Genomic DNA, 225,418 nt, shown 5'->3' with positions numbered 1-225,418 from the left:
CTTGTTCTCTTTGTCAAGAACTTTTTTCTGACCTTTATCGCCGGCTTGCCTTAGCAGCGTTTGTTATCTTACTAAACCTGCTAACTTTTGTCAACTGGTTTTGCTCGATTTTTTTATCGCCTAAACGCTCGAGCTGTTGTGCCCTGTGTCCTGACGACAGTTATTAATACTAGCAACTATTTCTCTTTTTGGCAAGTACTTTTTGCTAATTTTTTTGTAGCATTTTTAAAAACCGCATGTTCGTAATGATTTTTCCTGTAACTCTTGCAAATATTACATTGTTGCTTTAACAATTTAAACTTTTTCTGCTTTGTTAACGAAAATTAACCTTTTTCACATATCTTTGTTAAAGCGAACGTTCTATAATACATCTTAATAACTGTAAGGGAGAATATTATATCTTGAAACGTAAATTTATCGCTTTGGCTGCAGCATTAGTTATCGGTGCTTCTGCGTCAACTGCTCTTTCTGCTACTTCGGTTAGTGCGACACCCACAACTAACAGTCAAACCGAAATGTACAATTTTGTTAGGAATACTTTTAAAAAGCATCATGTTCGTGGCATCGTGACTGTGGTAAAAGATGGTGTGCCACAAACAATTAGTTATGGCTATGCTTGGTACGGCAAGCGCATCGGTAATGGCAGTAAAAATGTTACCTATCCGTCCGCTTCATTACAAAAAGTAGTCACTGCCGCCATGATTGTTCAACTAATTAATGAAACCAAAAATACGGATCAATCTTTTACCCAAAACACAAAGATTTCACGTTGGTATCCTAATTTAAAAAATGCTAGCAATATTACAGTTGGCAATCTAATGTCACATACTTCTGGTATTACGGCTACGCAAACCGAAATTGATCGGGGGGTTGTTTATTCCGAAGCAGACTCAATTGACTGGGTTGTTAAAAATATCAACGCTTCTAAAGCAGATAGTGTAGGTAATTATCATTACAATAATAGTAACTACATTTTACTTGCTGGCATCATTCGCCAAGTTACCGGAAAGTCTTATGAAGATAACTTTGAAAGTCGCATTGTTAAAAAGCTTAACTTGCAAAGAACATACCTTTACCAAGGCATCCCTAAGGGAATAACAGATCCTATTTCTTACTATTCAAATGGCGGCAAGAACTACCAGCAGTCTAGTTACGTTAAAGCCAGCCTTGCCTCCCAAATTCCTGGCGCCGGTAACTTATTTACCACAACAGACGAATATTACAAAATACAGGTTGGCTTAAGTGACGGTAGTATCCTAAGTAAGGATGATTTTTACTACTTAACTCACTTGAAGAGTAAGGCCACAGATTACTGTGGCGGAATGTATTTAAGAAATAAAGAAACTCTCAAATCTGCTTATGGTAGTTTCTATGGACTCCACTTTGGTACTTGGGTTCAACTAACAACCGATAATCAAAACGGCATTGTCATGTTTTTAAATCAGACTAATGATGTTGAAAACGACGAAAAAGATGTAGGCTATGAAATCCTTCAGCACATCAAGCCTAATACATTTGTTTCAAGATAAATTATCTATTTAAAAAAGCTTCTTTAATCATAAAGAAGCTTTTTTCTTATTCTTCAAATAGTAGTTCATACATTTTGGCTTCAAGTGGATGTTTAAGTAGCAAATTCATCCCAACCGCAGCCTTTTTCTTTGGACCTAATTGCTCTTCTTTAACGGTCTCTTTTTGAATTTCCGCTTGGCCAAGATAGAAAAATTGTTTACCAATTGCATCACTTTTCTTAACAAATAGGTGAAGCTTCATTTCGGGTGTATTCAATAATCTTTGGACTTCATCAGAATCTATATGACGTGGCGATCGTGTGTACCATCTTAAGCAACGACCGTCTTCTAGAGTATTGTTGTACACAGCATTCCGCTTTTTTGATGAGTCCTTTTTATAAGTAATAAAAATCGGCGTTTCATCTTTATCAACACGATAACCGTACATTGGTGCAGAAACATCCTTCGGCCAATTAAGCAGCCTACAAGCATCTTTTCGATCATATTGCTCGTAAAGCGTGAATTGCTTTTGGTTATCATACTTTTGGTTAAGCGCCAAACCAGTTTTAACAACATCGGTAAACAATTGCTTAAACTGCTGGTTATGATTAAGTGCTTCCTCTACTTGCGGCGCTAGTTGATAAGTGAACAAATCTGGTCGTTCAATAAGTGCTTGATCGCCATATTGCTCTTTCTTGGTAGTCTTTCCTTGCTTAATATCAAAGAAATTCAACGTCAAAATATCATCAACTGAGTTTAAAACAGCAGAATTAACATACGCGCTATAATCGCGCAGCACCTGCTCGTACTCAGTTTGGCTGACTGACTTGGCTGTCAATAATTGTTTGAGCAGTAGCAGTTCATGCGGTCTTTTTCCATTCAGCAGTTCTTTCGTTAAAAACGATAAAACGGCACTCTCATATTCAGTCAACTTTATCGGCTCACCCATTTTAGCTAAAAACTCACCGTAATGAGCCAAAGCGTGGTTATTAGCAAAAACTTCAGGCGAAGTCGAGCCATAACGATAAAAATCATATAAAAGCGGTGGTCTACCCGTTTTTTCTTTTAGCTCAATATAAGACTGACGCAGTTCCTTTATGCTATCGAGCTTTATTCGGTCGAGCGATGCCAATATCTTGCTGGAAGCAACTTGCGTAAAGTTAATTGTTGAAACATCAATAAATCCAGGCAAAGTACTCTCTTCGCGTACACGGTCAATGTCTCTACTGTCGTCTTGATTCAAAGAAATCGGAATCAGGTAATTATTTTTATAGTTACCAATAAAATCAATGACGGTTACATAGTCTTTTCCAGGATACTTACGCAGACCTCGGCCAAGCTGCTGAATAAACACAATGCTTGATTGCGTATTACGCAACATCACAATCTGATTCAGTGCCGGGATGTCGATTCCTTCGTTAAAGAGATCAACTGTAATAATATATTCAATTTTTCCCTCTTCGAGTTGGCGCACGACTTGCAGTCTTCTTTTTTCACTATCTTCATTAGTCAGCGCAATTGCTGGATGTCCTTTAGCTGAAAAAATTTCTGCTAGCTCGCGCGCTTCTTCTTGTCTACTGCAAAAAACCAATCCCTTAGCTTGATCACCACAGTAGCCATAATAACCAATTTGCTTTAAGATGTAGTCCACTCGTTTTGGTGCTAATAAACGGCGGAGATTGGCCGTTTCATCAATGCTTTCGCCATCGACTTCGTAATCCTCAACCCCAACATAATGAAACGGTGCAAGCATTTTTTCTTCTAATGCCCCACGCAAGCGAATTTCATAGGCTAAATTGTAATCGAACAACTGATATACATCCTGATTATCCATACGCTCAGGGGTTGCAGTCATTCCCAGCCAAAACTTAGGCGTGAATTTATCAAAAACACGTTGGTAACTCGGTGCAGCCGCTCTATGTGCTTCGTCAATTAAAATGTAATCAAATTCAGTTGTCTGCAAATTATCCAGTACTTCAGGTTGGCTCAACGTTTGAACTGTTGCAAAAGTATATTGGCAATTTAAATCATGCTTATGGCCTGTCAATAACCCATAATTTTTTCGATCACCGCCAATAACCTGGTAAAAGCTATCTAGTGCCTTTTTAGCAATTTGCTCACGGTGTACCACATACAAAAATTTATGTGGCTTAAAATTACGCGCAGCAAAAGCACCCAAATAAGTTTTACCTGTTCCAGTCGCTGAAACAATTAACCCTTTATTTTTACCCTCTTCAACTAAACCATCTAATTCCTGTAACGCAGCCTTTTGCATTTGATTTGGTTCAATTGGTTGACTAGCAGCTACTTTTTGGGATTTTCTTGACTGATATTGAGCAGGTTTTACCCAATTATCTTCATAATTTTTCAGCCATTCCAGTGATAGTGGCTGACTCTCTTGACTTAACCTTTTCAGTTCAGTTGCAAGCTGCTCCGCTAATGCAGCATTTTTCTTGGAGCTGACTTTTAACGCCCATTCATAATTACTGAGTAATGCCGCACGAGTAAAGTTTGCACTACCAATGACAACTGTTTGCCAATTTTCATGCTGGAAAAGGTAGCCTTTGGCATGAAAACCCCGTGGAGAAGCGATTTTTATCGTTAAATTTTCAATTTTTAAGAGTTCATGGAAAACTTTTGGATCGTTGAAGGCAAGATAATCACCCGTAATTAAGGTACCCGAGACACCCTTTTTAGCTAAATCAGCCATTACTACTTTGAATGGCACAAGCATATCTTGCGTAATAAATGCAACTGCCCACGTAAAGCCTTGGCAGCTCAAAAGTTCTTGCCTAATAGTTAACCAGATATTAGAATCTTTCGTATTCTGCAAAAGCTGGGGATTGAGTAGTTCATGCCCCGGATACGTTTGATCATATAAGCCATTAAGAATCGCATCTTGCAACGGTTTATTCATCTAATTTCCTCAAAACCTTCTATATGTAATAAATAAAAAGAAAAAGAAATCCAAATTCATGGATTTCTTTTAATCTATGTTTTACAAATCAATATCTAGCAAAATTGGACAATGATCGGCACGTGCGCCAGTATCCATCATCTCTGAACGCTTTACCTTGTCAGCAATTCTGTTACTTGTAATCCAGTAGTCTATTCTCCAGCCAGAATTATTGGCTTTGGCAGTTCTAATTCTTTGAGCCCACCATGAATAAACACCTTCAACATTACCATTAATTTCTCTAAAAGTATCAGTGAAGCCAGCATTAAGCAATTTAGTAAAGCCTGCACGCTCTTCATCGGTAAAGCCAGCAGAATGATGGTTATTATCTGGATGCTTCAAATCAATTTCTTCATGCGCACAATTATAGTCGCCACTTGCCAAAACTGGTTTTTTATCATCTAAAGTTTTTAGGTATTCAGTATATTTTTCGTCCCAAATTTGACGCTCTTGTAATCTTTTCAGACCATTACCAGAGTTTGGTGTATAAACTTGGGTAACAAAATACTCTGGAAACTCTAATGTAATAATGCGACCTTCTTGGTCCATTGGCTCTGGAGCACCAATTTCTGGAAAAGTCACTTCGGGCTTAAGTTCCTTTTTGTATAGATACATTGTTCCGGCATAGCCTTTACGTGCTGGCTCTTCTGAAGAACGCCACACTATTTCATATTCAGGAAATTCCGTTGCTAAAACTTCTAAGTGCTTTTTAGTTGGACCAGTTGCACGCAATTTAGTTTCTTGAATTGCAATAATGTCTGCATCCTGATCATGTATTTTTGCCAAAACTTTGCGTGTTTCCTCAGCTCTTGAAGAGGTCCCCGTTAAAGCGGCATTCAATGAATCAATATTCCATGAAATTAAGATCATTTTTTTCTCCTTTTAAAACCGTCTTCTACATTATATAGTTTTTTATGACTGGCACAAAGATTCATTGAAAAATTTACCTAATATTATTAATAGTTGCACTATTTACATAAAAGAAAAATTGTTACCAATTTCACGACTTTTAGAAAAACTTATTTAAATGAGTATTCTAGCTTAATTAGTTGGTACTCAATAAATGTAAGCGCTTATTGAAAAATCAACTTTTTTCGAAAATTATCTTTTTCACATTTTTATATTTTTAATTCAGTTAGCACAAGTGTATAATAGCACAAGAGAAAGTAATAACGATTTTTGGAGGTTAGATTTTATGACTAAAATTTATGCTTATGCGATTCGTAAAGACGAAGAGCCTTATGTTCGCGAGTGGAGCGACGCTCACAGAGATGTTGATGTTGAATACACTGATCAACTTTTAACACCTGAAACTGCTGAATTAGCTAAGGGTGCTGATGGTGTTGTTACTTACCAACAATTAGACTACAAAGCTGACACAATTGAAGCTTTAGACAGACTTGGTATTCGTAACTGGTCAATCCGTAACGTTGGTATCGACAACATTGACTTAAAGAAGGCTAAGGAACTTGGCTTTAAATTAACTAATGTTCCTGTATACTCACCAGATGCTATTGCTGAACATGCAGCTATTCAAGCAGCTAGAGTTTTACGTCAAGATAAAGCTATGGACGAAAAGCTTGCTAAGCATGATTTACGTTGGGCTCCTACAATTGGTCGTGAAGTTCGTGACCAAACTGTTGGTGTTGTTGGTACTGGACATATTGGTCAAGTATTCATGAAAATTATGGAAGGCTTTGGCGCAAAAGTTATTGCCTACGATATTTTCCAAAACCCTATTCTTAAGAAGAAGGGCTACTATGTAGATACTTTAGATGAACTTTACGCTCAATCTGATGTAATTTCACTTCACGTACCTGATGTTCCTGAAAACATCCACATGATTAACGACGAATCAATCAAGAAGATGAAAGATGACGTTGTTATTGTTAACGTATCACGTGGTCCTCTTGTTGATACTGATGCAGTTATTCGTGGCCTTGATTCAGGTAAGATCTTCGGCTTCGTAATGGATACTTATGAAGGTGAAGTTGGTATTTTTAACGAAGACTTCTCTAATAAAGAATTACCTGACAAGCGTTTAGCTGACTTAATCGCTCGTCCAAACGTTTTGGTAACTCCTCACACAGCATTCTACACAACACACGCTGTTCGTAACATGGTTATCAACTCATTTGACAACAACTTGAAGTTAATCAAGGGTGAAACTCCTGACACTCCAGTTGATTTGGATAAAGAATTTTAATTTCATAAAAACTTATTTCCCTTCTTAAACACATTTAATGATTTGACTTTAATAAAAAGGCACCGATTTTACTTACTCGGTGCCTTTTATTTTGTCTTTCATTATTAAGTAATCTTGCTAAGAGCAGTTAAAAACAGTAAGTACAGTATATAAAATTAAAAAATATTTAATTTTTAATATAAAGAATGGTATTATATTAAAATGATGAATTTATTATCAGTTTTAAAGAAGGTACTTTTAATTATCGGAAAGATTTCTACAATAATTTAGAACAACTTATTCTTCTTCTCCTAATCACTGGATAGGAGCTAGTGAATACCGAAATTTAATTATTAGTTAATGATTTAAAATAAGCAATTACTACTAATACTAGGCAAGGAGAAATTATGATTGTTAGATATTATAATAAATGGAAGCTTGCAGCGCTTGTAGTACTTGGCATAATTGCTAGCACACAAAATATCGTGATGGCTTACGTGTTAGAAACTATGACAAATGCATTAGCGGATAAAAACTTGCATGCGCTTCCTCACATGTTTTTAGTTGCCCTAATTTTATTCTTAATCGTTTTAGTAGCTGAGTTAGGCTACAATTATTTAAAAAATAATGCTGTTCAGGAAGTCAATACCCGTTTGAGAACCAAAATTCTCGCAGGAATGTTAGAAACGTCTAAAGAAGATAATGCTTCAGCTTTAGGTTTTTTAACCAATGATTTTAAATTGTTAGAAACTAACCGATTCAATGCCGAAATTAATATTGCCTTTTATTTTGTGACAGTTGTGATTTCATTAATTTACGCATTATATATTAATACGATTTTGACGATATTTTTCCTAATCGGTTCTGCTCTTCCAATACTAGCTTCAGGTTTATTACAAAAGCCGATACGTAAAGCTTCAAATCAGTGGACCGAAGCTAATAGTAGGTATGTCAGTCAAATAAAAAACATCTTAGCAGGAACCGATTCATTAAAGCTATATCACAAGCAAGCTAATGCTGTTGCTTCAAATTTACCCAAAGTTTCAAAATTAGAAGAAGCTCTGTGTAAGATGAATCTGCTGAGTAATAATATTCAAACAATTGTCGGCTTTGTAGGAATTTATGGTACGTTTGTTATTCCAGCATATTTAGGTGGGTTAATGGTATTACACGGACAAACAACGATGGGTGTCCTATTTGCAATTGTTCAGTTAGCAAATTCGTTTATTAAACCAATTATGCAAATTTTAGAAGAACGCAATCACTTATCAACGACTAAAGATATTGTGAAAAAGGTTAATTATTATTTAGACTTGGCAGATACCAAAGAGTCATCAATCAACTGCACTTTCACTAAACAAGCAAGTTGGCAAAATATTTGTTTAGAAAGGGACAAAAAACAACTTTTCGGTGGACTTAATTTAACTATTAAACCTGGAGAAAAGATAGCAGTTATTGGTCCTTCTGGCAGTGGTAAGTCCACTTTGCTGTATTTTATGATGTCTAATAAATTCGGAACAGCATCAAATATTTTAATTGATAATCAAAAAGTCAAAGCTAATCAAATATCAAATCTATTTGCATATTCCAGTCAATCACCGGTTATTTTTGCTGATACACTTTGGTTCAATTTAACGTTAGGTGAAAAACTACCTGTGGATGAAGTTGAGCAAGTTTGCAAGCAATTAGAGTTAGATACCATGGTAGAAGAGAAAGGCTTTGATTACCAATTAGGGGATAACGCCGACAAGCTATCTGGTGGGCAATTAGCGCGAATTGAATTAGCAAGAGCAATTTTATCAAAACGTCCAATTTTGTTACTTGATGAAATCAACGCTTCGCTTGATCAAGCCACTTCAGCCGCAATTCATCAAATATTATTGGATTCAAATTTAACCTTTGTAGAAGTAATTCATCACTATCAAGTTGCTGATTTAGACAAGTATGACCAGGTAATCAATTTAGCGGATTACCAAGCTAAGTAAACAATAGACAAAATAAAAGGCACCGATTTTACTTACTCGGTGCCTTTTATTTTGTCTTCCTATAATTAAGTAATCTTGCTAATTTTTACTTAGCCGAAGCATTAAGTGCCTGAATTAATGCTCCACGAAAACCTTTTTCTTCTAACTTATTAACGCCTCTGATGGTAGAGCCACCAGGAGTAGTAACCTCATCTTTTAATTCTTCAGGAAGCTTACCACTAGTTAATGCTAATTTAGCAGTCCCTAAGAGCATTTTTTCAATGATTTGGTAGGATTCTGCTCGTTTTACCCCATTTTGAACGGCTGCGTCGCTCAGTGCTTCGATCATTAAATCGACATATGCTGGAGTACAACCTGCGACAGTACCATAAATGCCTAATAAGTCGGCCGGCACAACGTAAACATCACCCATTTGTTCAAACAGATCTTTTACAGTCTTGATTACTTCAGGCTTTTCTCCTGCAGCAAAACTAATTGCTGTAATTCCTTCACCGATTTGAACTGGTGTATTTGGCACAATTTTGACAAAAGAAGAGCCATTAGGTAATTCATGGTTTACCTTTTCTAAATCACCACCACCAGTGGATAAGATAATGCCATGGTATTTTTGACCAAGTTCTGCAAAAATAGTTTCCACTACTGAACCACCCACTGCAACAATGACAGCCTGACATTCTTTAAAGTCTGCATAGTCATTAATTAAATTCAAGTGCAATTCAGCTGCAATTTTTTCGGCTGATGGATGTCCACCACCAAAAACATAAATATCTTGGTTAGCGATATCTCCTTGCAATAAGCCCAAAATAATTGCTTTACCTATTTTACCGGTACCTATGAATCCTATTTTCATTGCTCTTCACCTTAATTGTTAACTTTAGAAGTTTGTTTTATCAGGATCAGTTGCAAGGTCAGCAGCACCATGCAACCCGTCCAAAGTCTTCATATCTTCTTCATCGATTACAAAATCAAAAATATCTACATTTTCTTTTATTCTATCAGTATGAACAGATTTTGGAAGTGGTGCAAACTGATGTTGAAGTGACCAACGTAAGAGTACTTGAGCAGGAGTTTTACCATAATGCTCAGCCACTTCACTAACAGTTTTATTTCCAATTAAGCCGCCTGTTCCTAATGGACTATATGCTTCACTTAAAATGTTAAGTTCATTATTATATGAAGCAACGTCTTCCTGCATATCACTCGGATTTAAGTAGATTTGATTGACAGCTGGACGAATAGAAGCGGTTTTTAGTAATTCATCCATGTGCTCACGTCTAAAGTTTGAAACCCCAATCGCACGAAGCTTTCCTGCCTTGTACTGATCTTCCATTGCGAGCCAACTCTCTGCGTTTAATTCTGCCCAATGATCACGCACTGCTTTTGGATTTGGCCAGTGAATTAAGTACAGATCAAGATAATCTAACCCTAGTTTTTCTAAACTTTCGTCAATTGCTTGAATTGTTTCCTGATAGCCATGCTTATCATTCCACAATTTAGTTGTAACAAATAAATCATAACGGTTAATACCACTTTCCTTAATGCCCTTACCAACACTCTCCTCGTTGCCGTAAGCAGCAGCAGTATCAATCAAACGGTACCCCGCATTAATTGCATCAATAACGGAGTTTTTGGCAACATCGCCATCTGGCGTTTGCCAAGTTCCGAAACCTATAGTAGGCATCTTAGCTCCGTTATTTAAAAAATATCTATCATTTAAAGAACTAATTTTGACAGTCATTATTTTCACCTCTGTTATATTATATCGAATAATATATATGCTGCCACATCAAATTTGACAAATTGCTAATTAATTCTTTCAAAGTCATTTTTTAACAGTTTCACGAATTCGGGATATGTTTTCACTTCACACAAAGGATGTAAATTCATGTTATTTTTTCGCCCGCGATGGTTATACCAGACACTGCTAAAACCATAGTTTTCTGCACCTAAAATGTCTGATTGTAAACCATCTCCAAAAAATACTGTTTCTTCAGGACCATATTCCGCCCGGTCAAAAAAGTAATCAAAAATTCGAGCATCAGGTTTTGAATAACCTGCTTCTTCAGAAGTAATAATCAAATTAAAATAGTTCTTAATTCCAGCTAGCTCTAAGCGATGGCGTTGCATATAGACTTCACCATTACTTAAAATGGTCAACTCGTACCCACTCTTTTTGGCAAAGCGAAGCGTATCTTCTACACCAGGTAGCAACTTATAAGCTTGACCGAAGTATGAACGATATTCATCCATAACGGCAAGTCCATCAACATTTATATGATAGTTTTCTTTGATAAAATTATGAAAAACCATTTCGCTCAATTGATCATATGTTAATGCACCAGTTTCAAGTTGGCGCCATAAGCTTTGATTATATGAGTGATAACGGCGCTGCAAGTCCTCTGTTAGTGGCCAGTGATGCGCGTTAAAAAGGCGATGGAGCGCGAAATTCTCCGTATCCGCGAAATCGATTAGTGTGTCATCTACATCAAAAATAATTTGTCTAAAACGCAAGTATTTTTCATCCTTTCCAATTATTTCCCGGGAAATAAATACTGCTACGGAAAAATATTATACCAGTAAATTACTCATAAAAAACATAATTATCTTTTTGTTAAATTTAGGTAAAACTCATTTTAAGTAAATGCGCTTGAGGTATAATTGCTTACCAAAATAAATCAGGAGGAAATACTAGTATGCTTACTTTATTACTAATTTTTGCATTGATCTGGGCACTGGCTAAACTAGGTGTTGGGATAATTAAAATTTTATTATTTATACTGGCATGCGGTTTAATCTTCATTTTCTTTATTCATTTACTAATTCCTTTTGCTATTTTGGGAGGAATGCTTCTCCTGCTCTTCACAGCAATTGGTCGTTAACTCTTTTTTATTAGTCTTTTTGAAGCACAATAAGCTTTTTTAGTTTATTGTGCTTTTTCTATACGCTGATTGCTATATGATTTTTTTGAAAATCTTTTTCTCCTACTGCCGCCTTAAATCATCTTTTTTTGTTCGGATTTGACTGCTGCATATCCGCTGGTAAATACAAGATATTGTGTTATAGTCTTTTTAGACACCATACATGATGTGTATGTGAAACAAAATGTTATTTTATGAGGAGATATTTTGTATATGAAAAATGCAAGAATAAGCTTGGATCAGGCTTATATTGATCAAGTGAAACAAAATGTTTCGCCTCACTGGGGAGAACTTGGCTGGGTCACGTACAAGCGGACTTATGCACGCTGGCTTCCTGAATATAATCGCGCTGAAGAATGGGACGAAACAGTTAAACGTGTTGTGGAGGGCAACATTAACCTTGATCCACGCTTAACTGATTCGCCTTCTGAAGATGTGGTTGAGGAACTGACAGACGAGGCTAAGCGCTTATTCAAGCTTATTTATGGCCTTGCTTCTACTCCGTCAGGACGGAATTTGTGGGTTTCTGGGACTGATTACCAAAGACGTAATGGTGATTCCTTAAACAATTGCTGGTTTATTGCTATCAAACCACAGAAATATGGTGATAGTCATATCGTGCCTGACTATTTGGACAAAAATCAAGAAGCTCTTTCAATGCCATTTTCTTTCGTCTTTGACCAATTGATGAAAGGTGGCGGCGTTGGCTTTTCCGTCGTTCAAGACAATATCCAAAAAATTCCCTCAGTTGACAATAAAATCGATTTAACGATTGTAATCGATAAGGCTAGTGCTTCTTATGACGACTCCGTTAAGCTTGGAGCAACTGATAAAAGTGAGTGGGTAAAGCAAAATCAAAATTCGGATGACTATATCTATTACGATTTACCTGACACCCGTGAAGGTTGGGTTTTAGCTAATGCTCGTTTAATTGATATGCACTTTAAGGAGACCAATCCTGAAAATAAACAGAAGTTGGTTTTAGACATCAGTGGTATTCGTCCTTACGGTGCAAAAATTCACGGTTTTGGTGGTACTGCTTCTGGCCCAATGCCATTGGTCGAAATGCTGTTTGAGATTAACGACATTATCAATAATCGTGTTGGTACAAAAATCACCTCAGTTGATGGTACAGACATTTGCAACTTAATCGGGAAAACTGTTGTTGCAGGAAATGTTAGACGGTCTGCTGAATTAGCATTAGGCTCTAACGATGATCAAGATTTCATCACAATGAAGCAAGATAAAGATAAGCTATATCATCACCGTTGGGCTTCAAACAATAGCGTTGCGATTGACGCTAAATTCGATGGATACGAACCAATTGCCGCTGGTATTAGAGAAAACGGTGAACCTGGTGTTGTTAACTTAGACTTGTCACGTAATTACGGCCGTATTATTGATGGTTATCAAGAAGGCATTGATGGTGAAGTTGAAGGAACAAACCCATGTGGTGAGATTTCACTAGCCAACGGTGAGCCATGTAACTTATTTGAAGTTTTTCCTTACATTGCTGAAGAACAAGGTTGGGACTTAAAAGAGGTCTTCAAACTGGCTACCCGTTATACCAAGCGTGTAACTTTTAGTGAATACGACTGGGAAGTTTCCCGCAACATCATCTACAAGAACAGACGAATCGGTGTTTCAATGTCAGGTATCCAAGATTGGCTCTTAAATGATTTAGGTCATCGGGTTGTTACCGGCTTTGAAGACAGTATCGACGAAGAGACAGGCGCAAAAATTAAAAAGCCAATTTATGATCCTAAGGGAATCAAAATGGTCGAAGAAGCATATCAAGCAGTAATTGATGCCGATCAAGACTACAGTAAGGCTTTAAATTGCAATCCTTCTATCAAACACACCACTGTTAAACCATCTGGTACTGTTGCTAAACTTGCAGGTGCTTCTGAAGGTATGCACTTCCACTACGCTGGCTACCTAATTCAAAGAATCAGATTCCAAGCCTCAGATCCTTTACTCAAAGCCCTTGATGCTTGTGGTTACTACTCAGAACCAGATATCTATTCACCAAATACTATTTGTGTAGAATTTCCATTAAGAGCAGCTCATGCAGACAGCAAAAACTTTGCTTCTGCAGGTACTGTTTCAATTGAAGAACAGTTTGCAACTCAAGCATTTTTACAAACCTACTGGTCCGATAATGCGGTTAGTTGTACTGTCACTTTCCAAAGCAATGAAGGTGACAAGATCACCTCTTTATTTAAGCAATATCGTAACGTCATCAAGTCAACGTCTCTTCTTCCTTACTATGGTGGATCTTTGGAGCAAGCGCCAAAAGAACCAATTGATAAGAAAACATACGAAGAGCGCAAAGCCAAAATATCTGGCGATGTTGCTACTGTCTTTGCTGAACAACATGATGATCAAAAAGACATCGAGCTAGTTGATCAAACCGATTGTGAATCGGGCGCTTGTCCAGTTAAATAATCTAAATTTATGTATTAAAAATAGGAGTTTTATCATGAAAAAAAACAAATTATCAGTTCTTGCTGGAATCGCTACTATCTTTACTTTCACTGTTGCCGGTTATGGCAGCACCCAAAATGCTCAACAAGTTGACGCTGCTAGCAAAGTTCGCGTTACTTATACCCTTAAAGTAAATAATAAAAACTACAAGACTAAAAGCGTAAAAGTGCCTAAGCACTCAACTGTTATGCAAGGTCTTAAGAAGCTTTGGAAAGTAAAGAGTACTGATGGCTTCATCACTTCAATCGATGGTAAGAGTCAAAATAAAGCTAAAAAGGTTTACTGGACTTACACTATCAACGGCAAATTTGCTTCTAAAGGTGCTGCAGAGCAAAAAGTAGCTAACAAGGATAAGGTTAAATTCACTTTAGCAAAGATCGACTAATCAGCCATCATGCATGATTCAACCAAGAAATTAGCACTGCTTGCTATTTTAACTGCCATGTGCGTAGCCTTACGCATTTTTAAAATTATTCCAGTTCCAAACGTTCAGCCAGTTACTGATATTTTGGTAATCGTAACGTTAAATATGGGCTTTACGTTCGGCTTTGCCCTAGCCATTTTAACCATGGTGATCTCTAACATTTACTTAGGCTTCGGCATTTGGACCATCTCACAAGTCTTAGCCTATGGCGGCTGCGTTTTAACTGTTGCATTACTGGCAAAATTTACGCCATTAAAAAAGCACTTTACTTATCAATTAGTCGTTGCTGTCTTTTTAGGTTGGGAATACGGCTGTTTCGTAGACTTCGGGATGTCGATTTTTGGTGGCTTTAATGCATTTCTAGCCTACTGGGCTGGAAGCTTAGTTTTTGATACTTACCATGCAGTTGGCAACTTAGTCTTCTACCCCATTCTATATAAACCACTTAATGTTGCATTAGATCACTACAAACGGAGGCTTTTATGACCATTAAAATTTATACCAAAGTCGGCGACCAAGGTTACACCAAGCAAGTCACCGGCAAAATGGTACCTAAGTATGACCTACAAATTGAAGCACTTGGTGACATCGACGAACTAGATTCTTATTTAGGTGTTGTAATTGCTAACTTATCCGATCAGTGTCAAGAATTGCTTAACCCACTGCAAGATCGACAACGTGATTTATATGAATTAGAAAGCGATATTGTTGTTAAAAGACACGAAGAAATAACGGCGGCTACAGTCGAATTCCTTGAACAACAAATAGACGAACTTAATCAAAAAATCCCAAAAACTACCCACTTTATTTTGCCGGGCGGTTCGATTACCGCGACCCATTTGCATTATGCTCGTACGGTTGCTAGGAGAGCAGAACGTGCAATGGCTAAATTAAACGATGAACAGCAAAAATTAGCCCCTGCTTGTTTAAAATACATTAATCGTTTATCAGACTACCTTTTCATTTTGGCACGCTATGCTAATGTTTTAGACGGCGTAGAAGAAGTCAAAAGTAAAATCAATTAACTTAAAATTCACTTATACTTACTCATAAAAAAGAGCAGTTCCAAATCTGAAACTGCTCTTTTTGTTTTTGAACTAAATATTAGTTCCACCATAATTTAATCAAGCCTTGTGTGCCCAAGTCACCTAGACCACGCTCATCAACCAAAGTTTCATACAATTTTTCTGCCTCTTTAGTAGCTGGCAACTCAAGTTCCATTTCTTTGGCAGTTTCCAAGGCAATGCGTAAGTCTTTTAAGAAGTGCTTGCTGAAAAAGCCAGGTGTATAATCATCCTTCAAGATACGTGGGCCATAATTGCTCAAGCTCCAATTAGCAGCACTACCTGCTCCAACTGTCTCTAGTACAGATTCAAGATCCAAACCTGCTTTTTTGGCATAGACGAGCATTTCACACATTCCAGTCATTGTTCCAGCAATCATAATTTGGTTGGCCATCTTCGTATTCTGACCTGCTCCTGCAGCACCAAAGTAATGCACAGTTTTGCCAAAATCTTTAAAAATTGGTTCCAAATCTTGGTAAGCTGCTTCATCGCCACCAACCATAATTGTCAAAGTGCCATTTTTGGCACCTAAATCTCCACCGGAAACCGGCGCATCCAAAACTTTTGCTCCTTGCTGTTCTCCTTCACGGAAAATGCGCTGAGCTAGGGCTGGCTTTGAAGTGGTCATATCAACTAGATATTTGTCTTTAACAGTTGCCTGAAAAATACCTTCCTCACCGAAATAAACTTTTTCAACATCAGCTGGAAAGCCAACCATCGTAAAGATTAATTCGGCATTCTCAGCAACTTTTTTAGGGCTCTCACACCAAGTTGCACCCTGAGCAACTAAGTTATCAGTCTTACTCTTGGTTCTGTTATAAACCACTAAATCATGACCAGCCTTTAACAGATTAAGGCAAATTGCGTTACCCATTACACCTGTTCCAATAAAACCTATTTTCATAAAATCATCCCTTCTATGCTCAAGCTTAACTATTTTATTCTTATCTTAGCACTATTATTCATTTCACTGATATTCGTTAAAAAAACGTTCTACTTCTTTGCCATATTCAGGCATTCCTAGTAAGTCGAAATTTTTGATTGCCCATTGGCATTTAGCCACATACTCTTCTTGATGGTCAAAGTGCTCGTTAATCATGTTTTCTAAAAAGACCAGCATGTTCTTATAAAAGAATAGTTTTGGCACTGTTCTGATATGCTCGGCAGCTTGAACAAAATATCCAGTTTCGTCATAGGCTCCTTGCTCAATACACACAATCAAGATATTGATAATAACACCTAAGAGCTCCTCCTGTTTCCGCGTTTCTGTTGTACCTTTTAATTTTTCTGCTATCTTTTTGCCAATCTTCAAGTTGCTTTTTAAATCATAAATTGAGATAAAGTTAATGTACATACGTAGTGTTCTTTCATCAAAATCATCTTGTTCAAAAAGCCAATTCTTTAACTGCGCTTTTTTCGTATCACTCAATTCAGCTACATTATTCAGCGTGTCAGCCAAATTAAAATCGATCAGTAGCAGTAATTTATCCTTATTCTCTATGTCGCTATTCTCCACGTATTGGCGAATCTCTTCAATTTTTTTAGGATTGTTTTGATAATATGCTCGATTTACTTCTTCTTCAATTTCATTAAACGCAACATTCTGCGCTTGTTGATTTTCATCTAATTGATTAAAAAATTCCCACGGCTTAACGTGATTAAGCCGCAAAATTGCAATCAAATCCTCTGCCGTTATACGATGCAGTTTTTTCTCAACCTTTGAATAATAAGAGGGCGTAACCACACCCGCAGCCCATTCTTTTTGCGTTTTCAATTGCTTAACGCGAAACTTTTTCAGTAATTCACCAATTGTCATCTTCAATTCCTTAAATGTGTCACATCATTATTTCTATCACTATAATAATTATAGTTTAAATCGAATAAAATTAACTTTTAATTATAAAAAAGTAATTTTATATTTGACTTAGAGTTAACTTTAAGTATTAAACTTTTATACAGTTACTGAAATAAGCTGGCTGACTAGCACAGCAAGGAGGCACTTATATTATGAATAAACATGAAGACTTTTTGTTAAATAAAATTGCGGGACCAAAAGATGTTAAAAAATTGAGCATCCCCGAAATGGAAAAATTGGCTCAAGAAATCAGAACATTAATTATTGAAAAGGATGCAGCTGAAGGTGGCCACTTAGGGCCAGATCTCGGTATTGTAGAAGCTACCATTGCCTACCACTATGTATTTGATGCTCCAAAAGATAAACTGGTCTGGGACATTTCCCATCAAACATATCCACATAAAATGTTAACTGGACGGGCCAAAGCTTGGCTCGACCCTGACCATTATGAAGATGTAACACCATATTCAAATCCTGACGAAAGTCCATATGATTACTATGCTGTTGGGCACACCTCAACCTCAGTCGCTCTGGCTACTGGAATGGCAAAGGCACGTGACTTAATGGGACAACACGAAAATATTATGGCTTTAATTGGTGACGGCTCACTGACAGGTGGCTTGGCTTTTGAAGGGCTAAACAATGCAGCGATTGAGCCACACAACTTAGTGGTTGTAGTTAATGATAACCAATGGTCAATTGATAAAAACGTTGGTGGCGTGGTAACCTCACTGAAAAAGCTGCGTGATTCTAACGGCCAAACAGCAGAAAACCCGTTTAAGGCAATGGGCTTTGACTATCGCTACGTTGCAGACGGTAATGATCTCTCTGCCATGATTGATGCTTTTAAAGCTGTTAAAGATGTTGATCATCCTATTTTATTGCACATTAATACACTTAAGGGAAAAGGCTACGAGCCTGCAGTCAAAGACGAAGAAGCACATCACTGGGTCTCACCATTTAATTTGGAAGACGATCAGCCTCTTGCCACTGAAAACCAAAAACCTACATCCAAGTCGGTTGCACTTGACGTTATTAAAGAACAAATTGATTCAGGTCAAAAAATCATGACCATTAATGCCGCTATTCCTGGTGTCTTTAATTTAGATGAATTTAAAAATGAATATCCAGCTAATTACACTGACGTTGGTATTGCCGAGCAAGAGTCGGTTGCTTTTGCGACTGGTTTTGCCAAAGAAGGCGGCATTCCGGTTTTGATGGAAAATTCAACCTTCTTACAACGTGCTTTTGATCAATTATCACACGATACTGCTGCCAATGACTTACCGGTGGTAATGCTTGTAGCAGGTGGCACTATTTCTAGTCAATCGAAAACTCACCTTGGTATTTTTGATCAGGTAATGATTTCTAATTTGCCTAACTGGATTTACTTAGCACCAACAACTTTGGCTGAAGAAAAGGCAATGCTTGAATGGGCCATCAAGCAAAAGAAGCATCCCGTTGCAATTAAAGTTCCTGGCGATGTTCCAGAAACTGATCACCAAACTGTTATTACCGACTACTCCACCATTAACTACCAAGTTAAGCCGGGTAAGGAAGTAGCAGTTATTGGACTAGGCGCTTTTTATCAATTGGGTGAAAAAGTAGCAAATAAGCTCGGTGCCACTCTTGTTAACCCACTTTCAGCTAATATTTTAGATGAAAAAGCACTAGACCAACTGGCAGCCAATCACAAGGTAATCGTCACCCTTGAAGACAACATTCTCGACGGTGGGTTCGGCCAAAAAGTAGCTTCTTATCTGGGTAACAAAGACGTTAAAATACTCAACTACGGGCAAAACCGTGTTTACACTGACCAAACTCCTGTAGCAGAAATTTATCAACAAAATCATTTAACTCTTGAACAAATCGTCGCAGATGTTCAAAAAAGTTTATAGGATTCGCTAATCCTTTTTAGGAGTCGCCGATGACCAAAAAACATAAAGCTTTCGGGATAAGTGCAATTATCGCTGCCTTATTATTAATACTGGGCTTTTATGTGATTAACAAGCCTGGCCAGCAACAGCATAAAACAGCTATTGCTACGCCAACCCTCTTTGTTCACGGTTGGGGCAGTAGCTACCGTGCGGAAGAAAGCATGACTAATTACGCTAAACAGCACAATTTTACCAACTCAATTATTCGTGCAGATGTTAGTCCCGCGGGTAAGGTCTCTTTATGGGGCACCATTAAAAATGGTGCGAAAAACCCCATCATTGAAGTTAATTTGCTCAACAACAAAAGCATTTCTACAGGTGAAACTAACCAAGCCGTTGCTTTCAAAAAGAGTAGTAATTACATCAAAAACGTTATCACTGCTTTGCAAGCAAAATATCAATTCAAACAAGTAAATCTTGTGGGCCATTCAATGGGTAACTTACAAATTGCCTATTATCTACTAAACAATGCTGATAATCCGCACATGCCCCGTTTAAATAAACAAGTTTCTATTGCAGGGCATTATAACGGCTTTTTAGGTCAGCAAAATGCACCTAGAAAAATAGTTTTAGAACCTAACGGCAAGCCCACGCAAATGGACACGGGCTACCGCGGACTTTTAGGCCTAAGAAAAAAGTTTCCCACTAATGCTGCTGTATTAAATATTTACGGCGATACAGGTAAGGGGAATGATGGCTCTGTAGCAGTAAATTCAGCTCGTTCCTACCGCTATTTAGTGGAAAAGCGTGCCCGCTCATATCAGGAAAAAGAAATAACGGGACCTCAGGCACAGCACAGCAAGTTACATGAAAATACTAAAGTTGATCGTTTACTAGTCAACTTTTTATGGTGAAACCTACTTTAACTCTCCTTGGTCGTATAGACTGATTTTGTGTTTTAGTCTATTGATGGTGGAATGAACGGCCTGCTCTTGTTCTTCCAAGCGATGCAGTTCTTTGACCAAAATTTGTCTTCTTGCCTTTTTAGTATCAGAACCCTGCTGCAGTAACTCGGTATATTCCAGTAAGTCTTTTACTGGAATGCCCACATTCCGCATACATTTGATAAAACTGATCCAGTTAAGATCATTTTCACTATAATTTCTAACACCGTGCTCCTTTTTTACTTCTGGAATAAGACCCATTTTTTCGTAGTACCTTAGAGTTACTGGGGTTAAATCGACTTTTTCTGCAACTTCTGATATTTTCATTTTATTTTCCTTAATAATTTAAAAGTAAAGGGTGACCTATAATCGTGTTTATTATAGGCGCTTTTTATGATTTTTTACTTGTCTATCAAAATAACATTAGGTGGCCTATTACGTATTGAATTTTTTCTCAATAATACAAATTTTAACTGTAACTTTTTCTTCAGTGAAATACTTATTAATAATCAGTCAACATAAACAAAATGCATTAAACAGGAGGTTATATGGAACTACGCGTTTTAAATTATTTCGTTGCTGTTGCCCAAGAGGGTAACATGACGCGTGCGGCTAAAAAGGTCTTAATTTCGCAACCAGCACTTTCCAGACAAATAGCTGATTTAGAAGCAGAACTCGGCGTCAAATTATTTGACCGGCAAAAGCGCCGTTTAACACTAACTCCTGCAGGCCATTACTTACTAGAACAAGCACAAGAAATACTGGAGTTAACTTCTAGGACAAAAAGAAATCTTGAAACTACCTCTTTTATTAGTGGTGACCTAACAATTGCAGCAGGTGAAAGTATCGGGATGCAACAAATTATGAACGTAATTAGCCAAATCATCAAAGATCATCCCACCGTTAAAATTCATCTCTTAAACGGCGATTATAGTTACGCCGAAAGAAAGCTAAATAATGGAACTGCAGATTTTGGCGTAATTATTGGTGACATTTCGTTACCCAGCTATGCCTCTTTAACCTTATCTGAAAAAGATACCTGGGGTGTATTAATGCCAAGAGATGATATACTAGCAGCTAAAGAAGCAATTACGCCGAAAGACTTGTGCGGTCGCTCCCTCTTGACCTCGCAGCAAGCCCTGCAAACTCACCTTTTTCAAAACTGGTTAGGTAATTATTACGATAACGTGAATTTTATTGGTGACTATAACCTTAACTTCAACGGTACGTTAATGGTCAAAAATCATTCAGCATTAATGCTAACCCTGGATAACTTGGCTGATACTTCAGAAAGTTCAGGGCTTACGTTTAAAAAATTATGCCCTAGTCTGCAACAAACAATTAGAGTAATTTGGAAACGAGAAGTTAGTTTATCGCCAGTTGCTGAGCTGTTCTTAAAATCATTAAAAGAAGAAATTTGTAAAGATTGAAGATAGTATTAACCCGGAGATTTTCATGAATAATCAACTAGAAGAGCAATTTCAAAAATTAAGCCAGAGCTACCTTAACGACGTGGACAGTAACTGTGCTCAACACTTACAGAAAGATCGTTTTATCATTCCATTAATCGCTAGTGTTACGCAAGGAATAATGACAGCTGTTCCAGAGCAGGTGGCTAACATTTTAGATGCTAATATTGCCCCTGAAGTTCTTTTAGAGGTACTTTATCAATTAGCACCTGTAATTGGTACTCTGAAGGTTAAACAAGCTTTAGAGCGGGTAAATAGTGTATTTGAAGAGCGTAAAATCACTTTGACACCTGTAGAAAGTAAAGCAGATGAAAACTATGGAGCACGAGTTCAAGCACAATTATATGGCACTGAAATTAAAAATCTGCTGAAAGATTTGCCAGATAATGCTGGCACTTTCATCCCCCACGCATTAACGGAACACTTTTTCAACGATTTTTATAACCGAAAAGCCCTAGATGTTCGTGACCGTGAGCGCTATGAACTATTAGCACTAATTACCATGAACGTTGAATTTCAAATCAAGGCCCATGCTCGTGGAAGTTTAAAGGCCGGTAACAACGAAAGTGAACTAATTTGGTCAGTAATTCAATTGCTACCATATATCGGCTTTCCATTTGTAATTAATAGTGTGCAAATAATTCATCAAGAAGCACAGACATTAAAAGAATAATTGATAAAAAGCCATACAGCTCTTCAGTTGTATGGCTTTTTTATGCCAATATTTAGCTAAATTTGTTTTGACTGTCTATCGGCTAAATTGTAATCTGTTAACCGAATAGCAAAAGCAATAAAAATAGTTAGCAGCACTTTTGTACCGCTAACCATTTTGGCAATATATTTATAATAGTCTTCTCTAGCTGCCCGTACTCTGATATTTTTTCAGAAATACGCGCCAGAGTTGATAAATCAACACAAAGAACAGCATGCAGACAACTGGAATTATCAATAGCCATATCCATTCGTGCTTAACGGCAATTCTTTCCTGTGGAATTGATGCAACCCAACCAATTGGCAGTATAAAAGTCATAATTATTTTAAATCCCATCGAATAAATAGCCATGGGATATTTGCTCATATCAAAAAAGTCAAAGGTTGTTTCAGCCAAATTAGCTAAACCGTTAGATAAAAGTGAAACAATATTACCTAAGATTGCTAATGCCAAAAAAATTAAGGACGTAAACAGTGAAATAAAGATAAACATAATCGTGATATACCAAGGATTATGTAATTGCACATCAACCACAATTAGCAGAAGCAAGGCAACTAATAAATCGCCCCAAGAGTCTTCATCTACACGTTCATTAACTAGTTGAAATAGCGGATTGACGGGTTTAATCAAAATCGTGTCCAATGAACCATTATGGATGTAATCCGAAATATTTAAGGCATTAATGAAAAAGCAGCGGAATATTGAAAAGGATAACGTTGCTAATGCATACGTTAGTAGCAACTGGCTGAAACTGTAGCCACTAATTCGCGGCACAATGTTAAAAATAAACCTTAATGCAACAATGTTTAGGACATTTTGGACTATCATGCCAATAATCGCAAAATAAAAATCAAGATCGTAAACGGCTAATGATTTTAAATTTACTTTGAAATACGTAAATAATAATTTTAAATATCGCATCATTAACCTCCTTGAATAACTGTAGCGTTAGCTGAATGCTTAAAAAGCAACTTAAACAACAAGTTAAAGGCAACGATGTAAATTAACTGAATTACGACGATTTTAATAAATAAATTCCAGGCGGGATGCTGGGCCAATGTCCCTATTGCGCCATATGAATATTGAAAGGGCAAATATTGAGCAATCTTTTTAAGCAAGCTGGGATAAAAATTAGCTGGAAAGGCATTTCCTGCTAGTACAAGCAAAATAGCTTCTTTAAAAGTAGTAATCCCCCAAATGCTGTAGGTATAAAAAGAAAAAGTTCCGAGTACCAGTTCAAGTTCAAAGTATAAAAAATAACCTAAAATAGCTGTTACGAGGACCATTAATATGGTGCTAAATGCAATTTTAAAATTTAAGAACCAGAAAAAGATTAACATATCAACGACACCAATTATGGCAAATTTGACTAGTGAATAGCCTATTCCTTCCCATAGTAATTGCGTTGAAATAGATAGTGGCTTAAGAAGATCGATTGCAATATCTCCGGAACGTACTTTATCGTTAAGTTCATAGCTAGTCTTAGGAAACAAAACTGTTAAAATTTGCATTAACACTAAATAACTAATTGTTTCTTGAAATTCACGATTTGGTTTACCAACCAGAACTGCTTTCCATAAAAAATACTGGACAGTGGTGGATATTAGTATGGAAAAAAGCCAAAACAAGAGAGCATATTTCGATGCTAACCCTTTTTTGACACCAATTTTTACTAACATTAATCTATACTTCATTAGCGCACCTCCTGTTTGGTTAGATGTGCTAGCAAGTACTCTAACTTGTTATTTTTAACCTCAATGCTATCGACTTCGACACTCGCCGTAATCATAGACAAAGTGGACTTAAGCTCTTCCTGCATTATGCCTGTAAGTTGATACGCTCCGTTTTCTAATCGGTTAATCGTAGGCCATTTTGCAGTAATTGCTTCACTTAAAGAATTTTTGCTAGTAAATGTCACGGTTGAAGGCACGTCAAGTTTGGCCAACTCTTTGCTACTTTTATCTAATACCAGCTGGCCATGACTTAAGATTAGCGTTCTTGAACAAACCTTTTCAACCTCATCAAGATCATGTGAAGTAAAAATAATTGTTTTATTGGTCAATTTTTGTAAAAACTGCGTGATACTATTTTTCGATAAAACATCAAGTCCAATTGTCGGCTCATCTAAAATAATTAAATCTGGATCATGAATAAGGGCCGCAATAAATTCAGCTTTCATCCGTTGTCCCAGACTAAGTGTGCGCACTGGTTGCAATAAAAAATCAGTCGCATCTAACATTTCAGCTAGATTTTTCACTCGTTTATCAAAAATCTCTTCCGGCACTTGATAAATCTCACGATTTAACTTGAATGTGTCCATTGCCGGTAAATCCCAACGGAGTTGGCTTCTTTGGCCGAAAACAACTCCGATTTTTTGTGCATTTTTTTGTCTATTAGTTAGTGGATCCATGTCAAAAGTTCTGACACTTCCACTACTTGGCTGTAAAATGCCTAAAATCAGCTTAATTAGGGTCGATTTACCAGACCCATTTAAACCAACTAAGCCAAGGTGTTCGCCCTGCTTGAGTTGAAAATTAATATTTTGAAGTGCAACAAAATCACGATACTCTTTATGAAATAATTTTGTTGCTTTCACTTTTTTATATCGTTTTACCAAGTTTTTGGTTTCTATTATCATTATGTCTCCGCTCTTAATATCAGCGATAGCATTTCCCCAAATAAACTATCAGTATCTATCTTTGAGCCAGTCATAAAAAGTCATAGTTAATTATATACTTTTTTAATAATTAAAGCATTTTTTAATCTGTTGTATAAAAAATAGGTTCGTTGTCAGCCAATAGGTGCCCCTTTTACTTTGAAAATAATGCCAAAACAAAGATAAGGACTATCACCAAGATATCTGCAAACTTCATCTTCTCTTTTAGGAAAATGTCGCCAAAAATCACACTGTAAAGAGAAGTCATGTTTAAAAAGATCCACGCAATGCTGGAGTTAGGCGAAGAGGTTGCCAAAGTATAGGTTACTTGCGCAAGAAGGGTTAAAACGGCGCGATTACCATAAATAAGGAAAACTCTACCTGTTAAGTTTTCACCATTAATTTTGAGGGAATGATTTTTATAGATAAAAGTAATTAAGGAAATTAAGCACCGAACATAGATTGTCATAATCGTAAAAAAGACCAAATCAATTGGCTTAATTAATCCTTTAGTCAAAAAAGGCGAAAATGCCGCTTGCGCAATCAGCAGTGGGGCAATAACTGCAAATGTCTTCGCCAAGTTTTTCAAATCCAAATTATCTTTGCGTTGCTCAAAGGCAATATAAATGACAACTATGATAGTTGAGATAATCGAAACTAAGTAAGACGATTTACTGAAATAACCCATTGTCAGCAAAATTGCCAACGGAATAAACAAATCAGTAATTTTACTTAGGATAACCGATTGCATGATAGTTACTTTTTTAAAGACATAACTATAACCATATGCCACTATTTGCGCTAAAAAAGCATACAAAAATACCCTAATTAAGTAATTGTTTGTAATGCGTGGACTGGGGTAATTATGCAATATAACCAGCAACATAAAAGTTACTAAAACTGAACTACAAATATTATTTAAAAAGTTAACATCAATTGAGCTTTGTTTGCGATAACCCATTTGGTAACGGTCAATCACGGAAATTATCCCGCGTGAAAAAGATGAAATAGTAGCAAAAATAATCAACCATAGATTGCTAGCAAGCATAAATGCCTCCATGTCACCATGTAAGAAATACAGTTTGAAATTATTATTTATATTATAGTCCACTATTAAAAACAGAAAATATTTATAATTTAAAAAACTAATAAACCATGTTTTGCTTACACTGATTTATTAGTTTTTTAGCTTGAATTATATTACTTATGCTTTACTATATGCCAGGCCCCGCTTTAATCTCTTCCAAAAGCTGGTATCTTCAGTTTGTAATATTACTCCTTGATAGATTTTACTAATATATGCTGTTAAACCAACAATACTTACTATTAAAATTACCAGCGACAAAATAACTTCTATATTACCAACATGACCATTAATTATACGAATTGGCATCATGAATGAGGAAAAGAATGGCACGTAAGATAATACTTGCGGCAGAATTTGCTCTGGGTTAGAAATAAATGCAAACGACAGGAAAAATGCAATCAAAGAAAGCATCGCAGTACTTTGCGCGGCCTTTGAAGAATCTTCAGGTTTAGCTACTAAAGCTCCTGAAAAAGCTGCTAATATCGTATAAATAATTACACCAAGAATCAGGAAAATGAGATTGACATTTACCAAATTCCCCAAAATTTTATTTATTACTACCTGATTGTTATGCATGAAAGAAGCCGTAATTTTTGCATGCAATGCCCAGCGGTAAGTTGCCCAGCCGCCAACAATATAGATTAAGAGTTGAGTAATAATTACGGCGAAAATACCCAAAATTTTGCCTAAAAAGTATTTTGCAGCAGTTGTACTGGAAAAAATGATTTCCATAATCTTCGTGCCCTTTTCAGAAGCTATTTCTTGAGCTGTAATGCTACTGTAGGAAGCCAAAATCATGTAAACGACCATAATCACAATGATTAAAGACAACATTTTTACCGATTTATCTCCCTGATGATTTTTCTGGAGTACTTCGCGATATTTTGGCTGCTGCTGTAAGGCTTTAAATTGACGGGGCGCCAATTGCGCTTGCTGCAAATTAAGCTGACTCTGCAAGACTTGTAAATAGCTTTTTACTTTGGGTTTCAATTCATCATCAATAGGTGACGCTCCGTGATAAACTGCCTTAACCTGATTTTTTTGCATTTCAAATATCAAGTAGCCATCAACCTTTTCTTTTTTGACGGCCTCTTTAGCAGATTCAACGGTTTTAATTTTAGCATCAACGTATTTATCATTATTTTTAATAAAGTTTTGGCGAACTTGCTCATTGGAACTGATAACTGCAATCTGACTGTCTGGATCAGAATTAGCACCGATAGCTCCTCCTAAAGCACCACAGCCAATTATGAAAAATGGGCCCAGAATCAAAAGCAGAAAAGACCAAGACTTAACTTGATGCCAATAAGTTTGCAGCGTTATAGTCCACAATTTATTCATGTTGTTCACCAGCTTCCATTCTGAATATTTCGTCAAGTGTTGGCGGCTGCTGCCGGAACTCTTCAACATATTCACCATTTGTCAATGCGTCAAAGACTTCCGGGCCACTATTTTCATGGTCAATCCGTAAAAGATATTGACCATGCAATTTCTTTTCTACTTTTTTAACGTGAGGGAGCTGCTGCAATTCTGCAAGCGACTTAGTTGTTTTGCAGTAAATTTCCGTTTTACCAAATGAGTCACGAACGGCATCAACTGTACCACTTAAAACAACTTGCCCTTTTTTCAACATAATTAAACTATCGCAAATTTCTTCAACATTTGACATATCGTGACTGGAGAAGATAATTGTTGCATTTTTCTTTTTTGCTTCTAAGATTGCGTTTTTGAGCAAATCTGCATTTACCGGATCCAAACCACTAAAAGGCTCATCTAAAATAATTAATTGGGGCTGATGAATCAAAGTACAAATTAACTGCACCTTCTGCTGATTACCTTTCGAAAGTGTTTTTATTTTGTCGCTTTTCTTACCCTGAACATCAAAGCGTTTCAACCAATCATCGATTTGCGGTTTTATCTCTTTTGCCGGGCGGCTTTTTAGCTCCGCCAAATAAACAATTTGTTGCTCAATAGTCATTTTAGGTAGTAAACTGCGTTCTTCCGGCAAGTAGCCTACCGTATCAAAAGTTTTTTCAGTAATGGGCTGACCTTCCCAGGAAATTTTTCCGTCGTAATGAAGAAAATTTAAAATGCTGTGAAAAGTGGTGGTTTTCCCTGCACCATTTTGACCAATCAAACCCATAATTTCACCAGGCTGAATGGTAAAGTTAACATCTTGAAGCGCTGGAAAAGTATCAAACTTTTTACTTAAATGTTCTACTTTTAACATAGCTCCCTCCTTTGTTTTAATAATAATATAATCAAACTTTACTATATTGATTCGTGTAAAAGCAATAATTTTATAATTTAATCAGACTAAAAGTAACAATGTTGGTCATAATCTGTCATTTAACTAAGTTTTAACTCAAAATAAAAGGCTAATAAATCATGTTAGCTAGACATTAATTTATTAGCCTATTAAAATTTGTAATCAAAATATTTTTATTGGAAGTTTGAAATTGCCTGTGCAATAGGTACTTCGCCATTGGCCAAGTCAAAGTCTTTTCGATGCAGCTTATCTTTCTCGATAATTTCTGCAATTACTTCTGCTACATCTGCTCGGGTAATTGTTATGGCAGAAGCGGGTTCTGTTATATGTTGTGCTATTTTGACTTTTCCAGTTGCTGCAGTGTTGAGTAACCTAGCTGGCCGCAAAACTGTATAATCTAATGAGCTATGGTAAAGCCATTGGTCGGCATAGTATTTAGCAGCATAGTAGTAGCTTTGTGGCTCTACTGCTGGAGCATGATCTGACCAAAAACTGCGGTCATCTGACTTAATCGAACTAACCATAATAAAGCGCTGAATGTTTGTTTTTTCAGCTGCATTAATTGCCTTAACTGCTCCATCAAGGTCAATCATCATAGTTGCATCAGCACCAGTTTTTCCACCTGATCCGGCAGAAAAAACCACAATGTCAACCGTTTGCATCACTTGTTCTAGTTGCTTTTGCGGTTTTGTTAAATCAACAAAAGCAGTTGCAATTCCTTGTTCTTGGTAAGCTTTCTCCTGTTCAACCGACCGCAAGCCTGCAATAACTTCACAGCTTTGGCTCTTTTGTAAAATATGAACTAATTGTTGCCCAATTTGTCCGTGTGCACCTATTACTAGTACTTTCATCCTCAATCACTCCAATTTTGAATAGTTTATTAATATTATCACTTATTAAAACATATTATTTACACATTTATACTTTAGTGCTATTATTAATAAAAGAAAGGTTTAACATATATGAATAAAATTAAAACAATGATGAAATTAATTAAAAAAGCACAATATATATTTCAGTCTCACACATGGAAACACAATATTGCAGCTATATTATTTACAGTGATATTTACTACTGATATTTTCTTCACTCTTAATGTAAACATCTGTGTTAATCTTATAGTAAAGTGACTATGAAGTAACTATCCTTCAGTCTACAATAACCTTGATATCTTTTCAATAAACTCTGATTTTTTCTTGAGGTTTAACATATGTTTTAGATGGTTGTTAAATGATGCAAAAAGCTATCATTTAATATATGGCTTTAGCTGAGCTAAAAAGCACGTTCTTTTTGGAACGTGCTTTTTATATTTTCTAACAAATTACATATCAAAATTCAGCGATTATAAATCTGCCAAAGTCTTCTTTTTTGGAGCATTCTTAGGGCTATTAGCATCGTTTTCCTTATAACCAAAGAAGTAAGTTAAAGCAAAGGCGGCAATAATAGTCACAATTGATGCAATCCAGAAGTTTAACAAGTTATTTGGATTGCCCTGTCCAGCCTTAGGAACAAATGATGGGAAGCCAATTAAACTACCTGTAAAACCGTACATATCAACTTTGAGCAAACCATTAACTAAACCACCAATAGCTGCACCGATACTTGAGGTCATAAATACACGACCGTATTTCAAGTTAACACCATACATTGCAGGTTCAGTGATACCAACTGCTGCAGAGATAGCTGCACTCATCGATAATCCCTTTAGTTCAGGATTATGCTTAGTCTTAAACCAAACTGCAAGTGCACCAGCACCTTGAGCAACCATTGTAATTGAGATGATTCCGTTTAAGACACTGTGTCCTGTTGCGGCAATGTCGTTAGCAATTAACGGAATTACTGCCCAGTGCAGACCGAAAATAACCAGTATTTGGTATAGTCCACCAATAATCAAACCAGATAATGCAGTGTTAACTGTGAGTAACCATTGCAGTACTCCAGCAATTCCTTCTGAAATAAAGGAAATCACTGGACCAACAATAATTAAGACTGTCATTCCGACTAAAAAGATTTCTACTAATGGTGTAAAAATTTGTCTCAATGTAACTGGCATCCATTTTTTAATCCAAGGTTCAATTTTTGCTGCCATCCAAGCTGCAAAAATCATTGGGAAAATAGAATAAGTATATTGTGGAATGTGAATTGGAATACCAAAGAAGTTAGCGTTAATACCAACACCTGCTAGGAAATAGCTAAACTTCCCACTGGCATATATTTTTACCAAGTCAGGATAAATCAAAAAGCCACCGATTAATGAAACAATGACAGGATTTGATCCCAGCTTTTGAGCTGCAGTAAAACCAACAATTATTGGTAAGAAATAAAAGGCTGCATCCCCCATTGAATTAATAATCGTGTAAGTTGGTGACGCCGTTGACATATGGCAAAAGTTAGTCGAGATATTGAGAATACCCTTTAACATTCCGCTCGCTGCCAAGAGTCCAATTACGGGCATCATTGAGCCTGTGATAACACCAATTAATTGGAAAAAGGCATTTTTAATTTTGCCACCAAAACTTAAATCTTGGTTATCATGTTCGCTATTGTTGCTATCAGCTGCTTCTTGGCCTTGTCCTGCATATTGCGGGCCTAAAATCTTAATGACCTCATCATAAACATCATCAACAGTTTGTCCGATTACTACCTGATATTGATTATTGGCACGAGCAACGTCCAGAACTCCGCTAATTTGGTTAACCTGATCATCATTAGGAATGCTGTCATCTTTCAAAGAAAAACGTAATCGCGTAAAGCAGTGAATTACGCTTTTTATATTATCGCTTCCACCAATAGCTTCAACTACCTCTCGCGCAGTTACCTGATACTTATTTTCTTTAGCGTTAGCAGTTGGTTTGGTCTTAGTGTCCTCTTTTAAAGTGACTTCTGCTGCCACTTGACCAGCATCAATTTTGCCTAGTTGGACGTCAATACTACTCAGAATTTCTGCAGTATTAGTTACTGCAACTACTACTACATCATCTTTTCCAGCGGTTTTGATTGCAGCAAGGTCCATTATTCCAATTTTTTGACCTGCTTCAACCTCATCTCCAGCTGCTACCTCAATTGAAAATGGTTTGCCTTCTAACTCAACCGTATCAATTCCCAAGTGAATTAGTACTTCCATACCAGTAGCTGTTTTAAAGCCAATCGCATGCTTTGTCTCAGCAACCATCATAATTTTGCCCGTTACCGGTGAAACAAGCTGTGTTTTCTCTGGCTTAACTGCAAATCCTTCACCCAATGTTTTTTGAGCAAAAACTGGATCATCAACTCCGCTGAGATTAATGACTTCACCACTTGTGGGAGCCAATAAGTTCTCTTTTTTCATAATTTAAACTCCTTCAATAACTTTGTATCCTTTTGAAATCGCTTTCCAAGGAATTATATTACTTGTATAGACAAGTGTCAAATTTTTGTTTATTATTTGTTTAATTATTAGTCTTACTTTGAACTAATAATTTGTCTAGATAGGTTAAAATAGTAAAGAAGGTGCTATGATTAAGTATAAAAAAACGAGGATTACTGATAATGACAGCCAAATATTTGCAAATTGCTGCGGACTTAACTAATAAAATTAAACATGGTCAATACAAGGCTGGCGAACTCTTACCAAGTGAACCAGTTCTCTCAGAATTATATGGAGTTTCACGTGAAACTACTAGAAAGGCACTTGCCGAGTTAATGTCTGCGGGCCTAATTCAAAAGCTTAGAGGTAAGGGATCGGTTGTACTTGACCGTGCAAGATTTGCATTCCCAGTTTCAAACATTGAAACTTTTGACGAGCTCAATAAGCAAGAACAAATGCACGCAACTACAGAAATTTTGCAATTTAGCAACACTAAAATGCCATCATCTATTACCAATCAGCTAGATATAACTGAGCCTGCAGCAACTTTTGTTGAGCGGTTGCGTTCGATCAATCATGAACCAATTGTTATTGATCAAGACTATATTTTAAAAAAATATGTTCCGCACCTTACAATTGAGCAGGCGCAAAAATCTCTCTACTCCTATTTCGAGCGCGACTTAGGACTAGAAATTGATTACGCAACTAAGACAATTACAGTTGAACCAGCTGATAAAAAAGTAATCCAAAGTTTACAGTTAGAAGACACCAATCTGGTAGTAGTCGTACGCAGTCTAACCTATCTAAAAGACACATCATTTTTTCAATACACAATTTCTCTGCATCGTCCCGATAAATTTAAGTTTGTCGACTTTGCACGTAGAAAGGCACAACACGGGAGAATTATTTTATGAGTTTTGAAGATAAAGTTATTTATCAGATTTATCCAAAATCTTTTTATGATAGTAACGGCGACGGTTTAGGGGATTTAAGAGGTATCATCCAAAAGATTCCATACCTGAAAAGACTAAATATTGACATGATATGGTTTAGTCCTTTTTTTGTTTCACCACAAAACGATAATGGCTATGATATTGCCGACTATTATGCAATTGATCCTAGATTTGGAACAATGGACGACTTTGATGAATTGGTTAAAAAGTTAGCAGAAAACCATATCGATGTGATGCTTGATATGGTTCTAAATCACTGCTCAACAGAGCATCCCTGGTTTCAAAAAGCATTAGCTGGCGACGAATACTATCAAAAGTTTTTCTATCTTCGTGATCCAAAACCTGATGGTAGTTTACCTAATAACTGGACTTCCAAGTTCGGTGGTCCAGCTTGGGCACCATTTGGTGACACAGGCAAATACTACCTTCACTTATATGATCAAACACAAGCAGATCTAGACTGGCATAACCCTGAAGTAAGAAAGGAACTATTTAAAATGGTTAACTTCTGGCGTGATAAGGGTGTCAAAGGTTTTCGCTTTGATGTAATTAACGTTATTGGTAAGGACGAAGACCTAAAAGACGCACCAGAAAATGTTGCAAGCAAGTTAATGTATACTGACAAGCCAATTGTTCACCAGTACCTGAAAGAATTAAATCAAAGTACCTTTGGACAAATGCCTGATTCAATTACGGTTGGCGAAATGTCTTCTACTTCCATTCCTAATTCTGTAGCTTACACAAATAAGGATAATCATGAACTATCAATGGTCTTTACCTTCCATCACTTGAAGGTAGATTACAAGAATGGACAAAAGTGGACTAAGGTTCCTTTTGATTTTGCTGCTCTCAAGAAATTACTCAATGACTGGCAATTAGGAATGAGTCAAGGCGGCGGGTGGAATGCCCTCTTTTGGAATAATCATGATCAACCTTGGGCTTTGAGCCGCTTCGGTGATCCAATTCACTACCGCGAAAAATCTGCAGAAATGCTAGCAACCGTGATGCACTTATTACGCGGAACACCATACATTTATCAAGGTGAAGAGATTGGGATGATTGATCCTAATTATGAGCAAATATCCGATTATGTTGATGTTGAAACACATAATGCGTATCACGAGCTGAAAAAGCATGGCGTAAGTGAACAAGATGCGCTGGCAATTATTCAAGCCAAGTCACGCGATAACAGTAGAACACCAATGCATTGGGATAGCGGTCCTAATGCCGGGTTTACTACTGGTACACCTTGGCTGAAGCCTAAAGACCAAGAGCGAATAAATGTCGCAGCAGAACTAGACCACGGAGAAATTTTTTCCTATTATCAAAAATTGATTTACTTGCGTAAGCAGCTTCCAATTATTGCTAAAGGTAGCTACCAACCCGTTGATTTAGATCATCCGCAAGTTTTCGTTTATCGCCGCGATTATAATGGCCAAACATTATTAGTTATTAACAACTTTTACGGTCAACCTGTTACCTATCAATTGCCTGAAGCTTTCCAAGGACAAAAGGCAGAAACACTGATTACTAATTACGAGCAAAATATTACCGAAGTACCTAATGCGCTCAATTTACAACCATATGAAGCAATAGCATTGCTAGTTTAGCTGTAGAACTTAAAAAGTGCCTATAGTCTTGTTATAATAGCGTTGGAGGCAACGGCCTATCTTATAAGGATAGGAGGTGGTTCCAATGGACTTGGCTAAATTATTTGTACAATTTTTCCTTGATTTAACCAGAGAACTATTAGTTTTCTTAGCTAAAAAACGCTGGCTAAACGGAAAGAGGAAAAAGAAGTAGGTTGCCTTCCTTCTTTAATAATTAGCACGCAAAAAAGCTCTATTATTGGGATAGAGCTTTTTGTGTGATTCCAATGGAATCGCTAAATTATTTATACACACTTATTTTAGCATGAATTCGTACAAAAAGTTTCGAAATCGAAACAAAAGTTTCGAAATCAAAACCAAAGTAGTGAAGCAATCACCCAGAAATTGCTCTGCCAAGGTTGCTATCATGGTCTTCATTTCACTTCTCAATTAATCCAAAAGCAGTCATGCCTTGGATTGCTTATATATAATCATTTAGTCACATTTTCATCTTCTAGCGACTTAACACCATTTTTATAAACACGATTTTCATTGATCTTCATTTTAGCAACTATATCTGCCCCCAAGTCACTACCTAGCATCTCAGAAATGCCTAATAAGAAAATTGCCACATCTGCCAGTTCCTCATCAATATTATCTTTATCATGCTTCAAATAAGCTTGAAAAAGTTCATTAACTTCACCATATAAACACAATAATTCAAATTTGATATCAGTCGTATTAAAACCATGATTTTCTTTATTTTCAATAACTTTTTTCTGCAGTTCTTTTGTATCAATAATCATCTTGGCACCTTTTCTTTTAACCTAATTTTTACTGCTTGATGCATCGGTATTTAGCCAATACGTTCTGCCATCATCGGTTCGACTTAAAAGATGATTTTCGACTAAATCTCGTCTCCTAGTGACGTAATCAGAAATATACTTCATCAAAATTAGGTTTACTTCTTGTTCAGAATACTTTTTGGTAGGTTCAAATTTTGTCGCTAAATACTGCAGAATTAGAAAGCGATTTTTAGCTTTGGCAGGCCACGTCTTAACAACTCCATTGTCGTCAAGATAACGTGCTATTATTTCTTTATTTTCCATCATTTGATTTCCCATTATTCAATTTAAACAGCAATTTTTATTAGTTTATTATCTCATACTTCAGATATACATGAAAATAAGATTAAAAAAGACTCTATTTCTAAATAGAGTCTTTTTTTGCTACTTTATTAAGTTCTAAACTATTTTATAGTCTTTATAACTAGGTATAATTGCTTGATTATTATTAATCGGAACTAAATTCAATTTATCCTTATACACTGCAAGTATTTCATCATCTGCCTCCGCAAATGGCTCTTCTTTATAGTGCGGTAAAGTATAGAACTTAGTCTGACTTAGAGCGCTATAGTCAGTCAAGTCTTCTGCCAGAGTTGCATCGTCCATAATACCGCAGTATTCGATGTCCGGTGCCATAATGATTGCACCAGCAGACTCTCCTATATATGGAGTTCCAGAATCAATTTTTTCATTAATCAGTGGCAGCAATTCCTTTTTCTTTAGTTCTTGTAACAGATAAAATGTATTACCACCTGTTACAAAAAACATCTCGGCGTCTTTTACTTTATTAGTGGCTATATCTACTGATTCATTTGTAACATCGAATTTATCAATTATATAGCCTAACTCTTCCAGAAGCTGTTTTTCTTCGTCAACATATTCTGTATATTCTTCTACATCACTAGCAGTTGGAATAAAAAGGATTCTCTTAGTCTTGATTTCATTATGTTGAACAAATGTCTTAAATTGTTCGACCACGTTTGCAAAGTAAGAGGCTAAAAATATTTTTTTCATGCTTTCTCCTAGTCAATATGCTAACTATCCCTATATCTAATCGCTTTTAATTATAAAGTTTATTAAATAGATCCTCAAGATTAATCCGTTCAGTCGAATACTAAATAGCTGTCCACATTTTTCGCTAATACTTAGATTTTTATACAAGTGCGTTTTATTAGTAGTTACTATATTAACCATGCTAGACTCGAGGTGTATAAACAGTACGTTACTTTTACTATATGAGGTTAAGAATAATGAATAAAAATAAGGAGAAATTACTATTAGGTGGTGTTTTGACCACCATTGGCCTATTAAGCGCTAGCCCACAGATTGCAAAAGCCGATCAGCTTGCAGCTTCTCACTTAGTAGCCAGCAATGTAACTAAGTCACAACAAGCTGCTGAACCTGCAGCTAATCAGCAACCAAGTACATCTGATGACAGCAGTTCATCGATGCCGTCAGTTCCACCTGCTAGCAATTCATCAAGTACTGATAACAATGAACCTGCTAGTAATGCAAATCAGTCTGACATGCCTCCTGCAATTACTCATGGTGAAAATGAACAGCAAAAGATAGCTACAAAAGCCAACTTAATATCATCTGACATTAATGGCGCCCATCTTACATACGATCCTGATCAAGGAGTTGCTACTATTTCAGGAAATATCACAGCTGACAGTAATGATGTACCTAGATCAATTAGCCAATTCTTTCTCACTAATAAACCTAAAAAGATTGTTATTGATGGACCTCTAGCTATCAAAGGATCTGCCGCTGGTCTTTTCAGTGATTTAAACAACTTAGAAGAGTTTGAAGGTTTATCTAACTTTGACACAAGCCAAGTTACGAGTATGCTTTCTATGTTCGCTAATGATAAAAATTTAAAAAGTCTAGATTTGAGTGGCTTTAACACAAGTAACGTAACTGATATGTCTAAGCTTTTTAAGTCTTGTTCTGCCTTAACAAATCTTGACGTTAGCTCGTTTAATACAGCAAAGGTTAAAGACATGAGCACCATGTTCAATCTTTGCACAAGTTTAACCAACTTAAATCTGAATAATTTTGATACTAAAAATGTTGAAAACATGAATTCTATGTTTTATGCCTGTCGAAACTTGTCGTCTCTGAGCATTAGTAACTTCAATACAGCAAAGGTAACGGACATGACTGCTATGTTTGGCATGTGCTTTAAATTATCAAATTTAAATGTTGCTAGCTTTGATACCAGCAACGTTAAGCAAGCTGTGGGCATGTTTTTATATTGTATGAGTTTGAACCAATTAGATGTTAGCCACTTCAACACTAGTAATATTACTAGCACGAACGGAATGTTCGCTGAATGCACCAATTTAACAAAAATAGATGTTAGTCACTTTAAGACGGACAAGGTAACTGACATGATGGAAATGTTTTTAGGAGATAGCAGCTTAACCAGTCTTGATATCAGTAATTTCAATATGAACTCTGTTACTAGTAGCGATAATATGCTAAATGGACTGACAGGCTTAAATTACTTAAAACTAGGTGCTAAAAATTCCCTATCAAATACTGGCTTAGATACGCCCGGAATCTGGGTTAACGTCGGTGATGGTACAACAGAGCATCCTCAAGCGCTTAAAGATAAGCGTTGGACATCTCCACAACTTTTAACTAACTATAATCCGGCTAAAGACGCCGATGCCTATGTTAGATACAATGCGGCTGTTATTACACATTATCAAGACCAAGAGGGCAACCAACTAGCACCTAATGATGTACAAACTGGTGGATTAAACACTCCATACACCACAAAGCCGAAAGATATTACTGGCTATACTTTAGCAGAAACTCCTGCTAATGCCAGCGGTAGCTTTGCAGATAACACTATAACTGATGTTGTTTATCTATACAAAAAAGCTCCTACTCCTACCAAGCCACCAGTAAATCCTGTTGTCCCAAGTAAAGCTGCTAATGTAATTGTTCACTATCAAGATGAAAGTGGTAATTCTCTTACTTCCGACATTGTTTTAAGTGGTAACGTTGGTGATGGGTATACTACCGATACTAAAGAATTTACTGGGTATCACCTAAAAAGTCGGCCTACTAATGCCACCGGCTTCTTTAGTACACAGGCTCAAGATGTCACCTATATTTACGCAAAAGATAGTAATACTCCTGCCGAAAATGTGCCTGTCAACGACAACCATCATGGTAAAAACCCTACTAAACCGCAAACAACTAATCATCTACGGCCCCAAGCACATCAAAGCCCTTCAAAACAGCATTTAACTAATAATCATGTTGCCATACCAAAATCACCTACTGATAATCAAGCTAGCAACAAATTACCACAAACGGGTAAAAACCAAACGCAAAGTCTGTTAACTGTTCTTGCTGGCCTTCTGTCTGCAACAGTTGCAGCTGTATCTGGTTGGTTCATTCACAAACATAAAGAAAACTAATTAAACATTCTATGAAAAATCTGGGAAATGTAATTTCTCAGATTTTTTGTGTTCAATACCAGGAAAAGTTACTGTCACCTTCTACGCATGCCTTAGATTATTACCTGGGAAATAATGACAGCCCGTAGAAGATAGAACCAGAGTGAGAACGTAAAATACTACTGTGATGCTTCTCTTTATTATCTTCTACATATTTTGGAAAACTGAATCAGTGCCCCAAACGATATGTCTAGTTATCAAGAACCTGTTTAGCTAATGAAACGTCCTTTTGGCAACATAGAAATAGGAAAATCTTTTCTTTTTCAATATCTTGAGTTGCTGAAATTTCGATGGTGCTGTTTTCATATGGTTCCTGCTACTCCAAAGCACTTTCCAAGCGATTCAGGTAATCTGCATTAAGGAATGACAAATGGCAAACAATTAAATTAAAAGGACTAACTTCCGATTGAATATCGGAAGTTAGTCCATAAAGTGGCATAATTTTAAGGCTCACATCAGTTGAGAGTCTTTTCTTCGCTATTTTATTAAGTTCTAAACTATTTTATAGTCTTTATCATTAACTATAATTACCTGACTATTATTTATCGGTAATAAATTCAATTTATCCTTATATACTGCAAGTACTTCATCATCTAATTCCACAAATGGCTCTTCTTTATAGTGCGGTAAAGTATAAAACTTAGTCTGATTCAAGGCACTATAGTCGGTCAAATCTTTTGCAAGAGTTGCATTGTTGACAATACGGCAATACTCAATGCTCGGTGCCATAATCATTGCGCCCGCAGATTCTCCTATATATGGAGTTCCAGAATCAACTTTCTCATTAATCAGTGATACTAAATTCTTTTTCTTTAGTTCTTGCAATAGATAAAATGTATTACCACCAGTTATAAAAAACATCTCTGCATTTTTTACTTTATTAGCAGCTACATCTACTGGTTCATTTGCAATGTCAAATTTATCAACTACATAGCCTAACTCTTCAAGAGCCTGTTTTCCTTCAGCAACGTATTCTGTATATTCTTCTACATTACTAGCAGTTGGAATAAAAAGAATTCTCTTAGTTTTGATTTCATTATTTTGAGCAAATGCCTTAAATTGTTCAACTACTTTTGCAAAGTAAGAGGCTAAAAATATTTTTTTCATGCTTTCTCCTATGTAAATATTCCAACTGTTTATATAGTTGTCTATTCGCTCTCAATTATAGAGTCTATTAGATAGGTCGTCAAGATTGCTTCATTCAATCCAATGCTGAATAACTGTCCTCATTTTTCCGTTGATGCGTAAACTCTATACAAGTGCGTTTTACTAGCAGTTAATATATTAACCGTGTTAGACTCGGGTTGTATAAACAGTACGTTATTTTTACTATATGAGGTTAAGAATAATGAATAAAAATAAGGAGAAATTACTATTAGGTAGCGTTTTGGCCACTATTGGCCTATTAGGTGCCAGACCACAAATTGCAAAAGCTGATCAACTTGCAGCTTCTCACTTAGCAGCCAGCAATGTTACTAAGTCTAATAAAATATCACCAAAACCTTCTGAACCTGCAGCTAATCAACAATCAAGTACACCTGCTGACACCAGTTCGTCGGTACCGGCAGCTGCACCTGTTAGCAATTCATCAACTACTGATAACAATGAAACTGCTAGTAATGCCAATCAGCCTGACGTGCCTTCTGCAACTACACATGATGAAAATGAACAGCAAAAGATAGCTACAAAAGACAACCTAATATCATCTGACATTAACGATGCCCATCTTACATACGATCCTGATCATGAGGTTGTTACTATTTCAGGTAGCCTAACGACTAATGACGATGTACTTATAGCACTTAGCAGGTTCTTACGAAATAATAATCCTAAAAAGATTGTTATCGCTGGACCTTTAGCTATTAAAGGGTCCGCAGCTGGTCTCTTCAATGATATAAGTAACTTAGAAGAATTTGAAGGCTTATCTAACCTTGATACAAGCCAAGTCACAAGCATGAATTCTATGTTTGCTAATGAACCCAAATTAAAAAGTCTAGATTTGAGTAACTTTAACACAAGTAACGTAACTGACATGCGCTACCTTTTTGAATCTTGCTATTCATTAAAAAATCTAGATCTTAGTTCGTTTGATACAGCCAATGTTAAAGACATGAACACTATGTTTTATCTTTGCTCAAGCTTAACCAACTTAAATCTGAATAATTTTGATACTAAAAATGTTGAAAACATGAGTAACATGTTTTTTAGCTGCTTTAATTTGACTTCTTTAAACATCAATAGTTTCAATACATCTAAAGTAACAGATTTTTCTGGTATGTTTTCAGGCTGCGAAAGCCTAACTCAATTAGATGTTAGCCACTTCAACACTAGTAATGTTACTAATATGAACGGAATGTTTTCCTCATGCAGCAATTTAACAAAGATAGATGTTAGTCACTTTAACACGGACAAGGTAACTAACATGTTTCAAATGTTCTTTGGAGATAATAGCTTAACCAGCCTTGATATAAGTAATTTTAATATGGATTCTGTTACTAACAGCGCTGTTATGCTAATCGGACTGAACAGTTTAAACTACTTAAAATTAGGTGCTAAAAATTCACTAGCAAATACAAGTTTAAACACACCAGGAATCTGGGTTAACGTTGGTAATGGAACAGCAGAGCATCCTCAAGCGCTTAAAGACAAGCGTTGGACATCTCGCCAGCTTCTAACTAACTATAATCCAGCTAAAGATGCCGATGCTTATGTTAGATACAATGCGGCTGTTATTACACATTATCAAGACCAAGACGGTAATCAACTAGCACCTACTGATGTGCAAACCGGTGGACTAAATACTAAATATACCACTACACCAAAAAATATTACTGGTTACACATTAGCAGAAACTCCTGCTAATGCCAGTGGCAGTTTTGTCAATAAAACTATAACTGATGTTATTTATCTCTACAAAAAATCTCCTATTGCTACCAAGCCACCTGTAAATCCTATTATTCCAAGTAAAGCTGCTAATATAGTTGTTCACTATCAAGATGAAAGTGGTAATCCTCTTACTTCCGACATTGTTTTAAGTGGTAATCTTAGTGACGGGTACATTACCGATATAAAAGAATTTAATGGACATCACCTAAAAAGTCGGCCTACTAATGCCACCGGCTTCTTTAGTACACAGGCTCAAGATGTCACTTATATTTACGCAAAAGATAGTAACAGTCCATCCGAAAATGTGCCTATCAACAATAACCATCAGGATAAAAACCTTACTAAGCCGCAAACAACTACTCATCTACGGCCCCAAGCACCTCAAAGCCTTTCAAAACGGTATTTAACTAATAATCATATTGCCAGGCCAAAGATAACTGCTGGCAATCTAGCAAGCAACAAATTACCACAAACGGGCAAAAACCAAACGCAAAGTCTGTTAACTGTTCTTGCTGGTCTTCTGTCTGCAACATTTGCAGCTGTATCTGGTTGGTTCATTCACAAACATAAAGAAAACTAATTAAACACTCTATGAAAAATCTGAGAAACTAAGTTTCTCAGATTTTTTGCGTTCAATATCAGTAAAAGCTGCTACCGCCTTCTATGTATGCCTTAGATTATTACCTGGGGAATAGTAACAGTCCATATCAGATAGAATCAGAATGGGAATGTAAAATAATATTGTGAAGCTTCTCGTTATTATCTCTATATATCTTGATATCTTGAAAAACTGGATCATTACTGTTAAGCATTGCTTGAACATTTTGTGGTTTGAAGTAAATCCGATTTGCATTGTTGTACATAACATCTTCAAGTTCTGATTCAGTAAAAATGTCCGTTTCTTCTAACCAAGTAGCTAGATTGTGGTACGAATTAAATGTTGATGACCATGGTGAATCAGTGCCCCAAAAGATGCGCTTAGCACCAAGAACCTTTTTAGCTAATGCAACGTCCTTTTGGCAACGTGGAAATGGAAAAGTCGTTTCTTTTTCAATATCTTGAATTGCTGAAATTTCGGTGGTGATGTTTTCGTATGGCTCCCACTGCTCCAAAGCATTTTCCAAGCGATTCAAGTGGTCTGCGTTAGGGAATGATAAATGGCAAACAACAAAGTCTAATTTAGGATAACGACGAGCCAAGTTAACAATTGCTTCAGGTTCGTAGCTGAATTGAGTGTAATCACCGTAGTCAACTGTGATGACGAAGCCTGGATAGTCAGCAAAGAAATGGAAAAGCTTACCTAATTCTGGTGAAGTATCTAGACGGAATGGATGATGATATCCGTGTAAACCTCCACCTTGGCTAATTTCTAATTTAATTGCTCTAAAGCCTAAGTCTTCTACGTGACGTCTAACGATTTCCATCGCATCATCAGCAAATGGGTCAACAGAAAAAGCTGCAATAAATTTATCAGGATATTTCTTTGCTGCTTGATAAGAGTAATAGTTCTGGAAGCCATATAAACTGCCTTGAAGCAAAACTGCTTTTTCAACTTCATTATCTTCCATAACCTTTAGAGCTGATTCTGCAGTGAAATCATGGTCGCCCCAGCCTTCAGGTATTAGATTAAGAAACATTCCGTTGTCCCAAATCGCTTTACCATTGCCTAAAGGTGTCATTCGGCCCTTAGCAGATAATCCTGCAAGTGAACGTACTAAATGTAAATGCCCGTCTATTTTTTTCATTCTATTTCCTCCTTGTAATTAGTATTCATATAAAAAGGAATTATACTTCATCTATATTTAGCAATCAAAAATACCTAGCAATGTTCAATTCACGCTAGGTTTTTAATATCCTATTTAAGATGTTCTGGAGTATGAAGCTATTAAAAGCAATTGGTTTATAGAGCTTGTAGCTGCTCTCAAGTGTAATTACCAGACTTGTACCCGCTTATCCGGATCAAGCCACATACCGTCTCCTTCTTTAACATTGAAAGCTTGATAAAACTCATCTTGACATTGGGCCTGCACATTTGCTCGAGCCTGGGAAAGAGCATGAACATCAGAAGCGGCGATTAATTGCCAAAATTCAGGCTTAGCATTTGTTGCCCAAATTCGCGCATAGTTTTCAAACAAGGTTTTAGCGTCTCCACCTTCTTGCTTATTAGCCGCAACGGCCACTGTTAGACCACCCTGATCACCAATATTTTCTGAAACTGTTAATTTACCATTGATTTTGCTTGTACCAACTTCAACGCCATCAAACAGCTTAATTTCAGCTTTGATTCTTTTATTAAATTCAGCCTGGTCTTCGTCAGTCCACCAGTTTTTCATATTACCCAACTCATCAAACTGCGAGCCGTTGTTGTCAAACGCATGCGAAATTTCATGTCCTACAACTGTACCAAAACCACCATAATTAGCTGCACGATCCTGATGTAGGTCATAAAAAGGCTTTTGGAGTAAAAGTGCTGGGAAAGTAATGTCATTACTTGGCGGATTATAGCAAGCATTTGGTTCTACCGCCGACATCATCCAAAGTGATTGGTCAACCGGTCTGTTGATATCCGCAAAGTTATCCTTAAGTTTAATTTGACTATTTGCTTTAACATTACTATATAAACTGCCCCCTTCTGTAGCTGGCGTTACTTTGAACTCGTCATAAAATCTTTGAACATGCTCTGGATAACCGATTTTTAAGACTAAAGTGTCTAGCTTCTTTAGCGCCTTTTTCTTAGTTGTATCTGACAGCCAAGAATTCTTTTTTAAATGATCTTGGTAAACCGCAATCATATTTTTAACGATTTTAGTAGCATCGGCTTTGGCTTCAGCACCTAAGTATTTTTCGCCATAGTATTGGCCAATGACATCACCAAATAATCTGACCGTCTCATCATAAGCAAAGCGCTCATCTTCATCTAAAGAATCTACTCCGTACATTGCTTTTCTTAGTGGTAATCTTGCTTTCCGAAATTCACATGACAAATACCGTGCCGCTTGATTAATAAAATACCCGATTAGCCAGCCTTTTAATTCAGCAAAATGTTCTTCATTAAACAATTCATCAAATTTATCTAAATAGCCTGGTTCAGTAACATTAACTTTCTTAGCGGCTTCAAGTCCGGTTTCTTTCAGCAAAGCAGCTAGATGAATATTTTTACTCTGGCTTTCAAATTCTGTCACACTCATTGGATGATATATGTTTTCAATCTCAGAATTATATTCTGCTGATTGATAGACCTGGGCCAAACGCTGATCCAGCGTAACTGCTCCTGCGGCGTATTGCTCAGCTTTATCCTGCTGAACACCACTCATTACCAGCAAATTAACGGTTTGCTTTTGCCAAACATCAAGCAAGTTAGCGGTTTTTTCATTACCATAATAGCTGGTATCGGATAAAATCAAATTTTGCCGGTAAAAAGTGACAATATTTAGTTGTGCATCCTTAAAATCTGGTTCCACTTCAAATTTAAATGGCAAGTTGTCGGCTAGCAACAAATTCGCCAAGTTCTTATTGATATCTGCTAAATTGTCGAGTCCGGTTAAAAAGGTCAAGTCTTCCTTAATTGGAGCAGCGCCGTCATCAGCTCTTTTTTCTTCATCTTCAGCTACACGGTAAAATTCAACTGCTTTGTTAAAGTTCTTAACTTTAGGAACTGGTTTTTTACCAGCAACAAAAGCAGAAAAATCTTTTAAAAGGTGTTTACGCGTTTGCTGTTCTGCTATGTCAAAACCATCAATCCACGGCTGACTTGCAGGAACAGGATTCTCCTGCAACCATTTTGAATTTACCGCCAAGTAAAGGTTATCTTGCTCACGGATATTTACATCAGGCTTAGTAGAATCACCAAAACCACCACGAATATTAAATTTAATCATTTGCTTTTCTCCTATAATTTAATCTTTTTCTTATACAGATAATACCTTCAAGGAGTGAGACAAGTTAAAAAGTGTCACATTCGACTTTTTTATTTTTTCGTATGGTGTTTTTTAAACTTTATAACGATTTAACCGAAGACACTAAAAAGCGTATTTGAATTCTAAATATCAAATACACCTTTTTTAATTCCTTCCATATTTATCAAAAAAACCTTTCACATCTTTACTATACTCCGGCATGCCCAACGAACTAATGTGATCAATTGCCCTTCGAGCCTTATTTAAATACTCATCCTTTCTTTCATAGTGATAATTCACTATATTTTTAAGTATAAAAATGCAGTTTTTATAAAAAAACAAGTTCGGCTTAGTACTAATTTGATCAGCTGCTTGAATAAAAAATTCTGTTTCTTTATATCTATTTTCCTCAATACACATAAATAAAATGTTAATCACTATTGCTAATATTGTTTCTTGAACATTCGAATTCCCCGAATAGCGAAATTGTGTAATTACTCGCCGACTTATTAACAAATTGTTATCAAGATCATAAAGTGTCATAAAGTTACAATATAGAGCCAATTTACTTTCGTCAAAATCAGAAATATTAAAAATCTTTTCTTTCAACTCAATTTGATCTTTTTCATCAAGATTTTCTACGTTATGATTACCAACTAAGGCTATAACTGCATTTATAAATAACAACTGATCTTCTTTATCAGCTATTTCGCTATTTGCAATAACATTTTTAATATCCTTAAGCTGATCCTTATCATTATGATAAAACGCTTCATTCATTGCCTCGCCAATATCTCTGTTTTCGTCATATCTTACTTTATCTTCTTGACTAAGCTTGCCAAAAAATTCCCACAATTTAATGTTATTAGCACGCAATAATGCAATCAAATCCTCAGCTGTAATTCTATGCTGATCTTTTTCAACTTTTGAATAATATGATGTACTAATCGTATTACCAGCCCATTCTTTTTGTGTTTTCGAGCTCTCAATTCGATATTGCTTTAGCAATTGTCCTATTGTCATTAGTGCCCCTCCTTAATTTCATTCAAATTTGGCGTTTAACATTCAAATGTGACATTTTTGATAATCCTTATTATATCCAAGTTATAACTTAATATATATAAAATTTGATTTAGGAGTTATAAATTATGGACATTTTTATAAAGAATAAGGATTATAGAAAATTTACAATCGCCAGTTTTTTATCTGGTGCAGGCAATATTTTGTTTTACTTAGCACTTATTACTTATGCAAGTAAATTAAGAAATTACGCCTTGGCTATTTCATTGATTTCAATTTCAGAATCAGTACCTCAAATTTTTCAAGTTCTTAGTGGATATTTAGCTGACCGTACAAAAAACAAATTCAAGTTAATGGTTTGGTTAGCAGTTATACGCTTTGGACTCTATCTAATCGTCGGCTTACTTTTCGCTAGTGGTTTTGCTGGCTGGAACCTAGTTTTAGCTGTTATTGGCATTAACTTAGTGTCAGATATTGCCGGTTCATACTCTGGTGGCCTTCAAATGCCTCTAATTGTTAACATTGTTGGAGATGATGAAGTTGCTGAAGCTGAAGGATTTGTTAGTGGGATCAACGGTATTATCAATATGATTGCACAATTCATTGGCTCTGGTTTATTACTTTTTATGTCTTATTCAAGCCTAGCAATCTTCAATGCCTTAACATTTCTAGCAGCAGGTGTCCTTTTTGCCAGCGTCGGTCGCAATTATTACAAGACTCGTCCTCAAGAAGAAACTACTTCAGTTAATGAAGAGGGCTTCTTTAAAACAATTGCTTTATCATTCAAACAAGTAAAAAAAGCAAAGGGATTATTGTCGGTCGTTCTAGTAATTGCCTTACTAAATGGAGTCTTAGGAACAATTGAGCCTTTAATTTCAATCGTAATCGCTGGTAATAAGTCTTCTATGGTCATTGGAACTTACAGTTTCACGATTGCCCTAATAGGAGGTGTAATGACTGCTGGTATGGCGCTTGGTAGTATTGTAGGCACAAAATTATTCAAGAAAATGTCATTATTCACTATCGCAATTATTTCAACAGTTCTAAGTATCGCAGTTATTGGTACAATGCTTATTAAAAATATTTTTATTTGCCTACCCATCATGGCAAGCCTTGCAGTATTTATTGGTACAGCTAGCCCTAAATTAACACAGTGGCTTGTTGAAGCTGTTGATCAAAATATTTTGTCATCAACTATGGGAATGCTTAACACTATTTTAGTTGTGACTGTACCAGTTGTGACAACTATTTTTACTACAATTACTGCTTCGCTCGGTATTACTATCGCATTAACACTATTATGTGTAACTTGTTTAATTGTTTTGGTAACAATAGTAAAGGTAGTTTATTCTACTAATAAAAAAGAAGCTGCTAATGCGGCATAACTAGAAATAACTTCATTTTACAATTTACCCATTATTATTTATTCTTAAAAAACAAAAATAGCCACAAAATTGAGAATATAAACTAAATAAATTTGTGGATCACCTAAAACTTCCCGATTTTGCAAACTGAAAATACAGCCTTCCTGGGAGTTTAAATTGTCATAAGTTTCTTTCTTGTTTGCGTAATATACTGCTGTCAAAATAACTAATATTAATCTCAAGAAAATCATAGTATGATCGCCACTAGCGGTAGTTATCCCCCAAATTTTGAGCTTCAACAACTAGCACAAAGGGAATCATGAATAGAACCAAGTGCCCATTAACAAAATGCTTTTCTTTGCTTTGCGTGTAATAGTAAAATTTGCTTTAAAACAAGCTCGACACAATGCATCAACGCTAACTGGGATTAAAAAAATAGATAAATTTTGCCTTTAATTTTTATCGTAAATAAAAAACCGATAAATTATCGTTTTGAGAAATGTAATTTATTGGTTTTTGTCTTTTTATAACTATTTATTTAAGTGTCAGCAAATAATTATATCCCTTAGCAAAAGCTATATTGTTTGCCAAGCGGTTTCCTGTATTACTATAGCCAGTAAACTTGAAAGCTAAATATTTTGCTTTTTTGACCAGCGCTTTGTCTACTTGCCATTCAATTGGCAAAACTTGAAGCGATTGCAAATGTGCAACATCTGTTATTTCTTTAGTAGCCACTGCCTTTTTAGATGCATTCAGTAATACCAATTCTGCTTTATTAATTAAAACAGGAGCAGCCAGGCCATAATTAGTTAAATTAACTTGATAGTCAATACTCTTCTCATCTGCTTGATAGCTAATATCTTTAACTGCTAATCTGTAACCCAGATAATCCCTAATATATTCATACCAAGAACGGCTTATTTCATTATCATTAGTGTCTTTAAACCATGATTTTTGATACGGTAATTTATATTGCTCTAAAAGAGTTGGTGTTACTAATTGCCGTTTCCAAGAACTCAAAGAATAGTCCTTGCCATCTTCTTTGTAATTATGAGCTATACTCAATGAAGTAAAATGATCAACTGCAAGGCGGTGAGCAATCAGTGGTGCAGAAATTAACTGACCGTTATTGTCTGATGCATTGGCAGAACCCCAAATCATTTCACCGTCAACCGGTACAGTCTGAGATTGTTCTGCCATCGCCTTCCATTCAGCAGAATTAGGATCTGCACCTGCGGTATTCCACTCGTGAGGGCGACCAATCAAGTAATCATCATGAAATCCAACTCTTTGCCAGTCAGAACTCTGCGGATCAATATTCCGCGACTTGATGTTGTAATATCTGACTTGGATAAATAAGTCTTTAGGGGTATTAGCTAATAATGCCTGCAGAATTGCTTTTTCATTCATGCGACTGCGTGCTCCGCTGTCCCATTCCCCCCAAGCTCCAATAAATCCAGCTTGTAAATTAGCTATTTGATCGCGATGCTGAGCAATCCAAGGAGCTAGCTGCTTAATATGTGCAACCACTTGCTCAGTTGTAGGTTCCTGAGATTTGGGATGAGCATCATCCCAAATATATGCAAAACGTAATACAGCCTGTAAATGGTTTTGCTTTAACTTTTTGAAATATTGATTCATATTATTAAAGGCAGTTTTATCTAGTGGCTTATTTTTATAATCAGTCAGATAAAAATATACTTGTGCAAGTCGCGGATTATCATCAGCAAATGTAGCTGTCGCATTTTTCATTTGCGCTATTCCTGTTTTATCCGCATTGCCCCATAGTCCCATGCCGGTTTTAACATTTAAATTTAACTCTAACCGAAAGCCGCGATCGGTATTGTTTGCCATTTCTTGATTTTGCTGCTCGGTTAAGGGCTTTTCATCATATCCAGTAACGGCTACAGCCTTTACTGAAGATAAACTTTGCTGGCTTTGTAAAAGAAATAGTCCTAAAAATACAGCTATTAAAGTGGATTTTTTAAATACTTTTTTCATGATGATCCTCTCAGTCATAATTTAAACCAGTTGATGCCATCTGCCCACTGACACTCATTAGACAGACGTGCCGTACTACCATTAGTGGCAAGTAGTTTAACGCCGACTTTGTCAGGCTGTTCAGATTTAGTCAATGGAATAACTGTAGTTACTTCTCGGTTAGTTTGTAAAGCACTTTTTTCCACGAAAGCTTTACCAATAATATTCTGTTGTTGATCTGCAGCAAATAACTCTATTTGCTGCAAAGCCAAAGGAGCGGCAAAACCGGTATTCTTCAGTGTGAGATAAACGGCAGCATTTAAAGTGGAGTTATAACTTATTTGTTTAACTTCTAAACGGTAGCCTAAATAATCACGTAAATATTCAAAATAATTACGTTCAATTGTCTGATTCTTTTGGTTCAAAAACCATGATTTTTGATAAGGCCAGTTCTTTTTATCTAGTAAATCCGGCGTAACAGGGACATGTTTCCAATATTCAAATGAGCCCATTTGAGGAAATTTTAGACCCTCGGGTTTGCCAGTTCTTTTTAATTCATTTTCTAAAGTCACATTATAATATGAATTAGTTTTTATCTCATGGTAATTATGCGCAATACTTAAGGTAGTAAAATGATTTTCAACCATTCTTTGTGTGGTCAATTCAGGATCTACGTATTTTGCTTTTAAATACATAGGATTGGCAAATAGCCAGATACTTTCGCCATCAACAATTGTTTTTTTTGAATCTCTTATTAATTGTTGATACTCATTTGAATCATAATTTTTACCCGCTGTGTTCCACTCATGTCCAATGCCAATTAAAAAGTCATCATGAAAACCAATTCGTTGTTCATTCTCTTTTTCAGCAGCACCTATATTGCGATTTTTTATATTTAAGTAACGTACCTGTACAGCTAGATCCTGAGGAGAATTTAACAGCAAACTATGCAGAATTGCTGATTCATCAGTTGTTTCTCGAGCATGGGCAGACCATTCTCCCCAAGGTCCAATAATGCCTGCCTGCAAAGCATGAATTTGCTGGCGATGTTCCTGGAGCCAGCCAGATAATTGCTCCAAATGTTGCTGTATTCTCTGCAAACTAGGAGCCTGTCTATAAGGTCTTTTATCTTCAGAAATATAAGCAAAACGAAGTAATGCTTTTAAATTTAATTTAGCCAGCTCCTCAAAAAATGCACTCATATGGTCAAAAGCTTGTGCATCTAAAGGGGCATGCTGGTAACCTGTTAAGTAAAAATAGACTTGTACTATTTGTGGCTGATCATCTGTATACAGTGATGCTTCTCTTTTTAACGCGGAAATAGCATCTTCCTCCGCATATTCATATATGCTTTTACCCGTTTTTACATCCAAATAAACTTCAAAGCGAAAACCACGATCAGGATTTGTGAGTAAAATCTTCGTTTGATCTCCACTTAACTGCTCAGGATAATAATTTTCCATTTTTTCCTCCCAAACTAATTACCAGTACTTTCTCGCAAAATTAGTTCAACTTCCAGTAGCGTAGTAGCAGCACGCGACTTATTCTCTAATATATCTTCTCTAATTAAATGGACAGCAGTTGTACCTAGGTCCTTTTCCGGAACTGAAACTGATGATAATCTTGGAATATAATATTTGGACATTTGAATATTATCGAATCCAATAATATGGTAATCTTCAGGAGCACGAAAGCCTTTTGTGTACAATTCTCTCATTATTCCGATTGCTATTTGGTCATTTCCAGCCAAAATTCCCTTAGGAAAAATAGGTAATTGGACAATTTGTTTGCCAGCTTGAACCCCATCTTCAATACTCCAACCAGAAGTACTGATTGAGCATTCATCCTGATCATGCAGCTTCATCCACTCTCGGTAACAATTTAAACGAACTTCACCTTTTGCCTGAGTTTTTTCTCCTTGCAAGTTAGTCATATAACGCGGACCGCCAACATATACGATATTAGTTTGAGCAAACTTTTCAAGCTGTGCTAAAGCTTCTTTTACCCCAGCAGTTAAATTAGCATTAACTAGTTTTACTGAATTACTTTTATATCTTGCCTCAATAATTACAATATTAGAGTTCAATTTTTTTAATTCAGTAATGGCTGATTCGGATAAACTACCAATAACAATTACGCCGTCCCAATAATATAATCTGTCCCAAAATGAACTGTCTAAAGATTTATTCAAATAGTAGATCGAACTTAACGTCATTTTCTCTTTTTTAAGTTCTTCAATAATCCCCTGCTTTATTTGCTGATAATATGTATATTCTGCTACTTGGTCTAAATTCATAGTTGTCAGCACGCCAATGACGGGACTCTTTTTACTTTTATTTTTTGTATGATAATTCAACTTTTTAGTGGCTGCCAAAACTTTTATACGCGTTTGATCAGTTACACTTAGGGAAGTGTCATTATTTAAGATTCGTGAAACTGTACCAGCCGAAACACCTGCCAATTGAGCTACCTGTCTGATATTAGCCATTTTATTTTATCTTCTCATCTTTCATATTTGGTTATTATACAGGTGCTATTAAAATTTGTTTTAAAATATAAACTTTAGAACCTGATAATCTAAACATAATCTGCTATTACAGCATTTTTTGCAATTATGCTATCAAATATTCTTTTGTAAATCAAAGAAAATACGGTTGTATCATTATTGTCAATCCATCCGCGTTTTCTCAATTTACCTGCTTATTTTTGCAACAGGCTTTTTTCAGCAGATAATCTGACTATATTTAAATTTCTATGTTTTATGCAACAATTTTTAAATTGAATAAAATAATAGCCAATACTAAAACAAACCAAGTTGCTCTAGTAGAGTTCATATGTTTACGATCTAGCAGCCAATAAATAAAGGCAACTAGTAAAACTGGCAACAATGATGGCATTATCTGATTAAAAATATCCTGCAACTTCATTGAAACTTTTCCAGCTCTAAAGATTAACGGGATTTTTAAAGTAATAACAGTTGGAATCAAAGCTCCTACAACCGTCACTCCTAGCAGGGTTGCTGAGTCAGTCAATGCGTTAAGCTTAGAACTCATTGAAGTAACTAGGTTGACCCCTTGTTTATAGGCAAATGGCATCCAAGTATAAGACCAAATGTAGATAATACCTAATGCAACCATCCATAAAATAGCGCCAAACGGGTTACCTTTAAGAGCCATATATGATGCAATCGCACCAAAAATAGTGGATTGAACGGTACCTAATAAGGTGTCACCTACAGCAGCAAATGGTCCCATAAGGCCAGTTTTAACACCTCTTATACCATCAACTGAATCAATACCCTCTTTTTCTTCTAGGGCAATGTCGACACCTTGAATAATGGAGCCCATATGCGGACTGGTATTAAAGTACTCAGACTGCACACGCATCATTTTCTTCATATCTTCAGGCTTATCACCATATAATTTACGTAAAATTGGCATTTGTGAACCAACATAGCCTGGAGCCATCATAGTTTCGTAGTTCCAGCTTAGTGCAGAGGTAAAAATCCAGCGTAAATTAGCGCTACGAATATCTTTTTTAGTTAACTTATGACTCTGCGTTGTCGGAGTTTTTTCTGTAGTATTATTCTTCATCACCTGTAATTACTCCTTTATCATCAACACTCATTTCAGCAGCTTTTTCTGTATTTAACCCATTACCGCTACCAGACTGGTTTTTATCATGAATAATAGAATTATAATGATTAATGGCAAAGCCGACTCCGACAAGTGCAACACCAAGCATCGGTATGTTTAAATAAGCAGCGGCTACAAAGCCAAAAATCATATATGCACCAAATTTTTTAATAGGCAAATAATGCATTAAGATAGCAATACCAACTGCTGGTAACATGCTTCCGGCAGATTTTAATCCACCCATTAACCACTGTGGCATATAGTTCAGTACATTTTTGACAAATGCTTCACCAAAAATCAACACTAACAGTACAGGAACTGATCTTGAAAGCCCCCACGGAATAGCCCCATAAAGACTATTTCGTACAACAGCTTTATCATCGTTACGATCGATTGCCTTATCTATTCTGTGTGCAAAGTAGGTATTAGTAAAACGAGCCAAAATATCAAGTTGCACCATCAATAGACCAACTGGAATAGCAACACCAATACCATAGTTAATGCCTTTTCCTGAAATATGCGCAATTGCAGTACCTATGATTGCTCCAGTGGCATAATCAGGAATCGAAGCACCACCAAAAGTACCGACACCTAATATCATTAACTGCAATGTTGCTCCTACGGCCAAACCTAATTTCACATCACCAACAATTAGTCCTGCAATTAATCCAGCATTAACTGGGTTACCAAAACCGATACCAACTGTGATAATTTCATTGATTTGGAAGAAAGCAAACAAAGACAGCAAAATTATTTGAACTACACTCAATGAATTCATTATTATTTCTCCATCCGTTTATTTAATTCAGACATAAAGTCTTCTCTAGGGTCGTTCGGTACCATCTGGTGATAAAGCTTTACTCCCCGAGCATCAAGTTCCTTAAAAGCCTTTATTTCTTCGTCATTAACTCCCACACTCTTGAATAGTTGCAGTCTGCCCTCACCACTTGGCAAATTACCAACATTAACTTCTTTAATCGGTACTCCTGCTTCGACCATTTCAACCAGAGCCTCTGGTTCACGAGTAATAATAAATATTTTTTGGTCCGCATAGCGTCCTTGAACAATATTGTTACTTGCACGATCTGGTGGCAAAATACTTAAAGCTGCTTGAGTGGGACGAGCTAATTTTAAAGCTGTTTTTTCCAAGTCATCTTTAGATACTTTGTCGCCAACGACCATTAAGCGCTCTGCACCTAATTGCCCAGTCCATACACGAGCCACCTGACCATGAATCAAACGGCTATCAACTCTCACATTAACCAATTGCACGATTTTTCACCCCTTTTTGTTAACGCTTACATTAATTTACAACAAAATTATAGTTTATATATTTTGTTTTGTAAACATATTTTTTTTTACTAAACAAGATTGACATTGAATTGCTTTATTAATAAGCTAATCTTAAATATCTATTATTAAAGAAAGTGTAACGGTATGATTACAGTTCAACGATCAAAAAGTAATATTTCAATGGGCAAGCCTACAACTGTAATAGTTAATGGTTTAAAAGTAGGAAGTATTGCAGCTGGCTATGCTTTAAAATTAAATTTAAAAAAAGGGGACACGCTACAACTGGCTCAAGACGGACTAAATCGCTCAGCAAAAATGATTATTAATAATACTGACGCTCATTATAAAGTTATTCCGAACCCAAAGTCTGCACTCTTAATAGCTTTCATGATTGCTGCTTTATTATTAATTCCGCCTATGATTAAAAGCTATGTACCTTTTTCACAAAATGCTTCAGCAGCTATTATCTTTTTAGTATTTTTACTTATTGAATTAATTTTTAATTTCCGGAGTGGTCTGGTTATTGAAGAAATTAAATAAAGATGCTACCCCAAAATTCAGTTAATGATTTTATAGACAGACAAAAACAGCCAAGTAATAACTTGGCTGTTTTTCATAATCTTGTTTATTCATTAACTTGATTCAAAGCTTTGTGGTCACACAAATAAGAAATAAGGTTTCTAGACGCTTCTTTAGCTGTCTCCGTTCTAGCCTCTAAAGTTCCAGTACCTGCATGAGGAGCTAAAACCACGTTGTCTAATTCACATAAAGCTTGCGGAACTTGTGGTTCAGTTTCATAAACATCTAGTCCGGCTCCAGCTATCTCTCCATTTTTTAGCGCTGATATCAAATCATCTTGGTTAATTAATTGTCCACGCGCAGCATTAATAATATAAGCAGTCTTTTTCATTTGCTTAAACACTTTCGAATTAAAGACGCCAGTTGTTGAAGGTAAAGCTGGCGCATGGAGTGTAATAACATCTGATGTTTTAACTAGCGTATCAAAGTCGACGTAGCTAACATGCTCCGCTTTTTCAACCTCAGACGCTAATTGATGTCTGTTATGATAAATAACTTTCATCCCAAATACCTGAGCATATTTAGCAACTTCAGAACCAATTCGCCCCATACCATAAATACCAAGTGCTTTTCCTTGAAGTCCTGTTCCCATATTTTCTGGTTTAGAAACATTGACCCATTTTCCTTGACGAATATTTTTATCATAAAAATGCAATCGCCTTACAGTTGCTAATAATAGGGCAAACGTCATTTCAGCAGTAGGAACCAGAACGCTCTTAGGGCAATTCGCAACAACAATTCCCTTTTGCTTAGCATAATCAATATCAATGTGGTCATATCCTACACCACTAGCTGTAATGATTTTTAGGTTAGTTCCCGCATCTATTAGCTCTCGGTCACCTTTCATCCCAATGAGTATTAAGCCTTCGTATTCAGATAAATGTGCTAAAACCCATTTTCTAGTCTCATGTTCAGGCGCATGAATCACTTCAAAATTTTCTTTTAATTCTGTTAATCCCGCTTCTGGAATAATTCCAGTTACCAAAATTTTTGCTTTATTCATCTTTATTATTCCTTTTTAATAGCTAAAAATTATTAATAACTATTATTATAGCAATTGCAATGTTTAGTGAAGCAATAGATCTTGCTATAGCAGATTTTAGCTAAAAAAATTTTATTTTTGTTTATCCCCCATTTTTCATATTTGAAAATCATATTGAATGACCATCTATAGGTTTCATATACTTTAATATATAAATATTTGTTTTCCACTAAACTCTTTATTCGTAATAAATTAATTATAGCAGCTTTGCACACCATATTAACTATATATAATCGTATAGATAATCAACTTAAGTGAGGTTTTAAATTGAGAAATACATTGATAATAGATGCCAAAAAAATAAAATATAGATTAGATATTAGCGCTTGGAGAATAGCTTTTTTTGTTTTTAGTAAGTTGCTTGAATTTTTTGACGGATATTTTACATTAATTTTTTTTAGCAACTTTTCTAAAAACACTATATCCTTATTTATTCTAATATGCTTATTTTTATTATCGTTTATAGAAATCTACAGTTTTAAAGCTTGCTTTTTTATTTTTCTTTGTTCTTATTTGTATATTATACTATTATCTATTTCTTATACATACTTTAAAAGTCATGTTATTGCACTGGCTTTGCTAGTAGTTATTATAGCGCTTTTAATAAATTTTATTTTTGGTAGAATTACCAATGGATTTTATGACTATAAAAGTTTTTTCGAAGACGACTTTGGTAGTGATAATAAAAATAGTTACCATGTGATTTTTATTATACTGGCTATTGGCTTTATTTTAATGGTCTATTATCTTGCATCTTTAAAGAACATAAAGAATATTTCAGTAATTTGTTCTGGACTAATAAGTTCTGGCGTGATAGGTTCTCTGATTCCTACATTTTTAAAAAACTTAATTCATAGTTACCGTTCAATATCCATTATGGATGATAACGGAGTAGTGATTAAAAACTTTCTAAATATAAATTCCAGCACTTTTTGCTTTTGGTTCAATAATGACAAAAATAATTCTATACACTTGAGATTCATAGGATGGAGCTTGGGCTCAAATATTAAAAAAACAAATCATCAACACTGGGAAATTTCAAAAATAAATTATTACTATGGTCCCCTAGTTGAAAATATAAATAATGTTCCAGAATATACTCCTTTTGAATTTGAAAATGTTAAACCTTTTGAAATGTCTACTATATTATTTTTTAAACTGGATAGCGAATTAAAAGAATATATATCTAAAGCTAAAGATAACATTTGCCTTATTTATATGGATTCAGCTGGAAATTTTTATGCTAAAAAGTTACTTTTTGATTTAACTCAAGAATAAAAAATCCGTACTGAAAAAAAGCATATTAATAATAAACCTGAACAATATTAACTTCATAAAAAACTAATGCTAAGTATGAAAAGAAATTTTTAAAACAAATCATGGAGCAGCTATAACTCTATCTGTACTGCTCCGTTATTCCTTAATAAATTCTATATCTAGTAATAAGCTTGCTTACCCAAAAAATCTTCAAAAAAGAATAGCTATGATTGGTTTGCTGACAACCATCAACATTGATACTTATTTAGCAGCAGAATGGAAAACTCTGATTTTCTAAAAGCTATCTATAACCCTAAATTTAGAAAACAAAAATCATAATAGATAACTCTATAGAATCTATCTAAATCTTAGAGTAAATATTACATAATAAAACAAATTCTAATTAGACTTTTTTCATGCAACTAAAATACTAACAACTTCTTTTGCAAAAGCATGCAAACTTTCCAAAAAAGTTGCTCCATTTTCATTGGCAATATTGACAAAAATTGCATATATAGAAGACGGGTTAAATATAACATATTACAAATTTAGACTTTCAGACTTTTTTGTATTAAATGATGGATATAGTAAAACTATTTTTTTATGCGTTAGCTCCATTTCTCTCAATTGTTTTTTATGTCTTCAAATATATCTAATAAACTTGAAATTTCTGACCTATATCTAAAATCAACGGAAATCTTTCTTAATGCAACAGCAATCAGTATATTAATACTATTATCCGTACTTAAACTAAATTGCTCTGTAACAACAGGGGTTGCGTCTCTTTTAAGTATATGTACTAAACTTTTATTCCAATTGACCTTCCCCTTAATCTTATTATCCATTTTAGATATAACTTATAGCTTCGGATGATAACATTAGCCCCTTCTGGGATATATTCTACTAGCTTCTGACTTTGAGGAGACAAATCTCACACTCATCTTGATTTAGAATATTTTTATTTATATTTAAACCTTTACTAAAGGCTATAATAACTACACTAAAACGGTTTTCAAGGACTTCATAGTCACTTGCTTTTAAAAGTTTATATTTAACTTCATATCCTGGTTCCACATTTTCTAAGATAGAAACTATTGTATCTATTAGTTTGGAGCCATCTTTATTTTTCATTGACAAAAGACCTCTAATGTTTTCCATAATGACAACTTTAGGTCTTTTAGCTTTTATGAATCGTATAGCATTCAGATATAAATTTCCTCTATCATTATCTGTTATCAGCAGTTGAAAAAGGTTGACATGGAAAAACGCCTACTACATCAGCATCTGGTAATCCAGTTTCATTAACTTTTCTAATATCTTTATTTTCTATATTAACTAAATATTTTTCAACTGCTGGTGCATAATTATCGTTAGCATATACAATATTAAAACCTGCCTTTTTTAATCCTAAATCTAAACCACCTGCTCCGCTAAACAAAGAAATTGTATTTAATCCAGTTTTATATCATACTTTGGACTGTAAAATAAAGACTTACTATTATCGATATGCATAACTATATTCTCAATATTACAATTTATTACAAATTTTATCTAATGTTTCCACAGTAGTATTTTTATTATTTACTAACTGCGAAATTGTATTACTTGAAAGTTTGCAAATCTTTTTAAATTGATTTTTTGAAATTTTCTTCCCATATAAAGTTGACTACAAAGGATCATATGAAAAAGTCACGGCTTTCACCATTATGGTATTATTCTCTCATGTTAGAGTAATACATACACGCTTTTTTCAATAATTAAGAGAAGGGTAAATTATATATTTATGCCTCTCACATTATTCCACTCTCAAAGTCACGTGCATTAATTGCGCTACATGCACATCATCTACGCTTTAAATAGAAAAAAACCTTAACTTATCTGCTTAAAATGCTGATAAATCAAGGTTAATTACTTTAAATGATTCTTCTAAATGCTGACTAGAGGATTCGAACCTCCGACCTCATCATTACTAGTGACGTGCTCTGCCAACTGAGCTAAGTCAGCATTGTCAACTCGACAACGATATTTATTAAAACATATTAGCTTTGTTTGCGCAAGTACTTTTTACGATTTTCTATACCTTACCACATTCTTTTTGCTCAGTAGCAACAGAATGTAAGATATCATGCAAAATTTTGGCAAGAAAAAAGCGCAGAAATCAAAAATCGCTTGTTGCAATAGTTGCTTCTGCACTAATTAATCTTATTGATGAATTTAGTGTTCAATAATTCGCCTAATACATTTTCATGACTAGTGCTATGCCAATCCCTATAAAAGCTAAAGCTAAAACCACTCCGCTCCATAGAGCCAATGGTAGAAAGGTAGAAGTATTTTTATTTCCTCGCTGCTTAGTATCCTTAAAAGCCTTATAAACAGCATATATTTCCCAAATCCCAAGCAGGATTCCTACAATACCTGTAAGTTGTTCCATCATCTTATTTTCTCCGTTATAATTATTAGTAACCGACAATCTCAATCCAACTATAGGATAAAATTCTTTATACTTTCAGTATTACTAAATGTTGCTAATAGTTATAGCACATAAAGAGTAAAAGTAAATATTTTTCAATAAATATCTCAAACTTAATTTTCTATACTTTACCAAAAACACCTCTCTTTTAACACTTTTTAAGTGTATAATATTAACTATTGTTTTTTCAAAGGAGTGAGATAATGGTAGATATATCACCGATTAGTGCTCAACTACCTTGGATATTACGCCTAGTAATAGCTTCCTTATGTGGTGCTTTAATCGGCTACGAAAGAGCAATTCAGAGAAAAAGTGCGGGGGTTAGAACCCACATTGTAGTAGCTTTTTCTTCTGCGTTATTTATGATTCTTTCTAAATATGGGTTTGCTGACTTGATAAAAATTTCCGGAATGGAATATGATGCTTCTCGTATAGCTGCACAAATAGTTTCCGGTATTTCATTTATTGGTGCAGGAACTATTTTAGTTAAGAAAAGTCAGATTTCCGGTTTGACAACCGCTGCCGGTGTTTGGGCAACAGCTGCAATCGGCATGGCAATTGGTTCCGGGTTATACTTTTTAGGCATTATTGCTACTGCGATTCTCTTCATAGTTCAAATGATTTTTCATGATGATACTATAATTAATAAAATCATCATGCATATTCGCTTCAACATTCAAATCGAAGCGGTCAACAAACATGGCATTTTGAAGACAATCGAAAAAGAATTATCGGCCAATCATGTTGAAAATGTGTCAGTTAAAATTTTATATGTTAGCGACGAAAAAATAATTTTCTTCGTTGATGGCATTATCAATAATAATATTGATGAAAATAACATTATTATGGCATTACGCAAATATCCTGACATTAAACGCATTAGCTACACTAGCTTAGGCAAGTAATGTCTTAAAAAATAAGTAGTAGCGCTTGCTGGCTGCTTATTTTTTTGTACTAAAAAAATAAATCAACTACAATAATACTTAATTACAAATTTCAAGTTCTAGAAAGGGGTATTTTCATGTCTGGATCTCTTGATTACTTACGCTGGCGTGGTGACCTCAGTTATAAAGAACGCCACTTTAACAGTATCGACGCTGCACTGCTGGCATCCATAGTTTACCTTCCCGCAGACGCTTCTGCTGTCGGGCATACATTATCTGATGTGGCAACAAAACTGCGTGCGCTGCCCTCTTTTCAACATCAGATGCACTCCGAAACTGCAGCTGAAATTATTCTCCTGCCTGATAGTCCACGAATTGGTGGAATGAAAATTCTGGATTGGACAGATAGATTAGAAAAAGCACCTTATCCGTTACAATTTAATGCTGCCACATTTCTCATTGATGATACTTCAGTTGCTATTGCCTTTCGTGGAACCGACGGTTCAATGATTGGCTGGAACGAAGATATGCGTATGAACTACTTATCCGAGATTTATGGTCAAGGAGTCGCAGCCAAATATCTTGAAGAAATTGCCGAAAAGTTCCCGGATAAACAAATTTATCTTATTGGGCACTCAAAGGGAGGCAATTTTGCGCAGTATGCATTAAGTGCCGTTGCTCCAGAAATTCAAGATCGTGTAATTGCGGCATTTAGCTTTGATGGTCCTGGCTTTTTCCGCAAGGTTTATACTACTCCAGGTTTTGTACGTGCAATGCCTAAGATGAAAACTTATATCCCCCAAGGATCGATTTTTGGGGCAATGCTCGATCATCCAGAGCGGACTCTCGTTGTAAAAAGTACTGCAGCAATGCGTAATCAACATGATCCAAGACGTTGGTCAGTCGGCCGTGATAGTTTTACTCTCGCTGACGGCTTAACAGCTAGCAGTCGCGTTATCCGCCATGCCTTAATCAACTTCAACAATTCAATTCCAGACGAAAAGCGGAATGAAACCTTTTCCGATCTGTTTGAAGCATTTGAGAACTCAGACATTGAAGAATTACACCAATTGACCAATAACAAATTGGTTGGAACTTATCGCCTTAGCCGCGTTTTCATGACTTTGGAACCAGAAGAGCGTAAACTAATTACCCAAATTTTTACTAATATTTGGAACTCATTTAAAGATAGTGTTAATCTGCCACTTTTAACTAGTAATTATGAACTTTATCCTAAAAGTAATGATTCAAGTAAAGCACCTGTATTCTACGAATTTTATGACTCAGATGAGCCTAATTTAGAATTACCAGATGAAATAAAAAAGAAACTGCGTTAGCAAATTGTTTCATGTGTAACGCAAAAAGATGGCTGGAAGTGAATAACTTCCAGTCATCTTTTTTTATCCAGTTATTTTTTCATATTTTCTTTAACGTCATCAACTTTATCCTTGACGTTATCAGTTGTTTCTTGTGCCTTATCCTTAACGTCACCTGCTGCTTGTTGCATCTTGCCCTTAAGTTCTTTAGCTTTACCAGCAACTTTATCTTTTAAACCTTTGTCAGCCATAATTATCGATCCTTTCACAAAAAATTATTGCTAATTAACTATTTACACCTTCATAGTACAAGCTTCGCTGTTTAAAGTCACACAATAAGCTTTATTTTTTGCTAACAAAAAAGCCATGAACTATTAATGAATAGTTCATGGCTTATATTATTTAGTACTATCCCGGTTGATCATGACTATAATCCAAGTTGGAAAAGCGATTATAAGGCTTAGAGAACATCAATTTAATCGTGCCACGACTACCTGAACGGTTTTTCTCAATGATTACTTCAACTTCACCATTGTCATCCTCGGCACCGACTTCTTCATGATCTTCACTGCTGCCCTCCTCATTTTCTTCGCGGTAATAATCATCCCGGTATAAAAATGAAACAATATCGGCATCCTGCTCAATAGATCCAGATTCACGAATATCTGATAAAACAGGCCTTTTATCCTGACGCTGTTCAACAGAACGTGATAATTGTGATAGTGCAATTACAGGAACGTGCAATTCTTTAGCCAATTTTTTCAATTGACGCGAAATTGCAGAAACTTCTTGTTGACGGGATTCACTACGCGGTCCTTCAATTAACTGTAAGTAGTCAATTACAATTAAGCCAAGATTTCCTTTTTCTTTGGCAAGGCGGCGTGCTTGTGCCCTAATTTCACTCATCTTAATTCCAGGTGTATCGTCAATGTAGATGCTGGCGTTAGCCAGTGAACCGGAAGCAACAATTAACTTGCGCCATTCTTCTTCATCAAGCTGCCCTGTCCGCAGGTGTTGCGAATTAATCAATCCTTCTGAGGCAAGCATTCTCTGTACCAGCTGCTCGCCACTCATTTCTAGTGAAAAGACGGCAACCGTTTTATCAGTATGAAGACCAACGTATTGGGCCACATTCATTGCAAAGGCAGTTTTACCAACACCCGGCCGAGCTGCAAGAATAATTAGCTCATCAGCGTGAAAACCAGTTGTCATTTTATCTAGCTCAATAAAGCCTGTGGGCAAGCCAGTGACCATTGAGCCATCTTCAGGAATATTATTAATTTCCTCAATTGCAGCATTGACAATGTCCTTGATTTCCCGAAAACCATTTGCGTTGTTTTCGGAGGAGACATTCATAATCTCACTTTCGGCGTCATCTAAAATATCAGTGACATCATCCGAATCTTGCATCGCGTTAGAAATAATCTTTTGACTGGCAGAAATCAAGCGCCGTAAGAGGGCCTTTCGATGCACAATTTTGGCATAGTAGCTAACGTGTGCTGCTGTTGGGGTTGCAATTGCTAGTTCTGAAACATAAGCAATTCCACCAATGTCATCTAGTTGATTTTTCTTTGTTAATTCATCCTGCAAGGTTAACGGATCAATTGCATCACCGCGATCCGAAAGATCCAGCATTGCCTGAAAGATTAGCTGATTTGCTTTTTTATAAAAATCATTCGGCTGAACTTCAGAGCTTGCATCCGCAATTGCATCAGGATCAATAAAAATTGCACCTAAAACCGCTTTTTCAGCTTCATCATCATGCGGTATTTGTTGTGAGACAATATTATCCATTAATCATGACCACTTCTTTAATTAATTTAACGAGTGCTTTAGTCTTGTTCTGTGATGTGAACGCGAATTTTGCCTTCTACGCCTTTAAAAAGTTTAACGGGTACATTTGTGTAGCCTAAAGTTTTAATCGGCTCAGGAAGGACTAATTTGCGTTTGTCAACCTTAACACCAAATTGTTGTTCTAAGCCTTCAACAATTTTCTTGCTAGAAATTGAACCGAATAAACGTGAATCGGCACCAGCTTTTGACTTGAAATTAACGACAGTTTCGTCTTTATCAAGAACAGCCTTAACCTTTTCTGCTTCAGCCTTTTCACTTTCGTAAGCAGCTTTTTCATTGGCTTCAACGCGTTCTAAAGTATGCATATTGGCTTTATTAGCTGCCTTAGCTAAGCCGCGCTTTAATAAAAAGTTTTGAGCATAGCCATCTGGAACATCTTTAACTTCTCCGCGTTTTCCACGGCCTTTGACGTCTTTAGTAAAAATAACTTTCATTTTTCTGCTCTCCTTTATTCATTTTCTTTCTCATAAGTATCAACTGCATCGAGTAACTTTTCAAGTGCTTCTTGTACAGTGACATTTTTAATTTGTGTTGCCGCATTGGACAAATGTCCGCCGCCGCCTAATTTTTCCATGATTACTTGTACATTAATGTCGCCCATTGAACGTGCAGAAATACCAATCATGTCTTTGGCACGGCGAGTTATCGCAAAACTAGCTTCAACATTTTCTAAGTCTAATGCAGTATCAGCTGCTTGTGCCGTAATGACAGGATCAACAATTTTGTTATCATCCCCGCACAAAACTGCCATTTTTGGTCCAATCATTTTTAGACTGCTGACCAGCCGTGTCCGCTGCAAGAAACTATCAATGTCTTCTTTCAATAATTCACTTACACCAACTGAACTAGCTCCAATTGAACGTAAATAACTCGCAGCATCGAAGGTTCTTGTACCTGTACGTAGCGAAAATTCACGTGAATCAACCGTAATTCCCGCAAGCATTGCAGTTGCTTCAATATCAGTCAATACTCGCTGGCCGGAATTAGGCTGTTGGTATTCTACCATTTCAGTAACCAGTTCACAGGCAGATGAAGCATACGGCTCAACATAAGTTAACATTGGATTTTCAGGGAATTCTTCGCCGCGACGGTGGTGATCAATAACAATAATCCGGTTCCTTAAGCGATCATATAGCTCTTTTGAATATGTAATTGAGTATTTTGAATGATCAACCATAACTAGCATAGATTTGTCGGTCAGACTTTCTAAGGCCATTTCTGGTGAAATAAACATTTCCTGATCATCTTGGGTTTGTTGCATTTTGGCAACTAGCCGACCCACATCATAATTAGTTTTATTAACATCTAGAACAAAATTAGCTTTGACATCATGTAGACGCGCAATTTTAACAACGCCGATTCCACTACCAACAGAGTCCATATCTGGGTTAGCATGTCCTACAACGAAAACCCGATCAGCCTCCTTGAAAAGCTCACTAATTGCCTGGGAAACCATCCGTGCTCTGACCCTAGTCCGCTTCTCCATTGGATTTGACTTGCCACCATAGAATTTAGCGGCACTACCTGGCTGACTCAAAACTACCTGGTCACCACCACGGCCAAGGGCTAAATCAAGGTTTGACTGTGCCTGATCAGCTAGCTCAGTTATTAGGCTACTACCATAAGCAATCCCGATTGATAAGGTCAACGGGGTATTGTTACGACTAGTTTCTAAGCGCAATTTGTCAAGAACTGAAAACTTGTCTTGTTCCATTTGCGTCAAATCTTGCGTATGTAGTAAAAGCAAGAAATGGTCTTCATCAATTCGCTTGAGGTAGGCATGATATTTTTTAGCATAATTACTTAGTGTATTTTGCACATAAGAGCTTGTGGTTGTCAGCTCTTGATCATGCATCGTTTCACTTAATTCATCGTAGTTATCAATAAAAATCTGTCCAACTGCTAGCAATTCGTTATTATATTTTTGCTCAATTTTGGCGTAGCGTGTTATGTCTAATAAATAAATAACCCCAAGATTGTCTTGAACAACCATTTCAAATTGGTGATTGTCCCAATTAACAACTTGGTTTTCTGCAGTTTTGGCTTTTAAAGAATCATCGATTAATTTGTCTAAATCTGGATCAACGGACTTAATCGTATGTCCAATTAAGTCATCATCTTTTAAATAAAGCTGTAAATAGGGATTTACCCACTGAATCTGCCTGTCTTTGTCATAAAGCAAAATTCCAAGCGGCATTTTAATCATTGCCTCTTGTTCACTGCGTTTAATTCGATAGGACAAACTGACAGCAAAGTTATTGGCATTACCAGCGAGGATATAAGCGCCATAAACGATGCAGACAACAGTTAGGATAAAAATCACTACCATCGCCAGTCCAAATAACGGATTCATAATCATTGCCACGATACTGCCTAAAAAAGACAAGGCGAGGATAATCACAACCGCAGCTGTTAAGCGCGAATCTTTAATAAAAGCAGGAAATTCAAGCTTACGTAAAAAATCTTTCATGTAAGATCCTTCCTAAATTAATGTATAGTACATCAGTATTATTATACCTTGGTTTTACTTGATAAGAAACCTTTGCCTCATTCTTCTAGATGATTGCATATAGCAAAATACGGAAAGTTAAACTTTCCGTATTTGTTGTTTGACCTTACTATGTCCAATTACTTAAGCTCTAGTACCCGATGGCACTTTTCGGCAACATGACTATCGTGAGTAACAACGATAACTGTTTTACCAGCATCATTAAGTTCGAGGAGGAGCTTGATAATTTCATCACGATTTTTACTATCCAAAGAGCCAGTCGGCTCGTCTGCTAATACCAGTTCACTTGGTTTAATGATTGCTCTTGCAACAGCTACTCTTTGTTGCTGACCACCTGATAGTTCATAAATTTTACTGTTCAAGTATTCTGATAGTCCTACTTTTTGGAGTGCAGCGGTAATGATTTCCGTTTTTTCTTTTTTACTTTGCTTGACGTACTTTAATGCTAAGAGCAAATTTTGTAAGACCGTATCTTCTTCAATTAAGGCAAAATTTTGGAAAAGGTAACTAATTTTTTCCCTGATAATCTTTTGGGCTAGTCTACTATTAGGCTTAATGTTGGTATACTGCTCAAATTGATAATCACCATCATCAACTTTATCAATTAGTCCTAAAATATTGAGCAATGTGCTTTTGCCAGAACCACTTGGACCTATAATTGCGACCATCTCATTCTGGTCAATCTGCAAATTAAAGTTAGCAAACACCGTTTTGTTTTCAAATTTTTTAGTGATATTTTTCAATTCGATCATGATAACCCCCCTTTAAGTAAGAACGACAAGTCACGCGCTTCCACATGCTGGACCACTAAGCTAAATACTAATAAGTCCGCTAGCATCATTAAAACTGCTAAAAGTATTGGAATTAGTGATGCTTTAAAGCAAATTAATGTAATTACTTCACCTAGTCCTAGACCAAGCAGTATCAATGTTTCTGCTCGATAACGGTCAAATTTGCGATAGCCCAACAGGCGCAGAACTGATAGCTTCTTTTGCTGATTAGAAATTACATAAAGAAGTAAAAAGATAGTCGCAAATAAGTTAATAACAAAAATAATAAGTAAGACAACGATAACTACTTGCAAGCCCTTGTAAGCAGAATCCGAACTAGTTGCCAAAATCTGATTTAGAGACACAAACTTCATCTGCAATCGTTTGACCTGCGGTTCTTTGCTTGTCTTTTTTAATAACTCACTAGTTTGAGGGTTGTCTTCAATCTTAATTGGACTTGTCTTATCTGTATTACTTAGGGCTATTGATTGCCAGAAAGTCAAATTATGGTCCTCAACAACCTCAATAATTGGATTAGTAAAACTCTTTTTTAGCCGAACATTATAAGTGATTGGCTGTACATCTTCATGGTAATACTTAATCTTTATCTTAAGTTGTTGAGGGTTTATTTTGCCCTGTTGAGCACTGCTTAGATTGTTATAGCTGTAATTTTGAAGAAAATATTTTATTTCTTGCGGATGTTTTTGATACTTAGAAGGAACAAGAAAAGCATGCTGAGTTGCATCTAAATATCTTTTTAATTCTGGCAATTTTGCTCTAATAAAGTTGCGGTTGACTGACATTAAATCGTATTTTTGTTCTGGTTTCTTATTTGCTTCATTTTTTGGTAAAACATTTTTGGTTGAGTAAGAACCACTTTCTACATAATAAACGCCCTTGTTCTGAGCCATTTTACTAAACCAAGCAGCCATCGTTTTAGTTGTCTCTTTTTCATCAGTAATAAATACCGGGCCAACACTATTAACAGTTTTTAGTTTGCCTTCTTTAGCCCATTCCTGTTGTAGCTGGTAGCTTGCCACAGCGTCGCTAATCTCCGTTGACATATTAATCAACAAGAATGCTGAAACAACGGTCATCAAGATTTTTATTATCAAGGCAAGACTGATACCGTAACCAAAATGAAACTTTCCTTTTAATAAATCCCCGATAGATATACGTTTAATTATTAAATAAGTAACAGAATTAGCTAATAAATACAGGAATAAAATTAGTGCTTGCACTAGAATACATGTCAAAATAAAGCCATTTGGTCGGTATGAAAAAATCAGAAGAGTTGTAAGATTAATAATGATTGATGTTACAACAATCATTATTATCCCCTGCTTGATCATTGCTAGAAAAATGTCCTTGTTTTTCCAGCCATTCAATTTTTTAATCCCAATTGAACTTGATTGTGAAATCGGGTAATAAACGTTAACTAGAATAAAGACTAGACTTGCTAGAACAAAAATGAAACTTAAAACCCAGATTTCCCTTGTAAAATATACTTGTTTTCGTCCTATTGTTTGTTTTAAGAGTTGATCACGTGAAACTCCGTAAAATTGAGAGAATTGCTTAAGAAGTTCTTTTTGATTAGATTTTCCCGGAATAATCGTGTAGACTCCATCGACTGTTTTTTTGTTCTTAAAGTATCGTGTCATACTTTGTAAGACAATCTTGTTACCCTTAACAAAAACAGGAATTTTCCCTTTTTGCTTAGCACTGTTAGTTTTGAAACTTGCGTAGAAGTCTTGATCATTTTGTAAATCAACTTTATCTAATCGAAAAGAAGCAGCTGGAAAGGAAATAGGACTAGCAATCACTGATTTTTCAACTACATTATTTTGTTCCCTGGTAGTCAAAATAACAGATATATCGTACTTCCGAGAAAGTTCTTTAAAAAAGCTAATCTGACTGTCAGGATTAACTGAACTATCTTGCAAGTATATTTGAAAAGAATCACTTGTTTCTCCCATTTTAGCTATCTGGTCATAATCACGTGATTGATAGAAATTAATAACCATCATGTAGGTTAAAATGTTAACAATAGCTAGACAGGCAAGAACTATTTTTTTCATAAGAATCTCCATAAAAAATAAGCATAGCTGACGGGTAATCAACTACGCTTACAATTACTTAGATAGAACGTTAATATACATCCTAGTAATAAGATTAACCCTGTGGCTGATACCTTGATGTACTATGTACGTGCTGCATTATCACATGATGATAGCTTATACGACAGTACTTAAGGTTCATTTTATCGTATGCTTTCTTTTTTACTAATATATTTTTTATTATTAATTAATTTTTAAAATATAAAAAGTCTCAAAAACACTAAGCTTCTGAGACTTTTCAATTTTTTAAGCATTAAAAACCCTCTAGCCAAAACTTAATCCGGCTAAAGGGTCAAAACTATTTATTTTAGTCTTCAGTAACGAATGGCAACAAGCCCATAATGCGAGCTCTTTCGATTGCCTTAGCTACCTTACGTTGGTTCTTAGCGCTGGTGCCAGTGACACGACGTGGTAAGATTTTACCTCTTTCAGAGATAAAACGTTTCAACAGATCAACGTCCTTGTAGTCAACGTAATCAATGTGGTTGGCTGCGATAAAGTCAACCTTACGACGACGGTGGCCGCCACCTCTTCTTTGTTGAGCCATATCCTCGGTCCTTTCTTAGAAATTAGAATGGAAGATCATCATCAGAGATATCAATTGTATCACCCGAGCCAGCAAACGGATCCTGCATAGAATCTGGTTGATTACCTACTGGGTTGTTCTGATTAGATGTTCCCATATTTTGCGGATTATTGGTATTTGGATTACCAAAGTTTCCGTTGTCAGTTGGTGCAAATCCACCATTTTGACCACGGGCTTCACGATCTTTGCGTGATTCAAGCAATGCAAAGTTGTCTACGACAACTTCTGTTACATATACTCTTTGCCCATCTTTATTATCGTAACTTCTGGTTTGAATTCGGCCATCAATACCAACAAGTGAACCTTTAGATGTAAAATTACAGAAGTTTTCTGCTGATTTTCTCCAAATGACACAGCTGATAAAATCCGCACCTCTCTCACCTTGAGCGTTAGTATATTGACGATCAACGGCAAGAGTAAACGTAGCAACCGAGATTCCACTCCCAGTAGTACGTAATTCAGGATCACGTGTTAAACGGCCAACAAGTACAACTCGATTAATCATACTTCAGGTCCTTCCTTTCCTAAATCACGAAAACGATAAAGTTTTTGTTTTATTATCCAACTTTAACAGTCATTGAACGTAAAACAGCAGAGTCAATCTTAGACAAACGGTCAAACTCATTGACTGCGTCAGCGTTTTCTGCAGTGAAAGTCATAATGTGATAGATTCCCTCACGATATTTATTGATTTCATATGCGAAATGACGCTTTTCCCAGTCTTTTGACTCAACCATCGTACCACCGTTATCGGCAATAACCTTATCATAGTTTTCAACTAAAGCTTTCTTTGATTCTTCATCAATATCAGGCTTGATAATGTAAGTTATTTCATACTTAGTAGTTGTCATTACTAGTGCACCTCCTTTTGGACTAAATGGTTCTTGCTAAAAATCAAGAACAAGGAGTAATTCTTTTTTATTACTCGCAATCTCTAATTCTAGCACAGAAACAAAAAATTACCAAACTATCTTCACGTGATCCTCCGAGAATTTTTATTCTCATAACAGTAAATACGTAAAACAGCCTGATAATTTTTATTTGTTTTTATTAATTATTTTCTTCAGATGGTGTTTCAGTTTCTTCTGCATCGCCAACTTCTTGATCTGCTTCTGCTGGAACAACAGCAAGACTAGCTACTTTACTGTCATTGCCAACCTTAATTAAGCGAACACCAATTGTGCTACGGCCAGTTTGAGAAACATTATCAACCTTGAAACGAATCATGATTCCATCATCCGTAATGACCATGATATCTTGTGTTTCATCGATTACAGTTACACCAGAGAGTGGTCCATTCTTTTCCGTAACGTTAGCGGTCTTAATTCCTTTACCACCACGCCCTTTAGTTGGATATTCACTAGCTGAGGTGCGTTTACCATAACCTTTTTCAGAAATAACAAGAACTTCATCGCTATCCTTAACAACACCAGAACCAACAACATAATCATTTTCACGTAAGTTAATTCCGCGTACACCAGCAGCAGTTCGACCCATTGAACGAACCGCTGACTCGTTGAAGCGAACAGCATAGCCTAGATGGGTTCCAATCAAGACATCTTGTTTGCCATCAGTTGTCAAAACATTGCTCAATTCATCCCCATCACGCAAGGTTAACGCAATTAAACCGCTATTTCTAATATTAGCAAATTCACTAACACTAGTGCGCTTTACTGTTCCCATCTTGGTAATGAAGAAGAGGTATTGATCATTGGCATCTTCTTCAACATTGATAATGGTCTGAATCTTCTCGCCTTTTTCAAGTTGAAGTAAGTTAACGATTGGTAAGCCCTTCGCTGTTCGACCAAATTCAGGAATTTCGTAGGCTTTCTTCGAGTAGACCTTTCCCTTATTTGTAAAGAATAAAAGCATATCGTGAGTACTTGAGTAGATCAACTTTTCAATAAAGTCGCCGTCCTTAACACCCATTCCTTTAATGCCTTTACCACCACGGTTTTGTGTCTTAAATTCGTTAATTAACATCCGTTTGATGTAGCCACTGTGTGTCAAAGTTAATAAAACGTCTTGTTTTTCAATTAGATCTTCATCTTCAATTGAAATAACTTCACCTTCACCGATCTTGGTCCGGCGCTCATCACCAAACCGCTTTTCAATATCAAGCAGTTCTTCATAGATGATTTCGTTAATTCGCTCTGGCTTAGCTAAGATATCCTTGTAATCGTCAATCTTAACCTTTAATTCGTTGTATTCAGCTTCAACTTTGTCACGTTCTAATCCAGTCAAACGAACCAGACGCATGTCCAAAATAGCTTGTGATTGCTTATCATCTAAGCCGAAACGACTAATTAAGGCAGCCTTAGCAATATCACTCGATTCACTTTGCCGAATAATATGAACAATTTCATCAATATGGTCAAGGGCAATCTTCAAACCTTCTAGAATGTGTGCTCTTGCCTCAGCTTTAGCTAAGTCAAACTTAGTTCTGCGTGTAACAACGTCTTCTTGATGCTTCAAGTAGTATTGCAGCATCTCTTTAAGACTAAGGAAATGTGGCGCACCATCAACGATTGCAACCATGTTCATTCCAAAGTTAGCCTGCATTTGAGTTAGCTTAAATAAATTGTTCAAGATAACACTTGCACTAGCATCACGACGAACGTCGATTGTGATTCTCATCCCAGACTGGTCGGATTCATCACGAACACCGGTAATCCCATCTATTGTCTTAGAACGAGCTAGATCAGCAATTTTCTTAACCAATTCAGCCTTATTTACCAAGTAAGGAATTTCGGTTACAACAATTCGTTCACGACCACTTTTTTCAGTTTCAATTGTTGTATTTGCTCTAACAACAATGTTACCTCGTCCTGATTCATAGGCACGGTAAATTCCACCACGGCCCATAATGGTACCACCAGTTGGGAAATCTGGACCTGGAATTGCCTTCATCAGTTCTTTAGTTGAAACATCTGGATTATCCATCAGCATATGAATGCCTTGAATAACTTCGGCAAGATTATGTGGTGGAATGTTGGTTGTCATTCCGACAGCAATTCCACTGGTTCCGTTGACTAAGAGATTAGGAATTCTGGCTGGTAAAACAACCGGCTCGTTTTCTGAATCATCATAGTTACGTTGCCAATCAACCGTATTTTTGTTGATATCGCGCAACATTTCAACGGCAATTTTACTCATCCGCGCCTCGGTATAACGCATTGCGGCTGGTTCATCACCGTCGACAGAACCAAAGTTACCGTGGCCATCAACCAACATGTACCGGTAACTGAAGTCCTGAGCCATATGTGCCATAGCCAAGTAAATTGAGGAGTCTCCGTGTGGGTGGAACTTACCCATAACTTCTCCAACAATTCTGGCAGATTTCTTAAATGGTTTATCTGGTGTAACGCCCAGTTCGCTCATTCCATAGAGAATACGACGTTGAACCGGCTTCAAGCCATCGCGCACATCAGGCAAGGCCCGAGCCACAATAACTGACATCGCATAGTCCAAAAACGAACTGTTCATCACATTGGTCAAATCGACATTTCTAATTCTGTGATCTTGACTTTGATTGTCGTTATCCATTTAAACCTCCTAAGCATCCAAATTCTCAACATATTTAGCATTATTTTCAATAAAGCTTCGTCTTGGTGCAACTTCATTACCCATCAAAAGTTCAAAAACTTCATCAACGTTTTTGGCATATTCTGGGCTAACACGATCAAGGCGTCTATTTTCAGGATTCATTGTTGTATCCCACAGCTGTTCAGCATCCATTTCACCCAATCCCTTGTACCGTTGAACGATTGGTTTTGGACTAGGTTGCAAACTACCCAAGTAGTCGTGCAACTCTTCATCAGTATCAAGATACTTAATCACCTTACCCTGACGAACTTGATATAGAGGCGGACGTGCAATATAAACATAGCCCTTATCAATCATTGGACGCATGTAGTTGTAAAACAGTGTTAACAATAGGGTTCTAATGTGTGCACCATCGACATCGGCATCCGTCATGATGATTAACTTGTGATAACGAGCCTTTGAAACGTCAAAATCGGCACCAAAACCTGTTCCTAAAGCGGTAAACAGTGACCGAATTTCTTCGTTAGCCAAAATTCGGTCCATTGAAGCTTTTTCAACGTTTAATATTTTTCCTCGAATTGGCAAAATAGCTTGTGTTAAACGAGAACGACCTTGCTTTGCAGAACCACCGGCTGAGTTACCCTCAACAATAAATAATTCTGAAATACTTGGATCGTTACTAGTGTTATCTGCTAACTTACCAGGTAAATTGGCAATTTCCAGTCCAGATTTCTTTCTCGTAACTTCACGTGCCCTTTTGGCAGCAGTTCTGGCTCTTTCAGCTAATTGCGCTTTTTCAACAATCTTGCGTCCTACCTGCGGATTTTCCATCAAAAACGAGGTGAATGTTTCTGAAAAAGCACGGTCTACAGCTGTTCTAGCATCAGAGTTACCAAGTTTAGTCTTGGTTTGCCCCTCAAATTGCGGATTAGGGTGCTTAACTGAAACAATTGCTGTCATTCCTTCACGAATGTCCTCACCTGACAAGTTATCATCATTATCTTTTAACAACTTAGTCTTGTGCGCGTAGTCATTAACTACACGGGTTAAAGCAGTCTTAAAGCCCGCTTCATGCATCCCACCTTCATAGGTGTGAATGTTGTTAGCAAAGGTCATTAAGGTTGTTTTATAGCCTTGTGTATATTGCAACGAAACTTCGACGTTAATGTCATTAAAGTCGCCTTCAACATATATCGGTTTATCAAACAAAACCTCTGTGTCGCGATTCAAAAATGAAACATATTCTTGAATACCACCTTCATAGTGATAAACATCTGTTTCTGCACTGTCCTTACGCTTATCCGTAAAGGTTAATTTTAGACCCTTGTTTAAAAAGGCAAGTTCACGAATTCTATTCTTTAAGATTTGATCATCAAAAGACGTGGTTTCAGTGAAAATATCAGGATCTGGATAAAAATGAACAATTGTACCATGCTCTGAAAGTGGGACCGAACCAGTCATTTTCATTTCATGGTCTACGCGTCCATGATCAAAGTCGATATAGTACTTTTTGCCATCACGCATTGTTGTAACATCCAGCTTTGTAGATAAAGCGTTAACTACTGAAGCACCAACACCGTGCAAACCACCAGAAACCTTATATCCGCCACCGCCGAATTTACCACCGGCATGAAGAACTGTAAAAACAGTTTCAAGCGCAGGACGACCAGTCTTCTTTTCAATATCGACTGGAATACCACGTCCGTCATCTTGAACGGTAACACTACCATCTTCGTTGATGGTAACTTCGATTTTAGTCGCAAAACCTGCTAAGCTTTCATCGATTCCGTTATCAATTATTTCCCAAACTAAGTGATGAAGGCCTTGAGAGCTAGTTGAGCCAATATACATACCGGGCCGCTTACGAACAGCTTCAAGTCCACCTAAGACCTGAATCTGACTGGCATTATACTTATCGGCTTCTTTTTCATATTTTTTTATTTGATTGAGGTCTTCGTTATTCTTGTCTGCCATTCATTTTCCCCTCTTCTAAATAAATCTTTCCAGATTTAATTCGGTATACCTTCGGCTTCTTGATTATTTCCCAGGAAATACCCTCAAGATCTGTTGTTGTAATAAAAGTTTGTGTCTTACCATGAATATAGTTAAGTAAGGCACTTTGGCGGCTATGATCGAGTTCGCTCATTACATCGTCAAGTAAAAGTAATGGATATTCACTAGTCAGATGGTGAACTAGCTGGATTTCAGCGAGTTTAACACTCAAAGCAATTGTACGCTGCTGTCCTTGAGACCCATATAAATGTGCATCCTTACCATCCAATTCAAATTCGATGTCATCCCGATGCGGGCCACTTAAGGTTGTCTTCTTAAGCAGCTCCATTTGCTTGTTTTTCTGAAAACTAGCAAGCAATTTTTGATAAACAATTTCTACATCATCGTCTTCTGTTATATCCCTAACTGAAGGTCGATAATTAATCTTAAGTTTTTCATTGCTAGAACTAATGCTCGTGTAGGCGTTTTGCGCGTAGTGATCTAAGAACTTCAAAAATTTGAATCTGCGCACAATCACTTCTGCTGCAACTCCTGCAAGTTGATCTGACAAAACATCCAAAAACAAGGTGTCATGCGCAGCCCCACTTGCTAACTGCTTCAAATAATTGTTTTTTTGCTGTAAGACTTGCTTATATTTACCAGCAAAATACAAATATTCCGCATTAATCTGACCGAATTCTTGATCCATAAACCGGCGCCTTAACGAAGGCGCACCTTTGATTAAATCAAGATCTTCTGGTGAAAACAAAATGGCGTTTAGTTGTCCGACATATTTGGATAACTTAGCCTGTTCCACTCGATTAATCCAGACTTTTTTACCTTTTTTGCTTAGTAAAACACGCAACGAGACATCAACCTGGCTCTTGTATACATGACCAGAAATATTTGCAAAATCTTTGCCAAAAGCAATCAACTCTTTATCACTACTCGTCCTATGGGATCGTGTTAATGCTAAAAAATAGATTGCTTCAAGTAGATTAGTTTTTCCTTGTGCATTTTGCCCAATAAAAATATTGACATTAGGATCAAAATCAACATCGAGCTGTTCTAAATTGCGATAATTTTGCGCAATAAAATGCTTGAGATACATTAAAATTACCGAAACTGATATGTTTCGTGGTCAACCTCAATCTGATCGCCGGGTCTAATTTTTTTACCACGTCGATTTTCTTTTTCCCCGTTAAATAACACAGGATTATCTTGCAGATACCATTTGGCCTGACCACCAGAGGAAATAATGCTTTCCTCCTTCAAAAATTGACTAAGAGTGACATACTCACCCTTTACCTTAAATTCCTTGATAATATCCACCTTCATCACTTTAATTACTATAGTTAGTATAGGCTTTTGGGGCCCAAAACACAACTTTAAACGCAATATAACGCCCTAGAAACGTTTTTTTCTCAAATAAACACATCACGGCAGTTGACACCAAAAATAAAAGAACAGCCTTTTTGGCTTGTTTTTGAAAAAATGAGCAAAGAAAAAGCCATCGACCGATGACTTTTTCTTTTTATTTAGTCTAAATAACTTCTTAGAAAGTTCTAACTGGTGTAATCAGTTGGACAAAATCAATTTCGTCCTTATCTGGGTTAACAGTAAACGGACGTAATGGTTGGGTGAAGTCCATTACTACTGCATCAGTAACAGATGCACGCAAAGCGTCACGTAAATAGTCTGGGTTGAAGGAGATCTTTAAGTTATTACCTTCAAGCTTTTTGAAGCTAACATCTTCTTCAACGTTACCAATTTCAGCGGATTCACCTGACAATTTGGCAGTTTGGTTTTCGGTATCTAGGGTCAAATCAACCACGTTATTCCGACCAGCATGTGTCAGCAAACTTGCTCGATCAAGCGCACTGGATAATTCAGCCAAATCAAATTCAACTGTTGTTGTACTCTCGGTTGGAATTAAGCGTTCAGTGTCAGGATAGCTGCCCTCAAGTAAGCGTGAATAGAATAAAATGTTGCCAATTTCAAACAGTACTTGATTTTCACCAGGACAAACTTTAATTTCTGGATCTGTTTCGCCAATAATACGAGCTAGTTCTAGCAAACTTTTTCCTGGAATAATCAAATCTGTCTTAACTTGCGGACCGTTTTCCAAAGTTAAGGCACGACTCGAGAGACGGTGCGAATCAGTTGCAACAGCATGAATTTTATCAGAACTAAAGTTGAAATGAACTCCAGTTAAGACGAGACGACTTTCTTGAGTAGCAACAGCAAACTGAGTTTCATTAATAATTTCGCGGAATGTTTTTCCAGAAATGACAAAAGAGGACTCGTCAGCAATTTCCGGTAATCTTGGATAGTTGTTTGCATCAAGACCGTTAATTATGAATTCACTATTTTCAGAAATAATTTGAGTTTGGAAACTTTCTTTTACTTCTAAAGAAAATTCCTTACCAGGTAAGCGTCTAATAATTTCGCTGAAGAAACGGGCAGGTAAAACCACTGATCCAGTAGTTTCAACTGTTAAATCTTCACTAACAGGAATATGAATTTCAATTGAAATATCAGTATCGCTACCAGTTAGGATTAATTCATCTTCAGTTAGGTTAAGTTTAATTCCGCTTAATATTGGAATTGTTGCACGTGAAGAAATAGCATGCATTACATTGTTTAGATTGTCGACAAAGAGATTGCGGTTTACGGTAAATTTCATTTGTTACCTCCTGAGTTCGTGTCTGTTTTATTTATATTAATTATATATTTAATTAAGTAGTATTAGTAGGTCCTGTGTTTTCTGTTGAAAAACATTAACAGCCCTAAAATAACGTAATCGTGACGGTTAAGAAAATGTGTACAAAAGCAAAAGTTTTCCACATTTCACTATTGAATTAGTGGTCAAGCATTTGCTTCAAATCGAACACTGCAGTCTTAATATCAGAATCAGTTTTAATTTCGCGACTAATCTTTTCGCAGGCATGCATCACAGTCGTATGATCTTTGCCACCAAATTCTTGACCTATTTTAGGTAGACTTGAATCGGTTAGCTCTCGCGAAAGGTACATTGCGATTTGGCGCGGTACCACTATTTGGCGGACCCGCTTTTTGCCTTTCAACTCATAAGTTGAGGTTTGGAAATAATTGGCAACAACTTCCTGAATTTTAGAAATTTGCAATCCCTGATTCTTTTGAACTAACTTCAAATCGGCTAAAGCTTCTCGTGCTAAGTTTACATTGATGTCTTCATGTTCAATCGTTGCGTGTGCCTGGACTTTAACTAGAGCTCCTTCGAGTTCTCTAATGTTGGTGTCAACCTGAGAGGCAATATAGTCAAGTGTACTGTCATCGATTGTCAGATTTTCGGCTTCAGCTTTTTTGCGTAAAATTGCAATTCGCGTCTCCAGATCAGGTGGCGTAATTTCAACTTGTAAGCCCCAAGTAAACCGTGAAACCAGCCTTTCTGATAAATCAGGAATTTCGGTTGGTAACCGGTCACTAGTCATGACAATTTGCTTTTGATCATTATATAAGGTTTCAAATGTATGGAAGAATTCTTCCTGAATACCTTCTTTTTTAGCAAAAAACTGAATATCATCAACTAGCAATAAGTCGCAGGTTCGATATTTCTCACGAAATTGATCTTGCGTCTTATTTTTGATTGAATTAATGAAATCGTTGACGAAGGTTTCACTTTGAATATAAACGACTTTCGCATTTGGTCGCTCAGCTAACATTTGATGACCAATCGCTTGCATCAAGTGCGTTTTACCAAGACCAACGCCACCAAAGATAAATAGAGGATTGTAAAAACTACCTGGACTATCGGCAACTGCTAAGGCAGCACCGGCAGCCAACTTGTTTCCTTCACCTTGAACAAAATTATCAAAAGTATATTTGTCGTTTAGCTTAAGGTTACGGACAAATGTATTATCGCTTGAGGGTTGAATTCTATCTTGCGTAATTTGTGCTTGAGGCTTAGGGTTTACTATCCGTTCGCTACTAGTGTCGCCTTCAATTTGAAAAACGGGAATTACCTCAATATTAGCGTACCCGTACGCAGATTGAATTAACTCTGATGCTAGATTTTTTTCCCAATAACCCTTGGTTACCGGATTTTGGACGGCAATTTTTAATTCATGAGTATTTTTGTCATAAGAAATAGGCTTAGTATTTTTAAACCAAGCATTGTATGCGACCTCGTTAAAGCGTGCACGCATTTCTTTATTAAAATGTTGCCAAAATTTATTGATGTCAAACAAAATAAGTCCCCCTGATAACGTTAAGCAAAACCTATTTTACCATCTAATAAAAATGTTTTCCACAAGTGAATAATAATAATCCAAAAGTCACAAGCTGTGGATTATTTTTTAATTAAAATACACAAATTTTAGATGATGGATGCCAAAATTTTAGTAATATACAACAAATTATGTGGATATTTTTTATTGTAGTAGCAGATAATCAAGCGATTTTAGTGGCGAAATATCCACATGCTGTGAATAAGTTTTTAAACAGGTTGGGGACTGTGCATAAAGCTGTGCAAAGTTCTGTGATTGTCTTTCTGTGGATAAAAAATACAACAAAATTTTAAACAGGTAAAGTTCGTGTTATGAGAAAACTTTACCTCTGAGCAGTGAAACATTTTTGCTTTTGTAATGACATATTATTTGCAGAAAAAAGTGCGTATAAAAAGAGCATCCCAAATGAGAGTGAAATTGACTTAGGATGCTGCAAAAATATAATTTTGGAATTTGGCTGATTGCTGATTAATCATTATTAGGTTTCTTTGACTTAAATGCAATTATTGAGCGAATGGTTTTAAGCGCGGAGCATTAAATATTTCTAGTCATTTTATCTTTGTCTTGGTATGCTGTTTCTTAAGTAAGTCGACCTATATAAAAGGAGGATTTTTTTATGAACGATAAAGATTATTTAAAAATGGCATTACAAGATGATGGTAACTTGAAGATTATTCTAAAAGGATATGTAGAAACAGCTGATACTGAAAAAGTGGGAGTGGTCGGCGTGGTTTATATTACTGATGATCCTAAAAAAGCTAAGCAAAAGTATTATGAACTTAATGCCACTAATGATGATGAAGCCTATTACATGGTATATAGTTGCCCATTGGATACTTTTCTACCGTCTCTTGGACACTACCCATCACTTGAAATTTCAAAAGAAGATTTAGTGTAAATTTTCCTAAGGTAAGTTAGGTTTAGAACAACTAATAAAGGATAGAAGCAAATAATTTAAGTTTTTAGATATTTTTACTTTAATCATGGTATTCTAGTATTTGAATTTTGTAATTAACACATATTGGAGTCTAGTTTATAGAAGAGATACCAGATAAGGTTTAGGAAATGATTTAATCACGAAGCATCCATATTGTTCTTTCTATCCTTTTTATCTTGTTTGCGGCAATAATTTGGTTTCGAAAGACTGATGGATCAGGACTTGCTTTGGGCAGCTTTAGCATGTTTCTTTGCATTTGTGTTAATTATCGAGATGATTATTTTTGCTATAGCGCGTAAATCAAGAAAATAAGATTTTTAATCTGAATAAATAAAATACTTGAGCTATTTATAAGAGATTTGTCGCTATCAGCTTAAACTAAGTAGCAAATTATCCCTAAATTGGTAATTTACGACATCTTTTTTAGTTTTTCCTTGGTTTTTTACTTTAATCATGGTATTCTAGATACTAAATTGTGCAGTTAGCATATTAAAAATGGAGGTGTAGTTTAATGACAACTAAAAGAACTTACCAACCTAAAAAGCGTCACCGTTCACGCGTTCATGGCTTTATGAAGCGTATGAGCACATCAAACGGCCGTAAGGTTTTGGCTAGACGCCGTGCAAAGGGTAGAAAAGTCTTATCTGCTTAAACCACTGAAATCCCAGTGGTTTTTTTAATATCAAAGAGTGGAATGAAGCGTTTTGAGAAAGTCTTATCGAGTTAAAACAGAAAATGATTTTCAACGAGTTTTTAAATCTGGTAATTCAGTAGCAAATCGGGCCTTTGTTATCTATAAAATAGAGAAGCCAGAAAATGCTCACTTTCGGGTAGGCATTTCTGTCGGTAAAAAGGTCGGTCATACGGCTGTAGTCCGGAATCGACTCAAGCGCTATATTCGCGCCGTGCTTACTGAAAACAAAGCAAGAATTGAACCGCAAATCGATTTTTTAGTGATTGCGCGCCCGTATGTCCGTGATTTTAGTATGACTGAAATTCGGAAGAACCTGCTTCATGCACTCATTTTGGCTAATATCATAGAAGAGATACCAGATAAAGTTGAGGAAGATTAGAGTGAAAGACATTTTAACTAAAAAGAATGTCAAGCGAATACTTATTGTACTTACAGTAATGATGGTCGCTGTCGTCTTAACAGGCTGTGCGACAAGTAACAAGCCTGCACCTATTTCGCATACTAGCGGCAACTGGTGGAATCGTTGGGTTATTTACTACATGTCAACGTTTTTACTATGGCTTGCTAAGATTATTGGCAATAATTATGGTTGGGCAATTATTATCTTTACCATTATTGTACGTATAATTGTGTACCCACTAAGTGCTATTTCAATTAAGAGTACAACTAAGATGCAAGGTATTCAGCCAGAAATTGATGCATTGCGCAAAAAATATCCTGGTAACGATACTGAATCGAGAACTTTGCTTTCACAAGAAACCAACAAGCTTTATAAAGAAGCAGGAATTAATCCTTATGCTGGTTGCTTGCCACTACTAATTCAAATGCCGGTTATGCTTGCATTGTATGGAGCGATTGCGCAAACGCCACAATTGATGACTGGTCACTTTATGTGGATGGACTTAGGTAAACCGGATCAATATTTTATTATGCCGATTTTATCGATGGTTCTAACTTTTTTGTCGACATATATCAGTCAATTATCAACTCCGAAGGAGTCACAAAACTTCTCGTCGAAGATTATGACTTATGGTATGGCAATTATGGTTGGTGTGATGGGAATCTACTTCCAATCAGCAATTGTTTTATACTGGGTAGTTTCTAACCTCTTCCAAGTAGTACAAACGTTTATTTTACAAAACCCAATTAAATATCGTCGTGAGCAGGAAGCAAAAGCTGAAGCTGAACGCGAGCGTAAGCGTAAACTGCGTAAGACATATAAACGGTTAAAGCGTAATAAAAAGTAAATATTCAATCTAAAGTGATTTAGATAAAGTAGTCAAAGTGCTTTATACATCATGGTTTATTCATGGTGTTATAATGCGCTTTTTTTATTGAAAAGGGGAAAATATCATGGCGCAAACTTTAACAGAATTTGATACGATTGCAGCGATTTCAACTCCAATTGGTGAGGGTGGAATTTCGATTGTTAGAATGTCTGGTGAAGATGCAGTTAAAATTGCCAATCAAGTATTTAAGGGCGGCAATTTGACTAAAGCGGCAAGTCATACCATTCATTATGGACACATCATTGATCCCGCAAATAAAGAAGTTATTGATGAAGTAATGGTTTCAGTTATGCTCGCACCTAAAACTTTTACACGTGAAAACATAGTTGAGATCAACTGTCATGGTGGTATTGTCGTTACCAATCGGATTTTGCAGTTACTATTAAAAACTGGTGCACGAATGGCTGATCCTGGTGAATTTACCAAGCGTGCATTTGTTAATGGGCGAATTGATTTAACCCAAGCTGAAAGTGTCATGGATGTTGTCAGAGCTAAGACAGACCGAGCACGCCAAGTTGCGGAAAAACAGCTTGAAGGTGGATTGTTAGAAAAAATCCAGGGGATGCGCCAAGAAATTTTAAACGTCTTAGCAAACGTTGAGGTTAACATTGATTACCCTGAATATGATGCCGATACTGTAACGGCTAAGCAAATGATTGCAACGTCAAAGACTGTCATATCAGAAATAGATGACCTGCTTAAAACTGCTGCAGAAGGAACGGCGTTACGTAACGGCTTAGCGACTGCAATTATTGGTCAGCCTAATGTCGGTAAGTCTTCTTTGCTCAATTATCTAACTAAGAGCGATACAGCTATTGTAACGGATGTGGCGGGAACGACTCGTGATACTCTAGAAGAATATGTTTCAGTGGAAGGAGTGCCGCTGAAATTGATCGATACAGCTGGTATTCGTGATACCGATAATAAAGTTGAAAAAATTGGTGTTGAACGTTCAAGAAAAGCACTAGCTAAGGCAGATTTGGTATTACTATTATTCGATTCAAGTAAGCCTCTAACTGCTGAAGATCATGCTTTGATTGATGCAACTAATGATAAGAAGCGAATTGTCCTTTTGAATAAAACCGATTTAGGCCAAAAGGTAACGGTAGAAGAAATTAAGCAATTGACTGGTAGTAAAGTAATTGCGATTTCAGTTCTACAGCAAAAGAATCTGGATCAATTGAAGCAAGCAATTAAAGAGCTCTTTTTCAATGGAATTGAAAATTCAAATGACCAAGTATTGGTTACTAATCAGCGTCAGTCAGGATTACTGGAAAAAGCCAAAACGCAACTCAATGAAGTAATTAAGGCACTAGAAATTGATGTTCCAATTGATATTGCACAAATAGATTTTAATGGTGCTTGGGATACTTTAGGTGAAATTACTGGAGAGAGCAGCCCTGATGAGCTGGTAAACCAGTTATTTAGTCAATTTTGTTTAGGAAAATAGGTGTAAAAATGATTAAAAGCTATGATTCGAATGCTTACGATGTAATTGTTGTTGGTGCAGGTCATGCCGGCTGTGAAGCTGCATTGGCAAGCGCTAGAATGGGCCAAAAAACATTACTATTAACAATCAGCTTAGATATGGTGGCTTTTATGCCATGTAATCCATCTGTTGGTGGTCCTGCAAAAGGAACCGTTGTGCGTGAAATTGACGCACTTGGCGGCCAAATGGGTAAAAATATCGATGCTACTTATATTCAGATGAGAATGCTAAATACCGGTAAGGGGCCTGCAGTTCAGGCGTTACGTGCGCAAGCTGACAAGTGGCAATATCATGAACAGATGAAGCGTGTAATTGAAAAAACACCTAATTTAACCTTGCGTCAGGCAACAGTTGATGAGTTATTGGTTGAAGATGGTGTCTGCCAAGGGGTAGTAACCAATACCGGTGCTAGATATCATGCCAAAAGTGTGGTTCTAACAACTGGAACATCAGCACGTGGACGAATTTATATTGGTGAATTAAATTATTCTTCTGGCCCTAACAACACCATTCCAGCGATTAAATTATCTGAAAATTTGGAAAAATTGGGTTTCAAGTTACGCCGTTTTAAGACTGGTACTCCCCCTAGAGTAAATAGTAATACAATTGATTATTCTAAGACCGAAGAAGAGCCGGGAGATCAGGTTCCGCGTCATTTTTCATATGAAAGTAAGGATGAAGATTACCTCAAAGATCAGGTATCCTGCTGGATGACCTATACCAACCGCTACACGCACAAAATTATTAATGATAATCTGACTCGCTCGCCAATGTTTACCGGTGAAATCAAGGGTGTGGGGCCACGTTACTGTCCGTCGATTGAAACCAAAGTGGTTCGCTTTGCTGATAAGCCGCGTCATCAAATCTTTTTAGAGCCAGAAGGAAAGAACACAGAAGAAGTCTATGTTGGTGATTTTTCAACTTCAATGCCAGAAGAAATTCAACTTGAGATGTTACACACTGTAGCTGGACTTGAAGACGCTGAAATGATGCGCCCAGGCTATGCAATTGAATATGATGTAATTGACCCATGGCAACTGAAGCACACACTAGAAACTAAAAATATCAAGAATCTCTTTACAGCTGGACAAATGAACGGTACCTCTGGTTATGAAGAAGCAGCTGGTCAGGGACTTATTGCTGGAATCAATGCTGCTTTACGAGCATCTGGCCAGTCTGGTTTTACCTTAGGCAGGGATGAAGCATATATTGGTGTTTTAATCGATGATTTAGTTACAAAAGGAACTGAGGAACCATACAGACTATTAACTTCTCGAGCTGAATATCGTTTGATTTTGCGTCATGATAACGCTGATTTGCGCCTAACTGATTACGGGTATCAATTAGGATTAATTTCTGAAGAACGATACTCCAAGTTTTTAGCTAAAAAGGAGCAGATTATTCAAGCGGAGCATGCGGTTAAATCAATAACCGTTCATCCAAATGAAGAAGTGCAAAATTATCTTGCAAGTATTGGCGAGGAAAAATTAAAGGCTGGAGTCAAAGCCGATGTCTTTTTACGAAGACCGAAAGTTAAGATTGACGACATTGAAAAATTGACTCATGAGCACATTTCCAATGAGCGCTACGTCAAGGAACAAATTGAAATTAATGTTAAATACGAAGGCTACATTAAAAAGGAACAGCAGCAAATTAACCGATTACACCGGCAAGAAGCTAAGAAGATTCCGGTTGATATTGACTATCAGGCAATCGAAGGTTTAGCGACGGAAGCACGAGAAAAGTTTGAGAAAATTCGACCAGAGACTCTCGCACAAGCTGAGCGAATTTCAGGTGTCAACCCAGCTGATCTTGCCATTTTAAGCGTTTACGTGCAAAACGGTCGCTATTCAAAAATTAAATAGTAATTTTTGTAAAAAAATTCAAAAAACAAAAATATTTTTTCGAAAGAGAATAAATCAAAAAAATTCACAAAAAATGGTCGAATGATCAGATAATCACAAATTTAATTATTGCTGTTATCTTAAAACAACAATTTACAGTGACATCTTTGTGAAATTAATATTTTTGCACAGCGCTTACATCTCAATTACCACGTTGGTTTTACTCACTTGAAATTGTGAAATTATATGTTTTAATACAGTATGTAAGTAAATGTATTTAAGGAGATGCACTTTAAAAATGGCAAAAATTAATGGCGCAAATGCTATGCTCCAAGTTTTATTGGACTGGCATATTGATCATATCTATGGTTTCCCAGGTGGTTCATTCGACTCAACTATGAATGCTATCCACGACTTTAAGGGAAAATTAAAGTATATTGAAGTACGGCACGAAGAAGCTGGTGCTTTAGCTGCTGCAGCTGAATATAAATTCACTGGTCAAGCTGGTGTATGTTTTGGTTCAGCCGGCCCTGGTGCCGTTCACTTAATGAATGGTTTATACGACGCTAAGTACGACAAGGTTCCAATGGTAGCTATTATTGCTAACGTTCCTACTAGTCGTCAAGACATGGACTTCTTCCAAGCTTTCGATGAAAAGCCTTGGTTTGATCCCGTTGCAGTTTGGAACCACCAAATTAAACGCGCAGATCAAATTCCATCAATGATGGATGAAGCTCTTCGTCAAGCTTATGCTAAGAAGGGTCCAGCTGTATTAATCCTTCCTAAAGACTTTGGTTGGGAAAAGATTAACGATAACTTCCGTGTAACTTACAATTCATTGCAAGCTATCCCTAACTACGCAGCTCCTAAGAAAGAAGAAATCGACGCAGCTGTTAAGATTCTTGAAGAAGCTAAAAACCCAGTTGTTTACTTCGGTTTAGGTATGAAGGGTCACGGCGACGTTTTAGAGAAGTTCGCTGAAAAATTCAAGACTCCTTTGATGTCTTCAGTTATGGCTAAGGGCGTTGTTGAAGACAGATGCCCAGCATACATGGGTTCAATTGGTCGTGTTGCTCCTAAGCCAAGTGACGACATTCAAACACACGCAGATGCTGTTATTTGGGTAGGTAACGACTCACCATTCTCAGTATTCTTCTTTGATCCAAAGGCTAAGGTTGTTCAAATTGATGTTGACTCAGAAAAATTGGGTAAGCGTCACGCAGTAGATGTTCCAATTTTGGCTGACGGTGCTAAGACTTTGCAAGCTATGATTGATGCTGGTGAAGCTCGCGAAGAATCACCACTTTACAAGGCTGCAATTGCTGACCGTAAGAACTGGGAAGACTGGGAGCACAGCTTTGATGATTCAGACGAAATGCCAGTTCGTCGTGAACCAATCTTTGACATCATCAACAAATATGCTGACGACAATGCACAATTCGCTATTGATGTTGGTAACATCAACATTGACTTCCAACGTTTGGTAAACTTGCACGATGAACAAACTTGGGCAACCTCAGGTTTGTACGCAACTATGGGCTTTGGCTCTCCAGCTGCAATCGCTGCTGCAACTGTTCACCCAGAACGCGAAGTTTGGAACTTAGGCGGTGACGGTGGCTTTGCAATGATGAGTCAAGAATTATTGACTGAAGCTCGTTACAACATGCACATCTTAAATGTTGTCTTCACTAACGACACTTTGGGATACATCGAAGCTGAACAAGAAGATGAATCACACCAACCATTATCTGGTGTTATCTTACCAAACAACGATTGGGCATTAGTTGCTGAAGGTATGAACGTTAAGGGTGTAACTGTACGTACTAAGAAGGAATTCGAAGACGCAGTTAAGGAATTCAAGCAAATGGATGGACCAATGTTAATTGACATTAAGTTCACTCATGACATGCCTTACTCAACTGAATTGAACACACTTGACGATCCTGAATTCGTTAAGAAGTATCAAGCAGAAGCATTGAAGCCATTTAGTTACTTTGCTGACAAGTATGGTTTGGTTGAAGATGCTGCTTCAGGCGCTTCCGAAGCTGAAGAGGAAGAACCTGAACCAGAAGAAGAACCTGATACAACTTCAGGTGCTTCAGCACACTAATATTTAATATTAGAACTCAAAAAAGCGAGACTCTTGAAAGTTTCGCTTTTTTGCTTTCATACAAGTATAATAATAGAGTATGAACTTGAACGATGGAGGAATATATATGCAACAGTTCGGGATTATTGGTTTATCCGTCATGGGTAAAAACCTAGCTTTAAATGTTAGAAATAGTGGCTTCTCCGTTTCAGGCTTTAGTATCGATAAAAAAGAAGTTGATGCTTTTGCAGAATATCAGGATGATAAGCTAAAACCAACTTATTCTTGGGAAGAATTTGTTAATTCACTTGAAAAACCACGCAAAATTTTGATTCAAATTATGGCTGGTAAGCCAGTAGATGAAACATTGCACAAGTTGTTACCTTTGCTTGATAAAGGCGACATTTTACTTGATGGTGGTAATTCAAACTTCCACGATACTAATCGTCGTTTCCATGAAATGGAAGAACACGGGATTCACTTTATTGGCATGGGTGTTTCCGGTGGTGAAGAAGGTGCTTTAAATGGCCCTGCTTTAATGCCTGGCGGCGACGAAGAAGCATACAAGGAAGTTGCACCAATCTTAGAAGCAATCGCTGCTAAGAACGATGATGGTCATCCTTGTGTCAGCTTTATTGGACCTGAGGGTAGTGGACACTATGTCAAAATGGTTCATAACGGTATTGAATATGGAATTATGCAAGAATTCTCTGAAGTTTATGATATCTTGCGTAAGGTTGCCGGAAAAACTAACGATGAAATGTCAGAAATTTTTGCCGATTGGAATCAGGGGCTAGTTCAAGCATACCTGAGTGAAATCACCTCAGAAGTTTTGAAACAAGAAGACGATTTGACTCCAGATCATGTCATTGACCATATCTTGAACGTTGCTTCATACAAGGGTACAGGTAACTGGATGCTTGAAGACGGTGTACACTTGGGTGTGCCAATTAGTGTGATTGCAGAAGCTGTTATCAGTAGATTTATGTCTAAGGCAACAACGCGTGAAGGCAAGGAAATTAAGTGGGAAGGCGAAGTTCCTGAAGACTTAATTGATAATCTTGGAAAAGCTTTGCAGTTGAGTCAAGCCGTTGCCTATGCTCAAGGTTTCCAGCAATTAAAGATGGCAGCTGATGCGTATAATTGGGAGTTGCGTTATCCAGCTATTGCCCAATCTTGGGAAGCTGGCTGTATCATTCGTTCATCTATGCTAAAGGATATTGAAAAAGCTTTTGCCGAAGGTAAGCAACTTGATAATATGTTCCAAGATCCTTACTTTAAAGATTTAATGGAGAAAAATTTACCTGCATTGCGTAAGGTACTTGAATTAGCAACTAAGGCTGGCATTCCTACACCAACTTTAAGTGCGTCCCTTAATTATTTAGAATCCATTTTTAACCCAAGTCTTCCAGCTAACCTGATTCAAGGACAGCGAGATTACTTTGGTGCTCACACTTATTTCAGAAATGATCGTGACGGTGTATATCACACTGAGTGGTATGAAGAAAAATAAGCTGTGTTACATGTGTAACAAAAAAAGACCAGTTAAGTTTCTACTTTAACTGGTTTTTTGCTAGGAAAAATATATAATAATCATCTTTTATAAATTCTAGAATACTGTAAAGAAAAAAGCCACTTCATTATGATGTGGCTTTTTGGCTAGTCTAATTGAGCTACATGTTTGTAATCAAGAAAAAGATGACAAATACTACTAACAGCACGTACATCATCGGTGAGACCTTTTTAGCTTGCTTAGAGGCAATCATGGTGATTGGGTATGCAATCATTCCAAGTGCTAAACCGTCTGAAATGCTGTAGGTAAGTGGCATGCCAATAACTGTTAAAAATGCAGGAAAAGCAATTTCAAACTTATCCCAGTTAATTTTCTTAAGGTTACCAGCCATTAAAACACCTACGATTATTAAGGCGGGTGCAGTAACAGTAGTTGGAATAACTGCCAGTAATGGGCTAAAAATCATTGAGATTAAGAAGAAAATGCCAACAAAAACTGCGGTTAATCCTGTTCGTCCACCCATTGCAATACCGGCACTGGATTCAACTGATGTGCCAAGAGGAGCTGTTCCCAAAACAGCCCCTTCAACCATTGCTAGGGAGTCAGAAACGAAGGCTTTACCAATACGTGGAATTTTGCCATCTTGATCGACCATTCCAGCTTGTTCAGTCATACCGATCAAGGTACCTGCAGTATCAAAGAAAGTAACTAGTAAAAATGTTAGGACGACCATGAACAGCTGAGGTGTATTAATATCTTTTAGATGAAAAACAGCTTGACCAAAGGTTGGGGCAATGCTTGGAGCAGTTGAAATGATTGCTTTAGGCACCTCGACTTGACCAATAAGAATACCAAAGATTGCCGTCACAACCATCCCGATAAAAATTGAACCTGGAACATTCATTGCCATTAAGATGACAGTTAAGGTTAAACCAAAAAGTGTAATCCAGACAGCAGGTGAGTTAAATTTGCCCAAAGTTACTAAGCTGGAATCACTATTAACAATGAGCTTGCCGTTTTGTAAGCCAATGAAAGCAATGAATAAACCAATTCCGGCGGAAATAGCATACTTTAAGTCTTGTGGAATTGCATCGACTACTTTCTCACGTAGTTTTAAAACTGTGATTAAGATGAATAAGACAGATGCAACTAAGACAGCAGCTAATGCAGTTTGCCAGTTGATTTTCATTTCGCCACAAACATTGTAAGCGAAGAACGCAGCACTACCTAGTGTTGGCGCAAGGGCTATAGGGTAGTTAGCCACAAAGCCCATGATGAAGCAACCAATTGCAATTGAAACTGCGGTAACTGTGAAAGCAGCACCTTTATCAATCCCAGCTGCATGTAAAATATTAGGGTTAACAAAAAGGATGTAGGAGAGACTAACAAAAGTGGTTAAAGCAGCAATTAACTCACGTTTGATAGTGGTATGAGCATCGTTTAAATGAAAGACGTTATCTAGTGTCGTCATTTTTTCCTCCAAAAAAATATCTTATAAAAGAACCAATAAAACTAGTTTAGCATAAGCAAACGGGCTTGGAATATTATTTCCTGGGAAATGAAAAAGCAAGCCCTTTCAAGCTCGCTTTTAAAATTACCACATGCCGATAACTTTCATCCATCCTAGTCCGATTACACCATAAACTAAGATGTAGAAAATACCGAAAATAAAACTCATCTTCCACCATTCACTTTGTTTAACATAACCAGTTGAAGAAAGCACCGAAGATGCGGTACTAGAATAATGAGTAGTTGAACCCATGATTGCAGAAAACAGAGCTAAGAATTGTGCAGCCATAACTTTAGGTGCTCCAGCAGCAATTGCTACAGTTAAAAGTGGCAAGAACATTGCAGAGTTATGTGCTGTTGCACTGGCAAATAAGTAGTGGGTGTAGAACAATACAAGGGCTAAGATAATCAAAGTGATTAACCAGTTGCCGCCCTTCATGCTACTTGAAATAGTAGTTGAAAGCCAGCCGATGAAGCCAAACTGAGTTAATTTTTCAGCCATAAAAACCAGAATTGAAAGCCAGATTAGAATGTTCCAGGCACCAGTTTCACCCAAAATATCTTTAGGAGTAAGAACACCTGTAAGCAGAAGCAGCACAACAGAAATGAATGCAATCAAAGTTGCATCTATTCCAAGAGTACTCGAAAGCATCCAAAGTGCTAAGGTAATCACAAAAATAATCGCCATCATTTTTTCAGGTAATGTTGCTTTACCTAATTCCTCAAGTTGCTTATTTGCCCATTCCTTAGCATTAGGAGTTTCCTTTACTTCTGGTGGGTAGATCTTGTAAACAAAATATGGAATTACAAGCAGACAGATTGCAGCAGGCACAAGTGCAGCCATGAACCATTGCATCCAAGTGAGTGTAACGCCTGCTTTACCAGCAAGTGCTACAGCAATTAAGTTAGGTGCACAAGCTGTCATAAACAGAGATGAGGTGATAATGTTAACCTGAAATTCCGTGAAAATTAGATAGGCTCCCATTTTCTTTCTCGAGGGATCATTTGGCTTAGAGTCGTAAGTTTCAGCCAATGATTCAATTAAAGGATAAACCACACCACCAGCTCTGGCGCCATTGGAAGGCGTTGCGGGTGAAACAATTAAATCAATTGCACCGATTGCATAGCCAAGACCTAATGATTTTTGCCCAAACCATTTAATAAAATATAGTGAAATCCTGCGTCCTAAACCAGTTTTTACGATTCCACGTGAAATCATAAATGCCATTACAATTAACCAGGCCGAACTGTTAGCAAAAGCGTTAATAGCACCTTTTTCAATTAATTTACCATTAACTACTTTATCGGCCAATGGTACGAGACCAAGGCAGATTGTTAATGTAAAACCGATTAGTGTAACACCGCTAATTGCAATTGGTAATGTAATACAACCAACAATAGTGGCGATAAAGATTGCGAGCATGTGCCAGGCCTGGACGGTAACCCCAGCAGGTCTGATAGGTGCAGTAAACCAGAAAACTAATCCAAGTAAAACTGGAAAAATAAATTTTTTATAGTCTATTTTTTCTAGTGTCTTCATGACTCCTCTTTTCAAAAAGTTAAAAAAATAAGATGATTGTTTAACACATTCATCTTATCATAATTTATTTTAGAAGTTCAGCACCCATAGGAAAATGATGAATACTACAAAGAGCACCCACATCATAGGAGTAATTTCCTTACCACGTTTTGCTGCAAGCATACAGATTGGGTAAGTAATAAGGCCAAGAGCCAAGCCATCTGAAATTGAGTAGGTAAGTGGCATACCAGTTAAAATCAAGAATGCTGGCACAGCAATTTCCATTTTATCCCAATGAATGTGCGCTGTGTTTTGTGCCATTAGCACCCCAACGATTATTAAAGCAGGTGCCGTAACATGTGTAGTGAACAGGCCAAGCAATGGACTGAAAATCATTGAAATTAAGAAGAAAATAGCAACGAAAACTGCAGTTAAACCTGTACGTCCACCAACAGCAATACCTGCACTTGATTCAACAAACGCGCCAACTGGAGATGTACCCAAGACTGAGCCGACCATCATGGCAGTTGAGTCGGAAGCTAAGGCTTTACCTACGCGAGGCATTTTATTATCTTTCATAAAGCCAGCTTGTTGAGCTAAGCCAATTAAAGTTCCCGCTGTATCAAAGAAAGTAACAAGTAAAAAGGTTAGAACAACAACCCACATTTGCAGAGTATTGATATCTTTAACATGGAAAATTGCTTGACCAAAGGTTGGTGCGATACTAGGTGCAACTGAAATGATTTTGGTTGGTAGAGCAATTTGACCAGTAACAACACCAAAAAGTGCGGCCAAAATCATACCAATGAAAATCGCACCTGGGACATTCAAGATCATTAGAACAACGGTTACTAAAAGTCCAAAGATTGTAATCCAAACAGCCGGATCGTGAAGTGAGCCAAGGCCAACCAATGTAGATTTATTAGCAACAATAAGGCCACCGTCTTGCATTCCTAAGAATGCAATGAAAAGACCGATACCAGATGAAATGGCAAATTTCAAATCAGCTGGGATTGCGTTAATAATCTTTTCACGCAACTTGAACATAGTAATTAAAATAAAAATGATTGAGGCAACGAAAACGGCAGCTAATGCTGTTTCCCATGAAACATGCATACCTACACAAACTGTATAGGCAAAGAAAGCATTGATACCAAGTGCTGGTGCTTCACCAATGGGATAGTTAGCAACAATCCCCATTAAAGCTGTACCTAATGCACTTGCCAGTGCTGTTGCAGTAAAGACAGCACCTTTGTCCATTCCACTGGCACCCAAAACGCTTGGATTAACGAATAGGATGTAAGACATACTAATAAAAGTAGTCAGTCCAGCGAGAAACTCAACTTTAACACTGGTTTTATATTTATCGAGCTGAAAGTAGCTCTTAATAAAATTCATTTAATCTCTCCCACTATAATAATGTTCGTGTTTTATTTACATCTAACGACTATTTTAGTGTAGCATGCTGATATATAAAATCAAATGCGAATTATACAATGAAAAGCCTTACATCTGAGTGGGATTTAAGAATGAATAAGTTCTCTAACAGATTGACCGCAAGATGAAATAGTTTTTAAAATAAACTATCTTAGTAAGCTAATGAGTATAAGAAGGTTGGAGAAAAAATGGCTAAATTGTTGTTTTCAGATATTGATGGAACATTAATAAATACAGATTTAGAAATAACACCTAAAACAAGAGATGCGATTAGACGGCAAATCATTAATGGCAATGTTTTTATCCCAGTTTCTGCAAGAATGCCGCAAGCAGTGATGACTGCGGCTGGCCAGATAACTAAGAACTGTCCAATGATTGCATACAATGGCGCTTTAGTCTTAGATGAAATGGGAAGGCCAATATCTTCGCGCTTCATGAAAGCAGCCGAAGCAGCTGAGATTTGTTCATATATCGAAAAGAAAAATAATCAGACTACTTGGAATGTTTATAGTGGCTATGACTGGCTTTATTTCCCAGGAAATAATGTTGAATTGGTAAAAAAAGAGGAGCAGATTGTTCAAGTTAAAGCGACACCAAGCTCAATTGCTGAAGTTAAAAAACTTAAAGGTGTTCACAAGGTCCTTATTATGGGCAATCCAGAACAACTTGATCAAGAGCAAAAAGATCTGACTGTCGAATATCCAGACGTGGTCTTAGTTAAATCGGCTCCCAATTTATTAGAAATAGTTGTTAATGGTGTATCTAAAGGCGAGGGAATTAAAGAACTGGCAGAAGAATTTAATGTGAAGCTGACTGATTGTTGGGCATTTGGTGACAACTACAATGATGTTTCAATGCTAAAAACAGTTGGGCATCCATTTTTGATGGGTAACGCTCCAGCAGAATTGAAAAAGCAATTTGTAAATGTGACAGCTGATAACAACCATGATGGCATTGCGCAAGTTCTTGAGGAGCTTAGCTAATTACTTTTTAAGAAGTGGGGACTGTGCTTTATCCCCAAACCACTTATGATTAATTCTGTCTAAGGTTCCATTTTTAGCAAGAATATCTAATCCCTGGTTGATTTTTCGCTGTAAAGTTATATCACTTTTGCGCATACCAACGCCAAATTGTTCCTTTGGAAAAGAACTATCAATTTCAGTGAATCGTTCAGGATGCTTTTGACGCGAAATATAGTAATTGGCATAGGAACTATCAATTAACAAGCCATCAATTCGACCTGCGTTTAAGTCGATAAAGGCGTTAGTAAAGGAATCGTAGAGAATTGGATAGTGGTCTTTAATTCGGTTAGCAAGTACCTTTGGATAATCCATGACGTCATTGTAACCTGATGAACCAGATTGGGCGCCTAGTGCTTTATTTTGCATATCTTTAACACTGTTAATATGATTTTTCTTCAGTGCAACTATGACCTGTGTTGTATCCAAATAGGTTTTACTAAAGTTGACTTTTGCCTCTCTAGCAGGAGTTTTACTAAAACCATTCCAAATTACATCAATTGTTCCATTTCTTAATTCAGTTGTATTCATTGACCAATCAATTGTTTGGAAGCTGACCTTGATGCCGTATAATTTGAAAACTGCATTTGCTAAGTCAACGTCATAGCCGACTAGTTTTCCATCTTTTTGTTGAAAATCCATTGGGACAAATGTGTCGTCAACACCGACAACCACGTAGCTGCGATCCTTAATATGAGTCCAATTGTCAACTTTGCTAGCTTGCCTGTTAACCGAAATACCACTACAGGCTGATAAGATAAGAGTAAAAAGGATGGTGGTCAATAGTGCCATTAGACGTTTGCATTTCACTTAATCCACCTTCTTAAAATCTAACGCTTTAACCGTGAAAATCTGATCAGCTACTTGATGAGCAAAATCCATATCGTGTGTAACAATAATTTGTGTCATCTTATTATTGTTTTTGAGTTGTAAAATAATTTCACCGACTTTGGTACGTAATGCAGGATCCAGTGCAGAAGTTGGCTCATCATAGCATAGAATTTGTGGCTTCATTGCTAATGCTCGCGCAATCGCAACTCTTTGCTTTTGCCCACCTGACAGCTGATATGGATACAGTTCTTCTTTGCCCGTTAAGTCTAATTCGTGAAGCAACTGCTTAGCTGTCTGTAGAGCCTGGCTATTATCTTCTTTTAAAACTAATCTAGGTGCGAGTGTGATATTGTCAATGATGGTCAAATTAGGAAACAGTTCGTAACTTTGGAAAACAACACCGGTAATTTGGTTATCTTTACTCGGCTCAGTTGGATCAAATTCTTGATTGTTCCAGAGAAACTGACCAGAATCGACTTTTTCTAAGCCACTAAGGCACCGTAGAAGGGTTGTTTTGCCGGCACCCGAAGGTCCGACTATTGCTAATATTTCTTGATCAGGAATTGTTAAATTCAATTTATTTAAAATTGTTCGAGAGCCAAATTTTTTAGTGATATTTTTTAATTCAAGCATGAATCATTCCCCTTATTATTTCCACTTAGAATAACTGTGTTCGATTTTCTTTAAAATAAATGATGCAATACCGGTCATTAGTAGATAAATAATACCAACTAGAACTAATGGCACAAGCGTAACGTCTCGCGCAGTTGCAACGTTTCCTGCACGTAGGAGTTCACCTAAGCCAATAACATAAACAAGGGAAGTGTCCTTGACTAAGTTGATCACTTCATTGCCAATTGACGGTATAACAATTTTGCTTACTTGGGGGATAATAATATGTCGCAAAGTTTGCCATTTTGTGAGCTGCAGAACGTGTGCACTTTCATATTGGCCGACTGGCACAGACTGAAAACCACCACGGAAAATTTCTGCAAAATAAGCAGTGTAATTTAGAATAAAAGCGAATAAGGCAGCATTGTATCGTTGGAAAATGATGCCAATGATTGGCAGTCCATAAAAAATAAAGATTAGTTGTAGTAACAATGGCGTACCACGCATAATCCAGATATAAAATTTTAAAATAGCACGTATAATTTTAAAATGTGAGATTAAACCCAAACTAACAATGATTCCAAGTGGGATAGAAATGATCAAGGTCCATAAGAATAGAATCAGGGTCATTTTAGCTCCAGAAAGTAGAGAAGGCATGATTGAGATTATATAATTCATCTTATTCTCCTTTAAAGCGTAAATTGAAATAATGAGCAAAAAATTACATTTATGACAGAATAGCACATATTTTTTTAATAATAAAATGGTAATAGTGTAAAAAGTTATTTTAGACTGCTCAGCAAGAAATTTAACAAAATAAAAAGCCGTTTTTTAGACTAAATATCTAAAAACGGCTTTTCACTACAATATGCAAGTTGATTGCTTTACTGATTATGCATCGAGTTCGACCTTGGTTGGCTTATCCCATGATTCAGGTAATTTACCAATCTCTTTTAATTTATCGACAATTTGATTTAAAACAATCTCACGATCATGTTCATTGGTCATAAAATCAAGCTCATCACCATTAATTTCCATTTTAGGTGAATAATCATATTTTTCATACCAAGGCTTATAATAACGTAATAGTCGTTTGTAATAATCTTCAAGCGTTGAATCATAACTAAGCTGTTCGTACGGGCGACCACGCTTTTGAATACGTTTAAGCATCGTCTCGTATGAAACATTGATATGGACGAGCAAATCAGGGTTCTTTTTTGGCATATTTTTGAGCTCATTCATCATATTGTTTAAAAGCTCATAGTAAGTGTCAACTTCTTCTTTAGTTGCACGTCCAATATCGGCATTCATTTGGAAGAAGAGTGCATCTTCATAGATAGAACGATCAAGCACGTTATTATCGTCGGTTAATGCGTCCTTAATGCTGCGAAAACGTGTATTAAGGAAAAACACCTGAAGCAGAAACGCATACTTTTTAGGATCAGCGTAAAAAAGTGGTAAGACTGGATTATCGTCAACACTTTCGTAAAATGGCTTAGTTCCTAAATATTTGGCTAAAATACTGGTTAAACTGGATTTACCGGCTCCAATAGGGCCACTTAAAACAATAACTGTCATCACGTTCCTTCTTATTCTAGACTGCCAATTTCACGCAGCTTGCTATCTATTTGGCTTAAAACTTCCTTTTTAGCGTCTTCATCACCGATAAAGTCATACTTGTCACCGTCGATTACAATCTTAGGTGAGGCATCATACTTTTCGTACCAAGGCTCATAATAGCGAATTAAGCGCGCATAGTAATCTTTTAAACTGGGATCAGTCGAGATTTGCTCATAAGACCGACCACGCTTCTCGATACGTTTTAGCATGGTATCTAGTGACACACGGATATAAATCAAGAGATCAGGTTTTTTACTAGGATTTCCGGGGGTATCTTCCATCATGTTTTCAAGTAAACTGTCGTAAATCTTAAATTCGGTAGGATCAGCGACGTTGCTTTCCGCATTCATTTGGAAAAAGAGGGCATCTTCGTAAATAGAACGGTCAGAAACACTGTTTTTCTCTTTAACTGCTTGATTGATTTGCGCTAACCGGTGGTTAAGTAGATAGATGTTAAGTAAAAAAGTGTACCGTTTCATGTCCTGGTAATATAAAGGAAGAACCGGATTACTATCAACGCCTTCATAAAAGGCTTGAGTTCCTAAATGTTCAGCTAAAATACTGGTTAAACTGGATTTACCGGCTCCAATAGGCCCGCTTAAAACAATAACTTGAATCACGCTCTTTCTTAAATACAATATATAGATTAATATCTAGTTTAATACGAGATATAGTGGTAAACAAGAAGAAATTTAATTTGCATTGGGGCAAAAATGTCAAGTGATTTTGCATAGTGCAGACTAAAAAAATTGCTTATAATTTGATAAAGATATGTAAATATATATTTTCAAGATAAAAAGATTTAAGAAGTGTTACACGTGAAACTAAAGTAAAACAAAAAGTGAAGTGCATAGTTTGAAACACTTCACTTTTTGAATAGGTTGGTTGAGACACGTTACTTAACGCGATCTTCTTTCTTTTCTTCTTTTTTATCTTCAGCCTTGTCCTTTTGATCGTCAATCTTTTCTTTGGCGTCTTGAGTGGCACCGGTTAGACGATCTTGCAAGCTGACAGAGTCCTTTTCATGCTCTTCCTTAGTCTTGATATCAACTACTGTGACGTTAACCTCAACAGTATCCAAGCCGGTCATTTCTTTAACCTTGTCATAAATCTTTTGTCTAATTTCGTCATAAAGTTTAGGAATGTCAGTACCGTATTCTGCAACGATTTCAATATCGACAGCGACTTGTTTTTTACCCACTTCGACGTTAACACCATTAGTTACGTCATCACTGTTAACAATCTTATCAGCTAAGTTAGAGAAGAAGCCGCCATTAACAGTTAATAGTCCTTTAACGTCTGCCAAAGCAATGCCGACAATCTTTTGGATTACTTTAGAGTCATATGTTAAGTCGCCTTTAACTTCTTGTTTTGAGTTGTTGTTATTTTGTACCATAATGATTAAATTCCTTTCATTTAATGTTGTTGTTTACTTACCAAGCTTTTTAGCAGGGGCCAATAATGCCCAGCTAGAAAGCCTAATACTAGTAGCACAATGACAAAAATAGTTTTAAAAAAGCCTAATCCCAAAAAACAAAATGCTAGTAACAAGCCGATTACTGCACCGCATATTTCTGGGAGGTGTTCCTGCAAAATTTTATTCATTTTTGCCTCCTTTATTGAACGCGTGTCTCGGGCTTATCAGAGTTTTGATAGTTAACAAACTTAATTTTGATTTTTGGTTTCTGCTCGATTCCCAAAAGTTGACTAAGATTACCTTTAAGCTCTTCAAGGTATTGCTCAAGAACAGCATTAACGTTGTCGCCATGTCCTAAATTGCCACTAATCCTAATTTTGATCTTATGATTAGTAAGCTTAGAATCAACTTTTGCTTTATTAATAAAAGGTAATTCAGATAAAGAATTCATGACGTAACCGTTAATCGCCTTACTATTAACTCTGACTTGTCCATCGCGCTTATGAATTAAGGTGAAGTAGCGCTGAACTGGCCAGAATAGAATGATTAATAAACTAATGATTAAAGCCAAAAGAACAATGGCACTAGCACCGATTAGATACCATTCGAAAATGGGATTTAATGTACCCATTTTGGGGATGCTAAGCCTTAAATACTTTTGCCAAAAACCGCTAGTTTCCCATAAGAGATAAATTGGCAGAGGCAGTAGTAAAAGCAGAAAAACTACCAGTAACCATTTTTTACTTCGTTTCAATTTATCACATCCTCTCATGCTCTAACCTAATCATAATACGGATTATTTTGTTAGCGTTAGTGATATGCACCTGTTTATATACAGCGCTAATACGAAATATTAGTGGCACAAAAAAACGATGCAAGTTTGCATCGTTTTTAATCTGTTAGTTAAGTTGTCTAATTAGTTCTTTGATTCTTCACTGAGCTTACTTGCAGCAGCATCGTCAATAATTAATGTGACATTAGAGTGGTTTTGTAAAACGGAAGCAGGAACGTCTTCAGTTACAGGACCTTCGACCATTTTCTTAACGGCATCAGCTTTATTTTCACCAAAAGCCATAATAACGATTTCCTTTGCACTCATGATGTTAGCAATTCCCATACAAATTGCTGATTTTGGCACATCATCAATATTGCTGAAAAAGCGGGAATTAGCTTGGATAGTACTCTCAGTTAACTTGACTTCGTGAGTAACAGAATCAAAAGAAGTGCCTGGTTCATTAAAAGCAATATGACCATTTTGACCAAGACCTAATAATTGAATATCAATTGGGTTTTCTTCAATGATCTTGTTGTAGTCATCAGAAGCACCTTGAGGGTCGTTAATGGCTTTAATACCGTCTGGAATATATGATTTCTTGAATGGCTTCTTGTCAAAAAGATTTTTTTGCATAAAGTAGTGGTAACTTTGATCATTATCAGGAGTTAAACCAGTATATTCATCAAGGTTGATACTAATAAGATTGCTATTATCAAGATCACTTTGAGTCCATTCGTTGTATAGAGCTACAGGGGTAGAGCCAGTTGCTAAGCCGATTACCTTAGCACCATTTTCAATGCTCTTTTTAAATAGCTTAAAACCTTCAGTACTACCGTTTTCTTTGTTGTTTGTAATGATAATTTTCATAGTTGAGCCTCCAATTAAGTTAAATTCATTATAAATTGGTATATGCCAATTTGTCAATTAGCTTTGTTAAAATTTTTTTCACTACTGACGCGTTTTTAACTAAGGCCAATTTTGATAACAAAAAAGTCTCAAATAATGTTTGTTTCACATGTAACATTATTTGAGACTAATTAAATGAAATTAGCGACTATTCACTTCTTAGTGCAATTGCGGCATCTTTCTTAGCTGCCATTCTTGCAGGAAGATGTCCACCTAGCATCGTTAAGATAGTAGAAATAACAATTAAAATCAAGGCGTGCACAGGATTTAATTGAGCAACATTTGCTAAGTCAGTCATTGAATATAAAATGCTGTTGATAGGGAAGACGAGTAGTTGAGCAATTACTACACCTAAGACACCTGAGAATATGCCAAGGATAAATGTTTCTGCATCAAAGACGCGTGTGATGTCTTTCTTACGAGCACCTAAGGCCTTTAAAATACCAATTTCTTTTGTTCGCTCCAAAACTGAAGTGTAAGTTAAGATACCAATCATAATCATTGAAGTGACAAGTGAGATTGCTGCAAAGGCAATTAACACAGCTGTGATACCACTTAACAAACCACCTGTCATAGAGGTAACGGCACTCGACATGTCAGTGTAGATGATTTTATCTTGTTTCTTTTTACCCTTATTCCATTGATCAAGGTAATCTAAGACTTTGTCTTTCGAATCAAAGTCATTTGGATAAATCATGATACCAGCAGGAAGAGAAGAACCGCCAATCGATTGCATCATCAGCTTTTTAGCACTGGCATTCATGTTTTGACCAGTCATTACATTACGGTCAGATTTCTTTTGTGCCTTTACAATAGCTGAATTTTGATTCTGCTTGATAACCTTAACAGCTAAACGATCACTATATGCGATTCCGCTTGATAATAGAGCCATTGAATCCTTATTCTTTGGTCTTATTACACTAACAATGCGTAACTTGATTTTGCTATTGTTGTACATTGCTTGGTCAGGTTTTTGTGGCACAAACATACCAGTAGGTAGTTCTTGATAATAGTCATTATTGTCGACTACTTTGAATTCTTTACCAATTAACTTATTAAAATCAAGTTTTTCATCTGCCTTAACTTTAATGCCCAAGTTCTTCAGAATGTTAATGTTAAGGGAGTTCTTGTTATCAACGACCATAACTAAATCAGTTGGCTTGGATGGCCAAGCGCCAGATAGTAATTGGTAGTTATCCTTTAAAAAGTTACCCTTTTTCTTATCTAATGAGGTTGGAAAGACGGTTGAACCCATAAAGGACATGCTTGCTGCTTGAGACTGCATTTGCTCGTACGCTTGAGAAGCAGCCGTGCCAGCAGGTAGCGGTGAAAATTGAACGGGCTTAACCTTACCATTTTCCTTACCAATTAAATTGAGGTTAACACCAACTTGATAAGAAATATTGTTAGCATATTCAGGATTAATCTTCTTTACGTAATCGACGTATTTTTGCGTAATTTTATTTTTATGTGCCGATTGCTGTAACTTGTCCTTTTTAGCAGTTAAATAGCCACGATTTTTGACGTTCTTTTCTGAATCATCACGGTCACTGATACTATTAACGTCCGTGGCCGTTTGCGAGATTGTAACAGGATATTTGGCAAGTGCCTTACTCATCGTAGTATCAATTTGCTTCTGAAAGCCATTGGATAGCGATAAAACGATGGCAATGGAAATGATACCGATACTTGAAGCAAAAGCTGTTAAAGTTGTACGACCTTTTTTGGTCATAATATTGGTAAAACTTAACTTGATAGCATTCCAATAAGACATCTTTGTACGCTTCAAGTTGAAAGTATCTTTTTCATCTTCTGGTGTGAATGGATTTGAATCATCTAAAATTTTACCGTCTTGGAAGTTAACAATCCTAGTTGCGTACTCCTTTGCTAGTTCTGGGTTGTGTGTGACCATGACTACTAACCGATCTTTTGACAAGTTCTGAATTAGCTTCATGATTTGTTCAGAAGTCTCAGTATCGAGAGCACCAGTTGGCTCGTCACAAAGTAAAATATCAGGATCATTTGCTAAGGCACGAGCAATTGCTACACGCTGCATTTGCCCACCAGATAGTTGGTTAGGATTCTTCGAAATGTGATCTTTTAAGCCGACTTGTGTTAAAGCATCAACTGCACGTTGGTGTCTTTCTGAGGCAGGAACACCAGATAAGTTCATTCCTAATTCAACGTTGGCAATGATTGATAGGTGTGAGATTAGATTGTAATTTTGAAAAACAAAACCAACCGAGTTATTACGATATGCATCCCAATCAGTTTCTTTGAAATTCTTAGTGGATTTACCATTAATAATCAAATCGCCGCTATCGTAACGATCTAGTCCACCAATAACGTTTAACATTGTCGTTTTACCAGAACCGCTGGGACCTAGAATTGCGACAAATTCTTGATTGCGAAACGAAATTGAGACATCGTCCAACGCCTTAGTCGTAGTATCACCAACGTGGTAAGACTTACGCAAGTTTTTTAATTGAAGCATGAGTTATTTCTCTTTTCCTTTTTATTAATTCATAAAAATAATTTGGCACTTATAAATAAGTAACACTAAAATTCTTATTATATTAAGCCAATTAGTTAAAAAAAGCCATCCTCATTTTGAAAAATTTTAATTTAGTAATTAAAAAAGTCTCTTAAACAAATTAGAGACTTTTTATCTGAGTTATTGTGCGATTTTAGTATATTGCAATAGTGCATATACTAGGAAGAAAAGAATTATTAAGCTAATCACTATGATATGACGCTTTTTATTGGTAACCAAAATAGCTGCAAATTCGCGAACGATTGCATTGGGCAAGAAATAAAATCTTGTGTATGAACCAACTCCGTTTGCATTCAGCCCAGCCGCTTTAGCAAATAAAGCGGCACGAAAAATATGGTAGTTATTACTGAAAAATTTGGCACGATATTTTTCGCCGCCAAAGTCTTTTGCTGCTACTTTGGCTGAAAATTGCATATTTTGGTAAGTATTTTTTGATTTATCTTCTAATAAGATAGATTCAGGACTAATACCACGACCGATTGCGTATTCGGCCATTGCTTTGGCTTCCGGAATCTTTTCATCTCCTCCTTGACCACCAGACATAATTAATTTTGGCATTTTCCTTCCTTTGTCGACCTGTTTTTGCGCATATTGAATTGCTCGATTAATGCGACTAGCAAGAAGCGGGGTAACAGTCTCACCTTTTGCTAAGCCAGCCCCTAAAACAATGAGGTAGTCTTGATTATATTGACGTGGTACAAATTGGTAAAGTGCTAGGTTAATAAGAAAGTTATAAGCGACCAATAATAGGTAGTTTACTACTGCAGAAGGTGTATATATTAAGGTCTTTTGCCAGGAAGGCAGTTTGCTAAATGGTGCAATAAAAATAATTAACCAAGAAACAAGTAGTGCAATACCAATGAAGAGCGTCAATAAATTTGATAGCGTATGTGCTTCTCTTTTCCAGACAAAGTAAGCATTCCACAAAAAGAAAAGCCAGGAAAAGGTGGTTACTAACGTAATTATGGCAATTATCAACACGATAATGACTTCGTAGGTTAGAATCAACGGCCGCAAACTAGTTGAAAGAACGGCAACAGTTAACCAGACACCAAGCAAGAGAAGAAAAATTGTGAATAATATGCCATTAAGTAAACGGCGTGGTTCTTTAAGCCATGAAAGTAAAAAAAGGGCTAAAGAAGCCAAAACAATTAGCGACAAATAAATAAATGGCTTGTTTTGAGTAAAAAATTGAACAAAGTTAGACATATTTTCCTCCTACAAGAGATATTCTAACCTTATTATAGATTAGCTAGGTTAAAAGTCATAGTAATTGACTAGAGCAAAATACACGTTGTGTTCACTTTGAAAAAATATTCCCTAGGAAATATTCTGGTATACAAAAAAACTGCATCGAATCTATCTAAGGTGACCTAATGATAAGATATTAACGTCAGTATATGATAATATTAGTAGTTAAAGTCTGAAAATCACCACCACTTAATGTATGAAGGAAGAAAATACTAATGAAGAGATTTTTTTATTTCCTGGGTAATATTGTGACAATTATTGTGTCATTTTTTATCTATTCACTCATTCAACTGCTTTATTTTTATCCATTTAAACTACAACGAAAATATCATTTGGATAGTAAGCTCTTTATTGCCATAACTATCTTATTCACTATTATTGGCATATTAATTGTTTATGGAATGTATCGCAGACAATTAAAAAACGAAAATGATTGGGGGGTTAATAGGAAACCTCATTGGGATTGGCATCGCCTTTTGCTTTCTTTTGTCGGTGCCATTTTGCTGGTAATGGTTAACATAGCTGTTCAGGCTGCATTGGGACTTAGCACTAAGACAACATCAGCTAATCAGTCAGCGCTAGATACATTGGCGCGACAGGCAGGTGATTTTTATAAGCCCATGATTGTTTTGATAGCACCAATTTTTGAAGAGACCATTTTTCGGGGTATGGTGTTCAACACTTTTTTTGCAAAAGAAACTCCTTTAAATAGATGGGTGGGAATAGTATTTAGTGGTTTTCTATTTGCCGTCCTTCACGATTCGGGCTTTACGAAGTATATTTTTGTTTATTGGGCGCTTGGGTGTGTACTTGCATGGATTTATACCCAGACAAAGGATTTGCGTTACTCAATTATTGCCCATATGCTGTATAATTCACTTGGTTTTCTCTAAATAATGGAAGAAATAAAAAAGAAAGGTTAAAAACCTTTCTTTTTTTGCTTTAGTAGTAAGTATGTATTAGTTTTTAGTCAAACTATTCTTTAGCAACAAGACCTGTTTGTTTAGGATTTTTAGGCTTAGTTTTGGCTAAAAGAGCTAAACTGATTGAAATCATATCAACAACTTCTTGTAAGATCGCTCCCCAGAATGCTGGAATAACACCAGTGAATGCAACTAACTCGATAAGAATAACAATCGTGATAGCAGTCAAAACATCAACGTTTGCTACCTTCATTGTATGTTTCGAAATTGCAACGGCGTCATTAATTTTGGATAAATCATTAACCATAATAATGGCGTCTGCACTTTCACTTGCTGCAGATGCACCTTTGGCACCCATCGCAATCCCAACATCAGCAGCTGTTAGACTAGGAGCGTCGTTAATTCCATCACCGGTCATAACTACAGGGCGATTATCCTTAGTTACATCTTTAATTGCTTCTATTTTTTGTGCTGGCAACAAATTAGAGCGAATATCTTTAATACCAACTGTTTGACCAATTTGATTGGCAACATCTTCATGGTCACCAGTTAGCATAATCATATGTGCATCACTTTGACGTCTTAAACGAGCAACTGTTTCAGCACTTTCAGGACGTACCTGATCTTTAAAAGTAATGTAGCCAGCGTATTGTCCATCAATTGAGATATAAATCGCAGTAGAGTTAACCGATTTTGCGTGTTTTTCAGAAGTGACAAAACCTAATTTACCAACTTTGACTTCATGACCATCAACTGTTCCACTAACCCCTTGACTTGTTGTTTCTTTAATATTAGTAGCCGGTTTTAGCATTTTCTTGTCTGTTACACTAACGAGTGAATCAGCAATAATATGGCTGGATTGTTGTTCAACACTTGTAGCATAGCTTTGTAAAGTTTCAGCTGAAAAATCACTATTCTCTGCGGGCACGATTTGGTCGATTACAAGTTTGTTTTCTGTTAATGTACCAGTTTTGTCAAATGCAAAGGTTTTTGCAGTTGCAAGCTTTTCGATTGTCGGACCAGATTTAACAATAATATGATGCTTTGACATTGAACTCATCCCTGAAACGAGTGCAACGGGAGCGGAAATTAAGAGTGGGCAAGGGGAGGCAACAACCATTACTTCCGCAAAATTAATTGGGTTTCCTGAGTGAATCCAAGCAGCAATACCGATAGCCAAAGAGATAGCTGTAAATGGTACGGCATAGCGATCGGCCATTTTAACGAATTTAGCTGGTTTAGCTTGTGAAGATTCAACAAGTGAAACAATTGTTTGATATTCTGAGTCACTCGCCTTTTTAGTAACAACCATTTTAACGGCAACATCGCCATTAATTGAGCCAGACATTAAGTCGTCTCCAACATTTTTTTGAACTGGGACTGACTCACCTGTAAGTGATGATTGATCAAAGCTTGATGCACCGTCAATCACTTTACCATCAACAGGAACCTGTTCACCGGGTTTGATTAAAACTTGATCATTGATTTCCAACTGATCAACGTCAACTGAAACCAATTCATTTCCGACAATTTTATTAGCCGTGGTTGGAGAATTACTTAGTAATGAACGAAGCTCTTTGTCTGCTTGGCCGGTAGCGTAATTTTCAAGCGTTTCACCACCAGTCATCATTACTAGAATCATCCATTCTGCCCAGATGTCACCAATTAAAATGGTTGAAACAACGGCAATAACAGCTAAAATATCAACACCATATCGTCCTGACCTAAAATCATTGATGATTTCAAAGAGTAAGGAAAGTGCCATTGCTATTCCGATTACATCTATCAGAATAGCTTCGAAGGGAAATTGTAGATTACCGATTTGAAAAAGGCTTTTGGTATGAATACCAAATTGGCAGACAAGCCCAATTAAACCAATAAAAAGGACAAGGATAAATTTCCATTGTTGCTTAAAACTCATAGTTTGTTCCTCTCAATATAAAAATATAACTTTATGTCTTTAGATTTTAACACTAATTTTTTTAAATTAGAATAAGTCTAAACAACTTTGTTTAAAAATTTTTATTTGGCAAAGAAAAAAGCTAAACCTATTTCATAATTCATGGTAAATAGTAGAGTATGCTACCGGTTGCCAATGCATTGAAGCGAAATAGTTTAGCTTTAAACTAATAGTCCTTTAAATTAATGATATTGTCATTAGGATCTTCAGTTTTATCATCTTTATCGGATTTATGAACATTTTCCTTTTTTGGTTTTTCATCAAGCGTAAAAGTTTTAGTACGCTCAATTGAATCGATTACATCTGCTGATGAGAGGGTAACGAAATTATCGTTATCACCATGATCAGTTGATTCCTCAAAGTATTGGTTGATTTTCTTAATACCATTTTCTGAAAAATGCTCTTCGTGTGCCAAATCAAGTAGTAGTTTCTTTAAACGGCTTGCAGAAACAAGTTCGTGTTCCAAAATTTCTAAAACCCAAGAGAAATTAGTATCCATTGACCGAAAGTGTTTAACCACTCGATCTTTATAGAAGGCATCGGTAATCACTCTGGCGTCCTTTAGATCACTTGAATTTTCTGCCATTTTTTTTAATTGTTCGGCTAGGTCGTGTCGCTCTTTTTCTGATAGTTCTAAGCCCCCTGGGTAGGTACCATTTTCGATAATAGCCTTGACTAAAAATGCTAATTGCTCAGAAATAGTTTTATTTGTCATTTTAGTATCTTCCATTCTGATTAATAAAAGAATAATTGCGCAAATCGCATTTATATAATTAGTAAATTGTTATTAAATAAAATAACTAGCGAAAGCAGCAATTATAGTTATAAATATGTATATAAATACACAAATAAGCGTATAGATAACATAAAATGTACTAATTTTTATAGCATATAGACAAGCAGTGATAATAATATATTCTCAATAAGATAATTATATTACAGTTTAAATAAAAATGGTAAAAAAGCTTAAAATAATTTCAATAAATAAAATAACGTTAGTGACTTAATTTTTGTCATCAATTTGTTTAACTTGATATTTCTTTTCATAATTATGAGCAACGTAATTAAATGCCTTAATCCACTCGCGGCGTGTTAATAAACCTTGGAAAACACCGTAGTCGTCTACTACTGGCAGAAATGCATTATCGACCAGTAAATGCAGCTGGGTTTCAAGTGTTGTTTGGGCAAAATTAATTTTGTCAAAATTTGTTTGCATGACGTCTTTTACCTTTAATTCTGTTAAAGGATCAAGCGTAATTTTGTCGGTTACCATCATTTTATCGGTAATCATGGCGAGACTTAACAGACCAACAACACGATTCTTATTGTCAAGCACCGGAATTTTTGAATATTTGACACGTGTCAATATCATAAATGCATGGTAGAGAGGATTATCATCTTCCACAAATGCAATACGCGATGCAGGAATAATGAATGAGCCGGATTTATCTTCTAATAAGCGTTGAATAGATGGTGAAAACATGTAATATGCCTTTCGTTAGTGAATAGTTGTCGTATAAAAATATCCTACAGCAAAGGAAAAAGGCCCGCAAATTATGCGAGCCTGTTAGTTTTCATCTACTTTGAAGGAGTAAGAATGAATGAAATAAAAAAGTGGGAGTATGTAGTAAGCTGCTATTACTTACTACATTTAGAATACTAACCCATAAATATGAAGTAAAGTTACAAAATATCTTATGAAATAGTAAAGAATTCCTTTAGAAGTTTTAAAGGCATAGAAAAACTCACGTAATGCACGTGAGTCGAAAGGGATAGATATGAAAACGACCGTAAAGGTCATTTCAAGTTTTTTCATTATTTATACTTGGAGGAGTATGAATGAAAAACAAAAAGTTGAGTATGATATGAGATGGAATCTCTTCTATCTCATATCACAGCTTTAGTATAGCTAGTAAATGTGAAAAAAGTATGACGAAAGCAAAAAATAGCATAAAATTTCTGATTTGCAAAAAATTGTTTGTCAAAAGGTGCATTGCTATAATTAGAAAAAGTTTTATTAATTAGTCAGATTTAACTAGAATTCAAGGGGAAATATGAAAGAACAATCAGCTTGTAAAAAAATCGTTTTTTGGCTACGTGTATCAGGCTGGCTTTGCCTATTACCAGCAGCCGCATGGCTTTATCTATTTAGAATAATGATCGGCCACCAGTATCTCTTTTTAATAGAAGTCTTTTTAATCGTCATCTTTGCAGTTTATATTTTAACTACTGCTGATAGCGAGCGCTGGCAGAATCCAGATAACATTTTCAAATTAATGATGTTTGCAATTATTTTTGTCAGTGTAATTGACTTTTTTACTTTATGGTTTGCATACAATGCTAGTCGAAAACTGAATAAGCACTAGCATCTGTAAAATTTATTTAAATTTTGTAAAAAACTTCTTAATGGTGTATTATCCTTTTAAAACAGTAGTACTATATTTGATATAGTATTGTAATGCTGAAATAATAACTGTTGAAAGAGAATGAAGATATATGGTTAAAAAAGAAAGAAAAACTTCGCGGGCGCAACAAATTGGCAAATTTGTTTTAACGACAATCATTTATTGTGCTATCTTAATGGTATTAATTTATTTATATCAATATAGCGGCCTAACTTCGGTTCACTTTATTTACAACGAATTTTAAGGTGGTAAACAATGATTAAAGATGTAATAAAAAAGATTGATGAAATTGCCTTAAACGAACCGAATCGTATTGCGTATGACTATCTTGGTCAAACCAATACTTACGGTGATCTGAAAAAACGCTCGGATGCATGGGCATATCAAATTAACCAACTAGGTCTTTCTCCGGGTAGTCCAATAATGATCTGGGGTGGCCAAACATTTGAGATGATTGCTAGCTTTTTAGGCTGCGTTAAAGCAGGGCATGCTTATATTCCAATTGCCAGCTATTCCAATGCGGATCGAATCTTAACTATCCAAGAAGTCTCTGAAGCAGAAGCAATTATTGCAATTGATCAGCTTCCTGATATCACTCTTCCGCCAATGCAAGTTATCAAGCCAGATGAAGTCAAAAACGGTGACTTTACCCTTGATGCTGAGCAATTTGTTGAGGGAGACGATAATTTTTATATCATCTTTACATCGGGAACCAGTGGGAAGCCAAAAGGTGTTCAAATTAGTCATAATAACTTACTCAGCTTTATTAACTGGGAAATGACTGACTTTGCTTTGCCGGACCATCCAAGTTTCTTATCACAGGCACCATATTCCTTTGATCTTTCTGTCATGAGCCTCTACCCAGCACTAGTTGGTGCTGGTAAGTTAGTGGTTCTGCCGCATGATGTTACAGAAAACTTTGCCCAACTATTTGCGACAATGCCTAAATTGCAATTTAACGTTTGGGTCTCAACGCCTTCATTTGCCCAGATGTGCTTTTTGGACAAAACATTTGATGGTGAACATCATCCAGATCTTACGCATTTTCTGTTCTGTGGGGAAGAATTGCCACATACAGAAGCCAAGCTGCTAAAACAGAAGTTCCCAAATGCAAAAGTCTTCAATACATATGGCCCGACTGAAACGACTGTTGCGGTGACGCAAGTGGAAATTACCGATGAAATTTTGGCTAAATATGATCGTTTGCCAATTGGTAAAGTCAAGGAAGATACCAGAATTACCATTGACAAGTCAAAGGGCGATCAGCCTAACCAAGGCGAAATTGTCATCGAAGGGCCGAGCACATCAAAGGGTTATCTAAATAATCCTGAAAAAACGGCAAAGGCATTCTTTAAAGATCCTGCTGATCAGTATGCAAGTCACCGTTCAGGTGATGAGGGTTTCTTTGACGGCGAAATGTTATTTTACCGTGGCAGAATTGATTTTCAAATCAAATTTAACGGTTACCGAATTGAGCTTGAAGAAATCAACTTTTATTTGGGTAAAAACAAGTTAGTAAGCCATGGAGTTGCCGCACCGAAATATAGCAAAGATCACACTGTTAAACAAATTGTGGCTGAAGTTGAACTAAAAGATGGCGTCAAAGAGCAGTATTCAGAAGAAGAAATCACCAAAATGATTCGTGCTGATTTAGCTGAGAACTTGATGCCTTACATGATTCCGCAGCGCTACGTTTACCGGGAAAAATTGCCGGTATCACAAAACGGTAAGGTTGACATTAAAGCTGTGATTGAGGAGGTTAATAAGTAGTGAATTTTAACTTCATTAATTTACAGCCTTACGCAAATCCCCACTACTTTATTTACCTAATGATTGGACTAATTCCAATTATTTTAGGCCTATATCATGGGCATCGTTTTAAGATCTATGAATGCATCTTTTCAGTTGTTTTCTTATTTCTTGTCTTTGATGCAGATAAATGGCAACAAGGTGTTAGTTTAATTATTTACCTGTTAATCGAGCTAGTAATTACATATTGTTATCTCTATTATCGTAAAAAGGGTAAAAATAAAACGTGGGTCTTTTACCTGGCTGTTTTCCTATCAATTGTTCCCTTAATAATGGTAAAAGTACAAACGGCTTTTCCAAAAGCAAAAATACCGGGTGTATTAGCATTTTTAGGGATTTCGTACATTACGTTTAAAACCGTTCAGGTTATTATGGAAATACGTGACGGTGCCATCAAAGAGGTAAATCTTGGTACCTATCTACGTTTTCTACTATTCTTTCCAACGTTTTCATCAGGTCCAATTGACCGTTACCGGCGCTTTGCTAAAGAATGTGATGTTGCCCCTAAGCGTGATCAATATGTGAATGATTTGGGCTTGGCAACACGTTACCTGTTCCAAGGATTTTTATATAAGTTTGTCTTAGGCTGGTTCTTTGGCACTTACTGGTTACCGCGCATTTCGCGGATGGCACTAATTGCTGGTACTGCGAATGGTGGGCTGAAGCTGTCATGGTGGCTACTAGCTTACATGTACTGCTACAGCATGTATTTGTTCTTTGACTTTGCGGGCTATTCACTGTTTGCTGTGTCAATTTCCTATTTTATGGGCATTCACACACCAATGAACTTTAACAAGCCGTTTCTGTCACAGAACATTAAAGAATTCTGGAACCGTTGGCACATGACGCTATCATTTTGGTTCCGTGACTACATTTACATGCGCTTCACTTTCTTTGCAATGAAGAAAAAATTGTTCAAAAATCCAGTTAGACTTTCACAAGTAGCCTATTTACTTCTGTTTTTAGTAATGGGCTTCTGGCATGGACTGACTTGGTACTACATTGTTTATGGTTTGTTCCATGCGATTGCAATCATTATTAATGATTACTGGATTAGATATAAAAAGAAGCATAAAGACAAACTACCATCAAACAAATTTACCAAGTGCTTGTCAATTTTTGTTACATTTAACGTTGTTTGTTTCAGCTTTTTGATCTTTTCCGGCTTCCTTAGCCAGTTATGGTTTGGCTGGATGTAGAAAAAAGTTATTTAAGGAGATTTAATTATGAATACCAAAGAAGAAGTTTTAGCAATTTTACAAGATTTAACTGGTGAAGATTTATCAGATAAAATGGACGAAAACATTTTTGCCAACGGCCTAATGGATTCAATGGCTAGTGTACAAATGCTGTTAAACTTACAGGAAAAATTTGAAATTGATGTACCTGTTTCTGAATTTGATCGTGAAGAATGGGATACACCAAGCAAAATTGTCGCAAAGGTGGAAAGTTTAGAAAATGAGTAACAAACGCCGACTGTGGCAGATTTTTGGCCCAGTTCTTTGCGCTTTTATCTTGTTACTGGTTATCTTCCTATTACCTTGGGAACGTACTTTTTCACGGGACTCGATTTACCAGGCCGCCAATTCACAAACAACGACGGTTTTTAAGGGCTCGTTAATGAAGCAGGATGCATTTGAAAATGGATATGTACCATTTTATGGTTCTAGTGAATTATCGCGTCTTGATCCACTTCACCCTAGTGTAATTGCCCAAAAGTACCAGCGAAACTATCGTCCTTTCCTATTAGGGGGACCTGGTAGTCAGTCACTGGCTCAATTTTTAGGGATGCAAGGAACAGCAGACGAGCTCAAGGACAAAAAAGCGGTAGTGATTATTTCACCGCAATGGTTTACCAAAATGGGGCAAAACCCCGATGCCTTTGCGCTTTACTATTCGCCTTTACAAGCCTGCAATTTTTTACTAGGAATTAAGAAGGATAGTGTTTCCAGCCGTTACGCTGCCAAGCGCTTTTTGGCAATGCCTGAAGTTAAGGGCACCGTTAAGCGGGGGATGAAGCGAGTAGCAGCAGGTGAAGAATTGACTGATGCGCAACGTTTTATCCTTGAAAATCAGCGGCGCATGCTTAATAACGAAGATAAATTTTTCAGTACATTCCAGTTACGTGACCGAATTAAAAAGATTAAGACGCGGGCTAAACTATTACCAGACACATATTCAGTTAAGGGTTTGAATGAGGTAGCAGACCAAGAGGCTGCTAAGAATACCAATTCAAATTCGTTTGGAATCAATAATCGTTTCTTTAAAACGCGCTTAAACAAGCGGAATTTAATGAAGTTGAAGGATAGTCAGCGTGACTTTGACTATACCAAGTCAGTTGAATACAGTGACTTTGAGTTGATGCTGCAACAATTTGCTAAGCAGCATACTAATGTGCTATTTATCATTCCGCCAATTAATCAAAAGTGGTCAGAATATACCGGTTTATCAGAAGAGATGTACCAAAAATCTGTATCAAAAATTAAGTATCAATTGGCAAGTCAGGGCTTCAATAATGTAGAAGACCTCTCAAGGCATGGCGGTGAAAAGTACTTCATGGAAGATACCATTCACCTTGGCTGGCGCGGTTGGGTTGCGGTTGATCAAGCGGTCAAGCCGTTCATGCAACGCCCTAATGGACGTTATAACTACAACATTCATGATTATTTTTACACTAAAAAGTGGCAAAAGGAACCGCACAAGATTGGTTCAACGGATAAGAGTCCAGTAAACTACAGCTTAAAAGGAAAATAGTGCGCCAGCAAATTGATGCTTTAGGCATCAAGGGTTCAGTTTTGGTCATCAGAAAGGGTAAGATTTTACTCAATTATGCTGATAGCAATACTACTGACACTAGTTACTTAATTAATTCAGCACAAAAGTCGCTAACTGCGGCCATGGTGATGAGATTGGTTCAAGATGGTAAGCTAAGCTTACAAGACCGATTGAGCAAGTTTTATCCGGAGATTCCAGGTGCGAAAAAAATCAAAATTGAGCACTTGTTGGCAATGCGAGCAGGTTTGAACCTCAAGCCGGGTGCCAAACTTGGTAGAAAACACTTTGTTTCAGACCAAGATAATATTGCCTGCGATGTGAAAAAGACTGTTTTTGACCCTAAGTTGTTAGGAAAATGGCATTATAGTTCACTTAATTATGTCTATCTATGCGGAATTATTACTAAGGTGACCAATAAGAGTTATGAACAGTTATTCCATGAAACTTACGTTGAGCCGCTAAAGCTGAAGCATACAGAATTCTTGTGGTCAAAGCCACATCGTATTTTGAAAAGCGGACTAGTGCCCGGGTTCTTTTATCGTAATGGGCATTATGATATTATCAAGCACGAAGCAGCTCTGCGGGATGCGCATAATGAACTTGGTGCAGGCTCAGTTGTAATGTCAAATCAGGATTTGGCAAAGGCAATTCGCTACGTCTTAACAGGTAACTTGTTAACTAAGAGGAGTCGTAAGCTTCTCTATGATGCACAACCGCCAAGTTACTATAATGGTGGCTTATATCACAATGACAAGCAGAAGACCAAACTGGCCAATGGCGCAGGTGAAGGCTATTATACTTTTATGCGTACCACAAATGATGCCAAAACGATGATCATTATTCAGTCGAATCGCACACGCAAAAACGAGTTCGATAAGTTGAAAAAGTCAGTCAATCAAGTCATGCGCCAACTGCTTGAAAGCAAGTAAGGCTGTGAAAATATAATCTGCCGTATCTTGTTTTTTAGTTAATTGCATGCTAAAATTTTGTTGTGTCGCCAGAGAAGAAGTACGAGTTTTCTCCGGTAGCGAAAATATAATATTTCTATATGTGGTCAGTAATGGCGGCACAAACACTGTGTGAGCTTAGTTCCGATGTTGGTGGAACTAGGCTTTTTTGATGCTTTTTGCTAACAGATGAAAAAAAGAGTAGAATATAATTAAATATATCAATAACAGTAAATCATAAAGGGGATAAAATAATGACCAGAGCAGAACTAAAAACGGAGGCCAAAAATCAGCTTCGACATAATTGGGGTTGGGCTGTTTTAGTGACGCTTATTTTTACCGTCGTCTATATTATCTTTTTAGTGCCTAGTGTTAACCGGTCGCTTCAAACTACCAATGGCGTCAATGATGTTATGGGAGGCGCATCCATTGTTTCTATTCTTGCTCCTAATGGCTGGGCTCGCGCGTTTGGTGAGGATGTCCTAGACATTTTAAGTGGTTTCTTTTTTGTTAGTTTTCCACTTGTGTTTCTCCACTTCATTCATGGCGAAAAAATGGGCTATATTAAGGGGCTTTTCGCTGTTTTCACTGATGGCCGCTTTATTCCTGAGTTTCTTAACTACTTTTTAAGCTACATTTTTCAATGGCTTTGGACGCTGTTGTTAATCATTCCTGGAATTGTTAAATCATACTCTTACGCATTAACACCATACATTGTTAATGATATGGTAGCCAGTGGGAAAGAAGTACACGCTACTACTGCTATTACTGCAAGTCGTCAGTTAATGAAAGGCCATAAGTGGGAACTGTTTGTCTTAGACTTAAGTTTTATTCCCTGGTACCTGCTCGGCATCATTACGCTTGGAATTGGCTATCTCTGGTTAGTTCCCTATATTTCAACCACTAAAGCCAATTTTTATCTCAACTTAGCAGGTGATCAATTCAGTAATTAAGGCTAAAAATTAGGCACTTAATGCAGGAATAACTATATTAGTTAGAATAAGCCGCGGATAATAATAGAGTATCTGCTAAGAAAGCCACTTAAGTAATTTTACTTAGGTGGTTTTTTAAGGAAAAAAGAGTAGTAATGCAAAGTATCATAATCATCTTTTGAATATCTTGATCATTTAGGATAAAATGATCAAGATATTAATGGGATGAGCAAGATAAAGTGGGTGATGGCGATTAAGAAGTTTGATTATCAAAAACTCAATAATTTTAAATATACAAACACATTAATAAACAAACTAACGCAGATTTACAACCTTAGCGGAAAAACAGACAGTTATGAAACTAATTATCGCGATACTTTAAATAGATTAGTTGAAGTTGCTAAAGTTCAGAGTACTAGTGCATCTAATAGAATTGAAGGAATCTATACCACTAATGAGCGACTTAACAAAATTATGGAAAAAAAGACCGATCCTAGGAATAGAAGTGAGCAAGAAATCTCAGGCTATCGTAATGTATTGGAACTAATTCATGAGCAATATGATTATATACCGATAAATTCTAATTCAATTTTAGATTTACATAAAAGATTATTCGCTTATACTGATAGCACTTGGGGCGGACAATTTAAAGATAGTGATAACCAAATTATTACTGAATATTCTGACGGACGGCGAGAAGCTAGATTTAATCCACTATCTGCACTTCTTACACCGCAGTTGGTACAGGAGCTGTGTGATACTTATAATCAAGCTTTACAAGCTAATACTAATAGATTTTCTCCATTGATTTTATCGGGCGCATTTGTTTTTGATTTCGTGTCGATACATCCATTTCGAGATGGTAATGGCCGAATGTCTCGTTTGTTGATGTTGCTGACAATGTATAAAGCAGGCTTTGACGTAGGAAAATATGTTAGTATTGAAAAATCTATAGAAGATACTAAGTCAGAGTACTATCGAGTTTTAAAAGAGAGCTCGGTCGGTTGGATGGATAATACCAATGATTATTTACCATTCTTGGATTATTTTTTAAGTGTAGTTTTGGAAGACTATCGTGAATTTAATGAGCTAATGAGCATTATTAATCAATCAGATTTACCTGTCGATAAACTTGTTTTGAAGACTTTGAGAAAGGCCTTGCAGCCATTATCTATCAAGGAAATTAATAATAGTATTCCCCAGTACAGTGAGATAACAATTCGTCGCGCGCTTAAAAAAATGCGAGAAGATGGCAAAATTGAGAAATTTGGTAACGCACGTGCAACGAAATATGGTTTGAAGATTAATAATTATTGAGATAGTAGAACAATGTAGTCTTAGAATGGACATCCTTAAGCATGACTTTATTCATAATAAAAGACAACTAAGTTGATTATTTACAGCTTAGTTGTCTTTTCATTTTATAGATATTAATTAGAATCTGTTTAAATCGTCAAGATTAAACAATTTTCCCGCATATTCTGAACTGATATCATCAGAATCCTTTAGTGCTTCCTTAATTTGATTGGAATTTAAATGATCAATGAGATAAGCCTTTAAAGCAGCGTTGGTCAGGTCATCTAAGTCAGTTCCGGTAATCTGAAGATACTTTTCTGCCAGTTTTTCTACTTTTCCATTTAATTCAATTTTTTTCCTACTCATTTTTCCACCTTCTAGTAATCGTTTCTATTATAACATTTTCGCTAGGTTGCAAGACGGCAAATTAATCATTTGCTGCCACACTTAAAAAATTGAAGCCCTTAGACAATTGGAGTAATATTTTAATTCAAAGAGATACAACAAAGTAGGACTTATTCAATGATTAACTTATCTACTAAAACTATATTAAAAATCAGGCAGTGGTCATTTTTCCGCGCCGCGCAAAGAACTCTAGTGATGTTAATGCCAATTGCTGTAATTGGAACATATTTTAATCTTTTTAATGATTTGATTTTCTCACCAGATGGCCTAATTTATAATATCTTTGGCCTAGATAAGATTATGACAGATCATTTTTGGTATGCAGGCTCGTTTGTTTGTCGTGGCATGATTGAAGTTACCTTTGGCGTTTTTGGTATTTACGCCAGCTTTTTTATGGCGCGATACACGGCGCGAATCTACCACAAAGATTCCACAATGTCGGGAATCGCTGCGGTTTTAATCATGCTTTTTTGCTCATATGCAACAAGCAATAGTCGGCCAAGACATGGCTCTTTTACAGGTGGTTTTTTACAAATAAATGCACTTTTTATTGCGTTGCTTGTTGGATTTGGTGTAGGACAAATTTTTCATTTATTCGGTAAAAATTATCAGCAAGTGGAAAATGAGGACACGAAGTGGCTACGACGACGGGTTTGGAATGCTACCTTGCCATTTATGATATCCATTGCTTTTGGAATTTTGCTTGGTATTGCTCGCTATGAGTTACAAATAAAGGTGCTTGATACGGCAAGCTTTAGTGAATTAGTTGGTCGAATGCAAACGACTAATAATTTGGCAGAAGTGTTGTTTTTGTCGGCAATAACAACACTCTTGAACTGGATGGGGATTGGCTATCCAATTCACGCACTTTCCGGCACAACGAGTAATGCATATACAGCCGAAAACTTAACCTATGCGTTTCAGAACGGTAGCTCTTGGAATGTGCCTTACAAATTTCTAGGCAGTTCTTTAATCAAAACATATGGCACGATGGGTGGTGCCAGTGTGATTTTGGCAATTATTGTTGTTTTACTTATGCGGCGCACGAAGAAAAACAATGAAGCCAATGTTGCCATTGCAAAAATCAATTTGTTACCGGTAGCGTTTGGCTCAAGCTTGGGCTTTTCGGCGGGCTTGCCGGTAATTCTTAATCCACTCTTTGTTCTACCTAGTGTCATTATTCCATTGGTTAATATGGCGTTGGCTGGGCTAGCGATTAGTTTACACATGATTCCAGTATGTGCTTATCCAATATTGAAAGGAACGCCTGGAGTGTTGCTTTCCTTTTTTGGCACTAATGGCAATTGGGGGACTTTATGGTTTACTATTGCGCTTTTTGTACTCGATGTTTGTATCATGTGGCCGATTATGAAAATTAATGAACAGGTTGAGGAAATGTTAAAAGCTGGGAAAGGAAGACAGTTCTAATGCAGGTACGAAATAATCCTAATTTTAAATGGCTGCTGATGCTAGTGGCGTTGTTAGTAGTGATTGCCATTCCCAGTTATTATTGGATGGAAAAGGAGAATAATGCGCACGCAGAGCGTAGTCGCTCGCTGCTTTCACCAGTCATCATGGTACCCGGCTCGAGTGCCACAACTGAGCGCTTTAATGAACTAATTGATCAGCTGAACAAAACGACAATGAATGAGCATAGTGTTCTCAAAGTTACTGTTTCACGTGAAGCAAAATTATCGTATAGTGGTTCGATTAATAAGAATGATCAGGAACCGATAATCATTATTGGTTTTGCCAATAATAAAGACGGTTATGCCAATATCAAAAAACAGGCTTTTTGGCTAGACGTTGCCTTTACGTCTTTGATGCAAAATTATAAATTTAATAACTTTAAGGCGTTTGGGCATTCAAATGGTGGTCTTATTTGGACATACTGGTTAGAACACTACTATGCGCAGTATTCTGATGATGTAAGGATTAAGCGGTTGATGACGTTGGGAACACCTTATAATTTTACTGAAAATAACATCAATAACCGTACACAAATGCTAGCCGATTTTATTAAAAATCGTACAGCACTTCCAGAAAACTTGAAAGTCTACTCATTATCTGGTGGTAAAAGCTATGAATCGGATGGAATTGTGCCAGAAACTAGTGTTGCCGCAGGTAAGTTTATTTTTCAAAAACAGGTCAAATCTTACACGGCAATGACGGTCACTGGCGAAAAGGCAGACCACTCGGATTTGCCACAAAATAAACAGGTAATACAAGCCATTCGGGAGTATTTGCTAAAAAAACCTGATAGACCTGGGAGACCAGAAAAAAATTTAAAGCCAAGAAGAAGGAGAAGTAATCGATGAAATATCATGAACAGCCAACTAAGATTGAAGTTATCGGTGGCAAAGTTAATAACTTAAAGAACATTAATGTTGATATCCCACTACATAAATTCGTGGCAATCTCAGGCTTGAGCGGTTCAGGGAAATCGAGTCTCGCAATGGGGATTCTTTATTCAGAGGGAGCACGACGTTATCTCGATTCACTTGCAGCTTATACTAAAAGGCGGATTAGTCAGGTCGGTAGGGCACAGGTTGATGAAGTGCGTCATATTCCTTCTGCACTTGCTTTGCGCCAACGCCCAACTATTCCTGGTGTTCGGTCAACCGTAGGCACAGTAACAGAGGTTTTTAACGTCCTACGTTTGATTTTTTCACGCTTGGGCTCACCTGTATGTCCTAATGGGCATAGATTAGCGCCAACCATTAAAATTGCTGAAGCGATGGACTTAACTGGAGAGGCAATGGGACGTGTTACTTGTCCAACCTGTGGTGTTCAGTTTTATGCTTTTAGTGCTGAAGACTTTGCTTTTAACTCAGATGGTGCATGTCAAAAGTGTCAGGGGTTAGGAACCGTTGAACAAATTGACGATGATAAGATTATTGCAGATGAAAATCTATCATTGGAAAATGGCGCAGTTGCCACATGGCAAATCCCCGGAAGAAATTGGATGTGGCGCATTGCCCGTGAGCTAGGTGTTCGGACAGATGTTCCGTATAAAGAATTGTCCGAGGATGAAAAAGAAATTGTTTTACACGGTGAGGAACGGAAAATACCAGTTGATATTCCAACTTCGACTGGGCGAGTTTATCACCTTGACGCACTTTATGAAAATGCCTATAACGCTGTCGCAAATTCACGCAAAACGACTAAGTCTGAACGTGGTTTAGAAAGAATCAACTCTTTTTATCGTTTCAAGCCTTGTCCACGCTGTCACGGCTATCGGATTGATCCAAGTCGCTGGAATCAGTTGGTGGCAGGGAAGAACATTATCGAGGCCGAACAACTTACGCTGGGTGAGTTAGCAGACTATTTAAAGAAAATTATGGCATGGCTTCCAGCAGACATGCATGATTTAGCTGAAAACTTAACTGGTGAACTGATGCATCAGGTTAAACCGTTACTAAAATTAGGTCTAGACTACTTAAGCTTAGATCGTCAAGCTAATAGCTTATCTACTGGTGAGTTGCAACGGATTCAGCTTGGTCGGACCTTGAGGACAGAGACGACAGGAGTGCTCTATGTTTTGGACGAGCCATCTGTCGGACTGCATCCAGATAATGTTGCTGGCTTAATTGAGGTCTTCCATGAGCTCGTCAACCAAGGTAATTCGCTTGTTGTTGTTGACCATGAAACTTCTATTATTGAGGCAGCTGATTGGATAATTGAAATTGGTCCTGGTTCGGGTTCAGAAGGTGGTCAAATAATTGCGCAAGGAACCCCGAAAGAAATTGAGCAAACTAATACTTCATTAATAGGGCAATATTTAACTGGGGATGCACCGTTATATGTAAGAAAAAGTGCTAAACCTGATGATCTTTTTAAAGATGGCACGATTGCTTTAACTGTTAATAAGCGCTTCAACTTGAAAGATGTCCATGCTGAGATACCAGTTGGACGCCTTACTTCTGTTACAGGTTTTTCCGGTGCTGGAAAAACGACTTTGATTCTAGACTCACTTTTACCAGCTCTAAAGGCTGAAAAAGAAGGCAGTGCTAAACCTGAGTGGGTGACTAGTCTTACAAGCAATGGCATCAAAAATGTAATCAGCGTTGACTCGTCACCTGTTGGTAAAAACCAACGTTCCACGGTAGCAACATACACAGACATTATGGATAACTTACGTAAGTTATTTGCACAGCAACCACTAGCTAAAGAATTGAAATATCGTGCCTCCCATTTTTCTTATAATAATAAAGAAGGAGCATGTCCGGCATGTGGTGGAACTGGGGTAATTTCACTTGATATTCAGTATTTACCGGACATGGTGGAAACATGTTCTGTATGTGGCGGCCACCGTTTTAATCAAGATGTTTTAAGGGTTAAATGGCATGATTTAAGTATTGCGGACGTGCTGGATTATTCAGTTGATGATGCATTGAAGGAAAATCTTTTTGGGGATGAACCCAAAATTGCTAAGACGATTGAAACTCTGCATGATATGGGGTTAGGTTACCTTCACTTAGGAGAATCAACGCCAGCATTATCAGGTGGAGAAGCACAACGATTGAAATTAACCAGCCATATTCACCGCCAACAAAAGGGCAGCCTCTTTGTTTTTGATGAGCCAACCGTGGGTTTGCATCCAAGCGACGTTAGAACGTTGCTGCAGGTTTTTCAAAAATTGTTAGACCAGCATGCAACAATCATTACAATTACACATGACCTCGATATTATGGCCAATAGTGATTATATGATTGACATGGGTCCGCGTGGCGGATTGAACGGTGGAAAAATAATTGCCTGTGGGACACCTGTGGATATTTCACACCAAAAAGATAGTTTAACGGCAAAATATTTGCGTGAGCACATAAATTTATATCAAAAATAAACCAAAGTCTAGGCCTTGTAGTAGTCGTAAACGCGATTACTGCAAGGTTTTTTGCTACAAAAGAAATTTCACAAATAAAATGTGGAAAAGTTTTGCAAAAAGGTTGCATTCTGTGGATAACCTGTTAGAATATTATATGTAAGCAATTAGCAGTCGAACACATCGAGTGCTAATTACAGATTTTATCCTATAAAGGGGTGCATATTTATGGCATATTTTGACAACGAATTTGATAATTTATTTAACGAACTTAACAACTCTTTCTTTAACGATGATAATAATGGCTCTATCCCAGTTCACTATTCAAGCATGAACATTTCTCCACAAGGAATTAATCAGAGCGAACAAATGCCTGGTCAACCAAAAAAGGAGAAACCAATTGGTGTTGACCTAGTTGAACAAGCTAAAAACAATAAATACGATCCGGTAATCGGTCGTGATGAGCAAATCCAAGAAGTAATAGAAATTTTGAGTAGACGTAAGAAGAACAATCCTGTTTTAGTAGGTCCTGCCGGAGTTGGTAAAACTGCAATTGTTGAAGGCCTAGCTCAAAAGATTGCACAAGGTGATGTTCCTGATAAGATGAAGGACAAGCATATTATTGCAATTAATATTAATGACATGGTTGCAGGCTCAAGTCTACGTGGTAGTTTTGAAGAGCGCCTGAAGAAAGTCATTGATGAAGCAAAGAAGAACCCTAACATCATCTTGTTCATTGATGAAATTCATAACATTGTTGGTGCAGGTTCAACAGATTCTGAAAACAATAGTGGTGATGCCGCAAACATTTTGAAACCTGCTTTGGCAAGTGGCGACTTAAACTTAATCGGTGCAACTACAACAGGGGAATACCGTAGAATTGAAAATGATGCTGCTCTAGCACGTCGTTTCCAACCAGTCCAAGTTCCAGAACCTTCAACTGATGTAACTGTTAAAATTCTGGAAGGGTTAAAGAAAAAATACGAAGACTATCACCACGTTAAATACAGTGACAGTGCTTTGCGTTTAGCAGTTGAATTGTCACAACGGTATATTCAGGGACGCTATTTACCTGATAAAGCAATCGATTTAATGGATGAAGCTGGTGCTAAAAAAGGTCTCGACAGCGTTCCAAGTGATGAAGCCACTCTGAAAAAGAGAATTAGCAGCCTTGAAAGAGAAAAAGCAGAAGCAGCTAAAAATGAAGACTATGCAAAGGCAAGCGACTTGAAGAAGAGAATTGAAAAACTTCAAGAACAGGCCGAGCATATTGATGAAACTGCAACACCAAAGGTAACTGATCAAGATATTTACGCTTTAATTGAAGCTAAGACCAAGATTCCAATGAGCGAATTGCATGCTAACGAAAGTCAAAAGAATCTCAACTTGGCTGAAAAATTGAAGAAAGCTGTTATTGATCAGGACAACGCTGTTGATGTTATTACTGATGCAATTGCTCGTAAGCAAGTCTTCAAAGATAACAATCGTCCTACTGGTTCATTCTTATTAACTGGACCAACTGGAGTGGGCAAGACAGAATTGGCTAAGCAACTTGCTATTCAATTATTTGGTGGCGAAGATCACCTAATTCGGCTTGATATGTCAGAATATCAAGATCAAATGGCAGTTAACAAGTTAATTGGTTCCGCACCTGGCTACGTTGGTTATGGTGAAGGCGGCCAATTGACTGAAAAAGTTCGCCACCAACCATACAGCTTAATTCTGTTCGATGAAATAGAGAAAGCTAACCCCCAAGTCTTCAACGCATTATTGCAGATTATGGATGATGGACGTCTGACAGATGCTCAAGGCAGAACTGTTTCCTTCAAGGACACAATTCTAATTATGACCTCAAACGCTGGTTACTCTGACAACTTGTTAAAAGATGGTAAAGTGGATCACGATAAGATGATTAAGGCTTTAGAAGCATACTTCAGACCAGAATTTTTGAACAGATTAGACGCAATTGTGCCATTTAATTCATTGACTGAAACTGACATGACTAAGATCATCGACATTTACCTAAAGAAGATGTCACATGTCTTGGCAAAGAAAGATGTTAAAGTTGAAGTTTCTGATGATGCTAAAGCTTACTTCGCTGAAAAAGGTTATGACAAGAAATTTGGTGCACGTCCTCTTCGTCGAGTAGTTGAACAAGACATGGAGACGCCAATCGCTAAATTATTGCTAAAAGAGCCAGATACTAAAGAAGTTAAATTTACTGCTGATGATAAGCATGTTTATCTCAATGGTGAAGTAATTTTAGATATTGAGCCAAAAGCTGATTCAAATGATGAGCAAACTGAAGCTGAAGAAACAAAAGAATAATTGTTGCTTAAAAGTCATTCCGAAAGGAATGGCTTTTTTGCTTTATAAACTTTTTACGAGTAAATAAGGTGGTGTTTCACGTGTGACATTTTTGACGGAGAGACTCTTAGAATTAATCTTTGGAAAGCTGTTGACAGTAGTAAAATTATGGTTTACATTAGTTAACAATTAAATAATAATTAAAAGTTAAAAAGAGATTTTTAACTGATGTTTTTAAGGAAAAAGTAGGAGCATTGCTATGAAACAAAAAGTAGAAGACCTTGACTGGAAAAATTTAGGCTTTGTTTATCGCGATTTACCATATCGTTATGAGGCTAAATATAGAGACGGCGAGTGGCAAGAGGGAAAATTGATTGAAGATTCTACTCTTGTTCTTTCCGAAGGTGCAGAAATTTTGCACTACGGTCAAGAAATTTTTGAAGGATTGAAGGCTTATCGTAGAGAAGACGGTAAGATTAACTTGTTTCGTCCCGATGAAAATGCGCATCGATTTGCGTTATCTGCTGAGCGTTTGGCAATGCCACCATTTCCAGAAGATCGCTTTGTTGAAGCCGTTAAGCAAGTAGTTTTAGCAAATAAGGAATATGTACCACCTTATGACAGTGGCGCAACACTCTATTTACGTCCCTTTATGATTGGAACATCCAATGTTTTGGGTGTCCAGGCGGCCAATGAATATACCTTCCGCATTTTTGCTGTTCCGGTTGGCGCTTATATTAAGGGGCTTAACCCAGCAGATTATATTGTTAGTGAATATGACCGTGCTGCTTATGCTGGTACGGGTCAAGCAAAGACCTCTGGTAACTATGCCAGCAGTTTGCTGCCATCAGTTGAAGCTCATAAAAATGGCTTTGCGGATTGTTTATATCTTGATCCACGAGAGCACAAATATGTTGATGAATTTGGTGGCGCTAATTTTTACGGTATTACCCAAGAAGGTCAATTTGTTACACCAAAATCTAAATCAATCTTGATCTCAATTACCAAGAGGTCACTGCTGGAACTAGCTAAAAAGCAGGGCTTAAATCCAGTGGAAAGACAAATCACTTTAGAAGAAGCCTTTAACATGAAAGAAGCTGGAGCTATGGGCACTGCGGCAGTTATTTCACCAGTGGGTTCGATCACTTATGAAGGTAAAAAACATGTCATTTACAGTGAAACAGAAACAGGTCCAGTAACAACTAAACTCTATAATGAGCTAGTTGATATTCAATATGGAAAGCAAGAAGGTCCAGAGGGCTGGGTCCAAACAATTGATTAATTAAAATAGAAAAGGTGCCGAGATATCAAATCTCGGCACCTTTTTAATTGGCAATGTTCTTTAGAACCAGTTCTAACATTTTTGGAAAACTCTTATCAGCAGGTAGTGATTTATCCGCAAACCAACCAGTTCCAACATTTACAATGTCGCCGATAGTTAAATCACGAAGATAGCGACTAGCAAGCAACTGCTGCTTTGGTTCTGAATATTCAGTAGCCAATAGTTGATTTATCAAAGAGCGTAGCTGCTCAAAGGCTGCAGTTACTTCGGGATAAGCATTAGTCCGAGGCATTTTTAGAACTAGCTGAGTTAGTTTGAAATGCTTAAGTGCAAGTGAGCGGAACTCTGTAGCCAAAGCGATAATGCCCTTGATTCCTGTTTGCCCAAAGATTTTTTGTTGAAGTTGCTGACTTACTTGGTTGATAGCCCAAGCAACGACACAATAGCTTAATTCTTGTTGATTAGAGAAATAACTATAAAGTGCTTGTGAGCGTGTACCTAATTGTTGGGCAACTAGCGAAAAACTTAGTTCACTACCTGATTCGATTAAAGAAACGCTAGTTTCAATGATTTTTTGTTTGGATAAAATTTGACGTGGCATTATTAACCTCTAATAGACTTGACTGTTACAATATGTAAACTATAATTACATATTGTAAATATAGTTTAGTGTTTAATATTTAAGAAGGCAAATATAATGAAAATTTTTCTATTATTGCTAATCGGTTTGGTGATAGGCACTCTTGTTATCCTGTTTGGTGGGGGTGGTGCCGCAATTTATTTGGGAATATTAACAGGTTTATTTGGCTTAAAAGCTGCAAGTGCTTCGGCAACTTCATTAATGACCGCTTTACCTTCATTAATTATTGGCGCATGGAGCTATTATCGTCAAGGAAAAATTAATACTAAAATTGGTAATCAAATGTTATTGGCAGCAATTCCTGCTGTAATAGTTGGTGCACTCTTATCAAAATATATTCCTGCTAATTTGTACAAATGGTTGATAAGCATAGTCTTAATTTTACTTGGCATCAACATGCTCATCCAAAAGAAAAATAAGACTTCGGATTCAATGCATAAGCAAGGTCATGCCAGATTGCAGGCAAGTTTATTCGGGATTTTTGGTGGACTAATGGTCGGTGTTGCAGGAATGAGCGGAGGAGCTGTAATTATTGCTGGACTGTTTTTGCTTGGCTTAAAGGACTTTCAGGCAACAGCAACCTCAACTTATGTTTTAGTATTTATGACCGCTACAGGTGCGCTGTTTCACATTGCAGGAGGTCAAGTAGAATGGGCAGCCGGACTACCATTAATGATTGGTGCATTAGTAGGAGCAATCATTGCTCCCAAATTGGCGCAACTACTGGCAAAAACAAAGATCACAAAGTATATGAAGCCAACTACTGGAGTGTTATTAATACTGCTAGGTGCTAAGTCTTTACTATAAAAGCGCAAAATAAAAATTGCTAATGGTGGGGTTACTTAGCAAAAATATTTCCTGGGAAATAGCTAATTTTTGTTAGAACTTTTTTAAAAAGTAATATAATAGGGTTAGGTTAATGAAACTAAGAATGATTTATTTTGAAAAGAGTGCAAAATGAAAAAATTAGTTAGAGATAAGATACCGGAATTTGCCACAGAGGCTACATATCGAGAGCTGCCTAAAGAAGAAATTGAACTAGCCCTTAAAAATAAGTTGATTGAAGAGACGCAGGAAGTTGTTGAAGCTAAGACAGAAGACAATCTGATTGAAGAATTAGGTGATGTCTATGAAGTCTTAACAGCATATTTGAAATTTAAAGGCGTCAGTCAGGAAGAATTTTTAAAACTAGTTGCAACAAAGCGTGATTATAAAGGTGGCTTTACTAAGTTCTTAGAAATGACGACTGAGGATTAGGTATTGAAAAAGTGGACTTTAGAGATGACATAATCTCTGAGGCCCACTTTTTATATACGCGTAGTAGCAAAATAACTAATAGTAATTAAGTAAGCTTAATAATAGGTATTTTTAATTTCATACTTTTTGTTAAATAATTGAGTGTATAAAAGATATAGATATTGTGATTTAGAGAAAGAAAATAAATGAAAAGTATTAAAAATCATTTTTTTGAAGGCGAAAGGATCCTTTTTGGACTTAATGATGCAGAATTAGACGGAGTCACTTTTGGTCAAGGGGAGTCTCCACTCAAAGAAGCAAACAATATTAAAGTGAAAGATTCAGTTTTTAAATGGAAGTATCCACTCTGGTATGATCAAAATGTTGAGGTGGAAGATTCTGTCTTTGAAACGATGGCTCGCAGTGGCATTTGGTACACAAAAAACATTTCTATTAAGAACTCTTCTTTACAAGCTCCTAAATTATTTAGACGTGCACAAAAAATCACGTTGGACAATGTTCATTTTGCTAATGCGGAAGAGACTATGTGGTCCTGTAATGACCTTAAAATTACTAATAGTCAAATTAGTGGCGATTATTTTGGCAAAGACAGCAAAAACATTTACTTAGATCATGTCAGTATAATTGGCAATTACGCTTTTGATGGTGCAGAAAACATTGAAGTACATAATTCAACTTTTGTTGCTAAAGATGCTTTTTGGAACTGTAAAAATGTAAAAGTTTATGATTCAACTATTGATGGAGAGTACTTAGCATGGAACAGTGAGAATGTTGAGTTTATTAACTGCAAAATTATTAGCAGTCAGGGCCTTAATTATATTAACAATTTAAAGTTAAGAGATACTCAGCTATTGCATACAGATTTAGCTTTTGAATATGTTCCAAATATAGATGCTGAAGTGACTTCGAAAATTGATAGTGTTAAAAACCCAATTTCTGGAAAAATTTCTGCTCCTGTAATCGGCGAATTAATTATGGATAAGTCAAAAATAGATCCCGCTGATACAAAGATAGATTGTGATAAGATTGAATTGAACACAAATCAGTCAGATCGGAATCAGGAACCAAAGGATTAATAATGAAAGCTAATTACGATTTTGTTAATGTGCCAGATAGAAGAAAAACAGACTCTGTTAAGTGGGACGTTGCATCAAATGAACTACCAATGTCAATTGCTGACATGGATTTTAAAACAGCACCAGAAATCATTGATGCAATGAAGAAGAAAATTGAACTAGGTGTATTCGGTTATGAATGGCCTAAAGATGATTATTTTAATGCAGTGGCCAATTGGTATGCAGAAGAGCATGGACACCGTCCACAACAAGAATGGATGATTTTCACTACTGGTGTAGTGCCAGCAATTTCATCGATTGTTCGGCGAGTTTCACATATCGGTGATAACGTTCTAGTTCAAGCACCCGTTTATAATATTTTTTACAATTCAATTGAAAATAATGGGCGACATGTTTTGTCCAGTGACTTGGAATTTGATGATGAAAACTATGAAATTAACTGGGAAGACCTTGAACAAAAATTAGCTTTACCACTTACCACTTTAATGATTTTTTGTAATCCTCATAATCCAGTTGGTAAAGTATGGAGCCAAAAAGAAGTTCAGAAGGTTGCAGACTTATGTTTTAAACATCACGTAGTGCTCCTATCTGATGAAATTCATGGTGACTTGGTACGCAAGGGACCAGGGTATACGCCTGCTTTTTCGGTTGAGGGTGCTTCACGTGAGTGTGTTATTTCGCTAGTCTCACCAAGTAAGACCTTTAATGTTGCGGCTTTACATGCGGCAACTGCAGTGGTGCCAAATGATAACTTACGTGAGACTGTCAATCGTGGTCTGAATAGTGAAGAACTTGCAGAGCCTAATTTACTGGCTATTCCAGGGACAATTGCTGCATATGAGCATGGTCATGATTGGTTACAAGCATTACTGAAGCAATTAAACACTAATTTTGCTTATACTGAGAAATTTATTAGTGAAAATATTCCAGAAGTTAAGGTGGTATCAGGTAATGCAACATATTTAATTTGGCTTGATGTGCGTCAAATTACTTCGAATTCGCAAAAGCTAGCAGAATACTTAGATAAGGAAACAGGACTAGTTTTATCCCCAGGAAGTATTTATCGCGGCAATGGTAATGATTTTCTACGCATGAATCTCGCTTATCCTTTGGCCATGGTTAAAGATGGCTTAGGGCGACTAAAAGAGGGAATAGTAAATTATTCTAACGAAGCATAAAAAGACGACTATAGCGTTGGCTGTAGTCGTCTTTTGAGTAGGTCTTAATATATTCTTGGGAGTATAACAAGTTTTTTAGTGTGATTAGAAGCTTTTGAAAAGATACTGTTTCATGTGAAACACAGAATCACTGTTAAATGTCGAATTGCTAATAAGACTGAATAATCTAGTATTAGTTTTTAGACTTTTTGTGTGAAAATGCTTGAGCAAGCTGAATGGCAGTTGTAACGTAATCTAACACAGTAGTTACTGCTAACGCTATGCTCTTAAAGTTGACGGAATCTTCCAAAACTAGTGGCACCTTAACACCTAACGCAATAAACAAAACAATTATCAATAACTTGGTAGGTTCAATCTTACTGTTATTGCCAGCAAATCGATCTAATAAAGTATGAATTTTTTGAGTTGTTTGAGGTGAAAGCTGCATTTTACTAGTAAGTAGCTTTAAAAAAGTTGGATCTTTAAATATTGGAATTAATCTTTTACTGGATACTTGACCAAGCTTCTTTAGCTGAATTGCAATTTTTTCATTATGTTTAGCACAGAATTGTAGAAAACTTTGAACCTGCTCAAGTCCAGAAAGATTCCATGAATACTTAGTAGAACGCAAAGTATGCCAAAACTGTAAAATTTGATCAGTCGATTGATCAAATAGTTTAAACATTTGCTGTGTCGGTTTTGTATGCAATAAGTTTTGTGACCAGTTTACTAGTTGAGCTTTTAGATGCATAAAAATCGCTCCTTTTTCTAATTATAACAAGGGGAGAAGGTGGAATGGATTTAGATGCTTTGGGAAAATGCTATAAGAATAACTAACAAGCAAATAAAAAGTGCAGTAATGCGTTAAAAGCAGTTCTGCACTTTTTATCTCGTCATTGCAAAATGAAATGCTGATTATTCATAGTTATTAGCTTTTGAAGGTAGAAGCATTAAGATGACAAACCATAGTTGGCCGATGAAAGGAAGGATATTAATCAAAATCCACCAACCGGAGTGGTTAGAGTCGTGTAAACGTCTGAAGCGTAGTGAAAGTGTGGCTAGCCAGACAATAAATGAAATGATTAGAGAACCAGTCTTGGCACTCCAGTCACCCCAAGTATAGATATCTTCAATGGAGTGGCCCAAAATCTGTTGTACCAGTGCCATCAAAATAAACCCTAAAATATAGTTAATAATAACTGGAATCCAATATTCGCCGCGACTAGCAACGCCAGAAAAGTTAAAAATGTTACTCCAGAATTTTTTGTAAGCTTTAATCATTAAGCTCAGCCTCCTTGATTACAGTACTTTACACCATCATTGTAAAACCAAACCGATCTCCGTAGCAAAGAATATGATTTGTTTATACTTTATAAGCATATGTTTTGTTTTAAAAAATGAATCGCTGTAAATTGAAGGTGGATTCTAAAGAAGGGAGATCTTTACAATGGACAATAGTTTATCTGATCCGCTAAAACGTTATCACACTGGTGATTTTTCTAAACAATCACAGGAATATCCAGGTGTACAAAGCAAAATGGATCCAGTACCTGCTGGTGATATGACTGATTACGAAGGGCATGGCTTACTTGAAGGACGCCATGCCATTGTCACTGGTGGTGACTCGGGAATTGGTCGTGCTGTTGCAATTGGCTTTGCTAAAGAAGGTGCCGATGTCGCAATTCAGTATTTGCCTGAAGAAGAAGCTGATGCCAAGGAAGTAGCAGAGTTAATTGAAAAAGCAGGCCAAAAGGCTGTCCTTTTACCAGCTGACTTCCGTAAGCGTGGTGAAGCAGAACAAGTAGTTCAAAAAGCTGTCGATGAATTCGGTAGCTTAGAGCTATTGGTGATGAATTCCGCAATTCAACAGCATGTCTCAAGCTTGGATGAATTGACGATGGATCAAGTCCATGACACTTTTGAAGTTAATATTATTTCAATGTTTGAAATGGCTAAAGCTGCAGTGCCTCATATGAAACCGGGCAGTGTAATCTTAACTTCTACCTCTGTACAGGGCTTTAGTCCAACACCTATTTTGCTTGACTATGCCTCTACAAAGGCTGCGATTGCTAACTTTTCAATTAACTTGGCGCAAGAGTTAGCGCCAAAAGGAATTCGCGTTAATAGTGTAGCTCCCGGTCCAATTTGGACACCGTTACAAACATGTGGCGGTCAACCAACAGATGCGCTTTCAACTTTTGGTCAGGAAGAACCATTGAAGCGTGCAGGTCAACCCGATGAAGTAGCCCATGTTTACATTTTCCTAGCTTCTAATTTGGCTAGTTATGTTACAGGTCAAGTTTACGGCGTAACCGGTGGGCAACCAATTAATTAAAAATATAGCTAAAAAACGTTTCTACATAGCTTAGTGCTTATGTAGAAACGTTTTTGTGTGGTTTGCTTTTTGAATTACCTTTGGGTATATTGGGTAATAATATAATGTAATAAGTTAATAAGGAAAATTCAAATGACTAACAGTATTTTTAAAAAAATTGACCAATTATCGCAGGCTAATGCAGAAATAATTGCCAATGATTGGCATTACGAGGGTGAATATTCTTTTTATGATATGGAAAATGATCAAGAAGATTATGACGAAATAATGTCTCAAGAATTAAGAAGTGATCACTATTATCAGGTTTTAGACGGTGACAATAAATTAGTTGCATTCTTTTGTTTAGAGCCAGATGATCAGGATTCAATGAAAGCTGAGATAGGACTTGGTTTGGCGCCATCTCTAACAGGTCATGGTTTAGGGAAAGAGTTTATAAAGGTTATTGAGGACTATGTGAAGCAAAACTTTGCTTTTAAAACTTATATTTTGTCCGTTGCGGAATTTAATAAGCGTGCAATTAAGGTTTATCAAAAAGCTGGTTACCAAGAAACTGGTTCGGAAAACGTTCATACCAACGGTGGTAGTTACAAATTTATTATTATGACTAAAAGCGTTTAGCTTTTGTCAATTTATTTAGCTAAAAAGAGAGTATGATAATGGAGAAAAAAGTAGAACAATTTTGGCGTACCTTTTGCAAGAAGCATAGCTTGGGAGAGGATACTAAAGTAGATGCGTGGGCATTTGGAGCAAGTAAGGAAGAAGCGAATGAATTAGCAGACTTAGTAAAAAGAGGTATTAAGACTGCAACAACTGCAGCATTTTTCCCAGAAAATGAGATGCCAAGTGTTGGCGACTGGAATATTATCCTTGATTGGAATGGTAATCCCGTTTGCGTGATTCAGGACAAGGTAGTTGAAGTTATTCCATACAATCAGATATCTGCAGAGCATGCATATCATGAAGGTGAAGGAGATCGTAGCTACCAGTATTGGCGTGAAGTTCATGATCAATTTCTTGAAGCGGAATTTACAGAAAGTGGACAGAAGTTTTATCCTCAGGCACCAATGATCTGTGAAGTCTTTGAAAAAGTTGATTAAATTATAGCAAGCTTTACGTAGCATATTGCAATTCAGCTATTTTTACAAACCACTAGTCGATTAGACCAGTGGTTTTTGTCTTAAATAAAACTACATTATTTCCTAGGGAATAATATCCCCAAAGAAATCGTTACAAACTATTAAAGTAATATATCAATCAAATCACAACATAGTTCAGGCTCGTGCATGTATAATATATTAAAAGCAGGTTAATTTTTGATTGGGGGGAAAAAGATGAGTAAACCAATTATCGGCATTGCTGGTTCAGAAATAAGAGATGCAGAAGGGCCATTTTATGGATATAGACGTAGTTACGTTAATGAGGACTATGTTGATTCTGTCGTTCAAAATGGTGGGATTCCTTACATTATCCCCTTTACTGCAAATGATGAGGTTGTTATAGGCCAAATAGAACATGTTCAAGGACTTATTTTATCTGGTGGACATGATATTGATCCACATTTATATGGTGAAGAACTGCAACCAAATATAGGTGAAATTTGGCCAGCACGTGACCATTTTGACATGCTATTGTTAAAAATTGCGGAAGAAAAAGGTCTCCCAATTCTTGGGGTTTGCCGTGGGGCTCAACTAATTAACGTTGCTCACGGTGGTAACTTATATCAAGATGCTGGTTATCGCAAAGAAAAAACTTTAAAGCATAATCAAGGTCATACACCTGATTTACCAACGCATGGCGTTAAGCTTAAAGAAGGTAGTTTACTTGCTCGGACAATAGGTAAAACTGAGTTCTTAGTTAATTCGTTCCATCATCAGTTGATTAAAGATGTTGCACCGGATTTGCGCGAAGTTGCGACTGCAACTGATGGTGTCCCAGAGGGCTTAGAAAACGATCAGGGCAATATTTTGGCAGTTCAGTGGCACCCTGAGATGCTGCATAAAAATCCTAACACGCCTTATATGAATAATCTATTTAAATTTGTTGTTGAAAATGCTAAGTAAGAAAGGCTAACTATCGTGAACACAAGTAAGGATACAGAACGAGCAAATGACAAACTAGGCTTCTGGTCAATTGTTCTTTTAGCAATCAACTCTATTATTGGCTCAGGTATTTTCTTAACACCGGGAAGCGTAGTCAGCCAAGCTGGTAGTAAATCTCTAGTTGTTTATTTAATTGCTGCAATTTTTGCCGCAATTCTGGCGATTTCTTTTTCAGCAGCGGCTAAATATGTGACAAAATCAGGCGCTTCGTATGCCTATTCTAAGGCGGCTTTTGGTGATAACGTTGGCTTTTATGTCGGCATCTTGCGTTACTTTTCTGCCAGCGTGGCGTGGGGCGTAATGGCTGTCGGTGTAATTAAGTCAACCATTTCGATTTTTGGCGGGAATCCTGATAGCGTTATGAACGTTACAATCGGGTTTCTAGTTTTGATGCTGCTAATAACAATTATTAACTTGTTTGGACAAAAATTTGTTAAGTTTGTAATGAATATTGCTACTGCAGGTAAGTTATTCGCTTTGGTTTTAATCATTGTTGCTGGAGTTGTTCTATTACTTACGACAGGAGCTTCACATAATTTACATAATTTGGCGATGGTTGATCAAATTACGCAGAATGGCCATAAGATTGTTCCTACATTGACAACTACAGGTTTTGTAATGGCCATCGTGTCAGCTTTTTACGCTTTTACAGGCTTTGAATCTGTACCTTCAGGTTCAGATGATATGCAAGAGCCCGAAAAAAATCTACCAAGAGCAATACCATTAGCAATTTTTGTTATTGCTGCAATTTATATAGGGGTTGTTGCAGTTGGACTTGTTCTCAATCCGAAAGCTTTGATGACAACTAAGCAGGTTGTGGCAATTAGTGCAATTTTTGACAATGAGATCTTACGGGACGTGATTTTAGTTGGTGCCTTGGTATCGATGCTTGGCATCAATGTTGCTTCCAGCTTCAATGCGCCACGAATTTTAGAGGCAATGGCACGTGAAAAGCAGCTGCCGTCATCATTAACTAAGAGAACGAAAAACAATTTTCCAATTAGGACATTCTTTATTTCTGAAGCGCTAGCGATTTTGGTACCACTGGCATTCCAATATAATATGGTTAACCTAATTACATTAAGTGCAATGGTTAGGTTCTTAGGCTTTATTATTGTGCCACTAGCAGTCATTTGCTTCTATTTTGGCAAAAATAAAGAGCAGGTTTTACCAGCACCAAAAAATGTTTGGACTGATATCGTAATCCCAATATTATCAATTATTGTCGTTATTTTCTTACTAGTTAAATATAATTGGCAAGCACAATTTGGCATTATTAAAAATGGCCAAGTTGTTGGTGTTAACTGGTATGCGATTTTGATGATGGTCTTTGGCTTTATTATCTTGCCACTTTTGATGTTTTTATTCACAAAGAAAAAGAGAAAATAACAAAGAGGCTAGTCACTGCTGAAAAACTGGCTCAAGAATCAATTACTCAATTGAAGCAATGGATTGATAACAAAGTTTATGCTAATATTCCTACTCTTTTAATCGGTAATTTTTAATTTAATGCTGCTATCAAAGTGACTCTCTTATTAATTTGCAAAACACATGGAACAGCTTAAATTGAAGATTAAAATTTTTAAATAAGCTGAAATGAAGCAATTGGGCTAATTGTGAAATTACCTGATAATGAAAAAGAAAAGACTGTTAAACCAGTCTTCCTTTTTGCTGTAAGGTTGTGGCATTATAGCTGTGAGCTTTGTAGAAATTTCATTTAATCTACACTATATTAAGTTTTTGTTATAGTTTAAATCTAAAACACATTTTTATTTTAAATGTTTTGTTTTTTTAATATTTTAATATATACTAAGGCATAACCGAATAGACAGGAACAACTGGTGCCATTGGCTCAGCCTGTTTTATGAAAGTCAGAAATGATTTGGACTATATGAATAATACACATCCACACAATTATCTTTATATGGATGTCAACCTTACAGGAACTTATACCATAGCAGCTCTTTAATCATAATTAACAGAAAGTGTGTTGAGCTTATGTTTGAATCAATAGGATACATAGCTTTTATAATCGCAATGTTTTGCTTTTCGCAAATTTATAAAGATAAACCCTTCTTTAAATTTATGAAACAAAATCGGGGTACTCTCCTGCTTTCCTGCTCGTTACTAATCCTTTTCGGATTTGGAATGGTGCAGGGATTTAGCAACTTATTCCCGCCATTTACCACAATATTATTAGTGTTCATGCTGGTTGGCGCGTTCTATATTTTTAAAGATCGCCAAATAAGCTAGATTAAATTATAATTACTAATTCTATAGCAGTCTTCTCTAACTCAATTAGGGATGATTGCTATTTTTGATATGAAAGAAGATTAGTTTGCAGCTATTAAATCAAGTAGGAGGTTCAACTTAAAATTTAATTCTTTTTGTTTAGATAATTTAGTCATAAAAAAGCCCCAAAAGTTATTCAACTTTTGAGGCTCAGTACACTTTTGCTTATTTAATTAATTATGCTTTTTCTTTAATTGGAAGTAATGAACAATGCTGTAGCAGAACAGAACTGCCATACCAATTCCAGCCATTGTCATGTCAGAACGAGGAGTTCCACCGCCAAAAGTTGTACCTAACCAGTTAACAATTGTTGGTGAAGCGGCACAACCAATATTAACTAGGATTAAGGTAATGGTTGTTGCGAAGTTAACGGAGTTCTTTGGAGCTGCTTCATCAAGCCAGTTAAAGATATAAGGTACGGACAAACCGAAGCCAGCACCTAAAACAATAACGGCTACAACTAACATTGGTAAGTTAACTGCGTAAGCAATTGCCAATAAACCAGCAACTTGTAAGAATAAACCAATTGGTAAAATTAAATCCTTTAATTTCTTCTTTAAAAGACCGTAGCACATTCCAACAGGAATACCAATTAAAGTAACTACACTTGAAACAAAGGCAATTTGACTAACACTAGCAAGTTTTTGGCTTGTAGCAAGTTGTGGTAACTTGAATGACATTGGCATAAAGAAGACATACATAAAGAACATGATAATTGCTATTTCAATTACAGCACCATTAATCTTGTTTTCTTCTTTAGTAGCAGGTTGTGCTTCTGTATCGATGCTTTGTGATTGACTAGGCAATTTAACTACGAAGCCAAATAGCAATAGAATTGGCAAAGCAGCAAAGTAAATTGCAAAAGTAGCGTGCCAACCATTAACAGCTAATAAGCCAACACAGAATGAAAAGATTGCTGCACCGACACTACCCATTGAGTTTTGGAAACCAAGCATTGATGATAGTTCATCGCCTTGGTAAAACTTCGATAATAAACTAACGGCTAATGAGTTGAATAAACCAATACCAGCTCCCAATAAGAAACGAGAGATTAAAATTGTTGTGTATCCCGTTGCGTACATTGGGTATGTTCCAGCTAATAGAGCAATTACTAACCCAGTGATAACAGTGTTTTTAGTACCGATTAGTTTAATTAAAAATGGACTTATGATTAGTCCAATGACTATTCCGATGTTTGGAATTGTACTTAATGTTTCAACAGCAGCCCGTGAAACGCCAGGAAATGACGAGTACATTAGGGGCAATACTGAGGAAATTTGCGGCGCAATCATCAATAATAAGGATATTGATAATAAGGCGACTTTGAACAACCCAGATTTTGGATTAACTTTTTTCATGTTAAGTTCCTCTATTCTCTAACTTTTATTGTATTCGCTAATATTATACTTGCTTTTCGATTGCTAAATAGCGCTTTCAGTCACCTTAATCTGGCGCTGAGGAACCTTCGCGTATTTGTCTGCTGGTTTGACCGTAATTGTTAACCATTGCCCGGTTAAGCGATCTAACACCACTGAAACCATTATTCATGGCAATTGCAGTAAAGGTATTTGTGGTCGTAATAAGCTCTTGGTAGGCTTTTTGTGCACGATAATTTTTGATGTATTCGCCTAGAGTACACCCCATATTTTCGCGAAAAATTCGTTGGAGATATTGACGTGCCAAATGACAAGAATCCGCGATCTCTTGAAGAGAAAAGGGTTCTTGATAGTGCCCTTGGATATAGTCAAGCGCGTTACGCAAATGTCCAGTGATGACTAAATTGTGTGACAGTTGGCTGTTATTTTTACGAGGTTTCAAAAAATACTTAAGTAGTGTTTCAAGAACTTGATAGCTAAGGATAGTTAACTCGATATTTTTAAAATTACTCTCTTTACCCAGCTTAATATCAGTAATTTGCGTAAGAAGATCTTGTAAATGGTGATATTGAGCTACTTGCTGAAGTGATAACTTGCTTAATGGACCAAGCTCAAAAAAATATTGGTCAATTTTAGGAAACACTTGCAAGACCAGAGGATAGGGGAAGAGGAGCGTCAACATTAAATCATCTTTAGTATGGATACGACTACGTACACTATGCACAATTTGAGTATTAACAATTAAGATTTCTCCAGGATGTGTTTGATGATCGACACCGCCAATTATAAAATGGTCAATTTGTCCCCGAATGGTAAAACTCAATTCAATGCTTTGATGCCAATGAGACGGCACCTCGGAATCATTGCGATCGTGGTGGATTTTGATGTGTAACGGTAATTCATCTAGTTGAATTAACTCGTGTTTGTCGCCTGCCATAAGTTCCTCCTAGAAAAAAAGGTTGAACTAAATAGTTCAACCTTTATTTTACAATGAACTAAGCACTAATTGATGTATTTACGGAAAAAGTTAAGTTCATCCAAATTACATTGCTTAGCTAAATCATCTTTTTGATTAACATTAAAGACGTGTCCACGACGATTATCTGGATCACCATAAAAATGAATTTCGTGGTAAATGCCTTTTGCGTGTAAGTAACCAGAAAGCATGTATGCATTGTCACGTAAGAAATCATCTGTACAAGTCATTAAGAAAAGTGGTGGCAAATCTGTAGTTAAAAATTGTTCAGCGTTCAATTGATCATGTTCTGTTAAACGAATTTCTGGACGGAAATATGCTTCTGGTGCACCCGCAATTGAATTAATTTCAGTTAAAAAATATGCACCGCAATTTAAAGCTGCAGCCTTAATTGTTAGGTCAGGAACAGAGTAGCCAAAGTATTTACGATAGTCAGCGTTAGTATAAGCAGCTAAAATTTGCTCACCCATTTGACCACCAGCACTATCACCAACGATAAAGACATTGTCTAAGTCTAATTGATATTTGGCTGCGTTAGCTGGATCTGCTACCCAATGGAAGACGCGGTTAACGTCATCCAATTCACCTGGGTAAACAACATCTGGTGCTAGACGATAATTTGCATTCACCACTGCAAAACCCTCTTTAGCAAGTGCCATGCAGTAAAATTGATAGGTTTCTTTTGTACCGTATACCCAGCCACCACCGTGAATGTTAACAATTACTGGTAGTTTAGCGTCTGTGCGCTTGCTTGGTAAATAGACATCAAGTAATTGATATTTAGGATCTTTACCGTAAGCAATGTCATCAAAGCGCTCTACTTCAGGGATGCTGGTAGGTAAGCCCTCATCACGCTTATCATCACCATCTTTAAAAGCTTTGCGCATCTCATCGACTAATTTTTGATAATTTACTTCTGCCATTTTAATGACTCCTTTTTTGTGAAATCGCTTTATTAAAAACATTGTACTTCATTGAAAGGAAAAAGAAAGACCAAAAAAGCACCTCAAACTGGCAAACAAGGCTTTTTGCTGAAGTGCTTTCAAACATAAATTTAGGTAGAACGTAATTTTTTATTAAAAAGTTTATATATAAACAGTAAATACAAAATAACTTGGAAGGTTAGTTAGCTTTTTTTGCAATAAAAGCTTGATAAGCTTCATCTTCTTTAGTTGGAGTAACTGAAAAATCAGAAAAACTAAGGAAAGGTTGATGTAATTCACCTTCATCTACTTCAATTTCTGCCATTACAGTCGCATTACCAATTAATTCAACCCAATAGCTGTCATCTGTTTGATGAACCTTAGTTTGAACAAATCCACCAGGATTAGTAACAGTAAGTAAGCGCTCAAAAGCGTGTTCTTGCGGTTGAGTTAGGGCAAATACGAGACTTGCGGCAGACATCCCAGTGCCACAGGCATTAGTAAAACCGACGCCGCGCTCATAAGTACGGACAAAAAGATGATCAGAATCAATTACTTGTGCCAGACTAACATTAACACCGTCAGGGAAGTAGGGGTTAGGTCGGTTTAACGCTGCACCCAAAGTTTTTAGAAAATCACTGTGTAACACATCAGCTGAAACTAAGCTGATAAGGTGAGGATTAGGCACAGCGACTGCTGTAAAGGTCAAATCATCATCAAAGGCAGGAACATTTTGGTCGATTAATTCATCAGTACCTAAATTGTTAAATGGTAAGTCTTTTGCTTTAAAGCTGATAGGACTAATTTCTACCCCGACTGCCTTAACATTTTCTGCCCAATCTGGTTGACATGTTACAGCAAGATCGGCTTGATCTGTTTCCACTTTAAAAGATGTTTTGTGGTATTTTTCCGCTAAATAACGACCAACAGTGCGCAAACCATTGCCACACATTGATGCAAACGAACCGTCTGCATTAATTACTTGCATCCTCCCTAGAGCGTCGGGATGGCTGGACTCGCTAATGACTAGTAAACCATCTGCTCCGTCCAAAAAGTTAGTTCGTCTATCCGTTAATTGACGTGCTAAGTTAACTAATTCGGGGTCGGTAAGTGGCTTTTCTAATTGAGTCTGATCTAATAAGAAAAATTGATTTTGTGAACCATGCACTTTTTGCATTTGAATCATGATTTTGCTACTCCTTTAAAAAATTGTTGATAAATTTGGCTAACAGCATTTGCTGCGTCTTCTTTCTTGGTGCCTAACATAATAGAAATACGCGATGCACCCTGATTGATCATGTGAATGGCAATATGCTCTTTGGCTAAAGGGGTAGTGATATTCTTCATTGCGCCAATTTTATTCCGCATCCCTTCGCCAACTACCATAATGATAGCATAATCATCAATCCATTCTAATTGGTCGGGATGAATCACTTTTTGAATTTCACTGCACATTTGCGCGCGCAGTTTTTCAGTAAACTGCCGTTTATCAAAGATAACCGTTAGATCATCTATACCTGAGGGCATGTGTTCGTACGAAATATTGAACTTGTAAAATATTTCTAGTAATTTAAGGGTAAAACCAGTTTCTTTATTAAGCAGATATTTGTGTAAATATAAAGCGGAAAAGTGATTTGAGCTGGCAACACCTGTAATCGTACTTTTAGGATGAAAATCTTTTTCAGGTACAATCATCGTTCCTGGTAATTCAGGGTGATTAGTATTTTTAACATTGATGAAGACCTGGCCTTGAATTGCCGGAATTAACGCTTCGTCGTGGAAAACTGAAAAACCGGCATAAGATAGTTCCCGTAATTCCCGGTAAGTCATAATTTTAATTGGATGAGGGTTAGCAACAATTCTAGGATCCGCGGCATAAATTGCATTTACGTCAGTAAAGTTTTCGTACAAGTCGGCTTTGATTCCTTTTGCCCAGATTGAACCGGTGATATCCGATCCACCACGTGAGAAAGTGGCAATTTTGCCCTGAGTTGTAACACCATAAAATCCCGGAACTACTAGTATTTCTGGCACTTCACGCCATTTAAGTAAATTTTGATAAGTTTCAGGTAGGACTTGAGCGTCGCTGGCAACACTGCTTACCAAAAAACCAGCGTCCTGTGGGTCTAGAAAGCGCGTTGGCAAACCTTGCTCTTGTAAAATTAATGCTAGTAACTGTGCGCAGAGTTTTTCGCCGTGTGCTTTGAAAGCTGCCATTAGGTATTCTGGCTCGTCATTAAAAACTATTGGTAAGTCAACCAACTCTTGGTGCAAGAACGCAAATTTTTGGGGCTCAAGTGCAAAAAAAACGGCAATTTCTTGATACCTCGTCCAAATTTGTTGAATAATTTCAGTAGTGTCTTGTTGCTTCAGTGTTTTTTGGGCATATTCAATTAACAGATCTGTAACTTTTACATCTTCCGCAAATCTTTTTCCTGGTGCGGAAGTGACAATTACTTTTCTGGTTGGGTCAGCATTAATAATATTTAGCACTTTTTGAAATTGTTCACCGCTTGCAAGTGAACTACCACCAAATTTAACAACTTTCATTTTTGCAACACCTACTTAATTAAAATAATTTAAATTCGATAGTAACGCATTTTAACATTTTAATTTTTATCTGCAACTAAAACATAACTGCAGTCATGTTTTCAAAAATAAAGTTAATTAATTATGAAAAAGTCGTTGACAAGTAATATTAATAATAATAATATTTTTATAAATCAAACGAAGAGGTCGCAACTAACAAAAGTACCTAGTGGAGTTTCTGCAAAAACGGTGAAGCTAGCGAAAGGGGCGGTTGCCGAAGCGTTAATTATTGCGGTAGTTAATCGGCTGGGACGTAATCTAATAAATTACGGACTGTCGCAAATTTAAATTTGCGGAGCGCTATCGCCAAAACTGAATCAGATCAAGGTTTAATCTGAAAGACTCTTTTGTACGCTATGCGCGTATTAAAGGGTCTTTTTCTTTACCAAAAAACGGGGGTTATTAGATGTCAACGAATGATTATTACCAGACGAATGATCAAGGTCATTTAATGATTGGAGGTGTAGATGCACTTAAGCTAGCCGAAAACTTTGGCACGCCATTGGTGGTTTATGATGTTGCCCAAATTAGAAAACAGTTCAATGCACTTAAACAAGCTTTTGTTGCTGGACAGGTTGATTATGCCATCAGCTATGCTAGTAAAGCTTTTACCTCGATTGCAATCTATCAAGTAATCAACGAATTGGGTGGCCACATTGATGTTGTTTCAGGTGGAGAACTGTATACAGCGTTGAAAGCCGGCTTCCCAACGGAAAAAATCAGTTTTCATGGTAATAATAAAACAAAAGATGAACTGTTAATGGCCGTTGAAAATAATGTTGGGGTAATCATTCTAGATAACTTTCAGGAAATTGAACTCCTGAAGCAAGTACTGCATGAAACAAACAAAAAAGTGCAAGTAATGCTCCGCATCACTCCTGGTGTGAGTGCACATACGCACGAATATGATCAAACCGGTCAAGAAGACAGTAAATTTGGGTTTGATGTTCGTTCGGGTCAAGCAGAAAAAGCCTTTTTACAAGTTGAAGCGGAAGAGCAAATGGAGTTGATTGGACTTCACGCTCACATTGGTTCACAAATCCTTGAAACTGAAGGTTTTAATCTTGAAGTGGAAAAATTGATGCAGCTAGTTCACGAATGGAAGCAAAAGTATGATTATCAGCCACAGGTTCTAAATTTAGGCGGCGGTTTTGGCATAAGATATACTGCTAAAGATCGTGTGATTGGGCTAGGTACATTTGTTGAACAAATCATTGCCAGTGTCCGTACATTAGCTGAACAGTATCAGTTAAACGTACCAGCAATCTGGGTAGAACCCGGGCGCTCAATTGTTGGTGAAGCAGGATATAGTCTTTATACCGTTGGCTCCAGAAAGGATGTGCCAGGTTTAACTCCTTATGTGACCGTTGATGGCGGCATGGGTGATAACATTCGACCTGCGCTTTATCAAGCAGAATATGAAGCACTGGTTGCCAAGCGACCAGCGGCTGAACCAGTTGAAAAGGTCCATTTAGCAGGACGCTATTGTGAATCTGGTGACATTTTGATTGATCAGGCATGTTTACCAAAAACTAAGCCAGGGGATGTAATTGCTGTTCTTGCAACTGGAGCATATGGTTACAGCATGGCTTCTAACTATAACCGTGTTCCAAGACCAGCAGTTGTTTTTGTAGAAAATGGACAAGCACAAGAAGTTGTTACACGTGAAACCTATGACGATTTAATTAAGAATGACCGTTTTTATCAAGAAAAGTGAGGATATCAAATGAAAAATATGTCAGCGACAGAAATTATTGATTTTATTGCCAATGCGCCTAAGAAAACTCCCGTTAAGATCTATGTTAAGGGCGACTTGGAGGGCTTGAAGTGGCCTGTAGAAGTAAGAACATTTATCGAGGGTAATTGCGGTGTTGTTTTTGGTGACTGGGATGATCTGGTACCTTTTTTACGAACAAATGCGGCAAAGATTAATGACTATCAGGTTGAAAACTGCAGCCGCAACTCCGCAGTACCCCTTTTAGATTTAAAAAATATTCAAGCAAGAATTGAACCTGGTGCCTTGATCCGTGAACAAGTAAGTATCGGTAAAAATGCGGTCATTATGATGGGAGCGGTAATTAATATCGGTGCTGAAATTGGTGATGGGGCAATGATTGATATGAACGCCGTTTTGGGCGGACGTGCAATTGTTGGAGCTAACAGCCATATTGGTGCTGGTGCCGTTGTAGCGGGTATAGTCGAGCCTGCTTCCGCCGAACCAGTCAGGATTGGACAAAATGTTCTAGTTGGTGCTAACGCCGTGATTTTAGAAGGGGTTCAAGTTGGTGATAATGCTGTGGTTGCCGCAGGTGCGGTCGTGACAAAAGATGTTCCGGCTAACACTGTTGTTGCAGGCGTCCCAGCCAAAGTTGTTAAAAAAAGAGACGAACAAACTACTGACAAAACTAAGATTGAGCAAGATTTAAGAAAGCTGTGAGTTAATGTTAACTACTAGTCAACTGATTCAAATTCGTCGTGACTTACATCAAATTCCCGAAGTGGCATTGCAAGAGCATGACACCAAGCAGTATTTATTAAAGGTTATTCAACAATTTGATCAGCAATTTTTACAGATTAAAACTGTTCCTGAGTTGCCAACTGCCTTACTGGTAAGAGTGCAAGGAAAGCAACCTAAAAAAACGATTGGTTACCGAGCTGATATTGATGGACTACCAGTAAAAGAAAAAACTGGGTTAGCATTTTCTTCAAAAAATGAGGGAAAAATGCATGCGTGTGGTCATGATATTCATATGACAGTGGCATTAGGAATTTTGAATTACTTTAGTGAGCATCAACCACAAGATAATTTGCTTTTCTTCTTCCAACCTGCTGAAGAAAGCAAAAACGGTGGCAAACTAGCATATGAACAGGACGTTTTTACTGGTGAGTGGCGACCTGATGAATTTTTTGCATTACATGTTACGCCTGACTTACCAGCAGGAACAATTGGGTGCCGCAACGGAACACTATTTGCTGGCGCTGCAGAAATTAACATTGATCTGTATGGTCAAGATGGTCACGCTGCATATCCACAGCGTGCAAATGATATGGTTGTAGCAGCAGCTGCATTAATTAGTCAGATTCAGACAATTGTGGCGCGCAGCATCGATCCAATTGAAAGCGGCGTGATAACAATTGGCAAGGTTCGTGCGGGCACAATTAGAAATGCAATTGCTGGTCATGCACACCTGGAAGGTACGCTTCGCGGCTTGACTCAAACGATGATTGAACAAATTGAGAAGCGTTTGCGTGAAGTAACAGCCGGTATCGGTCAAAGTTTTGCAGCTAGGGCAGAAATTGAAATTAACCAAGGTGGCTATTGGCCGGTCGAAAATGATCCTAAGATTACCGCTGAATTTATTGACTACATGAAAAATAACCCAGCAGTTAAGTATCAAGAAACTGAGCCGGCAATGACAGGTGAAGACTTTGGTTATTTACTTGCCCAAATTCCTGGAACAATGTGCTGGCTTGGCGTGGAAGATAACTCTCAGCTTCATTCCGCTACTTTCAGTCCACAAGAAAGTGCAATTGAGGCAGGGATTAAAGCAATAGTCGGCTTTTTCGAAGAGCACATGTAAATGACTAATAATGAAAGGAAAAACTATGACAGATTTTACTAACGCTGATTTACTAACTGCGTTGATCACACCATTTAATGAACAAGGCGAAGTTGATTATCCCGGTTTAAAAGAATTAACAGAACTTTTGCTTGCTACAGGAAGTCGCGGTTTTGTAATTGGTGGTACGACTGGTGAAACAGCTACGATGAACCATGATGAAAAAATCGAGCTTTATACCCGATTTGCAGAAATAGTTGCAGGTCGAGTACCAGTGATTGCAGGTACAGGTAGCAATAACACTGCTCAAACGGTCGATTTCACAGAGGAAGTTAGTCAAATTTCAGGCATTGATATGGCCTTAGTTGTTACGCCATACTACAACAAGCCCAATCAACGTGGAATCAAAGCGCATTTTGAAGCTGTTGCCAAAAAATCAAAGGTTCCACTAATGATTTATAATATTCCTGGTCGTACGGGTGTAAAAATCACTAAGGAAACTGTTGTTGAATTGGCAGCTAATCCTAATATTGCTGGCGTGAAGCAATGTACAGAAATAGAAGACTTGGAATATATCGTTGAGCATGCGCCAAGTGACTTTTTAGTTTATACCGGTGAGGATGCGCAGGCACTCAGCGCTAAAACTTTAGGAGCAAGAGGCGTAATTTCTGTTGCTTCACATATTTATGGCAAAGCAATGCGCCAAATGTATGATGATTTGGAAGCTGGTAATGTGGAAGCAGCTGGAGCACTACAACGAAAACTGACACCAAAAATGGCTGCATTATTTATGTACCCGTCACCATCTCCAGTTAAGGCGGTTTTAAATGCACAAAACTTACCAGCAGGGGGATGCCGCTTGCCAATGATTACTTTAAATGAAGAAGAGAAAAAGCAATTGGCACTACATTTGGGCTTAAAGGAAACGGCATTACTGCATGAGTTACCAGTAGAACTAGGAGTAGATTAATGAAACGAGTTTTTATTGCTGGCGCGACTGGATCAATGGGAAAGCAAGTTGTGCAGCTAGTTGAAAAACAAGCAGATTGTGAACTGGTTGGTGTATTAGCACCGCATGCTAAGAAAGATGGGGATTTTGTTAATACTGTCCAGTGCTTTGACCAACTTGATGAGATTGAAATTAATGCAGATATTTGGATTGACTTTACTACTCCTCAGGCTGTTTTTGAAAACGTCAAGTTTGCTTTAAACCACCAAATGAGACCAATTGTCGGTACAAGTGGGCTGACAACTGAGCAAACAGAAGACCTGCAAAAAATTGCAGAAGACCAACAGCTAGGCGGGGTTATTGCGCCAAACTTCGGGCTGTCTGCTGTCTTACTAATGAAATTTGCCCAAGAGGCTGCACGTTACTTTCCAGATGCAGAAATTATCGAAATGCACCATGCCGATAAGCTTGATGCACCTTCAGGAACGGCGATTAACACCGCAAAGATGATTGCCGAAGGTCGAAGCGGATCAGGTTCAATAGATACTAACAATGATGTAAGAGCTCGCGGAGATCTTTATGATGGTGTTCCCATCCATGCTGTCCGCTTGCCAGGTTATGTTGCCCACGAACAGGTTCTTTTTGGCGGACCTGGTGAGGCCTTGACCATTAGACAAGATTCATTTGATCGATCATCTTTTATGCAAGGTGTAAAAGTTGCACTCGATCAAGTGATGAGCTTATCCAAACTGGTTGTTGGTTTGGAAAAAATTCTATCAATATAAGGAGGAAAAAATGCCACATTTAGCTTCAGATTTAACCCCAACTACAAGTGTTCCGCTGACTCAAATTCCAGCTTCAGGTATCCGTGCATTTGCGCAAAAGGTTGATGATATACCAGATTTAATTAAGTTGACATTAGGAGAGCCAGATTTAAATACGCCAGAGCACGTCAAAAAAGCGGCAGCTCAGAGCATTTTAGACAATGACTCCCATTATTCAGCACAAAAAGGAACTTTGAGACTTCGCCAAGCGATTAGTGACTTTCTAAAGCGGAAGCAAAATATTTCATATGATCCGGAAAATGAGATCGTTGTAACGGTAGGGGCGACTGAAGCAATTGCTGCAGCAATGCTGTCGTTAATTCAGCCAGGAGACCAAATTATTGTTCCTACGCCTTCATATGCCTTGTACTTCCCACTGCTTCAATATGTAAAAGCAGATTTAGTTGCAATTAATACAGCGGATACGGACTTTGTCCTGACGCCTGAGGCCTTAGAGCAGACTTTACAAAGCCATCCGCAGGCGAAGGCAATTATTCTCAATTATCCGACTAATCCAACTGGTCGTGAATGTTCAGAAGAAGTGTTAAAGCAGTTAGCACAAATCATTGAAAAACATCACTTATACGTAATTTCTGATGAAATATACGGCGAATTGACTTATGACTTTGAACACATCTCAATTGCGCGCTATATTCCTGAACGGACCCTAGTAATCAATGGTTTGTCAAAGTCACACGCAATGACTGGCTACCGAATTGGATACATTGTAGGACCAACAGAATATATTAGCTTGATTGCCAAAATGCATGCCTTTTTGGTTACTGCACCATCTAATCCGGCTCAGGCAGCTGCCTGTGAAGCATTAGAAAACGGTGATGAAGACCCAATTGAATCACGTCAAATTTATCATAAAAGGCGTGACTATATCGTTGATGCACTTAACGAGATGGGATTAAAGACGATGGTTAGTGAAGGGGCATTTTACGTTTTTGCCAAAATTCCTGAAGAATATGGAACAGATGATGAAGCCTTTGCATTAGATTTAGCGCATGAGGCGAAAGTTGGTGGTACACCAGGAAGTGCTTTTGGAGATGGTGGACAGGGCTATATTCGCTTTTCATATGCTGCTAGTGATGAGGACTTGCATGAAGCAATGGCACGAATAAAACGATTTTTGGCAGAAAAGGATGATCATCAATGAGAGAATATGTTGTTGCAATACTGGGTGCAACCGGTGCAGTTGGTCAGCGGCTGATTAGTGAGCTTGAACAATCCAGTATACCGGTTAAAAAACTAAAACTATTAGCGTCAAAACGTTCAGCAGGTAAAAAGTTAAAATTCAAAAATCAAGAAATTACAGTTGAAGAAGCCCAACCGGATTCATTTAATGGTGTAGATCTTGTTTTATCATCTGCTGGTGGCGCAGTTTCAAAAAAGCTGCTACCAGAGGCCGTTAAACGTGGTGCAGTTTGCGTTGATAACACGAGTGCTTATAGAATGGAAGATGACGTGCCACTAGTTGTTCCCGGAGTTAATGATAAGGAACTAGCTAATCATCATGGTATTATTGCCAATCCGAACTGTTCAACCATTCAGATGGTTGCAGCTCTTTATCCGATTTATCAGCGGTGGGGAATTAAGCAGATTATTGTTTCAACCTATCAAGCAGTTTCAGGTGCTGGAAAAGCGGCGTGGGATGAAATGCTGAACCAAGCTCAGGCAAGACTGAATCACCAAGACTTGAAAGCTGAAATTTTGCCGACTGCAGCGGATAAGCGCCATTATCCAATGGCATTTAATTTGCTGCCGCAGATTGATGTGTTTGAAGATGATGGTTACACGCATGAAGAGTGGAAAATGATTCATGAAACTAAAAAGATTTTGCTTAATGATCAAAATGCGGGTGAAATTAAAGTAACCGCAACTTGTGTGAGAGTTCCAATTGAAATTGGTCACGGTGAAACAGTTTATTTTGTTGTAAAGGATTCGTCGGCAACTACTGCTGAAATACAAGAAGAGATTGCTAAAACATCCGGTTTAGTTTTGCAAGATGATCCTAGCAAACAAGTTTACCCGCAGCCACTTTTAGCAGCTGGTAAACGAGAAACCTTTGTTGGGCGTATTCGCCAAGATCAAGAAAATGATGGTGCCTTTCAGATGTGGGTTGTTGCGGACAACCTATTGCGTGGTGCAGCTAGCAACACAGTCGAAATTGCAGAGTGTCTTGTACGCGATAACCTAGTACATCAAACAAATTAAACATTTATCAAAAAGCCACAGGAAAACCTTGTGGCTTTTTATTGTTCGTTTTTAATGGTTATACATATATATTTTTATTTTATATAAAACCAAGCTGAAACAAAATACAAACTTTTAAAAGCTATATAAATAAATATATTCGTATTTTATCTTGACAGAATGCTGAAAAATAGATAATCTAGAATCAATCGGAGGTAATATATGAATCGGAAAACCGCAGTTTGGTTACTAATACCTGCATTCTTTGGCGTCTTGGTTTTTACCTTTTTTCCATTAATTGAAATCGCAATTCCAACATTCCAGAGTCGAGCAGGTTTTTTTGCGCTTTATACACAGTTTCTTAAAAGCTCTTATAACTGGACAGTAATCGGAAGAACATTTTTGATTGCAGTTTTAACAGTGATTATTGTTTTGATTCTTGGATTACCCATCTCGTTATGGATTGGAAGACAGAAAAAGACAGTTAGACAGGTACTAAACTTACTAATTCTCTTTCCAATGTTAACTAACGCTGTTGTTAGAAACTTTGCTTGGATTATTATCTTGGGTCGTGATGGCATAATTAACAAATTATTGCTTTCACTCCATTTAATAAAAGCACCGCTAAACATTCTATATACCAATACGTCGATTATTATTGGCTCGGTTTATCTGTTTTTGCCAATCATGATTAATACTTTGATTGGTAGTGTTGCAGAATTAAATGTCGAAATTGAAGAGGCTGCTGCTGTTTTGGGCTCCAGCCCATGGCACACTTTATTCAAGGTTATTATTCCTCAACTTGCTACAAGCATTTTAACGGGATGTATTCTGGTTTTTGCCGGCACAATGACAGCATATACTACACCACAAATCCTTGGTGGTAATCGTCATTTGGTGATGGCTACTTTAATTTATCAACAGGCCATGACATTAGGAAATTGGCAAAATGCCAGTGTAATTGCCTTGATCTTAATCGTTATCTCAGCTCTTTCGATGTGGCTCATGAAGCGGTTAAGCTATCGCCTAGACCGGAGGATGACTAATGCTTAATCGTAAAAATAAAACGTTAACCATTATTTCACTTATTATTCTGGCGTTGATTATGTTGCCACTGATTCTAGTGGTTATAACTTCATTTAATAATCAAAGCTCGATTTCCTTACCAATCACAGGTTTTACCCTTTCGTGGTATAGCAATATTTTTCAGCAACCTGATTTTATTACTGGCTTTGAGTCAAGCCTATTGGTGGCACTAATCGCCAGCTTTTTAGCCTTGATTATTGGCATTCCTGCTGTATATGCTTTAACACGCTATAATCTGCAACATGCGGCTTGGTTCCAATCATTTTTTCTAAGTCCGACTTTAATTCCTGAAATTGTAATTGGCTTTGCGCTGTATCAAACGGCTGTTATTACCTTTAAATTGCCAGTTTTTATCAGCTTAATTATTGGTCACTTTCTCCTGTGCTTACCGTATGTCATCCGGCTAATCACAGCCAGTATGTTGATGATGGACAGTCATATTGAGGAAGCAAGTTGGGTCTGCGGCTGTTCACCTAAAAAAGCATTCTTTTTGATTGTTTTACCTAATATTAAGTCTAGTATCATTGCGGCCTTTATGATGTGCTTCATCAATTCGTTCAATAATATTCCAATTTCATTATTCATGAATGGGCCATCGCTTACGATGCTGCCACCAGCAATTCTAAACTATTTGCAAAACAATTATGATCCAACTGTTTCTGCAATTTCAGTTGTTTTAATGGTCTTTACAGCGCTAATGATGTTCTTAGTTGAAAAAGTAATTGGCATTAGCAATATTACTAAATAGGGGTTTTGAGTGTGGCAAATTTAGAAGTAAAAAATTTAGCAAAATCATATGATGGTAAAACTAAAGTTTTGCAGGATATATCTTTTACAATTGAAAATGGTGAATTGGTTTCAATTTTGGGGCCGTCTGGTTGTGGAAAAACTACAACTTTAAGAATAATTGCGGGTCTAATTCAAGAAACTGCAGGACAAATTTTAGTTAATGGTAAAGACATTACCAAAACACCTGTGTATAAACGCAACTTTGGGATGGTGTTCCAAAGTTATGCCTTATTTCCACATTTAAGTGTTTTCGATAATGTGGCGTTTGGCTTAAAAATGCACAAATTACCAAAGCAGGAAATTAACGAAAAAGTGACCGGAATACTTGAAATGACGGGTTTAAGCGACCTAGCAAGTCAATTTCCGGCACAACTTTCTGGAGGACAGCAACAACGAGTTTCCTTGGCAAGGGCGCTAGTTACCAATCCAGAGATGCTATTGATGGATGAGCCATTAAGTAACCTTGATGCTAAATTGCGTTTAAAAATGCGTGAAGAGATTCGTAAATTACAGCAAGAAATGAAGATGACAGTTCTTTTTGTCACACATGATCAACAAGAATGTTTTGCAATTTCTGACAAAGTTTTAATTATGAATCAAGGACGAATCGAACAATTTGACCGTCCCGAAAATATTTTTCATCATCCGCGTACTGAGTATGTGGCTCGGTTTATTGGTTACGACAACTTTATTCCAGTTAATGCAGACAACCGTGAGGATAGTTATCATATTGCAGTCAAGGGCATGAGATTAACAACTGAAGAAAATAATGAGAATGCAAAAGTTCTTACCATTCGCCCCGAAAACATTCAATTGAACGCAGATAGTACCGAAAACACTTTGACTGGTACGATTACTGGTCGTGAATATTTGGGACAAAGTTTTAAATACACTATTCATTCAGAATTGGGTGACTTCCAAGTTGAGGAAGCAAGACAGAAGATGCGCAGTTCAGGGGATGAGGTCAAACTCACACTCCCAGCTAAGCATCTTCATCCATTGTCAGAGTAGATATTCAGGAAGGTTTTTTATTATTATGAAATTCAAAAAAGCTTGCTTGGCAGCTGCCAGCTTTATCGTTGCCGGAACTGCTATTGTAACCACGGCTTGTTCATCTAGTACAAATAGTGGTAAATTGGTTGTATCAACCTTTGGTTTATCAACGAAGCAAATGCGTTCGGATGTTCTTGATCCTTATGCTAAGAAAAATAATGTGAAAGTTTCTACGCAATTTGGTGATAGTTCAACTCGTTTAACGCAGATAGAACACAACCCTAATTCAACAGTTGACGTGATTGAGTTAGCACAAAATAATGCGATTACAGGTTCTAAAAAGAAACTGTTTAAAAAGTTAGATTTTTCAAAAATTAAAAACTTTAAGTATTTATCGAGCGATCAACAAAAGCTAGCTAAACAGACTAATACTGTGCCATACACTGTTAATAGTTTAGGGATCATTTACAATCCAAAGAAAGTTCAAATCAAAGATTGGAATGACTTATGGTCAAAGAAACTAAAGGGTAAGATTGCCGTACCAGATTTTGCAACAACTTTTGGTCCTGCAATGCTCTATGTTGCAGGTGACCATGCTAATGTTGATGTGACTAAGGATGATGGTAAGGCAGCGTTTCAGGCAATGAAACAGTTGAAGCCAAATGTTGTAAAAACTTATGCACAAAGTTCAGATTTGAGTAATATGTTTAAGACAGGGGAAATCACTGTTGCAGTTGTTGGTGACTACGCCGTTGGAATGTTGAAAGCGACAAATCCAAGTTTGAAGTACATGGTGCCAGCTTCAGGTACTTATGCAAACTATGACAATATTGCGATTTTAAAGAATAGCAAAAATGCAGACGCTGCTTACAAGTACATTGATTTTAGACTAAGTAAAGAAAACCAGAAAAAAGTTGCTGGTGCTAAGTCACTTAACAATGCACCAGTTAACTCACAAGTTGAATTGTCACCTGCAGAGGCAGCAAACAAGACTTACGGTGACATTGCTAAAAGAGCAAAGACAATTGATTTCTTCTATGTGAATAGTCACATGTCTTCGTGGATAAGTCAGTGGAACAAGATAATGAATCAGTAATAAGGAAAAATAAAAGAGTTGGCTAAAACCAGCTCTTTATTTATGGGAGGCAAAATGACACAAGTTGATCTGTTGATTAAAAACGGCCATATTTTTAATGTGTTTCTGCGTAAATTTGTTGACACACAAGTAACAGTCAAAGACGGAAAATTCTATTGGATTAATACAGATTTGCCAGGAATTGAAGCAAAGAAAACACTTGATTTAAAAGGTAAGTACTTAATTCCGGGATTTGTTGATGCTCACATGCACATTGACTCTTCAATGACTACGCCAGCAATTATGGGTCAAACGATTTTAAAATACGGTACAACGACCATTGTGGCGGATGACCATGAAATAACCAATGTTGCTGGTATTAAGGGACTCAAGAACTTTATTGATGAGCCAGCACCAATTGATATTTTCTTTGGTATTCCTTCGTCTGTGCCTTCGACTAATCCAGATATGGAAACAACTGGTGGCCAGATAGGTGTCAAAGAAGTTCAGGAACTACTTAAAGATCCCCGATTTATTTGTTTGGGTGAGGTGATGAACTTTAAAGGGATGACATCACCACGTGAAACATTAATCAAAGATATTATCAAAACTTGCCGTCAAGAAAAGCCTACATTACCATTAGAAGGACATGTTCCAGCATATGCTGGTGAAGATTTGGCTAAAGTTTTGTATGCAGGTATCACTACTGATCACACTCAACAAACGGCAGATTTAGTTAATGAAAAAATTCGTAACGGGATGTTTGTTGAAGTACAGCTGAAGTCAATGCACCAAGAAGTAATTGACACAATTATTGAGCATAAGTATTTTGAGCACGTGGCCCTAGTGACAGATGACTCAATGCCAGACACTTTACTGCACAGTCATTTGAACCATTTGGTTAAAAAAGCAATCGAAATGGGGATGACACCAGAAGAAGCAATTTATATTTCAACATACACACCAGCTCGTCATATGGGATTATGGGATCGCGGTGCAATTGCCCCTGGTAGAGTAGCCGACTTTGTTATTTTGGATGATCCAAGTACTTTGTCAATTGAAGCAGTTTACAAAAACGGGATAAATGCTGAAGATATTGAAACAAAAACTGATTACCAGTTTTTACCGGCGTTACGTCATTCAATCAATGCTCCTAAATTAACCAGTGAAGACTTTGTGCTCAAAACAGACTTGGTAAGTAATGGCGACGTATTGGCTAATGTCATTCAAATTAACCCAGTTGGTACTTTCACAAATCATATTCAAGTTAAGTTAGAAGTAGAAAATAATATTGTTCAATGGCAAAAAGCAGGCCTAGCTATGATTCTTGTACAAGACCGTTATAACGGTGAAAAAGGTCGCTATAGTGTTGGCCTGGTTGATCGCGGCATCCTCAAGGACGGTGCAGTAGGCGCCACCTGGGCACATGATCATCATAACTTGATGGTAATGGGAACCAACACAAAGGCAATGCTTAAAATTCAACATCAATTAATTGAGCAGCAGGGTGGTTATATTGCTGCTAAAGGTGAAGAAATAGTTGCTAATGCTGAGCTACCAATTGGTGGAGTTGCTAGTGACCAACCAATGCAAGTGCTCGGTAGTGAAATAGGTAAAATCCGCAAGACAATGCAAGAACTAGGATATAAAAATACTAACGAGATTATGTCCTTCTCAACGCTGTCTCTGCTTGTTTCACCAAGCTTCAAAATTTCAGATAAGGGTTTATTTGATGTCAAAAGTCAGCAAAAGTGTCCTTTACTTGAAGAAATTAAATAAGCGTAGTTACTTAGAATTCTAATTTGAGTGATTATAATTTACAAAAGTTAAAGTGCTCCATGATAGTTAGACACACAAGCTAATTATTATGAAGCACTTTTTTAATGATTATAAATTCTAGCTATAGCAATAGTAGCTTAAAGAACTAAGCCAAAGGTATTAATCAATCCACTTTTTCTTTTCTTCTAGTTCCGCATTTTTCAAAGCTGTAAAAATTTTTTGAAAATAGGGCTTTTGCTCGTAGCCCTTTCGATAAGCAATGCCATTTTCAAACGATAACTTATAATTTAACAAAATAAAATCAAGTTTTTCATTAACTTTATCGTAAAGAATACTTGGAACAATCCCTAAGCAACGATTACTGGCACAAAAAATTTCGAGTACCACTTCATCACTAATACTCTTGAAATTGAATTCCGGATATTTTAATGATAGTTCAAATTTAAAATGATTAATGAGAGGCAAAGGTGGAACTGAATTCCAGATGTAAACATCTTGCTTAAATAAGTCTTTGATACCTATGTTTTTTTTCTTACTTAAAGGATTTTTCTTTGAGGCAATAACAGAAAGGCCAGACGAAAAAACAGGTTTAAAAGTAATTTCTTTTTTATCAATAAAAAAGTCGTTTTGATATAGGACAAAATCATATTTACCCTGAATTAATGAGGTTGATATGCCGTTACCATCATTAGGATCAAAAATTTCAAGATTAATTCGTGGTTGCAAACTATTATCTAGATCTTGAATAAATTTTGAAAGAAATTCTATTTCAAACAGTGATCCAGTAAAGGCTATAGTAATAGGTTCAAGTGCTTTTAAATTGCTATTTTTAATATCCGTAACAGTATCATCAATGTCTTTATATATTCTTTTGGCTTTAACGTAAAAAAATTCTCCACTAGTTGTTAGCTCTATTCCACGTCGACCAGGCTTGATTAATTTTGTACCCAAAAAGGTTTCTAACTTATGTATATTTTTAGAAACTGTTGATGGAGAAACAAATAGTTGATTAGCAGTTTGTGTAATATTTCGAGTTCGGACTAATGATAAAAAGTATTTGATTTGATTAGTATTCATAATTTACCTGAAGATAATTAGCAGCTTTTCCAAAATGGAAAAGCTGCTTTCTGTAATGTCTGATGAAAGTGCTTAACCCAATGCTAACATAAATGTGATAAAAGTAATTAACAAAGGAGAAAGGATAAATGAGTAATAAACAGAAAATATATCCATGGCTAATGATAGTCACTACAGGACTACTTTGTGGTATCGTGGCGGGTGTCTTTACACAAGTTATGGGCCTATTTTTAACACCACTAGCTAACTCAATTGGCGGTGGAAAATTGGGCTCAGTTTCTTACTATTATACCGTATTAATTTTGGCAACAGCCGTTGGTACAACGCTAGTTGGTAAGTTTATTCACAAAGTTAATGTTTCAATGATTCTTTTAGGATCCATTGTAGTTGCAGCAGTTTCAACATGGCTATTTTCAATGGCTAATAGTGTTATTGCATTTTATATTTTAGCTGCGATTGTTGGTATTTGCTGTGGTTTCAGTGGTTATGTTGTCCAAGGTGTAGTAATAAATAATTGGTTTGTTAAAAGAAAAAACTTTGCTTTTACAGCAGGTGCTTTCTTTAACACAATTTTTTTAGCAGTTATTACTCCAGTTGCTTCACAAATAATTCAAAGTAACGGTTGGCGGAGAGCTTTCATCATTTTGGCAATCATAATGCTAGTTATCGGAATACCATGTTCTTTGTTTACTAAAGTTGAGCCAGCTAAATTAGGTCTGTTGCCTTATGGTGTCTCCTCCCAGGCTGAGTTGGCCCAAATTAACGATGATGCTGATGCAGAAGCTGGAAATAGCTCGAATACAAGTAAGGTGCTCTTCTCTTTATCATTCGTCTTAGTTCTAATTTTCTTCTGCTTCAATGAATTTGCGGGTAACATGACATCACTTTGGCCATCATTTGCTGAAGGAATCGGCTTTGGTGCAAATGTTGGTGGCTTAATTGCAACCATCATTACTGTAGCTGATTTAGCTATGACCCCATTATTTGGTGTAACAACTGACCACTTTGGCGGAAGAAAGGCACTTCCATGGTGGCTACTTCTAACTATTTTGGCACCAATTTTGATGATTATTGCTAACCAAACCAGAATGATTCCTTTGGCTTTAGCCGCAGCCATTCCAGCAGATGCAATTTCAGTTGTAATGGGCTCAGGTGAACAAGTTTTTGCCAAAGATATCTTAGGTAAGGACTTTGATGCAGGCTATTCATACGCTAGTTCTATTACTTATGTTGTTAGTGCGTTTGCTACACCAGTTTTAAGTAATATTGCAGATGCAACACACAATTGGAACATTGTAGTTGGAATTGTTGCGTTTTGCGAGTTAGTCGTTTTGTTAGCAGTAATTTATGGCGAAAATAGAGCAAAAAGATTAGCAGATTAGGAGAAATAAAATGAACACAAACGAATATGATGTAATTGTGGTTGGTGCCAGCAATGCTGGTGGCATGGCAGCATGTGCAGCTGCTGAAAAAGGTGCTAAGGTTTTAGTAATTGATAAAATGAAAAGTACTAACTTTTTATATCGCTTATCACTTGCTGCGGTCGGGACAAAAGCACAGAAAAAAGCAGGAATTGAAATTGATAAGTATCAATTAATCAATTACTTATCTGCTTTTGCCCAAGATAACGTTGACCAAAAGTTACTTTGGACATGGGTTAATAATAGTGCTTCTACAGTTGATTGGCTTGAAGACAATGTTTTAAAGCCTCATGGTGCTCACTTATATCCTGAAACAGACGCACATTATCAGACCTTAATTAATACAGCTTTTCCTACAGAACACGATGTTACCAATGATAAGCATGAGGATGTCTTTTATGGAGACTGGGTCGTAGAAAAAGCTAAAGAGCTTGGTGCAGAATTTTTGTGGCAAACTAAATTAGAGCATCTAATCACAGAAGACGGTACTGTAACTGGTGTATTAACAAAAAACACTAAGACATCAGAATTAAAAGAGTTCAAAGCTAAGAAGGGTGTCATTATTTGTTCTGGAGGATATGGCTCAAACGAGGCCTTAATGCAAAAATGGAATCCACTTGGCTTGAAGAAAAATGTTTACTCCGATAGTCCACGTGATGATGGTTCTGGTCAATTAGCGGCTGTTGAAGTCGGTGCTTGGCGTGATGAAGAACCAGCTGAAATCATTTTTGATCGCGGGTCTGTGCCAGTAGGAACCAATACAAACGAATATTACGTTAAGTCTTGGGAAGATATTGGTTATTTCTGGATGGGAAGCTACCCACTTTTGAAATTGAACTTAAATGGTGACCGCGTAGGTAACGAAAGTGCTCCTTATGAATTTGATATGAATAGAGCAACTAAGCAACCAGGCTATTTGCAAGTAGCGATTTGGAATGATGCAACAATGGATAATTTAGAACAGTTCCATACTTTAGGCTGTGCACGATTGAATTGGCCAGGTTTTTATAATACCGATGAAAACAAAGAAGAAATAAACACTAGAATAAAAGAAGGCTTTGTTCAAAAAGCAGATACAGTTGAAGAACTGGCTAAGAAGCTAAACTTACCAGTTGAAAATCTAAAAAACAGTGTAGATAACTATAATAAGATGTGTGCTCAGGGGAAGGATACAGAGTTTGGTAAAGAGAGCTTTAGACTTCTGCCACTTACAGAAGGTTCATATTATGGTGCTGTGTATGGTGGACGCTTATTAGCGACATTGGATGGTCTTAGAGTAAACACAAAAATGCAAGTACTTAATACACAAGGAAACGCAATTCCACATTTGTACGCTGCAGGTAATGCTAGCGGTGGATTTTTCTGGGGGTCATATCCAGATCATGTTCCAGGCTTAACTGCTAGTCATGCTCAAACTTTTGGCAGACTAGCTGGACAACAAGCCGCTTTATAATTAGTTGTTTAATTTTAAACAATGTTTATTGGAAAAAACATTAGGGAGTCCAAATTAGCTAGGATTTATCCGTGGTTAATTGTCTTGGGATCTGGACTGCTGATGAGCTTACTTGAGTATACTTACACTTTACTATTTAGTTTGTTTTTAAATCCATTAGTAGAATCTTTGAATAGCAGAATGTCAATAGTAGCGCTGTATTACACATTAATTAGCTTTTCAATTTCAGCAATGCTACCAATAATTAATCGAGTAATTGACCGAATTAGTTTGAGCAAAATCACCCTTACTGCCGTTATAGTTGGCACTATAAGCATATGGCTCTTTTCAAAAATTAATCGAATTTGGGAGTTATACTTACTTGCGATTGTTGTAGGAATTTGTAGTGCTACTTGTGGAACTGTAGTCCAAGGTATAGTTCTTAATAATTGGTTTGCTAAAAGAAAAAATTTTGCTTTTACAATGGGGTCATTTGTTTCGACTATTTATTTGTTGATTATGACACCACTGATAACTTATCTCATCAATATTTGTGGTTGGAGACAAACAATGCTAATTCTTGCCTGGATGACGCTAATATTAGGAGTGCCATGTGCACTGTTAATGAAAGCAAGTCCACAAATGATTGGATTGAAGCCTTATGGGCTAAGTGATGATGAAACAGGGAAAACAGATAAGGGGTATCTGGCCAAAAAAGTAGATCCAAAAAAGATAATTTTTTCGCGACCGTTTATAATTACACTAATCTTTTTCATAGCAATTACTTTTGCTTCTAATATGAGTCAACTTTTTCCAACCTATGCAGTTAAAGTCGGTTTTGGAGCTACAGTAGGCGGATTAATGGAAACAATTATGACAGGTGTTGATATTTTAATTACACCCTTGTTTGCAATAACTACTGAAAAATTTGGTGGTAAGAAAGCTCTCCCAGTATGGACTTTTTTGGGGTTATGCACTTTTCCTCTTTTAATCTTGGCAACAAATAAGCATATAGAAGCCTTTGCACTTATTAGTGCAATCGGTGCGGATATTCTAACAGATATTTATGGACCCGGTGAACAGATTTTTGCTAAGGACATTCTAGGAACAAATTTTGCTAAGGGCTATTCGTATATTAATTCGATTACTTATTTGGTGGGTGCATTTGCAGTGCCGGCAGTTAGTCTAGTTTATGAATTATCATTGAATTGGAATTTTGTCTTTATGTTAGGAATAGGCTTATTAGTATTAATGCTAATAATGCTAGCATATGGTTATTGCAAAGTTAAAAATAAATAGAAGAAAAGGGGCTGCCCAGCTAATTACTGAGCACCCCTTTTTGTTAATGGTAAATTTAAAGCTCCTGCTACGCATTTACTATATTATCAACAGCATTTCTAGCTGAGTAAATACAGTAGCCTGCATGAGTTCCACTAACTTCAACACCATATGTGTCGCCATAGATGACTCCAGAGCCGTCACTTCCAATTGCATATAGATGCTTTATTTCATGTCCATCGTTGTCAATAACTTCATTGTTGACGTTAACTTTCAGCCCATCACCCGTCGTAAAAGCACCAACTTCCATTTCTAATGCATAGAATGGCCCCTGAGTAATTGGTAATAAGTATTTTGCAGGTTTACCAAAATCAGTATCTAATTCAGTAGCTGCCATCTTATTGTACTTATTAATGCTTTCAACAAGATTAGGAGCTGAAATCTTTTCAGCAAGGTCTGCTAGAGAATCACTTACAGTAATGAAACTAAGCTTCTTGTCCAAGGCAACCTTAATTTCTTTTTTCAAATTAGGGTAATTAGGTAATTCATAAAAGGGATGTAAATCTAACGGAAAACTCTTTTCGGTGAAGTCATCAATCGTTTTTTGATCAAAAATAGCAAAAACCCGATCTTGACGTAGCATTGAGTTCCCTTCATTGGCCCAATTGGTCACGCAGTCATATTCATTAACAAAACGATCACCGTTTTCATTAATCCATAAAACTGGCTCATCACACACTGCGCTACCAAGATTCCAGTCAGAGAGTTCGTAGGCTGGTACCTGATTAGTTTTATCATAAATTTGGCCACCAAAATTCATTGTCATTCCGGTAAAGAACTTTCGTGCACCCACTGACCAGGCCATTTGTAAGCCATCGCCAGTGCTTTTTCCAGAATTTACGGCCACAATTTTTTGAGGATTATACTTATGCGCATTGGCCATTAACTCAGGATTGTTTAGATAACCTCCTGTTGCCAAAATGACGTCTTTAGCACTAATCGTCTGAGTCGAATTGTCGGTAACATTAATTAGATTAAGCTGAAAGCTTCCAGAAGAAGTAGTAGTTAGTCCTTCTGCACGTGTGAGCGTCTTAATTTCCACTCCTTTAGATTTAATATAAGGTTCCAAACCATCATGGATAGCTTTATCACCATATCCTTCAAAAAGATGCCAAGTCGCAAAACCGGTCCCCATATTAACGACGTCTTTAAATTTTACTCCATGCTTTTCCAGCCACTCGATATTTTCTGCTGAATGTTCAATGTACTTTTTCCAAATTAAGCCGTTGGCTTCATAATGTGAATAATCTAATTCAGCTTGGAGAATACTTTCTGGTGTGATATCGATCCCTGCCTGCTTTTGCATTTTGGATTGAACTGCAAAAACACCTTCAACATAATTGCCAGTTCCACCGGTAGTTCTACCTTTTTCGACAAGTAATGTTTTAAGGTTTTTATCTGCTGCCTCTGTTGCTGCTGCAAAGCCGGACAAACCTCCACCAATAACTACAACATCATAATTATCTGTCATTTTGCTTTTTTCCTTTCTACTATTACACATTAATAGTATTCCCTGGGAAATAAGTTGGTTTTTAAAAATTAGAATATGCTATTACTAAAAGGAATAATAAAATGAATTTCACACAACTTCGCTGTTTTATTTACGTTGCTGATAACCTAAGTTTTACGACAGCAGCACGCAAACTTAATTTCTCACAATCAGCAATTTCCAAAAACCTTAACGATTTGGAAAAAGAACTTAAGACCCGTTTACTTGTCAGAAACCCTCATAAGATTGCTTTAACTTTAGATGGTGAGTATTTTTATCAAGTTGCAGTTAATATTCTTAAAGAAAAGGATAATGCAATTTTAAATATCACTAAATCGCATCAAAAGGAATTGTTTGGCAACGTGAATATAGGTCTGGATTATTCGCCTTTTGAGCGGGCCTTTCTACCTACTTTGATAAGGCAATGTAAACCAACCAGTTTTGACTTTACAGTTAATTACTTAGGTGATTATGTTTCTCAACTAACAGATGGCAAGGTTGATATTGCTATTCTTTCCGATGATATTATTAAGAGTGCTTCAGGACTGAATTTTGTTTCTCTAATTTCTGGTGAGTTTGTCTTAATGTATAACGCAAATGCTAACTTTGATTTTGGCAAAAAGGTGAGTATTACTGAACTGAAAAACACTTGTGTATTAGTTCCCTTTACTGATCGCTCATATCCAAGTATTTACCACCTTAATCAAGTGCTATGCCAAAAACTTAATGCAGAAAATATTAAAACAGTTGATAATTATTTTTTGATGTACGATTATATTTCAGCTTCAGTAAATCAAGTTGCAATTATGCCTAATTTTGTAGTTGACCTTAATAAAAAGGGATTTAAATACTCTTATTTAAACTATAGTGATCCTTTTTCCTATGGAGTGGCATATCCGATGCATAAAGAGAATGATACGTTGTTTCAAAGAATCATAGCCATACTAAAAGAAATAGTACCCACTAATATACTGCCTAAATAAAGCTGTTTAGGTATTGGTGACTTTGATATTCTAACTTGAACAGTTTCTATAAAACCGCTAACATAGTGATAAGATTATGTAATGGGGAAATTGGCATGAATGTAAAAGAGCAACTGCTAGCAATAATTAAGAACGAACAGCAAGATGAAGATCATTATCTAACAACGAATCAATTAGCTGAAAAAATTGATATTAAGCGTAATACTGTCAGCCATTATTTGAATCAATTAGTTAAAGAAAATAAATTAATTAAAATAAATACTCGTCCAGCTATCTTTATTGATAAGGAGACTGCTGAGAAAAAAGCAAAGAGCGAATTAAAAAGTGAATACGTTAGTATTCAAAGCTTACATAGCGAATATCAGCATCAAGATGTTTTTGCTAGTGTAATTGGGAATGATAAATCTCTTTATAGTCAAATAAAAAAATTGAAGGCAGCGGCCTCATATCCGGGAAGCTTGCCTGTACTAATAAATGGTCAAACAGGAACGGGTAAAAGCTATATTGCTAGAAAGTACTTTGATTATTGTGTAGCAGAGGGATATATTCCTGCGGATGGTAAATTTGTTAGCTTTAACTGTGCAGAATATGCTGATAATCCTGAATTACTAACTAGCACGCTTTTTGGCTATGTCAAGGGAGCCTTTACTGGTGCCGATAATGATCATCCTGGTCTTTTCGATGATGCTGATGGAGGTATGCTGTTTTTAGATGAAGTGCACCGACTTGATCCTAAAGGACAAGAAAAATTGTTTTCTTATCTTGATACGGGAATGATTTCGCCGTTAGGTGATGCTGGTAAAAATAAAAAGGTTAACGTTAGACTAATATGTGCTACAACGGAAAATGTTGAAAGTAATTTTTTAGCGACTTTTATCCGGCGAATACCAGTACAAATTACTATGCCACCGTTAAATGAACGGACAATAAATGAAATTAGTGCTTTAATTATTTATTTTTATATAGAACATGCAAAAAAAATAAATAAAGCAATCAAAATTAATAATCAAGTCTTTTCTACGTTAACCAATACAAGTTTCACAAATAATATTGGCCAATTGAAAAATGATGTGCTTTTGTCAGTAGCCAGTGCTCTTGAGAAGAATCCTCAAGCAGATACTGTAAGTATCAAGCTTGCCGACTTACCGCAATCTATTTTGCTTACAAGTGCTAATGAAGAAGAAGTGCTAACGCCTAACAAAGCTGACCTGATTATCAGACCCAAAAGCAATGTTGCAGACTTTTTAGAAAATCAGCAGCGTGATAGCTATATCAAAAAGACAATTGAAAAAATCTTTCTGCTATATAAGCAGGAAGATTTTGCAAATTTTAAAACTAAGTCCTTTGAGGCAATCAATTCATTATGTGATTATTTGATTTTTAAAAAAGATGATTTGAATATAGGTGAGTTGCCGCTTGAATTAATCAAGAACATGCTTAACCGCAAGGTGGGGTATCTTCAAGATAACCTTAATAATGATTTCAATGGGAATATTATAGTTGCTATTTCTTATTATTTTTATTTCCGTCAGGAAAACCATTGGCAGGTTACTATTGAGGATAGTAAGTTAGTTGATGAAATAATCGGTAAAATGAATGAGGCGAATTATATTAAACCAGTTGTGCAGCTGATTATAGACACGATTGGTAACACCTTGAATTTATACACTGATGAAATTGATCAATTATTTTTGACCATATACCTTGAAAGCGTCCAACGCGAAAAGAATTCAGATCTAATTCACTGTATATTACTAGCACATGGATATTCAACGGCAAGTAGTATTGCGGACACGGTTAATAAAATAATTGGTGAGCCGCTACTTGATTCATTTGATATGCCTATTGATATTAAACCTGAAGACATTGCACAAAAAGTGTCAGATTACATTCATGTTCGTCATGTAAAAGATGGCATAATTTTAATGGCTGATATGGGTTCATTAGAAAAAATTCCTGAATTGTTAAAAACAGAAATAAATTTTCCAATTGTAATATTTAATAATGTTTCAACACAGTTAGCATTATTTGCTGCTGACTATATCAAAAAGAAAAAGCCAATTGAAGCAATGATTAAAAATATGAACGATAGTATTCATAATGACTATCGAATTATTTATCCTAAAATGATTAAGCAGGATGTAATTATTGTTTGTTGCACAACTGGTGTGGGTACAGCAATCAAAATCAAAGATATGATAAAAGAAAGTTTGCCAAGCAAAACAAAAGTTGTAGTTAAAGCTTATTCCTATGATTCATTAAAAATTGAAGATCAAGAAAATGCAATTAAGCGCAAATACAACATCTTGACAGTTATTGGAACAGCTAACCCTGAATATCAAAACATTCCATTTATATCGATTGATCAGCTAGTGAATGGTTCTAAACTAAACGCACTAAAAGATGTACTAAAGGGTGACTTAAGCAATCAAGATTTATATGAGTTTAACGATTCTATACTTAGGAACTTTAGTATTGAACGAGTTATTAACTCATTAACAATTTTAGACACCAAGGCAGTAATTAAAAATATTGGAACATGCATTGAACGACTAAACAAGTGCTTGGATAAGAGATTATCTAATCAAACTGTAATGTCTCTATATGTTCATATTAGTTGCATGATTGAGCGAATTATCCGCAATCAGTCATTAGAAAATGGTCCACGTGATTTTCAGGAAGACCAAAATAACAAAAAGGGGATGGCTGATATTCGCATGGCATTAAAGCCGCTTGAAGAGATTTATAATATAAAAATACCTTTAACCGAGATTCAATATATCTATGAATTAGTATTTAATTCTGGAAATCAATAGAAATAACTTTTGACACTATAGTTTTGTTTATCGAGATAGTGTCAAGCTAGTAAACAAAAAAAGAGAAACCAGCAGTATATAGTACTGCTGGTTTTTTAGACACTAACTTGGCACGGTAATTGCTAATAAAATGGTGAAAGCAATAAACATTATTCTTAAGGAGGAATAAGCATGAGTGTTGTATTAGCGAGAATAGATAATCGGTTGTTACATGGAATCATTGTAACGCAATGGGCGCCACAGTCAGGATCCAATCGTGTAATGGTAATTGATGATGATACGGCAAACAATGCGGTTAGCAAGGCAACTATGAAAATGGCTCGCCCAGCTGGTAATGCAATTTCAATCATTACAGAAGAAAAAGCACTAACTAATTTTAAGAGTGGAAAATATGATCCAGAGAAATTACTTATTTTGGCTAAGGAGCCTAAAACTTTTCTCGATTTAGTTAATAGTGGGGTCAAAATTGACAAATTAATTATTGGTGGAACAACTGCACGTGAAAACGGCATTGAAATTTCAAAAAGGGCATTTGCAGATGATGCTGAAATTGCAGATTATGAAAAATTACTAGAAAAGGGTGTTGAACTAATTTCACAGTATGTTCCTGCTGATAAAGAAGTTGTTGTGACCAAAGAGTTTTTAGAAGATAGGAAGAATAAATAATATGCACTTTACAGTTTTACAAATAATTCTTTTAACGCTTTTAGCTTTTATTAAGCATATTGATTACTACGGTATACCGATGCTATTTGTCAATTATCCTGTATTTTGGGGTTTATTTACAGGTATCATCATGGGCGATGTTCAAACAGGTTTATTAGTTGGTGGTACAGTTCAACTAATGTCATTGGGTGTAGCTGGCTTTGGTGGTTCATCAGTACCAGACTACGGAACGACTGCAATTATCGCAACTGCCTTTGGTGTTTCGATGGGGAAGAGTGCTGGTTTAGCAATCGGATTACCCGTTGGGATGTTAGGAGTCCAATTAGATGTTATCGTTAAGATTTTGAACGGTTTCGTTGCTAAAAAAGCTAAGAGCTATGCTGATGCACGTGAATTTAAAAAGATGAACGCTGTAACATGGTTAGGACCAATCTTCTTTGGTTTGTCTGCAGCTATCCCAGTTTTCATTTCAGTTACTTTAGGCCAATCAGCTGTTAACTTTATACTACAAGTTATGCCGAAATGGTTCATGAGTGGTTTAACAATTGCTGGTGAAATGTTACCTGCTGTCGGAATTGCAATGTTACTTAACTATATGCCTACCGGTAAATTAGTTAATTACTTATTAATTGGGTTCTTCTTGGCAGCCTTCTTAAAAGTTCCAATTATCGGTGCTGCAATTATTGGTTTTGCCGCTGCATTTTCAACTTACAAACAAGCTGAAAAAGAAGGTCAGGCTAGAGCAGCAGCTGATGCTGCAAATGTAACTTCTGGTATTGGAGAGGATGAATAGAATGAATAAGAAAAATCAAAAAGATGTTTATGGTCCAATTGTAACTAAGAAAGACTTACACAAGGCTAATTACCGCTGGCTGATGAGTGTTGAGACATACAATTACGAAACTCAACAAGGTGCTTCTGTAGCCTATGCATTGTCTCCAATTTTGCGTAAAATATATAAGAATGATGATGATTATGTAGAAGCTTTGGACAATCATTTCCAATACTACAATACTCAACCTTGGCTTGCTGCTATTGTTTTGGGTGCTTGTGTGGCAATGGAAGAAAAGCAAGGTTTAGCTGCTAAGACCGCAATTAACGATTTTAAAGTTGGTACAATGGGACCATTAGCTGGAATCGGAGACTCATTATTAATGACAATGATTCCAACGATTATGGGTTCAATTGCTGCCTATATGGCTTTACAAAATAATCCATTTGGAATTTTGCTTTGGGGAGTTCTAATTGCAATTATCTTTTTCCTTCGTATGCATTGTTTCGAGTTTGGTTATCGTCAAGGGTCAAAAATTATTACCGAATACGGTGATAAAATTAATTATTTAACAGAAGCTGCTTCTGTTTTGGGAATTACAGTTGTTGGTTCATTAATTGGCTCAGTTATCTCAGTTACTTCACCATTAAAATTTCAGTTTGGTAAAGTTTCAATGCAGATTCAACCAATGTTAGACAAAATATTGCCACAAATGATTCCGGCATTACTTGTTTTGTTAGCTTATAAGCTATTGAAGTCAAAGAAACTAAGTATGACTTGGGTTATTTTGTTATTTATTGTAATCGCAATGTTTGGAGCAGCCTTTGGATTTTTAAAGTAAGGAATAACTATGAAGAAAATAATTGTTATTACTCATTACACGCTGGCAAAAGGCTATCAAGAAACGTTAACTGGTTTAACAAGCGATCAAAAAATTGTCTCTTCGATTTGTGCGTACATGGATAATGAAGGAACAGATGAATTGAAGGATAGAATTAGCAAATTGCTTAATCCAGATGATGAGTTTTATTTGCTGACAGATTTAGGTTTTGGTAGCGTTAATCAAGTTGTTAGTCAATTCATGTCTGACAATGTTCACGTGATTACGGGCGTTAATTTGCCCTTCACGCTTGAGCTCGCTTTAGCAGTAAAAAATAACCAACCAATCAATATTGCTAATATGGTTGATGAAGCAAGACAACAATTATTTCAGGTATCAATGATTGATTCAACTGGCGATGACGATGATGAATAGGTGAGATGATGAGCACTTTAGATGACGTATTACACTTTAAAAATGAAAAAAGCAGAACGATTTCTGCTGAGAATAAAACGGGTGCACCTGGTCAAGCTGCAATGGCAACTGGTAAGTTAGGGCCACAAAGAAAGGGTAGTGCTGATATTTCGCTAGAAGAAGGCGAAACGGTCACTTTAGCTGATATTGATGGTCCAGGTGAGATTCGTCATATGTGGTTTACCGTTACAGATAAAACAACTATGGGTAGCTTTGTACTGAGGGATTTAGTCTTAAGAATGTACTGGGATGATGAGGAAACTCCTTCCGTTGAAGTTCCACTAGGCGATTTCTTTTGTAATGGTTTTGGAACACGCTGTATTGTGAATTCTGTGCCAATTGTTGTTAATCCAATTGGCGGCATGAACTCCTACTTTAAAATGCCTTTCAACAAGCACGCTAAAATTACTATTACTAATGAGCATCCAGCATTTATAAAGCATTTTTTCTACACTATTAATTATGTAGAGAAACCTGAACCAGAGGATGATTTATTGTATTTCCATGCTTATTGGAATCGTGAGGATCCAGTTAAAAAAGGCCAAGATTACACTTTGATTGATGGTGTTAAAGGTAAAGGCTACTATGTTGGAACCTACATGGCACTTTGTGCACTGCAAAGGTATTGGTGGGGTGAAGGCGAATTTAAATTCTATATTGATAACGATGAGCAATATCCAACGGTAACTTCAACTGGTGCTGAAGACTACTTTGGAGGTGCGTGGGCCTTTCAAAAGCAAGAGTATGGTCATCTACCGGAGACTTATACTTATTCAACACCATATCAAGGTTATCCATTCCATGAAACTCAAGACCATACCAGAGATATATTCAGTGCGGGTAAGCCTGATCCTAACTCAGTTCACGCTTGCGGAAATGATGGACTACCACAGCACGGTTTGTATAGATGGCATTTGCCTGATCCAATTGCTTTTTCTGAAAGCTTAAAAGTTACTTTCCAGGATATCGGTAATAACGACATTACTTTGTATGAACGTTCTGATGACGTTTCAACTGTCGCATATTGGTATCAGAGCGAGCCGCACAGTCCTTTCCGAAAATTTTTATCAAGAGAAGAACGGTTACCTAGATAAGATGTATTTATTAAGGCACTGGTATTATCGCAAGATAATGTCAGTGCTTTTTTATTGGAAAAATGTGCACAAAAAAATCCCAGTACTGACTACCTAACAATACTGAGATAAATACCATTTTAACGGAAATACTTATTTAATGCCACTGCAAATTAATAATAACAATAAAAAATTATTATAATTATTTGTCACCACTCATAATAGTGTTTTTAACAATAACGTAATCAACTAATTTAATAGAACTGAGGTCTTTTCCACCTGCATAGGAAATGGAGGACTGTAAATCTTCTTCCATTTCTGTCAAAGTATCAGCAATTGAACCACGGTATGGCACTAGCATTTGCTTACCTTCAACGTTACGATAAGCGCCCTTTTGGACTTCTGAAGCAGATCCCCAGTATTGTTTATATGTTTTACCATTGATTTTGATGACATTACCAGGAGATTCTTCATGACCAGCAAGCATTGAGCCAATCATTACCATTGTCGCACCAAAACGGACAGATTTAGCAATATCGCCGTTATAACGAATACCACCGTCAGCAATTACAGGTTTACTTGCAACTTTACTACACATTCTTAAAGCGGCTAATTGCCAGCCACCTGTACCAAAGCCAGTTTTTAGCTTGGTAATGCAGGCACGGCCAGGACCAACACCGACTTTGGTGGCATCTGCTCCTGCGTTTTCTAACTCGCGAACTGCTTCTGGTGTTGCTATGTTTCCAGCGGTTAAAAAAGTGTTAGGCAATTTTTCCTTGATGTACTTAATCATGTCGATGACATAAACAGAATGACCATGTGCAACGTCAATCGTGATGTATTCTGGAACAATGTTTTCTTCGCTTAATTGATCGATAAAGTCGTACTCGCCTTGTTTAATTCCTACTGAAATTGATGCAAATAGTCCTTTTTCGTGCATCATTTTAATGAAGTCAAGGCGCTTTTCAGGCTGAAAGCGATGCATTACATAGTAATAACCATTTTTGGCCAACCAAACAGCAAGTTCATCATTAATGACACTTTCCATGTTAGCTGGCACAACTGGAATTTTAAATGTTCGGTTTCCAAACTTAACACTTGTGTCTGCATCGTGTCTACTTTTGATGATTCCCTTATTGGGAACAAGCTGAATGTCATCATAGTCAAAAGCTTCCACACTAAAATAATTACTCATGAGTAAATTAGCTCCTATATAAATCTTGGTTTTGAACCAAATTACTATAATCAAAAAGCCTTTTTTTGTCAATATAAAAATCGAACTATTTAAAATAACCTTGTGGTTATAATTCGCATTTAAATTTGACTACATAGCTATAAATTGCTAGACTATTTACGTGATATTTGTAGATTTTGATGAGGTGAATGAAAATGACAGCAGTTGCAGTTGTTGGAAGCCAATGGGGCGATGAAGGAAAGGGTAAAATTACCGATTTCCTTAGTAAGGAAGCTGCTTATGCAGTTCGCTCGAATGGTGGTAATAACGCTGGACACACAATTGAAATTGATGACCAAACTTTTAAGATGCGTTTGATTCCATCCGGAATTTTTGCATCAGCTAAGGGTGCGGTCATTGGTAATGGTGTAGTAATTAATCCAGAAGTATTACTAGGTGAAGTAAAAAGCCTAGAAGAAAGTGGAATTGACACCAGTAAACTAAAGATTTCAAACCGTGCGCATATTATTATGCCGTACCATATTTTGCAAGATGAGTACCAAGAAGAGGCCAAGGGTGCAAACAAGATTGGTACTACCAAAAACGGAATTGGCCCGGCATATATGGATAAGGCATCTAGAGTTGGCATCAGAGTTTGTGACTTGCTTGAAAAAGACACCTTTGAAGAAAAACTACGGGCTAATTTAAAAGAGAAAAATGAACTCTTTACCAAAGTCTATGGTAAAGATGCACTTAAATTTGACGACATTTTTGACCAATACTATGAATATGGTCAAAAAATGAAGAAATACGTTACCGATACCTCTGTTTTGGTTAACGATGCACTTGATAACAACGAAAAAGTTTTGTTTGAAGGTGCGCAAGGAATTATGCTTGATATTGATGAAGGAACATATCCATTTGTTACATCATCAAACTCAATTTCAGGTGGAATTGCCAGTGGAATGGGTGTAGGTGCTAATCGCTTAAACACAGTAATCGGTGTCTGCAAGGCTTACACAACTCGTGTGGGTGCTGGACCATTCCCAACTGAACTTAATGACGAAACTGGGGATTTAATTCGTGAAACTGCACATGAATATGGAACAGTTACAGGACGTCCACGTCGTGTGGGTTGGTTCGATTCAGTTGCTTTGCGTCACGCTAAACGTGTTTCTGGAATTAATGGACTTAGCCTTAACTTGCTAGATATTTTTAGTGGTTTTGATACAGTAAAAATTGCTACAGCATATGAACTTGATGGCCAAGAAATCGATTACTACCCAGCAAGCTTAAAGGAACTAGACCGTTGCAAGCCAGTTTATGAAGAACTTCCTGCTTGGCAAGAAGATATAACTGGTGCAAAATCTTGGGATGATTTACCAGAAAATGCTCAAAAGTTTTTAAACCGCATTTCTGAATTAGTTGATATTCCACTAGTAACAGTTTCGGTTGGTCCTGAACGTGAACAAACGATTGTTTTACGAAATCCATGGGAAATATAATCTATGCTAGAACGTTACACACGCCCAGAGATGGGCAAAATTTGGTCAGATGAAAACAAGTATGCTGCTTGGTTAAAAGTTGAAATTGCGGCTACTAACGCTTGGTGTGAAGCAGGAGAAGTTCCAAAAGAAGATGCGGAAAAGATAGCTAAGAATGCTAGCTTTACTGCTGAAAGAGTAGCAGAGTTGGAGCAGGTGACGCATCATGACGTTGTTGCTTTTACAAGAACGGTATCTGAAAGCCTTGGACCCGAGAAAAAGTGGGTTCATTTTGGTTTGACCTCAACTGATGTTGTTGATACTGCACAAGGATATGTTTTAAAGCAGGCAGATGAAATCATTCGTCAAGATCTGCATGAATTGAAAAAGACGATTGCTGAAAAGGCGCGTAAATATAAAAATACTGTAGAAATGGGTCGGACACATGGTGTCCAAGCCGAGCCAACAACTTTCGGCTTGAAACTTGCACGTTGGTATGCGGAAATTAATCGTGATATCGAGCGTTTCGAGCATGCAGCCAAAGGCGTTGAATCTGGTAAAATTTCGGGTGCAGTTGGTACTTTTGCTAATGTTCCGCCAGAGATTGAAACGAGTGTTTTAAAGCAGTTGGGATTAACGCAACAACCAATCACGAGTCAAGTTCTGCCACGTGATTTGCATGCTGAGTATATTGCTACTTTAGCATTGATTGCTACTAGTATTGAAAATTGGGCAACTGAAATTCGTGGACTGCAACGTTCAGAGATCCATGAAGTTGAAGAGCATTTCCGTGCTGGGCAAAAAGGTTCATCTGCGATGCCGCATAAGCGTAATCCAATTGGTTCAGAGAATCTTTGTGGAATGGCACGAGTACTGCGTGGACATATCGTAACGGCATATGAAGATGTAACGCTATGGCATGAGCGGGATATTTCTCATTCAAGTGCCGAGCGTATCATTTTACCTGACAGCACTATTGCAATTGATTATATGCTAGATCGATTTAATCGAATTTTGACTAACCTTGATGTCTTCCCAGAAACAATGCTCAAAAACATGGACAAGACATATGGCCTAATCTATTCGCAACGCTTACTGCTGAAACTAATTGATGAAGCAGGTCTTTCTCGTGAAGATGCTTATGATATGGTTCAAAAGCTTACAACTAAGTCATGGAATGAAGGAATTTCATTTAGAAAACTAGTTGAAGAAAGTAAAATAATGGATTATTTGTCAGAAGCTGATGTAGCGGATGCATTTGATTATCATTATCATTTACGTCATGTTGATGAGATTTTCAAAAAAGTTGGATTAGAATAAATAAAAAAGCAGTTCATATCACAATGAACTGCTTTTTTGGGGATATTGTATTATACCGATACATGACGAAAAATAATTACGAGTGAATTAGATCACATGAAGAGTAGAGATAACTGCTTGTGTTATTGCTAGGAAGTGATAATTTCTTTTAAAAAGCATTGAAAGCGAATACAAAATGTTTTATACTTAAGTGCAATAAATGTGTTACTGGTTATGCAGGCATGAATTTACAATTGGTTCTTTGACTATTTTAGTTTTGTGTGCAAAAGGGTAGTGAAAAATGATTTTTATTAAAAATTTCAATAATAATGCTGCTTTAGTACGAGACCAAACAGGCGTTGAATGGGTTGTGGTTGGCAGCGGAGTTGGCTTTGGTAAAAAAGCTGGCGATACTGTTGATGAAGATAGGATTAATAGACGCTTTGTTGCCGTAGAGAAAAATCTCAAGATGGTTGATAGTGTTAGTGACATGGACAGAAGAACCTTATCACTGACCACTAAGGTAATCAATTTGGTTACTGACCAGTTGCAGATTGAATTTTCTGATTATCAGTTTATCGTGTTAGCAAGTCACATAGACTTGATTCTTAAAGGCTTAGATGGGCAAATTCAGTATAGAGAAGGAGTTGTTTGCTGGGGACTCAGCAAGCTGTTTCCACATGAATTTGCTGTTGCAAAGCAAGTTACCAAACTAATTAGTGAAAATAGTAAATTTCCAGTTCCAATTGGTGAGGTTTCCTATCTAACATATAGATTCGTCGATGCAAATTCAGAAAGAGTTAGACTAGGGCAAACATTTAAGAATACTAAATTTATTAATGAATTTAGTAGATAATAAAACTAAATAAAAATTGATTAGTAAATCAATGAATCGTTCAGTATTGGACGGCGTGTGATTATAGAAGCATTAGCCTGAGGATACAAAAGAGATTCTTTTACTTACGTAAAGGATATTTTTTGTACTCTCAGGCTTTTCTTTTGCAATTTTTTGCAAAGAAAGGTGGTGAGGAAATTTGAAAATATTATGTATGAGCCATGGTGAAATGGCAGGGGGAGTTGTTCAATCAGCTAAGCTAATTGTTGGAGACGTTGATTACTTAGAACATATTAATGCATATGTTGATGAAAATAACGATGTAGATAAGTTGATTGATGAATATCTTAGGAAAAATAAAGGAGAAACAATTATTGTAGTTACCGATATTTTTGGCGGAAGTGTGAATAACAGTTGGCTTAAAAGGCTAAATAGTGTGAAAAATCTATACTTGGTATCAGGGATGTCTTTGCAGCTGATTATTCAACTTGTTTTAAGTATTGATAGTCAAAACAACGCTGACGTTAAAAAGACCATTAAAGATGCTCTTGCTTTAACCAAGCAAGGCTTTAAATTCTGCAATGAAATAGACTTAAATTCTGGAACGGACGAATTTTAATAGAAAGAAGGAATATCAATGATTATAGCGACAAGAGTAGATCACCGCTTAATACATGGACAAGTTGCATTTTCATGGACATCAGCAATTAATGCTAACTGTATTTTGGTAGCCAATGATGCTGCAGCAAATGACACAATGCAAATGACGACATTAAAATTAGCAGCACCTCAAGGTGTAAAGGTTGTAGTCAAAGGAGTCGAAGACTCAATTAAGCAAATTAATTCCGGTGTAACCGATAAATACAAATTATTTATCATTCTCAAGAGTGTTGATGATGCTTATAAGTTAATTAAGGGCTGCAAAGAAATAAAGAGTCTTAATATTGGCGGAACAATTGAAGATGCTTCAACACAGCAAGTCACTTCAGTAGTTTTCTTAAATGATGAGGATAAGAAAGAAATAAAGGAACTAGGTCAAGATGGAGTAGAAGTTTTTGCTCAAATGGTTCCTAATGACAAAAAAATCGATTTATTAAACAAGGTTTGAAAGGAGTGAAGAAAAATGAGTTTACTTTGGCAATCAATCGCCTTAGGTGTTTTAACAGCAATACTACCCGCTGATTGGCTAACTGGATCAGGAAATATTTCTCGTCCAATTGTGGCAGGAGCACTAGCTGGGTTAGTATTGGGCGACCTTAAAACAGGAATTATTGTTGGTGCAACGATTGAACTTGCATTTATGGGTGCAATTACAATCGGTGCTTCTAAGCCACCTGATGTTATTGCAGGCGGAGTTTTAGGTACTGCTTTTGCAATTGTGACTGGAAAAGGAACAGGATTTGCAATCACACTAGCATTTCCAGTTGCAGCGTTATATCTAATTATTGACAATTTGTTAACAATGTTAATCTTACCGATTTTCCTAAGAATGGGAGACAAATATGCAGAAGAGGGAAACGTTAAAAAGCTGAACAGAATGAATCTTTATGGCTTTATTACTGTTAAGAGTTTACCAAGAGCATTTTTCGTAGGTATAGCATTTTACCTTGGTGGTCCGGTGATGACACACTTGCTCAATCTGATTCCAAATTATGTTCAAAATGGAATCAATATTGCTGCTGGAATCATGCCTGCTCTAGGATTTGCATTGTTACTGGAAATGATTTTGAAGAAAGATGTAGCAATTTATTTCGTACTAGGTTTTGCTCTGTACAGTTACCTTAAAGTGCCAATATTAGGTATTTCAATTTTTGCGATTTGTTTAGTGTACATCATTCTTCACTTAGAAAACAAAATTGATAAAGTAGGGAATCAAAATCAATCAAGCATAGATAGGAGTGATGACAATGAGTTCTAATTTACTAACTAAAAAGGATCTAAAAGGAGTTTTTTTGCGTTCATTAACTCTAGAGGCTTCATGGAACTATGAGCGGCAACAAAATTTGGCATATAGTTATGCGATGAATAAAGTTCTTGCAAAATTGTACCCTGCAGGCGAAGAACGAAAAAGAGCGTTACAGCGACACATGGTTTTCTTTAACTGTTCACCACCACTTGCAACCTTTATTATGGGGATAAATACTGCAATGGAAGAGAAGAATGCCGAAGATCCAGATAATTTTGATCCAGATTCTATTAATAACGTTAAAGCGGCATTGATGGGACCCCTATCGGGAATTGGTGATTCCTTTTTTTGGGGCACACTAAGAATATTAGCTACTGGATTAGGAACTTCATTTGCTTTGCAAGGCAACATTTTAGGACCAATTCTATTTTTACTTGTGTATAACGTTCCTGCGTTTGCTATTCGTTGGTTTGGCCTTTTTAAAGGATACGATCTTGGAGTAGATATGCTGAAAAACGCAGAGTCAACAGGATTTATAGCTAAGTTTTCATATGGAGCATCAATTCTAGGACTGATGGTTATTGGCGGAATGACTTCCAGTATGGTTACGGTCAACTTGGCTGGATCGATTGGTCAGGGAAATGAAGCTCAGACGTGGAATTCAATTGTCAACGGTATTTTGCCTAATATGCTACCACTTGGATGCGTTATGCTGATTTATTGGTTACTTAAAAAGAAAGTATCCACAGTTGTCATTTTAATTGGCATATTTGTTTTAAGTATTGTAATGTCATATTTTGGAATTTTAAAGGTGTAATAAGGAGAAATAGTAATGTTAAAGTTTGATAAACAAGAATTTATTGATGAAGGAAAAAAAGTTTATGCTTTAAGAGATAAGATTGAGCAAGTAGCCGATAAAGTATATGATGATGGCATTTCGAACATATTTTTCACTTCGTCTGGCGGCTCAAATGCTGTAATGCAACCATTCCATTATTTTATTGAAACGACCTCAAAAATTCCTACGTATCTTATTACGGCAGCTGATTTTTTAGCAAGCGGAAATCAACAGTTAAATGAAAAAAGCTTAGTAATCCTGCTTTCTAAATCTGGTAATACTCCAGAAACAGTTGAAATAGCTGAAAAAATGAAAGAAAAAAATATTAGAACGGTTTCTTTTGTGAATAAAGCAGATACAATTTTGGAAAAGTGCTCTACGTTTGCAATCAATACCTTCGGTTATCATCCACAAGAAATGGGATTTTATTTCTTTATTGGAAAAATCTTGCAGAGAAATGGTGAATTTGAAGACTACAATGAATTTGTTAAAGAACTAGAGTTTTTACCTGCTGATATGAATGAAGTATCCTATCAAGTAGATGAAAAAGCTAAAAAATTTGCAGAAAAATATCAAGATGCACCATATCAAATCTGGGTAGGCTCAGGCGATTTGTGGGGCACAACTTATTGCTATTCTATGTGCGTTCTCGAAGAGTCTCAATGGTTGAGAACCAAGTCTGTTAGTTCACCTGAATTTTTCCATGGAACATTTGAACTAGTAGAAAAAGGGGTTCCAGTTGTTCTACTAAAATCTGAAGGTAAGACACGCGCTATGGATGATCGTGTGTCAAAATTTGCAGAAAAATATACAGATGAATACGAAGAATTTGATATGAAGAGCTTTAAATTACCACATATTTCAGCTAAATTTAGACCTTTAGTTGAGGCACCAGTTATGTGGGCAGCATTGAGACGCATAAGTATTCATTTAGAAGATATCAGACATCATTCGCTAGATAAAAGAAGATACTACCGCGTTGTAGAATATTAACTGGTGACTCTGATGACAAAAGATTACGTAGTTGGTATAGGAGATAATGTTGTAGACTATTACCAAAATAAGAATGTTAAGTTTCCAGGTGGTAATTCTGTAAATTTTACTGTTTTTGCTCCTAAAAATCTTGTTGATTCATACTATGTCGGTTCTGTAGCTGATGATGCTGACGGAAATATGATAATTAAAAGTTTAAATTCAGAAGGTGTAAATACATCATTTTGTAATCGAATTGAGGGACAAACTGAAAAGACATGCGTTAATATTGTTGATGGTGATAGACAATTTGTTAGTTTTACAAGAGGAAAGCGAATGCTACCGCCACTGGATAATAAACTAATGGAGCTATGTAAAAATGCCTTAGTTGTTTATAGTGGATGTCATTCTAAAACTGAAGAAGCGCTAAAAAAAGTCCATGATTTAGGCGGAACTACTGCTTATGATTTTTCTGAAATGGAAAAATATCATACGAATGAATATCTTAATAAAATGGCTCCTAATGTTGATATAGCACAGTTTTCACTTGAACAAGCTAATGAGGATGATCAATCAAGGCTATTAGAAATCTGTCTTAAATTTGGGATAAGTTACGTACTATTTACACGAGGTGGGAAAGTACCATTACTTTATGATTTTAAAGGTAATTGCTATACCGGGGTTGTAAATTATAATCCTAAACCCGTTGACACTATGGGAGCTGGAGATACTTTCTTTGCAAACCTTGCAGTTTTATTAGCAAAACATAGACAAAAAAATTTGTTGATTCCAAAGCAAGAAATTATTGATAGTTTGACATTATCGGCTGAAGCTGCCGAAAGAACTATTATGCGTGAAGGATCATATGGATATGGTGAAAAAATAAAGTAAATTAATCTAGTTTAAAGCAGTTCATTATAATATGAACTGCTTTTTGTTTGTCTATAATTGTCCACTTAGTTCGAGATAATTGCCACTTGGATAAAAATGCTAGATTTAAAGTAAAAATAATAGTTTAATTAAATCATTAAGTAATGAAGGGCAGGTGAGAATTGTGAAAATAAAAATAGAACTAAATCCTGATTTAGATGATGAAGATACATGTGTAACTATTAATGCTAAAGCTGTTACTCCAGAAGTTGAACAGATATATCAGCAATTACAGGGGATTAATAGTCATCCTGATCAAATTGAAGGCAAAAAAGAGAATGTTTCTTATTATCTGAGCTTGAACGAGATTTTATTTTTTGAAACTGAAGATAAGCAGGTAATTGCACACACGTGCAGGGATGCATTTATTGTTGATTATAAACTGTATGAACTGGAGAAGTTATTAAGTAATCAGTTTATGCGTGTTTCAAAATCAACCATCCTAAATTTAAATCAAATTTATTCATTAACACGTTCAATTTCGAACTGCAAAATTAATTTTCGTGATTCTTATAAAACTGTCTATGTTTCGCGGCACTATTATCGTAATCTAAATGATCGACTCAATGAAAGAAGGTCTTAATAATGAGAAAGCATAAAATTAGAGAACTATTTTGGGGGTTGGCATTCGTTGCTGCAGCTGTTTTCTTAGTTCTTAACCAATTACATTTATTAACATTTCATTTGGGAATAGGCACAATTATCTGGACAATAGTCTTTGGTGTTTGCTTAATTGAAAGTGCCATAAATAAGAGCTTATTTGGAGCAATTTTCTCAATTGCTTTTCTATTAATTGTTTATGCAAAGCCACTACATATCGTGAAGCTCGTTCCATGGACGATTTTAATCGCAGCACTATTACTTTACATCGGTTTCACAATGATCTTCAAAAAAAGTTTCTGGCCTAAATTTTATTTTGGCTATAAAAAAGATGATTCTGATCAAGGCGATTTTACTGAATCTAGCACCAGTACGATTGAGGGCGAAGACATAGTAATTAATCAGCATTTATCATCCGTTTCGCGTTATGTTCATTCACAAAATTTACGTAGAGTTACGGTTAACTCATCTTTAGGCGAAGCCGAGATATACCTTGATCAAGCTAAACCTGCAGGCGCATTTATCACTATGGATATTAATGCTTCGTTAGGAGAAGTAGAGATTTATATTCCTAAATCATGGAAAATTGATAGCAGGAGACTAGATGTGACTTTGGGCGAACTAGAGATTAACGGGGAATCAACTGGTGAAGGACCTACTTTAGTTCTAACTGGTCAGAGCAGGTTAGGAGAGTTAGAAATTTACTATGTATGATGAATTATTAGCTGACGTTATTGAGGATAGGGAAATTAAAACTGCAATAAAGCAATATCCTCAAAACGTGAGAACTTATTGCCTGGGAAATAAAATAGTGGGTATAAGTACTTACTGGAAAAATGGATTTCATCCTTATTCTTTAAATTTTACGGCTTATCTCAGCCCTAACTTTTCCGCAGCAGAGTTAGAACGAGTTTATCTTCAAATTGTTGCAGACTTAACTAAGAAGGCGCAGCAGGAGAACTGCCAGGCTTTGATTACTTATGACTACGCGCCACAGTTACTTTTCAATTTTTTAGCGCAAGATGCTGGCTTCAACTTGATTCGGAAAACGGTTGAACCCAAAATGTCATTGCAAAGTGCTATGGAGGGCTTAACACCAATAAAGAAGAGCAACTTAAGAGCTATTACTTTACGCCAAGTACAACTTGATTCTGAGATGCGTGAAAAAATAGCGCAAATTTCTTTTAGGGATTATCAGAGAAATCACTTAGCCAATCCAGTAGCTGAAATACCTCTAGCTGAATGGGATAACATGGTTTTTGCAGATCAGTTAGAAGATGCACCATTAGCATTGGTTTCTATGAATCAAATTGAGGCGTATTGCTTTTCTTTTGAAGATAATCCAAAAGAACTAACATTAGGTTGGATGGGAGCAGGTGACTTGAGTAGATTAATGGAGTTACAACAAATATTGTTACTGTGGGCAAACAAGAACTTTCAAGTTTTATCTGGAGAGTTTGATTCGACCGATCAGCTTTCAATGAAAACATATCAGCAATATGCATTTGAACTTTGTCCAGTTTATGAGACATATTTAAAACGGCTATAGAAAAAGGCGCTATTACTTTAGTAATGAGCGCCTTTTTTCTATTAAAACTGATAGCGATATGAATAATAAGGAATTTCCCAAGTTTGCTTATTTGCTGGGACCAAATCATCACTGATTAAGTATTTTGGCAGAAGTGCTGTTGCTTTGCCTTGCTTCACTAGTTGCAAGATCATCTCGAGTGAATCAATTTCGATGATTTCGCTTTTATTTGATGCTAGCTGTAAAGTTAAATCTCGAAACGGACAATTGAAATCAGCGTTGATTGCGACAGGTATTTTCTTGTTTTCAGTGCCTTTTCCAGTTAAAAAGCAGGACTGCAAACTACTTTTCTCTGTTAATAGGTAGTTGGAGGAGCTGATTGGAACGAAAGTCATTACAATATCATAGGTCTTTTTAGTCAGCATTTCCTGAATCGCATCAGTATTTTTAATAATCACTTCGTAGCGATCAATTAAGAACTTGGTCTTCTTAGTAATCAGATAGCCAAAAAGAAGTTCAGCAATCAAGATTTGTGGTTTGCTGGTTGTTAAGCTTGCTTTTAAGTCCTGATAATTTTGTAAGGTTGTAGTTGCAAATTTATACATTTTTTCCCCACTGCTAGTTGGTCTAACACCTAAATTAGAACGAACAAAAAGTGGAGCATTAACTTCTTTTTCAAGGGCTTTAAGTCGTGCGGTAATATTTGATTGGGTATAGCCAAGCTTTAATGCAGCTTTGTTGATTGATTTTAGCTCATAAATTGTTTTAAAAATAGATAAATCGTTAAAGTTCATGTTACACCATATCATTAAAAGTGATAACCCTATTATAATCTCGGATTATGCAGAGCGATTTTTGTCTAATATACTAATTTTGTAATCAAAGGGGGAACTTAATATGACTACAAAAATTGGTATTAATGGTTTTGGCCGCATTGGCCGATTAGCTTTACGTCGTATATATGACATCGATAGTAAAGATTTGGAAATCGTTGCAATTAACGATTTAACCTCACCAGCTATGTTAGCACACTTGCTAAAATATGATACAGCACATGGAAATTTTAAGCACGATGTTTCTGCAACAGATAATAGTATCGTGATTGATGGAAAGAGTATTCCAGTCTATGCTGAAAAAGATGCAGCTAAAATACCTTGGGTTAAAAATAACGGAATCGAAATTGTACTTGAATGTACAGGTTTCTATACTTCTACTGAAAAGGCTCAAGCTCATTTAGCTGCAGGAGTAAAGAAAGTTTTAATTTCTGCTCCAGCAGGTAACATGAAGACAATTGTCTATAATGTTAATGATGACCAGATAAAGCCAGAAGATCAAATTCTTTCAGCAGGTTCATGTACAACTAACTGCTTAGCACCACTTGCTAAAGCTATGAATGATGAATTTGGCATTAAAGAAGGAATCATGACCACGCTTCATGCTTATACCGCTACACAACTGCTACAAGATGGTCCAGATCGCGGAGGCAATGTACGTAATGCTCGTGCTGCCGCTGCTAATATTATTCCACATTCAACTGGAGCTGCTAAGGCAATTGGCTTAGTTATTCCTGAACTAGAGGGCAGATTAACAGGTATTGCTGAACGTGTTCCGGTAATTACTGGTTCATTAACTGAGTTAGTAGCAGTTGTGGAAGAAAAAGTAACAGTTGAAGAATTCAATAGAAGAGTTAAAAAGCATACTGAGAACAGTGTAACTTTTGGCTGTAATGAAGACCAGATTGTTTCTTCTGATATTATTGGGACAGAATATGGTTCTGTCTTTGACCCAACTTTGACTCAGGTTGTTTCAGGTAAAGACGGTGGTCAAATAGTTAAAGGTTATGCTTGGTATGATAACGAATCAGGTTTTGTAGCACAGATGATTCGTACCTTGGAGAAAGTCGCAAAAACAAACTAAACTAATTTTAAAATCATATTCTAAATAAAAGTAAACTCCTAAACTGAGACCAACAGTTTAGGAGTTTTTTGGTAATTAAATTATATCAATCAAGCTATTAGCGTTGAACATAGAATATGTGTTAAGAGCTTATATATTTTATTTATGCCATGGTGCTTGCAGCATCTCAGTGACTGTTTGCTTTATATCATTACTTTGCGTAATCATAGAAATAACTGAAGCACCAGATGCATTGGTCTGTGCAATTGCAGGTAAATCTTTTTCTTCGATTCCACCAATTGCAACAATAGGTCTTGAAGAGTGTTTTACTAGTTTGCTTAGCCCTGCAAGACCAATTACTGGGTCGGCGTCATCTTTTGACTGAGTTGCAAAAACTGGGCCACTACCATAGTAATCAATTCCTTCAATTTGATTAGCAGTTTCAATTTCGGCTAATGTTGAGCATGAATAGCCGACAAACATCGTATTTTTAGCTTCTTTTATTACCTGGGAAATATTTTCATCGTCTTGACCTACGTGAATTCCTTCGGCATGGACACTTTTAGCAAGTTGAACATCATCATCGATGATAAATGGGACATTATATTTTTGACAAAGATGGTGTAATTCTTGTGCCATAGTTAGTTGCGCTGATTTGTCTGAAATTGAATTTATGCCTTTTTCGCGGAATTGATATGCAGTAATTCCAGCTTCTAGAGCTTGCTCGAGAAGACCTGGCAATGTTTGATTTTGTTGTAAATCTTGAGTACCACAAATAAAATATGCCTGTAGAAATTTAGAATCAAATTTTTCCATTTTTACCTCACTTATTTTGCCCAGTGGTTAAGAGGACCATGACCATGACCAACTTGAATAGTCTGCTCAATTGTTTTAGTAACATATTCTTTAGCAAGTTGCACAGCTTCAAGTAGCGAGTGCCCTAGCGCTAGCTGAGCAGTAATAGCGGCAGCGAGAGTATCCCCAGTGCCATGTGTACGCTTGGTGTAAGTACGTTCACCACTGAGCCAACAATCACTATTATCTTCAAGCAGAAGATAGTCATGAACTATTTTGCTATTGGAATGGCCACCTTTAATTAAAACATTTTTAACCCCTAAATCACGTAAAACTTGTGCCAGTTTAGGATAGTCTTCCTCATTCTTAGCATGAATTCCGGTTAGAACTTCTGCTTCTGGTAAATTGGGAGTAATTAAATTAGCTAGCGGCAGAAGCTCACTCTTAACAGTTTCAACTGCATCTTCACTTAGAAGGGGTGCCCCACCTTTAGCGACCATTACAGGATCGACCGTAATAGGTCCAAAGTCATATTTTTGTAGGTTAAGTGCTACTTGATGAACATGTGCAGCATCACCGAGCATACCAGTTTTACAAGCTCTAATTTTAAAATCAGAAGCTAAAGAGCTGAATTGTGCATCAATCATATCTAGTGGCATTAAAAATGAGTCTTGTACACCAAGTGTGTTTTGAGCAGTCACTGCCACAACTACAGCAGTACCAAATACATTTTGCATTTGAAATGTTTTAAGATCGGCCATGATTCCAGCACCACCACCTGAATCGGTACCTGCAATAGTTAAAACTTGTGGGAAAGAATTAATTTCTTCTGTCATTAAGAAGCCTCCTAATCAAACTTAGCGACATTTTCAATTTGAGAAATGCTTATTTTAGCTAGATAATCCATGAGATACATACTAAAGGTACCAGGACCAACTTCAGTATGTTCTTGTGCTAATAATTCACCTGTTGCTGAAAAAACAAGAGTTGCTGTTTGAGCAGCTTCAAATGAATCGGGACAAATTGCTGCAAAAGCGGCAACGATACTGGACAGCATATCACCCGATCCTACATGTGCCTGAAATAGTGGAGTGCCATTATAGATGTGAGCTGTTTTTTGCCCATCACTAATGGTGTCTGTTGCACCACTTGCAATAACTACACAGTGAAATTTTTTAGCAGTTTCTTGGGTGATTTGATCGACGTTTTCATCTCCAGTACCTGCATCAATTCCTTTGGCATTCCAATCAAAGCCGCCTAAAGCGGCAATTTCACCAACATTTCCACGAATAATACTGACAGGAAAATTAGCTAATAGATTATTAGCTGTATCTAAGCGATATTCGACTGCCCCTACAGCAACTGGGTCCAAAATGATGGGTTTTTGGTAACGAACAGCTAGCTGCATTAATCTGTTTATTTGTTCAATCTGCAATTTAGTCAAGGTTCCTAAATTAATAGCCAGACTTGAGGCCATTTGGACCATCTCTTCAGCTTCAGCGATTTCTTTACTCATAATTGGTGATGCACCAAGCGCATTTAATCCATTAGCCACATCCTGAACGGTGACAAAATTTGCAGCGTTAAGGACAACTGGGTTGGTTTCACGTAATTTAGTTAAAAGGTCAAGTTTCATTTATGTCTCCTAAAAATGCTTGCCTCGTTTTAAAGCTATGAAAAAAGCTTTGACACGATTTTAGGAGTGTCAAAGCAATTAAAAAGCCTATTTGACACGTTCCTACGCAAGGATTAGCTTACAGGTTCAAAGGGTTCAAAATATAAATTTTATCTCAGCCAAAGGCACCCCTCGTGTTATCGCTTTCAATTATACATGCTTTTAAAAACCAAGACAATAAGTATTTATCTGAATTTGCTGATAAAAAAATACTAGGGTAAACTAAGAGAAATTTAAACACTATATTATTATTTATTAGGTATTAGGGAGAACAAAGATGGTTGAGTTTACGGATCAACTGCATCAATTAGTTAGTGACTTGTGGATTAAAAGTGAAAAGCAGCCATTCATCATCGAATTGCAAAGTGGAGAATTACCACTTGCTAAATTTCGCTTTTATTTGCTCCAGGATCGATACTATTTATCTGAGTTTGCCAAAATTCATCAGTTAATTGCAGAACAAACTACAGATTTAAATATTAAAAACTTTGTGCTGGCAAGCGCAGAGGATCTTCAAGAATCCGAAGTAGAGGTGCGCAAGCAGTTTTTCAAAGAACTTAACATTACAGATGATGAAGTTGATACTACAATAGTTGCGCCAACAGCATATGCGTACGTTAATCATCTCTATCTAACATTACAAAGAGATGGCTTAGAAGCAGCTTTGTGTGCAATTGCACCATGTTATTGGCTTTATCAAGAAATTGGTCATAAAATGGCTAAAGTAGGATCCCCAGTGAAGTATTATCAAGAATGGATTGATACATACGACAGTGACTGGTATGCAGTTAATGTAAAAAAACTGTTAGCATTGATTAACCAGCTCGCAACCAATGTCCCTAAAAAAGAACTTGCTAAAATGAAGGATGCATTTTTAAGAAGCAGCTACTATGAACTAAGATTTTGGCAAATGGCTTATAATCAGGAAGAATGGAAGTAATTGATACTTATCAGTTGTATGATTTTTAATAAGCAAAAATAGCTCCGAAAATAATTCGGAGCTATTTGTTTATGAATGCTTTAGTTAATAAGTTTGAAATTAAAATCAATAATAAATTTTAGCTACACGCTCAACCAAGTTGGTTCCGTACTCAAATCCATTTGCTTCAATTTCTAATGTGTTAGTTTTAGAATTTTGCTTAAATTGGACTTCTTGCTGGTTATCGAGCCAACTTATACGGGTTATTGGGCGCGAAGGGTAATCATTAAAAATAAGTTTGCGATTTTCCTCACCGCCAAGTACAACATTACTGTTACCGATATTGCCTAAATTATCAACAAACAAGTAATCACCTTTGATAAAGTCATCATCATTTGAACATGTTTTATATGTTGGATGTTCAAAATTATTGGTATGATAGATTGCTTCGTGGTTGATGGCCATCCAGGCTCCGACTAGTTCAATCATTGACTGACAGTGAATATTTAGAGAACCATCGAATTCAGGTCCAACATTAATCAATAAATTTGCCCCAACTTTTCTAGTACGGCAAATTTGTTCGATTAAATCGTGAGCGGAAAGGTAGTTAAGGTCATTTTGAGCGTTACCCCAGTGTTTGTTGAGAGTTAGCGATGTTTCAGCGGCTAAATAGCGGTCATTTTGAATATGTGTAATGGACTTAGGATCACCACGTTCAAAGGTTAAAACATCAACATCTCTTCCTTCACTTGTTCCTTGCTTCTCTAAGCCCGTATTGTTAGTAATTATTGCATTAGGCTGTAGTTCCCTTATTTCATCATAAAGTTGCTGTTCTTGCCAATCAGCATTGGGTTTGTCCCAATTTCCGTCAAACCAAAAACCACCAATTTCACCATAGTTAGTACACAAAAGTTTAATTAACTCGCGTAGCTCTGATAAATAACCAGTAAAATCATTATTATATTTATCGTTATTCCAGTCATAGGTAGCATAATAAATAAAAGGAGAAATGTTTTGTCGATGGCATTCATCAGTAAAGATTTTAATTACATCTTTGCTAAAGGGAGTGTGAATGCTATCAAAAGAGTTAATTCCTTTAGTATCAAAGAGATAAAAGCCATCATGATGTTTAGCTGTTAGGACAATGTACTTAAAGCCACTCTTTTTTGCTAGTCTAACTAAATTACGAATATTTTCTTCTGCAGGATTAAATTCATTAAAAGCTGCTTGATATTCTGGGATATTTAAAATGTTTTGTGACCATTCACCCTTAGAGAACTTGGAATAAAGTCCCCAATGAACAAATAAGCCAATACCCATTTTTTCAAAGTTTGCGATTTTATTTTCTATTTTCATTATTTCTACTTTCAACTATTTGTGAATTGTTGAATCAACTAATAGTTTTGTGGGATAAAGTATTAGTTGCTCTGATTCTGTAATTCTTGCTTTAACTTTGCTAATTCTAAGTTAGTTTTGATCAATTCTGTTGCAAAGTCTAAAAAACTTTCAGCGGTAATCATCTGATCCTCAGCATGCATATACAGGGGATCAATTTTGCTATCACCTGTTTTGGCAAAATCTGATAGTGCTTTTAAGTGGCTGTTTTGAGCCTGCTTAAGCTCTTCTTTTGCTGAATCAAGTAATGGTTGTGGGTCTTCATTACCTGAGCGAGAGCGCGACACTGCTTCCATAATTTCAGCTTTTGCTTGACCAGAATGACTGATAATTTCAAAACTAATTTCTTCTAAACCTTCCATAGTTACTCCTTTAGTAATTGTTGAGGTCAATAAATTTAAATTTATCCCATGGCTTAATAAAATCAATGAATTGCAAATCGCTAGGAACAATTTGTGCAACAACATTTTTTAGATGGTCGCTGTTATCCATTTCTTGCTTAACGATATTTAGTTCGCCTTTATACTGATCGAAATCATTGTTACCAATTGTGATCATTCCGGGCTTTAACTGATCTACTGGATTATTAACAGGTAAATCCTGCTTATTATATTTAAGTTTTACAAATGTAGAACGAACGGCATAGCTGTTAATATCTCCACGGTTAAAGTGTAAGTTTTCTAAAACAATTTCTTTTTCAAGAGCAGTTGCAGTTGGAGTAAATTCGACGAAAAATTGTGGAACTTGTGAATCAAGTTTAGCAATTTTTGCTAGTTCATCATCACTAGCGAAGGCGTTACCAATAATCACATCATCAATTAGCTGTGTGTTGATTAAGTACTGTGCTTGCTTTTCAATAGGTAAATTGCGGTGAATTTCTAGCGTAGGCAAGCCTGCATTATATGGATGTGGTCCGATTTCTCCAGCGTTAGAAGATACAAAGGCAGCAGTTCTTATACCCATATCATGGTATTTGCGAGTGGTTTCCAAAAAGTAGTTAGTGTCTAGGCCAGTGTATCGTTGAGGATAAAAATTGTGGCAGCCGATAATTTTTTCTTTGTTTGGACTATAGCTAAAGATATTAGCCAAATTTCCTGTGTCATTACTAATGTTAACTTCAATTGATAAATCTTCAGGGTTATAAGTCATGATTGACTCAGGCATACCATCAAAATTTGAATCTAGACGTACAATATCGGCTCCAAGCTCTTTAAAAAAGGATAAGTCGTTGTAACTAACATTTAAGCTGTCAAATAAGCCTGGGTTAACGTCTAAGCTAACCCACATACCTTTTTCGTGAGCATGAAGCAAAACTTCTTTAAACTTATTTAGAATAGCTTCTTGATCGTCATTAAGCTCTAGTAAACTGGTGAAAAGTCGACTATATCCTAGTTCCGCAGCACGATCGATATAGTTGATACATTCTTTCACGCTACTTTTATTTGGATAAACCGAAATTCCGTACATTATTCTTTTGCTCCTTGCTCTAATTTCAGTTGATTATTATCGAACATCTTGAAGAATGGGTAGTAAATAACTAGAGAAATCAAAATGTTAACAATACATAAAACGATGGCGCGCCAATCAAATCCTGTTGCCATCCAAGCGCCAATTGGTCCAGGCAAAGTCCAAGGTGCAACTGCGGTTGTATAAGCTACAAGATGTAATTTCATTGCTACATAAGTCATAGCTGCCATTGCAGTAGGTGCTAAAACAAACGGAATAGCAAAGTATGGGTTCATAATGATTGGAATACCGAAAATCAGAGGCTCGTTAATGTTGAAAATTGCTGGTACCAAAGTTACAGCACCCATTGTTTTACTAAACTTAGATTTTCCAGCAAAAGCTAGGAGGATTGCGAGTGAAAGGGTAGCACCAGCGCCACCAATCCAAACAAACCATTGGAAAAACTGCTCTGTCATGAAGTGAACTGGAGCTTGACCATGAGCAACTGCAGCAACGTTGGCGTTAAGGTTAGCATACCAGTATGGGTAAAGAATTGGTGTAGCAATAACCATTCCGTGTACGCCAAACAACCAGATGATAGTGATTAAGAACACAGGAATGATTGCTGATAAGAAGTTATCACGGCCAAAGTAGCCAATTGGTGAGAATACCCAGGTTAAAATGGCATTAATATCAAGTTTGAAAATTTCTTTCAAAACAAAAGAAACAACAATAATTAAAATACCAGGAAGTAGGGCACTGAATGATTTACCAACAGCAGCTGGTACACCATCAGGCATTTTGATTACCCAATTGTGTTGAGTAAAAAGTCGAACAACTTCAGTCGAAAAGATTGCACAAAGAATGGCAGTAAAGAGCCCTTGAGCCCCCATATTACCAATTGACATGTAAGTTCCGGGTGCAATACCTGCCTTGGCTTTATCAAGGACAATTGGATTAATTGCTAGGATAAAGAAAGACATTTCGGCCAAAACACTGGTTGAGATTGGGTCAATTTTATAGTACTTGGATAAATGTGATGTAATTGAAAAAACACAGTAAATCGCCATCAAGTTGATGGAATAGTACATTGGCACTGATAGCATTGATGCATATGGTTGAATAAAGTTTTTCCAAGCATCAATTGGTAAGTTCAATAAAATAGTAAAAAACGAGCCAATAATTGATACAGGGATAATTACTGACATACCGTCTCTGATAGCAGTCAAGTATCGATTGTTAGCAACTTGTCCCATTTTTGCAGAAATCGTATCGAAATTCATTATTCGGTCTCCTTTACGATTAACTCATACAATTTGTCCACTTTAGCGGGAGTATACATTGTCATTGGAATCAAAACGAATTTGGCATTCTTTTCTGCTGCTACTTCTTCGAAATCTTTCTTTTTAAAAGACACTTGAGGTGCCAATAAGATTACTTGATAGTCGTTTTCATTCAAATCGTCTTCAACTTTGTCAATACTAGTTTCGTGGACATGCCAGTCTTGTTGATGGCCAGCAGCTTCTTTTGCTAAAGCTGTTGCCAAAATTGATGAACTCATGCCACCGCCACATGCTAATAAGATATTCATTTTTTCCTCCTTAACTTGAATCGATTCAAGTTTTAACAAAATAAAAAATTTAAATCTCATCATTTTTAAAACAATACAGATACTTTAAAAATGAATCATTTCAAATTATAGGTTAATTATAAGCTCATTAATAGTTAAAAGCAAGCGCTTTCTATTTTAAGTGAAGAATATTATTGCAATAGACGGTCTGAAAATCACTGCTATTTGGTTTGGATAAGCGATTAATTAATAGTTTTCCTGCTGTTGTGCCTATTTGATCCACAGGCTGTTCAATTGAACTTATTTCAGGGAAGAAGAGGTCATTAACAAAAAAGTGATCGTATACAAGAAATTCAATTTTAGGATGTAAGTCACTTTCACGATAGGCCTTGATTGCCCCTAGAGACATATAATAATTGATAATAAACAGAGCATCGAGATCTGGATTTTTAGCAATTAGCTCGTTAAAACCATCATAGCCTGATTGAATGGAATAGTCACCGGTCCAAATTGTTGTTTGATCACTTCGAATTTGATGTTCTTTTAAAGCATCTTCATAGCCGCTTTGTCTTTCCCGCGAAATGTAGTTTTTAGCCGATCCGGTGATGATGCCAATTTGGTGATGCCCTTTATTAATTAGGTAGTTAATACCAATTTTTGATGATTCATAGTTATTAACTACAACAACATCTGATTTGAGGTCCCTGATTGGCGCATCGATTGCAACAATTGGAATATGTTCTGCAGCCACTTTTTTCAGCATTTTGGTAGCAAAATCTTGGTGGAAGACAATAATGGCATCAACTGAGTGATCCAATAAAAAGTCCAACTTTTGTTCAAAACGTTTTTTATCATCATGGTAATCGCAAACAATGATGCTGTAGCCAAATTGTTCAACGTAAGCTTCAATTGCTGAAACGATGGACATAGAAAAAAAGTCAGTTAGTTGATTAATTACAATCCCAATTGACATAGTCTTGTTTTTCTTTAAACCACTGGCAATAATATTTTGATGGTAATCCAGTTGTTCCATTGCTTTTTTGATTTTTTCTGCTGTGCTTTTTCTTTGCTGTTTACCGTTTAGGTAATTTGAAACAGAGCCGATAGAGACACCGGCAAGTGTTGCAACGTCTTGTGCTGTTGCCACAACTATCACCTTTTTGCTAAAAATTAATCTAATTATTGTTTTGATTAAAAAGAAATCGTTAAATATTCCCGCTTGAAAACAGAAAAAATTAACGATTACTTTTTCATTATATTTATGCACTAACTCGTTCATCGTGCCAAGATAAAATCATTTTGACAATGGCATTAGCAACATTGAGATTTTTTAAGAGAGGACCGTGTGAATAGGTTCCGATGAAATTGCGGTAGCGTAGTCCTTCAACGTGATCTTGAGGATTATTACCATAACCTTCAATCATTTCGCCCAGGGGATGTAACTTGTCTGAATCGTCAAAATAAGTCTGACCGGAGTGATTTTCAAAGGCTCTAACTTCGCCCCATTCACTCATATAGCGAGTATCGCCAATCATTCGCTTATCTGCTTTAAAAACGGTATGAAACGGTAGAATGTCTAGGCCCTTAATTGTGACACCGGAGTTAGTTTTGTAATAAGTGCCAACAAGCTGATAGCCACCACAAACTCCTAGCATCGGCTTACCGTCATTGATGTATTTAGTTAAAGTTTCCTTGTGTCTTGGCAAGTCCTTAGCAATGACAGTTTGCTCAAAGTCCTGACCACCGCCAAAAAAGACGAAGTCGTAGTCAAAGGCATTAAATTCATCACCTAAAGAGACATTATCAATTTGAGTTGAATAGCCCTGCTTTTTTAACAAGTAGCGAATGATTTTGACATCCCCAGAATCACCGTAGGTATTCATCAAATCTTCGTATAAATATGCAATTTTAATTGTTTTGTTTGCCATAAAAACCACTCCAACTATTACTATCTCGTTAAAGTATATCTTAAAGGAGCAGGAGGGGCAAAAGATAATTACTTCGTATCTTCTTGTGCTGCGAAATGATTAATTGGACCATATTTTGAGCCAACTTCAATTGGATGAGCAATTGCTTCATAAGTAAATTCCTTGGCAATCTTGACGCTATCAAGAATAGAATTGCCTTTAGCCAATTCAGCGGCAATAACGGCGGATAAGGTATCGCCTGTACCGTTAATTCTTTCAGTATTGATGAAAGGCTTGGTGAATTCGTAGAACTTACCATCTTCAGCTAGTAACACGTCAATTACCTCAGACTGGCTAGTATCGTCATGGCGGCCCTTCATTAAAACATTTTTAGCACCCATTGATTGCAGTTTCTTAGCACCTTGACGTACTTCATCTGATGTAGCTAATTCAAGTCCAGTTAACTTTTTCTGTTCATAAAAGTTAGGTGTAATGATATCAGCTAGTGGCATTAAGTCGTCTAAAAAGGCCTGATAAGCATCATCATCTAAGAGGGTATCACCATGTTTGGTCATAATAACGGGATCAAGAACAATTTTACCCATGTCATATTTGCGCAAATTTTCGGCAACACAGCCAATAACTTCTTTGTTGGCCAGCATACCAGTCTTTAATGCATCAATTTTGAAGTCGTCATTTAAGACTTCAAATTGCTTTTGGATAAATGGAATGGGCATAACCTCTTGTGCAAAAATACCAGTAGTATTTCCAGCAACTGCTGCAGTTAGTAATCCCATTCCGTACACTCCACGTGCGTAAAACGAGTGGAGATCGGCAGTCATGCCTGCACTACCATCGCTATCGTTTCCCGCGATGGTTAGAGCAATAATTTCTTTTTTCATTATTATGTATCCTCTTTTTAATCAAAACTTTATGTCCCAAGTATAACGTAAAACAGGTGTAATGTTATAATTATTTCTTGTAAAAAAAGCGGCAAATAGTAGAATTGTAGTAAATCGCTTTCTTCTAGGAAGGAAACACAACACAATATGTTAAAAGAATACATTATGGCAATTGATGAAGGTACAACATCAACTAGAGCAATGATCTTTGATCATGAGGGCCACAAGGTTTCTGCTTCACAAAAGGAATTTTCACAGTATTTTCCGCAACCCGGTTGGGTTGAACATAAGGCCGAAGAAATCTGGCACGCTGTTCAAACTACCATTGCTAATACCATTATAAATTCGGGAATTCGCCCAGAACAAATTAAGGGAATTGGGATTACAAATCAGCGTGAAACGACTGTTATTTGGGATCGAAAAACTGGTAAACCAATTTATAATGCAATTGTTTGGCAGTCAAGACAGACCACAGAATTGGCGGAGAAGCTCAAGGCTGATGGTTATGGTGAAATGATTCATAAGAAAACTGGTTTAATCATTGACCCGTATTTCAGTGCAACTAAGATTCGTTGGATTTTGGATCACGTTGAGGGTGCACAGGAAAAAGCCGAAAAAGGTGATCTTCTATTTGGCACCATTGATAGCTGGTTATTATGGAAGTTAACTGATGGTGAAGCCCACATTACGGATTACACCAATGCATCAAGGACAATGCTTTTTAATATCCACGACTTAAAGTGGGATGATGACATTCTTGAGTTACTCAACATTCCTAAGAAAATGTTGCCAGAAGTTAGATCAAACTCTGAAATTTACGGCTATACTAAGTCTTACCGCTTTTTTGGTGGCGAAGTACCAATTTGTGGTATTGCAGGTGATCAACAAGCAGCACTAGTTGGCCAATTGGCATTTAAGAAAGGCATGGTCAAAAACACTTACGGTACCGGCTCTTTTATCGTTATGAACACTGGTGAAGAACCAACCGAGTCTGATAATAATTTATTAACTACGATTGCGTATGGTTTGGATGGTAAAATTAACTATGCACTTGAAGGCTCGATTTTTGTTTCTGGTAGTGCTATTCAGTGGTTGCGCGACTCGATGAAGATGGTTAAAACGGCTGAAGAGTCTGAAAAAGCCGCTTTAGCATCCAAGTCAGAGGATGAAGTTTATGTTGTTCCAGCCTTTACGGGTCTTGGGGCACCGTACTGGGATTCAGAAGCTCGAGGAGCAGTGTTTGGTGTTACACGTGGAACCAATAAAAATGACTTTATTAAAGCAACGCTGCAATCCTTGGCATATCAGACCCGCGACGTTGTTGACACAATGCAAATTGATTCAGGAATCGAAATCCCAACTTTACGTGTTGACGGTGGCGCTTCAAATAATGACTATCTACTACAATTCCAAGCAGATATTTTAGGAATAAAGATTGAACGTTCTCAGACTTTAGAGACAACTTCGATGGGAGCTGCATTTTTAGCAGGTTTAGCAGTTGGTTATTGGAAAGATGTTGATGAACTAAAAGACATTTTTGTTGTCGGTAAGACGTTTGAAAGTAAAATGGAAGAGTCAAAACGTAAGAAGTTATACCAAGGCTGGAAGAGGGCTGTTAAGGCAACTCAAGTTTTTGCTCACGGTGAATAAGTGCGATAATTAAGTAAAAAGGAGTTGAGCAAATTGGCACATGATCGAATTGTAAAATTAGACGGACCATTAAACTTTAGGGACGTTGGTGGCTATCAAAATAAGGCAGGACAAGCTGTTAAGTGGAACAAAATCTATCGTTCAGATTCCCTTAGTTCTCTATCAAATGAGGATAAAGAGCGCCTTGCAGATTTACATGTGACAATCGACTGTGATTTGCGTTCGCAATACGAAAAGCAGTCTTCTCCTGACAAAGCTTGGCCAAATGTTCACTATGTTGACTTGCCGGTCTATTCTGAAAATCCAGAAGACCGGCCCAACGGACACAAGATGTTTCGCTTACTTCACCATATCCCAGATTTGAGCAATAATTTCATTGGTCGGATTTATCAGCAAACTTTATTAAGCGAGCACAGTCGGAAAATGTTTGCGCGTATTTTTACTGAATTATTGGAATTGCCAGAAGGGGATGCGCTTGTCTACCATTGCAGTGCTGGGAAAGACCGTACGGGAATGGTATCAGCTTTAATCTTGATGGCACTTGATGTTGATGATGATACAATTGCACGGGACTATTTACTGACCAATAAGTTATATGACTTTGCGGTTTCACGTCAGCTACCAAGTAACGATGAAATAGGGCAAATGGTTGCAAAAATGAATGTCACCAAAGGAGAAGGGACAGCCATTAGGGGCATCACGGAAACCATCCGTGGTGGCTGGGGCGATTTCGCAACATTCTTTAAAAAAGAGCTTGGCTTTACAGATGCTGATTTAAGTCAGTTAAAGCAAATGTATTTAGAATAAAGAATATTAATCAAAAAGCTGCTAGCCAATTTACTATAAAAAAGGCTAACAGTTTTTTAGCTTAAAATACTGATACGAAAGAAGAATCTATAATGTCCAACTTAAAAGTTATCCAAGCAGATATTACAACCTTAAAAGTAGATGCCGTCGTAAATGCTGCTAACAAGACGTTGCTAGGCGGGCTAGGAGTTGATGGGGCAATTCACCAAGCAGCAGGTCCTCAGCTACTAGAAGAATGTCGTCAGCTTCATGGCTGTGAAACGGGCCAAGCCAAACTTACTAAAGGATATAATTTGCCTGCTAAATTTGTTATTCACACTGTAGGACCAATATACTCGGGAGCAATCAATGATAATAATCTATTAAGTGATTGTTACATTAACTCACTTGAATTAGCTAAAAAGAATGGGTTGCATAGTATCGCCTTTCCTGCAATATCAACGGGAGCATATGGCTTTCCAATGGAGAAAGCAGCAAAGATTGCTTTTGCTACGGTTAAAAAATGGTTAGAGTCAAATAGCTCTTATGATATTGAAATTATAATGTGTGCATTTGATAAGAAAACACTTGAACTATATCATAATGAATTGATTAAGTAGACTAATTTGAAATAATATAATATATATTCCTGCATTAACATTTTAGTTAATGCTTGAGTATACTAGCTATACAAAGGACAGCCCCCTCGTTACCGTTTAGGACAGATTTTATCTGACACGAGGGGGTCTTTTTCTGCTTTTTTGAGGGAGTGGGAAATGGACAAACAAAGTGGTTCATCTTTTCGTTTAAATAACGCTACCTGCCTTCTAGTAACATATCTTATAAAAAATCCACAAAACACGAACTTTATAAATAAAAATCAATCTTATTGTTCTTGCATAATTCCTAGTTTTATTCTATTCTTATTATTATCACATACGATAATAAGAAAGCAAAAAGTGAGGATCTAATGTCAAGTTTTCAAAAATACTACGCAAAATTAACTGAAATTGCTGATTTTTTACTTCATAATCCAGAACTTGGTTATAAAGAATTTAAAACATCTAGAAAGATTGAAGATGAAATTAACAAAATTAGTCCTGAATTAAAAGCCGAACATTATCTCGATACGGGTTTAAAAGTAACGTTAACTAATGGTAGCCAGAAAACAATGGGAATTATCGCTGAAATAGATTCACTCTATCAGCCTAATCACAAATTAGCGGATGCGAATACCGGTGCCGCTCAAGCTTGTGGCCATTACACACAGGTCACTACTGCACTGGCAATTATGAATGAAATAATTACCAATCACCGACTTAAAGATTTTGGCACTAATTTAGCATTTATCTTCACTCCATCCGAAGAATTTGTTGATCTTGCTTGGAGAAAACAGCAAAAAGAAGCAGGAAAAATAGATTACTTTGGTGGCAAACAAGAAGCTATTAAACTTGGCATTTTTGACGATATCGACTATTGTGTCTCAGTTCATGCGATAGGTGAAGATTTCGATGAACGAACTATCGAAATTAACTGTGATCTTGCAGGCTTTAATTTTGAATATTTCGATTTTTATGGCAAGGCCAGTCATGCGGCTTTCGCCCCAGATGCAGGTATTAATGCTCAAAGCATAGCAACATTATTTAATACTGCTTTAGCCTTGCAGCGCCAGCAAATTAAGGATCCCAATCGTATAAGATTTAATCCCGTAATTGTTGGTGAAAATCATGAATCAATTAACGTAATTCCTGATCACATTAAGATGGGGACAGATTTAAGATTTTTCGACATAGACAATGCTCAAAAACTAATGAATCGGTTTAAGCAGGCAGCAGATGGCTGTGCAGCAGCACTTGGTGGCTCGGTTGAGTCCGAAAGGCAAGTTGGCTACCTACCTTTGATCTCCAGTAAAAGTATGAGCGCTATTGTGAAAGAGGTTTTCTCTACAGATGAAAAAATTCCTGGTTTAATCGAAAATCGGGGCTACACAATGGCTGCAGGTGATATTGGAGATGTTAGTTTCTTAATACCAACCATCCAAATTGGTTATGGTGGTTGGAACGGAACAATTCATGGTGATGATTTTACCCTAGTTGATCCTGAATTTGTTCTAGCAATTTTTCCTGAATTTGTCTTTAACAGTATTCTTAAGATTTCAAATAACTTAGATCAGGTAAAAACTTATAAAAAAACAAAAGAAGAATATCTAACTGAATTAGAAAAGATGGCAAAATAAAATGAAATATTTAAAAGCATATGGTCCGCTAATCATTTTAGTGTTGTTAATAGATACAGTTTCTGAAATGATTAGTACTCAAGTATTTAAAATCGGCAAAATTGAAATTTCTATCTTACCTCTAGTATTTGCGGTAATTATTGCTATTTTAGTTTATTTAATTCCAGCAAAACCTATTAAAAAACTCTACAATGATAAACGGGTGAAATTTGCTGGTAAATACATGATTCTTATCATGTTACCTTTAATGGCACGTTATGGGGCGAATGTGGCTCCTAAAATCAATGAAATTATTTCTGTTGGTTGGGTTTTTCTAGTCCACGAACTAGGAAATTTAGGCACGATTATCTTCGGCTTACCTGTGGCACTATTACTTGGCTTAAGGGAAGAAGCTATAGGTTCAACCTTAGGCTTAGGTCGTGAAGGTGAACTAGCATATATCAGTGAAAAATACACGCTAAATTCGCCTGAAGGTCGAGGCGTACTCGGAATTTATTTAATTGGTACCATTTTTGGTTCAATTATCTTTTCAATCCTTGCTCCACTTCTTCTAGGGATGGGCTTTAACTATAAAGCTGTCGCAATGAGTGCTGGTGTTGGTTCTAGTTCAATGATGACTGCAGCTTCAACGTCGTTAGCAGCTTTGGTACCAAAACATAGTGACACTATTTTGTCTTTTGCCGCGGCCAGTCAGTTGCTAACTAGTTTTATTGGCACTTATATCATGTACTTTCTAGCAGTACCTCTCCAAAGATTCATGTATACACACATTACCAGCCTGCTAGACAGAAAGAAAGAAGTTTATCCAGATCATGACTAAAGAAAACAACTTATATGAATTATTTAAAGATGCTATCATCCTTTTACTCAGCATCAGCTTAGTATTATTTGTTCAGTGGGTTAAATTAATTAGAAATCCCAAAAGCACACCAATTACCACTGACACATTCATTGGTTTGGGGATGTTATGGCTTTTTTCACTATTAGGCATAGTTATCAGTATGCTGATGAAAAAAGTACCTTGGAAAATCATTCAGGGTTTCCCTATTCTAGGCTGGGTTTCAATCGTTTCTCTAATTTTTTGTTTGATTAGTCCCTACTGTGTTCGTGTTATCAATGCTGTAGACTTTCTTTCACTAACAACCTCTGTTCTAGCATTTGCTGGAATATCAGTTACCCACCGTTTGAAAGAACTGACTAAAATATCCTGGAAGATTTTAATTGTAGCAATTTTTGTTTTCTTTGGTATGTACTTTATGGACACCTTAATCTCACAAATTGCCCTTAATCTTAGCTAAAAGTATTTTTTAAAAGTTAAAAGTCGCGCTAACTTTAGCTAATTGTGCAACATGCCACAGCTTTTTAGACCACCTAAATCTAGTGCTACATGATAAAGAGATTCATGTTCAACTATGATTCATTTAAAAGCCAGCTCCTTAAAATCACTTGTATAAGTTAGTGTAGGGCTGATTTAAAATAGCCAGACCATGAACGGTCAATTAGCGCCAACAGGTAATTAATGTTAGCCCTGCTAATCCCGTAGCGCCGACAGAGTTCAGTCGAACCAACGCCATAACTATACCAAAGCTGTTATATTTCAATTTTATCTTGCTTAGATGATAATTTTTGCCATAAAAATAACCCCTAAATTTGGGGGTTATTTCAAATATTAGATTTCAGTTTTTGCTAGATTCCTAAATCTTTTCGTAATTGTAATGCTTCTTCGTCATTGCCTAGTTGAGACAAAGCATCCTTTAAACCTAGAATTGGTTTGCCATCACGATCTGGAGTTGTTTGACCATGGGCCAGGGAGCTGAGGATTGCTTCGTTGACAATATCAACAGTAATTCTGAAGTAACGGTCAATCTTATCATCAGTGATTGCCTGAATGGTACTTAATTCATGCTCAGGGAAATGGCTGACGCGATTCGCGGTCGAAAAAGCAAGGGTGATTTCACCGCTGCCGTTACCGCTGAATGAGCCACTACGTGTAATTCCGATACTAGAGCGTTTTGCAATTCGTTTTAATTGACGTGAATTAAACGGAATGTCAGTAGCAATTATAGTAATGATACTACCTTTCTCTTTGCTATCTTTATTTTCAACAAACTTTTTACCAATTGCATGACCATAAATGTTTAAGTCAGTGTTGAGGCCAAAGTTAGACATGACAAGTGCGCCCATAGTAAAAGTTTTACCGTCGATTTCTACCTGTCTTGAAGCAGAGCCAATACCGCCTTTGAGTTCATAGCAACGCATGCCTGTACCACCACCAACGCCGCCTTCTGCAAAGTCAGTAGTTGCAGCATCAAATGCAGCGGTGACATCATCTTCGGTAACACCTAAATCGCGGATATGGTTAATTGAGCTGTCATTGCATTCCATAATAATTGGATTAACGCTACCAGTCGAAAGACCAATTTCAGGATTCTCGGCAAGCATCCTTTTAACAAGAGCCATTGAAGCAGTCCCAACGCTTAACGTGTTAGTTAAAACGAGTGGTGTTTCAATTGTTCCTAATTCTTCTACTTGTACGAGGCCAGTGCTTTTACCGAAGCCGTTAATGACATGAGCGGCTGCTGGCATTTTTTCCCGAAAGATATTGTCCTGACAAGGTTTAACTACTGTTACGCCTGTTCTAAGACGGTCAGTAATAATGGTTTTATGGCCGACTGTAATGCCAGCAACATCTGTAATTAGATTTTTTGGTCCGGGCTTAGTATCACTAAGCGCAAATAAAAGTGGTTTGTTAAGTCCCATTTTTGCTCCTTTTAATTAAAAATTGTCTTCTTTTATTAAAACTGGTCAAGCGCTTTTGTGCAAGATAAAAACCACTTAGCTTTATAACGCTAAGTGGTTTTTAATTTGCTAATTGTTATATAGGGTAATTAGTCCTTTTTTCGTTTAGTCCAAACTAGAGCGCTTGCACTAGCGACGCTAATTAAACCTAAAGCAGTTGTAAGAAGCTGTGCAATCTTGCTTTTACCAGTTTTTGGTAATTGCTGTGCAGTAGCCGCATTATTTTTTGGCGTATTATTTTCAAATTTATTAACCTTATGATAACTAGTTTCCGTAATCTTAGGGTGTCTAGTCTTTTGGCGTTGATGATTACTCTTATCGTTTGTTGCGATTTCAGGAAGATTTTCCTGAGAGTCAGTGTTCACCTTACTGTAGACATATATGATGCTCTTTGAATCTCTATTGAAAAAGCCAACGGCATTATTTGGTCTGAATTTTAGTTCGTAACCATTAATTTTCTTAGCGGTAGAAACATAACCATTGCCAATTTTGCCACTTAAAATATCATCAGCGGCAAGTGTATTACCGTTCTCGTCTTGATAATGTACAACGATATCAATTTTATCGTCAACATCAGGCTTTGTACTAGTTGAGTCTGAGCCAGCAGAGTCTTTTACCTTTGAATAGACAAAAGTTATTGCCCGTTCATTAACAGCATCGTACTGTCCGGTAAGAGTACTCTGACTATCTGCTTTTAGTTCATAGCCAGAAATTTTGGCAGCGGAGAAGGAATAGTTTTCACCTATACGACCAAAATGAACGTCATCTTTTTTGATAGCATTGCCTTTTTCGTCTTGATAGTGAATAGTTACAGGACACGCTTTCCTGACATAGGTTTCAGCGATTAAGTCAGGGTTGATTTCTTCATCTTCGTCGGGACCACTAAGGCCAGTTTCAATATCTTCATGAAACCAGGCACGGTTTTTCATAAGTTCGTAGGAAGTCCATCTAGTAGATGCTTCAGGATTATCAATTGTACCGCTACCAACATTAACCCATAGACCAGGAACATTTAATCCTACAGTTCCATATTTGTAGCTTTCAGGGTAGTCAGGATCGTAGTCTAATTCATCAACATTAGCTAGAGCTGTTCTTTTACCAAGAACAAGTGTCTCTAGGTTAGTGACGCCTTCAAACGTCTTATTATTAAAATTGAGACATCCTAGGTCAAAATTCTGAATATTCAGATACTTTAAACTTGAACAGTTTCTAAACATCCCGTCAACTTCAACTGACCTATGGGTTTTAAAACTACTTAAGTCCAAATTAACTAGGCTACTACAGTCTCTGAACATCCCTTCCATAGAAACTATATTTACATGATCATTTGGTATCTCAAAAGTAAAACTTGATAAGTTCACATCAACTAAACTCTTCGCGCCCTTAAACATGTCGCTTAATTCTTTTACTTTTCGTGTATCAAAGCTTGACAAGTCTAAACGAGACAGGCTGGAACAATCTTCAAACATGCCTTCCATGTTTGTAACACTTGAAGTGTTTAAGTTGCTTAGGTTGACACTAGTTAGAGCTGTACAACTTTCAAACATTCCCCACATGGTAGTAACTTTAGAAGTATCCAATGAACTTAGGTCTATAGTAGTTAAACTAGTACATTCAGCAAACACCTGGGACATATTGGTTACACTGGATGTGTCAAGGTTACTGAGATTAATTTCCTTCAGTTCACTACAGCTACTAAACATTCCTGACATATCTGTAACTTTAGAGGTATTAAAAGAGCTTACGTCGAGACTGGTCAGGCTGTAACATTCAGCAAACATCTCGGACATTTTAGTTGCATTCGATGTATCGAGATTATTAAGGCCTTCAATTTCCGTTAGTTCCGAAAAATCAGCGAACATCTTAGAAAGATCGCCATCAGTATCGACTTTGCCTACTATCTTTATTTTTTTAGCATCTCGAAATTCGGTATAATTTTTGCGATCAGTAGTAGAGTATAAATATTTGCTGTAAAGACCGCCTTTTTTGCTTTTACGATATGTACCACCCAAAATACTTAGCTCTTCAGTATTTAAATCGTATGAGACTTGAAGAGTGGTTCCTGTAATCTGACCTGTAATCACATCAGGTTGAGCGGATGCACGGGTAGTATTAGTACCAGTTGGTGAGTCAGTATTATTGGTTATTATAGAACCAACTTGTGGGTCAGTGGTGTTAACTGAATTGCTTTCTTCAGGACTTACTGTGCTTGTAGTAGGAGCCTCCGAGGAATTGGACTGGTTATTTTGATCAGTGTCTTTTTTGGAAGTAGATATTTGATCAGAAGAGAGATTTTCTGCTTTAACTAACTGAGTGTTAGAGAGAACTAATCCGAGTAGAATGGATGCTGAACTACTCAGCAAAATTTTACTTTTGAAATCACTAGTTTTTTTCATAATTATACCTTTACCTATGCTATTGATTTGTCAGTAACTTTTGTACGCTCAGTTTAAACAACTATGTGAACAATTAGCTAAACACAATCTATCCCGAACAAAAAACATTTTTAATTGCTCACTAATAAAATATCAAATATGATATGTATATTAGGGATGTTATGTTTAATTATTGTAAAATAAAGGCTGTGCATACAGTTAAAGTATAACATCAAAATATAAATACCAGTTGTTAATTCTTTAAACTACACATGTTATTAAAATCACCACTTATGTATTTACTATTTTGTTCGTTATTATATATGTTTTTATTTTTACTGTGATTGTGGTATTCGCGTGTGTTTTATTAAATGTACACACTGCAAATCTAGTATCACAAAAGTTATTTAGCTGTATTCAGTTTTGATTGCAGAAAAAGCTTTTAGTCATCATGATAAATTAACTAGCAGTTTTTTCTTTCGTTAAATATTACAGTAATTCAGACATTTTGTTGTAAATAAAAACCACTTAGCTTTATAACGCTAAGTGGTTTTTAATTTGCTAATTGCTATTTAGGGTATATTAGTTCTTTTTACGCTTAATCCAAGCCAGAGCGCTTGCACTAGTGGCACTAATTAAACCTAAAGCAGTAGTAAGAAGCTGCGAAACACTATTTTTTCCAGTTTTTGGTAATTCTGGGTCAGCTGCCTTACTTTTTGGCATATCATGTTCAAACTTATTAGTCTTATGATAACTAGTTTCTGTAATTTTAGGCTGTCTAGTCTTATGATGCTGGTAATTGCTCTTATCAGGTGCCGCAAGTTCTGGAACGTCTGGAATCGAACCTGTTGAACCATTCGAGTCGTTAGATCCGTTCGAGCCATCAGAAGTGTTAGATCCATTTGAGCCATTAGAGCTATCCGAGCCATTCGAACCATCAGAAGTGTTAGAACCATTCGAGCCGTTAGAACTGTCTGAGCTATCAGAAGTGTTAGATCCATTTGAGCCGTTAGAACTGTCTGAGCTATCAGAAGTGTTAGATCCATTTGAGCCGTTAGAACTGTCAGAACCATTTGAGCCATCAGAGGTGTTAGAACCATTCGAGCCGTTAGAACTGTCCGAGCTATCAGAGGTGTTTGAACCATTTGAGCCGTTAGAGCTGTCTGAGCCATTCGAGCCGTCAGAAGTGTTAGATCCATTTGAGCCGTTAGAGCTATCCGAGCCATTTGAGCCATCAGAACCGTCCGAACCATCCGAGCCATTAGAACCATCCGAACCATCCGAACCATCCGAGCCGTTAGAACCGTCCGAACCATCCGAGCCGTTAGAACCGTCCGAACCATCCGAGCCGTTAGAACCGTCCGAACCATCCGAGCCATTAGAACCATCCGAACCATCCGAACCATCCGAGCCGTTAGAACCGTCCGAACCATCCGAGCCATTAGAACCGTCCGAACCATCAGAAGTGTCGGGACTTTCTAGTGGAGTATAGATAAATGTTATTATTTGTTCATTATTTGCATCGTATAGTCCGGTAACCGTTTCTGGACAGTCAGCTTTTAGCTTATAGCCAGAAATTTTAGCTGCTGAGAAGGAGTAGTTGGCGCCGATACGGCCAAGGTGAACTTCGCTGTCCATAAGTGAGATGCCACTTTCGTCTTGATACTGAATAGTTACAGTCTGTCCCATTCGTACATAGGTTTCAGCAATTAAGTCTGGGTTTTTAAACAAGTCATCGCCCAAGCCATTATTCCAATCGTTATCCCAGTCATCTATCCCATCTATGTCTTCTTCTTCGTGCCATGCACGTTTCTTCATAAGTTCATAGGAAGTCCAGCGAGTAGATGCTTCAGGATTGTCAATTGTCCCATTACCAACATTAACCCAAATACCAGGAGCGTTTAATCCAACTGTTCCATATATGTAGCTATGAGGGTCTTCAGGATCCCAAGCTAGATCTTCTATATTAGCTAAAGCTGTTCTGGGTCCAAGAACAATGAGATCTAGGTTAGTGACACCTTCTAGCATCTCCTCAAAAGTGAGGCAACCTAGGTCAAAGTTTTTAATATTCAGAGATCTTAAGCTTGTGCAGTTTTTAAACATCTCAGAAACTTCAGCTGATTTATGGGTAGTAAAACCACTCAAATCCAGCTCTAATAAGCTACTACAGTCCGCAAACATTTGCTCAAAAGTCATGAAAATCTTGTTGTTAGTTTTAAAACTTGATAGGTTCAGGTCAACTAGGCTCCGTGCACCCTCAAACATACAGGACATGTCTTCTACTTGGGAAACGTCGAAGCACGACAAGTCCGCCTGTATTAGGTTCTCACATTTCGCAAACATGCTACTCATAGTTAAAACTTTAGAAGTATTAAATTTTGAAGTTTTAGAATTACTAGATGAACCTAAGTCAATATTAGTTAAACTACGGCAACCATAAAACATTTCGGATATATCATCCACATTTGATGTATCCAGATTTATAAGACCCTCAACACTAGTTAAACTGGAACAGTCATAAAACAGTCCACACATGTTTATTACAGTTGCTGTATTAAGATCACCAAGATCTTTAACTTTAGTCAAACTAGAACAACCATAAAACAGCTTGGACATGTCTGTTACATTTGCTGTATCAAGATTACCAAGGCCTTCAATTTCTGTTAGATTACTAAATCCACTGAACATGTAGTCCATATTCTCTAAAATAGAGACTTTACCTGTTATCTTGATTTTTTTAGGGTTTGGTGCATTATAAATTTGTCCATCATCAGCAGAAATTTTGCACGAGCTTAATGGTTGTGTTCTACTATTTGCTCCATCATATGTACCACCCAAAATGGTTAGTTCACTAGCTTCAGAGTTGTATGAAACTCGAAGACTGCCAATGTTACCTGTAATTGTCTCAGGTTTATCAGAATCTACTGCTCGTGTAGTATTAGATTCTGATGATTTAGCTTGTGAATTTGTAGTATCAACAGAGCTTATTTCTTGGCTATTGCTAGAATTGGTAGAAGAAACCAGCTGGTCACTTTGATTGGTGTCTGTTTCAGAAGTAGTCACTTGATCAGCGGGTAGACTATCTGCTTTAACTAACTTTGGATTAGCAACAATTAATCCGAGTAGAATAGATGCTGAGCAGCTCAGCAAAGTTTTACTTTTGAAATCACTGTTTTTTTTCATAATTATCCCTTTCTGTACTGTTAATTTGTCAGTAATTTTTGTACGCGCAGCTTAAATAACTGTGTTGAACATATAGCCAAAACAATCATCCTTAACTAAAGTTGAAAATATTTTTTTAAATATACTAAATTTTGCTAATAATGTTATAAAAACAATAACTACAAAATAAAAAATATAATTCTAATGTGTACTTATGATTTGCTATGTTCTATGCATACTTTTGAAGTATAACATTTGAGCATAGTGTTAACCAGCGATTTTAAAATTTCGTGTGTTATTAAAATTTTTTGAAGATATTTAATATTATATGTTATTTTATTTGTGATTAATTTTCAGCTGTAATTGATATAACCCAAGTACCTTTTTATTAAATGCATACATTACGACTACAATGCCGTAAGAGATATCTGACTATAGGTAGTTTTTGACCGCAACAAAAGCAAGCTTTGTCGCTTTAATTGAACCGATTCAGACATTTCTGTGTAAATTAAAAACCACTTAATCATATGAAAGGTAAGTGGTTTTTCTAATTTATCAATGCTATTAAGCTATATTAACTTTTCTTACGTTTAGCCCAAGCAAGTACTAAAGCACTAGTCAATGTGATTGAACCGAGTGTAATAGCTGTTAATTGTGACTTTTTCTCAGAGCCTGTTTTGGGCAGCTGGTCGTCGGTGGAGGAGTTAGCTGAATTTAGGTTATCAGCATTGTTACTTGGATCGGAAGTAAAAGCAGCTGCTTGATTATTATTTGCTCCGTTAGCTATTTGACTATTGCCTTGATGGATATTGCCTATTTCTTTGTCCGTGCTGGTAGGCTTTGCTGGGTTAGCAGTAGTTTCGCCTTCAGTTAGAGAAGCGTTTTTACTATAAATATAAATAATGCTCTGTTTAGTATTACTAAAGAACCCTGTAGCATTTTTAGGCCGACTCTTTAAAGTATAACCAGCAATTACTTTAGCGGCTGAAACATAGCCATCATTTAGATTGCCGTTTAAAACTTCACTAGGCGCAATCGCTTTGCCGTTTTCATCTTGATAATGAACAGTGACGTCTTCTCCTTTGGTAGGGGTGGGGGACTCAGGATTTTTAATGTAAATAAAGGTAAATTCTCTTTCTTTATCTTCATCGGTATCATAAATACCGGTAATAGGGGATTGACCAGCCTTTAAAGTATAACCTGCGACGTAATCGCCAATAATTGAATAGGGATCGCCAAGATTACCAGGGAAAATAGTATTTTCTCCAATTTTTTCACCTGACTCATCGACATGATGAATAGTAATAGGTAAGCCCATGCGGACATATGTCTCACCCTTTTCGAAATTACGCTTTGAACCATCTATGGTTATGGCACGCGACCTCATTAATTGTTCAGAAGTGAATTGTTCTGTTCCTTCGGGATGAATTGTTGTTCCCTTACCGACATTAAGCCAAATGCCTTCAGTATCTAGCCCTACATCATCCAAGTATCCTGGAGGTATACTATCTATATCATCGATGTCGCCTCCATATACTGTTGTAAGGTCAGTGTCTTTCCCTAGAACAAGCGTATTTAAGTTAGGCAATCCGGCTAGCATAAGAATATACTCCGGTGCACCTGTAGCAATATTTTTAATATTAAGCTTACGTAAATTTGTACAGCCATAGAAAGTAAGGGAGAAATCAGACTCATCGATATCAGGTATATGGAAGTGCTCTAAATTTAGCTCGGTTAAACTTTTACAATTCATAAACATTTCATATAGGACGTAAAGTGAGGAAGTGTCGAAACTTGATATATTCAAGTCAACGAGGCTTTCATTTCCTGAAAACATACCGCCCATACTTGTCACTTTTGCAGTATTGAAATTAGAGAGATCAAGTGCAGTTAAAGCTGTACAGCCATTAAACATATACTCCATGGTAGTCACGTTAGCAGTATTAAAACTAGACAGATTGAGAGTGGGCAAAGCAGAGCAACCACTAAACATAAACTCCATGGTAGTTACGTTAGCAGTGTTAAAGCTGGAAAGGTTGAGCGAGGTCAGGGAACTGCAGTCTGAAAAAATCTCATACATGCTCGTAACGTTAGTAGTATCAAAATTAGAGAGGTCAAGTGAAATTAAGCTACTACAACTATCAAACATGCGGTCCATATTTGTAACTTTTGCAGTATTAAGAGCTGAAACATCCAGGTAGTCTAAATTACTACAGTTGACAAACATAGCTCCCATGTTTGTGACATTGGCAGTATTGAAACTGGAAATATCAAGTGAGAGCAAATTTTGACAGTTACGAAACATGAAAGCTGTACTGGTTGCTTGAGAAAGGTCGAGATATTCTAGACCTACAATTTTTGATGCATATGAAAAACCGTCGAACAAAAAGTTGGCGTTATTTGAATCATCAAGGCTTATTTTGCCAGTAATGATAATTTGCTTAGCGCGTTTAAGTTTTATAGATTTTCCTTCGCTATTAGAAAGGGTATAGTTAGAAATACGATCGTTATAGTTAGTAATATTTGTATATGTTCCACCTAGAATGGTGAGTTCATCAGTGTCAAGATCGTATGAAACTTGTAGTCCAGCAGCAGTTCCATCAATCCGCTTTTTACCTATATCAGTTTCAGTAGCTTGACTGGCTACTGAATCTTGAGCCAAAGCTGGCTCACTTACATTTGAATCATCATTGATAGCATCTTCTGATGGGGCCGGAATTTCATCTGTAGTGTCTCTTTCCTCTGGTGTTGTTTGACTTGTAGGGTCACTATCTGCTTTGACTAATCGGGGATTAATGGAAATCAAACCCAGTAAAATAGCGGCTGAGCTACTAAATAGAGTTTTTCCTCTTAAGTTATTTGTCTTTTTCATTAGTAAAGGCACCTCATCAGTTATTTGTATACATAACCTAATTATTATATATGTACTAGTATATTTATATATATGTAAAAAGCAAGTCAAGAACTGGTGCACTTAAAACGATAAAGACGACAGTCATTACTGTATAAGCAAGAATTAAATAACGATTTATTTTAAAGGAATCTACTATATTCTTAGTGATGATAAGAGAGTTGATTGTGAAAAATAACTGTACTCAACGTCGATAAAATGGTGCTTAGAATCTGAAAAACAGGTTTTATTTTTAAAAAATATTTTTATTAAGTAATGAATTGAGAAAATTAAAAGCATCAACATAACTGTCAAATTATAGTTGGTGCTTTTTAGAGTTAACGCTTAGTTATTTACTAAACTTTTTAATTTTTGTCCAAAGAAGTGCTACAGCGCTGGTTAAAGTGATTAAGCCAAGTGCAATAGCTGCTAGTTGGGACTTTCTTTCAGAGCCTGCCTTTGGCAGTTGATTGTTGGTAGAGGAGTTAGCTGAATACATGCTATCAGCATTGTTACCTAGTGCATTTTTGTGGGCATCATAACGATTGGAGCGGGAAGGAGTAGCACTATTTGCTTTGTTACCTTTTTTTTCATTACTCTTATTTCCGTTATCTTTGTCATCAGTTTGACCTTCGGCATTAGAGTCAGTCTTACTATAGACATAAGTAACATTCTGCGTAATATCACTAAAGAATCCTGTAGCGTTTTTTGGCCGAGTCTTTAAAGTATAGCCAGCAATTTCTTTAGCAGCTGAAACATAACCATCGCCTATATTTCCGTTTAAAACTTCATCAGGTGCAATAGTCCTGCCTTGCTCATCTTGATAATGAACAAGGACACCTTCTCCTTTGATAGGGGCGGACGATTCGGGAATTTTAATGTAAATAAAGGTAAATTCTCTTTCTTTATCTTCATCATTATCATAAATACCAGTAACAGGAGATTGATCAGCTTTTAAAGCATAACCTGCAACGGAGTCGCCGATAATAGAATAAGGATCACCCAAATTACCAGGGAAAATAGTATCTTCTGCAATTTGTTTTCCTGACTCATCGACGTGGTGGACAGTAATAGGCAAGCCCATGCGGACATATGTTTCAGCCTTTGTGAAGTTACGTTGATTACTACCACGGATTGTGGCACGTGCCGCCATCAATTGCTCAGAGGTATATTGCTCCGTTCCTTCGGGTCTAATTGCTGTACCATTACCAACATTGAGCCAAATTCCCTCCGTATCTAGTCCTACATCTTCTGCTGGAGCGCCGCTTGGAAAAACAGTTGAGAGACCAGTGTACTTACCAAGAACAAGTGTATTTAAGCTAGGTAATTTGGCTAGCATATTTTCGTACTCATTATCACCTATAGCAATATTTTTAATGTTGAGCTTCCGCAAGCTTGTACAGCCATAGAATGTATCTTCTAATTCTACCTCTCCCAAATTTGTATCTGGTATACAGAAGTTTTCTAAATTTAGCTCAACTAAACTGGCACAGTTTTTAAAAGTTGCACCTAGATCTACAGGTAAAGTGGTCTTGAAACTTGATATATTTAAGTCGACAAGATTTTCATCATCTGCAAACATACATGACATGTCAGTTACTTTTGAGATATTGAAACTAGAAAGGTCGAGTGCGGGTAAAGCTGTGCACGCCATAAACATACATGACATGGCTGTTACATTAGCGGTATCAAAGCTAGAAAGATTGAGTGAAGTCAAAGATGAACAATCACTAAACATATATGACATGCTAGTCACGTTAGCAGTATTGAAACTAGAAAGATTGAGTGAAGTCAGAGATGAACATTCATCAAACATAAATGACATGTTTTCTACATTAGCAGTATTAAAGCTAGAAAGATCGAGTGAAGTCAAATCTTCACAGCCACGAAACATGGAAACAGTACTAGTTGCTTGAGAAAGGTCCAGGTGTTCTAACCCTACAATTTTAGATACACTCCGAAAGCCATTGAATAAATAGGAGGCACTATTTGAAGAGTTAAGACTTATTTTACCAGTAATAACAATCTGCTTAGCACGTGCAAGTTTTATAGAATTTCCTTCACTGTCAGAAAGGGAATAGTCAGAAAAACGATCGTCCCAAAAACCGATTTGTTCGTATGTTCCACCTAAAATGGTGAGTTCATCAGTGTCAAGATCATAGGAAACTTGCAGTCCAGCGGCCGTTCCGTTAATACGTTTTTTACTTACGTTATCATCAGAATTTTGAACGGTTGGTGAAGCTTGACTCACGGATGGGTCATCAGTGTTTGTAGGTCCACTAATGATATCTTCTGATGGGGTTGGGACTTCACTGGTAGTAGTTTCTTCCTTAGAAGCTGTTTGACTAGTAGAGAAGGTGTCTGCTTTGACTAACTGAGGGTTAATGGAAATTAACCCAAGTAAAACGGCAGCTGAGCTACTAAGTAGAACTTTTCCTGTTATGTTGTTTGTTTTCTTCATTATTAAAGGCACCTCACCATTTATATACACTTCTTTTATTATATATGTATGCGTATTTCAAAATTATATATTTATGTATGCAAAAATCAAGATAACAATAAAAGGAAAAACCTCGGTAATTTAATAACGAATTACAATAAAAAGACTTAGTATCACGGAAAAAATAACAAATAACGATGCCCCGTGGACTGGAAAAATCATCTTTAGCAAGAACTATACAATTTTAAATAAACTGACTTGAAAGAGGCGTTGGGTGAAAAAAAACAACAAAAATGAAAATTGTTATTTTTAAAAATATTTTTCAAAAACAGTAATTTTGGGCTATTTTTTAATGTTAACCTAATACTTGAACTGAAAGGATTATTCAGAGCGTTATCTTAAAAAGTGTAATATCTTTAAAATTTAGGGCATAAAAAAACCGAATCATATTCGATTCGGTTTTTAAATATCGTTTGATAACTAACTCAATTTCTTTCCCTTACGACTGAACCATGCTCCTATCAAACCTCCAAATATTGATAAGAATCCTAATCCTAGAAGAGCCAATTGTGAACCTTTGTTTACACCGGTTTGTGGTAAACTGCGGCTTGTAACGTTAGCATGGCTTGCAGTGTTTAAAGTTACGTTCTTTGCTTGTGATTTATGAGCTACTAGGGGAGTTACCTTTGAACTAGCAGCTGGGTTACTCTTTTTATTAGCTGTACTTGCAGCATTGTCTGCTTCAACACCTGCACTGGATTCTGCAATTCCAATTCCGACTGCATCACCGTCAACAACGGCATCGGTAAGTTCATAAACATAATTAATTGATTGATGATTAGAACTAAAAGTTCCAGTTGCGTTAGCAGGAGCTTCAAATAATGAATAGCCTGTTATCTTCTGTGCGGAAGTAGAATAGTTGTCACCGATTTTTCCTTGCAAAATCTTATCTGGTGCGAGAGTCTTACCTGTTCGATCAAGATAATGAACGGTAACATATCCTTTGTCACTAGGAGTTGGGGCAGCATCTGCATCCTCAGTGTCTGCCATTGTACCGTCAGAAGCACCTAGGACAAAAGTACGTGAACCAATTTTTTCACCCTTTTTTGGTGTTTTTCGTAGTTTCTCCTTCTTAGGAGCGGCAATGCTTCCTGCACCAGAAGTAGCTGATTTTCCGTCAGAAGCTCTTAAAGAAAAAGTCTTTGAACCGGTAGTTGCAGCAGCAACAGGATTGGTACCAATTGAAGTTGCGCCAAAAGCTACGATTGCTAAAGAGTTCAATAATAATTTCTTAAATTTTAAATGTCTGTTTGTTTGTCTATTCATTTTCTATGCACTTGCTTTTCTGTTCTCTCAAAAATAAACAAAACTAGAATAATATAAATTATTTTTATGACTACTAAAGTATAACACGTCCTTGCAAAAAATCATAGTATAAATTAATAGATATTTATAATTAATAGTTTAATACTAGTAACTTATAGTACTAAAAGTTTAACAAATGGCTCTGTAACAGGGGTATAGACCGGTTTGGTATAGACCGAGCCTTTTTCAATGAAATGGTTACATTATAACTTAATTTTATCAAACCCGAAATTTCAAAAATCACAATTGAAAAACATTGATATAAAAGCTGTGAAAGCGTTTTTAATTATTGAACAATAAATTAGAGGTAATTTGTTATTTTATATACGTTCTTACATATATTTATTAATCGCAGGCATCTGTTAATATATAAGTTAAAGTTGATGGGAATTGCCTATTATTTCTAATGGATAATAGGCTTGATTACCGAAACTGATTATACAGTTATTTTATTTTTTGGCTATAAATATTGAAAATAAAAACAAAAAATGCGATTTCATTCAAGGAATCGCATTTTAAAATATGATATTTAAGTATAATCGTTATTAATCTTCTTTGCGTTTGCGTGTAAACCAACTGCTAGTTAAGCTACCTAAAATTGCAAGCAAGCCGAGACCAAAGAGAGAAGTTTTCTCTGTTTTATTATTACCAGTTTGAGGTAACGTGCTTTCTTTCGAAGAGACGGTAGAAACTGAAGAAGCTTGATCTTTCTGGGGATCAGTTTTTTGTGCATAGTGGCTTGAAATTGCTGACTTCTTTTGGCTAGCTTTATTAGTGGTGCCAGTCTTACTGTTACTTTTTGCAGGAACAACGTTTTCGTTCGCATTACCAGTGCCGATTTGGCCCGCTTTTTGATAAACATAAGTAACATCCTGAGGGTTACTGCCGAAAAAGCCAGTTGCATTATTAGGACGTTCTAGTAATACATAACCAGGAATTTCTTTTGTATTTGAAATATAACCATCGCCGATGTTGCCGCTTAAAATTTCATCAGGACTAAGTGCTTTACCGTCTTTATCCTGATAGTGAACAGTAACATTTGCTGCCTTACTTGGTTCAGGAACACTCGGGGTGCTTGGAGCAACTGGTGCTTCAGGCTTTTTAGTGAAGTGAATGTAGCGATCAGCATCTGTAGCTGGATTGTAGTTTGTTGTTAATTCGTCTGAAGACCAGTTCTTTGATGATTCCGGATTATTGTCATTATTATGTGTACCGTGACCGACGTTAACCCATTTTCCAGGCGTATTAAGTTTTGCATCCTTAATGTTGTTCTTATTGCCCAATACTAAAATATCTAATGAATCTAGGTCTTCCAACATTTCGTCAGAATTGGTTACAGCAGACATATCAAAGTTGTGAATATCTAATTCTTTTAAAGCATTGCTTTGATAAAACATCCATTTCATATTAGTGACTTTTGAAGTATCAAAGCTACTAAGATTAATTTTGGTTAGTTTAGTGCTTTGGAACATGTATGCCATGTCAGTAACTTTTGAAGTATCAAAACTGCTTAGATCCAGTTCTTTCATATTTTGTAGATGATAGAACATTGAATTCATGTTGGTAACATTCGTGGTTTTAAAGTTATTGCCAAAAGTTATGTCAGTTAAGTTATCACAAACACTGACTAAGTGGGACATATCAGTGACATTCCTAGTGTCAAAACTGCTTAAATCTAGTTTAGTTAAGCTATAGCATTTGCTAAAAAGACCAGCCATATTAGTAACATTAGTAGTGTTGAACTTACTCAAGTCTAGGCTTGGCAGCTTTGCACATAGATAGAAAAGATGCTGCATGCTTTTAACACTTGAAGTATCGAAGTTACTCAGGTCAATGCTAGGCAAACTGATGCATTTTTCAAACATTGAAGTCATATCAGTAACATTACTGGTATCAAATTTTGTGGAGCCATTAGCAGCTGTTAAAGTTAAGTTTGTTAGAGCTTCACAATCATAAAACATTGAGTTCATAATTGTGACGTTAGTTGTGTTCAGTTGACTAACATCAAGTGAAGTTAGTTTTTGGCACATACTAAACATATGGTCCATGTTAGTAACGTTAGCAGTATTAAGCTGGCCTAGATTTAAACTAGTTAAATTAACATCATGATCAAACAAAAATGACATGTCGCTTACATCAGAAGTATCAAGCTTTTCTAATCCATTAATTGCGGTTAAATTATCTAACTCACTAAAAAGTCCTTTGATTGAACCACTTAACTTGATAGGACCAGTAATATTAATTGTTTGAATTTTCGTCGCATCAATAGTCCCTAAATTACCACGAATGCGTCCAGGGTTTGTTATCGTTTTAGAACTTCCAGGAATCGTTAGTGTTTTACTGACGTCATCATAGGTTACATCATCTATTCCATTCCAATTTACAGTTTGAACTGATTGAGTTGGTGAAGAAACAGGAGTATCAGTTTCTGTTTGTACTTCCTGGTTATTCTCAGTTGTTGCAGTTGTTGGACTTTGCGTATTTTCTGTTTTTTCTGCAATAGTTGAGTCAGAGTCTGCTTTGTTTGCTTGATTGGCGGGTGCTGATTGACTAGTTGGCAAACTGTCAGCTTTTACATGCTTAATATTAGTAGAAATACCTACTAATGCAGAAGATGCAATAGCGCCAAACAGTATTTTCTCTGCTTGTTGAACCTTGATTTTTTTGCTCATTTTAATATTCCCTTTACTTTAACTTATAACATGTTTAATTTGGGCATTATTATATCATCGATGAGAATAAAGTGTTAGCGATTTGCATTTCATAATTATATATAGCCATATAAAAACAGCCCTTAAGCGATAAGTGCTTAAGAGCTGTTATTTATTTGTTTTATTAGAAGTTAGCTTTCTTAACATATCTGTTTTTGCCGACAATATAGAAACGTTTGCCGTGGATTTTTACAGAGCCACCATAAGTTACAACAGATTTATGCTTTTTAAGAACTTTTCTGTTAGCTCTTTTACCCTTTGCGTTATATAAATATGCATTGTGGGTTAATTTACGTTTAATACCAGAAATATTATTAGCCTTAACGAAGCTATTGTCTCCTAAAGCGTAGTATTTCTTACCATCAATTATTTTAGTGCCATATGTTGCAATGGATTGGCCAGCAAAGTATTCACCGTTTTTAAGAGCACCATCTTGATCATAAACGTAAGTGTTATGCATTACTGTGCGGTAAACCGGTCTCTCAATTGGTTTAGGAGTAGATGGAGTAGTTGGTTTGGTTTTAGGATTGTTGTTAGTAACAGGTGCGGTAACAGTAGGTGTTGAAGGAGTAGATGGGGTTACACTTGAGTGATCTTCGGCAACTTTGACATAAGTTACTGTCTTATCAGCATCTTTTTCATTTTCAACAGGGTATTTAGCAAGTAATTGGGAAGTAGAGAGTTTGTCTTTGCCCGCAGGCTTTTCAGGAGTACCAGCACCTACTTCTTGCCAGATGGCTTTTGTATCAAAACCAGTTTTATTGAGATCATCATTTACATTGAACGTAAAGTTGGTTAGACTATCCAAGCCTTCAAGCATGTTGCTCATAGTGATGGCTTTGCTTACTCCAGAAGAATTACCCAACTCAAATTTACCAATATCTAATGAAGTCAGGTTCTTGTCGCCAGTAAACATGTAATCCAGCATATCAACTGCTGATGTATCAAAACTGTTTAAATCCAATTTTGTTAGACTTGAGCAGCCATTAAACATACTAATCATGCAAGTAACTTTGCTAGTATTGAAGTGGGATAAGTCTAAGTTAGTCAAGCTTGAGCAGCTATAGAACATTGCTCCCATGCTAGTAACGTTTGCAGTATCTGTAAGGCCGTTAATCTCTTTTAACCCTGAACAGAAAGCAAATAGATTATCCATGTTTGTTACATTTGAGGTATCAACGTTAGTAAGATCAATCTTTTCTAGCTTAGGAAGATTGCTAAAAAGACCAGAAGCTGAACCTTTGATAGTTAATTTACCTTTAAAGTTAATGCTATGGATTTCATTAAAATCGGTATCTTTAGAATTGGTATCTTTAGAATTGGTATCTTTAGAATTGATATCTATAGCACTAATTGGTGTAGGATCAGCACCATCAGGAGCTGCTATTGTTCCTTCAGGGATGGTCAGCTCATGTGTCTTTTGATCATATGTGACTTTCAATCCATTCCAGTCTCTTACGATTGGCTTATCTTTGTTTGTGTCAGCATTACCTTTATCTGCAGTGGTTTGCTCAGTAGTTTGAGCAGGTGCAGTAGTTTTGGCGCTGGCAGTGTCTGGGCTAGCAGCTACCAAACCCAGTGCTGCTAATGCCATACCGCAAAATAATAACTTTTCTTTCTTTTGTTGAATATTATTGTGATTATCCATGATATCCTCCTATAGAATAAAGTTAAGTACATTTACAGTATATTAGGACAGGATAAAACTAACCATTAAATTTCATAATATAATTTAAATCAAATTATAATTGACCAAATTTCTAATATCAGAATTAATAATTTGTCTAAATAAAATTTATGACTGACGAAAAAAGCCTGTTACTTTGTTGGAATTCCCAAAGTAACAGGCTTTTTGCCTTATTAATTTGATTTATCTAGCATTTTACTAATACACGTATATGAATAGCAGAAAATTTAGATTTCTTTATTAATACGCGTGTTTCAGCCAAATTATCTACGCCAAGTTCGCACTAAGCACCAGCAGATAATGATGAAAAAGATAATATTAAAGCCAAGCACACAAGCATTGATTACACTCATTTTTTGGAAAAATTGTGGGTGGATACGTGAGTGAACCTGAACGCGTTTTTTGACCACTTTCTTCTTATTTTTAACAGGTAAAGAAATTTCTTTCTTATTTTCTTTTGATTCAGAATTAGCAGTTAGTTCTGCAGCGGCAAGATTTGCTTTAGTTGCCTTAACTTTACTGATTAAGTCGCCCTGGACCACAGTTCGATGTTCACCATAGCCATATTTTGAAGTGTTGAAATCGGAACAGGTTATCAGTGTAATCATGCTTTTGTCATTAACATTATTTTCGACTTCAACCTGAGTAGGCTTGACTGCAAATGAAATACTTTTTGTTTCATAGGCATAAATATGATGAAGATCAGTTACGTAAATCAGGTCACCTATTTTGGCTAAATGCAGATTATCTAAAACTGCTGGTCCATATGATCCCATATAATGGCCGGCTAAAACGTAGTTGTTTTTGCCGCCCATTGTTCTGTCGGGGAGGCAGGTAACTACACCGTATTCTAAATTTTGGTTTTGATCACCATATCCGGCAAATAGTGGATTATGAATGTTAACGGCTGGAATTGAAATACGTCCAATTGCATAAGCCTTAACCTGCTTCGACTTAAGTATTCTGCTCGCGCTAATCGATTCTGTTTTGCTTGCATCATAGTTAGTCTTGCGTTTTTTGTTTTTAGTAGCCTGTTTAGCAGTTAATTCTGAAGTTGCTTTTTCAGCGTTTTGTTGGAAAAGATAGGAGCTCCCAAAGCCTGAACCAAAAAAGATTAGGGTAACGCCCAAGTAAAAAAGGGCACCAATCAGGATGATTTGAATAGAGGACCATATTTTTTGCTTTAATAATGAAGAGTTTTGCTTTTTTTTAGCCAATTTAGTTTACCTTCCGCTATTTTTAATAATCACTATACTTTATTTTAGAGAAAAAAGCGCTATTTGCACATTTATTTGAAATAAATACAAGTACTGATAAAAAATCTTCAAATAATTGTTGAAATCGCTTTAACACTGTTCTATAATCATATACGTAAATAAGTGTGTTACTGATTCGATCAGGCATTAACCTATGAACAACAAGGATATAAGCCCATAGTGTTGTTCATAGGTTTTTTTATTGAAAGAGGAGTTTGCTGAGTGAAATTTATCAAAAATTTTAACAACAACGCTGCCTTGGTGTCGGATGAATCTGGTGTTGATTGGGTAGTAATCGGGAACGGCATTGGCTTTGGTAAAAAGCCAGGCGATCCGATTGATGAAGATAAAATTACCCGTCGCTTTGTTGCAGTTGAGAAGAACATTGAAATGATTGACAGTGTTAGTGATCTTGACGATCGAACATTGTCCTTAACAACCGATGTTATTAATCTAGTTAACAAGCGATTGGACGTAAAGTTTTCTGATTATCAGTATCTGGTTTTAGCTGATCACATCGATTTTATGCTAAAGCGAAACGATGAAGGTTTTGAACTTGGGCAGGATACACTCGGCTGGGAATTAAATAAATTATTTCCAAAAGAGTATGCGGCTGCAAAAGACGCACTGAGGTTGATTGAAGGGGAAACAGGATTAGCTTTTCCAAAGACAGAAGAAGTTTTTCTTACTTACCACTTTATCAACGCCGGTTCAAATCAAGCTAAAATTCAAGACACAATCAAGATTACCAAGCTGATACGCGGTGTAGTTGAAATTATTGAATATCAATACGGCATGCAACTTGACACTGAATCATTTAATTTTAGTAGATTTATGACGCATCTTAGATCATTTATGGTACGCCATCTCTACCCAATAGATGACGAAGGTGATGGGAGTGAGCTTGATATTTCTTTACTTGAACTAATGAAAGTAAAGTATCAAAAAGCATACGAGACGGTTTTAAAAATCGGCACTTATTTATCTAAACAAGCTGGTTGGAAATTGCAACCTGATGATGAAGTATATTTAACGCTTCATGTATGGCGAGTTACTCATCGCCAGAAGAGTGATCATACTGATGATTCAGAGCAATCTTCAATTAAAAATTAATTACTAGTTTAAACGGTGTGTTACTGTTTACAGGCATTAACCCGAGAACTTAAAGATGAGCTATGTATTTTGCGTAACGTAATTTACAGAGCAGATTCTTTATATTCTCGGGTTTTAGATTTTTGGAGGGAAAAATGGCTTACGAAGAACTAAGTCGTGAAATTATCGCCAACGTTGGTGGTAAAGAAAATGTTGCCAGCGTGGTGCATTGTACAACTCGTCTACGCTTTAAATTGAAGGATACTTCAAAGGCAAATGACGAAAAGATGAAAGCAACTGATGGTGTTTTATCACTAGTTAAATCTGGTGGACAATATCAAGTTGTTATTGGAAATAACGTTGCTGACGTCTACAATACTTTAATTAAAATTGGTGGCTTTGGCGATGGTGGATCAGTTCCTGATGACTATGTTGATAACAGTAACATGAGTTTAACTGATAAGTTTATCGACTTAATCTCTGGTATCTTCAATCCACTTTTAGGTGCAATGTGTGCTGCTGGTATGATCAAGGGCTTTAACGCAATGTTCTTAGCTTTGGGTTGGTTATCAGCAACCTCAGGTACCTACATTATCTTAAACGCAATTGGTGATAGTTTATTCTACTTCTTACCAGTTATTTTAGGTATTTCATCAGCTAACAAGTTTGGCATAAATACTTATTTAGGTGCAACTATCGGTGCTGCACTCTGTTATCCATCAATTGTTGCAATGACTGGTAGTAAGACTGCATTGTTTACTATCTTTAAAGGTACTTTCTTACAAGCTCCAATTCATATGACTTTCTTGGGCATCCCAGTAATTTCAATGAATTATACTTCATCAGTTATTCCAATCATTATTGCTGTTTGGTTTGCTTCTAAGGTACAAAAAGTTGCTCGTAAGATTATTCCTGACGTTGTTAAGACTTTCTTAGTACCATTTGTTGTTTTACTGATTACTGTTCCAGTTACTTTCCTTGTTATCGGACCAGTTGCAACTTGGGCAGGTAATGGTATTGCTGCAATCGTAAGTGCTATTTACAACTTTAGCCCAATTTTGGCCGGTGTATTAATGGGTGCTTTCTGGCAAGTATTTGTTATCTTTGGCGTTCACTGGGGCTTCGTTGCGGTTATGATGACCAACGTTGCTGCAATGGGCTATGACCCAATCGTTGGTTTATCATTAGCTGCATCATTTGCTCAAACTGGTGTTGTTTTAGCAATGATCTTCCAAACTAAGAATGAAAAGACTCGTAGTATTGCTATTCCAGCCTTTGTTTCAGGCATCTTCGGTGTTACTGAACCAGCTATTTACGGCCTTACTTTGCCACGTAAGAAGCCATTTATCATCAGTTGTATTGCTTCCGCAATCGGTGGTGGTTTAATTGGATTCTTTGGTACTAAGCTCTACATTATGGCCGGAATGGGTATTTTCTCAATTCCAGGTGCAATGGGCAAGAATGGTTTTGACAGTACTGTATATGGTTTAATTATTGCAATGGTTGTTGCAACTGTTCTTGGTTTTGTTCTACAAATGATCTTTGGTAAGAACAGCGTTGATGAAACTTTAGATGAACAAGTTGCACTTGCTACTGCTGGCACTGCTGCAGAAGCAGGAAACATTAAATCAGAAGAAGAAACAGAAACTGCTGCAAAGCCAGCAGCTCAAGCTTCATACAATGAAGCTGAAAAATTAGTTGCCCCATTAAATGGTACAATCGTACCTCTTAGTGATGTAAAAGACGAAGTATTTGCAAGCGGCTCAATGGGTCAAGGTGTTGCAATCGAACCAAAAGATGGCCAAGTGTGTGCACCATTTGATTGTGAAATTGCAATGACTTTCCCAACTGGTCATGCAATTGGTTTAAGATCACCTAAGGGTGCCGAAGTTATGATTCATATCGGCATGGACACTGTTGAATTAGACGGTGAAGGGTTTAAACTATTAACTGAGAAGGGTAAAACTGTTAAAGCAGGCGAACCACTCATCGAATTTGATATTGATAAAATTAAGAAGGCTGGCTACGAAGTTACAACGCCAATCATTGTTACTAACACTAATAACTATCATAAAGTTAATGTGGTTGCTAGCGGTGATGTAACAGTTGGTGACAAGTTACTAGACTTAGAATAATAAGTATTTAAAGAAAGGAATATCTTTTATGAAGACTAATAATTTCCCAAAAGGCTTTTTATGGGGTGGCGCAACCGCTGCTAACCAATTAGAAGGTGCTTACCAAGAAGGCGGCAAAGGACTATCACTTCCAGATGTTTTGCCTGGTGGAAAAGAGCGAATGAAGATTATCGCTTCACCTGACTTTGATTTTAAGATTGATCCTAAATATACTTACCCAAACCATGTTGGTATTGATCACTACCACCACTTTAAGGAAGACATCAAACTTTTTGCAGAAATGGGCTTCAAATGCTACCGTTTCTCAATTGCTTGGTCAAGAGTTTTCCCTAATGGTGATGAAGAACAACCAAATGAAGAAGGACTTAAGTTCTACGATGCAGTCATTGATGAATGCTTGAAGTATGATATCGAACCAGTTATCACCATTTCACATTACGAAATGCCACTTCACCTAATTACTGAATATGGTAGTTGGACAAACAAGAAGTTAATTGGTTTCTACGAAAACTTTGCACGCACAGTTTTGACTCGTTACAAGGACAAGGTTAAATACTGGATGACCTTTAACGAAATTAACAGTGCAGCTCACTTCCCAATCATGAGTCAGGGCTTGACACTGAGCAATGGCGCAGGCGACAAGAAGAATATTTACCAATCATGGCATAATCAATTTGTTGCTGGCGCTAAAGCTGTTAAAATCGGTCATGAAATCAACCCTGACATGCAAATTGGTTGCATGATTTTATATGCAACTACTTACAGCTATGATTCTGATCCTAAGAACCAATTAGCTACTTTGCAAAATAATCAAGCTAACAATTTCTTCTGTACTGATGTACAAGTTCGTGGTCATTACCCAGCATACACTAAGAGCTTACTAGCTCGTGATGGTGTTGAACTAAGCGACATTGACTACAATGATGAAGAACTTGATTTACTTGCTAAGAACCCAGTTGACTACATTGGCTTTAGCTACTACATGTCATCAGTAGTTGATGTAACGCACGAAAATCAAGAAACCACTAATGGTAACTTGATGGGTGGTGTTAAGAACCCATTCTTGAAGGCCAGTGACTGGGGTTGGCAAATCGACCCAACTGGTTTGAGAATTGCGCTTAACGAATTATCAGATCGTTACGAAAAGCCATTATTTATTGTTGAAAATGGGTTAGGTGCGATTGATAAACCAGATGAAAATCACTATGTTGATGATGATTACAGAATTGACTACCTTCGTGAACACATCGAAGCAATTTCTGAAGCAATTTCAGATGGTGCTGACGTAATGGGCTACACTCCTTGGGGCTGTATCGACCTAGTTAGTGCTTCAACTGGTGAAATGTCTAAGCGTTACGGCTTCATTTATGTTGATGAAGACGATGAAG

200 protein-coding genes, 1 tRNA gene and 2 riboswitches (1 of these 203 running past the window's edge) are annotated in these 225,418 nt (G+C 36.7%); of the genes, 100 read left to right on the top strand and 101 right to left on the bottom strand.

All coding sequences use genetic code 11. The annotated features are described in order from the left end of the window. The first annotated feature begins 401 nt into the window (after window positions 1-401). Window positions 402-1,529, top strand: coding sequence for a serine hydrolase (locus H3T48_RS02555; protein WP_232349842.1), 1,128 nt, complete (start codon window positions 402-404; stop codon window positions 1,527-1,529). A gap of 46 nt (window positions 1,530-1,575) precedes the next feature. Here the strand turns inward: H3T48_RS02555 and H3T48_RS02550 are convergent, their stop codons facing one another. Both H3T48_RS02550 and H3T48_RS02545 read right to left on the bottom strand, forming a co-directional pair. Continuing rightward, window positions 1,576-4,425 carry a DUF3427 domain-containing protein gene (locus tag H3T48_RS02550; protein WP_198188288.1) on the bottom strand — a complete coding sequence of 950 codons (2,850 nt, stop codon included), beginning with the start codon at window positions 4,423-4,425 and terminating at the stop codon, window positions 1,576-1,578. 81 nt (window positions 4,426-4,506) lie between these two features. Beyond that, window positions 4,507-5,334, bottom strand: coding sequence for an exodeoxyribonuclease III (locus H3T48_RS02545; protein WP_074426427.1), 828 nt, complete (start codon window positions 5,332-5,334; stop codon window positions 4,507-4,509). A gap of 325 nt (window positions 5,335-5,659) precedes the next feature. On the opposite strand from H3T48_RS02545, the gene H3T48_RS02540 reads away from it, so the two are divergent. Together H3T48_RS02540 and H3T48_RS02535 are read left to right on the top strand one after the other, a co-directional pair. Continuing rightward, window positions 5,660-6,670 (top strand): D-2-hydroxyacid dehydrogenase, encoded by a 1,011-nt coding sequence (locus H3T48_RS02540; protein ID WP_074426426.1) that lies wholly within the window; start codon window positions 5,660-5,662, stop codon window positions 6,668-6,670. Window positions 6,671-7,056: 386 nt separating this feature from the next. After that, window positions 7,057-8,634 (top strand): ABC transporter ATP-binding protein, encoded by a 1,578-nt coding sequence (locus H3T48_RS02535; protein WP_198188287.1) that lies wholly within the window; start codon window positions 7,057-7,059, stop codon window positions 8,632-8,634. A gap of 85 nt (window positions 8,635-8,719) precedes the next feature. Here H3T48_RS02535 and proC read toward each other — a convergent pair whose 3' ends face one another. From proC to H3T48_RS02520, 3 genes are all read right to left on the bottom strand, one after another. Continuing rightward, entirely contained in the window at window positions 8,720-9,484 is a 765-nt protein-coding gene (gene proC, locus H3T48_RS02530) for a pyrroline-5-carboxylate reductase (protein ID WP_198188286.1), read from the bottom strand. Between the two features lie 24 nt (window positions 9,485-9,508). Beyond that, window positions 9,509-10,372 carry an aldo/keto reductase gene (locus H3T48_RS02525; protein ID WP_198188285.1) on the bottom strand — a complete coding sequence of 288 codons (864 nt, stop codon included), beginning with the start codon at window positions 10,370-10,372 and terminating at the stop codon, window positions 9,509-9,511. Window positions 10,373-10,437: 65 nt separating this feature from the next. Continuing rightward, entirely contained in the window at window positions 10,438-11,145 is a 708-nt protein-coding gene (locus tag H3T48_RS02520; protein ID WP_198188284.1) for a YjjG family noncanonical pyrimidine nucleotidase, read from the bottom strand. A gap of 182 nt (window positions 11,146-11,327) precedes the next feature. Here H3T48_RS02520 and H3T48_RS02515 point away from each other — a divergent pair, with 182 nt between their 5' ends. From H3T48_RS02515 to H3T48_RS02495, 5 genes are all read left to right on the top strand, one after another. Beyond that, the gene (locus H3T48_RS02515) at window positions 11,328-11,513 is read left to right on the top strand and encodes a hypothetical protein (protein ID WP_198188277.1); all 186 of its coding nucleotides are present in this window, start codon (window positions 11,328-11,330) and stop codon (window positions 11,511-11,513) included. A 252-nt stretch (window positions 11,514-11,765) separates the two neighbouring features. Beyond that, a complete protein-coding gene (nrdJ, locus tag H3T48_RS02510) occupies window positions 11,766-14,000 on the top strand; it encodes a ribonucleoside-triphosphate reductase, adenosylcobalamin-dependent (RefSeq protein ID WP_198188274.1) in 2,235 nt (744 codons plus the stop codon). A 34-nt stretch (window positions 14,001-14,034) separates the two neighbouring features. Further along, the gene (locus H3T48_RS02505; RefSeq protein ID WP_198188272.1) at window positions 14,035-14,424 is read left to right on the top strand and encodes a DUF4430 domain-containing protein; all 390 of its coding nucleotides are present in this window, start codon (window positions 14,035-14,037) and stop codon (window positions 14,422-14,424) included. A gap of 9 nt (window positions 14,425-14,433) precedes the next feature. Further along, window positions 14,434-14,949 (top strand): ECF transporter S component, encoded by a 516-nt coding sequence (locus H3T48_RS02500; RefSeq protein ID WP_198188270.1) that lies wholly within the window; start codon window positions 14,434-14,436, stop codon window positions 14,947-14,949. Next, window positions 14,946-15,488: a cob(I)yrinic acid a,c-diamide adenosyltransferase gene (locus H3T48_RS02495; protein WP_198188269.1), complete on the top strand. Its 543-nt coding sequence runs from the start codon at window positions 14,946-14,948 to the stop codon at window positions 15,486-15,488. The genes H3T48_RS02500 and H3T48_RS02495 overlap by 4 nt, the downstream gene beginning before the upstream one ends. A 79-nt stretch (window positions 15,489-15,567) precedes the next feature. Here H3T48_RS02495 and H3T48_RS02490 read toward each other — a convergent pair whose 3' ends face one another. Together H3T48_RS02490 and H3T48_RS02485 are read right to left on the bottom strand one after the other, a co-directional pair. Next, entirely contained in the window at window positions 15,568-16,431 is an 864-nt protein-coding gene (locus H3T48_RS02490) for an NAD(P)-dependent oxidoreductase (protein WP_198188267.1), read from the bottom strand. Window positions 16,432-16,494: 63 nt separating this feature from the next. After that, window positions 16,495-17,343 (bottom strand): helix-turn-helix domain-containing protein, encoded by an 849-nt coding sequence (locus tag H3T48_RS02485; RefSeq protein ID WP_198188266.1) that lies wholly within the window; start codon window positions 17,341-17,343, stop codon window positions 16,495-16,497. Between the two features lie 191 nt (window positions 17,344-17,534). Here H3T48_RS02485 and H3T48_RS02480 point away from each other — a divergent pair, with 191 nt between their 5' ends. Both H3T48_RS02480 and H3T48_RS02475 read left to right on the top strand, forming a co-directional pair. Further along, window positions 17,535-19,280: a 1-deoxy-D-xylulose-5-phosphate synthase gene (locus H3T48_RS02480; protein ID WP_198188265.1), complete on the top strand. Its 1,746-nt coding sequence runs from the start codon at window positions 17,535-17,537 to the stop codon at window positions 19,278-19,280. A gap of 29 nt (window positions 19,281-19,309) precedes the next feature. Continuing rightward, entirely contained in the window at window positions 19,310-20,173 is an 864-nt protein-coding gene (locus H3T48_RS02475; RefSeq protein ID WP_198188264.1) for an alpha/beta hydrolase, read from the top strand. 3 nt (window positions 20,174-20,176) lie between these two features. Here the strand turns inward: H3T48_RS02475 and H3T48_RS02470 are convergent, their stop codons facing one another. Next, window positions 20,177-20,530, bottom strand: a complete 354-nt coding sequence (locus H3T48_RS02470; RefSeq protein WP_046305774.1) for a MerR family transcriptional regulator — start codon at window positions 20,528-20,530, stop codon at window positions 20,177-20,179. Window positions 20,531-20,751: 221 nt separating this feature from the next. Here H3T48_RS02470 and H3T48_RS02465 point away from each other — a divergent pair, with 221 nt between their 5' ends. Together H3T48_RS02465 and H3T48_RS02460 are read left to right on the top strand one after the other, a co-directional pair. Continuing rightward, window positions 20,752-21,633 (top strand): LysR family transcriptional regulator, encoded by an 882-nt coding sequence (locus H3T48_RS02465; protein WP_198188262.1) that lies wholly within the window; start codon window positions 20,752-20,754, stop codon window positions 21,631-21,633. Window positions 21,634-21,658: 25 nt separating this feature from the next. Then, complete coding sequence (locus H3T48_RS02460) at window positions 21,659-22,345, top strand: carboxymuconolactone decarboxylase family protein (protein WP_198188260.1); 687 nt, start codon at window positions 21,659-21,661, stop codon at window positions 22,343-22,345. A 183-nt stretch (window positions 22,346-22,528) separates the two neighbouring features. On the opposite strand, the gene H3T48_RS02455 is transcribed toward H3T48_RS02460, so the two are convergent. The 8 genes from H3T48_RS02455 to H3T48_RS02420 all read right to left on the bottom strand — a co-directional run bounded on the left by H3T48_RS02455 (window position 22,529) and on the right by H3T48_RS02420 (window position 31,724). After that, on the bottom strand, window positions 22,529-23,305 hold the full coding sequence (locus tag H3T48_RS02455; protein WP_232349841.1) for an ABC transporter permease: 777 nt from the start codon (window positions 23,303-23,305) through the stop codon (window positions 22,529-22,531). A gap of 2 nt (window positions 23,306-23,307) precedes the next feature. Beyond that, window positions 23,308-24,078: an ABC-2 family transporter protein gene (locus H3T48_RS02450; RefSeq protein WP_198188258.1), complete on the bottom strand. Its 771-nt coding sequence runs from the start codon at window positions 24,076-24,078 to the stop codon at window positions 23,308-23,310. Beyond that, window positions 24,078-25,022, bottom strand: coding sequence for an ATP-binding cassette domain-containing protein (locus H3T48_RS02445; RefSeq protein ID WP_232349840.1), 945 nt, complete (start codon window positions 25,020-25,022; stop codon window positions 24,078-24,080). The genes H3T48_RS02450 and H3T48_RS02445 overlap by 1 nt, the downstream gene beginning before the upstream one ends. A gap of 172 nt (window positions 25,023-25,194) precedes the next feature. Continuing rightward, on the bottom strand, window positions 25,195-26,088 hold the full coding sequence (locus tag H3T48_RS02440; RefSeq protein WP_198188255.1) for an EamA family transporter: 894 nt from the start codon (window positions 26,086-26,088) through the stop codon (window positions 25,195-25,197). 156 nt (window positions 26,089-26,244) lie between these two features. Then, on the bottom strand, window positions 26,245-27,468 hold the full coding sequence (locus H3T48_RS02435; RefSeq protein WP_198188253.1) for an ABC transporter permease: 1,224 nt from the start codon (window positions 27,466-27,468) through the stop codon (window positions 26,245-26,247). Further along, on the bottom strand, window positions 27,461-28,357 hold the full coding sequence (locus H3T48_RS02430) for an ABC transporter ATP-binding protein (RefSeq protein ID WP_198188252.1): 897 nt from the start codon (window positions 28,355-28,357) through the stop codon (window positions 27,461-27,463). The genes H3T48_RS02435 and H3T48_RS02430 overlap by 8 nt, the downstream gene beginning before the upstream one ends. Window positions 28,358-28,569: 212 nt before the next feature. Beyond that, window positions 28,570-29,247: an SDR family oxidoreductase gene (locus H3T48_RS02425; protein WP_198188250.1), complete on the bottom strand. Its 678-nt coding sequence runs from the start codon at window positions 29,245-29,247 to the stop codon at window positions 28,570-28,572. Window positions 29,248-29,738: 491 nt separating this feature from the next. Next, window positions 29,739-31,724 (bottom strand): PTS glucose transporter subunit IIABC, encoded by a 1,986-nt coding sequence (locus tag H3T48_RS02420; RefSeq protein WP_198188248.1) that lies wholly within the window; start codon window positions 31,722-31,724, stop codon window positions 29,739-29,741. A 200-nt stretch (window positions 31,725-31,924) separates the two neighbouring features. Here H3T48_RS02420 and treR point away from each other — a divergent pair, with 200 nt between their 5' ends. Both treR and treC read left to right on the top strand, forming a co-directional pair. Beyond that, the gene (treR, locus tag H3T48_RS02415) at window positions 31,925-32,656 is read left to right on the top strand and encodes a trehalose operon repressor (protein WP_198188245.1); all 732 of its coding nucleotides are present in this window, start codon (window positions 31,925-31,927) and stop codon (window positions 32,654-32,656) included. Next, entirely contained in the window at window positions 32,653-34,305 is a 1,653-nt protein-coding gene (gene treC, locus H3T48_RS02410; RefSeq protein WP_198188244.1) for an alpha,alpha-phosphotrehalase, read from the top strand. Before treR ends, treC begins: the two co-directional genes overlap by 4 nt. A gap of 470 nt (window positions 34,306-34,775) precedes the next feature. Here the strand turns inward: treC and H3T48_RS02405 are convergent, their stop codons facing one another. From H3T48_RS02405 to H3T48_RS02395, 3 genes are all read right to left on the bottom strand, one after another. Continuing rightward, the gene (locus H3T48_RS02405) at window positions 34,776-35,090 is read right to left on the bottom strand and encodes a MazG-like family protein (RefSeq protein WP_198188242.1); all 315 of its coding nucleotides are present in this window, start codon (window positions 35,088-35,090) and stop codon (window positions 34,776-34,778) included. 21 nt (window positions 35,091-35,111) lie between these two features. After that, window positions 35,112-35,408, bottom strand: coding sequence for a DUF2087 domain-containing protein (locus tag H3T48_RS02400; protein ID WP_198188240.1), 297 nt, complete (start codon window positions 35,406-35,408; stop codon window positions 35,112-35,114). Window positions 35,409-35,528: 120 nt separating this feature from the next. After that, window positions 35,529-36,143: a Type 1 glutamine amidotransferase-like domain-containing protein gene (locus tag H3T48_RS02395; RefSeq protein WP_198188237.1), complete on the bottom strand. Its 615-nt coding sequence runs from the start codon at window positions 36,141-36,143 to the stop codon at window positions 35,529-35,531. Window positions 36,144-36,379: 236 nt separating this feature from the next. Here H3T48_RS02395 and H3T48_RS02390 point away from each other — a divergent pair, with 236 nt between their 5' ends. After that, window positions 36,380-38,566, top strand: coding sequence for a BspA family leucine-rich repeat surface protein (locus tag H3T48_RS02390; RefSeq protein WP_198188234.1), 2,187 nt, complete (start codon window positions 36,380-36,382; stop codon window positions 38,564-38,566). A gap of 531 nt (window positions 38,567-39,097) precedes the next feature. Here the strand turns inward: H3T48_RS02390 and H3T48_RS02385 are convergent. Then, entirely contained in the window at window positions 39,098-39,712 is a 615-nt protein-coding gene (locus H3T48_RS02385; protein ID WP_198188232.1) for a Type 1 glutamine amidotransferase-like domain-containing protein, read from the bottom strand. Window positions 39,713-39,953: 241 nt separating this feature from the next. Here H3T48_RS02385 and H3T48_RS02380 point away from each other — a divergent pair, with 241 nt between their 5' ends. Continuing rightward, complete coding sequence (locus H3T48_RS02380; protein ID WP_198188228.1) at window positions 39,954-42,071, top strand: BspA family leucine-rich repeat surface protein; 2,118 nt, start codon at window positions 39,954-39,956, stop codon at window positions 42,069-42,071. Between the two features lie 127 nt (window positions 42,072-42,198). On the opposite strand, the gene H3T48_RS02375 is transcribed toward H3T48_RS02380, so the two are convergent. The 3 genes from H3T48_RS02375 to H3T48_RS02365 form a co-directional block, all read right to left on the bottom strand. Then, complete coding sequence (locus tag H3T48_RS02375) at window positions 42,199-43,236, bottom strand: amidohydrolase family protein (protein ID WP_198188226.1); 1,038 nt, start codon at window positions 43,234-43,236, stop codon at window positions 42,199-42,201. Between the two features lie 186 nt (window positions 43,237-43,422). After that, complete coding sequence (locus tag H3T48_RS02370) at window positions 43,423-45,369, bottom strand: M13-type metalloendopeptidase (RefSeq protein ID WP_198188224.1); 1,947 nt, start codon at window positions 45,367-45,369, stop codon at window positions 43,423-43,425. A 183-nt stretch (window positions 45,370-45,552) separates the two neighbouring features. Continuing rightward, entirely contained in the window at window positions 45,553-46,410 is an 858-nt protein-coding gene (locus H3T48_RS02365; RefSeq protein ID WP_198188222.1) for a helix-turn-helix domain-containing protein, read from the bottom strand. A 125-nt stretch (window positions 46,411-46,535) separates the two neighbouring features. On the opposite strand from H3T48_RS02365, the gene H3T48_RS02360 reads away from it, so the two are divergent. Beyond that, window positions 46,536-47,792 (top strand): MFS transporter, encoded by a 1,257-nt coding sequence (locus tag H3T48_RS02360; RefSeq protein WP_198188221.1) that lies wholly within the window; start codon window positions 46,536-46,538, stop codon window positions 47,790-47,792. Between the two features lie 513 nt (window positions 47,793-48,305). On the opposite strand, the gene H3T48_RS02355 is transcribed toward H3T48_RS02360, so the two are convergent. The 6 genes from H3T48_RS02355 to H3T48_RS02330 form a co-directional block, all read right to left on the bottom strand. After that, entirely contained in the window at window positions 48,306-49,772 is a 1,467-nt protein-coding gene (locus tag H3T48_RS02355; protein ID WP_162542483.1) for a DUF4874 domain-containing protein, read from the bottom strand. A gap of 14 nt (window positions 49,773-49,786) precedes the next feature. Next, window positions 49,787-51,214, bottom strand: a complete 1,428-nt coding sequence (locus H3T48_RS02350; protein ID WP_198188220.1) for a DUF4874 domain-containing protein — start codon at window positions 51,212-51,214, stop codon at window positions 49,787-49,789. A 14-nt stretch (window positions 51,215-51,228) separates the two neighbouring features. Beyond that, window positions 51,229-52,239, bottom strand: coding sequence for a LacI family DNA-binding transcriptional regulator (locus H3T48_RS02345; protein WP_074426136.1), 1,011 nt, complete (start codon window positions 52,237-52,239; stop codon window positions 51,229-51,231). Between the two features lie 271 nt (window positions 52,240-52,510). Next, entirely contained in the window at window positions 52,511-53,344 is an 834-nt protein-coding gene (locus H3T48_RS02340; protein ID WP_074426137.1) for a PTS system mannose/fructose/sorbose family transporter subunit IID, read from the bottom strand. Beyond that, window positions 53,334-54,164 carry a PTS sugar transporter subunit IIC gene (locus H3T48_RS02335; protein ID WP_109714952.1) on the bottom strand — a complete coding sequence of 277 codons (831 nt, stop codon included), beginning with the start codon at window positions 54,162-54,164 and terminating at the stop codon, window positions 53,334-53,336. The genes H3T48_RS02340 and H3T48_RS02335 overlap by 11 nt, the downstream gene beginning before the upstream one ends. 2 nt (window positions 54,165-54,166) lie before the next feature. Next, on the bottom strand, window positions 54,167-54,658 hold the full coding sequence (locus H3T48_RS02330; protein WP_074426139.1) for a PTS sugar transporter subunit IIB: 492 nt from the start codon (window positions 54,656-54,658) through the stop codon (window positions 54,167-54,169). Window positions 54,659-54,823: 165 nt separating this feature from the next. On the opposite strand from H3T48_RS02330, the gene H3T48_RS02325 reads away from it, so the two are divergent. Then, the gene (locus H3T48_RS02325; protein ID WP_074426140.1) at window positions 54,824-55,219 is read left to right on the top strand and encodes a hypothetical protein; all 396 of its coding nucleotides are present in this window, start codon (window positions 54,824-54,826) and stop codon (window positions 55,217-55,219) included. Window positions 55,220-55,304: 85 nt separating this feature from the next. Here H3T48_RS02325 and H3T48_RS02320 read toward each other — a convergent pair whose 3' ends face one another. After that, entirely contained in the window at window positions 55,305-56,261 is a 957-nt protein-coding gene (locus H3T48_RS02320) for an NAD(P)-dependent oxidoreductase (RefSeq protein WP_198188219.1), read from the bottom strand. Between the two features lie 306 nt (window positions 56,262-56,567). Between H3T48_RS02320 and H3T48_RS02315 the strand changes: the two genes are divergently transcribed. Then, a complete protein-coding gene (locus H3T48_RS02315) occupies window positions 56,568-57,578 on the top strand; it encodes a hypothetical protein (RefSeq protein ID WP_198188218.1) in 1,011 nt (336 codons plus the stop codon). Window positions 57,579-58,180: 602 nt separating this feature from the next. Here the strand turns inward: H3T48_RS02315 and H3T48_RS02310 are convergent. The 6 genes from H3T48_RS02310 to H3T48_RS02285 all read right to left on the bottom strand — a co-directional run bounded on the left by H3T48_RS02310 (window position 58,181) and on the right by H3T48_RS02285 (window position 59,991). Beyond that, on the bottom strand, window positions 58,181-58,402 hold the full coding sequence (locus H3T48_RS02310; RefSeq protein WP_198188217.1) for a hypothetical protein: 222 nt from the start codon (window positions 58,400-58,402) through the stop codon (window positions 58,181-58,183). A gap of 58 nt (window positions 58,403-58,460) precedes the next feature. Beyond that, window positions 58,461-58,745: a DNA cytosine methyltransferase gene (locus H3T48_RS08895; RefSeq protein WP_370567443.1), complete on the bottom strand. Its 285-nt coding sequence runs from the start codon at window positions 58,743-58,745 to the stop codon at window positions 58,461-58,463. A 37-nt stretch (window positions 58,746-58,782) separates the two neighbouring features. Then, entirely contained in the window at window positions 58,783-58,995 is a 213-nt protein-coding gene (locus H3T48_RS08890; RefSeq protein ID WP_198188216.1) for a DNA cytosine methyltransferase, read from the bottom strand. A gap of 90 nt (window positions 58,996-59,085) precedes the next feature. Beyond that, window positions 59,086-59,202, bottom strand: a complete 117-nt coding sequence (locus H3T48_RS08945; protein WP_198188324.1) for a helix-turn-helix domain-containing protein — start codon at window positions 59,200-59,202, stop codon at window positions 59,086-59,088. 286 nt (window positions 59,203-59,488) lie between these two features. Then, window positions 59,489-59,561 (bottom strand) — tRNA-Thr (locus H3T48_RS02290). A gap of 229 nt (window positions 59,562-59,790) precedes the next feature. Continuing rightward, window positions 59,791-59,991, bottom strand: coding sequence for an immunity protein (locus H3T48_RS02285; protein WP_198188214.1), 201 nt, complete (start codon window positions 59,989-59,991; stop codon window positions 59,791-59,793). A 239-nt stretch (window positions 59,992-60,230) separates the two neighbouring features. Between H3T48_RS02285 and H3T48_RS02280 the strand changes: the two genes are divergently transcribed. Both H3T48_RS02280 and H3T48_RS02275 read left to right on the top strand, forming a co-directional pair. Further along, a complete protein-coding gene (locus H3T48_RS02280; protein ID WP_198188211.1) occupies window positions 60,231-60,932 on the top strand; it encodes an MgtC/SapB family protein in 702 nt (233 codons plus the stop codon). A 116-nt stretch (window positions 60,933-61,048) separates the two neighbouring features. After that, window positions 61,049-62,248 (top strand): DUF2974 domain-containing protein, encoded by a 1,200-nt coding sequence (locus tag H3T48_RS02275; RefSeq protein ID WP_074426145.1) that lies wholly within the window; start codon window positions 61,049-61,051, stop codon window positions 62,246-62,248. Window positions 62,249-62,319: 71 nt separating this feature from the next. Here H3T48_RS02275 and H3T48_RS02270 read toward each other — a convergent pair whose 3' ends face one another. The 15 genes from H3T48_RS02270 to dnaA all read right to left on the bottom strand — a co-directional run bounded on the left by H3T48_RS02270 (window position 62,320) and on the right by dnaA (window position 79,830). Then, entirely contained in the window at window positions 62,320-62,478 is a 159-nt protein-coding gene (locus tag H3T48_RS02270; RefSeq protein WP_143451887.1) for a YtxH domain-containing protein, read from the bottom strand. A 157-nt stretch (window positions 62,479-62,635) separates the two neighbouring features. Beyond that, window positions 62,636-64,021 carry a replicative DNA helicase gene (gene dnaB, locus H3T48_RS02265; protein ID WP_198183606.1) on the bottom strand — a complete coding sequence of 462 codons (1,386 nt, stop codon included), beginning with the start codon at window positions 64,019-64,021 and terminating at the stop codon, window positions 62,636-62,638. Window positions 64,022-64,059: 38 nt separating this feature from the next. Further along, on the bottom strand, window positions 64,060-64,515 hold the full coding sequence (gene rplI, locus H3T48_RS02260) for a 50S ribosomal protein L9 (protein WP_046305720.1): 456 nt from the start codon (window positions 64,513-64,515) through the stop codon (window positions 64,060-64,062). A gap of 14 nt (window positions 64,516-64,529) precedes the next feature. Then, a complete protein-coding gene (locus tag H3T48_RS02255; protein WP_198188209.1) occupies window positions 64,530-66,551 on the bottom strand; it encodes a DHH family phosphoesterase in 2,022 nt (673 codons plus the stop codon). A gap of 158 nt (window positions 66,552-66,709) precedes the next feature. Continuing rightward, window positions 66,710-67,342: an ABC transporter ATP-binding protein gene (locus tag H3T48_RS02250; RefSeq protein WP_109714944.1), complete on the bottom strand. Its 633-nt coding sequence runs from the start codon at window positions 67,340-67,342 to the stop codon at window positions 66,710-66,712. Continuing rightward, a complete protein-coding gene (locus tag H3T48_RS02245) occupies window positions 67,339-69,438 on the bottom strand; it encodes a hypothetical protein (RefSeq protein ID WP_198188207.1) in 2,100 nt (699 codons plus the stop codon). The genes H3T48_RS02250 and H3T48_RS02245 overlap by 4 nt, the downstream gene beginning before the upstream one ends. A 346-nt stretch (window positions 69,439-69,784) precedes the next feature. After that, complete coding sequence (rpsR, locus tag H3T48_RS02240) at window positions 69,785-70,024, bottom strand: 30S ribosomal protein S18 (protein ID WP_046305698.1); 240 nt, start codon at window positions 70,022-70,024, stop codon at window positions 69,785-69,787. A gap of 22 nt (window positions 70,025-70,046) precedes the next feature. Beyond that, window positions 70,047-70,568 carry a single-stranded DNA-binding protein gene (ssb, locus tag H3T48_RS02235; protein WP_046305696.1) on the bottom strand — a complete coding sequence of 174 codons (522 nt, stop codon included), beginning with the start codon at window positions 70,566-70,568 and terminating at the stop codon, window positions 70,047-70,049. Window positions 70,569-70,620: 52 nt separating this feature from the next. Next, complete coding sequence (rpsF, locus tag H3T48_RS02230) at window positions 70,621-70,914, bottom strand: 30S ribosomal protein S6 (RefSeq protein ID WP_046305694.1); 294 nt, start codon at window positions 70,912-70,914, stop codon at window positions 70,621-70,623. Window positions 70,915-71,113: 199 nt separating this feature from the next. After that, window positions 71,114-73,609, bottom strand: coding sequence for a DNA gyrase subunit A (gene gyrA, locus H3T48_RS02225; protein ID WP_198188205.1), 2,496 nt, complete (start codon window positions 73,607-73,609; stop codon window positions 71,114-71,116). A 9-nt stretch (window positions 73,610-73,618) separates the two neighbouring features. Continuing rightward, complete coding sequence (gyrB, locus tag H3T48_RS02220; RefSeq protein WP_198188203.1) at window positions 73,619-75,583, bottom strand: DNA topoisomerase (ATP-hydrolyzing) subunit B; 1,965 nt, start codon at window positions 75,581-75,583, stop codon at window positions 73,619-73,621. After that, window positions 75,567-76,712: a DNA replication/repair protein RecF gene (gene recF / locus H3T48_RS02215; RefSeq protein WP_122033895.1), complete on the bottom strand. Its 1,146-nt coding sequence runs from the start codon at window positions 76,710-76,712 to the stop codon at window positions 75,567-75,569. Before recF ends, gyrB begins: the two co-directional genes overlap by 17 nt. Before the next feature lie 5 nt (window positions 76,713-76,717). Further along, entirely contained in the window at window positions 76,718-76,939 is a 222-nt protein-coding gene (gene yaaA, locus H3T48_RS02210; RefSeq protein WP_122034011.1) for a S4 domain-containing protein YaaA, read from the bottom strand. 217 nt (window positions 76,940-77,156) lie between these two features. After that, window positions 77,157-78,287 (bottom strand): DNA polymerase III subunit beta, encoded by a 1,131-nt coding sequence (gene dnaN / locus H3T48_RS02205; RefSeq protein WP_198188201.1) that lies wholly within the window; start codon window positions 78,285-78,287, stop codon window positions 77,157-77,159. A 175-nt stretch (window positions 78,288-78,462) separates the two neighbouring features. Further along, the gene (gene dnaA, locus H3T48_RS02200) at window positions 78,463-79,830 is read right to left on the bottom strand and encodes a chromosomal replication initiator protein DnaA (protein WP_198188199.1); all 1,368 of its coding nucleotides are present in this window, start codon (window positions 79,828-79,830) and stop codon (window positions 78,463-78,465) included. A gap of 655 nt (window positions 79,831-80,485) precedes the next feature. Between dnaA and H3T48_RS02195 the strand changes: the two genes are divergently transcribed. From H3T48_RS02195 to gndA, 9 genes are all read left to right on the top strand, one after another. Beyond that, window positions 80,486-80,767, top strand: a complete 282-nt coding sequence (locus H3T48_RS02195; protein ID WP_232349839.1) for a hypothetical protein — start codon at window positions 80,486-80,488, stop codon at window positions 80,765-80,767. A gap of 185 nt (window positions 80,768-80,952) precedes the next feature. After that, window positions 80,953-81,105, top strand: coding sequence for a DUF3923 family protein (locus H3T48_RS08940; RefSeq protein ID WP_370567514.1), 153 nt, complete (start codon window positions 80,953-80,955; stop codon window positions 81,103-81,105). 212 nt (window positions 81,106-81,317) lie between these two features. Then, window positions 81,318-81,458: a 50S ribosomal protein L34 gene (gene rpmH, locus H3T48_RS02185; protein ID WP_003549412.1), complete on the top strand. Its 141-nt coding sequence runs from the start codon at window positions 81,318-81,320 to the stop codon at window positions 81,456-81,458. A 52-nt stretch (window positions 81,459-81,510) separates the two neighbouring features. Continuing rightward, complete coding sequence (gene rnpA, locus H3T48_RS02180) at window positions 81,511-81,879, top strand: ribonuclease P protein component (protein WP_046308076.1); 369 nt, start codon at window positions 81,511-81,513, stop codon at window positions 81,877-81,879. Window position 81,880: 1 nt separating this feature from the next. After that, window positions 81,881-82,747, top strand: a complete 867-nt coding sequence (locus H3T48_RS02175; protein WP_046308074.1) for a membrane protein insertase YidC — start codon at window positions 81,881-81,883, stop codon at window positions 82,745-82,747. 106 nt (window positions 82,748-82,853) lie between these two features. Further along, a complete protein-coding gene (gene mnmE / locus H3T48_RS02170) occupies window positions 82,854-84,239 on the top strand; it encodes a tRNA uridine-5-carboxymethylaminomethyl(34) synthesis GTPase MnmE (RefSeq protein ID WP_198188195.1) in 1,386 nt (461 codons plus the stop codon). Between the two features lie 8 nt (window positions 84,240-84,247). After that, window positions 84,248-86,143, top strand: coding sequence for a tRNA uridine-5-carboxymethylaminomethyl(34) synthesis enzyme MnmG (mnmG, locus tag H3T48_RS02165; protein WP_198188188.1), 1,896 nt, complete (start codon window positions 84,248-84,250; stop codon window positions 86,141-86,143). 277 nt (window positions 86,144-86,420) lie between these two features. Continuing rightward, the gene (spxB, locus tag H3T48_RS02160) at window positions 86,421-88,232 is read left to right on the top strand and encodes a pyruvate oxidase (protein WP_187158200.1); all 1,812 of its coding nucleotides are present in this window, start codon (window positions 86,421-86,423) and stop codon (window positions 88,230-88,232) included. A gap of 106 nt (window positions 88,233-88,338) precedes the next feature. Beyond that, complete coding sequence (gene gndA, locus H3T48_RS02155; protein WP_198188187.1) at window positions 88,339-89,724, top strand: NADP-dependent phosphogluconate dehydrogenase; 1,386 nt, start codon at window positions 88,339-88,341, stop codon at window positions 89,722-89,724. A gap of 160 nt (window positions 89,725-89,884) precedes the next feature. Here gndA and H3T48_RS02150 read toward each other — a convergent pair whose 3' ends face one another. The 3 genes from H3T48_RS02150 to H3T48_RS02140 all read right to left on the bottom strand — a co-directional run bounded on the left by H3T48_RS02150 (window position 89,885) and on the right by H3T48_RS02140 (window position 94,150). Continuing rightward, window positions 89,885-91,195, bottom strand: a complete 1,311-nt coding sequence (locus H3T48_RS02150) for an NCS2 family permease (RefSeq protein ID WP_122036381.1) — start codon at window positions 91,193-91,195, stop codon at window positions 89,885-89,887. Window positions 91,196-91,318: 123 nt separating this feature from the next. Further along, window positions 91,319-92,773: a DASS family sodium-coupled anion symporter gene (locus H3T48_RS02145; RefSeq protein WP_046308060.1), complete on the bottom strand. Its 1,455-nt coding sequence runs from the start codon at window positions 92,771-92,773 to the stop codon at window positions 91,319-91,321. 69 nt (window positions 92,774-92,842) lie between these two features. Next, on the bottom strand, window positions 92,843-94,150 hold the full coding sequence (locus H3T48_RS02140) for an NCS2 family permease (protein ID WP_198188186.1): 1,308 nt from the start codon (window positions 94,148-94,150) through the stop codon (window positions 92,843-92,845). A gap of 227 nt (window positions 94,151-94,377) precedes the next feature. Between H3T48_RS02140 and H3T48_RS02135 the strand changes: the two genes are divergently transcribed. After that, window positions 94,378-95,172: a Cof-type HAD-IIB family hydrolase gene (locus tag H3T48_RS02135; RefSeq protein ID WP_198188185.1), complete on the top strand. Its 795-nt coding sequence runs from the start codon at window positions 94,378-94,380 to the stop codon at window positions 95,170-95,172. Here the strand turns inward: H3T48_RS02135 and H3T48_RS02130 are convergent, their stop codons facing one another. From H3T48_RS02130 to H3T48_RS02080, 11 genes are all read right to left on the bottom strand, one after another. Continuing rightward, window positions 95,173-96,000 (bottom strand): amino acid ABC transporter substrate-binding protein, encoded by an 828-nt coding sequence (locus tag H3T48_RS02130; RefSeq protein WP_198188322.1) that lies wholly within the window; start codon window positions 95,998-96,000, stop codon window positions 95,173-95,175. Window positions 96,001-96,018: 18 nt separating this feature from the next. Beyond that, window positions 96,019-96,672, bottom strand: coding sequence for an amino acid ABC transporter ATP-binding protein (locus H3T48_RS02125; protein ID WP_198188184.1), 654 nt, complete (start codon window positions 96,670-96,672; stop codon window positions 96,019-96,021). Window positions 96,673-96,687: 15 nt separating this feature from the next. After that, the gene (locus H3T48_RS02120) at window positions 96,688-97,329 is read right to left on the bottom strand and encodes an amino acid ABC transporter permease (RefSeq protein ID WP_187158206.1); all 642 of its coding nucleotides are present in this window, start codon (window positions 97,327-97,329) and stop codon (window positions 96,688-96,690) included. Between the two features lie 213 nt (window positions 97,330-97,542). Continuing rightward, window positions 97,543-98,229 carry a deoxynucleoside kinase gene (locus tag H3T48_RS02115; RefSeq protein ID WP_046308050.1) on the bottom strand — a complete coding sequence of 229 codons (687 nt, stop codon included), beginning with the start codon at window positions 98,227-98,229 and terminating at the stop codon, window positions 97,543-97,545. Window positions 98,230-98,240: 11 nt separating this feature from the next. Further along, a complete protein-coding gene (locus H3T48_RS02110) occupies window positions 98,241-98,891 on the bottom strand; it encodes a deoxynucleoside kinase (protein ID WP_046308048.1) in 651 nt (216 codons plus the stop codon). A 275-nt stretch (window positions 98,892-99,166) separates the two neighbouring features. After that, window positions 99,167-99,667 (bottom strand): Asp23/Gls24 family envelope stress response protein, encoded by a 501-nt coding sequence (locus tag H3T48_RS02105; protein WP_198188182.1) that lies wholly within the window; start codon window positions 99,665-99,667, stop codon window positions 99,167-99,169. A gap of 20 nt (window positions 99,668-99,687) precedes the next feature. After that, window positions 99,688-99,876: a DUF2273 domain-containing protein gene (locus tag H3T48_RS02100; protein ID WP_074426169.1), complete on the bottom strand. Its 189-nt coding sequence runs from the start codon at window positions 99,874-99,876 to the stop codon at window positions 99,688-99,690. An 11-nt stretch (window positions 99,877-99,887) separates the two neighbouring features. Next, the gene (amaP, locus tag H3T48_RS02095) at window positions 99,888-100,442 is read right to left on the bottom strand and encodes an alkaline shock response membrane anchor protein AmaP (RefSeq protein ID WP_198188180.1); all 555 of its coding nucleotides are present in this window, start codon (window positions 100,440-100,442) and stop codon (window positions 99,888-99,890) included. Window positions 100,443-100,604: 162 nt separating this feature from the next. Then, the gene (locus tag H3T48_RS02090; RefSeq protein ID WP_198188171.1) at window positions 100,605-101,330 is read right to left on the bottom strand and encodes a glucosamine-6-phosphate deaminase; all 726 of its coding nucleotides are present in this window, start codon (window positions 101,328-101,330) and stop codon (window positions 100,605-100,607) included. Window positions 101,331-101,517: 187 nt separating this feature from the next. Next, window positions 101,518-103,863 carry an ATP-binding cassette domain-containing protein gene (locus tag H3T48_RS02085; protein ID WP_198188169.1) on the bottom strand — a complete coding sequence of 782 codons (2,346 nt, stop codon included), beginning with the start codon at window positions 103,861-103,863 and terminating at the stop codon, window positions 101,518-101,520. 180 nt (window positions 103,864-104,043) lie between these two features. After that, on the bottom strand, window positions 104,044-105,132 hold the full coding sequence (locus H3T48_RS02080) for a YdcF family protein (protein WP_187158210.1): 1,089 nt from the start codon (window positions 105,130-105,132) through the stop codon (window positions 104,044-104,046). A gap of 257 nt (window positions 105,133-105,389) precedes the next feature. Here H3T48_RS02080 and H3T48_RS02075 point away from each other — a divergent pair, with 257 nt between their 5' ends. Next, the gene (locus H3T48_RS02075) at window positions 105,390-106,067 is read left to right on the top strand and encodes a CPBP family intramembrane glutamic endopeptidase (protein WP_198188167.1); all 678 of its coding nucleotides are present in this window, start codon (window positions 105,390-105,392) and stop codon (window positions 106,065-106,067) included. An 82-nt stretch (window positions 106,068-106,149) separates the two neighbouring features. Here H3T48_RS02075 and H3T48_RS02070 read toward each other — a convergent pair whose 3' ends face one another. From H3T48_RS02070 to cbpB, 3 genes are all read right to left on the bottom strand, one after another. After that, entirely contained in the window at window positions 106,150-108,018 is a 1,869-nt protein-coding gene (locus H3T48_RS02070) for a heavy metal translocating P-type ATPase (protein WP_198188165.1), read from the bottom strand. Between the two features lie 205 nt (window positions 108,019-108,223). After that, a complete protein-coding gene (locus H3T48_RS02065; RefSeq protein WP_198188157.1) occupies window positions 108,224-108,772 on the bottom strand; it encodes a hypothetical protein in 549 nt (182 codons plus the stop codon). Between the two features lie 288 nt (window positions 108,773-109,060). Continuing rightward, window positions 109,061-109,540 carry a cyclic-di-AMP-binding protein CbpB gene (cbpB, locus tag H3T48_RS02060; protein ID WP_109715996.1) on the bottom strand — a complete coding sequence of 160 codons (480 nt, stop codon included), beginning with the start codon at window positions 109,538-109,540 and terminating at the stop codon, window positions 109,061-109,063. Between the two features lie 571 nt (window positions 109,541-110,111). Between cbpB and H3T48_RS02055 the strand changes: the two genes are divergently transcribed. From H3T48_RS02055 to H3T48_RS02015, 9 genes are all read left to right on the top strand, one after another. Further along, window positions 110,112-110,423 carry a hypothetical protein gene (locus tag H3T48_RS02055; RefSeq protein ID WP_187158213.1) on the top strand — a complete coding sequence of 104 codons (312 nt, stop codon included), beginning with the start codon at window positions 110,112-110,114 and terminating at the stop codon, window positions 110,421-110,423. Between the two features lie 130 nt (window positions 110,424-110,553). After that, on the top strand, window positions 110,554-110,706 hold the full coding sequence (locus H3T48_RS02050) for a teichoic acid D-Ala incorporation-associated protein DltX (protein ID WP_046308033.1): 153 nt from the start codon (window positions 110,554-110,556) through the stop codon (window positions 110,704-110,706). An 11-nt stretch (window positions 110,707-110,717) separates the two neighbouring features. Continuing rightward, window positions 110,718-112,232, top strand: coding sequence for a D-alanine--poly(phosphoribitol) ligase subunit DltA (gene dltA / locus H3T48_RS02045; protein ID WP_198188156.1), 1,515 nt, complete (start codon window positions 110,718-110,720; stop codon window positions 112,230-112,232). Next, on the top strand, window positions 112,232-113,470 hold the full coding sequence (gene dltB, locus H3T48_RS02040) for a D-alanyl-lipoteichoic acid biosynthesis protein DltB (protein ID WP_074426180.1): 1,239 nt from the start codon (window positions 112,232-112,234) through the stop codon (window positions 113,468-113,470). The genes dltA and dltB overlap by 1 nt, the downstream gene beginning before the upstream one ends. Window positions 113,471-113,497: 27 nt before the next feature. Next, entirely contained in the window at window positions 113,498-113,737 is a 240-nt protein-coding gene (gene dltC, locus H3T48_RS02035; protein ID WP_046308026.1) for a D-alanine--poly(phosphoribitol) ligase subunit DltC, read from the top strand. Then, a complete protein-coding gene (gene dltD / locus H3T48_RS02030) occupies window positions 113,730-115,025 on the top strand; it encodes a D-alanyl-lipoteichoic acid biosynthesis protein DltD (RefSeq protein WP_198188153.1) in 1,296 nt (431 codons plus the stop codon). The genes dltC and dltD overlap by 8 nt, the downstream gene beginning before the upstream one ends. After that, the gene (locus tag H3T48_RS02025) at window positions 115,025-115,975 is read left to right on the top strand and encodes a serine hydrolase (RefSeq protein ID WP_074426182.1); all 951 of its coding nucleotides are present in this window, start codon (window positions 115,025-115,027) and stop codon (window positions 115,973-115,975) included. The genes dltD and H3T48_RS02025 overlap by 1 nt, the downstream gene beginning before the upstream one ends. A gap of 272 nt (window positions 115,976-116,247) precedes the next feature. Continuing rightward, on the top strand, window positions 116,248-116,946 hold the full coding sequence (locus H3T48_RS02020) for a DUF975 family protein (protein ID WP_198188150.1): 699 nt from the start codon (window positions 116,248-116,250) through the stop codon (window positions 116,944-116,946). Window positions 116,947-117,150: 204 nt separating this feature from the next. Beyond that, window positions 117,151-118,242: a Fic family protein gene (locus H3T48_RS02015; protein ID WP_198188148.1), complete on the top strand. Its 1,092-nt coding sequence runs from the start codon at window positions 117,151-117,153 to the stop codon at window positions 118,240-118,242. A 117-nt stretch (window positions 118,243-118,359) separates the two neighbouring features. Here H3T48_RS02015 and H3T48_RS02010 read toward each other — a convergent pair whose 3' ends face one another. After that, the gene (locus H3T48_RS02010; protein ID WP_109715989.1) at window positions 118,360-118,587 is read right to left on the bottom strand and encodes a hypothetical protein; all 228 of its coding nucleotides are present in this window, start codon (window positions 118,585-118,587) and stop codon (window positions 118,360-118,362) included. A 156-nt stretch (window positions 118,588-118,743) separates the two neighbouring features. On the opposite strand from H3T48_RS02010, the gene H3T48_RS02005 reads away from it, so the two are divergent. The 5 genes from H3T48_RS02005 (at window position 118,744) to H3T48_RS01985 (ending at window position 127,040) form a co-directional block, all read left to right on the top strand. Further along, the gene (locus H3T48_RS02005; protein WP_198188145.1) at window positions 118,744-120,054 is read left to right on the top strand and encodes a PTS sugar transporter subunit IIC; all 1,311 of its coding nucleotides are present in this window, start codon (window positions 118,744-118,746) and stop codon (window positions 120,052-120,054) included. Further along, window positions 120,054-120,944, top strand: coding sequence for an alpha/beta hydrolase (locus H3T48_RS02000; RefSeq protein WP_198188143.1), 891 nt, complete (start codon window positions 120,054-120,056; stop codon window positions 120,942-120,944). Before H3T48_RS02005 ends, H3T48_RS02000 begins: the two co-directional genes overlap by 1 nt. After that, window positions 120,941-123,472, top strand: coding sequence for an excinuclease ABC subunit UvrA (locus tag H3T48_RS01995; RefSeq protein ID WP_198188141.1), 2,532 nt, complete (start codon window positions 120,941-120,943; stop codon window positions 123,470-123,472). Before H3T48_RS02000 ends, H3T48_RS01995 begins: the two co-directional genes overlap by 4 nt. A gap of 207 nt (window positions 123,473-123,679) precedes the next feature. Further along, a complete protein-coding gene (locus H3T48_RS01990; protein WP_109715985.1) occupies window positions 123,680-125,779 on the top strand; it encodes an ATP-dependent Clp protease ATP-binding subunit in 2,100 nt (699 codons plus the stop codon). A 238-nt stretch (window positions 125,780-126,017) separates the two neighbouring features. Next, on the top strand, window positions 126,018-127,040 hold the full coding sequence (locus tag H3T48_RS01985) for a branched-chain amino acid aminotransferase (RefSeq protein ID WP_198188139.1): 1,023 nt from the start codon (window positions 126,018-126,020) through the stop codon (window positions 127,038-127,040). A 43-nt stretch (window positions 127,041-127,083) separates the two neighbouring features. Here H3T48_RS01985 and H3T48_RS01980 read toward each other — a convergent pair whose 3' ends face one another. Next, window positions 127,084-127,641: a TetR/AcrR family transcriptional regulator gene (locus tag H3T48_RS01980; RefSeq protein WP_074426190.1), complete on the bottom strand. Its 558-nt coding sequence runs from the start codon at window positions 127,639-127,641 to the stop codon at window positions 127,084-127,086. A gap of 96 nt (window positions 127,642-127,737) precedes the next feature. Between H3T48_RS01980 and H3T48_RS01975 the strand changes: the two genes are divergently transcribed. From H3T48_RS01975 to H3T48_RS01960, 4 genes are all read left to right on the top strand, one after another. After that, on the top strand, window positions 127,738-128,487 hold the full coding sequence (locus H3T48_RS01975; RefSeq protein ID WP_198188137.1) for a sulfite exporter TauE/SafE family protein: 750 nt from the start codon (window positions 127,738-127,740) through the stop codon (window positions 128,485-128,487). Window positions 128,488-128,637: 150 nt separating this feature from the next. Next, window positions 128,638-128,937 (top strand): nucleoside triphosphate pyrophosphohydrolase, encoded by a 300-nt coding sequence (locus tag H3T48_RS01970; RefSeq protein ID WP_198188135.1) that lies wholly within the window; start codon window positions 128,638-128,640, stop codon window positions 128,935-128,937. A 185-nt stretch (window positions 128,938-129,122) separates the two neighbouring features. After that, on the top strand, window positions 129,123-130,013 hold the full coding sequence (locus tag H3T48_RS01965) for a DUF3737 family protein (RefSeq protein ID WP_198188134.1): 891 nt from the start codon (window positions 129,123-129,125) through the stop codon (window positions 130,011-130,013). A gap of 2 nt (window positions 130,014-130,015) precedes the next feature. After that, a complete protein-coding gene (locus tag H3T48_RS01960; protein WP_198188133.1) occupies window positions 130,016-131,191 on the top strand; it encodes a MalY/PatB family protein in 1,176 nt (391 codons plus the stop codon). 172 nt (window positions 131,192-131,363) lie between these two features. Here the strand turns inward: H3T48_RS01960 and H3T48_RS01955 are convergent, their stop codons facing one another. Beyond that, window positions 131,364-131,921 carry a hypothetical protein gene (locus tag H3T48_RS01955; protein ID WP_198188126.1) on the bottom strand — a complete coding sequence of 186 codons (558 nt, stop codon included), beginning with the start codon at window positions 131,919-131,921 and terminating at the stop codon, window positions 131,364-131,366. Between the two features lie 164 nt (window positions 131,922-132,085). Beyond that, a complete protein-coding gene (locus H3T48_RS01950) occupies window positions 132,086-132,451 on the bottom strand; it encodes a DUF805 domain-containing protein (protein ID WP_074426202.1) in 366 nt (121 codons plus the stop codon). Window positions 132,452-132,617: 166 nt separating this feature from the next. On the opposite strand from H3T48_RS01950, the gene H3T48_RS01945 reads away from it, so the two are divergent. The 5 genes from H3T48_RS01945 to H3T48_RS01925 all read left to right on the top strand — a co-directional run bounded on the left by H3T48_RS01945 (window position 132,618) and on the right by H3T48_RS01925 (window position 136,993). Further along, window positions 132,618-133,505: an SDR family oxidoreductase gene (locus H3T48_RS01945; protein WP_198188124.1), complete on the top strand. Its 888-nt coding sequence runs from the start codon at window positions 132,618-132,620 to the stop codon at window positions 133,503-133,505. A 132-nt stretch (window positions 133,506-133,637) separates the two neighbouring features. Beyond that, on the top strand, window positions 133,638-134,123 hold the full coding sequence (locus H3T48_RS01940) for a GNAT family N-acetyltransferase (protein WP_198188122.1): 486 nt from the start codon (window positions 133,638-133,640) through the stop codon (window positions 134,121-134,123). A gap of 38 nt (window positions 134,124-134,161) precedes the next feature. Then, a complete protein-coding gene (locus H3T48_RS01935; protein ID WP_198188121.1) occupies window positions 134,162-134,602 on the top strand; it encodes an ASCH domain-containing protein in 441 nt (146 codons plus the stop codon). 234 nt (window positions 134,603-134,836) lie between these two features. Next, complete coding sequence (locus tag H3T48_RS01930; protein ID WP_187158233.1) at window positions 134,837-135,565, top strand: gamma-glutamyl-gamma-aminobutyrate hydrolase family protein; 729 nt, start codon at window positions 134,837-134,839, stop codon at window positions 135,563-135,565. A 15-nt stretch (window positions 135,566-135,580) separates the two neighbouring features. After that, window positions 135,581-136,993: an APC family permease gene (locus H3T48_RS01925; RefSeq protein WP_198188120.1), complete on the top strand. Its 1,413-nt coding sequence runs from the start codon at window positions 135,581-135,583 to the stop codon at window positions 136,991-136,993. A 1,076-nt stretch (window positions 136,994-138,069) separates the two neighbouring features. Here the strand turns inward: H3T48_RS01925 and H3T48_RS01920 are convergent. The 5 genes from H3T48_RS01920 to H3T48_RS01900 all read right to left on the bottom strand — a co-directional run bounded on the left by H3T48_RS01920 (window position 138,070) and on the right by H3T48_RS01900 (window position 143,721). Next, window positions 138,070-139,254, bottom strand: coding sequence for an MFS transporter (locus tag H3T48_RS01920; RefSeq protein WP_198188119.1), 1,185 nt, complete (start codon window positions 139,252-139,254; stop codon window positions 138,070-138,072). Between the two features lie 85 nt (window positions 139,255-139,339). Then, window positions 139,340-140,209: an AraC family transcriptional regulator gene (locus H3T48_RS01915; RefSeq protein ID WP_198188115.1), complete on the bottom strand. Its 870-nt coding sequence runs from the start codon at window positions 140,207-140,209 to the stop codon at window positions 139,340-139,342. Between the two features lie 65 nt (window positions 140,210-140,274). After that, complete coding sequence (locus tag H3T48_RS01910) at window positions 140,275-141,171, bottom strand: alpha/beta hydrolase (RefSeq protein ID WP_198188113.1); 897 nt, start codon at window positions 141,169-141,171, stop codon at window positions 140,275-140,277. 199 nt (window positions 141,172-141,370) lie between these two features. Next, window positions 141,371-142,357 carry a diaminopimelate epimerase gene (gene dapF / locus H3T48_RS01905; protein ID WP_198188111.1) on the bottom strand — a complete coding sequence of 329 codons (987 nt, stop codon included), beginning with the start codon at window positions 142,355-142,357 and terminating at the stop codon, window positions 141,371-141,373. Beyond that, window positions 142,354-143,721 carry an aspartate kinase gene (locus tag H3T48_RS01900; protein ID WP_198188109.1) on the bottom strand — a complete coding sequence of 456 codons (1,368 nt, stop codon included), beginning with the start codon at window positions 143,719-143,721 and terminating at the stop codon, window positions 142,354-142,356. The genes dapF and H3T48_RS01900 overlap by 4 nt, the downstream gene beginning before the upstream one ends. Before the next feature lie 172 nt (window positions 143,722-143,893). Continuing rightward, window positions 143,894-144,071, top strand: a riboswitch (Lysine riboswitch). A 95-nt stretch (window positions 144,072-144,166) separates the two neighbouring features. Between H3T48_RS01900 and lysA the strand changes: the two genes are divergently transcribed. The 12 genes from lysA (at window position 144,167) to H3T48_RS01840 (ending at window position 157,014) form a co-directional block, all read left to right on the top strand. Next, on the top strand, window positions 144,167-145,477 hold the full coding sequence (gene lysA, locus H3T48_RS01895; RefSeq protein WP_198188107.1) for a diaminopimelate decarboxylase: 1,311 nt from the start codon (window positions 144,167-144,169) through the stop codon (window positions 145,475-145,477). Between the two features lie 9 nt (window positions 145,478-145,486). Further along, a complete protein-coding gene (dapD, locus tag H3T48_RS01890; RefSeq protein ID WP_198188105.1) occupies window positions 145,487-146,197 on the top strand; it encodes a 2,3,4,5-tetrahydropyridine-2,6-dicarboxylate N-acetyltransferase in 711 nt (236 codons plus the stop codon). A 4-nt stretch (window positions 146,198-146,201) separates the two neighbouring features. After that, complete coding sequence (locus tag H3T48_RS01885; RefSeq protein WP_198188103.1) at window positions 146,202-147,341, top strand: N-acetyldiaminopimelate deacetylase; 1,140 nt, start codon at window positions 146,202-146,204, stop codon at window positions 147,339-147,341. Window positions 147,342-147,366: 25 nt separating this feature from the next. Further along, window positions 147,367-148,290 carry a 4-hydroxy-tetrahydrodipicolinate synthase gene (gene dapA / locus H3T48_RS01880; protein ID WP_198188101.1) on the top strand — a complete coding sequence of 308 codons (924 nt, stop codon included), beginning with the start codon at window positions 147,367-147,369 and terminating at the stop codon, window positions 148,288-148,290. Continuing rightward, complete coding sequence (dapB, locus tag H3T48_RS01875) at window positions 148,290-149,054, top strand: 4-hydroxy-tetrahydrodipicolinate reductase (protein WP_198188099.1); 765 nt, start codon at window positions 148,290-148,292, stop codon at window positions 149,052-149,054. The genes dapA and dapB overlap by 1 nt, the downstream gene beginning before the upstream one ends. A gap of 10 nt (window positions 149,055-149,064) precedes the next feature. Further along, window positions 149,065-150,255, top strand: coding sequence for an aminotransferase class I/II-fold pyridoxal phosphate-dependent enzyme (locus H3T48_RS01870; RefSeq protein WP_122036279.1), 1,191 nt, complete (start codon window positions 149,065-149,067; stop codon window positions 150,253-150,255). Then, entirely contained in the window at window positions 150,252-151,313 is a 1,062-nt protein-coding gene (locus tag H3T48_RS01865; protein WP_198188098.1) for an aspartate-semialdehyde dehydrogenase, read from the top strand. Before H3T48_RS01870 ends, H3T48_RS01865 begins: the two co-directional genes overlap by 4 nt. A gap of 201 nt (window positions 151,314-151,514) precedes the next feature. Then, complete coding sequence (locus H3T48_RS01860; RefSeq protein ID WP_198188095.1) at window positions 151,515-152,345, top strand: ABC transporter permease; 831 nt, start codon at window positions 151,515-151,517, stop codon at window positions 152,343-152,345. Then, window positions 152,338-153,126: an ABC transporter permease gene (locus H3T48_RS01855; RefSeq protein ID WP_198183488.1), complete on the top strand. Its 789-nt coding sequence runs from the start codon at window positions 152,338-152,340 to the stop codon at window positions 153,124-153,126. The genes H3T48_RS01860 and H3T48_RS01855 overlap by 8 nt, the downstream gene beginning before the upstream one ends. Window positions 153,127-153,137: 11 nt before the next feature. Next, window positions 153,138-154,178 carry an ABC transporter ATP-binding protein gene (locus H3T48_RS01850; RefSeq protein WP_198188093.1) on the top strand — a complete coding sequence of 347 codons (1,041 nt, stop codon included), beginning with the start codon at window positions 153,138-153,140 and terminating at the stop codon, window positions 154,176-154,178. A gap of 25 nt (window positions 154,179-154,203) precedes the next feature. Further along, window positions 154,204-155,256 carry an ABC transporter substrate-binding protein gene (locus H3T48_RS01845; RefSeq protein ID WP_198188091.1) on the top strand — a complete coding sequence of 351 codons (1,053 nt, stop codon included), beginning with the start codon at window positions 154,204-154,206 and terminating at the stop codon, window positions 155,254-155,256. Between the two features lie 54 nt (window positions 155,257-155,310). After that, entirely contained in the window at window positions 155,311-157,014 is a 1,704-nt protein-coding gene (locus H3T48_RS01840; RefSeq protein ID WP_198188090.1) for an adenine deaminase C-terminal domain-containing protein, read from the top strand. Between the two features lie 159 nt (window positions 157,015-157,173). Here the strand turns inward: H3T48_RS01840 and H3T48_RS01835 are convergent, their stop codons facing one another. Continuing rightward, on the bottom strand, window positions 157,174-158,091 hold the full coding sequence (locus H3T48_RS01835) for a LysR family transcriptional regulator (protein WP_074426224.1): 918 nt from the start codon (window positions 158,089-158,091) through the stop codon (window positions 157,174-157,176). Window positions 158,092-158,219: 128 nt separating this feature from the next. Between H3T48_RS01835 and H3T48_RS01830 the strand changes: the two genes are divergently transcribed. From H3T48_RS01830 to H3T48_RS01820, 3 genes are read left to right on the top strand one after another with little or no spacing between them, the layout of a single operon-like run. Beyond that, entirely contained in the window at window positions 158,220-159,473 is a 1,254-nt protein-coding gene (locus H3T48_RS01830) for an MFS transporter (RefSeq protein ID WP_074426225.1), read from the top strand. A gap of 10 nt (window positions 159,474-159,483) precedes the next feature. Continuing rightward, entirely contained in the window at window positions 159,484-160,965 is a 1,482-nt protein-coding gene (locus H3T48_RS01825; RefSeq protein ID WP_198188087.1) for an FAD-binding protein, read from the top strand. Window positions 160,966-160,986: 21 nt separating this feature from the next. Beyond that, complete coding sequence (locus H3T48_RS01820) at window positions 160,987-162,243, top strand: MFS transporter (RefSeq protein WP_198188085.1); 1,257 nt, start codon at window positions 160,987-160,989, stop codon at window positions 162,241-162,243. A 67-nt stretch (window positions 162,244-162,310) separates the two neighbouring features. Here the strand turns inward: H3T48_RS01820 and H3T48_RS01815 are convergent, their stop codons facing one another. Then, entirely contained in the window at window positions 162,311-163,753 is a 1,443-nt protein-coding gene (locus H3T48_RS01815; protein ID WP_198188083.1) for an FAD-dependent oxidoreductase, read from the bottom strand. 101 nt (window positions 163,754-163,854) lie between these two features. Between H3T48_RS01815 and H3T48_RS01810 the strand changes: the two genes are divergently transcribed. The 7 genes from H3T48_RS01810 to H3T48_RS01780 all read left to right on the top strand — a co-directional run bounded on the left by H3T48_RS01810 (window position 163,855) and on the right by H3T48_RS01780 (window position 171,396). Continuing rightward, window positions 163,855-164,754 (top strand): LysR family transcriptional regulator, encoded by a 900-nt coding sequence (locus H3T48_RS01810; protein ID WP_198188081.1) that lies wholly within the window; start codon window positions 163,855-163,857, stop codon window positions 164,752-164,754. Window positions 164,755-164,849: 95 nt separating this feature from the next. Next, complete coding sequence (locus H3T48_RS01805) at window positions 164,850-167,570, top strand: sigma-54-dependent transcriptional regulator (RefSeq protein WP_198188079.1); 2,721 nt, start codon at window positions 164,850-164,852, stop codon at window positions 167,568-167,570. Between the two features lie 171 nt (window positions 167,571-167,741). Next, the gene (locus H3T48_RS01800; RefSeq protein ID WP_122036256.1) at window positions 167,742-168,236 is read left to right on the top strand and encodes a PTS sugar transporter subunit IIB; all 495 of its coding nucleotides are present in this window, start codon (window positions 167,742-167,744) and stop codon (window positions 168,234-168,236) included. Window position 168,237: 1 nt separating this feature from the next. Then, entirely contained in the window at window positions 168,238-169,029 is a 792-nt protein-coding gene (locus H3T48_RS01795; RefSeq protein ID WP_046307936.1) for a PTS sugar transporter subunit IIC, read from the top strand. Between the two features lies 1 nt (window position 169,030). Beyond that, entirely contained in the window at window positions 169,031-169,849 is an 819-nt protein-coding gene (locus H3T48_RS01790) for a PTS system mannose/fructose/sorbose family transporter subunit IID (RefSeq protein ID WP_046307934.1), read from the top strand. A gap of 9 nt (window positions 169,850-169,858) precedes the next feature. After that, window positions 169,859-170,263 carry a hypothetical protein gene (locus tag H3T48_RS01785; RefSeq protein ID WP_074426231.1) on the top strand — a complete coding sequence of 135 codons (405 nt, stop codon included), beginning with the start codon at window positions 169,859-169,861 and terminating at the stop codon, window positions 170,261-170,263. An 8-nt stretch (window positions 170,264-170,271) separates the two neighbouring features. Next, window positions 170,272-171,396, top strand: coding sequence for a glycoside hydrolase family 172 protein (locus H3T48_RS01780; RefSeq protein WP_198188078.1), 1,125 nt, complete (start codon window positions 170,272-170,274; stop codon window positions 171,394-171,396). Window positions 171,397-171,577: 181 nt separating this feature from the next. Here the strand turns inward: H3T48_RS01780 and H3T48_RS01775 are convergent, their stop codons facing one another. Further along, a complete protein-coding gene (locus H3T48_RS01775; RefSeq protein ID WP_198188077.1) occupies window positions 171,578-172,570 on the bottom strand; it encodes a GMP reductase in 993 nt (330 codons plus the stop codon). Window positions 172,571-172,764: 194 nt separating this feature from the next. Here H3T48_RS01775 and H3T48_RS01770 point away from each other — a divergent pair, with 194 nt between their 5' ends. The 12 genes from H3T48_RS01770 to H3T48_RS01715 all read left to right on the top strand — a co-directional run bounded on the left by H3T48_RS01770 (window position 172,765) and on the right by H3T48_RS01715 (window position 182,962). Then, window positions 172,765-174,054, top strand: a complete 1,290-nt coding sequence (locus H3T48_RS01770; protein ID WP_198188320.1) for an adenylosuccinate synthase — start codon at window positions 172,765-172,767, stop codon at window positions 174,052-174,054. A gap of 3 nt (window positions 174,055-174,057) precedes the next feature. Continuing rightward, window positions 174,058-175,353, top strand: coding sequence for an adenylosuccinate lyase (purB, locus tag H3T48_RS01765; protein WP_198188075.1), 1,296 nt, complete (start codon window positions 174,058-174,060; stop codon window positions 175,351-175,353). 280 nt (window positions 175,354-175,633) lie between these two features. Next, window positions 175,634-176,188 carry a CAT RNA binding domain-containing protein gene (locus H3T48_RS01760; protein WP_198188073.1) on the top strand — a complete coding sequence of 185 codons (555 nt, stop codon included), beginning with the start codon at window positions 175,634-175,636 and terminating at the stop codon, window positions 176,186-176,188. A gap of 178 nt (window positions 176,189-176,366) precedes the next feature. After that, the gene (locus tag H3T48_RS01755) at window positions 176,367-176,786 is read left to right on the top strand and encodes a PTS sugar transporter subunit IIA (protein WP_198188069.1); all 420 of its coding nucleotides are present in this window, start codon (window positions 176,367-176,369) and stop codon (window positions 176,784-176,786) included. An 18-nt stretch (window positions 176,787-176,804) separates the two neighbouring features. Beyond that, the gene (locus tag H3T48_RS01750; RefSeq protein WP_198188068.1) at window positions 176,805-177,275 is read left to right on the top strand and encodes a PTS sugar transporter subunit IIB; all 471 of its coding nucleotides are present in this window, start codon (window positions 176,805-176,807) and stop codon (window positions 177,273-177,275) included. Between the two features lie 15 nt (window positions 177,276-177,290). Beyond that, window positions 177,291-178,085, top strand: coding sequence for a PTS sugar transporter subunit IIC (locus tag H3T48_RS01745; RefSeq protein WP_198188066.1), 795 nt, complete (start codon window positions 177,291-177,293; stop codon window positions 178,083-178,085). Beyond that, window positions 178,069-178,890, top strand: coding sequence for a PTS system mannose/fructose/sorbose family transporter subunit IID (locus tag H3T48_RS01740; RefSeq protein WP_232349837.1), 822 nt, complete (start codon window positions 178,069-178,071; stop codon window positions 178,888-178,890). The genes H3T48_RS01745 and H3T48_RS01740 overlap by 17 nt, the downstream gene beginning before the upstream one ends. Window positions 178,891-178,905: 15 nt before the next feature. After that, window positions 178,906-179,904 carry an SIS domain-containing protein gene (locus H3T48_RS01735; protein ID WP_198188061.1) on the top strand — a complete coding sequence of 333 codons (999 nt, stop codon included), beginning with the start codon at window positions 178,906-178,908 and terminating at the stop codon, window positions 179,902-179,904. Window positions 179,905-179,916: 12 nt separating this feature from the next. Next, window positions 179,917-180,774 (top strand): PfkB family carbohydrate kinase, encoded by an 858-nt coding sequence (locus H3T48_RS01730; RefSeq protein ID WP_198188059.1) that lies wholly within the window; start codon window positions 179,917-179,919, stop codon window positions 180,772-180,774. Between the two features lie 163 nt (window positions 180,775-180,937). Continuing rightward, on the top strand, window positions 180,938-181,396 hold the full coding sequence (locus H3T48_RS01725; RefSeq protein ID WP_046308190.1) for a LytTR family DNA-binding domain-containing protein: 459 nt from the start codon (window positions 180,938-180,940) through the stop codon (window positions 181,394-181,396). A 2-nt stretch (window positions 181,397-181,398) separates the two neighbouring features. Further along, window positions 181,399-182,127, top strand: coding sequence for a hypothetical protein (locus H3T48_RS01720; RefSeq protein ID WP_198188057.1), 729 nt, complete (start codon window positions 181,399-181,401; stop codon window positions 182,125-182,127). A gap of 97 nt (window positions 182,128-182,224) precedes the next feature. Then, window positions 182,225-182,962 carry a hypothetical protein gene (locus H3T48_RS01715; protein ID WP_198188055.1) on the top strand — a complete coding sequence of 246 codons (738 nt, stop codon included), beginning with the start codon at window positions 182,225-182,227 and terminating at the stop codon, window positions 182,960-182,962. Window positions 182,963-183,003: 41 nt separating this feature from the next. On the opposite strand, the gene H3T48_RS01710 is transcribed toward H3T48_RS01715, so the two are convergent. After that, on the bottom strand, window positions 183,004-183,735 hold the full coding sequence (locus H3T48_RS01710; protein ID WP_074426237.1) for a LysR family transcriptional regulator: 732 nt from the start codon (window positions 183,733-183,735) through the stop codon (window positions 183,004-183,006). A 103-nt stretch (window positions 183,736-183,838) separates the two neighbouring features. Between H3T48_RS01710 and gap the strand changes: the two genes are divergently transcribed. Next, on the top strand, window positions 183,839-184,858 hold the full coding sequence (gene gap, locus H3T48_RS01705; protein WP_198188053.1) for a type I glyceraldehyde-3-phosphate dehydrogenase: 1,020 nt from the start codon (window positions 183,839-183,841) through the stop codon (window positions 184,856-184,858). A gap of 138 nt (window positions 184,859-184,996) precedes the next feature. Here gap and thiE read toward each other — a convergent pair whose 3' ends face one another. Genes thiE through thiM form a run of 3 tightly spaced genes read right to left on the bottom strand, consistent with a single transcriptional unit; the run spans window position 184,997 to window position 187,268 of the window. Next, on the bottom strand, window positions 184,997-185,653 hold the full coding sequence (thiE, locus tag H3T48_RS01700) for a thiamine phosphate synthase (protein WP_198188049.1): 657 nt from the start codon (window positions 185,651-185,653) through the stop codon (window positions 184,997-184,999). Window positions 185,654-185,664: 11 nt separating this feature from the next. After that, window positions 185,665-186,468, bottom strand: coding sequence for a bifunctional hydroxymethylpyrimidine kinase/phosphomethylpyrimidine kinase (thiD, locus tag H3T48_RS01695; RefSeq protein ID WP_198188048.1), 804 nt, complete (start codon window positions 186,466-186,468; stop codon window positions 185,665-185,667). A gap of 11 nt (window positions 186,469-186,479) precedes the next feature. Beyond that, complete coding sequence (gene thiM / locus H3T48_RS01690) at window positions 186,480-187,268, bottom strand: hydroxyethylthiazole kinase (RefSeq protein ID WP_198188047.1); 789 nt, start codon at window positions 187,266-187,268, stop codon at window positions 186,480-186,482. Between the two features lie 82 nt (window positions 187,269-187,350). After that, a riboswitch (TPP riboswitch) is annotated at window positions 187,351-187,450 on the bottom strand. Between the two features lie 134 nt (window positions 187,451-187,584). Here thiM and tenA point away from each other — a divergent pair. Continuing rightward, window positions 187,585-188,247, top strand: a complete 663-nt coding sequence (tenA, locus tag H3T48_RS01685; protein WP_198188046.1) for a thiaminase II — start codon at window positions 187,585-187,587, stop codon at window positions 188,245-188,247. Window positions 188,248-188,352: 105 nt separating this feature from the next. Here tenA and H3T48_RS01680 read toward each other — a convergent pair whose 3' ends face one another. The 8 genes from H3T48_RS01680 to thiD (H3T48_RS01645) all read right to left on the bottom strand — a co-directional run bounded on the left by H3T48_RS01680 (window position 188,353) and on the right by thiD (H3T48_RS01645) (window position 195,446). Then, the gene (locus tag H3T48_RS01680) at window positions 188,353-189,582 is read right to left on the bottom strand and encodes an alpha-L-fucosidase (protein WP_198188040.1); all 1,230 of its coding nucleotides are present in this window, start codon (window positions 189,580-189,582) and stop codon (window positions 188,353-188,355) included. Window positions 189,583-189,644: 62 nt separating this feature from the next. Further along, entirely contained in the window at window positions 189,645-189,983 is a 339-nt protein-coding gene (locus H3T48_RS01675; protein ID WP_046307915.1) for a PTS lactose/cellobiose transporter subunit IIA, read from the bottom strand. Window positions 189,984-189,993: 10 nt separating this feature from the next. Continuing rightward, complete coding sequence (locus tag H3T48_RS01670) at window positions 189,994-191,088, bottom strand: DUF871 domain-containing protein (RefSeq protein WP_198188032.1); 1,095 nt, start codon at window positions 191,086-191,088, stop codon at window positions 189,994-189,996. After that, the gene (locus H3T48_RS01665; protein ID WP_074426241.1) at window positions 191,088-192,350 is read right to left on the bottom strand and encodes a PTS sugar transporter subunit IIC; all 1,263 of its coding nucleotides are present in this window, start codon (window positions 192,348-192,350) and stop codon (window positions 191,088-191,090) included. The genes H3T48_RS01670 and H3T48_RS01665 overlap by 1 nt, the downstream gene beginning before the upstream one ends. Next, window positions 192,350-192,658 carry a PTS sugar transporter subunit IIB gene (locus tag H3T48_RS01660; RefSeq protein ID WP_198188030.1) on the bottom strand — a complete coding sequence of 103 codons (309 nt, stop codon included), beginning with the start codon at window positions 192,656-192,658 and terminating at the stop codon, window positions 192,350-192,352. Before H3T48_RS01660 ends, H3T48_RS01665 begins: the two co-directional genes overlap by 1 nt. Window positions 192,659-192,809: 151 nt before the next feature. Then, entirely contained in the window at window positions 192,810-193,784 is a 975-nt protein-coding gene (locus H3T48_RS01655; protein WP_198188028.1) for a LacI family DNA-binding transcriptional regulator, read from the bottom strand. 112 nt (window positions 193,785-193,896) lie between these two features. Then, window positions 193,897-194,565: a type 1 glutamine amidotransferase gene (locus H3T48_RS01650; protein WP_046307904.1), complete on the bottom strand. Its 669-nt coding sequence runs from the start codon at window positions 194,563-194,565 to the stop codon at window positions 193,897-193,899. A gap of 68 nt (window positions 194,566-194,633) precedes the next feature. Then, window positions 194,634-195,446: a bifunctional hydroxymethylpyrimidine kinase/phosphomethylpyrimidine kinase gene (gene thiD / locus H3T48_RS01645; protein ID WP_232349835.1), complete on the bottom strand. Its 813-nt coding sequence runs from the start codon at window positions 195,444-195,446 to the stop codon at window positions 194,634-194,636. 147 nt (window positions 195,447-195,593) lie between these two features. On the opposite strand from thiD (H3T48_RS01645), the gene glpK reads away from it, so the two are divergent. The 6 genes from glpK (at window position 195,594) to H3T48_RS01615 (ending at window position 201,416) form a co-directional block, all read left to right on the top strand. Then, the gene (gene glpK / locus H3T48_RS01640) at window positions 195,594-197,096 is read left to right on the top strand and encodes a glycerol kinase GlpK (RefSeq protein ID WP_046307899.1); all 1,503 of its coding nucleotides are present in this window, start codon (window positions 195,594-195,596) and stop codon (window positions 197,094-197,096) included. Window positions 197,097-197,129: 33 nt separating this feature from the next. Further along, window positions 197,130-197,903, top strand: coding sequence for a tyrosine-protein phosphatase (locus tag H3T48_RS01635; RefSeq protein WP_198188026.1), 774 nt, complete (start codon window positions 197,130-197,132; stop codon window positions 197,901-197,903). Window positions 197,904-197,995: 92 nt separating this feature from the next. Next, complete coding sequence (locus H3T48_RS01630) at window positions 197,996-198,502, top strand: O-acetyl-ADP-ribose deacetylase (protein ID WP_198188024.1); 507 nt, start codon at window positions 197,996-197,998, stop codon at window positions 198,500-198,502. A gap of 350 nt (window positions 198,503-198,852) precedes the next feature. After that, window positions 198,853-200,118 (top strand): M20/M25/M40 family metallo-hydrolase, encoded by a 1,266-nt coding sequence (locus tag H3T48_RS01625; protein ID WP_198188022.1) that lies wholly within the window; start codon window positions 198,853-198,855, stop codon window positions 200,116-200,118. 1 nt (window position 200,119) lies between these two features. Further along, complete coding sequence (locus H3T48_RS01620; RefSeq protein ID WP_122036220.1) at window positions 200,120-200,938, top strand: DUF3100 domain-containing protein; 819 nt, start codon at window positions 200,120-200,122, stop codon at window positions 200,936-200,938. Next, window positions 200,931-201,416, top strand: coding sequence for a hypothetical protein (locus tag H3T48_RS01615; protein WP_187158263.1), 486 nt, complete (start codon window positions 200,931-200,933; stop codon window positions 201,414-201,416). The genes H3T48_RS01620 and H3T48_RS01615 overlap by 8 nt, the downstream gene beginning before the upstream one ends. A gap of 388 nt (window positions 201,417-201,804) precedes the next feature. Here H3T48_RS01615 and H3T48_RS01610 read toward each other — a convergent pair whose 3' ends face one another. From H3T48_RS01610 to H3T48_RS01570, 9 genes are all read right to left on the bottom strand, one after another. After that, window positions 201,805-202,878: a P1 family peptidase gene (locus H3T48_RS01610; protein WP_198188020.1), complete on the bottom strand. Its 1,074-nt coding sequence runs from the start codon at window positions 202,876-202,878 to the stop codon at window positions 201,805-201,807. A gap of 128 nt (window positions 202,879-203,006) precedes the next feature. Next, entirely contained in the window at window positions 203,007-205,313 is a 2,307-nt protein-coding gene (locus tag H3T48_RS01605) for a BspA family leucine-rich repeat surface protein (RefSeq protein ID WP_198188018.1), read from the bottom strand. Window positions 205,314-205,874: 561 nt separating this feature from the next. Further along, window positions 205,875-208,475: a BspA family leucine-rich repeat surface protein gene (locus tag H3T48_RS01600; RefSeq protein ID WP_198188015.1), complete on the bottom strand. Its 2,601-nt coding sequence runs from the start codon at window positions 208,473-208,475 to the stop codon at window positions 205,875-205,877. Window positions 208,476-209,028: 553 nt separating this feature from the next. Beyond that, entirely contained in the window at window positions 209,029-211,326 is a 2,298-nt protein-coding gene (locus H3T48_RS01595; protein ID WP_198188013.1) for a BspA family leucine-rich repeat surface protein, read from the bottom strand. A gap of 367 nt (window positions 211,327-211,693) precedes the next feature. Beyond that, complete coding sequence (locus H3T48_RS01590) at window positions 211,694-213,805, bottom strand: BspA family leucine-rich repeat surface protein (RefSeq protein ID WP_198188011.1); 2,112 nt, start codon at window positions 213,803-213,805, stop codon at window positions 211,694-211,696. Window positions 213,806-214,264: 459 nt separating this feature from the next. Next, window positions 214,265-215,110, bottom strand: coding sequence for a MucBP domain-containing protein (locus tag H3T48_RS01585; protein WP_198188009.1), 846 nt, complete (start codon window positions 215,108-215,110; stop codon window positions 214,265-214,267). A 584-nt stretch (window positions 215,111-215,694) separates the two neighbouring features. Beyond that, window positions 215,695-217,821, bottom strand: coding sequence for a BspA family leucine-rich repeat surface protein (locus tag H3T48_RS01580; RefSeq protein WP_198188007.1), 2,127 nt, complete (start codon window positions 217,819-217,821; stop codon window positions 215,695-215,697). Between the two features lie 163 nt (window positions 217,822-217,984). Continuing rightward, entirely contained in the window at window positions 217,985-219,508 is a 1,524-nt protein-coding gene (locus H3T48_RS01575) for a BspA family leucine-rich repeat surface protein (protein ID WP_198188005.1), read from the bottom strand. Between the two features lie 302 nt (window positions 219,509-219,810). After that, window positions 219,811-220,764, bottom strand: coding sequence for a class A sortase (locus H3T48_RS01570; protein WP_198188003.1), 954 nt, complete (start codon window positions 220,762-220,764; stop codon window positions 219,811-219,813). A 261-nt stretch (window positions 220,765-221,025) separates the two neighbouring features. Here H3T48_RS01570 and H3T48_RS01565 point away from each other — a divergent pair, with 261 nt between their 5' ends. The 3 genes from H3T48_RS01565 to H3T48_RS01555 form a co-directional block, all read left to right on the top strand. Then, window positions 221,026-221,916, top strand: coding sequence for a PRD domain-containing protein (locus tag H3T48_RS01565; protein WP_187158274.1), 891 nt, complete (start codon window positions 221,026-221,028; stop codon window positions 221,914-221,916). Between the two features lie 134 nt (window positions 221,917-222,050). Then, window positions 222,051-224,030, top strand: coding sequence for a beta-glucoside-specific PTS transporter subunit IIABC (locus H3T48_RS01560; RefSeq protein WP_198188001.1), 1,980 nt, complete (start codon window positions 222,051-222,053; stop codon window positions 224,028-224,030). 28 nt (window positions 224,031-224,058) lie between these two features. Then, window positions 224,059-225,418 carry the 5' portion of a glycoside hydrolase family 1 protein gene (locus tag H3T48_RS01555; protein ID WP_198187999.1) on the top strand. Its footprint extends 86 nt past the window's final position, so only the first 1,360 of its 1,446 coding nucleotides appear in the window; the start codon lies at window positions 224,059-224,061; its stop codon lies off the right edge, out of view.

The sequence above is a fragment of the Lactobacillus sp. M0403 genome, assembly GCF_016101265.1.
Lineage (GTDB): Bacteria > Bacillota > Bacilli > Lactobacillales > Lactobacillaceae > Lactobacillus > Lactobacillus apis.
Note: the sequence above shows the minus strand (reverse complement) of the source record. Positions and strands in the feature narration are given on the sequence as shown.

Bases quoted from the DNA above. Each gene is read 5' to 3' on its own strand.
- H3T48_RS02550 (WP_198188288.1), bottom strand. From the start codon at position 4,425: ATGAATAAACCGTTGCAAGATGCGATTCTTAATGGCTTATATGATCAA.
- H3T48_RS02545 (WP_074426427.1), bottom strand. From the start codon at position 5,334: ATGATCTTAATTTCATGGAATATTGATTCATTGAATGCCGCTTTAACG.
- H3T48_RS02540 (WP_074426426.1), top strand. From the start codon at position 5,660: ATGACTAAAATTTATGCTTATGCGATTCGTAAAGACGAAGAGCCTTAT.
- H3T48_RS02535 (WP_198188287.1), top strand. From the start codon at position 7,057: ATGATTGTTAGATATTATAATAAATGGAAGCTTGCAGCGCTTGTAGTA.
- proC (WP_198188286.1), bottom strand. From the start codon at position 9,484: ATGAAAATAGGATTCATAGGTACCGGTAAAATAGGTAAAGCAATTATT.
- H3T48_RS02525 (WP_198188285.1), bottom strand. From the start codon at position 10,372: ATGACTGTCAAAATTAGTTCTTTAAATGATAGATATTTTTTAAATAAC.
- H3T48_RS02515 (WP_198188277.1), top strand. From the start codon at position 11,328: ATGCTTACTTTATTACTAATTTTTGCATTGATCTGGGCACTGGCTAAA.
- nrdJ (WP_198188274.1), top strand. From the start codon at position 11,766: ATGAAAAATGCAAGAATAAGCTTGGATCAGGCTTATATTGATCAAGTG.
- H3T48_RS02505 (WP_198188272.1), top strand. From the start codon at position 14,035: ATGAAAAAAAACAAATTATCAGTTCTTGCTGGAATCGCTACTATCTTT.
- H3T48_RS02500 (WP_198188270.1), top strand. From the start codon at position 14,434: ATGCATGATTCAACCAAGAAATTAGCACTGCTTGCTATTTTAACTGCC.
- H3T48_RS02495 (WP_198188269.1), top strand. From the start codon at position 14,946: ATGACCATTAAAATTTATACCAAAGTCGGCGACCAAGGTTACACCAAG.
- H3T48_RS02490 (WP_198188267.1), bottom strand. From the start codon at position 16,431: ATGAAAATAGGTTTTATTGGAACAGGTGTAATGGGTAACGCAATTTGC.
- H3T48_RS02485 (WP_198188266.1), bottom strand. From the start codon at position 17,343: ATGACAATTGGTGAATTACTGAAAAAGTTTCGCGTTAAGCAATTGAAA.
- H3T48_RS02480 (WP_198188265.1), top strand. From the start codon at position 17,535: ATGAATAAACATGAAGACTTTTTGTTAAATAAAATTGCGGGACCAAAA.
- H3T48_RS02475 (WP_198188264.1), top strand. From the start codon at position 19,310: ATGACCAAAAAACATAAAGCTTTCGGGATAAGTGCAATTATCGCTGCC.
- H3T48_RS02470 (WP_046305774.1), bottom strand. From the start codon at position 20,530: ATGAAAATATCAGAAGTTGCAGAAAAAGTCGATTTAACCCCAGTAACT.
- H3T48_RS02465 (WP_198188262.1), top strand. From the start codon at position 20,752: ATGGAACTACGCGTTTTAAATTATTTCGTTGCTGTTGCCCAAGAGGGT.
- H3T48_RS02460 (WP_198188260.1), top strand. From the start codon at position 21,659: ATGAATAATCAACTAGAAGAGCAATTTCAAAAATTAAGCCAGAGCTAC.
- H3T48_RS02455 (WP_232349841.1), bottom strand. From the start codon at position 23,305: ATGCGATATTTAAAATTATTATTTACGTATTTCAAAGTAAATTTAAAA.
- H3T48_RS02450 (WP_198188258.1), bottom strand. From the start codon at position 24,078: ATGAAGTATAGATTAATGTTAGTAAAAATTGGTGTCAAAAAAGGGTTA.
- H3T48_RS02445 (WP_232349840.1), bottom strand. From the start codon at position 25,022: ATGATAATAGAAACCAAAAACTTGGTAAAACGATATAAAAAAGTGAAA.
- H3T48_RS02440 (WP_198188255.1), bottom strand. From the start codon at position 26,088: ATGCTTGCTAGCAATCTATGGTTGATTATTTTTGCTACTATTTCATCT.
- H3T48_RS02435 (WP_198188253.1), bottom strand. From the start codon at position 27,468: ATGAATAAATTGTGGACTATAACGCTGCAAACTTATTGGCATCAAGTT.
- H3T48_RS02430 (WP_198188252.1), bottom strand. From the start codon at position 28,357: ATGTTAAAAGTAGAACATTTAAGTAAAAAGTTTGATACTTTTCCAGCG.
- H3T48_RS02425 (WP_198188250.1), bottom strand. From the start codon at position 29,247: ATGAAAGTACTAGTAATAGGTGCACACGGACAAATTGGGCAACAATTA.
- H3T48_RS02420 (WP_198188248.1), bottom strand. From the start codon at position 31,724: ATGAAAAAAGAGAACTTATTGGCTCCCACAAGTGGTGAAGTCATTAAT.
- treR (WP_198188245.1), top strand. From the start codon at position 31,925: ATGACAGCCAAATATTTGCAAATTGCTGCGGACTTAACTAATAAAATT.
- treC (WP_198188244.1), top strand. From the start codon at position 32,653: ATGAGTTTTGAAGATAAAGTTATTTATCAGATTTATCCAAAATCTTTT.
- H3T48_RS02405 (WP_198188242.1), bottom strand. From the start codon at position 35,090: ATGATTATTGATACAAAAGAACTGCAGAAAAAAGTTATTGAAAATAAA.
- H3T48_RS02400 (WP_198188240.1), bottom strand. From the start codon at position 35,408: ATGGGAAATCAAATGATGGAAAATAAAGAAATAATAGCACGTTATCTT.
- H3T48_RS02395 (WP_198188237.1), bottom strand. From the start codon at position 36,143: ATGAAAAAAATATTTTTAGCCTCTTACTTTGCAAACGTGGTCGAACAA.
- H3T48_RS02390 (WP_198188234.1), top strand. From the start codon at position 36,380: ATGAATAAAAATAAGGAGAAATTACTATTAGGTGGTGTTTTGACCACC.
- H3T48_RS02385 (WP_198188232.1), bottom strand. From the start codon at position 39,712: ATGAAAAAAATATTTTTAGCCTCTTACTTTGCAAAAGTAGTTGAACAA.
- H3T48_RS02380 (WP_198188228.1), top strand. From the start codon at position 39,954: ATGAATAAAAATAAGGAGAAATTACTATTAGGTAGCGTTTTGGCCACT.
- H3T48_RS02375 (WP_198188226.1), bottom strand. From the start codon at position 43,236: ATGAAAAAAATAGACGGGCATTTACATTTAGTACGTTCACTTGCAGGA.
- H3T48_RS02370 (WP_198188224.1), bottom strand. From the start codon at position 45,369: ATGATTAAATTTAATATTCGTGGTGGTTTTGGTGATTCTACTAAGCCT.
- H3T48_RS02365 (WP_198188222.1), bottom strand. From the start codon at position 46,410: ATGACAATAGGACAATTGCTAAAGCAATATCGAATTGAGAGCTCGAAA.
- H3T48_RS02360 (WP_198188221.1), top strand. From the start codon at position 46,536: ATGGACATTTTTATAAAGAATAAGGATTATAGAAAATTTACAATCGCC.
- H3T48_RS02355 (WP_162542483.1), bottom strand. From the start codon at position 49,772: ATGAAAAAAGTATTTAAAAAATCCACTTTAATAGCTGTATTTTTAGGA.
- H3T48_RS02350 (WP_198188220.1), bottom strand. From the start codon at position 51,214: ATGGAAAATTATTATCCTGAGCAGTTAAGTGGAGATCAAACGAAGATT.
- H3T48_RS02345 (WP_074426136.1), bottom strand. From the start codon at position 52,239: ATGGCTAATATCAGACAGGTAGCTCAATTGGCAGGTGTTTCGGCTGGT.
- H3T48_RS02340 (WP_074426137.1), bottom strand. From the start codon at position 53,344: ATGAAGAATAATACTACAGAAAAAACTCCGACAACGCAGAGTCATAAG.
- H3T48_RS02335 (WP_109714952.1), bottom strand. From the start codon at position 54,164: ATGAATTCATTGAGTGTAGTTCAAATAATTTTGCTGTCTTTGTTTGCT.
- H3T48_RS02325 (WP_074426140.1), top strand. From the start codon at position 54,824: ATGATTACAGTTCAACGATCAAAAAGTAATATTTCAATGGGCAAGCCT.
- H3T48_RS02320 (WP_198188219.1), bottom strand. From the start codon at position 56,261: ATGAATAAAGCAAAAATTTTGGTAACTGGAATTATTCCAGAAGCGGGA.
- H3T48_RS02310 (WP_198188217.1), bottom strand. From the start codon at position 58,402: ATGGATAATAAGATTAAGGGGAAGGTCAATTGGAATAAAAGTTTAGTA.
- H3T48_RS02285 (WP_198188214.1), bottom strand. From the start codon at position 59,991: ATGATGGAACAACTTACAGGTATTGTAGGAATCCTGCTTGGGATTTGG.
- H3T48_RS02280 (WP_198188211.1), top strand. From the start codon at position 60,231: ATGGTAGATATATCACCGATTAGTGCTCAACTACCTTGGATATTACGC.
- H3T48_RS02275 (WP_074426145.1), top strand. From the start codon at position 61,049: ATGTCTGGATCTCTTGATTACTTACGCTGGCGTGGTGACCTCAGTTAT.
- H3T48_RS02270 (WP_143451887.1), bottom strand. From the start codon at position 62,478: ATGGCTGACAAAGGTTTAAAAGATAAAGTTGCTGGTAAAGCTAAAGAA.
- dnaB (WP_198183606.1), bottom strand. From the start codon at position 64,021: ATGGATAATATTGTCTCACAACAAATACCGCATGATGATGAAGCTGAA.
- rplI (WP_046305720.1), bottom strand. From the start codon at position 64,515: ATGAAAGTTATTTTTACTAAAGACGTCAAAGGCCGTGGAAAACGCGGA.
- H3T48_RS02255 (WP_198188209.1), bottom strand. From the start codon at position 66,551: ATGAAAGATTTTTTACGTAAGCTTGAATTTCCTGCTTTTATTAAAGAT.
- H3T48_RS02250 (WP_109714944.1), bottom strand. From the start codon at position 67,342: ATGATCGAATTGAAAAATATCACTAAAAAATTTGAAAACAAAACGGTG.
- H3T48_RS02245 (WP_198188207.1), bottom strand. From the start codon at position 69,438: ATGAAAAAAATAGTTCTTGCCTGTCTAGCTATTGTTAACATTTTAACC.
- rpsR (WP_046305698.1), bottom strand. From the start codon at position 70,024: ATGGCTCAACAAAGAAGAGGTGGCGGCCACCGTCGTCGTAAGGTTGAC.
- ssb (WP_046305696.1), bottom strand. From the start codon at position 70,568: ATGATTAATCGAGTTGTACTTGTTGGCCGTTTAACACGTGATCCTGAA.
- rpsF (WP_046305694.1), bottom strand. From the start codon at position 70,914: ATGACAACTACTAAGTATGAAATAACTTACATTATCAAGCCTGATATT.
- gyrA (WP_198188205.1), bottom strand. From the start codon at position 73,609: ATGGATAACGACAATCAAAGTCAAGATCACAGAATTAGAAATGTCGAT.
- gyrB (WP_198188203.1), bottom strand. From the start codon at position 75,583: ATGGCAGACAAGAATAACGAAGACCTCAATCAAATAAAAAAATATGAA.
- recF (WP_122033895.1), bottom strand. From the start codon at position 76,712: ATGTATCTCAAGCATTTTATTGCGCAAAATTATCGCAATTTAGAACAG.
- yaaA (WP_122034011.1), bottom strand. From the start codon at position 76,939: ATGAAGGTGGATATTATCAAGGAATTTAAGGTAAAGGGTGAGTATGTC.
- dnaN (WP_198188201.1), bottom strand. From the start codon at position 78,287: ATGAAATTTACCGTAAACCGCAATCTCTTTGTCGACAATCTAAACAAT.
- H3T48_RS02195 (WP_232349839.1), top strand. From the start codon at position 80,486: ATGAACGATAAAGATTATTTAAAAATGGCATTACAAGATGATGGTAAC.
- rpmH (WP_003549412.1), top strand. From the start codon at position 81,318: ATGACAACTAAAAGAACTTACCAACCTAAAAAGCGTCACCGTTCACGC.
- mnmE (WP_198188195.1), top strand. From the start codon at position 82,854: ATGGCGCAAACTTTAACAGAATTTGATACGATTGCAGCGATTTCAACT.
- mnmG (WP_198188188.1), top strand. From the start codon at position 84,248: ATGATTAAAAGCTATGATTCGAATGCTTACGATGTAATTGTTGTTGGT.
- spxB (WP_187158200.1), top strand. From the start codon at position 86,421: ATGGCAAAAATTAATGGCGCAAATGCTATGCTCCAAGTTTTATTGGAC.
- gndA (WP_198188187.1), top strand. From the start codon at position 88,339: ATGCAACAGTTCGGGATTATTGGTTTATCCGTCATGGGTAAAAACCTA.
- H3T48_RS02150 (WP_122036381.1), bottom strand. From the start codon at position 91,195: ATGACGACACTAGATAACGTCTTTCATTTAAACGATGCTCATACCACT.
- H3T48_RS02145 (WP_046308060.1), bottom strand. From the start codon at position 92,773: ATGAAGACACTAGAAAAAATAGACTATAAAAAATTTATTTTTCCAGTT.
- H3T48_RS02140 (WP_198188186.1), bottom strand. From the start codon at position 94,150: ATGAATTTTATTAAGAGCTACTTTCAGCTCGATAAATATAAAACCAGT.
- H3T48_RS02135 (WP_198188185.1), top strand. From the start codon at position 94,378: ATGGCTAAATTGTTGTTTTCAGATATTGATGGAACATTAATAAATACA.
- H3T48_RS02130 (WP_198188322.1), bottom strand. From the start codon at position 96,000: ATGGCACTATTGACCACCATCCTTTTTACTCTTATCTTATCAGCCTGT.
- H3T48_RS02125 (WP_198188184.1), bottom strand. From the start codon at position 96,672: ATGCTTGAATTAAAAAATATCACTAAAAAATTTGGCTCTCGAACAATT.
- H3T48_RS02120 (WP_187158206.1), bottom strand. From the start codon at position 97,329: ATGAATTATATAATCTCAATCATGCCTTCTCTACTTTCTGGAGCTAAA.
- H3T48_RS02115 (WP_046308050.1), bottom strand. From the start codon at position 98,229: ATGACAGTTATTGTTTTAAGTGGCCCTATTGGAGCCGGTAAATCCAGT.
- H3T48_RS02105 (WP_198188182.1), bottom strand. From the start codon at position 99,667: ATGGTACAAAATAACAACAACTCAAAACAAGAAGTTAAAGGCGACTTA.
- H3T48_RS02100 (WP_074426169.1), bottom strand. From the start codon at position 99,876: ATGAATAAAATTTTGCAGGAACACCTCCCAGAAATATGCGGTGCAGTA.
- H3T48_RS02090 (WP_198188171.1), bottom strand. From the start codon at position 101,330: ATGAAAATTATCATTACAAACAACAAAGAAAACGGTAGTACTGAAGGT.
- H3T48_RS02085 (WP_198188169.1), bottom strand. From the start codon at position 103,863: ATGCTTCAATTAAAAAACTTGCGTAAGTCTTACCACGTTGGTGATACT.
- H3T48_RS02080 (WP_187158210.1), bottom strand. From the start codon at position 105,132: ATGTCTAACTTTGTTCAATTTTTTACTCAAAACAAGCCATTTATTTAT.
- H3T48_RS02075 (WP_198188167.1), top strand. From the start codon at position 105,390: ATGAAGAGATTTTTTTATTTCCTGGGTAATATTGTGACAATTATTGTG.
- H3T48_RS02070 (WP_198188165.1), bottom strand. From the start codon at position 108,018: ATGAGTTTTAAGCAACAATGGAAATTTATCCTTGTCCTTTTTATTGGT.
- H3T48_RS02065 (WP_198188157.1), bottom strand. From the start codon at position 108,772: ATGACAAATAAAACTATTTCTGAGCAATTAGCATTTTTAGTCAAGGCT.
- cbpB (WP_109715996.1), bottom strand. From the start codon at position 109,540: ATGTTTTCACCATCTATTCAACGCTTATTAGAAGATAAATCCGGCTCA.
- H3T48_RS02055 (WP_187158213.1), top strand. From the start codon at position 110,112: ATGAAAGAACAATCAGCTTGTAAAAAAATCGTTTTTTGGCTACGTGTA.
- H3T48_RS02050 (WP_046308033.1), top strand. From the start codon at position 110,554: ATGGTTAAAAAAGAAAGAAAAACTTCGCGGGCGCAACAAATTGGCAAA.
- dltA (WP_198188156.1), top strand. From the start codon at position 110,718: ATGATTAAAGATGTAATAAAAAAGATTGATGAAATTGCCTTAAACGAA.
- dltC (WP_046308026.1), top strand. From the start codon at position 113,498: ATGAATACCAAAGAAGAAGTTTTAGCAATTTTACAAGATTTAACTGGT.
- dltD (WP_198188153.1), top strand. From the start codon at position 113,730: ATGAGTAACAAACGCCGACTGTGGCAGATTTTTGGCCCAGTTCTTTGC.
- H3T48_RS02020 (WP_198188150.1), top strand. From the start codon at position 116,248: ATGACCAGAGCAGAACTAAAAACGGAGGCCAAAAATCAGCTTCGACAT.
- H3T48_RS02015 (WP_198188148.1), top strand. From the start codon at position 117,151: ATGAGCAAGATAAAGTGGGTGATGGCGATTAAGAAGTTTGATTATCAA.
- H3T48_RS02010 (WP_109715989.1), bottom strand. From the start codon at position 118,587: ATGAGTAGGAAAAAAATTGAATTAAATGGAAAAGTAGAAAAACTGGCA.
- H3T48_RS02005 (WP_198188145.1), top strand. From the start codon at position 118,744: ATGATTAACTTATCTACTAAAACTATATTAAAAATCAGGCAGTGGTCA.
- H3T48_RS02000 (WP_198188143.1), top strand. From the start codon at position 120,054: ATGCAGGTACGAAATAATCCTAATTTTAAATGGCTGCTGATGCTAGTG.
- H3T48_RS01995 (WP_198188141.1), top strand. From the start codon at position 120,941: ATGAAATATCATGAACAGCCAACTAAGATTGAAGTTATCGGTGGCAAA.
- H3T48_RS01990 (WP_109715985.1), top strand. From the start codon at position 123,680: ATGGCATATTTTGACAACGAATTTGATAATTTATTTAACGAACTTAAC.
- H3T48_RS01985 (WP_198188139.1), top strand. From the start codon at position 126,018: ATGAAACAAAAAGTAGAAGACCTTGACTGGAAAAATTTAGGCTTTGTT.
- H3T48_RS01980 (WP_074426190.1), bottom strand. From the start codon at position 127,641: ATGCCACGTCAAATTTTATCCAAACAAAAAATCATTGAAACTAGCGTT.
- H3T48_RS01975 (WP_198188137.1), top strand. From the start codon at position 127,738: ATGAAAATTTTTCTATTATTGCTAATCGGTTTGGTGATAGGCACTCTT.
- H3T48_RS01970 (WP_198188135.1), top strand. From the start codon at position 128,638: ATGAAAAAATTAGTTAGAGATAAGATACCGGAATTTGCCACAGAGGCT.
- H3T48_RS01965 (WP_198188134.1), top strand. From the start codon at position 129,123: ATGAAAAGTATTAAAAATCATTTTTTTGAAGGCGAAAGGATCCTTTTT.
- H3T48_RS01960 (WP_198188133.1), top strand. From the start codon at position 130,016: ATGAAAGCTAATTACGATTTTGTTAATGTGCCAGATAGAAGAAAAACA.
- H3T48_RS01955 (WP_198188126.1), bottom strand. From the start codon at position 131,921: ATGCATCTAAAAGCTCAACTAGTAAACTGGTCACAAAACTTATTGCAT.
- H3T48_RS01950 (WP_074426202.1), bottom strand. From the start codon at position 132,451: ATGATTAAAGCTTACAAAAAATTCTGGAGTAACATTTTTAACTTTTCT.
- H3T48_RS01945 (WP_198188124.1), top strand. From the start codon at position 132,618: ATGGACAATAGTTTATCTGATCCGCTAAAACGTTATCACACTGGTGAT.
- H3T48_RS01940 (WP_198188122.1), top strand. From the start codon at position 133,638: ATGACTAACAGTATTTTTAAAAAAATTGACCAATTATCGCAGGCTAAT.
- H3T48_RS01935 (WP_198188121.1), top strand. From the start codon at position 134,162: ATGGAGAAAAAAGTAGAACAATTTTGGCGTACCTTTTGCAAGAAGCAT.
- H3T48_RS01930 (WP_187158233.1), top strand. From the start codon at position 134,837: ATGAGTAAACCAATTATCGGCATTGCTGGTTCAGAAATAAGAGATGCA.
- H3T48_RS01920 (WP_198188119.1), bottom strand. From the start codon at position 139,254: ATGAAAAAAGTTAATCCAAAATCTGGGTTGTTCAAAGTCGCCTTATTA.
- H3T48_RS01915 (WP_198188115.1), bottom strand. From the start codon at position 140,209: ATGGCAGGCGACAAACACGAGTTAATTCAACTAGATGAATTACCGTTA.
- H3T48_RS01910 (WP_198188113.1), bottom strand. From the start codon at position 141,171: ATGGCAGAAGTAAATTATCAAAAATTAGTCGATGAGATGCGCAAAGCT.
- dapF (WP_198188111.1), bottom strand. From the start codon at position 142,357: ATGATTCAAATGCAAAAAGTGCATGGTTCACAAAATCAATTTTTCTTA.
- H3T48_RS01900 (WP_198188109.1), bottom strand. From the start codon at position 143,721: ATGAAAGTTGTTAAATTTGGTGGTAGTTCACTTGCAAGCGGTGAACAA.
- lysA (WP_198188107.1), top strand. From the start codon at position 144,167: ATGTCAACGAATGATTATTACCAGACGAATGATCAAGGTCATTTAATG.
- dapD (WP_198188105.1), top strand. From the start codon at position 145,487: ATGAAAAATATGTCAGCGACAGAAATTATTGATTTTATTGCCAATGCG.
- H3T48_RS01885 (WP_198188103.1), top strand. From the start codon at position 146,202: ATGTTAACTACTAGTCAACTGATTCAAATTCGTCGTGACTTACATCAA.
- dapA (WP_198188101.1), top strand. From the start codon at position 147,367: ATGACAGATTTTACTAACGCTGATTTACTAACTGCGTTGATCACACCA.
- dapB (WP_198188099.1), top strand. From the start codon at position 148,290: ATGAAACGAGTTTTTATTGCTGGCGCGACTGGATCAATGGGAAAGCAA.
- H3T48_RS01870 (WP_122036279.1), top strand. From the start codon at position 149,065: ATGCCACATTTAGCTTCAGATTTAACCCCAACTACAAGTGTTCCGCTG.
- H3T48_RS01865 (WP_198188098.1), top strand. From the start codon at position 150,252: ATGAGAGAATATGTTGTTGCAATACTGGGTGCAACCGGTGCAGTTGGT.
- H3T48_RS01860 (WP_198188095.1), top strand. From the start codon at position 151,515: ATGAATCGGAAAACCGCAGTTTGGTTACTAATACCTGCATTCTTTGGC.
- H3T48_RS01855 (WP_198183488.1), top strand. From the start codon at position 152,338: ATGCTTAATCGTAAAAATAAAACGTTAACCATTATTTCACTTATTATT.
- H3T48_RS01845 (WP_198188091.1), top strand. From the start codon at position 154,204: ATGAAATTCAAAAAAGCTTGCTTGGCAGCTGCCAGCTTTATCGTTGCC.
- H3T48_RS01840 (WP_198188090.1), top strand. From the start codon at position 155,311: ATGACACAAGTTGATCTGTTGATTAAAAACGGCCATATTTTTAATGTG.
- H3T48_RS01835 (WP_074426224.1), bottom strand. From the start codon at position 158,091: ATGAATACTAATCAAATCAAATACTTTTTATCATTAGTCCGAACTCGA.
- H3T48_RS01830 (WP_074426225.1), top strand. From the start codon at position 158,220: ATGAGTAATAAACAGAAAATATATCCATGGCTAATGATAGTCACTACA.
- H3T48_RS01825 (WP_198188087.1), top strand. From the start codon at position 159,484: ATGAACACAAACGAATATGATGTAATTGTGGTTGGTGCCAGCAATGCT.
- H3T48_RS01820 (WP_198188085.1), top strand. From the start codon at position 160,987: ATGTTTATTGGAAAAAACATTAGGGAGTCCAAATTAGCTAGGATTTAT.
- H3T48_RS01815 (WP_198188083.1), bottom strand. From the start codon at position 163,753: ATGACAGATAATTATGATGTTGTAGTTATTGGTGGAGGTTTGTCCGGC.
- H3T48_RS01810 (WP_198188081.1), top strand. From the start codon at position 163,855: ATGAATTTCACACAACTTCGCTGTTTTATTTACGTTGCTGATAACCTA.
- H3T48_RS01805 (WP_198188079.1), top strand. From the start codon at position 164,850: ATGAATGTAAAAGAGCAACTGCTAGCAATAATTAAGAACGAACAGCAA.
- H3T48_RS01800 (WP_122036256.1), top strand. From the start codon at position 167,742: ATGAGTGTTGTATTAGCGAGAATAGATAATCGGTTGTTACATGGAATC.
- H3T48_RS01795 (WP_046307936.1), top strand. From the start codon at position 168,238: ATGCACTTTACAGTTTTACAAATAATTCTTTTAACGCTTTTAGCTTTT.
- H3T48_RS01790 (WP_046307934.1), top strand. From the start codon at position 169,031: ATGAATAAGAAAAATCAAAAAGATGTTTATGGTCCAATTGTAACTAAG.
- H3T48_RS01785 (WP_074426231.1), top strand. From the start codon at position 169,859: ATGAAGAAAATAATTGTTATTACTCATTACACGCTGGCAAAAGGCTAT.
- H3T48_RS01780 (WP_198188078.1), top strand. From the start codon at position 170,272: ATGAGCACTTTAGATGACGTATTACACTTTAAAAATGAAAAAAGCAGA.
- H3T48_RS01775 (WP_198188077.1), bottom strand. From the start codon at position 172,570: ATGAGTAATTATTTTAGTGTGGAAGCTTTTGACTATGATGACATTCAG.
- H3T48_RS01770 (WP_198188320.1), top strand. From the start codon at position 172,765: ATGACAGCAGTTGCAGTTGTTGGAAGCCAATGGGGCGATGAAGGAAAG.
- purB (WP_198188075.1), top strand. From the start codon at position 174,058: ATGCTAGAACGTTACACACGCCCAGAGATGGGCAAAATTTGGTCAGAT.
- H3T48_RS01760 (WP_198188073.1), top strand. From the start codon at position 175,634: ATGATTTTTATTAAAAATTTCAATAATAATGCTGCTTTAGTACGAGAC.
- H3T48_RS01750 (WP_198188068.1), top strand. From the start codon at position 176,805: ATGATTATAGCGACAAGAGTAGATCACCGCTTAATACATGGACAAGTT.
- H3T48_RS01745 (WP_198188066.1), top strand. From the start codon at position 177,291: ATGAGTTTACTTTGGCAATCAATCGCCTTAGGTGTTTTAACAGCAATA.
- H3T48_RS01740 (WP_232349837.1), top strand. From the start codon at position 178,069: ATGACAATGAGTTCTAATTTACTAACTAAAAAGGATCTAAAAGGAGTT.
- H3T48_RS01735 (WP_198188061.1), top strand. From the start codon at position 178,906: ATGTTAAAGTTTGATAAACAAGAATTTATTGATGAAGGAAAAAAAGTT.
- H3T48_RS01730 (WP_198188059.1), top strand. From the start codon at position 179,917: ATGACAAAAGATTACGTAGTTGGTATAGGAGATAATGTTGTAGACTAT.
- H3T48_RS01720 (WP_198188057.1), top strand. From the start codon at position 181,399: ATGAGAAAGCATAAAATTAGAGAACTATTTTGGGGGTTGGCATTCGTT.
- H3T48_RS01710 (WP_074426237.1), bottom strand. From the start codon at position 183,735: ATGAACTTTAACGATTTATCTATTTTTAAAACAATTTATGAGCTAAAA.
- gap (WP_198188053.1), top strand. From the start codon at position 183,839: ATGACTACAAAAATTGGTATTAATGGTTTTGGCCGCATTGGCCGATTA.
- thiE (WP_198188049.1), bottom strand. From the start codon at position 185,653: ATGGAAAAATTTGATTCTAAATTTCTACAGGCATATTTTATTTGTGGT.
- thiD (WP_198188048.1), bottom strand. From the start codon at position 186,468: ATGACAGAAGAAATTAATTCTTTCCCACAAGTTTTAACTATTGCAGGT.
- thiM (WP_198188047.1), bottom strand. From the start codon at position 187,268: ATGAAACTTGACCTTTTAACTAAATTACGTGAAACCAACCCAGTTGTC.
- tenA (WP_198188046.1), top strand. From the start codon at position 187,585: ATGGTTGAGTTTACGGATCAACTGCATCAATTAGTTAGTGACTTGTGG.
- H3T48_RS01680 (WP_198188040.1), bottom strand. From the start codon at position 189,582: ATGAAAATAGAAAATAAAATCGCAAACTTTGAAAAAATGGGTATTGGC.
- H3T48_RS01675 (WP_046307915.1), bottom strand. From the start codon at position 189,983: ATGGAAGGTTTAGAAGAAATTAGTTTTGAAATTATCAGTCATTCTGGT.
- H3T48_RS01670 (WP_198188032.1), bottom strand. From the start codon at position 191,088: ATGTACGGAATTTCGGTTTATCCAAATAAAAGTAGCGTGAAAGAATGT.
- H3T48_RS01665 (WP_074426241.1), bottom strand. From the start codon at position 192,350: ATGAATTTCGATACGATTTCTGCAAAAATGGGACAAGTTGCTAACAAT.
- H3T48_RS01660 (WP_198188030.1), bottom strand. From the start codon at position 192,658: ATGAATATCTTATTAGCATGTGGCGGTGGCATGAGTTCATCAATTTTG.
- H3T48_RS01650 (WP_046307904.1), bottom strand. From the start codon at position 194,565: ATGGCAAACAAAACAATTAAAATTGCATATTTATACGAAGATTTGATG.
- thiD (WP_232349835.1), bottom strand. From the start codon at position 195,446: ATGAAAAAAGAAATTATTGCTCTAACCATCGCGGGAAACGATAGCGAT.
- glpK (WP_046307899.1), top strand. From the start codon at position 195,594: ATGTTAAAAGAATACATTATGGCAATTGATGAAGGTACAACATCAACT.
- H3T48_RS01630 (WP_198188024.1), top strand. From the start codon at position 197,996: ATGTCCAACTTAAAAGTTATCCAAGCAGATATTACAACCTTAAAAGTA.
- H3T48_RS01625 (WP_198188022.1), top strand. From the start codon at position 198,853: ATGTCAAGTTTTCAAAAATACTACGCAAAATTAACTGAAATTGCTGAT.
- H3T48_RS01620 (WP_122036220.1), top strand. From the start codon at position 200,120: ATGAAATATTTAAAAGCATATGGTCCGCTAATCATTTTAGTGTTGTTA.
- H3T48_RS01615 (WP_187158263.1), top strand. From the start codon at position 200,931: ATGACTAAAGAAAACAACTTATATGAATTATTTAAAGATGCTATCATC.
- H3T48_RS01610 (WP_198188020.1), bottom strand. From the start codon at position 202,878: ATGGGACTTAACAAACCACTTTTATTTGCGCTTAGTGATACTAAGCCC.
- H3T48_RS01605 (WP_198188018.1), bottom strand. From the start codon at position 205,313: ATGAAAAAAACTAGTGATTTCAAAAGTAAAATTTTGCTGAGTAGTTCA.
- H3T48_RS01600 (WP_198188015.1), bottom strand. From the start codon at position 208,475: ATGAAAAAAAACAGTGATTTCAAAAGTAAAACTTTGCTGAGCTGCTCA.
- H3T48_RS01595 (WP_198188013.1), bottom strand. From the start codon at position 211,326: ATGAAAAAGACAAATAACTTAAGAGGAAAAACTCTATTTAGTAGCTCA.
- H3T48_RS01590 (WP_198188011.1), bottom strand. From the start codon at position 213,805: ATGAAGAAAACAAACAACATAACAGGAAAAGTTCTACTTAGTAGCTCA.
- H3T48_RS01585 (WP_198188009.1), bottom strand. From the start codon at position 215,110: ATGAATAGACAAACAAACAGACATTTAAAATTTAAGAAATTATTATTG.
- H3T48_RS01580 (WP_198188007.1), bottom strand. From the start codon at position 217,821: ATGAGCAAAAAAATCAAGGTTCAACAAGCAGAGAAAATACTGTTTGGC.
- H3T48_RS01575 (WP_198188005.1), bottom strand. From the start codon at position 219,508: ATGGATAATCACAATAATATTCAACAAAAGAAAGAAAAGTTATTATTT.
- H3T48_RS01560 (WP_198188001.1), top strand. From the start codon at position 222,051: ATGGCTTACGAAGAACTAAGTCGTGAAATTATCGCCAACGTTGGTGGT.